Below are 173,133 nucleotides of genomic sequence, written 5' to 3' on the forward strand. Positions count from 1 at the left end.
CGACCTCGAGCAGGGGCTCGTCGGCCTCAACGGTGTCACCCACGGCCTTGAGCCAGGAGGAGACCGTCCCCTCGGTGACGGACTCACCCAGAGCGGGCATCTTCACGGACTCTGACATTGCTGTCTTCCTTACTCTCGTCTAGCTGGATCAGCCGTGGTTGTGCAGCGGCTTGCCGGCGAGGGCCATGGCGGCCTCGCCGAGGGTCTCGTTCTGGGTGGGGTGGGCGTGGACCAGGGAGGCGACGTCGTCGGCGTCGGCCTCCCAGGACACCATGAGCTGGCCCTCTCCGACCTGCTCGCCCATGCGGGCGCCGATGGCGTGGAAGCCCACGATGGGGCCGTCCTTGAGGGAGACGAGCTTGACGAAGCCCTGGGTCCCCAGGATCTGGCTCTTGGCATTGCCTGCCACGTTGAACTCGGCGGTGGTGATGTTGTCCTTGCCGTGGACCTCGGCGGCCTTGGCCTCGGACAGGCCCACCGAGGCGATCTCGGGCTCGCAGAAGGTCACCTTGGGGACCAGGACGTCATCGACCGGGGTCGGGTCCAGGCCCGCGATCTTCTCCGCCACGACGATGCCCTGGGCAAAGCCGCGGTGGGCGAGCTGGACACCGGGGACGATGTCACCCACGGCCCACACGCCCGGGACGTTGGTGCGGCCGTACTCGTCGGCCAGGACGAAGCCGCGGTCCATGGCGAGCCCGACCTCCTCGTAGCCGAGGTTGGCGGTCGCCGGTCCACGGCCCACGGCGATGAGGAGGACCTCGGCCTCATGGGTCTTGCCGTCCTGGGTGCGCACGGTCACCCCGCCGTCGTGGCGCTCGACCGACTCGAACATCGTGTTGGTGCGGAAGGTGATCTTGCGCTTGCGGAAGGCGCGCTCGAGCTGCTTGGAGATCGCCTCGTCCTCGTTGGGCACCAGGTGGGGCAGCCCCTCGATGATAGTGACCTGGCTGCCCATGGAGGCCCAGGCCGAGGCGAACTCCACCCCGATGACGCCGCCACCCAGAATCACTGCCGAGGCGGGGACGTGGTCCATCTCCAGGGCCTCCTCGGAGGTGATGACGCCTCCGGAGATCTCCTGCCCGATGGTCTTGGAGTAGGAGCCGGAGGCGAGGACCACGTTGCGGCCGGTGATGCGACGGCCGTCAACCTCGACGGCGTCGGCGGCCACCAGACGTCCCCACCCCTGGATCAGATCGATGCCCCGCGAGGACACCAGGCCCTCCAGGCCCTTGTGCATCCGCGAGACGATGCTGTTCTTGTACTTCTGGACGCCAGGCATGTCCACGCCCTCGAAGGCGGCCTTGATGCCCACAGTGGCGGCCTCGCGCACGGCATCGGCGGTCTCGGCGGCGTGCAGCAGGGCCTTGGTGGGCACGCAGCCGCGGTGGAGGCAGGTGCCCCCCAGCTTGTCCGCCTCGATGAGGGCGACCTTGAGGCCCAGTTGGGCGCCACGCAGGGCGGCGGCGTAGCCCCCTGATCCCGCGCCCAGAATGACCATGTCGTAGACGGTCTCTGTCACGAACTCACTCCTTGTTGATTGGTCACGACGCCCTTGTGGGGCGGCTCGGCACGGGGCCATTGTTCCACCTGAGGAGTGGACACAGGAGTCAGCGGGGTTGCTGTTTAGGGACCAGAGTCCTGAAAACGGGGTGATACGTGTCACCGCGCGTGGGTGCTGCCGGCACGAGTCGTCACAGAACCCGCGACCAAGAACGCGGCGGGGATCCCGGCGACTCGTTGCCGGCAGACGGGAGGGTCAGGAAAGGATACTGACCTCGGCGGACAGCGAACGAAGCAGCTCCACCAGGGTGGAGACTCCCATCCCCGTGCCGCCAGTCGGTGTCAGCCCCCAGGGGGCGGAGTCGTTGTAGGCGGGGCCGGCGATGTCGAGGTGCGCCCACTGCCGGCGTCCGACGAACTCGCGCAGGAACAGTCCGGCCGAGAGCATCCCACCGGCCCGGGAACCGATCTTGGCGTTGCGCAGGTCGGCGAAGGGGGAGTCGAGGGTCGCACGCAGGTGCGCGGGCAGGGGCATCGGCCAGAAGGACTCTCCCGCCCGCTGGGCCGCGGCCACGACCTCCTCACGCAGGTCCGGCGTGCCCATCACGGCGGCCACGTGGTCGCCCAGGGCCACGATCTGCGCTCCGGTCAGGGTGGCCACATCCAGGACGGCGTCGGGTTCCTCCGTGACGGCCCGGGCCAGGGCGTCGGCCATGACCAGGCGGCCCTCAGCGTCGGTGTTGGTCACCTCCACGGTGGTGCCGTCGAACATCGTGACGACGTCGCTGGGGCGCTGGGCGTCGGCGCCCGGCATGTTCTCGGCCAGTGCCAACCAGGCGGTGACGCGGATGGGCAGAGCCAGGCGCGCAGCGGAGATGACGGCTCCCAGCACGGTGGCGGCGCCGGCCATGTCGGACTTCATCTCCGGCATGGAGGCCGCCGGTTTGAGGGACAGACCGCCAGAGTCGAAGGTGATGCCCTTGCCGATGAGCGCGACGTGCTTGGGGTGGGCCGGGGCGCTGTCACCCTCGGTCTGCGCGCTCGCCTGGCCGGCAGCGCTCTCTGCGGCCTGCGACGGCACCCACTCCAGACGAACCAGGCGAGCCGGGTGCACCGAGCCCTGAGCCACCCCGAGAATTCCACCGAATCCCTGCTCGATCAGCGCTGGGGCGTCCCAGACCTCGACCCTGAGCCCGGCCTCCTGACCGGCCGAGCGGGCTCGCTCCGCGAAGACCTCCGGAGTCAGGCGGTTGGGCGGCTCGTTGACGAGGTCGCGGGTCAGGGACGTGGCCTCGGCCAGCGCCAGGGCGCCCGCCAAGGTCTCCTGCCCCTCCGGGGTGTCGGACAGAGGCGAGACGATGGAGATGCTCTTCAGGGGCGTGCTCTGCTTCGAGGAGCTCTCCTGGTCAGGACGGTCCTCGTTCTTCGTGGCCTTCCAGGAATAGGCTCCCAGAGCGGCTCCGTTCGCCACGGCGGCCAGCTGCTGCCCGCTGAGCGTGGGCAGAGCCAGGATCGCGGAGTCGGTTCCGGCCAGCGCCCGGGTGGCGCGTCCGGCGGCCCGGCGCAGCAGACCCGTCTGGTCGTAGCCCAGGGCGGCCTCATCATCGGTGGTCACGGCGAGCGGATCGGTGTCGGCCCACCCCGTTCCCACACCGACGACGAGAATGGTTCGCGGGCCGTGGTAGCCCGCGGTGCTCACCGACGAGGAGGGCAGTCGCACGACGGAGTCCTGGGCTCCCAAGAACCCCAGAGCGGGAAGCAGGGACACCAGTGCGTCGATGTCCAGGCCCTCCAGAGCGTTGCTGGAGGGTGGCTCAAGGCCCTCCAGGAGGATCTCGGGAGCCTCAGCGCCCTCCCTCCCCGGTGCTGCGGCCAGGACGAGGACGTCAGCTGCGGGCTCGGCATCGAGGGGGAGGTCTGAGGCGTCGGATGCGCCGTCGGAGCCAGCGGTGCTGTCGGCATCGTCCTCGTCGTCGCCGGCGGCCTGGCGCTCCTTCGCGTCGCCCTCGGCGTCCTCAGTGTCCTGCTCTGCGCTTGCGGAGCCGGACTGGTCCTCGTCGCCGGTGGCTTCGGAGTCCCCGGGCTCTTCGACCGTGTCAACCTCGGCCTGATTGCTGAGATCGGTATCCTTACGGTCGTCGTCCACCGAGGCGTGTGCGTTCAGGGATTTGGTCAACTTAATGGTGCTCACGTTGTGAATAGTAACGTTCAAGCATCCGATGGAGGCTGAGTTGGCGCCGCGCGTGCCGGAGGTCATCACGTGGAAAGGTCGTTCCTCATGGACGAGCACTCATCAGTACGCCCGGTCCAGGACACCCGCCGCCCCGCCTATGGAGGGGGACGCGTCCTGGTCGGTGTCTTCGCCGTCTTCGGAGCGATCGTGCTGGTTCCCTCCTTGGTCTCACTGCTTCGGAGTCCCGACGAGGCGCCTGCGGTGTGGTCCTTCAACCTCCTGGGAGGCGGCCTGTACATTCTCCTGGCCGTGTGTGTCGCTCATAACGGGCGGAGGATGCGCAACATCGGCTGGATGTGCCTGGGGGCGCTGGCCACGATGGCCGTGCTCATCGGCGTCCTCACGATGACGGTCCCCTCACCCACGCCTGCCGACCTCAACGCGTCGGTATGGGCTCACTGGGGCAGGTCCCGGTGGTACCTGCCCGCGATCCTCCCGGTGGTGGCTGCTGCATGGATGTGGATGTCCGATCCTCGGCGCATCGTGGCCAACGCCGAACGCATCACCGAGCTGTCCGACACCCTGACCGAGAGCTTCACTGAGAAGGCTCGGGCGGTCCAGGAGAGCCGCGGTCTCAAGAGCCTCCGGAGCAGTGAGACGGAGGTCTCGGAGACGTCCTCCCAGACCGATCCCACCGGGTCGGCGGCCGGGTAAGGCGGGCAGCCCTAAGGAACGGGCCTGCGACTCAATCCGAGTGGCCCGGGTGCCGGCGGGCTCCACGGCGCCGGAAGCGGCGCGAGCCGCGTGAGCTGATCCGGCTGATTCTGCTGATCCTGCGCGCGGGTACGGGGCGGGCGTGCCACCTGTCCTGCAGCCGTGAGCCCAGCGAGGTGTAGGCGGATGCTGCGGCGCGAGCCCGGGCCTGAACCTCGTAGATCCTCTCCACGACGATCCGCTGGCACACCCACCCCACCAGCTGGTCAGCCGGCTGATCCGGTCGTTGATCACTGGCGGAGCCCGACTCCCCGGCGACCACCGGAAGCCCCTCCAGATGGGTTCGGGTCAGGGCCTCGAGCACGTCGGTCGCCTCTGCCTCGCGGGACAGACGGTCGGAGACCAGAGGCAGCTCTGCCACTGTCGTCGCGAGGGGAGCGTCGTCCACGGCGTCGTCGGCCTCATCTCCGAGGAGCGCTGCGGTGAGCTGCGCTGCCGTGACGCAGCCGAGCAGCTCGCGGGTGTCGTCGCTCCTCGCCCGGACCACGGGCAGGACCGAGGCTCCGTGCCGACTCATGAGGGCGGCTGCCTGGTGCACTGTCGCCGTGGCTTGAACCACGGCGGGTGGATCGATCATGAGCTGGGAGGCGCGGGTGCGTCCCAGAAGAGTGGTGGACATGGGGTCCTCGACGTCCTCCCCGCGACGGCGCAGCTCCTCGGTGAACAACGTGCCCCGTGACAGGAAGCGGCTGGCGAAGGTGGCCAGTACGGTGGCGAGCATGAGGGGCAGCAGCAGCGCGTGCTGGCCGGTCATCTCGATGATGAGCAGGACCGCCGTCATCGGAGCGCGGGCCGCACCTGCGAATACCGCCCCCATTCCGATCACCCCGAAGACCCCGGCCGCCGGCGCATAGCTGGGCGCCACCAGGGTTCCGAAGGCCGCTCCCAGTGTTCCGCCGATGAACAGCGACGGCGCGAAGACCCCGCCGACGAACCCCATTCCCAGCGTCAACGAGGTCGCCAGCATCTTGCCCACGCACAGCACCAGCAGGAGCGTCAGGGTGTAGCGGCCGGCCAGCGCCCGGTTGAGCGCCGCCGAGGACTCCCCGTACATCTCGGGCAGGACCAGAAGGACTGCTCCCACGGCGAGCCCCCCGATCGCTGGGCGCACCCAGATCGGCACGCCCAACCGCTGCCAGCCACGGGTCAGGGCGTCGAGCACGATGAATCGAAGACGCATGAAACCGATACCGACGCCTCCACCTGTCACACCCAGGAGGGCGACCCACCCCAGCTGGGCGTCCCCGGACAGGTCCAGGTAGGGGAGCGACAACGACAGCGTCGTTCCCAGCAGATGGTGCGACAGGACCGTGGAGGCCACGCAGGCCAGGACGATGACGATGAAGGCGTCGGCGCTGAAGCCCATGAGCACGACCTCCAGCGCGAAGAAGGCCCCCGCCAGCGGAGCGTTGAAGGCCGCGGCGATCCCGGCCGCGGTTCCGGCTGCCGCCAGGTAACGGACCGGGAGCTTGGGCAGGTTCAGACCCCGCCCGATGACGTTGGCCGTGGAGGCGCCCAGCTCCGCGATCGGCCCCTCCGGACCCACTGAGCCGCCGCCCCCGATTGTCAGGGCGGACGACGTCGTCATCGCCAGGGCGGGAATCGGCGCCATCGTGCCGTTGCCGTGGCGCGTGGACCAGATGACCCCGGCCACCCCGTGGCCTGTGGGAGTGTGGCCCAGCCGGGACATGAGCGGGCCCACGATGAGGCCCGAGAGGACAGGCGCGACGAGGACGAACCATGTGCCGAGTGCAGCCAGCGAGCCCACCGAGGGCCCCATCGACAGCGTGTAGTCATCGGCCCCGCTGAGCAGCTGGGACCAGGCGTCGATCCCCATCCGGAACAGCACGGCTCCCAGACCCGAGGCGAGCCCTACCAGCACGGCCAGGAGGTAGAGCCCGAGGCGATGGTGGCGGAAGAGGCTGCCCGCGCGCCGCGACAGGGGCCGGGACAGCCTCCTCCAGGCGTGATCCATCAGTGCAGGTTCTCCACCTTGACCATGAAGGTGTCCTCCTCGCCACGGCGCTCGGCCTCGGGGCAGGAGGAACCGATACTCCATACCTGACGGTAGAAGCTCAGCTCGGCCTCGTAGCGGCGTCGGATGTTCGCAGCCAGGCGGAACCCGTGTCCCTCGCCCTGGAAGATCTCCAGGGCCACCGGTGCGCCTGCGGTCTTGAGGGCCTCGTACATGGCGGTGGCCTGCTCAGCGGGGACGATCGGGTCCTCAGAGCCCTGGATGAGCAGCAGCGGGACCCTGATGTCATCAATGTGGTTGATGGGGCTGCGCTCGTCCAGGACCGGGTCATCGATGTCCTGGGTCCCCATGAGCTGGCCGATGTAGTGCGACTCGAACTTGTGGGTCGTACGCACCAGCCTCTTGAGGTCGGTCACCCCGAAGCATGAGCTGGCAGCCGTGAACACCGTGGAGCGAGTGATGGCCGACAGCACCGTGAAGCCGCCTGCCGACCCGCCACGGATCGCGATACGTCGGGGATCGACGAGCCCGGCGTCCACCAGGTGCTGGGCGCCGCTGACGCAGTCATCGACATCGTAGATGCCCCACTTGCCCTCCAGAGCCTTGCGGTAGCCGGTGCCGTAGCCCATGGAGCCGCGGTAGTTGACGTCGAGGTAGGCGAAGCCCCGGCTGGTCCAGTACTGGATGCGCAGGTCGTAGCCGGGCACGGCTGTCGCCGTCGGGCCGCCGTGGACGTTGACGATGAGCGGCGGCAGCTCGTCCTCGCCGCCCTCGTAGGCGGCCGACGTCGGAGGGTAGTAGAAGCCGTGAGCCGTCGCGCCGTCACTCGTGGGCCAGGAGACCGGGTCGGGGAAGGACACCCCGACGCCCTCGGGCTCGAACTCGCCCGAGCCGCGCAGCACCTGCACCGTGCCGTTCTTGACCTCAACGATGCTGGGCATCGCCATCTCGTTGGAGGCCAGCATGACGACGCGACCGGCGCTGGAGGCCACGTTGCCGATCGGCTGCCATCCCACGTTCCACTCCTCGAGCTCACCATTGGCGAGCTTGATGGTCCCCAGGTGCGACACCGCGTCCCGGGCCCAGGAGGTGATGATGTGCTCGGCGTCGAGCACATCGAAGGAGTGCGGCCCCAGCTGCCAGGCCGGATTGGTGAAGGTGGCCTCGGCCGGGTGCAGCGGCCGGGTTCGCAGGTTCTCCGGCCAGCCCGGGCGATTGGTGCCCCGTACCGGGAAGCCCTCGGTGCGGTAGAGGTTCCAGAAGCCCGACGCGTTCGAGCCGTGAACCAGCTCGCACTCCTCGGTCCACCGAGGCTCGGACACCGAGTGCCCGTCGCCGCCGTCGACCAGCACCTGCTCGATGATCGTCCCGTCCGGGCCCAGGTCCCCCACATGCAGGGAGGCGTTGTCCCACGGCATCCCCGGGTGGTCCCAGGTGATCCAGGCCAGGTGCTCGCCGTCGGGTGAGAGCGTCGGAGCGACCACGAAGTCCGTTCCCGACACGAGCGTGCGCACGAGCGAGTCGTCGCGCGCGGCCGAGCCGTCCAGGGGGATCGCCACCAGGGTGTTGACGGCCTCGCCCTCACCTCGGTGGTCCTCACGGACTGCGTAGACCAGGCCCCGGCCCGTGTCGATCTCCAGGTCGCCGTGGCGCACGTCTCCGTAGATGGTCAGCGGGACCAGGCCGCGCAGGCGGTGGGCCACGTCGTACCGGTAGAGGCGCCCGTCCCCGGCGTGGGAGACCACGATGATCCCGCCGTCGACGGCGTAGGCCCGCCCTCCGTACTCGTGCACCCGGGTACGCACGTCCACCAGCTCGTCGGCCGGCGTCAGCGGAAGCACCTCGCCGATCTGGCCGTCGCCGTCACGGCGCAGCAGGACGTTGCGTCCGGCCTGCGAGGCGCGCTGCTCCACCCAGTAGGTGTCACCGCCGTCCACGCGAACCTGGGACAGCAGGACCGTCCGGGTCGTGATCGTGCCTGGAGTGATAGGCGAGGGCCAGGTGCCGAAGGGGGCGGTGGTGCTCATGATTCCTCCTGGAAGGCTTTCCTGAGAGCGGTCGGGCGATCGGGAACGATGCCGCTGGCCCGGCGCGGGGGTGAACGGTTCCGACGGTCAAGGCATACAGTACGTGCTCGTCCGTGACCCCGTGTGACACATGACCGAACACCGGACGGACCGCCCTATGCTGGGGACCGCCCCGGAGCCTCGCGAACCGCTACGGAGCATCAAGGATGCATGACGGAGCCCTGCTGAGCCGGGGTGCCGGAGAATCAATCGTCACAAAAACATCACGGGCGGCTTAACCGATACCCTTTCCCCGGTGCCGTTCCGGCATCCCGCCAACCTGGTCGTCAGCGATGCACCCGCATGACCGATCCGCCATCATCACCCTCACCTTCGACAAGGAGGCGCACCGTGCCAGCAGCTGAGCACACTGGTCGGCCCGCCGAGCAGACCAGCAGAGCGCTCCTGGCCTCTGTGCGAAAGCCCGCCGACCTCGACCGGCTCACCAGCGAGGACCTGGTGGCGCTCGCGGCCGAGATCCGTCGCCACCTCGTCGCCTCGGTTGCGCGCACCGGCGGCCACCTGGGTCCCAACCTCGGGGTCGTCGAGCTGACGATCGCCCTGCACCGCACCTTCCGCTCACCGCGGGACACCATCGTCTTCGACACCGGTCACCAGGCCTACGTCCACAAGCTGCTCACCGGCCGACAGGACTTCGCCCACCTGCGTGAGCGGGGTGGGCTGTCCGGCTACCCGTCACGGGCCGAGTCCGTTCACGACGTCGTGGAGAACTCTCACGCCTCCACCTCGCTGTCCTGGGCCGACGGCATCGCCCGGGCCAACCACCTCCAGGGGCACGACGAGCGCCACGTCGTCGCCGTCATCGGTGATGGAGCCATGACCGGGGGCATGGCCTGGGAGGCCCTGGACAACATCGCCGACTCCTCCGACCGCCACCTGGTCATCGTCGTCAACGACAACGGTCGCTCCTACGCACCCACCATCGGGGGACTGGCTCATCACCTCGACGCGCTGCGCACCAACCCCGGCTACGAGCGCGTCCTGTCCGGGGTCAAGCGCACGCTCCTGTCCCAGGGGGCTCCCGGCCGGGCCGCCTTCGACGCCCTCCACGGCCTCAAGCGGGGGCTCAAGGACGTCCTGGTGCCCTCGGCCTTCTTCGAGGACCTGGGAATCAAGTACACCGGACCCGTCGACGGTCACGACATCACCGCCATCGAGTTCGCCCTCACCCGGGCACGCGAGTACGCCGAGCCGGTCATCGTCCATGTCATCACCGAGAAGGGGCACGGATACACCCCCGCCGAGGAGCACGTCCCCGACCGCTTCCACGCCGTGGGCAAGATCCACCCCGAGACGGGGCTGCCGGTTGTGGCCGAGCGCTTCGGATGGACGGCCGTCTTCGCCGAGGAGATCGTCTCCTTGGCGCAGCGCGACGAGCGGATCGTCGGAGTCACGGCGGCCATGCAGGCTCCCGTGGGCCTTCAGCCCCTGGCCGACGCCATGCCGGAGCGGGTCATTGACGTCGGTATCGCCGAGCAGCACGCGCTCACCTTCTCCGCCGGGCTCGCCTTCGCCGGCATGCACCCGGTGGTGGCGCTCTACGCCACCTTCCTCAACCGAGCCTTCGACCAGGTGCTCATGGACGTCGCCCTGCACCGCGCGGGAGTGACGATCGTGCTGGACCGGGCCGGGATCACCGGAACCGACGGGGCCAGCCACAACGGCATGTGGGACATGGCGCTGCTGGCTCATGTCCCGGGTCTGCGCCTGGCCGCTCCCCGGGACGAGGCGACACTGCGCGACAGCCTGCGCCAGGCCGTGAGCGTCGGTGACGCCCCCACCGTGGTGCGCTATCCCAAGGGCACCCTGCCCGAGCCTCTGGCGGCGGTGCGTCGCCTCGGGCTGGAGGATGCTGAGAAGAGCCCGTACGACGCAGGCGTCGAGGGGGACGCATCGGCGGGTGGGGCCTTGGGAGAGGTCTCCGCATTCGACGTCGTCGACGTGCTGCTCGAGAACCGCGAACCGGCTGACGCCCCGCAGCTCCTGCTGGTCGGCGTCGGAGCCATGGCGGCCCACGCCCATGAGGCCGGCCGGGCCCTCGAGCAGGAGGACCGAGCCGTCACCGTCGTGCACCCGCACTGGGTCATTCCGCCCCCTGGGCCTCTCGTGGCGGCAGCAGCCCAGGCCGACGTCGTCATCGTGGTCGAGGACGGCTTGGTTGATGGCGGCATCGGGTCCCAGCTGCGCGATGCCGTTGAGGACTATCGGGCCGGCCGTCCCGATGCAGCCGGCCCACGGGTCTGGCGTCGCATCGGCATTCCGCGGCAGTTCATCGACACCGCCACCCGGGACCAGCTCCTCGAGGACTTCGGTATGCGCGCCCCCGATATCGCGGAGGCGGCCCGGGCCGCGGCCGACGGCGCTGCACGCGCTCCCGGCGTCCGGGACCTTGGGGCCGAATAAGGGCTCCGAGACGGTGCTCGGCGCCTCCCGGACCGCCCATCCGTGGTGGAGTGCCCGATGACGATTGGGACGCCCGTCCTAATTGACTCAGCGATGCCGGAATCTGGGGATATGCCCGGACTCGCTGGATGTTGTCGGAGGAAGAGCGGCTTTGTCATCAGGTGGCGAATGCCTTTCTGAACAGCAGATGGAAGGACTTATGTCCCAGATTGGATCGATGCCGATTGGCCTGTGAGTCATCACACCGGGACTTCTTGGGACTAGTGGCCCACAAGGCCTCCTTCGAGTTCTACTCTGAGACCGACGGCGCGCCGATGTGCCGCCTCGCCTCACAAGGGCGACAGCAACCGGGTGGCTCTCCGGTCACCCACACGAGGAGGGCACGGATGACCACTGAGGTCACAACATCTGCCACCACGGCGAGCGGCAATGACGCCTGGGAGGGCTTCGTTACCGGACCGTGGACCGAGGACATTGACGTCCGCGACTTCATCCAGCGCAACTACACCCCCTACGACGGTGACGCCTCGTTCCTCGCCGGCGCCACGGACAAGACTCTGCGCCTTTGGGACACCCTGGAGAAGAAGTACCTCTCCGAGGAGCGCAAGGTCCGCATCCTCGACGTCGACACCCACACTCCCGCCGACATCGACGCATTCCCGGCCGGCTACATCAGCGAGGACGACGACGTCATCGTCGGCCTGCAGACGGACTCACCGCTGCGCCGTGCCATGATGCCCAACGGCGGCTGGCGCATGGTGGAGACCGCCATCAAGGAGGCGGGCAAGGAGGTCGACCCCGAGGTCAAGAAGATCTTCACCCGCTACCGCAAGACCCACAACGACGCGGTCTTCGACATCTACACCCCGCGCATCCGCGCGGCGCGCTCGAGCCACATCATCACCGGCCTGCCCGACGCCTACGGCCGTGGCCGCATCATCGGCGACTACCGCCGTGTGGCGCTCTACGGCGTCGACTTCCTCATCGAGGAGAAGCAGAAGGCCAAGGACGCCGTGGCCGACGAGCCCTTCTCCGAGCACTGGGCCCGCTACCGCGAGGAGCACTCCGAGCAGATCAAGGCGCTCAAGAAGCTCAAGGTCATGGCCGCCTCCTACGGCTACGACATCTCCGGCCCGGCCAAGAACGCCCACGAGGCGGTCCAGTGGACCTACTTCGCCTACCTGGCCTCCGTGAAGTCCCAGGACGGTGCCGCTATGAGCATCGGCCGGCTCTCCGGCTTCCTGGACATCTACTTCGAACGGGACCTGCGCAACGGGGTCATCGACGAGACCCGCGCCCAGGAGCTCATCGACAACATCGTCATGAAGCTGCGCATCACGCGCTTCCTGCGCACCATCGACTACGACCAGATCTTCTCCGGCGACCCCTACTGGGCCACGTGGTCCGACGCCGGCTTCGGTGAGGACGGTCGTGCCCTGGTCACCAAGACCTCCTTCCGTCTGCTGCAGACCCTGCGCAACCTCGGGCCGGCCCCGGAGCCGAACATCACGATCTTCTGGGACGAGAACCTGCCGCAGGGCTACAAGGACTTCTGCGCCCTCATCTCCATCACGACCTCCTCCATCCAGTACGAGGCCGACGAGCAGATCCGTGACCACTGGGGTGACGACGCCGCGATCGCCTGCTGCGTCTCCCCGATGCGCGTGGGCAAGCAGATGCAGTTCTTCGGCGCCCGCGTCAACTCCGCCAAGGCCCTGCTCTACGCCATCAACGGTGGGCGCGATGAGATGACCGGCAAGCAGGTCGTCACCGGGCTGCCCGGCGTCGAGGGCGACGGCCCCCTCGACTTCGACGACGTGTGGGACAAGTACGAGAAGATGCTCGACTGGGTGGTGGCCACCTACGTCGAGGCCCTCAACATCATCCACTACTGCCACGACCGCTACGCCTACGAGTCCATCGAGATGGCGCTGCACGACTCCGAGATCGTGCGCACCATGGGCTGCGGCATCGCCGGCCTGTCGATCGTGGCCGACTCGCTGGCGGCCATCAAGTACGCCAAGGTCACCCCGGTTCGTGACGAGACCGGCCTGGTGGTCGACTACGTCACCGAGGGCGACTTCCCGATCTACGGCAACGACGACGACCGCGCCGACGACATCGCCGCCACCGTGGTCCACACGATCATGTCGAAGATCAAGGCCCAGCCCTTCTACCGGGACGCCATCCCGACGCAGTCGGTGCTGACCATCACCTCCAACGTCGTCTACGGCAAGGCCACGGGATCCTTCCCCTCGGGGCACCAGAAGGGCACTCCCTTCTCTCCCGGTGCCAACCCGGAGAACGGCATGGACACCCACGGCATGGTCGCCTCGATGCTCAGCGTCGGCAAGCTCGACTACAACGACGCCCTCGACGGGATCTCGCTGACCAACACGATCACCCCGCAGGGGCTGGGGCGCACGCTCGATGAGCGCGTCGCCAACCTTGTGGGCATCCTCGACGCCGGCTTCGTCCCCGACGACTGCGCCGAGATCTGATCCAGCCATCTGTCGGCTGATCGCACCGCAGCAATTTCTCCACACATCAGTAACACCACCTCAGAAAGGGGCCACCATGGCCACGTACGAAGAGCGCCTCGCCTCCATGAAGGCACAGCGTCAGGACAACGGCGGCGTCAAGGGCCTGTACCACGCCAACATCAACGTTCTGGACCGCAACACCCTCGAGGACGCGATGGAGCACCCGGAGAACTACCCGAACCTCACCGTTCGCGTCTCCGGCTACGCCGTCAACTTCGTCAAGCTGACTCGCGAGCAGCAGCTTGACGTTCTCCACCGCACCTTCCACGCCCAGGCCTGAGCCCTGGAGCACGGCGAGCGGTCATGACGCAGACCACGACGACCGTGCGCGACGGCGGTCGGGACCAGGACTTCCTGGCCCCGGCCGCTCGCTTGCGCGGGGCGGGTATCGGCGGCCTCGAGGAGCTGACGGATCTTCAGCGCTCTGAGCGCCTGGAGCGGATGCGGGCCGGCGAGCTGGGCTCGATCCACTCCTGGGAGCTCGTCACCGCGGTGGACGGTCCCGGTACCCGGATGACCGTCTTCCTCAACGGATGCCCTCTGCGGTGCCTGTACTGCCACAACCCCGACACCTTCCTCATGAAGGACGGGGAACCGGTGGAGGCCGAGGAGCTTCTGCGTCGTATGCGCCGCTATCGGGGAGTGTTCCGCGCGTCCAAGGGCGGAATCACGCTGTCAGGCGGCGAGGTACTCATGCAACCCGCCTTCGCGGGCAGGCTCCTGGCCGGTGCCAAGAAGATGGGCATTCACACCTGCATCGACACCTCCGGGTTCCTGGGGGCCAATGCCAGCGACGAGATGCTCGACAACATCGACCTGGTCCTGCTCGACGTCAAGAGCGGTGACGAGGAGACCTACAAGAAGGTGACGGGTCGTTCCCTGGCGCCGACGATCACCTTCGGTGACCGCTTGGCGGCCAAGGGGATCGAGATCTGGGCCCGGTTCGTCCTGGTCCCGGACCTGACGGACGACCCCGAGAACGTTCACAACGTGGCCCGGATCATTGAGCGCTGGGGCTCGGTCAGCCGTGTTGAGGTGCTGCCCTTCCACCAGATGGGGACCGACAAGTGGGATGCCCTGGGGCTGACCTATCAGCTGCGGGACACCAGGCCACCGGAGCCGGAGCTCGTGGAGTCCACGCGCGCGATCTTCCGTTCCTACGGTTTCGAGGTCCACTGAGTTCCGCAGGGGCGGCTGGTTCCTGACGATCCTGCCACGACGACAGCGGTGCGCCTCTCACTGGTTCCGGTGAGAGGCGCACCGCCGCACATGATCGGTGTGTGTTCAGCGCAGTGCTGTCGCGAGGGCCGGGGTGGCCTGCTCGATCTGCCACGGCCTGGCTCCCATGACGGCCAGGCGCTCACTGATCTTCTGAGCACTGACGCCGCCGGCGTGTCCCGACTCGATCTCCTCACCAAGGTCCCAGGCCAGACGGCGCTGGCATCCCGGCGCCAGGAGGAGCTCCTGGGGCACGCGAATCTCCTCGGCGCGCTGCCTGATGGCTCCACGTACGCGGTTGAGCTGGTCCGCCGCTTCAGCGTGGTGGCGCTGCCAGGTGCGCGGGTGGGGGAGCTCCTCGGGGCCCATGGGAGCACGGGTGGGGGGGAGCTCCTCCTCGGGCATCTCCAGGGCGCGCTCAATGGCCCGCCACCAGCGCTCCTGGTTCTGGCGCGCCTGTCGGGAGGAGAACTCCTTCAGTGCGTTCATCTTGCGCCGTGACCGAGGCCGGGCGACAGCGGCGGCAATGAGCGCCTGGTGGGACAGGACCTTGGACGGCGTCCGGTCGAGCTCGGCGGCCAGCTCTTCGCGTGAGGTCCACAGCTCACGCAGGATCGCGAGGGACCGGGGAGAGCGTACGGTGCTTCCGGCACGCGGTGTCTTACGCCATGGGTCGATCTTGGCGGGCTTGGCCGGCCTGGTCCGTATGTGCTCGAACTCCTGAGTCGCCCACTGGGCCTTACCGGCTGCCTCGAGCTCAACGGCCAGGGCGTCGCGCAGGTCGATGAGGAGCTCGACGTCGAGGGCGGCGTAGATGAGCCAGGAGGTGGGCAGGGGCCTGGTGGACCAGTCTGCTGCCGCGTGGTCCTTGGCCAGGCGAAGGCCCAGGGTCTCCTCGATGACGGCGCCGAGCCCGACGTGCTGACGGCCCAGGAGGCGGGCGGCCAACTCGGTGTCGAACAGGGACGCGGCTTTCAGCCCGAGCATGGTCAGGCAGGGGATGTCCTGGTCGGCGGCGTGAAGAATCCACTCAGGACCATCGAGAGCGGTGGCCAGGTCGGTCAGCGGACCGCAGGTGATGGGATCAATGAGAAGGGTGCCGACACCCTCACGTCTGAGCTGGACGAGATAGGCGTCCTGTCCGTAGCGGAAGCCGGAGGCGCGCTCGGCGTCGAGGGCCACAGGGCCCTGTCCAGCGGCCAGGCTCCGGGCGGCCCGGCTCAGCTGGGCGGGAGTACCGATGATCTCCGGCAGGCCGTCCCGGGGACGCGGGTAGTCGACGACGTCGTGCGGGCTGATGGGGTGATCTGTTGTGCCGGGGGGGACGGCTGGGTGGGGTACGGCCGAGGACGCGGCTGGGCGCGAGGCGCCGGTTGCGCGGGTGGTCACCTGGCGACTCCGGCGAGGGTGAGCGGGTGGACCGCTGCAGGTTCGTGGCCGGAGGCGACCAGGAGGAGCTCGTGCCAGGCAGTGAGGTGCGGGCCGAGGTGAGCGGTGGTGGGCGACCAGGAGGCTCGGATCTCAGCGTGGGCGCAGGAGTCGGTGAGCGTCAGCCCTCCGAAGGTCTCGGACAGGACCTTGGTGACGGTCCCTACGAGCGCCCGGTAGCCGGCGCGCGAGTCGTTGAGGCCGTCGGTGAGCCAGCTCCAGGCAGCGGACTCGAAGACGGGGTCCATGCCGACCTCTTCGTCGATACGGGCGCGCGCCTGAACCACGATGCGGAAGTCTCCGTCCCAGGCGTCCTGGCCGTTGGGGTCATGGAGGACGACGAAGCGTCCGGTGGCGATGGGCGTGGCGCCCATGGTCTCGATGGTCTCAGCGCTCAGCGCGGCGGAGTAGGGGGCCAGCTTCTTGGGGGCGGGAACCTCCTCCATGAGGAGTCCGCGTGGGCGGGGCGCATCACGAAGGGACAGGAGCGCTTCCTCGAATCGCTCGGGGATGGCACCTGCCTCGTTCTGGCGCGGCCGACCATTGACAGTCACGGATGACACGCTAGTGCGCTACCGCGGTGGGTACACGAAGCCACGCCGCGCGGGGGATTGCATTGTGTCAACGAGGTACCTGCCTTTCTGAGCTGATGTGAGTCGGTTGGGTCTCGGTGAGCGGTATGTCTTGCCCCTGGTTCGCCATGAGCATCCCCGGCGTGGTCCGTCAGCGCCGGGCGATGAGCGTCTGGCCGGGAGACAGGGACGGAGCGGCGGCATCGAATGGGTCCCAGGACAGCAGCACCGTGCTCAGGGCGGGTGCGGGACGCTCCTGACCGGAGAGGTTGGCCGCCACGACGATGTCGTCGTAGGTCACCATGAGCACGTCATCGATCTCGTCGACCTGCGGCCAGGCGGTGCGTTGGGACCAATCCAGGTTGCGGCGCAGGGTGGTCAGCGCCTGGTACCAGGCCAGTACGCGGGCGTGCTCGGCCTCGTCCAGCTCGGACCAGCGCAGGCGCGAGGCCTCAACGGTCGCGGCGGCCTGGGGGTCGGGGATCTCATCGGCGTCCCAGCCGAATCCGGCGAACTCCCTGACACGCCCCTCGCTGACGCTACGGGCCAGGTCGTCCTCCTCGTGGTCGGTGAAGAACTGGAAGGGAGTGCGCGTTCCCCACTCCTCGCCCATGAAGAGCATCGGTGTGTAGGGCGACAGGAGCACCAGGGCGGCGGTGGCTGCCAGGGCGGCATCGTCGAGGATGACCGAGGGACGGTCTCCGACGGCGCGGTTGCCTACCTGGTCGTGGTCGGAGCCGAAGACCACGAAGCGGCGGGGGTCGGTGTCCTCGGGCACGGGTGCCCCCCAGTTCCGCTCCCGGAAGGTGGACCAGGTGCCGTTGTGGAGGAAGGCCCGGCCATAGGCCTTGGCCCAGGCGCCGACCTCGGCGAAGTCGCCGTAGTAGCCCTGATCCTCCCCGGTGAGTCGGACGTGCAGGGCGTGGTGGACGTCGTCGGCCCACTGGGCGGTCATGCCCAGGCTCGGGACCTTGGCCGGCGGCTCCTCACTGGTGGGGGTGATGACCCCGACGTCGTTGAGGTCGGCCTCGGCCACCAGGCTCAGGGGGCGTCCGAGCTCGATGGACAGGGCGGCCACGGCGTCCGAGAGCTCGGCCAGAACGTGCCTCTGAGGCGTGGCGGCGGCTGCGGCGTCGTCCTTGATCTCGTGGATGGCGTCCAGGCGCAGGGCGTCGATGTGGAAGTCCCGCATCCAGCGCAGGGCGGAGTCGATGACGAAGGCGCGCACCTGCTGACTGCCGTCGTGGTCGTAGTTGACGGCCTCGCCCCAGGGAGTGTGGTGGGCGGGGGTGAAGTAGGGTCCGAAGACGCTGAGGTAGTTGCCCGATGGACCCAGGTGGTTGTAGACGACGTCGAGGCACACGCCGATGCCGGCGTTGTGGGCGGCGTCGACGAAGCGGGCCAGGGCGTCGGGGCCGCCGTATGCCTCGTGGACGGCCCACAGTCCCACCCCGTCGTAGCCCCAGCCGGCCTTGCCGGGGAAGGCCGCCAGCGGCATGAGCTCAACGATGTCGACGCCCAGATCGACCAGGTGTCCCAGGCGTGAGACGGCGGCATCCAGGGTGCCCTCGGGGGTGAAGGTGCCCACGTGGAGCTCGTAGATGACCGAGCCGCGCAGGTCCTTGCCCGCCCAATTCTGGTCGGTCCACCGCCAGGTGTCCGGGTCCACGGTGCGTGAGGGACCGTGGACGCCGTCGGGCTGCAGGGCGCTGCGAGGGTCGGGGCGATTCGGCGAGCCGTCGACGCGGAAGGCGTAGTCGGTGCCCGGCTCCAGGTCGAAAGGAGCGGTCCACCAGCCGCCCGGGACAGGGATCATGCCGACCAGACGGTCCTGGCCCGGCAGGTACAGGTCGACGGTCTGTGCCGCGGGGGCCCACACGGGCACCCGCGGTCCCACGGGAAGGGCGGGGGAGGTCCAGGTCTGGGGCTTGGGGCTCATGGGGTGACCTCCTCAGTGGGCTGGATGGACGGGACAGTGCCAGCCGGGGAGGTCGGGGAGGCGACCTTGGCCAGGACGACGACGGGAGCGTCTCCGACCACGTCGGCCAGGGGCTGGTTGCCGCCCTCCACGGTCCCGCCGTGCAGGACGTCCTCCCAGGTCCCCTCGGGCAGGACGATGCTCTCCTCACGCCACCCTCCCAGCTGCTCGAGCCGCTTGGACAGGCGCCTGACGATGATGACGACATCAGGGACCTCGTCGAGCAGACGGGTGTAGGCGAAGGCGAAGGATGTGGTCACCGGAATCGTCCGGTAGCCCGACCGGGGGCCGACGAAGGTATCGGGTCTTGAGGCGCGCAGGCGCGCCAGACGAGAGGTCAGGAAGAGCTTGTCCTCGTCGAGGTTGCGCGGGGCGGCGCCGGAGTCGAGACGCGCCAGGGTGGTGATGAGGCCGCTGGGCCCGGCGTAGTCGACCGCGCGGCGGTTGTCGGGGTCCACCAGGGAGGTGCGGGTGGTCTCGCTGCCCTGGTAGATGTCGCTGACCCCCATCCAGGTCAGGGCGAGCGCCTTGCTGGCCAGGATGGCGGTGCGCACGGCCTTGGCCGTCAGGGTCGCGAAGGCCTCGATCTCACGAGTGACCTCCTCGTGGGTGAGCAGGTGGGTGGCGTAGTCGGTCAGGGCCTGCTCACGGGGCAGGTCAGGGGCGGTCCAGGTGGTCCAGATCTTCTGCTCCCGTGAGGCCTTGATGAGATAGGCGCTCAGGCGCTCGGGGGTCATCGGGTCGTCACTGTCGGGTGCCCAGGTGCCCCACAGGGTCTGCCACAACAGGTTCTCACTGCGTCCATCAAGGTCCAGCGGGCGGGCCTGGGCGGTCATGGCACGTAGACGGTGGACGAGATCGCTCCACTCGTCGGCGTAGGAGGCCAGCACGTCCAGGCGCGCGCGCACGTCCTCACCGCGCTTGGTGTCGTGGGTGGTGGAGGTGACCATCGTGTCGGGCCAGATGTTCTGGACCCGGTCGGCCCACGCGTGGGCCTCGTCGGCACTCAGCGCGAAGCCGGCCGGGTTGCCGCCGACCTCGGTGAGGCTGGTCAGATGGGTCCAGCGGTAGAAGGCCGTGTCCTCCACGCCCTTGGCGGTGACGGCTCCGCACACCTGCTGGAAGCGGATGACTGCCTCGGCGCGCTCCGGGGACTCCGACAGCCCCTCGGATCCGACCGGCTCGCCCAGGAGGATGGCGACCACGAGGTCGAGGGTCTCGCTCTGATCCGGTTCGAGACGCTGACGGGCGCGCTCGGCGTCGTCATGCAGGATGGCGGCCGTCTCTGGGTTGGTGGGTGTTCCCGGGACGACGTAGACCCGGTACTGGTCCGCGGCCACGAGCAGTTCGACGATGCAGGCCCGCAGATCACGCAGGGTGTGGTCGCGCAGGCGAACGTCCTGCGAGGTCAGGGAGTCCAGGACCCGGGCCAGCCGGTCCACCTCCGAGGCCAGCGAACCGGCGATGACCTCACGCTTGGCCTCCTCGACGATGCGGTCGTAGTCCACCGGGGCGTCCCCGGTGAGCTCCTGCATGAGCGCCCCCAGCCGGGCGGCACCGGCGGGGTCGACCTGGAGCTGGTCGATTCTCCAGGCGGCGTCGTAGCCGGTGGTCCCGGCCACCGGCCACGAGGTGGGCAGGGACTCGTCAGGAGCCAGGATCTTCTCCGCTGCGATCCACGATCCTGCGGTGGCCTCGGCCAGCTGGGTGAGGTAGCCGCCGGGGTCGGCCAGGCCGTCGGGGTGGTCGACGCGCAGCGCACTGATGACTCCGGCACTCATCAGCTCCAGGATGAGGCCGTGGCTGCCGGCAAAGACATCGGGGTTCTCGACCCGGATCGCGGCCAGCGTGCCGACGTCGAAGAACCGCCGGTAGTTGATCTCCTCGTCGCCGACCTTCCAGTAGGCCAGACGGTAGTGCTGGCGCTCGACGAGCACGTGCATCGGCAGGGCCTCGGTGCCCTGGGCGACGGGGAAGGCGTGGTCGTAGTAGCGCAGCACCCACTGCTCCCCCAGCTCCTCCTGGCCGGGCACAACCACCTGCTCCAGGGTGAGCTCCTCGTCGGCCAGGACGGCACCGATGCGCTTGCCCAGGATCGGCATGAGAATGGGCTCGTCCAGGGAGAGGTCGAACCAGGCGGCATAGGGGGAGTCCGGCCCCTCGCGCAGCACTGACCACAGGGGCAGGTTGTGCCAGCCGGGGGTCGGAACCGCCATGTGGTTGGGAACGATGTCCACCACGATGCCCATCTTGTGGGCTGCGGCCTCGGCGGCCAGGGACTCCAGCTGGTCGCGCCCACCCATGACGGCGGAGATACGGCGGTGGTCGACGACGTCGTAGCCATGGGTGGAGCCCGGCGCAGCTGCCAGCACCGGGGAGAGGTAGAGGTCGGTGACCCCGAGGTCGGCCAGGTAGGGGACCAGCGCCTTGGCATCGGCGAAGGTGAGGTCCGCTCCCAGCTGGAGGCGGTAGGTGGTCACCGGCGTGCGCTGCTCAGGGGCCGGCACGTGCCCGGACCAGGGGGCGTAGGCGGGAGTCTCCGCCGAGTCCACGGAGACGGATGAATCCACTGCTGCGTCCACTGCGTCGGTCATATGACTTCCTGAGCTCGTCTGGCGTGCGTCGGACGGTGTGCCTGTGTCCGACGCTCTGGGTTGTGTGTCAGCCGCTCCGGCTCCTAGTGCTGGAGCCGCTCCGTCGTGGCGGTCGAGTCGGGGGCGTCCATGAGGAAGAGCATGGAGCGGGCCTCAACCACGACGGTCTCGTCCGCGGCGAGAACCGGGTCGGAGTCCCCGTCCACGGCAGGCGCCGTGTCCAGGGCGACCTTCCAGGTGGGGGAGTAGCCCTCGCCCGGGAGAGTGAAGGTGATGTCCTCGTCGGAGGCGTTGATGAGCACGAGGAAGGAGTTGTCCACGATCCTCTGGCCTCGTTCATCGGGCTCGGCAATGGCCTCCCCGTTGAGGAAGACCATCATGGCGCGGGCGTACCAGGTGGTCCAGTCCTGATCGGTCATCGACTCACCGGCCGGAGTGAGCCACTCGATCTCGCCGAGCTCGCTCTCGCCGCCGTGGCCGGCGTCCCCGGTGAAGAAACGCCGACGCCGCAGCACCGGGTGGTCCCGACGCAGCCACATGATGGTTCGAGTGAACTCCAGCAGGTCCTTGTCCTGCTCATCGAGGTTCCAGTCGATCCAGGAGATCTCGTTGTCCTGACAGTAGGCGTTGTTGTTGCCTCCCTGGGTCCTGCCCAGCTCATCTCCGTGGCAGATCATGGGCACGCCCTGACTGAACAGGATGGTGGCCAGGAAGTTGCGGGTCTGGCGATGACGCAGCTCGGTGATCGTCGGGTCGTCGGTGGGCCCTTCGGTGCCGCAGTTCCAGGAGCGGTTGTTGTTGCTGCCGTCGGCGTTGCCCTCGAGGTTGGCCTCGTTGTGCTTCTCGTTGTAGGAGACCAGGTCGTGCATCGTGAAGCCGTCGTGGGCGGTGACGAAGTTGATGCTGGCCACCGGGGTGCGCCCGGCGTGCTGATAGAGGTCGGAGGAACCGGTGATGCGGGAGGCGAACTCGCCCAGCGTGGAGGGCTCTCCGCGCCAGAAGTCGCGCACGGTGTCGCGGTACTTCCCGTTCCACTCGCTCCACAGGGCCGGGAACCCGCCCACGTTGTAACCGCCGTCGCCCACGTCCCAGGGCTCGGCGATGAGCTTGACCTGGGAGAGCACCGGGTCCTGGTGAATGATGTCGAAGAAGGCGCTGAGCTTGTCGACCTCGTGGAACTGGCGGGCCAGGGTGGAGGCCAGGTCGAAGCGGAACCCGTCCACGTGCATCTCAGTGACCCAGTAACGCAGCGAGTCCATGATGAGCTGGAGCACGGCCGGTGAGCGCATGAGCAGCGAGTTGCCGGTGCCGGTGGTGTCGAAGTAGTGGGTCGGCGAGCCGTCGACGAGCCGGTAGTAGGAGCTGTTGTCGATGCCGCGGAAGGACAGGGTGGGGCCCAGGTGGTTGCCCTCGGCCGTGTGGTTGTAGACCACGTCCAGGATGACCTCGATGCCTGCCTCGTGGAAGGCCTTGACCATCGACTTGAACTCCTGGACCTGCTGCCCCTCGGATCCGTAGGCGGCGTAGGTGTTGTGCGGGGCGAAGAACCCGATCGTGTTGTAGCCCCAGTAGTTCGACAGCCCCTTCTCCTGCAGGTGGGTGTCATTGACGAACTGGTGGACCGGCATGAGCTCGATGGCGGTGACGCCCAGGTTCTTGAGGTGGTCGATGACGGCCGGCTGGGCCAGGCCGGCATAGGTGCCCCGCAGGTTCTCGGGAACCAGGGGGTGCAGCTGGGTCATGCCCTTGACATGGGCCTCGTAGATGATCGTCTCGTGGTACTCGTGACCCGGGGGACGGTCATGACCCCAGTCGAAGTAGGGGGTGATGACCACTGAGCGCATGGTGTGTCCCGCCGAGTCCTCCTCGTTGCGCACCTCCGGGTTGTCGAAGGAGTAGGAGTACAGCGTCTGGGACGGGGTCACCTCGCCGGAGATCGCCTTGGCGTAGGGGTCCAGCAGCAGCTTGGACGGGTCGCAGCGGTGACCGGAGGCGGGCTCATAGGGGCCGGTCACGCGGTAACCGTACTTCTGTCCCGGTGAGACCCCGGGGAGGTAGGCGTGCCAGACATCGCCGTCGACCTCCTTGAGCGCCACCCGCTCCTCGTGACCGTCGTCGTCGAACAGGCACAGATCGACGCCGGTCGCGGCCGAGGAGTAGAGGGCGAAGTTCGTTCCTGAGCCGTCGTAGGTCGCCCCGAGCGGGTAGGGGTGACCGGGCCAGATCTGGCGCTGCGGAGCTTCCTGAGGTTCCTGAGTGGCCTGAGGCGTCGGTGTCGTCGGCGTGGTCATAAGGACAACCCTGCCACGACTGCGGTGTGAAGGCAGGAGTGTGGGAGAAAGACATGTCACGTCGATCCGTCATCCGCCCGAGCCCCGCCACATTCTCCTATGGTCGTCAGAGGAGCTTCCTGAAGCGTGAGACACCTCATGAAGGAACGGGGTCGGGCCGGTTTTGCCTCCGGGGGATACCTCTGCTAACTTTCTTCCCGCACCCCACAAGGGTGTCACGCGGATGTGGCTCAGTTGGTAGAGCATCACCTTGCCAAGGTGAGGGTCGCGGGTTCGAGTCCCGTCATCCGCTCGGGCGATTGGCGCAGCGGGAGCGCGCTTCCCTGACACGGAAGAGGTCACTGGTTCGATCCCAGTATCGCCCACCAGGATTGAAGAGCAGGTGAGTCCGGAGCATGATGCTTCGGACTTTTTCTTGCTGTGGTCCGGGTTCCCTGCGGGGCGGGGGTGTCGAGGGCTATCGGTGTGCTCCTGGTGGTGTGTGTCACCGCGAGACTGCGCCCCCGTCGACGACTACGGTGGGAATCGACTGGAATCCTGCAGGATGCTCCCGGTTGCTGCGCGGTGTCCGACGTCGGGTGCGTGTTCGGATCGTGATGTCTCGTCGAGGCCCGGGAACGGTGCGTGCCGGTGTGCTCTACCATCTGGGGAGGAGTTGGTCCCCGCGGCAAGAAACGGATGGTTATGACGGAACGCTTCAGGCATCTGCTGCCCGTGGTCCTCGGCGGTGACATCGGTGCCTACGCCCTGGCGCGACAGCTTCACGAGGTCACCGGTACCCCGGTGACGATCGTGGCCTCGGACCCGATCGTGGCGATCAGTGAGTCGGCCTACATCACCGTCGTCCACCAGGAGGCCGGTGCGGCGCCGGAGCGGACGATCGCGCTGCTGCAGCGTCTGGTTCAGGGGCGCGACCCTCGCAGCGCGGTCCTCATGGCCAACACCGACGCCGCAGCGGCCATGATCTCCGCCCACCGCAGTGAGCTCGAGCCCACCTACGTGCTGCCCTTCCCGGACATCGACGTGCTCGACGCCGTCAGCGACAAGGCCTCCTTCTCCCGGCTGTGCGCTGAGGTGGGAGTGCTCACGCCCCGGGAGGTCGTCGTCGACCTGGCAGATCCCGACTGCGAGCCCCCGACCTCCGCCTCCGAGCTCGGCCTGGAGTTCCCGCTCGTGGCCAAGGCGGCCATCGGCGCCGACTACGATCGCATCTCCTTCCCCGGCAAGCGCAAGATCTGGTTCATCGACGACGACGCCGAGCTGGCCGGCATGTGGCGAAGCCTGAAGGACGCCGGATACCGCTCGACCTTCTTGGTCCAGGAGTGCATTCCCGGTGATGACACCGCCATGCGCTCGGTGACCGCCTACATGGACTCCACCGGCGAGCTGCGCCTCATCGGCTCGGCGCGAGTTCTCCTGCAGGACCACGCCCCGACCATGATCGGCAACCCGGTTGCCATGATCACCGAGGCCTTCCCCGACCTGTGGGACGCCACGAGCCGTCTGCTGCGCCACGCCGGGTACCGTGGATTCGCCAACCTCGACATCAAGGTGGACCCCCGCGATGGGCGAGAGCTCTTCTTCGAGGTCAACCCCCGTATCGGCCGCAACTCCTTCTACCTGACCGCCGCCGGCGCCAACCCCATGGCCGTCATGCTCAAGGACCTGGTCCTGGACCAGCGCGACGAGCCCGTCGAGGTCACCCGGCAGGTCCTCTACTCCCTGGTTCCCGACGGCGTCATCGCACGCTACGTGTCCGATGAGGCGCTGCGCCGCAAGGCCAAGAGCCTGGGGCGGGGCATCGACCCGCTGCGCGACCCGGCCGAGCGATCGCTTCGCCGGCGCGTCACGATCGAGCTCCAGCGCCTCAACCACTACCGCAAGTTCGCCCGCAACTATCCGCAACGAGTCGACAGGTCCCGCTGAATGCCCGAGAACGAGAACATGCCCGACAGCACCACCCCCGACGCCACGACTGACGCCACGGCCGATACTGCCGCACAGACCCCCGAGAAGGCTCAGACGACTCAGCTGAACGAGAAGGGGCGGAAGGACGGCGAGCCCGAGCAGCCCGAGCAGAAGGTCGACACGACCGACAAGTCTGCCAAGACCGACAAACCCAAGGCCTCTCGGCCCACGCACCCTGAGCCGGTGCACTCCACCTCGGACCGCTCCGAGACCCTGCGGCGGGTCGACGGGCGCGAGATGCGCCTGGCCGTGGGCAACAGCCCTTTCCCGGTCGAGCAGACCGAGGCCTGGGAGCGCTTCGAGGAGGCCATGGGGCGTCCCCTGTGGGGGCGCTACCTCTATGAGGACGAGGGCAAGCCCGTAGCCGCCATCGCCCTGTACCGCTACGAGATGGGAGGTCAGACCTTCCTGTGGGCCAAGCACGGTCCGGTCTGGCTCAAGGAGCAGTCGCCCGAGCGTGAGGCGCACCTGCGCCGGCTGCTGCGCGCAGTGGTCAAGGAGCGCGACCGCTCCGTGCGCTTCATCCGCATGCACGCCCGCTACCGCGACACCGACCTGCGAGAGCTGCTGTCCACCATCACCTACGACCGTACCTACGTCATCGACCTGGTGCCCAAGACGCCTGAGAAGATGGCGGCGGTCATGCCCAAGGACGGGCGCCGCGCGGTCAAGCGCGCCGAGCGCGTGGCCCGGGAGGCCGGCTGCACCATCAGCGACGAGACCGGTCTGAGCCGTGAGGAGTTCGACAAGGTCTACGAGGTCCTGCGTGAGACCGCTGAGCGCGACGGCTTCAAGCCTCACGACGCCGAGGTCTACTGGACCATGTTGACGGCCCTGGGGGAGAAGAACGCCCGCCTGTTCGTCCTGCGCAAGGACGGGGTCCCCCACGCCTGGGACCTCATCCTCACCTCCGGTAAGGACTCCGTGGCGTACTACGGCGCCTCCTCCAACGAGTCGCGTACCTTCCGCGGAGCAGAGGCCCTGGACTGGTGGGCCGCCTGCACCCTCGCTCAGGAGGGCTACCGCGGCCTGGACCTCATGGGCGCCGGCTCCACCCGTGTCCCCTCGCTCTACACGGTGGGTCAGTACAAGAAGCGCTACGCCCAGCACGTCACCGAGGTCGACGGCGCCTGGGACGTCCCGGTCTCCCGGGTCATCTACTCCGGGATGGCCACTGCCAAGCGCCTGCGTGACGCACTGCGCGCGCGGCGTGGCTCACGGGAGCACTGAGTCCGCGCGCCCACGACGTAGACTCGCGGCCGAACCGGGGTGCACCAGTACAGCGCCCCATACCGATGCAAGAGGAGACGAGCCCGTGTCAGACAAGCCCACGATCGATATCACCCTCGACGGCGCACCGCGCACCATCGAGGCGGGCACCACGGGGACGCTCCTCCTGCAGGACGCCGTCAAGAAGGACGGCGTCGTCGCGATGCGCGTCAACGGCGAGCCCTGGGACCTGGACCGCCAGGTCCCGGCAGGCGCCGTCGTCGAGCCCATCACCCTGTCCAGCGAGGACGGCCTGAACATCCTGCGCCACAGTGCCACCCACGTCATGGCGCAGGCCGTTCAGGAGATGTTCCCGGGGGTCGATCTCGGCATCGGCCCCTTCATCACTGACGGCTTCTACTACGACTTCGGCGCCATCGACGCCGTCACCCCCGAGATGCTGCGCGAGATCGAGAAGCGCATGAAGCGGATCGTCAAGGAGGGGCAGCGCTTCGTGCGCCGTGACATCTCCGAGGCCGAGGGGCGCGAGGAGCTGGCGGACCAGCCCTACAAGCTCGAGCTCATCACGACCAAGGGCGCGGGTGCCGAGGGGGCCTCGGTGGAGGTCGGTGCCGGGGGACTCACCATGTACGACAACGTCCGGCGCGACGGGAGCGTCGCCTGGACGGATCTGTGCCGCGGCCCCCACCTGCCCTCGACCCGCCTCATCGGACGGGGCTTCGCGCTGACCAAGTCCTCGTCGGCCTACTGGAAGGGCGACCAGTCCGGCGACTCCCTCCAGCGCATCTACGGAACCGCCTGGGCCAGCAAGGATGACCTCAAGGCCTACCAGACCCGTCTGGCCGAGGCCGCCAAGCGCGACCACCGCAAGCTCGGCGCCGAGCTCGACCTCTACTCCTTCCCCGAGGAGATCGGCCCCGGCCTCGTGGTCTTCCATCCCAAGGGCGCCATGCTGCGCCACCAGATCGAGCAGTACGTCGTCGACCGCCACCAGGACTACGGCTTCGACTTCGTCCACACCCCCGAGATCTCCAAGGGCGGGCTCTTCCACACCTCGGGCCATCTGCCCTACTACGCCGACACCATGTTCCCGCCCATGCTCGCCGATGAGGAGCGCGACGCCGAGGGCAACATCACCAAGGCCGGCCAGGAGTACTACCTCAAGGCCATGAACTGCCCGATGCACAACCTCATCTTCCGCTCCCGGGGGCGCTCCTACCGCGAGCTGCCGCTGCGCTTCTTCGAGATGGGCCACGACTACCGCTACGAGAAGTCCGGCGTCGTCCACGGCCTGACCCGCATGCGCGGTTTCACCCAGGACGACTCGCACACCTACTGCACGCCTGAGCAGGCCGGTGAGGAGATCCGCTCCCAGATCGACTTCTTCCTGTCCATCCTCAAGGCCTTCGGGCTGACCGACTTCTACCTCGAGCTGTCCACCCGCGACGAGGACGGCGCCAAGAAGGACAAGTTCATCGGCTCCGACGCCGACTGGGCCGCCGCCACGCAGGCCCTTCAGGACGCCTGCGACGCCTCCGGGCTCGAGGTCGTCCCGGACCCCGGTGGTGCGGCCTTCTACGGTCCCAAGGTCTCGGTGCAGGTCAAGGACGCCATCGGCCGCACCTGGCAGATGTCCACCATCCAGTACGACTTCAACCAGCCCGAGCGCTTCGACCTGGAGTACACGGCCGCCGACGGTACCCACCAGCGCCCCATCATGATCCACTCCGCCAAGCTGGGCAGCGTGGAGCGTTTCATCGGGGTGCTCACCGAGCACTACGCTGGCGCCTTCCCCGCCTGGCTCTCGCCGGTGCAGGTCCGCCTCATCCCCGTCGCCGAGGCCTTCGACGCCTATGTCGACGACGTCGCCGCCCAGCTGCGCGCCCAGGGTGTGCGCGTCGAGGTGGACCACTCCGACGACCGCTTCGGCAAGAAGATCCGCAACGCCTCGAAGGACAAGGTCCCCTTCACTCTCATCGCCGGTGGGGAGGACGCCGAGGCCGGCGCCGTCTCCTTCCGGTTCCGTGACGGCGAGCAGACCAACGGTGTTCCCGCCAAGGAGGCCGTGGCGCACATCGTCAGCGTCATCGACGCCCGTATCAACGACCCGGCGGGGGAGAAGCTGCACAGTGACTGAGGACGTGAGCGAGGAGAGGACTGAGGAGAGGCCCACAGGCCTCCCCGCCGGTGACGGTGTCGCGGCGGAGGTGCCCTTCTACCACGAGGACGCCCCGCAGGCCTTTCAGCGCCTGTGGACGCCGCACCGCATGGTCTACATCGGTGGGCAGAACAGGCCCACCGACGACACCCCTGACCAGTGCCCCTTCTGTACGGGACCGACTCGCAGCGACGAGGAGGCACTGATCGTCCACCGGGGTGAGACCAGTTACGTCATCATGAATCTCTACCCCTACAACACCGGCCACCTGTTGGTGTGCCCCTACCGGCACATCTCCGACTGGACCGAGGCCACCGCGGCTGAGCGCGAGGAGATCGGTCGACTGACCGCCACGGCTATGAGCGTCGTGCGCTCGGTGAGCCACCCCCACGGCTTCAACCTGGGGATGAATCAGGGAGAGGTCGCCGGAGCGGGAATCGCCGCCCACCTCCACCAGCACATCGTGCCGCGCTGGAAGGGGGACGCGAACTTCATGCCCATCATCGGTCGGACCAAGCCGGTTCCCCAGCTCCTCGGCGAGCAGCGGGACATGCTCGCCTCGGCCTGGACCACCGGTGCTCAGGGGCCTGGGGACTGATACCCCTTGTCACTCCGCGACGATCACCGCCATGCTGAGACGCTCCTGCCCGTCTCAGCTCACCTTGTTCGGCTGATCGACTCACCGACTCCTTCATCTCAGAACTAAGGACTCCATGCTCGGCAACCACGGACGTGGTCTGACCAAGGCCCTGTTCACCCGCCCCGCCCTCGCTCTCGGTCGGCTCGGGGTGACTCCCAACATGCTCACCGTCACCGGGACGATCCTGTCGGTGACGGCAGCGGTCACCCTCCTGCCCCGAGGGCACTTCGTGGCAGGCCCTCTTGTCCTGCTCGTGGTACTGGTGGCCGACTCCTTCGACGGGATCCTGGCACGGGCCACCGCCAGGAGCTCGGTCTTCGGAGCCTTCCTGGACTCCACCATGGATCGTCTGGCCGACGGCGCCGTCCTGGGATCCCTGGCGGCCTGGGCCGCGCTGTCCATGCCTGCCGGCACGCTGCGTACCACGACGATCGTGGCCGCCCTGGCCGCCATGATCCTGGCGGCCACCGTCCCCTACGCCCGGGCTCGGGCCGAGTCGATCGGTGCCACGGCCAAGGTGGGGATCGCTGAGCGCACCGACCGTCTCCTCGTGGCGCTCGGCGCCACTTTCGTCGTAGGACTAGGCGCGCCCCAGTGGGTGCTGACCGCGGCGCTCGGCTACGTGGCGATCGCCTCCTTCATCACCGTGATCCAACGCGTGTGGACCGTCTACCGCCAGACCCAGCGGACAGGAGAACCTGCATGAGGATGCGACTGCCCACGGTCTCCGACGCCTACCGCCTGGCCTGGCTCGGTACCCGCCGCCTGCCCGCTCCGGTGGGCTACGGCCTGGCGCATACCGTCGCGGACGCTCTGTGGGCCTGGCACCGTCTGCGGCGCTCCACCACCGGTGTCGGACAGCTTGAGCGCAACCTGTCCCGTGTCCTTCCCAGTGGGACACCACCGCGCTCACTGCGCCGGGCCACGCGAGCGGGAATGCGCTCCTACATGCGCTACTTCTACGAGGCCTTCGCCCTGCCCGGAATCACCTCGGAGCAGGTCCTTGCGCGGGTACGCGCGGATCTCGACCCCCAGCTGCACGAGGACGTACGCGCAGGCAGCATCGTCATGGCGCTGCCGCATATGGGTAACTGGGACCTCATCGGCGCCTGGGCCTGCCGTGAGCTCGCCACCGTCCTCACTGTTGCCGAGCGTCTCAAGCCTGACGACCTCTTCGAGCAGTTCGTCTCCTTCCGAGAGGGACTGGGGATGCGGATCATCGGCCAGGCCCACGGGGAGAAGGTCTTCGACCGGCTCCTTGAGGTGGCCGGTCAAGGTCACTACGTCGTGGCCCTTCTGGCCGACCGGGACCTGTCCTCGGCCGGTATCACCGTCCAGCTGGGTGACGCCACCGCCCGGGTCGCGGCTGGACCGGCCGCGATCGCCCAGCGTCTGGGACGGCCCCTGTACGCCGCTGCGATCCACTACGAGCCCCTGACCGGTGAGCGACGCCGTCGGGCAGGGTCTCCCTGGGGGCTGGTCCTGACCGCCCGCAAGGTTCCGGCGCCGTCCCAGCTGGTGGGGCGGGACCAGGTAGCAGCGCACACCCGGGCCTGGGTCGCCGAGCTCGCGCCGTTGATCGCCGAGCACGCCGAGGACTGGCACATGCTTCAACCCGTCTTCGACGCCGACCTGGACCAGGAGCGCCTGGCCCGCAGCCATGCCCGCGAGCAGCAGGTCGCCAACAAGGAGGACGTATGAGGATCGGCATTGTCTGCCCGTACTCCTTCGACGCGCACGGAGGCGTCCAGGTTCATGTCATGGACCTGGCCGGTGAGCTGTTCCGACGCGGCCATGAGGTTCAGGTCCTCGCACCGGCGTCCCAGGACACCGAACTGCCGGACTGGGTCACCAGCGCCGGGGACTCCATCGCCATCCCCTACAACGGCTCGGTGGCGCGCCTGAACTTCGGTGCGCTCGTGGCCCGACGGGCCAGGCGGTGGCTGGAGGCCGGCGACTTCGACATCCTGCACATCCACGAGCCCATCACCCCCAGTGTCGGGATGCTGACCCTCCAGGCAGCCACCGGCCCGGTCGTGGGCACCTTCCACGCCGCCATGGACCGTTCGCTGGCTCGTGAGCTGCTGAGCCCGGCGACGGTGCCGCTCATAGAGAAGCTCTCGGCGCGCATCGCCGTCTCGGAGGAGGCTCGCCGCACCCTCATCCAGTACCACGGCGGCGACGCCGTCGTCATCCCCAACGGGGTCAACGTCGCTCCCTTCGCCGGCGCGCCCAAGGACGACCCCCGCTTCCAAGGGACTGAGGACGCCCCCACCATCTCCTTCCTGGGGCGTCTCGACGAGCCTCGCAAGGGGCTGCGAGTCCTGGCTGACGCCATTCCCACCGTGCTGGAGTCCGTACCGGGGGCGCGCTTCCTCATCGCCGGTCGCGGCCAGGCCCAGGAGATCCGCGATGAGCTCGCACGTTTCGGTGACTCCGTGGTCTTCCTGGGGGGAGTCAGTGACGAGGACAAGGCCGCTATGCTGGCCTCGGCCACCTGCTACGTGGCTCCGCAGACCGGTGGGGAGTCCTTCGGGATCGTCCTGGTCGAGGCCATGGCCGCAGGCACCCGGGTCATCGCCTCCGACCTCAAGGCCTTCTCCGACGTACTCGCCGAAGGACGCTACGGGGCGCTGTTCAGCAACGAGGACGGCGGCGACCTGGCCCGAGTCATCATTGACACCTTGCGGGATGTTCCCGCGGCTCAGGCCCGTCAGAAGGCGGCCTCCCGGGTCGTGGGACGCTACGATTGGGCAACGGTCACCGATGAGGTGCTCGACGTCTACGACATGGCTCTGTCCACGGCCCACACCCGCGTGACTCCCGCACCCGGCTCACGGACGATGCTGGGCCGGCTGCGCGACGCCCTGGACGACTAGCAGCTGATTTCAGGAGTGACGAGGGACCGACCATGACGACCATGACGACAGCGGTGACCGAAGCGACCGGCATCCCCACCGGCATCCCCACCAACACGGTCGCAGTGCTCCCAGCGGTGTCCTCCGGGACGCCGGCCGCGATGCTGTCGGCGTGGAGCCTTGTCGCGGTGCTCGTCGGGCTGGCCGTGGCCATCGGATGGGCCCTGTACGCCCGAGCAGTTCGCGTCGACCGCCTGCACCGCCAGGTCCTGGGATCACGCGCCACGCTCGAGGCCCAGCTCGTCCATCGGGCCGAGGCCGCGGCGGACCTGGCCACTACCCGTGCTCTGGACCCCGCCTCCAGCCTGCTGCTCACCAGGGCCGCCCGCGAGGCGCTCGATGCCGAGGGCCCCATCGTCGACGACGGACTCGACACCTCGCCGCGCCTCGATGCCGCAACTGATGCCGCAGGCGTGGCGGCCGGGGCCGTGCGGGCCACGCGCAGCCGTGCCCTCATTGAGTCCGATCTCAGCCGGGTCCTTCGCACGGTGGTCTCCGAGTCCGCTCGCTGCGAGCTGTCCGAGGACCCGTTGAGCAGGCCTGCTCTCAGTCGGCTGGATCGGGCCTGCTCCCGCCTGATTCTGGCCCGCAGGTTCCACAACACCCATGTCAGCGAGGCCCAGGCGCTCAGGAGCCGGCTGCTCGTTCGGGTGTGTCACCTGGCCGGGCACGCTCCCATGCCCCAGACCTTCGACGCCGACGACGACACCACCCCCGAGGCGCAGCCGACCCACGACGACGAGGTGCAACCGAGGTGAACCAATGAGCATGCCCCCCAGCCCCTGGGCACCCCGCCCCGGATACCAGCGCTCCAGCGCATTGCCGCAGACCTCCACCGGTACCAGTGCGCGTCCCGGCATCGGGCAGCGTTACCAGGTCCACCGGGAGAGTGCGCCCTTCGCTCCAGAGGGACGGGCTGATCCGCAGGCCGTGCCGGCCTGGACTCGCCCAGGTCCGCACTCCGAGAGAAGAACGGGTGAGTTCATCGCACGGCTGGTTCTCGCACTGCTCGGTGCTGGTCTCATGCTCGTCGTCATCTGGCTCGCCTCTCAGTCGGCCTCGGACCTCTCCGTGCTGTCCGCGGCTATTCTCCTGGCTCTCATCCCCCTGGGGCTCGTACTCCTCGTCGTGTTCTGGATCGACCGCTGGGAGCCCGAGCCACTCCCTACTCTTATCGTCGCCTTCCTGTGGGGAGCCGGTGTGTCCACCGCCATCTCCATGCTGGTCAACACCACGGTGCTCTACGCCGCGGCCGAGTCCACACTCAGCCTGGAGGGGGCCTTCCAGATCTCGGCAGTGGTCTCTGCGCCGCTCATCGAGGAGACCACCAAGGGCCTCGGCGTCCTCATCATCTTCCTCATCTGGAGACGTACCTTCAACGGGGCCGTCGACGGGCTCGTCTACGCCTCCGTCGTCGCGGCTGGCTTCGCCTTCGCCGAGAACATCGGCTACTTCATCAGGTACTGGGACTCCATCACCGGCATCTTCATCGTCAGGGGTCTGTTCTCGCCCTTCGCTCACGTGACCTTCACCGCCTGCACGGGATTGGCCATCGGCATGTCCGCAAGGCGCCGCTCACCGGCGGCCTGGGTCTGGATGACCCCGATCGGCCTGGTCTGCGCGATCACCTTGCACGCCATCTGGAACGGAGTCATCGCCAGCGGGAACCCCGTCGTGATGTTCGTTCTGGTGAGTGTTCCGGTGTTCATCGTCAGCATGGGGATCGTGGCGTGGTTGCGTTGGGCCGAACGTATGACCATGCGCAGCAGGCTCGATGACTACGCCCGTGCAGGCTGGTTCGCACCGGCCGAGGTCCAGATGCTCACCACCGGAAAGGGTCGCCGGTTGGGCAGGCGCTGGGCCGTCTCCCGAGGACCGCAGGCGGTGCACGCGATGGCCGTCTTCCAGAAGACTGCCGCGGAGCTCGCCCAGCTGCGTCAGCAGGCCGTGGACGGTCACGCCCAGGCCGATTTCTCCGCCAAGGAGTCCGAGCTGCTCGACCGTATCACCTTGGCTCGCCGTACCTTCCTCGGAGGCCAGTAGGAACCACGTGAAAGTCACGCCGATCCGGCGGGCGCCTGCGGACGCGGGCGGCCCGGGGCTCACAGCACGAGCGAGTCGAGCCGGTCGCGGACCGAGGAGTAGCATGCGCAGCGTCAGCATCTTTTCACGGAGCCGTCGGTCCTGCTCCGGCGTGGACACGACCGACGGCTCACGGACCGAGGATCACGATTGAGTACAGAGCAGACCACTCCCAGCACCGGCACCCTCACCGTCAAGCGCGGCATGGCGGACATGCTCAAGGGCGGCGTCATCATGGATGTCGTCACACCTGAGCAGGCCCGTATCGCCCAGGACGCGGGTGCCGTCGCCGTCATGGCTCTCGAGCGCGTCCCTGCGGACATTCGCGCTCAGGGCGGCGTGGCGCGGATGAGCGATCCCGACCTCATCACCGGCATCATCGAGGCCGTCTCCATCCCGGTCATGGCCAAGGCCCGCATCGGTCACTTCGTGGAGGCCCAGGTGCTCCAGAGCCTCGGCGTGGACTACATCGACGAGTCCGAGGTCCTGACCCCGGCCGACTACGCCCACCACATCGACAAGCAGGCCTTCACGGTCCCCTTCGTCTGCGGAGCCACCAACCTGGGTGAGGCGCTGCGCCGCATCACCGAGGGCGCGGCCATGATCCGCTCCAAGGGAGAGGCCGGCACCGGCGACGTCTCCAACGCGGTGACGCATATGCGCACCATTCGCGACGAGATCCGCCGTCTGACCTCCCTTCCTGAGGATGAGCTCTACGTGGCCGCCAAGGAGCTCGCTGCGCCGTACGAGCTCGTCGCCGAGGTCGCCCGCACCGGGCACCTACCCGTCGTCCTGTTCACCGCCGGCGGCATCGCCACCCCGGCTGACGCCGCCATGATGATGCAGATGGGTGCCGAGGGCGTGTTCGTGGGCTCGGGCATCTTCAAGTCCGGTGACCCCGCCAAGCGCGCCGCCGCCATCGTCCGCGCCACCGCCCAGTTCGACGATCCCGACGTCATCGCCGAGGTCTCACGCGGCCTGGGCGAGGCGATGGTCGGGATCAACGTCGACGAGATCCCCGAGCCGCACCGGCTCGCGGAACGCGGCTGGTGAGCCGGTCCCCGGACTGCGCTGCTCCCGCTCCGAGTCGTCACCCGGTGCTGGTCCCCGAGGACTGGGACCAGCACCTCGACAGCTCCGAGTGGCGCCTGGGCGACGACGGTCTGCCCTTCAGAACGGCTGCGCGGGTCCTGGTCGTCACCCGGGACGCCGACATGCTGCTCCTGGTGGGGCACGACGCCGCCAACCCGGATCACACCTGGGTCTTCACCCCGGGAGGAGGGCTCCGCCCCGGCGAGGACCCGCGCGCCGGAGCCGTGCGCGAGCTGGCCGAGGAGTCCGGGATTGACGTCGCCCCCGTCGATCTCGAAGGCCCCGTCGCCCACCGGGAGGCGATCTTCCGCTTCGCCTCCGTCACCTGCCGTCAGGACGAGCTCTTCTTCCTTCTGCGCCTGCCGACCAGGTGCCCTGTTGGCAAGGAGGACTGGACCGATCTGGAACGCGATGTCGTCGACTCGATCTCCTGGTGGAGCCCCCATGACCTGCGGGTCGCCCAGGAACGAGGTCGGGAGATCTACCCGGTGCGTCTGCCGGTGCTCGCACGTGAGCTCGCCGCCGGGTGGAGCGGTGAGCCGATCGACTTCACCGATCCGGTGGACGCCGAGGTCCTGGCCGAGCTCTCTGCCCACCGGCCTCCCGTACCGACCTCCAAGGACCCCAATGACTGAATCGAACCGCCCCTACCGCCTGGCCCACACGATGGATGTGCGCCATCCGCGGGCGCTCTTCCCCGCGCCCGCACCGGCCGACGCCCGCCCTGCGATCGGTGTCCTGGCGCTTCAGGGTGACGTACGGGAGCACTCCTTGGCCCTGGAGGCCGCGGGCGCGCGCCCCGTCGTCGTACGCCGCGCCACCGACCTGGGCGACGCTCCTGGCGACCGGCTCGACGGTCTGGTGATCCCCGGCGGGGAGTCGACGACGATGAGCACGTTGCTGGTCGCCTTCGGCATGCTCGAGCCCCTGCGCGAGCTGATCGGCGCGGGCCTGCCCGCCTACGGATCGTGCGCCGGAATGATCATGCTGGCCGACCGTGTCGAGGGTGCGGAGGAGAGGCAGCCCTTCCTGGGCGGCATCGACATGACCGTGCGCCGCAACGCCTTCGGCCGCCAGGTCGACTCCTACGAGGAGGACCTTGTCGCCCCGGAGCTGGGCGCGGACAAGGACCGGCCGCTGCACGCCGTCTTCATCCGAGCGCCCTGGGTGGAGGAGGTGGGCTCGGACGTCGAGATCCTCGCCACGACCCGCGCAGGACGCGCGGCTGGGGCCAGCGGGGCCGACGGCGGTAGGATCGTCGCGGTTCGTCAAGGGACCCTGCTCGCCACGTCCTTCCACCCGGAGGTCGGCGGCGACCACCGGGTCCACGACGTCTTCGTCTCCATGGTGACGCGCCGGGCCTGAGCAGGTCCGGCAGCGTCTCCATCATCGACTCCCAAGGAGCACATATGTCGGGTCACTCCAAGTGGGCCACCACCAAGCACAAGAAGGCCGCCATCGACGCCAAGCGCGGCAAGCTCTTCGCACGCCTCATCAAGAACATCGAGGTCGCCGCCCGTACCGGCGGCGGTGACCCGACCGGCAACCCCACCCTGTTCGACGCCATCCAGAAGGCGAAGAAGAACTCCGTGCCGGCGGACAACATCACCCGAGCCGTCAAGCGCGGCAGCGGTGAGGAGGCCGGTGGGGCCGACTGGCAGACCATCATGTACGAGGGCTACGGCCCCGGTGGCGTCGCCTTCCTCGTCGAGTGCCTCACCGACAACCGCAACCGAGCAGCCTCCGACGTGCGCGTCGCCTTCTCCCGCAACGGCGGCAACCTGGCCGACCCCGGCTCGGTGGCCTACAACTTCACCCGCAAGGGCGTCGTCGAGGTGGCCAAGGCCGACGGCGTGGACGAGGACTCCATCCTCATGGCCGTCCTGGACGCCGGTGCCGAAGAGGTCGAGGACATGGGGGAGTCCTTCGAGATCTACTCCGAGCCCAGTGACATCGTCGCCGTGCGCACCGCTCTGACGGAGGCCGGCATGGACTACGACTCCGCCGAGGTCCAGTTCGTCGCCGGAACCAAGGTCGAGGTCGATGTCGACGGGGCCCGCAAGGTCTTCCGCCTCATCGACGCCCTGGAGGACTCCGACGACGTCCAGAACGTCTACACCTCTGTGGATCTCAGCCCGGAGGTGGCCGCCGAGTTCGCCAACGACGAGGACTGATCCTCTGGCTACCGCGGGCCCCCGGCCGCGTTCGGCGCGCGCCGTTGTCGCCCAGCAGCGGGTGCTGGGGATCGATCCCGGGCTCACCCGTTGCGGGCTGGGATGCGTGGATGTCGACCCCCGCCGCCAGGTCCGGCTGGTGGAGGTCGGGGTCGTGCGCACCCCGCCCTCGCAGAGCCCCGAGCTGCGACTGCTGGCCATTACCGAGGCCATCGAGGACTGGATCGCTCGCCTGGGCCCCTCGGTGGTCTCCATCGAGCGGGTCTTCGCCCAGGACAACCTGCGATCCGTCATCGGGGTCGCCCAGGTGATGGGTACGGCGATGGCCACTGCGGCGCGCGCGGGGCTGGAGGTCGCTCAGCACACGCCCAGCGAGGCCAAGGCCGCCGTCACCGGCTCGGGGACTGCAGACAAGACCCAGGTCCAGGCCATGGTCACCCGCATCCTCGGCCTCGACGCACCGCCCCGGCCGGCAGACGCCGCCGACGCCCTGGCCCAGGCGATCTGCCACGGTTGGCGCGGAGGCGGGACGGGGACGGATGACGCCACCGAGATGGTCTCCGCCGGGGGAGCGGTCCGTGTCTCGGCCCGCACGCCGGCTCAGCGTCAGTGGGCCGCCGCCCAGGCCGCGGCCCGGCGCACCGGTGCTGTCGATCCGCGGCGGGTGCGGCGCTGACGCCGATGGCAGCGAAGGCCTGTTAGGATCCGAACAGTTGTTCGAGTTCCGCCCCTCTGGCCGAGCCCGTTCTGAGTCTCTCCGAGCTCCTCGGAGCCTGCGCGACTCTGTCCGGATCGGTTCAACTCTCTGAGAATCACCAGGAGAAGCTGCCCATGATCGCCTCGCTGCGCGGCACTGTCCTCAGTGTCGGCCTGACTGGCGCCGTCGTCGAGACCGGCGGCGTCGGCATGAGCTTCCAGGCAACGCCCGCCACGCTGTCAGGCCTCAGGGTCGGTGAGGAGACCCTCGTTCACACCGAGATGGTTGTCCGCGAGGACTCATTGACGCTGTTCGGATTCGCCGACGTCGATGAGCGGGACAGCTTCCGCACCCTCATGAGTGCCAAGGGGGTCGGGGCCAAGCTGGCGCTGGCGATGCTGGCCGTTCACACTCCCAACACGCTCAGGCGCGCCATCGCCTCTCAGGACGTCGCGGCTCTCACCCGGGTGCCCGGGCTCGGGCCCAAGGGCGCCCAGCGTGTCATTCTGGATGTCGCCGACAAGCTCGGCCCCGTCACGGGGGACGATCTCGGTACGGCGGTGCTGGGTGCGCAGACACACGGGCGAGAGAGCTCGGAGGCATCCGAGGACGGTGGGGAGCCCAACGCCGACGTCGTCGCCGCCCTGGTTCAGCTCGGCTGGAACGAGGCCAGTGCCCGTCAGGCCGTGACCGCCGTCGAGGCTGACTACGCCGAGGCCGGTGAGAACCCGGACATGGCGGCTTTGCTGCGGGCCTCACTGAGGTGGCTGGGAGGCGGGCACCGTGGCTGATACGGGGCAGGACGGCCACGAGCGTCTGGTCGGCGGCGGAGCCGATGCCACCGAGCGAGCCGCCGAGGCCGCCCTGAGACCCAAGCGTCTGGAGGACTTCACCGGTCAGGAGGTGGTGCGCGGTCAGCTCTCGGTGGTCCTGCGCTCGGCCCTGGCCCGCGGGGTGACGGCCGATCACGTTCTGCTGTCCGGCCCACCCGGGCTGGGCAAGACCACCCTGGCCATGATCATCGCCGCCGAGGTGGACGGCTCTCTGCGCCTGACCTCAGGACCGGCCATCCAGCACGCCGGAGACCTCGCCGCCATCCTATCCTCCCTGGAGGAGGGCGACGTGCTGTTCATCGACGAGATCCACCGGCTGGCACGAACCGCCGAGGAGATGCTTTACCTGGCGATGGAGGACTTCCGGGTCGACATCGTCGTCGGAAAGGGACCCGGCGCCACCTCCATCCCCCTGTCGTTGCCCCCCTTCACAGTTGTCGGCGCCACGACGCGTGCGGGACTGCTCCCCGCTCCGCTGCGGGACCGCTTCGGCTTCACCGGACACCTGGACTACTACGGGCCGGGTGAGCTCACTCGGATCCTCACGCGCAGTGCGGGCCTGCTGGGCGTGAGCCTTGAGAGGGACGCCGCTGAGGAGCTGGCCTCGCGCTCACGCGGCACGCCCCGTATCGCCAACCGGCTGCTGCGTCGGGTCCAGGACTGGGCGGAGGTCCACGGACAGCCCGGCCGACTCGACCTCACGGCGGCCCGCAGCGCCCTGGACATCTTCGAGGTCGACGCCCTGGGGCTGGACCGCCTTGATCGCCAGGTGCTCGAGGCGCTGTGCACCCGGTTCGGTGGCGGCCCGGTGGGGCTGACGACGCTGGCGGTCAGCGTGGGGGAGGAGCCTGAGACGGTGGAGACCGTGGCCGAGCCCTACCTGGTACGTGAAGGACTGGTCGTACGCACTCCGCGGGGACGGGCGGCCACGTCGGCGGCCTACATCCACCTGGGGCTTGAGCCCCCTGCGGACGGGGCATTGTTCTCCTGACCGGCAACCGGGTAATGTAATCATTTTGTGACCGGTTGGTACCTACTTGTGCCCGACCACTCGCAAGCGATCGGGAACGTGCTGGCCCGCGTGCCCTAGACTCACCACCGCTGGCCTGTGACAGCCGTGGGTCTGCGTCAGCCGAGACTGCCTAGTCGAAACGGAGAAGCCTCCATGCCGTCGTATTTCCTCTGGATCATGCTCATCGGGATGCTCCTGATGATGTGGTTCGTCAGCCGTAGGCAGCGCGCGATGCAGGAGGAGCAGCGGCGTCGTACCGAGAAGGGGCTGGTGCCCGGAAGCTGGGTGCGTACTATCGGTGGCTTCTACGGAACGGTGGTGGAGGTCGACGGTGACGTGGTCACTCTGGCCACTCCTCTGGGCGATGAGACCCTGTGGAGCAAGCGGGCCATCGCTGCCATCGAGGAGCCCCCCTTCGGCTCGGCCGGTGCCCACGAGGACAGTGAGGGCGACGTCGAGCAGGCCGACGACGAGGCCCTGGAGCCGGAGCAGGACGCGACCGACCCGCGGTCCTGACAACGCGCGACCGGGAAATCGCCCGTGGAGGCCCCGCCTGAGCCCTGAGCCCACCGCTCCGGCTCTTTGGAGCGCCTGCACCCCGACAAGTACCCCGCACTCACCCCTGCATCGGGCCACGCCCCGAGCACCCCCACCCCAGGAAGGGACCACGTGTCCAGCAAGCAGCGAAAGCGCCCAGGGCGCCGCCTCCTGATGTTCATCCTCGTCATCATCATCGGTTTCGGTGCGTTGGTGGCGGGAACCATGCGACACAAGGCGTCGCTGACGCCCGGCCTCGCCCTCGACCTCGAAGGCGGCACCCAGATCATTCTGACGCCGACGACCTCCGACGGCTCGGCCATCAGCGACGAGGACGTCGAGCAGGCCATCGAGGTGATCCGCCAGCGCGTGGACGCCTCCGGTGTCTCCGAGGCCCAGATCTCCCGCCAGGGCGGGCAGAACATCGTGGTCTCGCTACCCGGAAAGCCCAGCCAGGCCACTCTGGAGCTGGTGCGGACCTCCGCCGTCATGTACTTCCGGCCGGTCCTCCGCATCCTGCCGGGCAGCGCCCAGCAGGCCGCTAAGAACATCGCCAGCCAGAACCCCTCCGGTGCGGCAACCCCGGCCCCGACGGGCCAGCCCACTGCCCAGGCCGAGGCTCAGCCCGACTCGGGCGCCAGCGGGGAGGCGACCCAGGCGGCGGAGGACTCGGCAGGCACCGAGGAGGGCTCGAGCGAGAGCGATCAGCCCACCGCCACGCCGACCCCCTCCGCGCAGCCCACGGCCCAGTCCACGGCGCAGCCCAGGACACCCGAGGAGATCGCCAAGCAGCTGGCGGACGTGAACCAGGACGGCGTCATCTCCTCCGACCCGCTGCCCGCCACGTCCCAGGACAACTCCTCGGACTCCTGGATCACTGAGAAGCTCCTCTACGACGGCTACATGACCGACTGCTCTGATCCGAAGAACCTCACCGGTCAGACGCAGGACCCCAAGGTCGCCGTCATCTCCTGCTCCAAGGACGCGGGCTCTCAGCAGCACGGCGCCTACATCCTCGGCCCGGCCGATATCACCGGCACCGAGCTCAAGAGCGCCAACTCGGGTCTGGAGACCGACTCCCGGGGGCAGACCACCAACAAGTGGGTCGTCTCGCTGGCCTTCAACCCCGACGGCACCAAGAAGTTCTCCGAGCTGTCCAAGCGGCTGCTGGCCTACCGCGACCAGGCGAGTGCCGCGGGAGCCCAGGGCGCTCAGAACCCGCAGGCCCAGAACAACCAGGACAAGGCCCAGTTCGCCATCGTCCTGGACGGGCTGACCATCATGGCCTCCGGGTTCAACCAGGACGTCCACTCGCCGATCACCGACGGCCGGGTCCAGATCACTGGTAACTTCAACCAGAACCAGGCCAACACCCTGGCGAACCAGCTCTCCTTCGGCTCGCTGCCGCTGAGCTTCACGGTCCAGTCCGAGCAGCAGATCTCCGCCACGCTGGGGACCGAGCAGCTGCGCAACGGTCTGATCGCCGGGCTCATCGGCTTCGGCCTCATCATCCTCTACCTGGCCTGGCAGTACCGCGGCCTGGCGGTGGTGGCCGTGGCCTCGCTGGCCGTGGCCGCGGCCGGCACCTACCTGGTCATCGCCGCGCTGAGCGCGACCATGGGATATCGCCTGTCCCTGGCGGGTGTGGCCGGCCTCATCATCTCCATCGGCATCACGGTGGACTCCTTCATCATCTACTTCGAACGCGTCCGTGACGAGGTGCGTCAGGGACGGACACTCAGGACGGCGATCGACGAGGGGTGGAAGCACGCCAGGCGTACGATCCTCGTCTCCGACGCGGTCAACCTCGTGGCCGCGATCGTGCTCTACTTCCTCGCCGTCGGCGGAGTGCAGGGCTTCGCGTTCACGCTGGGTGTGACCACCTGCGTGGACCTGACCATCATCATCTTCTTCACCCACCCGTTCATGGAGTGGATCATCCGCTTCCGCTTCTTCGGTGAGGGTCACCGACTCTCCGGCCTCGACCCCGAGCACCTCGGGGCCACGTCCTCCACCTACGGCAAGGGGCGCGAGGCCGTTGCCGACCGCGTGGCCGGCTCGCTGGCACGTCGCAAGGCCGAGGCCCGCCGGGCCTCCGAGAACCCGGACGAGGTCGCCGCTGACGACGCCGACGACGACTCGGATGACACGCACGACGTCGTCGACGAGGCGGCGGAGCAGGGGGAGGTCGACGCGATCGATGTCGCGGCCGACGGCGGAAAGGACGGTGAGACGAAGTGAAGTCTCTCGCCACACTCGGTAACGAGCTCTACTCGGGCAAGACCTCCATTCCCTTCGTCGGCAGACGACGGATCTGGTACCTCATCGCGGTCATCATCATCGCCGGGTCGGCCACGCTCCTGGCCACCGTGGGCCTCACCCCGGGCATCGACTTCAAGGGTGGCTCCGAGATCACCGTGACGGGGCTGTCCTCACCCTCGGAGCGCCCCGCCAACGACGTCCTGTCCAAGAAGGACCTGACCGCCGGCTCCTCGGTGACGACCATGGGATCGTCCTCGGTGCGGGTGCAGACCAGCCAGCTGAGCAAGGAGCGCCTCGACTCGCTGGCAGGTGAGCTCGCCACCGCCTACAAGACCGACACCTCCAACGTGTCGGCCACGACCGTGGGACCGACCTGGTCCTCCGACGTCACCAAGAAGGCCGCCCGCGGCCTGGTCCTGTTCTTCATCTTCGTCGGACTGCTCATCTGGGCCTACTTCCGCACCTGGAAGATGGCTGCGGCGGCGTTGCTGGCACTGTGCCACGACGTCGTCGTCACGGTGGGCATCTACGCCCTGTCCGGTTTCGAGGTCACCCCGGCCACGATCATCGGTGTACTGACGATCCTGGGGTACTCCCTCTACGACACGGTGGTGGTCTTCGACAAGATCCGTGAGAACACCCAGGGCTATGAGTCCCAGAGCCGCTCCACCTACGCCGAGCTCGCGAACCTCGCGGTCAACCAGACCTTCATCCGCTCGATCAACACCTCCGTGGTCGGCGTGCTCCCGGTGGCGTCGTTGCTGGTGGTCGGCGCCTTCATTCTGGGGGCCGGAACCCTGCGAGACATCGCTCTGACGCTGTTCATCGGCATGATCGCGGGAACCCTCTCCTCGATCTTCCTGGCAACTCCGCTCCTGGTGGATCTGCGTTCACGTGAGAAGGCGATCAAGAAGCAGGCCGCCAAGGTCTCGGCGGCGCGTCAGCATCGGCGCGAGGAGGCGGGCGACGACGTCGAGGAGCTGGCTAAGATAGACGCGGCCCCGGCCGCCTCGCCCGTCACCCCCGGCCACCACCTCGGCGTGGCGGCTCAGCCCAAGAGGAAGAAGAAGCGCAGATGACCACCTCTGTGGCCTACTCCGAGACGGTCCCCGAGTCCTTGACCAGGCTGGTCTTAAGCCACCTGCGGGAGATTCCAGACTTCCCCGAGCCGGGGGTGCTCTTCCGGGACATCACCCCGCTTCTCGCGGACGGAGGTGCCTTCACCGAGCTCGTCGACGGGCTCGCGGACCTCTACCGTGGTCGGATCGACGCGGTGGCGGGCCTGGAGTCACGAGGTTTTATCCTCGCGGCGCCCTTGGCGGTCAGGCTCGGTATCGGGATGATCACCGTGCGCAAGGGCGGTAAGCTCCCCGGCCCGGTCATCGGTGTCGACTACGCCCTCGAGTACGGCACGGCTCGTATGGAGCTGCGCCCCGAGACCGTCACCCAGGGGTCACGGGTCCTGGTGATCGACGACGTCCTGGCCACCGGGGGAACTGCTGCGGCATCTATCTCCCTCATTGAGCAGGCCGGCGCCTCGGTGGCGGCCATCTGCATGCTCCTGGAGCTGTCCGACCTCGGTGGGCGGCGCCAGCTTCAGGGCCGCGAGGTCGACTCCATCGTCATCTTCTGAGGCTGCAGCTCGTCGCAAGGCCTGCTGCTCGACGGGTAGCCGGGGCTGTTTCTCGTGCGGTGTCGTGCTCCTGAAGGACGCGACACCGCACGCCTACCGGTAGCACCGGCGGGTCTCAGTGCGCGGGTCGCTATATGATGCCTCAATGACGGAGACGAAGAGCACCCCAGACACGTCAGGTGACAGTGTTGTCCCCGGCTCGCGTGTGCGCAGCCGCCTGGCGTGGTTCGGCTCCCGTGGACACTCCACCCCGGCCGCTATCGAGCCGCTGCTGCGCGCGGTGCGCGCCAACCACCCCAAGGCGGACACGAGTCTTATCGTGCGCGCCTACGAGGTCGCGGAGAAGGCCCATGCCGGTCAGCGTCGTAAGTCCGGAGAGCCCTACATCACTCATCCGGTTGCCGTGGCGACGATCCTCGCCGAGCTCGGTATGACGGCCCAGACCCTGGCGGCCGCAGTTCTGCATGACACCGTGGAGGACACCGACTACACCCTTGAGCGCCTGCGTGCCGACTTCGGCGACGAGATCACGCTGCTCGTCGATGGCGTCACCAAGCTCGACAAGCTCCAGTACGGGGAGGCCGCTCAGGCTGAGACCGTGCGCAAGATGATCATCGCGATGTCCAAGGACATCCGGGTCCTGGTCATCAAGCTCGGCGACCGCCTCCACAACGCCCGTACCTGGAAGTACGTCTCCGCGGAGAACGCCGCGCGCAAGGCCAAGGAGACTCTGGAGATCTACGCGCCGCTCGCTCACCGGCTGGGGATGAACACGATCAAGTGGGAGCTGGAGGACCGTTCCTTCAAGGCCCTCTATCCCGGCGTCTACGAGGAGATCGAGCACATGGTGGCCGAGCGGGCCCCGGCCCGCGAGGAGTACCTGCGCCAGGTGCGTCTCCAGATCGAGGAGGACCTGCGGGTCAACAAGATCAAGGGTGCCGTTACCGGTCGGCCCAAGCACTACTACTCGATCTACCAGAAGATGATCGTGCGGGGTAAGGACTTCGACGACATCTACGACCTGGTGGCGGTGCGAGTCATCGTCGATACCGTCCAGGACTGCTACGCGGTGCTCGGCTCCCTGCACTCGCGCTGGACCCCTATGAGCGGGCGCTTCAAGGACTACATCGCCGTCCCCAAGTTCAACCTCTACCAGTCGCTGCACACCACGGTCGTGGGGCCGGGCGGTAAGCCGGTGGAGATCCAGATCCGTACCCATGAGATGCACCGTATGGCCGAGTACGGCGTGGCCGCGCACTGGCGCTACAAGGAGGACCCCAATGCCCAGGGGCCCAGCGCGCTGGGGGGCAGGCCCGGGGGCTCCGACCAGGGCGACATGGGCTGGCTGCGCCAGCTCGTCGACTGGCAGCAGGAGACCCAGGACCCCTCCGAGTTCCTCGACGCCCTGCGCTACGAGATGGCCGGCGACCAGGTCTACGTCTTCACCCCCAAGGGCGATGTCCGAGCCCTCCCCGCGGGGGCCACCCCTGTTGACTTCGCCTACGCCGTGCATACCGAGGTGGGGCACCGCACCGTGGGGGCACGCGTCAACAGCCGTCTGGTGCCCCTGGACACGCGCCTGGAGAACGGCGACACGGTGGAGGTCTTCACCTCCAAGGCCATCAACGCGGGCCCCTCCCGGGACTGGCTCAGCTTCGTCGCCTCCACCCGCGCCCGCAACAAGATCCGCTCCTGGTTCTCCAAGGAGCGCCGCGAGGAGGCCATTGAGGAGGGCAAGGGCGCCATCGCCCGAACCCTGCGCAAGCAGAACCTGCCCATCCAGCGTCTCATGAGTCACGAGACCCTCATGAACGTGGCCAAGACCCTGGACAAGGTCGACATCGACGGCCTCTACGCGGCTGTGGGCCAGGGACATGTCTCCGCCCAGCACGTCGTCGACACCCTGGTCACTACCATGGGCGGGGAGGACGGCGCCGAGGAGACCCTCGCCGAGGGGGTTCTGCCCACCCGGGCGACGGCGCACCGGCGTACGCGCACGGCCGACGCCGGAGTCGTCGTGGCCGGCATGGATGAGGGCGATGTCTACGTGAAGCTGGCGCGCTGCTGCACGCCCATGCCGGGCGACCCCATCGTCGGCTTCATCACCAGGGGCTCGGGCGTCTCGGTTCACCGGGCCGACTGCCAGAACGTCGACCAGCTCCAGCGCGAGCCCGAGCGGCTCATCACCGTGTCCTGGGCGGATCACGCCCAGTCCGCCTACCTGGTCCAGGTAGAGGTCGAGGCCCTCGATCGCGGGGGGCTGCTCGCCGACGTCACCCGGGCGCTGGCGGACAGTCACGTCAACCTCATGAGTGCCAACATCGCCACCAGCCGCGACCGGGTCGTCACCGGCCGGTTCGTCGTCGAGCTGGCGGAGGTCGGGCACCTGGACCACACGCTGGCGGCCCTGCGGCGTATTGACGGCGTCTTCGAGGCCCGCAGGAGCCTGTCTGCAGCCCGCCGCTCCGGTTGACACCGTGGTGCCGCCCTGGCCGAAGTACCTAGGAAGTACCTATGACGCCTTCGGTATGACCGCCTCGATGATGCGCTGCGCCCGGGGACAGCCTCGGCTGGCCGCTCCCCGGCAGTGGTTGAGTGTGAGCAGCAGCTGGACTCGGCTGACGTCGTGGTCACGGGCGGTCATGATGGCCTGGACGGCATCCACCGGTGGTCCCAGGCGGGCGATGTCGACGGCGGCCCGAGCGATGGTGGCGCAGGTGACGCCGTCGATCACGGTGGTGTCGCAGCGGGGCAGCCTCCCTCGCCTGGTCACCAGGTAGGACAGCCGACTTCGACGTCCTCCGGGCAGACAGACCTCCAAGATGCCGGGCGGCGGCCCGCCGACATGCACCCACAGGGCGGTGCTCGCCAGAAGCACGCCCTGACAGGGCATGGCGGTGGCGACGGCCCGCATGCGTCCCTCGACCGAGTGCAGAAGATCGGCCGGTTGCAGACTGCCCAGGACACTGACCAGCAGCCGGGAATCGAGCCCGTCGCACCGCAGCACCTGCATGTCCTGAGGAGGCAGAGCGCTCATCACGGGGGAGAGGGGCCGGGCGGACAGATGGGCCACGGCGGCATGACCCGGTACCGGAACGAAATGAGCCATACGCCATCCTGAGACTCTCCTCGCTCTGAGCGCCACAGGGAACCGGCTGCCTGTGGATAACCTCGTTGTGAGCGCGAGGACTTGACCCTCCCGTTGCGTGAGGTACCAATGTGGACGACACGTACCAGGACACTCACCAGACAGGACAAAGGCTGACAAAGGAGACACGGTGACGGATTCCGAGCAGGAGCACGACGGAGCCGGGAGGCGTGGCACGGCTGTTGATACTGCGGTCAACGCAGCAGCGGGTGACGCGGACATCGCCATGACGGTCGGTGAGGTCTCAACGCTCCTGGGCGTCAGTGTCAGGGCGCTGCACCACTGGGACGAGACCGGTCTGGTGCATCCATCCCGACGCAGTGCCGCCGGCTACCGGCTCTACTGCGAGGCAGACATCATGCGCATCCAGCAGGTCCTCGTCTACCGGCAGACCGGCATGAACCTGGCCGATATCAAGATGGTCCTCGATGAGCCGGAGACAGATGCCATGACGCACCTGCGCCGTCAGCGTGAGCTGGTGCAAGGACAGGTCTCCCACCTGCAGCAGATGCTCAACTCGATCGACATGGTGATGGAGATCCATCAGTCTGGAGCGAGGATCTCCGTGGCTGAGATGGCGGAGATCTGGGGGACCGACTGGGACCCCGTCTATATCGAGGATGCCCACGCCCAGTGGGGTGACACTGAGGACTGGGCCGAGTCCTACCGGCGCAAGGCCCAGATGTCTCGCGCCGACTGGGAACGGGCGCACGAGGAGACTGTCGCTCTGGAGACCGCGCTGGCCGAGGCGATGCGCAGCGGCGTCAAGCCGGGCAGCCCCGAGGCCAATGCCCTGGCGCGGTGGCACCGCAAGGACTTCAACCGGTGGTTCGAGGTCTCCACCTCCAAGCAGGTGCTCATCGCCCGCGGCTACGTTGCGGACGAGCGCTACGCCCGGTACTACGACAAGCGCGCGCCAGGGCTGGCGGCCTGGCTCAAGGACGTCATCGACGCCAGCGCCAGGTCTGAGGGAGTGGACCCCGCGACCGCCACCTGGGAGTAGCAGATCTCCCGACGAGGGACGCCAGGACGAGACACGAGGCGGGGCCGACACCGGTGGGTGGTGTCGGCCCCGCCTCAGGCGCTCCTGAGTCTCAGAGATGAGCGGAACGTGCTCGGGTCACGCCTTGGCCGAGCGCAGCACCTGCTCGAGCCAGGCACGGCGAGCCGTCAGCGCGGCCTCGGCCTCAGCGATCTTCTTGGCGTCGCCGGCGGCCTGTGCCGCAGCCAGATCCTTCTCCAGGCCGGCGATCGCGTCCTGGAGCTGACCGGCCAGGCCCTCGGCGCGGGCCTTGGTCTCCGGGTCGGTGCGGCGCCACTCGGCGTTCTCCGCCTCGCGGATGGCGTCCTCGACGGCACGCATGCGGCCCTCGATGCGACGTACGGCTCCGCGGGGGACCCGTCCGGCCTCCTCCCAGGCGTCCTGAATGGGGCGCAGGGCCTTCTTGGCGGCCTTGACGTCCTTGATGGGCAGGAGAGCCTCGGCCTTGGCCACGAGCGCCTCCTTGACCTTGAGGTTCTCGGCGAACTCGGCGTCGACAGCCTCGTCCTTGGCGCGGCGGGCGTCGTAGAAGACCTGCTGGGCGGCCCGGAAGCGCGCCCACAGGGCGTCGTCCTCCTTGCGGGAGGCGCGTCCGGCCTTCTTCCACTCGGCCAGAAGGTCGCGGTACTTCGCGGAGGTACCGGCCCAGTCGGTGGAGTTCTGCATCTCCTCGGCGCGCTTGATGAGCGCCTCCTTGGCGGCCCGCACCTGCGCCTGCTTGGCGTCCAGCTCGCTGAAGAACTGGCGACGGTGGCGGTCGAAGGTGGTGCGTGCGTGGGAGAAGCGCTTCCACAGCCCGTCCTCGGTGGGGCGGTCCAGGCGCGGACCACGCCGCTGTGCCGCCTTCCAGGACTCGAGCAGCTCGCGCAGCTCGGCGCCGGAGTTCTTCCACTGCGTACGGGCAGGGTCCTGCTCGGCGATGGCCTCGGCACGCTCAACGATCGCCGTGCGCTCCTTGAGCGCCTGCTCCTTGGCTGCCGTGCGCTCGGCGGCCACGGCCTCGCGGCGCTCGGCGGCCACGGTCTTCAGAGCGGCGAAGCGGGCACGCAGCCCCTCCAGGTCTCCGACGGCGGCCGGCTCCGTCAGGGACTCGGAGATCGAGGACAGGGTCGAGTCGATCTCACGGACGCTGAGCTGGGGCAGGCGGGTGGCGAACAGGTCGATGGTCGCCTTGAGGTCCAGGTACCGGCGCACGTAGAAGGCCATCGCCTCGGCGATCGGAGCATCGGGGAACTGGCCGACCTCGCGCTCGGCACCACCGTCCTGAACATAGACCCGGCCCTCGCCGTCCACGCGCCCCCACTTGGCGGCGTCCATCGCCTCCTGCGGGTCGACGGCCGGCTCGGCAGGCGCCGTGGGAGCCGCAGCCGGGGCGGGAACCTCGGCGGGCGTCGGTGTGGCGTCCTCCTGGGTGGCCTCAGCGGTCTCGGGCCGCTGAGCGTCCTCAGCAGGCTGCTCGGTCGGCGCGGGATCCTCAGAAGCCGGAGAGACCGACTCGTCAGAGACGGCCTGCGCGGGCTCCTCGGTGGGCCGGTCGGAAGGCTCGCTGGGCTCGGACTCCTTCGGGGCGGCGACGTCGGCCGTGGCGTCGGCCGCTACGTCGGTGACGGGGGAGGAGACGGTGTCAGGCGCCGGCTCCGTCGGGGTGGGCGCTGCCGACTCGTCAAGGCCGGTCGGCTGGTCGGCCTGCTCAGCCTTGGGCTGGTCGTCAGGCCGGTTGTCGGGCTGGTTCCGCTCAGTCACGGGATGCTCCTTCATGGGTTGACGGGGAGGGAGCAGCATGACTGCTCCGTTCCGTTCGCGCCCGGCCTTCAGACCGGGTGGTGGTGACGTGCCGTCGGAGGACGGCAGTGCCGAGAGTCTACGTTCCTGCGGGCGGCAACCACCATCCCCGGCCCCAATGATTTCAGTTGATTCGTTGACCGCCGATGTCCCTCACGAGCGGGCCGGTGTCGGTTCCCCAGGCCTCGTCGACGGCTGGCGCTGTTAGCATGTGACCATGCTCGCGTGACTCGCCCCTGCGCCCCCACCGCCTCATGTCAAGGACGAGTCATGCCTGCGATCAGTTTCTCCCATGTCAGCTTCTCCTACACCTCCGCCCCCTTGCTGGAGAGCATCAACTTGACGGTCTCCGACGACGAACGCGTCTGCGTCGTCGGCCCCAACGGATCGGGGAAGTCCACGCTCCTGCGCCTGGCCACCGGTGAGTTGTCCCCTGACCACGGGGCTGTCAGCATTCCCGAGCATCATGGCCCGCCGGCGACCGACTCGGCGGAGTCGACTGCAACGTCGATCGAGGGCTACCTCGACGCCGTCTGCGCTGAGACCCTGGACACGCTTGATCGTTTCGAGCGCATGGGCGAGGCCATTGCCCAGGCCGGAGCTGAAGCCGGCTCCCTCGCTGAGGACTACGACTCGTTACTGACCCGGCTTGAGTCGCTCGACGCCTGGAACCTGCCGGCTCGACGGGCTGAGGCGCTCGCCGGGCTGGGACTGGGGCGCGTGGATACAGGCCGCCTTGTCTCCTCGCTGTCGCCGGGGCAACGGGGGAGGCTGGAGATCGCCGCTCTGCTTCTTTCAGCCGGTCAAGCGCTGGTGCTCGACGAGCCCACCAACCACCTGGATGCCGGTAGCAGTAGCTACCTGAGCGAGATAATGGCGTCATGGCCCGGACCGGTCCTGTTCTCCTCTCACGATCGTGCCTTCATCGACGAGGTGGCCACCGCCGTCGTCGACCTCGACACAGCGCCGTGGCAGGCACTCGCCACCGCCTCCGGGGACAGCGGCCCCATGGGTGCCTACCGGTGCACGGGGCGATACAGCGACTACCTCGTGGAGAAGGCGCACGCCAGGTCGTCCCACCACAGTCTTCACCAGCGTCAGCAGGAGCAGCGGCGCAAGCTCGCGCGTCACCGTCGCGACTCCGAGATCGTTGGGCACAGCGGGGCAGCGCCCCGGACCGAGGCCCGCATAGCCCGGAAGTTCTACGCCGACCGCGCCCAGCGCGTCTCCACCCGGCGCCAGACTCAGGACGACCGCCGGCTGGAGGCGCTCGCCAGTACCGAGGTGCGCAGGCCCCGCTCCTACGACCTGCAGCTGCGTCTGACTGAACCGGCGCCGCGAACAGGGATGGCGGTCTCGGCCCGGTCAGCCGCCGTACCCGGGCGCCTTGCACCGGTCACGGTCGACGTCATGGCAGGCGAGCACCTGCTGGTCACCGGCGCCAATGGGAGCGGCAAGTCCACGCTTCTGACCTGGATGGGTAGGCGGTCAGCACCCACGGAGGACTCCGTCGGCAGCCTCACGGTATCCGGTTCGGTGCTCCGGATACCCCAGCACCTGCCGAATCTCGGCGACCCTGGGGTGGATGAGAACGTGTGGACCAAGGGGATCGGGGACCGTGGCCGGGGAGCTCTGCACCCGCGCCTGTGGAACCGTCCCATCAGCGAGCTCTCCGACGGCAACCAGCGCCGCGTTCAGCTGGCCCTGGCCGCTGCTGCTGGGCCTGAGGTGCTTGTCGTCGACGAGCCCACGAACTACCTGGACCTGGACGCCCTCGAGATGCTCGAGGCCGCTCTGAGGACATGGACGGGCACGCTCATCGTCGCCAGCCACGACCGCTGGCTCATTGAGCACTGGTGGGGGCGGCGGCTTCACCTTCGGTGAGGCAGCCGGGTCCTGTGGACCTGAGCAGCTCTTTTACCCGTATTGACACTGTTCCCAGGCGGCCCAAGTAGGCTGGGGGCATGATCTTGGAGCGCACCATCGCACCTGTGTTCGCAGCCAACTGCTACGTCCTGGCCTCCGGCCCGGGCGAGCCCGCACTCGTCGTCGACCCCGGAGCCGGCGCCGCCGGCGGCGCCCTGGCCCTGCTTCGCTCCCATCGGCTCACCCTGGGCGCCATCCTGCTCACCCACGGACACGCCGACCACGTATGGGACACCCAGGCCCTCATCGAGGCGGCGCATGCCGAGGGCATGCTCGCCAGCGACGACGCCGTCGACGTGCCGGTCTACATCCCCGAGCGCGACCGGTACCGGCTCGAGGAGCCTGACATCACCACCGGCATCAGCTCGAACGGCATGACCTTCACCGACATGGCCGGCACCCCTTGGAGGCAGCCCGCCGATATCCGTCTCTTCCCCGGAGACGGCTTCTCCCGCGCCGTCGAGATGGTTCCCGGCATCGCTCTGCGCGCGATCCCCGCTCCGGGTCACTCGGAGGGCTCCACCCTGTTCTTCTTCGAGGCCCGGTTGGCGGACAACGCCCTGCTCTACGAGGCCGAGGTCATTGAGGACGACCCCTCCACCGCCGACGAGGAGCACACCTACCTCATGGCCCTTGACGGTGACGTCATCTTCAAGGGGTCCGTCGGGCGCACCGACCTGCCCGGTGGGGACCAGGTGCAGATGCTCGGTACCCTGCGGTTCCTGGCCAGCGCCATCGACCCGGCCACCGTCCTGCTGCCCGGGCACGGTGCGGTGACCACCATGGAGCATGAGCACCACGGCAACCCCTACCTCGCTGAGGCCAAGATCCGTGGAGGAGACCTCAAGGCCTGACGACGGTGCACCAGGGTGCTGCTCGTCATGACACAATGCCGACCATGACACAGGTACGACAAGCGCTCTCCTCACTGTCCGGCTTTCCCGAGTGGCTCCCGGCGGGCCGCATCGTCGAGCAGCACTTCGTCGACATCCTGCGTCGTACCTTCGAGCTCCATGGCTTCAGCGGTATCGAGACCCGCGCCGTCGAGCCGCTGAGCGAGCTGACGAGGAAGGGCGAGACCTCGAAGGAGGTCTATCTCCTCAACCGTCTGCAGGCGGACCCCGCCGAGCCCGACGCCGAGGCGGACCCCCGTAAGCAGCTGGGCCTCCACTTCGACCTCACTGTCCCCTTCGCCCGTTACGTCGTTGACAACGCCGGGCTGCTCACCTTCCCGTTCAAGCGCTACCAGATCCAGAAGGTCTGGCGCGGCGAGCGTCCTCAGGAGGGGCGCTTCCGCGAGTTCATCCAGGCCGATATCGACATCGTTGGTGACGGCACCCTGCCGTTCTACCACGACGTCGAGGTCCCCCTCATCATGCATGAGGCGCTCAGCTCCCTTCCGGTGCCCGCGGTCACCATCCACGTCTCCAACCGCAAGGTGGCCCAGGGCTTCTACCAGTCCATCGGCATTGACTCGGGCCGGCTCATCGAGGTCCTGCGCGTCGTCGACAAGCTCGACAAGATCGGCCCGGAGAAGGTTGCCGCCGAGCTCACCCAGAGTGTCGGCGTGAGTGCGCAGCAGGCGGCGCAGGCCCTCAGACTGGCCACTATCACCGGAACCGACGGCCAGGACGTCTCCGGGCAGGTCCTGCGTGCCCTGGCCGGGGCCGAGCCCACCGAGCTGCTCGAGGAGGGGCTGTCCGAGCTGACCGCCCTGCTCGAGGCCGCCGGCCGGCGCCGCCCCGGCGCCGTCATCGCCGACCTCAAGATCGCCCGCGGGCTGGACTACTACACCGGCACCGTCTACGAGTCCTTCATGTCCGGCCACGAGGACCTCGGCTCGGTGTGCTCCGGCGGCCGCTACGACTCCCTGGCCACCAACGGCAAACGCACCTTCCCGGGGGTGGGCATCTCCATCGGTCTGTCACGGCTCCTGGCCCGTGTCATCGGCGAGGGGCTTGTGGAGGTCAGCCGTCCTGTGCCCACGGTGGTCCTCGTGGCAGTCACCGATGAGGCGCACCGCTCCGCCTCCGACGCGATCGCCGACGCACTGCGAGCCCGCGGCATCAGCGCCGACGTCGCCCCCAGCGCCGCCAAGTTCGGCAAGCAGATCAAGGCTGCCGACAAGCGCTCCATCCCCTTCGTGTGGTTCCCCGGCGCCGAGGGAGCACCGGACTCGGTCAAGGACATCCGTTCCGGTGAGCAGGTTGAGGCCGATGCCGCCACCTGGCAGCCGCCCAGCGACGACGACGTCCCGCAGATCATGGTCGCTCGTGCCGCAGCCGGCACTGGTGCCGACGTTGAGGCTGACTCGGCCTCATGACCAAGAGCCGGGGCGAGCCCAGCAGCAGCCAGAAGGTCCAGGAGGCGACCAGGGCCCTATCCGCGCTGCGAGACAGTCTGACCGCCTTGTCCATGCCCTACGTCCTGCAGGGAACGGCAGCCGCCTCGGACAAGGCCACGCTCATCCGCGACCAGCTCGGCGACTACATCCTGCCGCGCCTGGCCAGCCTGGACGCGCCTTTGCTGGCTGTCGTCGGAGGCTCCACCGGAGCGGGCAAGTCGACCCTCGTCTCCTCACTCGTACGCCGACACGTGGCCAGGGCCTCTGCGATCCGCCCCACCACACGCCGCCCCCTGCTGCTGCACGCGCCGACAGACGCGGCCTGGTTCGACAACGACCGGGTCCTGGGCTCACTGTCGCGCCTGCGCGTGGACCCGGACGCTCCGGCGAGTCCGCCCACCGACCACACGCCCAGAGAGCTCGAGCTACGCGCCTGCGAGGGCCTGCCCGAGGGGCTGGCGATCGTGGACGCCCCCGACGTCGACTCGGTGGTCGAGGACAACCGTGACCTGGCAGCCACCCTGCTGGCCGGTGCGGACCTGTGGATCTTCGTCACCACGGCGGCGCGCTACGCCGACGCCGTCCCCTGGGAGCACCTGCGGGCCGCGGCGCAGCGGCACATCACGGTGGCCGTCGTCCTGGACCGGGTACCGGAGGGTGCGCAGAGCGAGGTGGAGGCCGACCTGCGGCGACGGCTCGTGGCTGCCGGCCTGGGAGAGGCTCCCGTCTTCACCATTCCTGAGACAGCTCTTGACGACGACGGATTCCTGCCCGAGTCCTGCGTCTCGCCGGTGCGCCAGTGGCTGGGTGCGCTGGCCTCGGACGCGGCTGCGCGGCAGGACATCGCTCACCGCAGCCTCATCGGTGCCATCGGGTCCGTTACAGCCCAGAGCGAGCTGCTCGCCGTCGAGCTCGACTCCCAGGAGGCGGAGCACGCCGAGCTGCGCCGCGCAGCCACCTCCGAGCACGATGACGCCCTGGAGCGTGTCATCGAGGCCACTGAGGACGGCTCCATGCTGCACGGGGAGGTGCTGGCCCGCTGGCAGGAGTTCGTGGGAACCGGTGATCTGTTCCGGTCGCTGGAGGTCCAGGTGGGGCGGGTCCGTGACCGCGTCACCTCGCTTCTGCGGGGACGTCCGGCGCCGGCCAAGCGCGTTGAGCAGGCGATCGGTTCGTCCCTGGTCGAGCTCCTGGTCGCCGAGTCCCAACGGGCCTGCCTGGCCACGGAGCGTTCCTGGCGGCGTGCCGGCACCTCCCAGCAGGCTCTCAACCGTGCTCTGGCGGAGGTACCGACCCAGGCCGGACTCGGGGTCATCGCCGCGGCCCTCGTCCACGACTGGCAGCGAGAGGTGCTCCGACTCATCCGAGCAGAGGGAGCCGACAAACGGCTCACCGCCAGGCTGCTGTCACTCGGGGTCAACGGTGCCGGCGTCGTCCTGATGATCCTCGTCTTCGCCCACACCGGCGGACTGACCGGGGGAGAGGTGGGGATCGCGGGAGGTACCGCCATCCTGGCCCAGCGGGTCCTGGAGGCCGTCTTCGGTGACCAGGCGATGCGTGGCATGACCAAGCGGGCCCGGGAGGACCTCACCAAGCGCGCCACCGCGCTGTTCGCCAACCAGGCGAAGTGCTTCACCGAGGCCCTTCCGGTTCCGGCGCCCAGCGCAGACGCGCTGCGTGAGCAGCTGCAGACCTGTCAGAAGGCGGCGACCTCGCTGCGCACCGCACCCGCTCGAGACCGACGGCCGGCCGGGAGGCGGGTGCGGTGAGCGCTGACCATACGGGCCACACAGACCACGCCGAGGCCGGCGGCCTCGTGCCTGTTCTCGAGGACCTGGCGCGGGCCGTCGACCTGGGGGCTCAGCTCGGTCTGGACGATGAGCTCACCCAGGCCCGAGACGTCCTCGAGCAGGCCTCTCACCGTCGACGTCTGGCGCTGCAGACCACGGTGGTCGCTCTCCTCGGGGCCACCGGGTCGGGCAAGTCCAGTCTGACGAACGCTCTCGCCGGCGCCGAGGTGTCCCGTACTGCCCGCACCCGCCCGACCACGACCCAGCCCCTCGCCGTCGTCCCGGACACCACGGTGGAGGCCACCGCGCTGCTGGACTGGCTCGACATCAGCCAACGGGTGCGTGTCGACGGAGCCTGGGGACTGGGTGAGGACACGGTGCTGGTCGACCTGCCCGATATCGACTCCGAGGAGCTCGCGCACCGGGCCATTGCCGAGCGCATGGCGGGAAAGGTCGATGTCCTGGTATGGGTCCTCGATCCCGAGAAGTACGCCGACGGCGTCGTTCATCGCGACTTCCTCACTCCCATGGCGGCTCACGCCGAGGTCATGACGGTCGCCCTGAACCAGGTGGATCGGCTCGACGCCGAGGGGCGCGACGCCGTGCTCACGGACCTGCGGCGAATCCTGGATCGGGAGGGGCTGGGGAACGTTTCGGTCGTCCCCGTCAGTGCCCGTACCGGAGAGGGAATCGAGACCCTGGCTCGCACCGTGGCCGCGGTAGCCGCCGATCGTCTGGCCAGTGCCCGCAACCTCATTGCCCACGCCCGTCGCGCCGCCAAGGAGCTGGGGGAGCGGACAGGGCTCATCGCCCCGGCTCTGCCAGGCGCCGTTGGTACGCGTCCGGCTGACGCTCAGGCGCAGCACGTGCAGCAGCCCCTGGCAGAACTCAGACTGGCGGCGGCCGGCGTCGCCGGGATCGACGTCGTCGCGCGGGCCGTCGAAGGATCCGACCGGCACCGGGCCCACACCCGGGTCGGCTGGTTCTGGACGCGGTGGATCGAGCGTCTGCGACGTGACCCGCTGAGAGCGCTTCACCTCGGGGGAGAGCGTCCGACCTCTTCTCGGCCTGATGCCGCCGAGCAGCCCGACGACGGTCGTGAAGGCGCCGTCATCGACCTCAGCTCCCTGCCTCCCGCCGGTCCGGCGGCAACGGGTAACCTGCGCAGCACCGCTCACCTCTACGCCTTGGCAGTCAGCGCGGAGCTACCGGAGGACCTGGCGACGCAGGCCGTCTTCCGCAGCGACGAACGCGCCGACAACCTCGCAGCCCCCCTGGACCGGGCGGTGTCCGCGGTGGACTATGGGGCGTGGCGCCGACCGGCCTGGTGGACGATCGCCAATGTGCTGCAGTGGGTGACGGCGCTGACCGCACTGCTCGGCGGACTGTGGCTGGTGGCGATCCATGTCCTGGAGGAGTACCTCCTGCTGATCGCGGTTGACGTCCCCCGCTGGGGGAGAGTCCCCTGGCCCACCGTCCTGCTGCTCGGTGGACTGCTGATCGGGCTGGTCCTGGCCGGCCTGGGAACATTCGTGGCCCGGCTCCAGGCCAGACGTCACAGCAAGCAGGTCTCCCGCCTCCTGCGCCGAGCGACCGACGAGGTCATCGATACCGAGCTCATCGATCCACTCAGGACCGAGACACACCGATGGGCGGAGCTCGCGCGAGTTCTGGGGCGAATCACCTGAAATGACACCACCTACCCTTACTATCTGGTGTCATTGAGGTGTCATGATCTCTAGACAAGGCTGATTTATGGTGTCATAATGGTGTCATGCACATGGATGCCTACACCGAGACACTGCGCCGCACCCTCGTGGAGACCTCGTGCCTGGGGGACGAACGGACCCAGGAAGTGGCCCACTCCCTGACAGTTGCACTCGATCCGGCTCTGCGCCTCGTTGCCCTGCAGGTGCTCACGGACACCGCCGATGAGCTCAACAGCGAGCTCGATGGAGTGCATGTCGCCGTTGTGATGGACGGATCGACTCCCCATCTCCTGGTCACCCAGGCTGATCGGTCTGATGAGCAGGATCAGGGCAACGTGGCGGGTTCCGAGTGCCATACCGATACTCCGGCGCGTGCAGTGCCCGAGGTGCCGGAGGGACCGGAGGTCCGCACGACGCTGCGCCTGCCCGAGTCACTCAAGCAGCAGATCGATGCCGCAGCCCGGGCCCGGGGGTGCTCGGTCAACGCCTGGCTGGTGGAAGCGGCTCGCAGCGCACTGTCAGAACAGACGTCCGCGTCGGGCTCCCGGCGCTCGGCGGGTGCCGGGAGCGACGGGGCAGGGTCTGCTCGCGCTGCGAGTGGTCCCGACGGTGGCGGAAGCCCCTCCGGCCGGCCCGCCAAACCGGCACAGCGCCGGTCCTCGGGCGCGACGCTCACCGGGTGGTTCGGCTGACCTCCTACCACCGCATCGTCGTGCCACCGATCTGCCCCTAGCCCAATCACTTGCCCGCTGCCTGCCCACATCGTGGCGGCTTGCGCAGACACCTGGAACCTGAGGAGACCACCCATGCCGATCTGGACCTTTGACCTTCCCGATGACATTCAGCCGATTCTCGCCCTGGACTTGTCCACTCTGAGCGTGGTGACCGCGCCAGGGGCGGGGCGCACAGTCACCGTCGAGGCGGATGAGATCCTGGAACCCCTCCTGGACGTCACTGCCGACGGTGCCAAGGTGAGCATCCGTCAGATCGCTCTTGTAGGACGAGAGCGATTCGCGGGCATCTGGCCATGGGGCTCGCAGACATCTCGGGTTCGGGTCACGGTGCCGGACGGCACGCGACTGGATGCCCGTCTCGATGCCGGATCGATCAGTGCCGAGCACTCCTGGGAGCAGGTGCAGATACGGACCTCGGCGGGATCGATACGCCTGGGCGACTGCATGAGTGCGCAGGTGCACGCCGACGCCGGCTCCATCGTCATCGGTGCCCTGCATGACGGGAGCGTGCGGGCCCAAGCCGGTTCGGTGCGCATTTACTCCACCACCGGCACGGTGTCGGCCCACACGGAGGCCGGCTCGGTCAAGGTCGTCGAGGCGTATGAAGGATCCTTGGATCTGTCTAGTGAGATGGGAACCGTGTCGGTGGGAGTGCCTGAGGGAACTGCGGTCCTGGCCGACTGCCATTCCGACTTCGGTCGAGTGACAACCGACCTGCCCCGCCAGGACCACCCCGACGCCCTCGAGCGACGCCTCGAGCTGCGGGCCCGCGCCCAGATGGGGACTGTGCGGGTGCGTCGAGCCTGAGAGCACGGACACCGAGCCGGGCCCCGCCCGGCCGCGGACAAGCGGGTCACCGGGACCGACCTCGGAGTCGGCCGGTGCGCCGGGCCCACAGCCCCAGGCCCGCCGCCAGGACGATGGCGTTGGGAATAATGCCCACCATCGGGGAGACCAGCAGTCCCCAGCCCGGTTTGATCGGCAGGCCGCCCAGGGTGAGGGGCGTATGGCTGAGGTTCGCGATCGAGTGCGCGATGAGGCCCGGCCAGATACTGCCACTGAGGATCCGAAGCTCGGTGAACAAGGGGACCCAGCAGATCGTGACGGGAACTGCAATGAGGGCGAAGATGATCGGGGGGACGTCGTAGACCGAGCGGATGAGCGACTCGTCCAGGAACCACAGGTAGTAGGGCAGGTGCCACGCACCCCACACGACTCCGACGACGAGCCAGACTGCAGGGTCGGGCAGCCGCCGACGCAGGAGCCCGGGAGTGAGGTAGCCGCGCCAAGCGCCCTCCTCCGCGATGTTTTTGAGCACGGTCGGCAGGACGTTCACGGCGACGGCGCTCCCGAAGGCCCCCAGCCCGCCGGGGCTGAGCACCCCCGCCGCCCAACCGACGGCGATGGCGACGACGAAGGACAGCGGGAAGACGCCGATCGCCACCCCGTAGGCCCGCAGCCTGCCCGGCAGCCACGAAACGGCGTAGGAGCGGCGCAGCGACGGGTCGCTCAGAGCCAGGACCGCACCGACCAGCAGCGGCGTCATGATCCATACGAGAGACCCCTGTCCCTTCATGGAGTGGGCGGTGCCCAGGGCGTCGTCGACGAGGAGCCCGATCCAGCCAGAGCCGAGGACGACGACACTGAAAACGACGAGACGGGTCAAGGGGCTTACGGCGGGTGCACCGCCGGAGGGAGATGCTTCATCCATACTCATACCATGCAATACGAGTATTGGACTATGCAAGTATGTGATGTTGATGCGTCTCCTCAGTGGCTGTCCTCATCATTGGTTTCGGTTCCCTCGGTGGCTCTTGACCGTGTAGTGCCGGCGTCCGCGGCGATGGTGCGCCGGGTCTGGGCGACCCACTCCAGCTGGGTCTTTGTGCCGTCGATCCCATAACGAAGCACTGCCGCCTTCATTGCGGTGTCGAGATCCACCACGTCGATGTCGATCGCCTCCAGTTCCTCCAGCTCCCGGCGGATCCTCTCCTCGGCCTTGGACAGGAACGCATCGACTCTCTCGTGACCCAGTCGAGCCGCGAAGAAGAGCCGCGCCAGCAGGGGGTCCTTCGTCGTAATGGGTTCGAGCGGGCTCATCAGCCAGGCATCGAGCTCGGCGCGACCCGACTCCGTCAGACTGTGCACCCGACGATCCGGCCGGCCGCTCTGAGGGATGACCTGCGTCGAAATGGCGCCATCGGCCTCAAGGCGGTCGAGGGTGCGATAGATCTGGGACTGGTCGGCGTACCAGAAGTAGACGACCGAGCTGTTGAAGGCTCGGCTGAGGTCATAGCCGCTCTGTGGTTGATGGGACAGCAGCCCGAGGATGGCGTGTCTGAGTCTCATGCGCTCACAGTATGCGAAGAAGATCCCGCAGCACCCATCGCCTCACGTGACCGGCTGCGATGACGGGTGGGGCAGCAACACGCGTTGCTGCCCCACCCATCGTGTCAGTGAGCCGCCGGGGACTCAGCGGTCGCCGCGTCCTCCACGGAAGCCGCCCCGGTTGCCGCCGAAGCGGTTCTGGTTGCGCTCACCATAGCCACGGCCGTTTCCACGGTCACTGCCGCGGTCACCCCGATAGCCGTCGCGGCCGTAGCCGCGGCCGCCCCGGTCCTCGCGGCCCCGGAAGCCGTCCCGGTCACCTCGGCGCTCCTCCCACCGGCGGTCCCCGCGGTCGTAACCGCCTCTGCCGCCGCGCCCGTCACGGTCCTTCCAGCCACGGTCACCGTCATCACGGCGCGGCCGGAAGCCGCGCTCGGAACGGTCTCTGCGCTCCCCGCGCTCACCCCGGTCGTCCCAGTCGCGCCGCTTGGGACGACGCTCTCCACTGTTGGGGCCGGACCAGCCGTGGCCCGGTCCCTCATCGGGGCGGATCCGCAGCTCGCGGCCGGCAAAGGTGGCCCGTCCCATGACGCTCAGCTGCTCAGGACTGAGGTCGGCGTAGATCGTGACCAGGGAGAAGGACTGAAGGATATCGATCTTGCCGATGTCGGAGCCCTCGATACCGCCCTCGTTGGCCAGGGCACCGACGATCGCGCCCGGAAGGACCCGGTCTCGGTGGCCCACCTCGATGCGGTAGACGGTCCCGGGGCCCTCGTGCTCGCGGCGTCCGGAACGCGTGGCCGAGCGGCGTCCCTCGCCACGGTCTCCCCGCTCACCGTGACGGTTCTTCTCGCGCCCACCCTCGAAGGAGGCCGACAGGAAGGTCCCCTCGGAGTCGAGGTTCTCCTCCCGGCGTGCTCGCTGGGGGCGCTCACCGCCACGGTCCTCTCTCCTGCGCGGTCCCTCGTCACCCACGGCGAGCGCCAGCAGCGTGGCCGCCAGCTCCTCGACGTCGATGTCCAGATCCCGGGCAGAGTCACTGACCAGTGGCAGGTACATGTCCAGGCGGCCGCGCTCGTGGCGGGTGGCGGCCTTGGACAGGAGCTTCCGGGCACGGTGCTCGGAGACGTCGGCGGGGGAGGGCAGGGTGATCTCCTCCAGCCGGCTGCCGGTGAGGCGCTCGATCTGACGGAGCTTGCCCTTCTCCTTGGGGGTCAGGAAGGTAACGGCCTCGCCGTGGCGACCGGCGCGCCCCGTACGGCCGATGCGGTGAACGTAGGCCTCGGCCTCACGTGGCACATCGAAGTTGACGACCAGACCGATCCGGTCCACGTCCAGTCCCCGGGCGGCGACATCCGTGGCCACCAGCACGTCGAGGGTGCCGGCGCGCAGACGCTCCACCAGACGCTCGCGCTCGCGCTGAGGCACGTCACCGGAGATTGCGGCGGCCTGGATACCCCGGCCCGCCAGCTCGATGGCGACGTCCTCGGCCGTGGACTTGGTGCGCACGAAGACGATGGCGGCCTCGGCGTCGGTGACGGCAAGGACCCGGGAGACGGCGCCGATCTTGTGGCGGAAGGGAACCACCGCATAGGTCTGGTGGACGGTGGCGACGGTGGAGGCCGGCCTGGAGACCTCGACTTGAACGGGCTCGTGAAGGTGCTGGCGCGCCACGGCCTGGATGGCCGGAGGCATCGTGGCCGAGAACAGGGCGGTGCGCCGCTCGGTGGGAAGGGACTCCGCAATCGTCTCAACGTCCTCGGCGAAGCCCATGCGCAGCATCTCGTCGGCCTCGTCCAGGACGAAGTAGCGCACGTCGTCGAGCTGGAGCGCGCCCTTGTCAATGAGGTCGATGACGCGTCCGGGGGTGCCGACGACGACCTGGGCACCGCCCTTGAGCGCGCCGATCTGGGGACCGTAGGGGGCACCGCCGTAGACGGCCACCACGTCCAGCCCGCGGGAGCGGGAGGCCATGTCGGTGATGGCCTCGGCGCTCTGGAGGGCGAGCTCGCGGGTCGGGGCCAGAACGAGGGCCTGGACCACACCGTCACGGGAGTCGACGGCGTCGAGGAGCGGGAGCCCGAAGGCCGCGGTCTTCCCGGTTCCGGTCTGAGCGACGCCGACGACGTCGCGGCCGGCCAGCAGGACCGGGATCGCCTCCTTCTGGATGGCGGTGGGCGTCACGAAGCCCATGTCGGTGACGGCCTTGAGCAGGTCCCTGGGAAGACCCAGGTCGGCGAAGGTGATCTCTTCGTCCTCGTGATCCGCCTTCATCCCGCCCTTGTCCCTGTTGCGCGGGGACTTGGGGCGCTCGTCGTCCTGCTGGTGGTCGTTGGAATCGGCGTCGGAGTCGATGAAGGGGGTGTGGCCGTCGACCTCGTCCTCATCGATGTCGACGCCGTCATCCTCGTCGGAGTCGTCGGCCTCGTCCTCCGGGTCGGCCTCGGGGCGGTCCCGGTCGACGTCGTCGGCCTCGTCCTCGTGATCGACGTCCTCGGGGTCCTCGGGGGAGTCGGAGGAGGCGGGAGTGGCGAAGTCCTCGGGTGAGGGGGCGGAGTCATCAGAGTGGTGCGGTGCGGCGACGGTTTCATCGTCACGGTTGGCGTCGGCGGGTCTGCCGCCGGAGAGCTCGGCGGAGAAGAGCGCGTCGAGGCTCAGGGGGCCGTTGCTGTCGCTGCTCTGAGCGCCATCGGAGGAGCCGGGCGCAGTGCTGGAGGAGGTAGTCATGAAGTTTTCCCATATCTGTCCCCTTGAAGTGGTTGGGGACCGCGGCGGAGTGTGGGGGAGGACCTTTTGTCCTCCGCTCTTTGCCGTACCTGGCCCACCACACTCGCCCGCACCCGGACGTACCGGATGACTCATGGGCTAACACGCACAGACTCACGGGATGCTCTTGCCGCACACCAGGTGCGGCAGGACCCGAACGGGGTCAACAGGGCACGGATCGCTCCTGCGGCCCAGGCTACGGGAGAAGCGGCGTCGTTCCGCGCCTCCACGAGCCGGATCACAGGTGAGGTCCGTCTCGTGCCTCGCTCAGCGCCCGAGCAGACTGAGGATCCGACGACGCAGCTCACGGAACTCGTCGGTCGACTCGTCGTGCTCGGGCACGTCGATGTCGGCCACGATGCGCGCGGGTCGCTCGGACAGGACGATCACCCGGCCGGCCAGGCGCAGTGCCTCGTCGACGTCGTGGGTGACCAGGATCGCAGTGAAGCGCTGGGACTCCCATAGCTTGATGATCTCGTCCTGGAGCTGGAGGCGGGTCAGTGCGTCGAGCTTGCCCAGAGGCTCGTCCAGGAGGAAGAGCCGGGGCCGGTTGACCAGGGCCCGGGCCAGCGAGGCGCGCTGGGCCATGCCGCCCGAGAGCGTCGTGGGGTAGGCCTCGGCGAAGTCCCGTAGTCCCACGATCTGCAGGGCAGCCTCCACCCGGCGCTGGTCGCGTTCCAGGCGGTCTCTCGCCTCGGGGCCCAGGGCGACGTTGTCCCGCACCGTTCTCCAGGGCAGGAGCGTGGCGTCCTGGAAGGCCAGTGCCCGCAGTGGTGAGGGACCGGTGACCCGCGTGGAGTCGACCTCGACGTCACCCTCGACCGGCTGCTCGAGGCCGGCCAACAGACGCAGGATCGTTGACTTGCCGCAGCCCGAGGGGCCTACCAGTGCGACGAACTCGCCGGGGGCGACCGTCAGGTCGATGTCGTCGAGAACGGGGAGCTGGTCCGGCTTGGTCGCCTCGACCTCGTGGCGCGCCCTGGCTGAGGGGGATATGCGTCGGAGCAGAAAGTGGAGCCAGCCATGGTCCAGGTCGCGGGACACGGGGTAGCGGTGGGTGACGCCCCTAAGGTCGACCTTCGCGCCTCGGGAGGCGGATGGATCTGGAGCCTGGAGCGTGCTTTCGACTGTTGTGGAATCGGCAGACACCGGTTCACCACCTCACAAGGTTCTGCTGCCATGCCAGCAGCGAGGAGCGGATCTTGAACAGCAGGACCATGAGGGTGCGGCAGAAGGCCACCAGAATGATGAGGGCCACGTACATCCTGGGGTAGTCAGCCCAGCCCTTGACCCAGTTGATGTACCACGCCAGTCCCTTGTCGACACCGGTGAGCTCGGCGGTCATGAGGGCGGCGAGCGAGGTGCCCAGGCCCGTGAACAGGCCGGTGAGCATGTCGGGCAGGGCCGAGGGCACGGCCACCCGCCGGATGAGGAAGAGCTCGTCGGCTCCCAGCGTGCGGGCCATGTCGATGTAGTCGCGGCGCACGGAGCGCACGCCCGCACGGGTCATGGTCGCCATGGGGAACCAGGCGCCGAAGCCCACGATGAAGGCCGCCGAGGCGTACGTCGTCGGGAGCAGAAGCAGGGCCAGTGGAAGGAGAGAGGCCGCAGGAACCGGACCGATGGTCTGCAGGAGCGGATGGAGCCAGTAGTCGGCGCGCCTCGACCAACCCATGAGCAGTCCCGTGAAGAACCCCAGCACCGATCCCGCTGTGTACCCGATGACGAAGAGCAGGGCGGAGGCCCCCAGGCAGCTGAGCAGCAGCCTCCAGTCACCGGCGAAGGACGCGATCAGTACCTCTGGGGCGGCGAAGTACGGGGGCGCGAGCAGCCCCAGCTTGGAGGTCGTCAGCTGCCAGACGATGAACCAGGCGCCGGCAGCGTTGATCCAGGGCAGGTAGTGCGCCAGCGCGCTCGCCGCCGCCGAGGCCGGACGTCTCCAGGCGCAGAAGGTCCACGCGGTGAGCACCACCAGCCAGGTGCCGGCGAGAACAGTCAGCGGAGTGGTCGGTGCCCGGCGGAGAAGGCCCGCGTCCGGAAGCAGGACGACAATGACCGGGTAGACCAGCCACAAAGACAGTGCGGTCGTTGTCCACAACGATGTCGAGGAGAACCGACGACGTGCTGGTGCCTCGGGCCTGGTTGCCGAGGAGCTCGGTTCTGGACGCTTCTGGTCACCGCGCTCGGTTGGTGTGGCTGTGGGTCTGGTATTGGTGAGCACTGGCCATCAGTCCTTGATGCCGAGATCGGCGACGACCGCGTTCGTCAGGCTCTGTGCGGAGACGTCGGAGGTGATGAAGCCGGTTGTCTTGAACTTCTCGATGCCAGGCTCGATCGCAGCGCGGAACCTGGATGCCGAGGCCTTGAACCCATAGGTCTTGAGCACTCGGACGACGACGTCCTGGTCCGCAGCCACGTAGTCGTTGTCGACCTCGATCTTGGCGATCTCATCGATATGGTCCGGCACGTAGGCCGAACCCTTCAACCAGGCCTCAGTGAGAGCCTTGGCCTCCTTGGGCTGCTTCTTGACGAAGTCGCCGTTGAGAGCCACCGAGCAGCAGAACTCCTCAGCGTCGTTGTTGGCCAGCTCTCGGGCCGTGCCGTTGAAGACGGGAAGCAGCGGCGCGGGGTCGGAACCCATGATGGCGTCCACCTGCCCGTCGGCCAGAGCGGTTCCCAGGGAGTCCGCATCGACCGTGCGCCAGGTGATGTCGCCGCCGTCGGGGTCGACGTTGATACCGGCCTCGGACAGCCCGATTGCGAAGTAGGCGAAGGCCGATGACGACAGTGACGGAACACCGATGGTGGTGCCCTTGAGATCTGCCAGGCGATGGTACTGGGAGTCCTTGCCCACCACCAGACGTAGGCAGCCGGCGTGAAGTCCTGCCGTGAGCCTGGCATTGAGCCCGTTGTAGATCGGCTCCAGCCAGGAGAAGAAGATGCCGGGGGCGCCGATGTACTTGCCTGCGCCCACTCCGTCCTTGGTGTCCTCGGTCTGCTGGGTACGCGCAAGGGTCACCTTCAGACCCGCGTCGTCGAAGAATCCCTTGTGGTACGCGGCGTAGAGCGGAGCGGCGCAGATGTCTCCGCCGATCACCAGGGGGAGCGCCTCGTGGGCCCCGATCACTCCCTGATTGGTGCGCCGGATCGTCAGGTATGCGCCGGCACCGAGCGCGGTGGCGGCCGCCAGGCCACCGACCGTCAGCAGCGTGCGCCGCGAGGGTCTGCTGCGGCGAGGTGCCTCAGCATCTGGGCCATCCGCGTCGTCGTCCGCAGCAAGTATCTCCGCTGCGTTCTCGGCGGTGACCTCGTCCTTCTTAAGAAGGGACGAATCTGATGAGGATGAGGCGGAAGAAGGGGAGGGGACGGTCTTGGACATGGTGTCTCCTAGGAAAAGGAATGGGACGGGAGAGAACCGAACAGGTTGGCTAGGAATACGGCTCAGGTGTGCAGACGCGTGATCGCAACAGCAATTTCCTGTGGCGTTAGTCGACGAGGACGACGAGAGCCTGTGAACGGCATCGGGATCGTCGTGGCTCAGCGGCTCATGAGACACCGGCGCAGTGGCGGTTCTACGGCATCGCGCAGCCGGAAAGCGGGAGCTCAGCCCGACGTTGCCTCGGGCGTTCCACAGCGGTCGATCTTTACCAAGGCATCATTCGGCTTCAGGCGCCAGAGGTGCACCGGGGTGAATCAGTAAGGCCGACAGCAACAGCACATTCGCGCGCCACACATGACCGCGAGCGCTTGAGCGCCGGAGGCGGTAGTGGTCCTCAGAGCGATGTGCATCATGGGCGACACCCTACGCCATGTCGCCCGGAAGAATGCAAGCTCATTTTCCCGTACGGTCCGTCGCTGGTGAGCCGTGACCGGTCGCTGTTACAGGCACTGCAGCCGATAGGGGCCGTGCGACGTCGGATAGGGTCGTGGTGTGAGCGGTATCCGTCCTGACGATGTTCTGGTGCGCGAGACCCGGTGGCGAGAGCTGACGTCGACCCCCGTGGCGCCGGGGGGCGGTCTTCTTCCTGCAGCGCCGGCATGGTGGCCGCGGAAGCCCGACGATGATGCCCTCGCGGCCGCGGCGGCTCGTGGCACCCCGGTGCTGGGGGAGACTCGCCTTGTTGATGGCGTCACGATGCGCGAGGCGACCTTCCTGTGGTGCGACGATCGACGGCATGGTGAGAGTCCCAGTGTGCTCATCCACCTCAACACGCTGACGGACAATCACCGCACGCACATTGTCCCGGCTCTGGCCAACCGGGTCCCGGGAACCGGGTGGTGGGCGCTTCATGTCCTGCTGCCGGATGACGCCCTTGTGGGCTATCGGATCGTGGTGACGCGTGATCGGTTGCCCGACGACGTCGGGGCGCGACGGGAGTGCTGGAAACGCGTTCACGCCGAAGGACGCCCCGATGCCCTCTGCCCCGATCGACTGCATGACGGCTTCGGCTTCGTCTCCTCCCTGTGGGAGGGGCCGGGAGCTGTCACCCACCCGGAGTGGTCGGTGGCGTCGGCCGAAGGCGTGATGGCTGCGCCCAGCATTGACCCCAGCGGCGGAGGGTACGGATACAGCGTTGAGGTCGGCGGCGGGGCCCTCGACGGCTTCGATGCTCCTGGCGACTCCGCGCGACGCATCACCCTCTGGCAGCAGGACTGCTGCGGCGGCTCGGACGGAGGCCGGCGGGAGCGGGGACAGGATCAGGGGCGGGGACTGCTGGTTCTTCTCGACGGCGAGATCTGGCGCCGCAACGACGTCGTCCGCAGGCTTGGCGCCAGAGCGGCTTCCTGGGACCTGCTGCTCATCGACTCCGGGAGTCTAACCATGCGTGCGCGCGACCTGGCAGATCCTCATCGCAGCAGGGAGCTGGTGATCCGGTGCCTTGAGGCGGTGCGAAGCCTTCGGCCACCGTGCGACCCGCAGCGGGTGGTGGTGGCCGGTCAGTCCCTGGGGGGTGTGGCCGCTGCGGATCTCGTCCTGCACCGCCCGGATGCCGCTGCTCGTGCCATCTGCCAGTCGGGCTCCTTCTGGCTGGGGTCAGGCCGCAGGGGCGAAGGGGAGGGAGAGCTCCTGGCCTGGTTGCGCCGTCGAGGTGAGCAGAAGCCGTCTGAGCCGGTGCCGGCCCGCCTGGTGGTTCAGTGCGGCGTGCACGAGGGTGTGTTGCGCACGGGCGGGCGCCTGGCCGCTCAGCTGCTCGCGGCCCAGGGGGCTCTGCTGGAGTACCGCGAGGAGCGCGGTGGCCATGACTACGCCTGGTGGCGTCACGGGCTGTCCTGGGGGCTCGACGTTCACGAGCAGGATCTTCCTTATTGCCCGTGACGCGTGCACATAAAAACGAGATGGAAATGAAACCTGGGCAACGGTGTGATCACGCGACCCGATTTATCGTTACCAATGCACGAGTTTTCTCAGTGATTTCGGAACTCGATGGTCTCATCCTGACCGGTTGTCGGGTTACTGCTGTGTATACTTAACCAGGAATCGACGTCGCAAACGATGAGTTCGGAAGATAGAGGATTCTTAGAGGGGAGCAGTCTGTCTATTATCGTTTGCGAAAGGCAGTCGTATCCGTTGAACGGTGCGTTCCTTTCCTCGTCATCCAACGTCCCCAACTGCGGACCGTACGAGTAAGTCCACCTGTACCCGCCCATGAACGAGACCACTTGATGCACTACGCTCAGCGGCTGCTTGCTGCCCTCCCCTCCACCAGGCTCGGTGCGCGCGCGATTCTTGCTGTTCTGACAGCCTGCGGTGCTCTAATGAGCACTGCAGGGGTTGCGGCCATGCCCCTCCTTGCTGAGAGCGGGGTCGTCAGCGATGCTGGCGCGACGAGCGACTGTCACCCCGCCGCCTCTGTGAAGTACCCCGAGGGGCAGTCCAAGCCGGAGTACGTGGTCCCGGTCTACGAGACCGGTTTCGGAGCAGGCATCGACGCTGTGCTGACTGGCTGGTGCCAGGATGATGGCCAGCTCCTATCGAACCCGAGCATCACCGTAAACGTGATCGAGGGTGATACGGTCTCCAGATACCCTATCCCCGGCTACAACGTCGAGCTCGCCTCGGACATCGGGAGTGGTGAGCAAACTGCCTTCATGTTCACCGATGAATTCATCAAACGAATGCGACAGGTCACGGGCGACGACACCTGGGACGTCGGTAAGCGGGTCTACAGCCTCACCTTCACCAGCGGAACGGTGAGCGCCACGACGGGCATGTTCTCCTTCGTCAAGCAGGACCCCGACATCGTCAATCCTCCTTCTCCAGACCCCACGACCGAGCCCAGTGCCGAGCCCTCGGCGGAGCCGACTGCTGAGCCCACGGTCGAGCCGACCCCGCAGCCGACGGCTGAGCCAACTTCCGAGCCGGAGCCGACGACGGAACCCACCAACGACCCCACCGCAGCACCCACGACAGTACCGAGCACTGCGCCCACAACTGGGCCGACTGCGGCGCCGACCACCAAGCCGACTGCAGAACCGGCTCCAGAGCCGACGCAGACGCCCACCCCGACGCCCTCAGCCACGCCGTCGTCGGAGCCGACGGCAACGGCCACGCCCACCCATTCAGCCACACCGGCCCCCACACCGACTTCCTCGGCAAGCCCGACGAACACAACCTGCCAAGTAGCGCCGACCGCGTCTGTTCTCACTCCAGATGGCGCTGATCCCAAGGGGACTGAACCTGTCTACGATCCTGAGGTGGCCGTCAGGATCTCGGGCACGGGCTGGTGCTCACAGGGAACCATGCTCGACGGTGAGAAGTCGGTCGAGATCAAGATGATGGCCCACGGTGGATACGCGGTGCCGGGAACCGTCTCGGTACCCGTCACCTTCCACAACGGTTCCTTCAGTGCTCAGCTCAACCTGTCGGCGCTCTACACTGCGGGGAAGGCCGAAAAGGGACGCTACTACCTTCAGATCTCACCTATCGAAACCGGGCTGACGGCCGGCACCAATGTCTTCGTCCTCAATAAGTCGGTGACTCCGCAGCCGGCGCCGACCCCGACAGCTGGTCCCACAGCCGAGCCCTCGTCGTCTCCGGCGCCCGAGCCGTCACCCGCTCCTTCCGGCGAGCCGACGTCGGACCCGTCCGCTGCTCCGTCCATCGAGCCCTCAGCCGCTCCCTCGCCGTCGACTCCTCCCGCCCGGCCAACCAACCCGAAACCGGATTCTGAGTCGGCGACAGACACATCAGGCGGGAACGTCCCCAGTAACCAGGGAAGTGGCTCCGGCGGTCAGTCCGACACCGATAACAGCTCTGATGGATCGGATAGAAGCGACTCCTCCGACAGATCGGATGCGGATGCCCCGCCGGCCGATGTTCCGGCAGAGCCCGGCGCCGACCAGGGACGGGCTCAGGACAGTGATCATCGCAGCAACAGCGACACCTCAGCGAATGAGGACTCCAGGGCTTCGACGCAGGCAGACGCCGGCACGGCCGCCTCAGAGGACCGCACGGTTCGTCCCACCGCAAACCCGGTCGCTCCGGTATCCAGCTCCGCCCAGCTGAGTGCTGACAACGCCGGATCCTTGTCGGGCTCGCGTCAGGGCAACGTCGTCAACCTCGTGCTGCCCAAGGCCAAGGTCTCGGCAGGGGAGTGGGTGTCGGTGTTCGTCTTCCCGGGAGCAACCACGAAGGGCTGGGTGCAGGTCGATGACGCCAACAGCGTCTCCATCGACATCTCGACATTCGAGTCCGGATCCTATGAGCTGGCGGTGGCCGACCGCGACAACAGCCTCCTGGGGTGGGCGAAGCTGGAGATCACGTCGGCATCCTTCGACCCCCGGAGTCCGGCTCAGGCTCAGCTCCTGACGTTCCCGGAGGACGACTCCTCCACCTCGATGGGGCTCAGCACCAATGACATGCTCCTGGGAGGTGCCGGAGGACTGCTCGTCATCGGCGCCGGCAGCCTGCTGGTCGCCGCTCATTCGGGAATGCCGCTTCGCGTGCCGCACGCTTCTCGCCGACCGCGGATTCCGCGAAGGCGCTGACGGCGCTTCAGGAGATCGTCAATGACATCGCAAAGAGCCATGACATGCTGCCGCTCGAAGGAGGTGACAGATAGATGACCCGGATGAGTCGGTGCACCCGGAGTGAACGGCGCGTGTCAGCACACCGACATCGGATCGGCTCTCAGTATCCGGCAGGCGCTCCACGCGTGCTCGTCATCGTCTGCGCACTCCTGCTCGCCTCCCTGGCGGCTGTGATCTCCACTGTTCCCACCGCCAACGCCGACACACCGGCCGACCCCTCCACCACGGGAACCGCCTCGACCGTCAGCCCGTCGACGGTCGCCGTCGGGGGGACGATCATGTTCACGCTCTCGGGGTTCCCCGGAGGCGTGACGGTTCAGGTTCTCATTGATGACGGCTTGCTGGCCGCCTCGCGGCCCTCCGAGTCCGAGGTGGTCACGACCATCACGACGAAGCAGGACGGCACCGCATCCGGTTCCTTCGAGCTGCCCGAGTACGTCGAGCAGGGAAACCACTGGCTACGATTCCGGGTCTCCGGGGCTCCGGGAGTGACCGCCCAAGAGGGCAACGCGGCGGACTACACCAACAAGAGCCCGTACTTCACCGTCTCAGGTGTCACGGTCATCGGCGGAGCCGCCCCGCCCACCGTCCCGCCGGCGCCAACGCCTCCTCCCCACCAGGTCGCCCCAACGGGCGGATCGAAAGGCACTGGTGCCTCGGGCATTCAGGCGGCCGGCCCAGGGGCGGAACCGGACGGCTTCCCGATCATCGGCACCTCAATCCTCGCCCTCAGCGTGATTCTCGTGGTGCTGTCGGTGCTCGTCGCGGTCAACCGTCGGCGGATGGCCGCCTACCAGCGTCGTCGGGCTGCGGCCTGACACCGAGCTTACGGCCGGGCGCGCACCTGTACCTCAGATACTCAGTTGCGCCCGGTTGTATTCGGATTGTGGCGTGACTCCGGTACCACCGCGGCACGGGCTTGAGGACCGAGCTCGGGGCTCCTTGTAAACTGCCGCCGGCGCCCACCCGTCTCGTGGTGCGCCCCGACGGGCACCGGCTCAGTGCCCCACACGGAAGGAACCCAGCACCGTGCTGCGAACTCGCACCGCAGGCTCCCTGCGCGCCTCAGACATCGGCCAGGTCGTCACCCTCACCGGATGGGTGGATCGGCGCCGTGACCATGGAGGCGTGGCCTTCATCGACCTGCGGGACGCCTCGGGGATCGCGCAGGTCGTCATCCGTGAGGAGGTCGCTCACGACCTGCGCGCCGAGTACGTCCTGGCCGTCACCGGTGAGGTGAGTGCCCGACCCGAGGGCAACGCCAACCCGAACCTGCCCACCGGCGAGATCGAGGTCGTCGTCTCCGACGTCGAGATCCTCAACACCTCCGCCCCGTTGCCTTTCCAGGTCTCCGACCACGCAGAGGACGCCGGGCAGGTCGGCGAGGAGGCGCGCCTGCGCTACCGCTATCTCGACCTGCGGCGCAGTGCCATGCAGCACGCCATCCGTCTGCGGGCCAAGGTCAGCCAGGCCGCCCGGAGGGTCCTGGACTCCCACGACTTCGTGGAGATCGAGACGCCGACCCTGACCCGCTCCACTCCGGAAGGAGCCCGCGACTTCCTCGTGCCCGCCCGCCTGGCCCCGGGATCCTGGTACGCCCTGCCACAGAGCCCGCAGCTGTTCAAGCAGCTCCTCATGGTCGCCGGCATGGAGCGCTACTACCAGATCGCCCGCTGCTACCGGGACGAGGACTTCCGCGCCGACCGCCAGCCCGAGTTCACCCAGCTCGACGTGGAGATGAGCTTCGTCGAGCAGGACGACGTCATCGCCGTCGCCGAGGACGTGCTGCGCGAGGTGTGGGCGCTCATCGGCTACGACCTACCCACACCCATCGCGCGCATGACCTACCGCGACGCCATGGAGAGGTACGGCTCGGACAAGCCCGACCTGCGCTTCGGCTGCGAGCTGGTGGACCTGACCAGCTACTTCAAGGACACCACCTTCCGGGTCTTCCAGAACCCCTACGTGGGCGCCGTTGTCATGCCCGGTGGAGCCTCCCAGTCGCGGCGCACCTTCGACGCCTGGCAGGAGTGGGCCAAGCAGCGCGGCGCCAAGGGCCTGGCCTACGTCACCGTCGCCGAGGACGGGACCCTCGGCGGGCCCGTCGCCAAGAACATCACCGACGCTGAGCGGGCCGGCCTGGCCCAGGCGGCCGGGGCCGAACCCGGTGACTGCATCTTCTTCGCCGCCGGACCCATGGACTCCTCGCGGGCCCTGCTGGGCGCCGCCCGCCTGGAGATCGGCAAGCGCTGCGGTCTCATCAACGACGACGAGTGGTCCTTCGTCTGGGTGGTGGACGCCCCCTTGTTCAAGCCCTCCGCCGAGGCCCGTGCCGATGGCGACGTGGCCCTGGGCAAGTCCGCCTGGACCGCTGTTCACCACGCCTTCACCTCGCCCAAGCCCGAGTGCCTGGAGACCTTCGACACCGACCCGGGCAACGCCCTGGCCTATGCGTACGACATCGTGTGCAACGGCAACGAGATCGGTGGCGGATCCATCCGTATCCACCGCAGCGATGTCCAGGAGCGCGTCTTCAACGTCATGGGGATCGGTGAGCAGGAGGCCCAGGAGAAGTTCGGCTTCCTGCTGGACGCCTTCAAGTTCGGTGCCCCGCCGCACGGCGGCATCGCCTTCGGCTGGGACCGCATCGTCTCCTTGCTGACCAAGGCCGACTCCATCCGTGACGTCATCGCCTTCCCCAAGTCCGGCGGCGGCTTCGACCCGCTGACCGAGGCGCCCGCTCCGATCACGCCCGAGCAGCGCAAGGAGGCCGGGGTCGACGCCGTCCCGGACGACGAGTGACGAATCCGACTCTGCGGCGCAGGGCAAAGAGGACGGGATGAAGCAGAGCTGAGTTCGAAGGTCGCGTCGTCAGGCTAAGACTTGCGGATGGGGTGCCGATCCCGGTGTCGCGGATACACCCGGGGGCCTCGGCCCCCGGGGAGCACCGAACTCGACGACTTTCGCCACAGGCCCTGGAAGACCTGCCCTCATCGGAATCGATGAGCTCAGCCGGGGCCGATGCGAGCACGGAGCTCGTGCGCGCTCTTCGCCTACACTCGACGAGGTGACGATGCTTGCGCTGCACGAGTGGGGCGCCCCGGCGGATCCGCCGCTGCTCTTGGTCCACGGCCTGACCGAATCGGCTACCGCCTGGCCCGACGCCGTGGCCCGCTGGTCCTCCCGGTATCACGTCCTCGCGATCGATCAGCGGGGGCACGGGGCTTCCCCGCGGTGGGATGACGAGACCCTGGCCCGGGCGCCGCAGACCATGCAAAAGGACCTTGAGAAGACGTTGGCCCTGTTCTCGGAGCCGCCGGTCGTCGTGGCCCACAGTCTGGGAGGGCTCATGTCGCTGCGGGTGAGCGTCGCCTGGCCCGAGCTGGTTCGGGCACTGGTCCTGGAGGACGTCGCACGTCCCACCGGGCACTGGGCCCCTGCCCCCTGGTTCGTGGAGCATCAGGAACGGTTCCTGGACGCCTTCGCCGACGGCGGCGCGGCCGAGCGGGAACGCATGAGGCGCGAGACCTCATGGAGCGAATCCGAGATCGAGGGCTGGGCCGCGTGCAAGAAACGGGTCGACCGCCGTTACATCCGCGAGGGCACCTATCTCGGCGAGGCCGACCTCGTCAGCGCCATCAACCGGCTGAGGACGCCGACGCTCTACCTGGCACCCCGCCGCGGCGACATGGCTCCTGACCCCACTGAAGTGACCAATCCGCTCGTGCGCCTGGTGCTGCTCGACGGCGTCGGCCACTGCGTGCGGCGGGACGCCCCGGAGGCCTACCACCGGCTCGTCGATCCCTTCATCGAGGAAGTCTTCGCCAGCACCGGCCGGTGACCCGCCCCTGGGCCTGGCCTGTTTCAGAGTCTTGCGGTTCGTGGTGGTACTGGTGCGTCGCGCCCACCGCCCGTGGCCAGTGTCAACCGAGGAGATGGGCGGGACGTTCTTCCACGGCAGATCCTTCAGAGTTCGGTGCAGGGTCTTCTGATTGCCCTCGACGATGAACGCGTAGTGACTACCCCGCCAAGAGATGCGGAACCGGGTCCTTGTCGGTGCGGGCCCCGTGCACGGCGGGGCGCGTGAGACCGCTGCAGACCTACAGCCGGCCCAGAACGCAGGCGAAACCGCGATTGCCCGCTTCCCACTCCTGATCACCGGGACCGAGCGTATTGATCGAGTAGCTGGTGGACAGGTCGAGTCCATAGCGCTCCGCGTAGGTGCTGGTGCAGGTGACCTTGACCTGCGGGTCATCCGTTAGCGCCTCGGAGGCGCTGGAAGCGGTCGTGGCCGGGTCGAAGGTTCCGCCGGCGAAGACGATCCAGTCGGCCTGGGAGCAGTCGACCTGGCTGACACTCGTGCTGCCCACGACCGAGGTGGTCCGGCTCAGGCAGGTTCCCAGCGGCCAGGGCATGTCGTCGGAGTATGGGATGCCCTGCGCGTTGACCTGCGCGGGAGTCGGGACGGCCGTCGGAGACGGTGAGGCCTTCTCGGAGCCGAGGGCACTCGCCCGAGCCGTGGCCGTGGAACCACTGCCGGCGCCCTTGGCCGGAGGAGTGCCGGTTGAGACGGGTGACGCCGAGGCCCGCGTGGCCGTCTGGTCCGCTGAGGATGCCGAGGGAATCAGGTTCGAGGTCGCGAGCAGGACGGCGGAGACGACGGCGCCTGCTGTCACGCCGAGTGCCAGGAGCAGGAAGGCCCTGCCTGAGCGTCTTGCACCGGATCCGGAGGCAGGGACCGCGGCAGCGGCGGGATGGTACGACCGCATCGCTGCCTGAGGGATGTCGATCGCCGAGCATGGGAGGCCACCGACCCGAGTCAGTGCCTCGGTGAGCTCATTGCCGTCGCGGTGCCGGAGCGCGGGGTCGGGGTGCAGCGCCCGGTCCAGGAGCGGGCGCAACGCCTCAGGGATACGCGTGTCTGAGGTGTCCACGGGCACGGACAGGTGGTTGATGATCTCCGGTAGGCTTCGGGCCGAGCCGTCGGCGGTGCGACGAGGACCGCGGCCGGTCAGGAGCGTGAACAGAACGGCCCCCATCGACCACACGTCGCCGCTGGGTGAGGGCTCAGCCAGGGTGAAGGCCTCCGGCGGAGCGAAGTCTGGCGTCATCGTCTCCAGGGTGACGGAGGACTCGATGCCCTCGCGCTGGATGGCGGCGAGGCCGAAGTCGCTCAGACGCGGGCTCCCGTAGGCGTCGATGAGGATGTTTCCGGGCTTGATATCGCGGTGGAGGACTCCGGCTTCGTGAGCGGCTCCCAGGGCGGCGGAGACGGCCGTGACGATGCTGACGGCCTGGGCGGCACTGAGCTCGCAGCGCTCGAGGACCTGGGCCAAGGAGCCTCCGTCACAGCGTTCCATGACCAGGTAGGGACGTCCGTCGGGCAGTACCCCCGAGTCGATCAGTGAGACCGCGTTCGGGTGCCCACTGATCCGGCTGGCCGCCGCCATCTCCCGCATGAAGCGTCGACGGTTGCGTTCATCGTGCAATGGCCGGGAGTCGATCTTGACGGCCACTGGACGCCGCAATGAGACTTGCTCCCCGGCGTAGACGGTGGCGAATCCTCCCTGCCCCAGCGGTTCTCCCAGACGGACACCGGGAACCGGCGGCGCGACGTGCGCAAAGGCCTTGGAGACAGGGAAGGGGCTGCTCATGGGCACATGATCGTTGCGAGCGCACATCGGCGCAAACCTGTGGGGCCTTCTGCCGAAAGACGTCCTTCGGCAGAAGGCCCCACAACAGTGCACCGCAAGCGGTGCGCGTCCAGGGATGACCGACTGAATCGATCAGGCGGCGTGCGTGCAGGTCGGGCAGGAGCAGTCCTCGCAGGTGCACGAGGAGCAGGAGTCCGAGCAGTGCTCGCACGAGCAGGTGTTGTGGTTGCAGGTCGGGCAGGTGCAGTCCTCGCACTCGCACACGGCGCAGGAGTCCGAGCAGTGCTCACAGGAGCAGGTGTCGCACTCGTCGTAGTGGCCGTTGTCCTCGTGGTGGGCGTGGCCGTTGTGGATGTAGTCCACGTGATCGCCGTGGATGACGGCGAGGTGTCCACAGTTCGGGCCGTGGGTGTGGTGGTGGGCCTCAGCGGGGCGGTGCTCAGTGGTGGCAGTCATGATCGTGCTCCTTGGTGTGCTCGAGGGTGTCGATGAAGATCGATGCGACGTGGTCGTCAATGAGGGAGTAGCTCTGGCGCCTGCCATCGCGGATCGACTCAACCAGGTGGGCGTTGCGCAGGACCCGCAGGTGATGGGAGACCAGAGGCTGGGAGACGCCGAGGAACGCCACCAGCTCGGTGACGTCGGCCGGCGAGCTGATGAGGCGGTAGACGATGCTCGCCCTCATGGGGTGAGCCAGCGCCTTGAACAGCTGCACCACGGCGGAGTCGTCCCCTAGAGGGGCCGCCGGCGGCGTCGCGACCTTTCGCATGTAGGAGATTTTATATCAAAAAACCTTGATGTCAAGGACGTGTTCATCGCCTCGTGTAGCATTCCGGTCATGTCGTCGGCGACCTCAGGCAGTGACGGATTCGTGCGCGATAGCGGGCGAATGATCATCGGGCACCGAGGCCTGAGCTCCCTCGCCCCGGAGAACACCATGGCCGCCTTCCGCAGTGCGGTGGACCATCAGGTGGCCTGGGTGGAGGCGGACGTCGACATCATCGCCGATGGGACGGTCATCGTCTGCCATGACTCGACTCTGGACCGGACCACTAACCGTTCAGGCCGGTACGGCGGGCTGAACGTGGCCGACCTGGCGGACATCGACGCCGGAGGCTGGTTCTCACCGCAGTTCCGGGGAGAGCCGATCCCGACCTTGCGGAATCTCATTGACCTCATGAACGCCACCGGCCTCAACGCCAATATCGAGATCAAGCCCAGTGAGGCCGGGCGAGAGGAGACACTGCGTCTTATCGACGCGGTCATCGCCGAGCTCGAAGGTGTGCGTCCAGGCGTGGAGGTGATCGTCTCCTCCTTCAGTCACCTCCTGCTCCACCTGTTCAAGCAACGCGCCCCGAAGGTGCCCGTGGGGTGCCTCTATAAGAGCGGAACGCTGTCAAGCGACTGGAGGAGCACGCTTCAGATCGTGGGTGCGGACTACATCCACCCAGAGGACTCCGGGCTGACCCGAGAGAAGGTCCAGGCCTTTCGGCGGGCGGGCTACGGCGTCAATGTCTGGACCATCAACTCGCTGAGCAGGGCCAATGAGCTCTTCAACTGGGGCGTCACCGGAGTCTTCTCCGACATCGCCCACCAGATCCCTCGCCACTGATGATCTTCGCCGCCCGGAATGCTATGTGAGCGCAGTCACCAGATGTAGGGTGAGTTCATGTCACGCTACATCGAGCTCCACCCCGTGAACCCGCAGGTCCGTCTGGTTGAGAAAGTCGTCGACACCTTGCGCGACGGCGGTCTGGTCGCCTATCCCACTGACTCCGGCTACGCCCTGGCCTGTGCGCCGGGGAACAAGGAGGGCCTGGACCGCATCCGTACCATCCGTCAGCTCGACGGCAAGCACAACTTCACCTTCGTGTGCGCCGACTTCGCCCAGGTGGGTCCCTTGGCCATCGTGGGCAACAACGCCTTCAGGCTCATCAAGCGCCTCACGCCAGGACCATGGACCTTCATTCTCAAGGGCACCAAGGACGTTCCTCGGATGACGCTCAACCCCAAGAAGCACACGCTGGGCGTGCGCATCCCGGACCACGCCATCACCCAGTCCCTCGTCGCCGAGTTCGGTGCCCCCATCCTGTCCTCCACCTTCATCCGCCCCGGACAGGAGGAACCGGAGACCAACGGGTGGGAGATCGAGGAGTCCCTTGGGCACCTCATCGACGTCGTCATCGAGGGTCCCGTGGGGCAGGGTGAGTCGACCACCGTCGTCGACCTGACCGATGACGTTCCCGAGGTGGTTCGTGAGGGCGCTGGAGACATCAGTCTGCTCTGACCGATCCGGGCGCTCTCGTTCTCGCAGTGCTCTCCGGGTCCGGTTGGCGTCGGACCCGGAGAGAGCTCGTCGTAGCCACCTGGGTGACCAGTGGTTCCAGTGGAGTCGTGAGCGGGGGAGGATAGGGTCGGCCCATGGACCTGTTCGAGTCGGCCGGCACTGACGAGGTCGGGATTCCCGTGGACTCCCACGCGCCGCTGGCTGTGCGGATGCGCCCCCGCACGCTGGATGAGCTTCAGGGGCAGGCGCACCTGCTGACCCCCGGATCCCCTCTGCGTCGCCTCGTGGAGCCTGCCGAGGTGACGCTGCACTCGCAGCCGGGCACGCGGGCGAGCGCCACCTCACGGCACCCCGGTGCGGCTCTGTCCTCAGTCATCCTGTGGGGGCCGCCCGGCACCGGAAAGACGACGCTGGCCTATCTGGTGGCGCGGGGCAGCGGGCGCCGTTTCGTGGAGCTGTCGGCGGTGACCGCAGGTGTCAAGGACGTGCGTGCCGTGGTCACCGATGCCAGGCGACGCCTGGCGGCGGGGGAGGAGACGGTCCTGTTCATCGACGAGGTCCACCGCTTCTCCCGCTCTCAGCAGGACGCCCTCCTGCCCAGTGTCGAGAACCGGTGGGTCACACTCATCGCCGCCACGACGGAGAACCCGTCCTTCAGTGTCGTCTCGCCGCTCCTGTCCCGCTCCCTGCTCCTGACTCTTCACCCCCTGGGCGCCGAGGACATCGGGTGCCTGGTCGATCGCGCCGTGAGCGACAACCGCGGCCTGGCCGGAGCCGTTTGCGTCACCGAGGAGGCGCGCGAGCAGATCGTGCGCATGGCCGGCTCCGACGCCCGCAAGGCCCTGACCGTGCTGGAGGCCGCCGCGGGCACGGTCCTGGCGCGGGAGGAGCCCCTTATCGAGGTCGCCGACGTCGAGCAGGCCGCCGATGTGGCGGCCGTGCGTTACGACCGGGCCGGAGACCAGCACTACGACGTCATCAGCGCCTTCATCAAGTCCATGCGTGGTTCCGATCCCGACGCCACCATGCACTACCTGGCACGCATGATCGCCGCCGGGGAGGACCCCCGGTACATCGCTCGCCGCATCGTCATCCACGCCGCCGAGGACGTGGGACTGGCCGACCCCACGGTGCTGTCCACTGCCGTGGCCGCGCAGCAGGCAGTCGCCCTGATCGGGATGCCGGAGTCCGGGCTCATCCTGGCCGAGGCCGCCCTCGCCGTGGCGACAGCTCCCAAGTCCAACGCGGTCACGGTGGCGCTCAGCGAGTCGCTGGCGGACGTGAGCGCGGGCAAGGCCCCTCCGGTACCCGCCCACCTGCGCGACGCGCACTACGCGGGCGCCGAGGGGCTCGGGCACGGCAAGGGCTACCGCTACCCGCACGACTTCCCTCATGCCGTCGTCGGCCAGCAGTACCTGCCCGACGAGCTCGAGGGCAGTCGGTACTACCGTCCCAGCGGCAACGGATTCGAGAAGCAGCTGGCCTCCCGACTCGAGGCCGTGCGCCGCATCCTTGAGGAACGGTGACAATGATGGCCCCACCCAGGACTGAAGCGGGAGCGGGACAGGGTTGAGGACCGCCTCACACCAGGCGATTCCGGCATGGGTTTTCGTCGGCGAGCACGCTACAGTTCTCGAGTTGTCCACATCGAAGATGATCGGCGGCGGCGCCTACCGGTACCGCCGTTCGATGACGATGCAGACCTCCTGGGGTCCCGGCCCGAACCGCGGCTGACCCCGCGCCGTCGGCGTCCTGCCCGCGGCGTGCGACTACCGATCCGACAGGAATGAAACACATGAGCTCTTCACGCTCCCGCCGCCAGGTGCGTCTGTCACGCGCCCTCGGCATCCCGCTGACCCCCAAGGCCGTGCGCTACTTCGAGCGCCGCCCCTACGGCCCCGGTGAGCACGGCCGTGCCCGTCGTCGCACCGAGTCCGACTACGCCGTGCGTCTCAAGGAGAAGCAGCGTCTGCGCGCCCAGTACGGCATCCGCGAGGCTCAGCTCCAGCGCGTCTTCGAGGAGGCCCGTCGTGGCCAGGGCCTGACCGGTGAGTCCCTCGTCGAGCTGCTCGAGATGCGTCTGGACGCCCTCGTCCTGCGCTCCGGGATCGCCCGTACCATCGCCCAGGCCCGTCAGGACGTGGTCCACCGCCACATCCTCGTTGACGGCAAGGTCGTGGACCGCCCCTCCTACCGCGTCAAGCCCGGCCAGACCATCCAGGTCCGTCCCCGCTCCCAGGTGATGGTGCCCTTCCAGGTCGCCGCCGCCGGCGCCCACCGCGACGTGCTGCCGCCCGTCCCGGACTACCTCAACGTGGACCTCGAGAAGCTCTCGGCCACGCTGGTGCGCCGCCCCAAGCGCGACGAGGTCCCCGTGACCTGTGACGTCCAGATGGTCGTCGAGTACTACTCGCGCTGACGCCCACGTATACCTGACGCCGGGGCGCCCCGGACCCACCAGAGGTTCGGGGCGTCCCGGCGTGGGAGTACGCTCACCAGGGAGCCCCCGATCGGCTCCGGCCCCGCAGCCACCTGGATCCGCTGTCGAGTCGCCCGACCGGTCGACCACACCACACTGTCCACACGCCCCAGCACGCGGCCCGTGCGCCACGTGAGCGGGCACCCCCTCGAACAGGATGAGGACCCCATGCGCACATCCGAAATCCGCAGCCGATGGCTGGACTACTTCGCCGCGAACGAGCACGAGATCCGGCCGTCGGTCTCCCTGGTGTCCCCGGAGCCCTCCATCCTGTTCACCGTGGCGGGCATGGTGCCCTTCATCCCCTACATCCTGGGCACGGAGGAGGCCCCCTGGCCCCGTGCGGCCTCGGTGCAGAAGTGCATCCGCACCAATGACATCGACAACGTCGGTATCACCACGCGCCACGGCACCTTCTTCCAGATGAACGGCAACTTCTCCTTCGGCGACTACTTCAAGGAGGGAGCCATCTCCTACGCCTGGGGCCTGCTGACGGGCAGTCGCGAGGAGGGCGGCTACGGCCTGGACGGGGACCGGCTGTGGATGACAATCTGGGAGGAGGACCAGGTCTCCCTCGACTACTGGACCCGCGAGATCGGTGTTCCCGCCGAGCGCATCCAGCTGCTTCCCTTCAAGGACATCTCCTGGTCGACCGGGCAGCCCGGACCGGCCGGCTCCTGCTGCGAGATCCACTACGACCGCGGCCCCGCCTACGGACCCGACGGCGGCCCCGCTGTCGACACCCAGGGCGACCGCTTCCTGGAGATCTGGAACCTCGTCTTCGACGAGTTCCTGCGCGGAGAGGGCAAGGGACACGACTTCGAGCTCCTGGGCAAGCTCGACCAGACCGCCATCGACACCGGTGCCGGTCTGGAGCGCCTCGCCTTCATCATGCAGGACAAGCCCAACATGTATGAGATCGACGAGGTCCTCCCCGTCATCAAGGCCGCCGAGGAGCTCTCCGGCAAGGTCTACGGCCGCGGCGCCGCCGGCCCCGAGGCCGGCGAGGCCCACCATGACGACGTGCGCATGCGAGTCGTGGCCGACCACGTGCGCTCGGCGCTCATGCTCATCTCCGACGGCGTGCGCCCCGGCAACGACGGACGCGGTTACGTCCTGCGCCGACTCATCCGCCGTGCGGTGCGCTCCATGAGGCTGCTCGGCGTCGACGAGGCCGCCATGCCCACGCTGCTGACCGCCTCGAAGGACGCCATGAAGGCCTCCTACCCCGAGCTGGAGACCGGCTGGCACACCATCTCCGAGGTCGCCTACGGTGAGGAGGACGCCTTCCGTCGCACCCTGGCAGCCGGCACCACGATCCTGGACACCGCCGTGGCCACCGCCAAGAAGGACGCCGGCAGGACCGGTCGTCCACTGGTGTCCGGCAAGAGTGCCTTCGAGCTGCACGACACCTACGGCTTCCCCATCGACCTCACCCTGGAGATGGCGGCCGAGCATGGAGTCGACGTCGACGAGAGCGCCTTCCGCAGCCTCATGAACGAGCAGAAGGAGCGCGCCCGCGCCGACGCCCGCGCCAAGAAGACCGGGCACGCCGACATCCGCGTCTTCCGCGAGCTGGAGAAGGAGATGGGCGGCGGCTCGACATTCCTGGGCTACACCGAGTCCTCCGCCGAGGCCACCGTTGCCGGTGTGCTGGTCGGCGGCATCCCGCAGAGCGTCGTCACCGCCCCGGCCGAGGTCGAGGTCATCCTGGACCGCACCCCCTTCTATGCCGAGATGGGTGGTCAGCTTGCCGACCAGGGCACGATCCGACTGGCCGACGGCGGCACCGTCGAGGTCAATGACGTCCAGGCCCCCGTCAAGGGACTGCACGTCCACCGCGGCACCCTGACCGAGGGCACGATCGCCGTGGGGGAGAAGGCCTTCGCCCAGATCGACGTGGCCCGCCGCCTGGCGATCGCTCGGGCTCACACCTCCACCCACATGGTCCACAAGGCGCTCCACGAGATCGTCTCCGACAACGCCACCCAGGCCGGCAGCGAGAACTCCCCCTCCCGCATGCGCTTCGACTTCCGCCACGGCTCGGCCCTGGCCGGTGACCAGATCGCCGGCATCGAGGAGCGGGTCAACGCCAGGCTCTCCGAGGACCTGGCCGTCACCGACGAGGTCATGGACATCGACGCCGCCCGAGCCGCGGGTGCCATGGCCCTGTTCGGTGAGAAGTACGGCAAGGAGGTGCGGGTCGTCTCCATCGGCGGTGACTGGTCCAAGGAGCTGTGCGCCGGGACCCACGTGCCCACCACGGGGCACATCGGCCGTATCGCGGTGGTGGGCGAGTCCTCGATCGGTTCGGGCGTGCGTCGCATTGACGCGCTCGTCGGCGATGGCGCCTACGGCTACCAGGCCAAGGAGCACGCGCTGGTTTCCCAGCTCTCCACGATGGTCGGGGGCCGTCCCGAGGACCTGCCCGAGCGTGTCGAAGGACTCATGACTCGGCTGAAGGACGCCGAGAAGCGTCTCGCTGCCGCTGAGCAGGCGGCACTGGCAGCACGCACGGCCGACATCGTCTCCGACGCCGTGCGCGTGGGCGAGGTACGGCTGGTCTCGGCCAACCTCGGCTCCGTCGGCTCGGCCGACGCCGTCCGTTCTCTGGCCCTGGACGCCCGCAGCCGGCTCGGTGACTCCGAACCCGCCGTCGTCGCCGTCGGCGCGGTCCTGAGCTCGCGCCCGGTAGTGGTGGTCGCCACCAACGGTGGTGCTCGGGACCAGGGCATTCGTGCCGGCGCGCTGGTGCGTACCGCGGCTCAGGTGCTGGGCGGCGGAGGCGGAGGCAAGGACGACCTGGCCCAGGGCGGCGGGCAGAACCCCGAGGCACTGGACGAGGCGCTGCGGGCCGTCGCCGACCAGATCAAGGCGTGATTCGGCGAGCTCGCCCCGGACTCCTGAGCAGATTACGTGACAGACTCATCAGCCCAACCGGCTCCGGCAGGCTTCCGGACCGGAGTGCGACTCGCCTTCGACGTCGGAAAGGCACGTATTGGTGTCGCTCGTTGCGATCAGGACGCGATCCTGTCGTTTCCTGTGGTAACTCTCAGGCGGGACCGTTATGGTGCTGATCTCGACGAGGCCGTTGACCTCGTCGATGAGTACGGTGCCTTCGAGGTGATCGTCGGTCTGCCCAAGCGCATGGGCGGTGGCAGCTCGAGCTCGACCAGAGACGCCCGCAACTGGGCCCGAGACCTGGCCGGCCGTCTGCATCCGCAGGTGTGCGTCCGGCTGGTCGACGAACGGCTCACCACCGTCACTGCTCACCGGGATCTGCACGCGGCCGGCCTGAAGGAGAGAAGCTTTCGCGGTATCGTCGACCAAGCGGCAGCGGTCGTCATCCTTGAACAGGCCATCACAACCGAGCGGATGTCCGGGGTTCCGGCCGGTGAGCGAGTCCCCCCGATCAAGAGAGGCAGAGCGTGAGCCACGACGATTTCTTCGCCGAGCTCGGCATCCAGCGCGATGAAGATGCTGGTGACGCCAAAGACAAGCCCAAGAGCCGCAAGCAGCTGCGTATGGAGAAGGTCGAACGCCGCCAGCGCAAGCGGCGTCGGCACTGGCTGACGAGCCTCGTCATCGTCATCACCCTCGCGGCAGTTGGCGTCCTGGGCTACAAGGCCATCGGAATCATGCGAGACGCCTCTGCCCAGGCGACCCACGCCGAGGACTACAAAGGTAACGGCGAGGGCGAGGTCACTGTCACCATCCCGGAGGGCGCCTCCGGGCTGGACATCGGTGACATCCTCCAGGAGAAGGGCGTTGTCGCCTCCGGCAAGGCCTTCACCAATGCAGTGAAGAACAACCCGAAGGGCAACACCATTCAGCCGGGCACCTACAAGCTCAAGAAGAAGATGTCGGCCAACGCTGCGCTCCAGGCACTGCTCGATCCCGAGACCAAGGGTGACCACACCCTGACGGTGTCGGCCGGTCACACGAAGCAGATCGTCAAGGACCGGCTCAAGCAAGTCGGCAACTTCTCCGACGAGCAGATCGACGCCGCCTTCGCCGATACAGCTGGCATCGGCCTGCCCGCTGAGGCGGGTGGGAACGTCGAGGGCTGGCTCGCTCCGGGGACCTACGACGTCACCGAGAAAGCCACCCCCAAGGACCTGGTCAAGCAGATGGTCTCCCGGACCGTTACCCAGCTCAAGGACCTCAAGGTTCCCAAGGAGGACTACCACGCGGTCCTGACCAAGGCCTCCATCATCGAGCGAGAGGTCAACGACTCCAGGTACTACGGTCAGGTGGCTCGGGTCATCGAGAACCGTCTGGCCCAGACCAGTGGTGAGACCCATGGCCTGCTCCAGATGGACTCGACAGTGCAATACGGCCTGGGGCGTTTCGGCGGCATCCCGAACTCCACCGAGCTGGCGGACTCCAACAACGCGTACAACACCTACGTCCACCAGGGGCTCCCGCCAGGACCGATCGGCAGTCCCAGCGAGGAAGCCATCAAGGCGGTGCTCAACCCGCCGGCCGGAAGCTGGCTCTACTTCGTCACGGTCAATCTCGAGACCGGTGAGACCCTGTTCTCCTCCACAAGTGAGGAGCAGAAGGCCAACACCAAGAAGCTCGATGAGTACTGCAAGAAGAACGAGGAGATCTGCAACGGCGGGAAGAAGAAGAGTGGCTGATCGGGCGAACGCGGTGATCCGCCACCGTGCCGCCGTTACCGGCAGTCCAGTGAGCCACTCGCTGTCTCCTGTGCTGCATCGCGCCGCCTACGCCGGGCTGGGTCTGGGCGACTGGTCCTATGAGCGCCGCGAGACGGCGCCGGCGGACCTGCCCGTGCTGCTCACCGAGATGGCCGCTCCGGTGCAGACCGGACCGGTCTGGGCGGGACTGAGCGTCACCATGCCCCATAAGCAGGCGCTCCTGGCGCACCTGGACGTTGTTGATCCCCTGGCCGAGGCCGTCGGGGCGGTGAACACCGTGGTCGCGCAGCGCAGCGGCGCCGGAGGCGCGCTCCTGGCCGGATTCAACACCGACGTCGCCGGCATCGTCGGTGCGCTGCGGGAGACGGCGCATAGGACGCCTGGAGACTCCTCGCAGAAGCATCCTCCGATCGAGCGCGCAGTCGTCCTCGGCTCGGGCGCCACCGCCTGCTCGGCGCTGGCGGCGCTCGGCGAGCTCGGGGCCGGTCGCATCACTGTCGCCGCGCGCCGCCACGCCGGTCCGGGCCGAGCGCTCAGCGCCGCGCACCGCATGGGGCTGGACATTGAAACCCTCACGTGGAAACCGGTGGACCCGGCCTCCAACGCGGAGGTGGCCCGGTACCTGGTCTCGGCCGATGTCGTGGTCTCCACGTTGCCGGCAAAGGCGGCGGACCCTCTGGCAGGTCCTGTGGGCGAGGTCCTGGATCGCTCGGGCGGAACCCGGCCGGGAGCCGTCTTGCTCGACGTCGTCTATGACCCCTGGCCCACTGCTCTCGCCGAGGCCTGGGCGCGGGGCGGGGGAGCCGTGGCCCCGGGCTGGCTCATGCTCCTGCACCAGGCCGTGCCCCAGGTCCAGCTCATGACCGGGCAGCATCCGGACATCGAGCTCATGCGCGAGGCGCTTCTGTCAGCACTGACGACGCCGGCAACGACCCTTGCGCACTGAGGGCCGTCGCATCTGACGATCCACCCCAGGACGCCGGAGACGTCTTCGGCGTGTGAGAGTATCTGTCTCATGCTTCGATGGATGACGGCCGGAGAGTCCCACGGCGAGGCCCTGACGGCGGTGATGGAGGGCGTACCCGCGGGTGTACGGATCACCAGTGAGGACATCAGGACCGCGCTGGCCCGCAGGCGTCTGGGACACGGGCGTGGTGCCCGCCAGGCCTTCGAGCGCGATGAGCTGCGGATCCTGGGCGGTATCCGCCATGGCAGCACCATCGGCAGCCCCGTCGCACTGCAGATCGGCAACTCCGAGTGGCCCAAGTGGTCCACCGTGATGAGCGCCGACCCCGTGGATCCTCGCGACCTGCTCATTGACGCGGGCACCGGCGACGAGCGTGAGATCGCCCGTAATCGTCCCCTGACCCGCCCCCGTCCCGGGCACGCGGACCTGCCCGGAATGCTCAAGTACGACCTGGATGAGGCCCGCCCGGTCCTGGAACGGGCCTCGGCCCGCGAGACCGCCGCCCGTGTGGCGCTGGGGGCACTCGCTGAGGCCGTCCTGGCCCAGGTCGCCGGCACCAGGCTGGTCAGCCACGTCGTACGTATCGGGACCGTCGCCCTGCCCGATGACGTGCCTGCGCCGACCGCGGAGGACACTGAGCGCCTCGACGCCGACCCCGTGCGCTGTACCGATCCCGCCACCAGCGCTGCCATGGTCGCGGAGATCGACGCCGCCAAGAAGGCCGGGGACACGCTCGGCGGCGTCGTCGAGGTCGTTGCTGTAGGCGTGCCGGTGGGACTGGGCACCCACGTCTCGGCCGACCGTCGTCTCGACGCCCGGCTGGCGGCCGCACTCATGGGCATTCAAGCCGTCAAGGGCGTGGAGATCGGTGACGGTTTCGCCGAGGCGGCCCGGCGGGGCTCGGCCGCGCACGATGAGATCGTCTCAGCGCGCGATGGTGAGATCACCCGGAGCACGAACCGAGCCGGCGGTGTCGAAGGCGGCATCTCCAACGGCTCCGAGCTGCGGGTACGAGCCGCCTTCAAACCGATTTCGACGGTGCCCCGGGCTCTGCGCACCGTCGACCTGGCCACCGGTGAGGCGGCCACCGGGCTCCACCAGCGCTCCGACGTGTGCGCCGTCGTCCCCGGCGCCGTGATCGCTCAGGCCATGACCGCCTTGGTCCTGGCCGATCTTCTCCTGGACAAGACCGGTGGTGACTCGGTTACCGAGGCCAGGCGCAACCTTCAGGCCTACCTGGCCCACATAGCCCAGCGGACACACTGGTGAACCGAGTGGTAATTCCGTCGGTGAACGCGATACTGGTACCGATGGCCTGCTCAACGGTGAGGGAGACACGATCATGACCTGGAAGCGCGTTCCAACCATCGCCCTGCGCGACGACCAGCTGCCCCTGGTCCTGGTGGGGCTGCCCGGCGCGGGCAAGACCACCCAGGCCCGGCTTCTGGCCCAGGCGCTGGGTGTGCAGGTCACCGATACCGATGCCGAGATCCGCAGGCGTGCCCGGATGACGATCCCAGAGATCTTCGCCTCCGAGGGGGAGGAGGGCTTCCGCGACCGCGAGCACCGTGCCATGCGAGCCGTCCTGGACTCCCCGGCGGCTGCGCACGGTGTCATCGCCCTGGGCGGGGGAGCGGTGATGCGCCCTGAGAACCGTGAGCTGCTGCGCGGACACACCGTCATCCACCTGTCCACATCCCCGAGCACGGCCGCCGAGCACGTAGGTGATGGCGCCGGCCGTCCCCTCATGACGCCAGATGCCGACTCCGACCAGACCCGTGCGGCTCAGCAGCGCCGCGAGGACTGTGACGAGCGCAGTGGCGGGAACGACGGCGTCCTGGCGCGCATGGAGTCTCTCCACGCGCAGCGCACACCGTTGTACGCCGAGGTGGCCACCCTCACCGTCCCCACCGACGGGCTCAGCCCTCAGCAGGTCGCCGCCCTGATCCTCGTCGCACTCGGCGTCCAGACGCCGCAGGCGGTCGGTGTTCTCGCCCCCATGGCGAACAGCCGGGCGGCCACGCCCACCATGTCCGAGGAGACCGGTAGCCCGTCCCAGCGCCACCGCATCCAGCCGTCTGAGGCGCCTGAGACCCACGACGGCGCCAGGTGTGTCAGCGTCACCGGCGACCACTCCTACGACGTACTCATCGGCCACGGGACCCTGACCGACCTCGCTCGCGTGGTGCAGGAGGCCCCGGGCGCGGGCGCTGGAGGCGTTGCCATCATCCACGCCAAGGCCCTGACCGAGCGCGCGGCCAGCGCCGAGAAGCAGCTGGTCGGTCGGGGTCTGCGCGTCCTCCGGATCGAGGTACCCGACGGCGAGGCGGCCAAGACGGCACGCGTCCTGGAGCACCTGTGGGAACGACTCGGATCCTTCCGCCTGGGGCGCGACGGGCTCGTGATTGGTCTCGGTGGCGGAGCGACGACGGACCTGGCCGGTTTCGCGGCTGCCACCTGGCTGCGCGGAGTCCCTGTGGTACAGGTGCCCACCACGCTACTGGCCATGGTGGATGCGGCTGTCGGTGGGAAGACCGGGATCGACACGCCGGCCGGCAAGAACCTGGTCGGCGCCTTCCACCCGCCTGCTGCCGTCATCGCCGACCTGGAGACGTTGTCCACCCTGCCGGCCGCCGAGCTGAGGGCGGGACTCGGTGAGGTCGTCAAGTGCGGGCTCATCGCCGATCCTGTCATCCTCGACCGCGTCCTGGCCGAGCCTGCCGACTGCCTGGCCTGGGACTCACCGGTTCTGGTCGACCTCGTTACTCGCTCGGTCGTGGTCAAGGCCGCGGTCGTGGGCGAGGACCTCACCGAGGCCGGGTTGCGGGAGATCCTCAACTACGGGCACACCTACGCCCACGCGATCGAGAAGGTCACTGGCTACACCTGGCGCCACGGCGAGGCCGTTGCCATTGGCTGCGTCTTCGCCGCAGAGGTCGCCCACCGCAGCGGCAACCTGAGCAGTGACGCACTGGCCCTGCACCGTCAGAGCCTTGAGGCGGTCGGACTGCCCACCACCTTCCCCGAGGGAGGCGGCCGGTGGGAGGATCTCAAGGCGGCGATGATGAGCGACAAGAAGGTGCGCGGTGGTCGGCTGCGTCTGGTCCTGCTCGACGACGTCGCCAGACCCGTGAGGGTGCAGGCGCCCAGTGAGGACGTGCTCTTCAAGGCGCATGAGGCCGTCACCGACTCGACCGGCCCGGCTGAAAGGCGCGGGGCTTGATCCTCCACCCTCCTCGTGCTCTGATTCTCATCGGTCCTCCCGGAGCCGGCTGCTCCAGCGTGGGGCGCTCCATCGGAGCCATCGAGGGCCTGCCCGTGCTCGACCTGGGCCGTAGAGTCGCCGACGAGCTGGGAACCAGTCCTGACCTGGCGCTCGTAGCGGTGCCCGAGGCCGACTACCGCCGAGTTGAGGCTCGCGTCGCCTGCCAGGTACTCGACCATGCGGTGGCTCAGGGTGCCGTCGTGGCTCTGGGCTCGGGCTGCCTGGGCGATCCCCGGATAGGCCGGCGTCTCGAGGAGCTGCGACTCGTTCATGACCGGTCCTGCCAGATCGTGGCCCTCGCCTGCGCCACCCGGGTACTGGCCACCCGCAACGGTCTGGACGCTCCCCGGTCCGTGGCCCTGGGAACCGTCCACCACCAGTTCGTCCAGATGCTCCACGAGCGTCAGGCCAGGTGCCGGGAGCTGGCTGACACGATCATCGACACGAGTGCAACCACCCCCGAAGAGGCTGGAGAACAAGTCATCCGGGCCGTCGAAGCCGGTTTCTCCCACCACTCGTGACCGGCGTGACACACCCGTCACAGGGTGAGCGCTGTACCTCGCGGTAGGATCAGCGCGTCCCCAATGCAAACGCGACAGTGAGGAAACCCTCGTGGCAACGACGAACGACCTGAAGAACGGTATGGTGCTCAACCTCGAGGGCCAGCTGTGGCAGGTAGTGGAGTTCCAGCACGTCAAGCCCGGTAAGGGCCCCGCCTTCGTGCGCACCAAGATCAAGAACGTCCTGTCCGGCAAGACCGTCGACAAGACCTTCAACGCCGGCCTCAAGGTCGAGACAGCGACCGTCGACCGGCGCGACATGCAGTACCTCTACAAGGACGGCGACGACTACGTCTTCATGGACGTCAAGTCCTACGAGCAGACCTACGTACCCTCGGCCACCGTCGGCGACGCCGCCACCTTCATGCTGGAGAACCAGGACGTCATCGTGGCCTTCCACGAGGATGCCGTCCTGTTCGTTGAGCTGCCGGCCTCCGTGGTCCTGACGATCTCCCACACCGAGCCGGGTCTCCAGGGCGACCGCTCCAGCGCCGGCACCAAGCCCGCCACTGTCGAGACTGGTGCGGAGATCCAGGTCCCCCTGTTCCTCAACACCGGTGACAAGGTGAAGGTGGACACCCGCTCTGGTTCCTACATCTCCCGCGTCACCGACTGATGACAGAGCAGCCCGAGGAGGGCTCGTCCCACTCGAGCCCCGCGTCGCGTCACCCGGTCACCGCCCGTACCAAGGCGCGCCGGCGTGCCGTCGAGATCCTCTTCGAGGCCGACCAGCGCGGGATGCTGAGCGCTGAGGGCGCCGAGGAGCTGCGCTCCTTCGCGCAGCTGCGCGCCGTCAGCTCGGCCAACCACACCGAGGCCCCCGCCTACACTCGGGAGATCCTCGACGGTGTGTGCGATCACTTGGCCGACGTCGACGAGACGATCCAGACCTATGCCCAGGGGTGGACCCTGGGGCGCATGCCGGCCGTCGACCGCGCTATTGCCCGAGTCGCCACCTGGGAGATCGTCTACAACGATGATGTGGACGCCCCCGTCGCCGTCGACGAGGCCATGACGCTCAGCCGAATGCTCTCCACCGACGAGTCACCCAGGTACCTGGGAGGACTTCTGGGGCGTATCGGCGACCTCGCGGACACGTTGCGCTGAGTCATGGAGCAATGGGCTCACGGCATGGGGTGCACTCCCTATGCCGTGAGCTGGCCCCGGCCGAGCATCGTGACCTAGCCTGTGCTGAGTCCAACAGCCAATGCCGGAGTACCCCGTGGCACAACTTCCTCCTCAGGACCCCAGCGACTACCCCTACATCAAAATAGGAGTCTCCGCGTCTGTGGATGGGGCGCGTGAGTTGCAGAACTCCGCGCTTTCAAGCCCTGTCCCCTCCGGTCTCGGTCAGCCTCCTGGAGGACCTGGCGGATATCCATGGGGCGTCCCCGCACCCGGTGAGCATGTCCCCTTCGCTCCCGCGGTACCGGTTCACCCCCCTGGATTCCTCTGGGACAATCCGGTCCTCATCCTGGAGCGGAGGCGTTTCACGAACCGGGGCATCGCGGTCTCTTGTGGGATTATTGAACTCATCACTGTGATCATCGCGCTGATCATCAACGTCGCGTTGTTTCTGCCTACTGTGTTGATGGAGCCCCATCCCTCCGTCCTCATGGGGGTGGTGATCCTGATGATGATGGCGGGCCCGTTTCTTGTGGGCGTCGGCTGGATCGTCAGCTTCGTTCTGGCCCTCGTCGCCTGCATCCAGGCTCATGCATCCTCTGACAGGATCCAGCCGGGCGGTTGGGCCGAGGCCAAGATGCCGACAGCGGCGCAGCTAGCTGCCAGCATCGTAATGGGGCTCCCCACCGTGGTGATGTATGTGGCCTTGTACAAGTACGCCTCTGTGGAGACAGACGCGCTCTCCGATACAGCATTCGTTCCGCTGATCGTGATCTGCATGGCCGTTCAAGTCATGTTGGTGCTCGCCTGCATCCTCCTTCTCAGAATAAGCGCAGCACTGCGTGCTGTTGTCACAGCACCTCAGACGGGAGAGTGGGTACAGTGAACCAGCCTTTGATCGCCGTGACGGGAGCCACTGGAAGGATCGGCGGCGCGGTCGCAGAGATGTTGTGTGAAGGGGGCCTTGAGGCACGTCTCCTCGTCAGGGACGCCTGCCGTGCTCCCGGCTGGGCCCAGGACGTGGCCGTTACCGGGTACGCAGACCGTGCAACTGCGATCGAGGCTCTCACCGGCGTTGACATCCTGTTCATGGTCTCGGCCGCCGAGTCCGAGGATCGCCTGGAGCAGCACCTGACTTTCATTGCCGCGGCTGTTCAGGCTGGGGTCAAGCACGTGGTCTACACCTCCTTCCTCGGGGCCTCCCCGCAGGCAACCTTCACTCTTGCCCGCACCCACTGGTCCACTGAGCAGGCTCTGCGCGACTCCGGCATGGGATGCACCCTCCTACGCGATTCGTTCTACACAGACTTCTTCATTGACATTGCCGGCGAGGGCTCTATCACCGGACCCGCCGGCGATGGGCGAGTCGGCGCAGTGGCGAGAGCCGACGTCGCTGCCTCGGCAGCAGCCATTCTCAAGGACCTTGCTGCCGGTGAACGGTGCCACGACGATGTCACCTATGACCTCACCGGCCCAGAGGCCTTCACCATGGAGGAGGCGGCTCGGACTATCACCGAGGTGACGGGCCGTAAGACCGTCTATCACGAGGAGACCATCGAGGAGGCCTACGGCTCGAGAGCCCACTACGATGTTCCTGACTGGGAGAAGGACGCCTGGGTGAGTACCTACACCGCCATTGCCGCCGGAGAGCTGGACGTAATCTCCGATGCCGTCGAACAGTTGACCGGGCGTCGCCCCCTCAGCCTGCACGACCTCCTGGTCAAGAGCTGATCGAGCTGAGTCGAGGGGCGGCGAATCGGCTACTGGTTCAGCGCGCGGACAACGATGTAGTCGATGTCCACCTGGGCCTGCGTGAAGCCCTCGTGGTTCAGCCGGCCTCGGTGGATGCTGCCGGTGTGTGTCGTCAAGCAGATGTGGTATGCGGCGTTGGCGCCGAAGCAGGCATCGAATTCCTGCTGGGAGGCTGAGCGCTTCACCTCGTGATACGGTCGGCCGTCGAAGAGGAACAGGATGCTCTCCGGGGTCTTCTCCATTCCGTAGGTGTGCCACTGGGTGAGATCGGGCCGTGGGGAGACCCCCAGGTTGCTTCCCTTGCCTCCCGCCTGGCCGAAGTGCACCGTCGACTCGGCGATGCCGGTGGCACTGCCGCCGCCGTAGGTCTCGACGACGTCGATCTCGCCTCCGTTCTTCGCGTCATCGGCCCGTAGCCAGATCCCGGCGAACAGTCCCTCATCCGACTGAGGGAAGCGGGCCCGGGTCTCCAGGGAGCCGTAGACGAATGAGAAAAGACCCTGCGTCGTAATGAAGGCCTGGTCGACGTAGCGCAGGGTCTCCTCCTTGTCGAAGCGGTTCTGGAATCCCTTGAGGGGCGTGGCGCGCTTGCGCCACAGAACGTGCCCGACACCGTTGCTGACGCTGTGGGTGTCATGAGTGAAGACTCCCCAGTCGTAGCTGGCACAGGACTCGGGCTCCGGGCTGTTGTCCCGCCAGCGCGATGGGGAGAAGTCGGGACCTTGGGAGAACTGCTCGTCAAAGATGGGGGAGCCGAAGCCACGCTCCTGCTCGGCCGCGGCGGCGGGAGGAAGGAGGAGTCCGGCGGCGGCCAGGCCGGCGCCGGCACCGAGGCCAGTCATGATGGAACGTCGGGAAGGGAGTGTCATGTCATTCCTTGCTTGAGAAGAAGTCACTGATGCAGCAGCACCGGCCCTTAGCCGGCCTAGCGAAATCGTTCAGCTCTCAATCGGGCTCGGATGGATCCGGCACTCACTTCTCAAGCACTCGACATGTCGTGACGATCTCGCGCTCAACGTATGACGACGCCGAGGCGTTGGGTAAGAGTATGACATTGTTACGGAAAAACTGTAGATGGGGAGTAGTCCCCGCCGAGCTCCATATCTGGCGCCGTGTTGATCGTCCGCACATTGGCGTGATCTTCATCTCGACCGATCTTTCCCTCGTGTCGCGCGCAGTTGACCGAGAGGATGTAAAGTTACGGGCGACCAACATCCTTTAAGTCCGTCCAGCGAGGCGGGGAAGGAGGCCTGAGATGGCCGAAAGTTTGTCAGGCGCTTCCAGCGCACCATCCCCGGGCAAGGAGATCCTCGGACCTCCTGACATAGCCCGATCCCTGTTCCGTATCGCGCACGAGATCCTGGAGCGCAACCACGGAGCCCGGGACGTCGTCGTCCTGGGAATCCCCAGCGGGGGAGTCCCGCTTGCTCGCAGGCTCGTCGAGGCGCTTGCCTTCGCCGCGAGTGAGGAGACGCAGCAGGCTACGCAGGCGGAGCAGACGGCGCAGTCCAACGCCGTCAGCACTAAGGTTCCGGTCGGCACCCTGGACATCACCATGTACCGCGACGATCTGGGACGTCACCCGATCCGCGTGCCCCGTCCCACCGAGATCCCCCAGGGCGGCATCGACGGCAAGGTCGTCATCCTCGTCGACGACGTCCTCTACTCCGGGCGCACGATCCGCGCCGCCCTCGACGCCCTGGGCGCGATCGGCCGTCCCAGGGCCGTGCAGCTGGCCACGCTCGTGGACCGCGGCCACCGCGAGCTGCCCATCCGAGCCGACTACGTGGGCAAGAATCTGCCGACGTCCCGGACCGAGAAGGTCGTGGTCTCCCTGACCGAGCTCGGCGCCTCCACCGACGCCGTCACCATCGTCCCCGCAGACGTCCCCACTGAGCGCTCGAGCGAGCGCGCCGACCAGGAGGCCACCCGATGAAGCACCTGCTCTCCGCCAAGGACCTGACCCACGACGAGGCGGTCATGGTTCTGGACACCGCTGAGGCCATGGCCGCCACTCAGAGCCAGGCGGTCAAGAAGCTGCCCACCCTGCGCGGCAAGACCGTGGTCAACCTCTTCTTCGAGGACTCCACCCGGACTCGGCTGTCCTTCGAGGCGGCCGCCAAGCGTCTGAGCGCCGACGTCATCAACTTCTCCGCCAAGGGCTCGTCGCTGTCCAAGGGGGAGTCCCTCAAGGACACCGCCCAGACGATCATGGCCATGGGGGCGGACGCCGTCGTCGTGCGCCACTCGGCCTGCGGCGCCGCGCACCTGCTGGCCCACGCCGGCTGGATCAACGTGCCCGTCCTCAACGCGGGCGACGGTACCCACCAGCACCCCACTCAGGCCCTCCTGGACGCCATGACCCTGCGCCGCTGGTACGTCCCCGGAGCCCCCGACACCGCCAACGGCAGTCCCGCCCCGCAGGGGCGCGATCTTGAAGGGGCCCGGCTCATCATCGTCGGAGACGTCCTGCACTCCCGTGTGGCCCGCTCCAACGTGGATCTCATGACGGCGCTCGGCGCCAAGGTGACGCTCGTGGCACCCCCGACGCTGCTGCCCGTCGGCATGGACGACTGGCCCTGCGAGGTCTCCTACAACCTTGACGAGGCGATCGAGGAGATCCAGCCCGACGCCGTCATGATGCTGCGCGTCCAGCGTGAGCGCATGAGCGCCGCCGGCGGCGGCTTCTTCCCGAGTCCCGCCGAGTACTCCAGCGTCTACGGCCTCAACTCCGCCCGGCGCCGGGCCATGCCGGAGCATGCCATCGTCATGCACCCCGGCCCCATGAACCGCGGCCTTGAGATCACCGCCGAGGCCGCCGACGACCCCCGCTCACGCATCATCGAGCAGGTCGGCAACGGCGTCTCGGTGCGTATGGCCGCTCTCTACCTCCTCCTCGCTGACGAAGGGAACCAGCTGTGACCTCCCACCTCCTGACCGGTGTCCGCCCCTACGGCGAGGACCCCACCGACATCCTCATCACCGACGGCGCCATCGCCGCCATCGGGCCCGACGCCGCGGCGAAGGCCCCGGCCGATGCTCAGCGCCACGACTTTGGCGGGCTCATCGCACTGCCCGGACTCGTCGACATCCACACCCACCTGCGTGAACCCGGCGGGGAGTCCGCCGAGACCGTCTACACCGGCACCCGAGCCGCAGCCGTCGGCGGTTACACCGCCGTCTTCGCGATGGCCAACACCACCCCCGTCCAGGACACCGCCGGCGTCGTCGAGCAGGTCCTGCGGCTGGGGCGCGAGGCCGGCTGGGTGGACGTCCACCCAGTGGGGGCCGTCTCCGCAGACCTGGCCGGTGAGCACCTGTCCGACATGGGGGCGATGGCCACCTCCGCCGCCCGGGTGCGCGTCTTCTCCGACGACGGCAAGTGCGTCTCCGACCCCGTCCTCATGCGCCGGGCGCTGGAGTACGTCAAGTCCTTCGACGGCGTCATCGCCCAGCACGCTCAGGACCCCCGTCTCACCGAGGGCTCCCAGATGCATGAGGGCGTCGTCTCCGCCGAGCTGGGGCTGCGTGGCTGGCCCGCAGTGGCCGAGGAGTCGATCATCGCCCGTGACGTCCTGCTGGCTGAGCACGTCGGCTCGCGCCTGCACGTGTGCCACCTGTCCACCGCCGGCAGCGTCGAGATCATCCGTTGGGCGAAGTCCCGTGGCATCAACGTCACTGCCGAGGTCACACCGCACCACCTCCTGCTCACCGATGAGATGGCCCGCACCTACTCGCCCCTCTACAAGGTCAACCCCCCGCTGCGGACGGCCGAGGATGTCGAGGCCGTCCGCCAGGCCCTGGCCGACGGCACCATCGATGTGGTCGGCACCGACCACGCCCCCCACCCGCTGGAGGACAAGGACTGCGAGTGGCAGGCCGGAGCCTTCGGCATGACGGGCCTGGAGACTGCTCTGAGCGTCCTGATCGAGACGATGGTGAGCACCGGCCGCATGACCTGGCGTGACATCGCCCGAGCCATGTCCTCGGCCCCGGCCAACATCGGTCGTCTGAGCGACCAGGGGTGCGAGCTCGAGGTCGGCGCCCCGGCCAACATCACGGTGGTCGACCCCGAGGTCCGCCGTACCGTCGACGGCTCCGCACAGTGGACCAGCTCCACCAACACCCCCTACGCGGGTATGGAGCTGCCGGGACAGGTCATGGCCACCTTCCTCCACGGTCGCCCCACCGTCCTGGACGGGTCTCCTGTCGAGGCCCCTGCTGACTCGGCTCATGTCTGAGTCGACCCACCGCCCAGCCGCCCTCCTCGTCCTGGAGGACGGCTGGGCCCTGCGGGGCCGCAGCTACGGGGCTCCAGGACGCGCCATCGGGGAGATCGTCTTCTCCACCGGGATGACCGGGTATCAGGAGACACTGACCGACCCCTCCTACCACCGCCAGATCGTGGTACAGACGGCACCACACATCGGTAACACCGGGGTCAACGACGAGGACGCCGAGTCCGACCGTATCTGGGTGGCCGGCTACGTCGTGCGCGAACCGGCTCGACGGGCCTCCAGCTGGCGCTCCCGCCGGGAGCTGGAGGACGACCTGCGGGCCTCCGGCATCGTCGGGATATGCGAGGTCGATACCCGGGCGCTGACCCGCCACCTACGCGAGGCGGGCGCGATGCGCGGCGGCATCTTCTCCGGGGACGCCCTGCCCGCCGGAGGCACCGACCCCGGTGGTCCCAGCCAGGCCTGTATCGACATCTGCCTGGAGACGGTGCGCAGCGAGCCACCCATGAGCGGTCGCGCCCTGGCCGCCGAGGTGACCACTCCCTCCGGCTACGTCGTCGAGCCCACCGGACCGGCCGAGGGGCAGGAACCGGTCGCGGTCCTGGTCGCCATCGATCTGGGCATCAAGTCGCGTACCCCGTGGCAGCTCGCCGAGCGCGGTGTACGCGTGCACGTCCTGCCCCAGTCCACCACCCTCTCCGAGATCCTTGCCCTCAGGCCTGATGGCGTCCTGTTCTCCAACGGCCCCGGAGACCCCGGGACCGCGGACGTCGAGATCGAGCTCCTGCGCGGCGTGCTCGACGCGCGCATCCCCTTCTTCGGCATCTGCCTGGGCAACCAGCTCCTGGGACGGGCCCTGGGGTACGGCACGTACAAGCTCACCTACGGGCACCGCGGCGTCAACCAGCCCGTCCTGGACCGCGGCACCGGGAAGGTGGAGATCACGGCCCACAACCACGGATTCGCCGTCGACGCGCCCGTTGACGAGCCCTCCGTGGCTCCCTTCGACAACGGTCGCTACGGCCGGGTGGAGGTCTCCCACCTAGGGCTCAATGACGGCGTCGTCGAGGGACTGCGAGCTCTCGACCTGCCGGCCTTCTCCGTGCAGTACCACCCCGAGGCCGCTGCCGGCCCCCACGACGCCGAGCACCTCTTCGACCGATTCATCCGCCTCATGCGGGAGCACCGCCAGGGCCAGGACCGCGAGGACAAGAACTGACATGCCTGCTCGCCCTGACATCACCTCCGTCCTGGTCATCGGATCGGGCCCCATCGTCATCGGGCAGGCCTGCGAGTTCGACTACTCCGGCACTCAGGCCTGCCGAGTCCTGCGCAGCGAGGGGATCCGCGTCGTCCTGGTCAACTCCAACCCGGCGACGATCATGACCGACCCGGACGTCGCCGATGCCACCTACATCGAGCCGATCACCCCCGAGGTACTGACCACCATCATCGCCAAGGAGCGCCCGGATGCCCTCCTGCCCACCTTGGGCGGGCAGACGGCCCTCAACGCCGCCATGAGCCTGGTCGAGCGGGGTGTGCTCGAGGAGTACGACGTCGAGCTCATCGGTGCCTCCGCCGCGGCCATCAACGCCGGGGAGGACCGCGACGAGTTCAAGGACGTCGTCGAGCGCTGTGGCGCCGAGGTCGCTCGTAGCATCATCGCCCACAGCATGGACGAGTGCCGCGCCGGAGTGGATGCCCTGGGCGGTTACCCGGTCGTCGTACGCCCCTCCTTCACGATGGGTGGTCTGGGCAGCGGCGTCGCCTTCAATGACGCCGATCTGCGCCGCATCGCCGGTGCCGGTCTGGCCGCCTCACGCACCACCGAGGTCCTCCTGGAGGAGTCGATCCTGGGCTGGAAGGAGTACGAGCTCGAGCTCATGCGCGACGCCGCCGACAACGTGGTGGTCGTGTGCTCCATCGAGAACGTCGACCCCGTGGGCGTGCACACCGGCGACTCCGTCACGGTCGCCCCGGCCCTGACCCTGACCGACCGCGAGCTCCAGCGGCTGCGGGACATCGGCATCGCCGTCATCCGCGAGGTCGGGGTCGACACCGGCGGCTGCAACATCCAGTTCGCAGTCGACCCTGCCACCGGCAGGATCATTGTCATTGAGATGAACCCGCGCGTCTCGCGGTCCTCCGCCCTGGCATCCAAGGCCACCGGCTTCCCGATCGCCAAGATCGCCGCCCGCCTCGCCGTGGGCTACACACTCGACGAGATCCCCAACGACATCACCGCCTCCACGCCGGCCTCCTTCGAACCGACCCTGGACTACGTGGTCGTCAAGGTTCCGCGCTTCGCCTTCGAGAAGTTCCGGGGCGCCGATCCCCGGCTCACCACCACCATGAAGTCGGTGGGAGAGGCCATGGCCATCGGCCGTTCCTACACCGAGGCGCTTCAGAAGGCCATGCGATCCCTGGACAAGAAGGGCACTGTCTTCCACTGGGACGGACCTGCTCCCACCGCACAGCAGACCTCCGAGCTGCTGGAGTCCATCGCCACCCCCAGTGAGCACCGGCTGGTCGACCTCCAGCAGGCAGTGCGCGGAGGCGCCACGATCTCTCAGCTCCACGAGGCCACACGCATCGACCCCTGGTTCCTGGACCAGATGCTGCTCCTCCAAGAGGTGGCTCAGGAGGTCGAGGACGCCGAGGCCCTCACCCCGGAGGTCCTGGCCCTGGCCAAGCGCCACGGCTTCTCCGACGTCCAGGTCGCCGCTCTGCGAGGCATCAGCGAGGACACGGTGCGCGAGGTCCGTCACGCCTTCGGGCTGCGCCCCGTCTACAAGACCGTGGACACCTGCGCAGCCGAGTTCGCCTCACGCACCCCCTACCTCTACTCCAGCTACGACCTGGAGACCGAGGTCGCGCCCCGCGAGCGCGAGGCCGTCATCATCCTGGGCTCGGGCCCCAACCGCATCGGGCAGGGCATCGAGTTCGACTACTCCTGCGTCCATGCCGCCATGGCGCTGTCCGAGCGCTACGAGACCGTCATGGTCAACTGCAACCCGGAAACCGTATCCACCGACTACGACGTCTCCGACCGGCTCTACTTCGAGCCTCTGACCTTCGAGGACGTCATCGAGGTCTACGAGGCCGAGCGCGCAGCAGGTCCGGTGGCCGGTGTCATCGTCCAGCTCGGCGGGCAGACGCCGCTGTCCCTGGCCTCGAGGCTGTCCGAGGCCGGGGTGCCGATCCTGGGCACAAGCCCCGAGGCCATCGACGCCGCTGAGGACCGCGAGGCCTTCGGCGTCGTCCTCCAGCGCGCCGGGCTGCCCGCACCGGCGCACGGCACCGCGGTGAGCGATGAGCAGGCCCGCTCGGTCGCCCAGGACATCGGCTACCCGGTCCTGGTGCGCCCGAGCTATGTGCTCGGTGGGCGAGGTATGGAGATCGTCTACGACGCCGGCGGCCTGGACGACTACCTCCAGCGCGCCGGCCGTGAGCCCGGCGGCGTCTACGGGACCGGGCCGCTGCTCATCGACCGGTTCCTCGATGACGCCATCGAGATCGACGTTGACGCCCTATACGACGGAAGCGAGCTGTTCCTCGGCGGGGTCATGGAGCACATCGAGGAGGCGGGGATCCACTCCGGCGACTCGGCCTGCGTCATGCCACCCATGACCCTGTCCGACACGGAGATCGCGCGCATCCGGCGCTCCACTGAGGCGATCGCCGTCGGGGTGGGGGTGCGCGGGCTGCTCAACATCCAGTTCGCCCTGGTCTCCGACGTCCTCTACGTCATTGAGGCCAACCCGAGGGCCTCACGCACGGTCCCCTTCGTCTCGAAGGCCTCCGGTGTGCAGCTCGCCAAGGCGGCGGCCCTCATCATGGCAGGGGAGACGATCGCCTCGCTCAGGTCCTCCGGCCACCTGCCCGAGGCCGACGCCGCCATCACCGATCCCGATGACCCGATCGCCGTCAAGGAAGCGGTCCTGCCCTTCAAACGGTTCCGCACCGCCGAGGGGCGTGTCGTCGACACGGTCCTGGGACCGGAGATGCGCTCCACCGGTGAGGTCATGGGCTACGACGTGGACTTCCCCCGAGCCTTCGCCAAGTCCCAGGCCGGCGCCTACGGCGGCCTGCCAGGAGAGGGCACGCTGTTCGTCTCCGTGGCCGACCGGGACAAGCGCGCCATCATCCTGCCGGTGGCCCGGTTGGCCGAGCTCGGTTTCACCGTCCTGGCCACCACCGGGACCGCACAGGTACTGCGCCGCAACGGGATCGACGCCATGGCCGTGCGCAAGATCAGCCAGGGTGTCGGCGCCCACGGGGAGCAGACGATCGCCGGGCTGATCGAGTCCGGAGCCGTCGACATGGTCGTCAACACCCCCAAGGGCCAGGGAGCCCGTGCCGACGGGTACTCCATCCGCGCGGCCACCACTGGCGCCGATCGCCCCATCATCACCACAGTCCAACAGCTCCAGGCGGCGGTCCAGGCCCTCGAGGCCCAGCTGCGCGGCCCCTTCCGGGTCCGCAGCCTCCAGGAGCACATCGCCGCCCGCCGATCCCGGCGAGGCTCAGCGCCCGAGCCCCACCACGTTGCCGACAAGGAGACTCGATGACCTCCACCGTCCCCGATCAGCACAGTCACTCCCGCCGCTCCTTCGGCGCGCGCCTGGCAGATGCCATGGAGGACCACGGCCCTCTGTGCGTGGGGATCGACCCCCACCCGAGCCTGCTCGAAGCCTGGGGCCTGGCGGACTCCGCCGCGGGCCTACGGGACTTCGCCCTGCGAACGGTCGACGCGGTCGGTGGGCGCGTGGGCGCCGTCAAGCCGCAGTCGGCCTTCTTCGAGCGCCACGGCAGTGCCGGCATCGCGGTCCTGGAGGAGACCCTGGCGGCCCTACGGGACGTCGGTACCCTGTCGGTTCTCGACGTCAAGCGCGGCGACATCGGCTCCACCATGGCCGGTTACGCCCAGGCATACCTGTCCGACGGCGCGCCTCTGGCCGCTGACTCCATCACGGTCTCTCCCTACCTGGGGTACGGGTCGCTGAGCCCTGCACTGGACCTGGCGGAGGCGAGCGGCCGGGGAGTATTCGTGCTCGCCCTGACCTCCAATCCCGAAGGGGCCGCGGTCCAGCACGCCGTCAACGGCGAGCGGGCCGTGGCCGCCGGCGTCGTGGAGGGCGTGACCGCATCCAATGCCACCGCCAGCGGGGAGGGCAGGCTCGGAAGCGTCGGGCTGGTCGTCGGCGCCACGGTCGGCGAGGCCGTCTGTCGTCTAGGGATCGACCTGTTGCGCGCCAACGGGCCGTTGCTGGCCCCCGGCATCGGTGCGCAGGGAGCTGGGCCGGCCGAGCTGGAGTCCGTCTTCGGATCGGCTCGCCGTCACGTCCTGGCCTCCACGTCGCGCGGCGTCCTCAAGGCGGGGCCCTCCATCGAGGCACTGCGGACGGCAGCGCTGGCAGCCACGCATGAGGCGGCCGCCGCCTTGCGTTGACGCAATGTGACCGTACGCGATCAACGTGTGTGCGGAAACACGAAGTCAGTGCCGGAATACCGGCCCCTGCGAATGCGAGTGCACCTCACCCGACTTATCCTTGTGGTGCGGGTCACTGGAGCTGGACCGGGGGAGGAGACCACCATGACGCTTCCGACACTGACACCTGAGCAACGAGCTGAGGCACTGGAGAAGGCCGCGGCTGCGCGATCGCAACGTGCTCGTATCAAGTCCGAGCTCAAGAGCGGAGAGCTCAAGCTCTCCGAGTTCTTCGCAGCCTCGGAGACCGATGAGGTCCTGGGCAAGATGAAGGTCAGGGCGCTGCTCGTTTCGCTTCCTCGTGTCGGGACCACAACGGCTGACGCCATCCTGACGGACGTGCATATCGCCGAGTCCCGGCGGGTGCGCGGACTCGGAGCGAACCAGCGGGCGGCGCTGGTGGAGCGTTTCGGCTGAGACCTCCGGACGGACGCCTGCTGAGACGCAGGGTCGTGTCGGTGACACCCGGTAGGTCATGATGGGGTCATGACTGACGCCGCCACCGCAGACTCGTCCGCCCCCACGCTCGCCCGCTTGACAGTCCTTGCCGGACCGACGGCGGTGGGCAAGGGCACTGTTGTCGCCGAGCTGCGCAGGCGTCACCCTGATCTCTTCGTGTCGATCTCAGCCACCACCCGCAAGCCCCGCCCTGGTGAGGTCGACGGCGTCCACTACTACTTCGTGGGCGCAGAGGACTTCGACTCCCTCGTTGAGACCGGCCAGATGCTCGAGTGGGCACTCGTCCACGGCGTGCACCGTTACGGCACCCCCCGCGGTCCCGTCCAGGACCAGCTCGATGCCGGACGCCCCGCGCTCCTGGAGATCGACCTGGCCGGAGCCCGCCAGGTTCGTCGGGCCATGCCACGGGCACGGCTCGTCTTCCTCGCGCCGCCGAGCTGGGACGAGCTCGTCCGCAGGCTCGCAGGTCGTGGCACCGAGGACCCGCAGGAGCAGGAAAGGCGCCTGGCGACAGCTCGTGCCGAGATGGAAGCGGCGGACGAGTTCGACCACATTGTCGTCAACGACACCGTGGCGAGCGCCACCGCTCAGCTTGAGAGACTTATGGGGCTCTGCGGTTAGAATAACCCGGCGCAGCACTATCGAGAATGAACCGGAGGCACCCACATGCTCGGAACCTCTCCCCAGCCCGAGGGCATCACCAACCCGCCGATTGACGACCTTCTGGAGAAGGTCGACTCCAAGTACGGGCTCGTGGTGGAGGCCGCTAAGCGCGCCCGCCAGATCAACACCTACACCCAGCAGCTCGAGGACAACCAGTTCGAGTTCTTCGGGCCACTGGTGGACTCCGAGGTCGGCGAGAAGTCGCTCGGCATCGCCCTGCGGGAGATCGCCGAGGACAAGCTCGAGGTCATCCCCGGGGATGTCGCCCGCGCCCGCCGCGCTGAGGCCGAGGAGGCCCGCCGTGCCGCTGAGGCCGACATGTTCAGCGACATCTCCCTGGACGCTCCGGTCTCCCTCGAGGAGGGTGAGACGCCCACCAGCCTCGACGACATCCAGTTCTGAGCCATGCTCGTATGGACGAGCTCCACACCGCTGTGAGTCCGCGCGCCGCGACCGCCTCCGAGGGGCCGCGGCGCGTCGTCGTCGGCGTGTCCGGATCCATTGCCGCCTACAAGGCACCCTTCGTCGTTCGGCTGCTGCGTCAGGCCGGGCACGAGGTCAAGGTGGTGGCCACCGAGTCGGCGCTGCGGTTCATCGGGGCACCGGCACTGGCAGCCGTCAGCGGCCAGGCCGTGTCCACCGGCGTCTTCGACGACCCGGCCGCGGTCGAGCATGTGGCCGTGGCCGAGCGGGCCGAGCTCGTGCTGGTCGCTCCGGCCTCGGCCGACCTGCTGGCGCGCGTGCGTGCTGGGCGGGCTGACGACCTGCTCACCGCGACCATTCTGACCAGTCAGGCTCCCGTTGTCCTGGCTCCGGCCATGCACACCCAGATGTGGCTCAATCCCGCCACCCAGGACAACGTGGCAGTGCTGCGAGAGCGCGGCCTGACCGTGATCGAGCCCGACTCCGGTCGTCTGACCGGCAAGGACTCCGGGGTGGGCCGTCTGCCCGAGCCGGAGCAGATCGTCTCCGAGGCACTGGCCGTCCTGGACCGGGTGCCCGGGGCGAAGGATGGCGCCAGAGCGGGTGAGTATGGCGGTGCTCTGACAGGACGGCACGTCGTGGTCTCCGCCGGTGGCACTCGCGAACCCATTGACCCGGTGCGTTACCTGGGCAACCGGTCCTCCGGTCGCCAGGGGTGCGCGCTGGCCGTGGCCGCCGTCGAGCAAGGGGCCCGGGTCACGTTGGTACAGGCGCATGTCGCCTCAGAGCTGCTCGAGGCACTGCCGCCGAGAGTCGCCGTCATTTCCGCCGGTACCGCCCACGATATGCTCCACGCCGTGCGTGAGGCCGCCCGGGACGCCGACGCCGTCATCATGGCCGCAGCCGTCGCCGACTTCCGGCCTGTCACCGTGGCCGCTACCAAGATCAAGAAGCAGGCGTCTGCCAGGGTGGATCTCGACGGCGAGCTTACGATGTCCATCGAGCTCACCGCCAACCCGGACATACTCACCGGCCTGGTGACGGACCCGCCTCGCGTCGGTCAGGTCGTCGTCGGATTCGCCGCCGAGACCGGGGACGACGACGGCGACGTGCTCTTCCACGGTGCGGCCAAGGCCCGTCGAAAGGGTGCCCATCTCCTGGCGGTCAACGCTGTGGGGGAGGACCTCGGCTTCGGGGACGTCCCCAATGCGGTGGTAGTCCTGGACGCCCAGGGCTCGGAGGTGGCTCGCGGGCAGGGCAGCAAGATGGAGGTCGCCCGCCTTCTCATCGACCTGACTGCGGGTCTGCTGCACGGTTCCTGAAAGCCCGCGGTGTGCTTTCGTGGGTAACGCCACCATGGATCGGTACCGGCGGTGACTACGATGGGCGGGTGAGTTCCTCCTTGCGTCTGTTCACCTCCGAGTCGGTCACCGAAGGACACCCGGACAAGGTCTGCGATCGTGTCTCCGACGCCATCCTCGACGCGATCCTTGAGCAGGACCCCACTGCGCGCGTCGCCGTTGAGACCATGGTGACCACCGGCCTGGTACACGTGGCCGGAGAGGTGACCACCGAGCGCGCCTATGTGGAGATTCCTGAGATCGTCCGTCAAGAGATCTCGGCCATCGGCTACACCTCCTCGGAGGTCTGCTTCGATGCCCGATCCTGCGGGGTCTCGGTGTCGATCGGCCAGCAGTCCCCGGATATCGCCGCCGGAGTGGACAAGTCCCTTCAGGCCCGCCAGGACAGCGGAGACATCGACCCCCTCGACCTGCAGGGCGCCGGGGACCAGGGACTCATGTTCGGCTACGCCTGCGATGACACCGCCGCCCTCATGCCTCTGCCGATCCACCTCGCCCATCGTCTGGCCGAGCGCCTGGCGCTGGTGCGTAAGCAGAGGATCGTGCCGGGCCTGCGGCCCGACGGCAAGACGCAGGTGACCATCGGCTATGACGGCCAGCGTCCTGTGACCCTGGAGAACCTGGTCATCTCCACCCAGCACGATGAGGACCGCAGTCGCGCCTGGCTCACTGATGCCCTCCAGGCCGAAGTCATCGCTCCGGTGCTGGATGCCGAGGCCGAGGCCGGAACCGAGCTCGCCACCACCGGCGCCGAGGTCCTGATCAATCCCTCGGGACAGTTCGTCATCGGCGGCCCGGCCGGTGACGCCGGCCTGACGGGACGCAAGATCATTGTGGACACCTACGGGGGTATGGCCCGTCATGGTGGAGGTGCCTTCTCCGGCAAGGATCCCTCGAAGGTGGACCGCTCCGCCAGCTACGCGATGCGCTGGGTCGCCAAGAACGTCGTCGCCGCGGGACTGGCGAAGCGCTGCGAGATTCAGGTGGCCTACGCCATCGGCTCGGCCCATCCGGTGGGCGTCTACGTGGAGACCTTCGGAACGGCCACCGTTCCCGAGGAGCGTATCTTAGCCGCTGTCAACGAGGTCTTCGACCTGCGCCCGGCTGCCATCGTGCGGGACCTCGACCTGCTGCGCCCCATCTACCGCGCCACCAGTGCCTACGGGCACTTCGGGCGTCCCGGTTTCACCTGGGAGGCAACGGACCGAGCTGAGGCCCTGCGCCAGGCCGTCTGAGACGTAAGTATCCGGGCAGGACCCTTCTCGAGGCTTTGTATGGCAACCGGACACCAGGACGATGCCCTCGCTCGTGGTGAGCCGGCCGGATCGGTGCCTCGCCACCGGGCGAGCAGGCAGGGCGAGCTGCTGGATCTTCCTGAGCCCGGTGAGCGGCCTGTGACCATGGCGGGTGTCGTCGATCCTGTCGCCAGGATCCTCCTGGACTCCCCGGTACCGCACCTGGACCGTACCTTCGACTATGTCGTTCCCGCCGCGATGGCGCAGGAGGCACTGCCAGGAACCCGCGTGGTGGTCCGCTTCGGTGAGCAGGAGATGCGCGGTTGGGTCTGGGAGCGGGCCGCCACAACGACGCATATCGGTCGGCTCTCGCCGTTGCGCCGTGTGGTCTCCGACCTTCCTGTCCTTCCGGAAACCTCTCGTCGGCTCATTGAGGCAGTCGCCAATCGGAGTGCCGGGACGCGTTCCGATGTCGTCCGACTCGCCCTGCCCACCAGGCACGCCACGACCGAGAATGCCGAGCGGGACAAGGCCCCACGTGATCTGCCTTCCTGGGAGCGGCCCTCGAACGAGTGCGGCTGGCAGCACTATGTGGGAGGCGAGGAGCTTCTGACCCGGTTGGCCGACGGCGACGCCCCGCGAGTGGCGTGGTGTGCGCTGCCGGCCCGGGACAAGGACGGTCTGAGCGAACCAGGATCCTCTTCGGACAGCGTCGGAAGGTCGAGCCTGACGACTGAGCCGTGGCAGGTGTGTTTGGCCCGTGCGGTGCAGGCCTGCCTAGCGGGCGCTCGAGGGGCGGTTATCGTCGTGGCGACTACTGAGCAGGCCGAGGACCTGGCGAGCAGACTTCGTGTGGAGCTGGGCGACGAGCCGGTCGTGGTGCTCTCGGCCGAGCACGGGCCGGCGCGCCGTTACCGGGCCTTCGTCTCGTTGCTGCTGGGAAGGGCTCGTGTGGTGGTGGGCACGAGGGCGGCAGCCTTCGCGCCGGTGCGCCGGTTGGGCCTGGCGGCCATCTGGGACGACGGGGACAACCGGTTGGTTGAACCTCACGCGCCCTATGCTCACGCGCGCACGGTCCTGGCGCTGCGCTCCTCTCTCGAAGGGGCCGGGCTGCTGATCGGTGGTTACAGCCGCTCTGTGGAGACCCAGTCGCTTGTGGAGCAGGGATGGTGCCAGGACCTGAGCGCGCCTCGGCATGTTGTGCGTGGAGTGGTGCCTCGCACGGAGGTTCCCGGTCCGGCCGATCTTGACCGGGAAGGTGCCTCCGGTGCCGCCCGGATCCCGTCATTGGCGCACCGGGCGCTGCAGCGCGCCCTGCAGGAGGGACCTGTGCTTGTCCAGGTGCCGCGGGCCGGCTATGCGCCACTGGTGGCCTGTGCCCGCTGTCGGTCCGCCGCTCACTGTCCTGCGTGCGGCGGACCGGTGGCGATGGATCACCTGGGTCGCACGGCCTGTCGTTGGTGTGCTCGGACGGTGGGGCAGTGGACCTGTCCCGAGTGCGACGGTCATGCCCTGAGGATGGTGACGGTCGGTTCCACGCGCACGGGGGAGGAGCTCGGGCGGGCTTTTCCCGGTATCCCTGTGGTGGTCTCGGGAGCACGGGAGGCCCACGGTGTCGTGGACGAGGTCGACAGCTCACCGCGTCTTGTCGTGGCCACACCCGGGGCTGAGCCGGTGGCCGAGGGCGGTTACCGGGCCGTGCTGCTGCTGGACGGCGGTGCCCTGTCCTCACGCCCAGACCTGGGAGCTGCCGGTGAGGCACTGCGACAGTGGACAAATGCTGCGGTGCTGGCGGCACCGGCGGCCCGAGTCATTCTTCTGGGCGGCCCGGATCCGGTGGCGGCGCAGGCACTGGTGAGATGGGATCATGCGGGTTTTGCCCGCAGGGACCTGATGGAGAGGGCTGAGCTGCATCTTCCGCCTGCGTGGCGGGTGGCACGCCTGGATGGACCGGTGCGTGGTGTGGAGTCTCTCCTGGCTCAGGCCGAGGCTGATGGTTTTGAGGTGCTGGGGCCGGTGGCACCACCGCCGGTTCACGGTCAGGTGGCTCCTGGCGTGGCCAGGGCGCTGGTGCGCGCTCCGCTGTCACGTGGCAGAGCACTTGCGAACATGCTTGGGGTGAGACTGCGTGACCGGTCTGCCCGTCGGGAGGAACCGGTGCGTGTTGAGCTGGATCCCACTCGTTTGTGGTGAGACTGCCGGCAGAAAAGCTAGGCGCAATGCCTGAGAGGCACCGGTCCTAGCGGTTACTGCTTGTATTCGCTGTCCCAGGCAGCGTTGCATTGACCGCGGTGGGGTCCACTGTGGCACCAGGCCTCTGGAAGGGCGGCATGCCGTGTGCCAGGGAAATGAGATCGGTCAGCAGCCCCGCAGCGGTGGACTTGACGTTCCACCCCTCACTGAGGGCAGTGACGGCTGCGCCGTCGACGACGGCGATGACCATCTCCGGCTCCAGCGGACTGTTGAGCTGGCGCAGCACCCGGCGCAACGCAGCGTTGAGACGCTGGCGGCCCTGGCGGTAGGCCTGCTTGACCGGCGCCACCTGGCTGGCTGAGATGAGCTGAAGATAGTGACCGAAGTAGCCACCGTGGGAGGGAAGGGTCGCCTGGAGGATGAACCGAACCCGCTGGGACAGATTCGGGACCCCCTTGAATGCCTCCACCCGGTCGGCGACACGCTCAGCGCGGGAGGCCCACAGCCCGATATTGACCAGTCCGGCCTGGTGAAGGAGATCTTCTAGCCCGTCAAAGTAGTAGGTCGTCGCGGACAAGGAGCATCCGGCTCGCTTGGCGACACTACGATGGCTGATCGCGGAAGGACCCGATTCACGGATGATGGCTGCAGCGGCATCAATAATTGCCTGACGGCGATCCTCACCCCGCTGTGTGACCCGAGCCTCGGAACGAGAGCGCGTGCGAGCGGCGGCGTTATCGTTGACGGCGTCTGCATCGGTAGTATCAGCCATACCACTGATTCTACGACGAGCGCGCAACCTTGTCCGCAACAAGATGGTGATAATCACCTCGCATGAAAGATTCTAAACCCACACTCTCTTCGATAAAGATCTTCAATCCAAACGAAAGCCTAGCGTACTGATCCTTCGAAGACAAAAGCAATCGCCATCATTCCAAAAGTGAGTTGCCCCCACGAAAGATTACTGAGCTTCACATCCTGTGATTACGCCGTTGACCTCTTTAAACTGGATCGCTTTACCTCCAGCTGCGCAACTCTTCACCGCTGATTGATTCTTCCAGGCCCATCCATAAACAACTCCAGCAGCTACTCCAATCTGCCACTTCTTAGCGGCAAGCAGACCTGTCAAACTTGTAGCATCCTTTACGTCTCCATATGCGTCGATAAGTTCTTTAGTCTTACAGGAATCGAGTTTTACGTTCCATGTTTCTCCACCTGTAAGAGGATTCACAGACTCGACGGTTCGTCCGGTTGTTCCACTGCACGTCTCTGCCTCCGAGATTGGCTGCGCCATTGCACAGACACCGCCGGCAAAAGCAAGAATGCTAGCAGTTGCTACAGCAGTTTTCTTCATTCCAAGTATCATGATCCCTCGCGTTCATGGTGAGTCGAAGCTACGGCATGGTGAAAAGCGCTTCTCGATAACCGAGACTACATCGAAGCATCAGTCTTTGCAACCCGGTTTAGCCTCTACAACCGATGATCACCAAGAGATATGCCTGTTATTGCAGAGAAAAACGCCAATATAAACTTGCTTGAGATGCGAGTGAGGGCATCGTGCATCTGGCTCTACAAACCGCAGACTTTTCCTGACATATCAACCAAACTACACTCGCGAGACGATTGTGTATAGAATGTATAAACGATGTCTTAAGTATGTTTCGTAAATATGATCGTATAGTTTGAACTTGTAATATTAAGGTTTTATCACTGTAAGCCTTTGTGCGTGGTGAGGATGACCAGGGCTGCAGTGGTGATCGTGGTGATAGCTCTGGGATCGAGGGTGACGTGTCCCAGTACCTTGAGTTGCGTCAGGAGAACGAGCTCCTGAAAAACAGCCCCCTTCTTCGCCAAGGAACGATCGTGGCTGAGCGCTACGAACTCATCAACCGCAAAGAAGACTCTTACCCCATTGCCTCGATGTTCCGGCGGTCGAGGGTGTCGAAATCCAGTTACTACTCCCCACGACCGACCCCAGTCACAGACGGCCATCAGGAGGGAAGATGTGGCTGTGATGATCAAGGACATTTTTGAGGACTTGTGACGGCACCTCGGATAGCGCAGAATCCAATGGCTCCTCGAGGCTTATTCATGAGGCGTAGGCGAATGTGATTCCGAGGGCTGCTGTGATGGGTATTGGGAGCGTTTCCAGTGGTCTTCTGTAACCAGTGTGCAGGATCCTCCAGATCCTGATGTTCGCGATGACCCTTTCGATCTTGTAGCGGACTCGGTCGACGGTTCTGTTGTAAGTCCTGTCGTCGGGATGAAGGGGCAGGTTCGCGGGTTTTCTCTTCGGGGTGATCATGCCCAGCGCGATATCCCCTTGTCGCCTATATGCAAAGGATAGCCCGCTCAGTCTGGGATGTTGGCTGTCGGCGCGTCGAGCAGTCCAGAGCGGAGCAGCGCCTCGGTGTCGTGGACCCGTCCGTCCTGGGGGCGCCCCTATGTGGTGTGTCAAGCGGCGGCGGGTAGCTTCGTGGCTGGTTGAGGGTCGTAGAGGGTGCCGTTGTGGATCATGGCGTGAAGGGTCAGGATGCGGCGGCGGTGGGCCAGGGCGAGGACGGCTTCCCAAGGCGCTTTGCCTTGATCGCGTTTGCGCTGGTAGTAGGCCCGGGGGACGGGGTCGGAGCGCAGGGAGGCGAAGGCGGACAGGAATATGGCTCGCTTGAGCCTCTTGTTGCCACCGTGGAAGACGCATCTCGCCGCGGACCGATGAGCCGGAGCGGCGTGTAACGTGCCCCTATGTGGTGTGTCAAGCGGCTGCGGGTAGTTTCGTGGCTGGTTGGGGGTCGTAGAGTGCGCCGTTGCGGATCATGGCGTGCAGGGTCAGGATGCGGCGGTGGGCCAGGGCGAGGACGGCCTGGTTATGGCGTTTGCCTTGGTCGCGTTTGCGCTGGTAATAGGCCCTCGATACCGGGTCGGAGCGCAGAGAGGCGAAGGCGGACAGGAACATGGCGCGCTTGAGCCTCTTGTTGCCGCCGTGGGAGACGTGCTCGCCGCGGATCGATGAGCCGGAGCGGCGTGTGACGGGAGCGAGCCCGGCGTAGGAGGCCAGCTGGGCTCCGGTATCGAAGGTCTTGCCCAGGGTCTCGGCCAGGAAGACGGCTGCGGTCCTGACCCCGATCCCGGGCATGGAGGTCAGGACCTGGTAAAGAGGGTGGGCCTGCACCAGGGTCTCGACCTGGGCGGCGACATCGGCCCGCTGAGCGTGCAGGGCGATGAGCTGCCTAGCCAGGTGGGGCAGCACCGTGCCTGCGGCGTCGGTGCCGGCGACCACCACGGTCTGGTGCTCCAGGGCCGAGACGATCTGGCCCGCCCAGGCGGCATGCCGCCTGCACCCGTGCTTCTTGAGCCTGGCGTCAATCCTTGCCTTGCCCGCTCGCTTCAGATCGGCTGGGGTAGGCCAGGCGGCGATGACCTCCAAGACGGCGTCGTGCTCCAGCCAGGGCCCCACCACGGCCTCGAGGGCGGGGTGGATCTGGGTGTACAGCCCCCGGATCCGGTTCGCGGTCTGGTTGACCTGGCGAGCCAGGTCCAGGTCGAAACCAGTCAGCATGCTCAGCGCTGCGGCATCCTCGTCCGAGGTGCTGACGGCTCTCAGGGTGTGAGGCATGGTCCTGGCGGCCTGGGCGATGACGGCCGCGTCCTTCGCGTCGGTCTTGGCGCTGCCCGGCGTCAGGTCAGCGATGCGGCGCATCGACAGCCCGGGCAGGTAGCCCACGGTGATGCCCATGTCCTGAGCCACCGCCACCGCCAGGGCCCCGATGGTGGCAGGCTGATCGACCACCACCAGCACCTGCCCCTTTGCCTGCAGGCGCTGGTAGACCTCACGCAGCCGGTCCTCGTCGTTGGGTAGGGCCTTGTCGAGGACCTTCTGCCCGTCCCGGCTCAGGGCAGTGGCCCAGTGCTCGCTCTTACCGACGCCCGATGCCGATGAAGACCTCGATGTCTCCGATATCCATCTCTCCTGCCGCCTCTCGCTGCATGGGTGAGGGTCAGCCGGTGGACGACCGGTCCCGCACCCACGTTACGAAAGACCTCACACACAGCGGGCCGTTCCCCTTATCAGCGGTCACCAGCGCCCGGCTGCCGCGGGTGACAACACCCCCCGGATCATCTGCGGACAGGGGCAAGACATCATGCCCACAGCAGCTGGCCCAGCCCCGGACCACCCGGGACCACCAACAAGGTAACGGGCTGGCGCTGTGCCTGTACGACGTCACCACGCTCTATTTCGAGACCGAGCATGAGGACGACCTGAGGCGGGTGGGTTACTGGGTCGACCCCCAGGTCATCATCGGGCTACTGGTCGATCGTCATGGTTTCCCTCTCCAGGTCGGCTGCTGGGAGGGCAACCGGGCCGAGACCACCACGATCATCCCCATCGTGGAGGCCTTCCAGGCCGCCCACGGCATCGAGGACCTCATCATCGTCGCCGGGCGCCGGCATGCTCTCAGCCGCCAACCTGACAGCCCTGGACGACGCGAGGCTGCGGTTCATCGTCGGCGCCCGCACCACCCGGGCCCCAGGCGACCTGGAGGCCCACTTCCACTGGCACGGGGACGCCCCCGCCGACGGGCAGGTCATTGACACCATCACCCCCAGAAGAGGCTCCAGGAGCCAGCGCGATATCAGCAGGCGTCATGAGCCGGTGTGGGACCCGCACACCCACCCGGGCTCATGGAGAGCAGTGTGGGCCTACTCCAAGAAGCGCGCCGCCAGGGACAGCCAGACCCTCACGGCCCAGGCCAACCGGGCCCGGGCCGTCATCGCCGGCGAGAAGCGCCCTAAGGGCACGCGTTTTGTCACCGTCCATCAAGGCGAACAGGTCCTTGATGAGGCATCCATCGCCAGAGCCCGGTCCCTGGTCGGGCTCAAGGGCTACGTCACCAACATTCCCGCGCACCTGATGGACGCCGGTGAGGTCGTCTCCTCAAATCACGAGCTGTGGCACGCCCGGGCAGTCATTTCGGATGAGCAAGCACGACCTAAGAGCCCGCCCGGTCTTCCACCACACCCACGACGCCATCGAGGCCCACCTGACGATGGTCATGGCCTCCCTAGCCGTCGCCCGCTACCTCCAGGACACCACCGGTATCAGCATCGCCAGGATCGTGCGCGAGCTACGCAGCCTGCAGGAAGTCACCATCAACCTCAACGGCCACCACCTCGCAGCCGCACCACGTCTGACCGACACCGCCAACGACATCCTCACCGCCCTGAGCACCCCACCCCCGGCACACTAAGCGTCATGAGTCAGGCGTAGACCTCGACAAGCAGTTCCTAGGGCAGGTTGTGCCTCAGGTAGGTCAGGGTCAGGCGCACGCGCAGGAACGGACCCAGCACCTGGGCCCCGAACACCGGGCAGAGAGCCCATGTCATAGATCATCTCGCACAGGTCCAGAACCTCACTGCGGAGGATTCTCGTGTTGCCATTCAGGACGACGGCTCGTTTTTTGATTGAATTGGCTTGACCACCAAAAATTCTCTCAGGAACGAGTCGCCGCCTTGCTTAACGTCACACAATTACCAATGAGACACCCTAAACACCTCTATGAATAAGCCTCCTTGATATAGATACTATTTATTTGGTTAGTTCTGATCCGTGAATCGTGCGAGACATGAAAATAGCCACCATAGCAATCAACGCGATTACGGTAAGATAAGCTGCGGGAGCTAAAGGTGAGCCCGTAACTCTGATGAGCCAGGTGACGATAAATGGTGTCGTTCCTCCAAGAATCGCATTAGCTCCATTAAAGGACAAAGCGAAGCCGGAGTAGCGCACTTTGGTCGGGAAGGACTCCGCCAAGAAGGTGGCCAGCGTTCCATCATTGGCGGTCAGAGCGATAGCAAACACGATCTGACACAGAACAACAGCTATGATCATGCCAGCAACCCTGGTCATTATAAGGAAAAGTGGGATGGTCAGCACGAGAAATGCGATGCAGGCAGTAATGAGCATCTGTCGACGTCCGAAAGAGTCGGACAAGTGACCCATGACGAATATTGAGCCGATGTAGACAACAAGCATTATAGAGGTTGCTAACGTGGCAGTATCCTGTGAGAACCCCAGTTCTTCGTGGACATAGGTTGGCATGTAGCTAAGCAACATGTAGAAGGCAACCGCGTTGAGGCAAGAAACACCAAACGTGATGGCGGTTTCCCGGCGGTGATTACTCAGAAGTTCCTGGATCGATTCAGGCAGGATGAAAATCAGCAAGGCGACAATAAGTCTTTGTCGTTGTCCTCGTTGATCAGTTACGCGAACAGTGAAAGAGATTGTACAGATGTAAGCGAAGATACCGCATGCTACAACGACAATTGCGGTCCACTTATCTAAGTCAACCCCTCTTTGCATATAACCTGGAAGATATGCAATTATGGCGTAAAATGCGATTGCGTGAACTAAAATAGCCGCCAGGGATATTACTATCCCACGACGGTGATGGCTCATGCGCTGGAATATAGAAGTAGTAGCTTTTGTCGACTTTGCTGCCTGCGGTAGTTCTGCGCGCATCTCCTGGTAGGCGGGGGAGTCCTCCAGGTGCACCCGGATGTAGCGGCCGATGAGTCCCAGTGGACCGGCTAAGAGGAAGGGAACTCGCCATCCCCAGGTGTTCACGGCGCTGTCACTGAGAACTGTGAACATCCCTGTGACCATGAGAGACCCGGCAAGCAAGCCGCAAGCGGTGGAGGCGGGAACCAACGACGTGTATATTCCACGACGAGAAGGTGGTGCGTACTCAGCGAGGAAGGTTCCAGCTCCCGCATATTCTCCCGACGCGGAGAATCCCTGGATCATACGCAGCAGTAGCAGGCCAATGGCGCCCGCTATTCCGATAGCCGAGTATGTGGGAAGAAGCCCGATGAAGAAGGTCGATCCGGACATGATGAGAATCGACCAAGACAGAGCCCAACGACGTCCCCATCGGTCTCCCCAGGCTCCCCACACGATGGCCCCGATCGGTCGTAGAATGAACGACATGGCGAACACGGCATATGCTGACATCAACCGAACAGTCTTATCTGCTTCAGGAAAGAAGGCAAGGCCAATGACGGTGGCCAAGTAGCCGTACGAGGCGTAGTCGAACCACTCAATGAAGTTTCCGATGAAACTCGCTTTTGCTGCGCGCCTCAGCGCGAGACTTCGTTCGGGGTCCAGGTGATGGTCGTTCAGGCTTCCTGAGTGGACGGTATTCATGGCCTATGGCTCCGGGTCAGTCGATGTCGACGATGATGTTATGTCATCTTGTGATGACATGTGCGAATGATTGTACCCGCCATCCTGTCTGCCTACGGGGCTTCTGGACCTGTCTCCGCAGACAGACAGGATGGCGTGATGATCAGGCCTCGGAAGCGCGAGACTTCCGAGTGACGGCATCCAGAATGATAGGCGCCAGCCCTCCGCCGACAATGAGCAGCCCCCCGACCATTCCCACAGGAGTGAGCTTCTCCCCCCAGACGATGAGACCACACAGAATGGCGACAGGGCACTCCCAGTAGGAGATCGTCGAGTACTCCACGGCAGGGAGATTGCGTCCAGCAACGACCAGGAATCCCAGTGCGAAGAGACCACAGACAAGGAAGAGGGCCACAGCCCACATCCAGTTGGTGACCGTGAAGGACGCAACGCCGTGCCAGGGCTTCAGGATAACCGACATCGCCAGCGTAGCAGAGGCGGCCCAGAAGAAGTTCCAGACACCGCGTACAACCGAGTCCACGTCCTTGCGATAGCCGTAGAAGAACATCGCCAGGCCGTAGAAGACTCCTGACAGCAGGCCAAGAAGGTCTCCTAGTTTCTTCTGAGGGAACTCAGGAGACGAGGCCGACAGATCCAGCCCGAAAGTGAGACTTCCGTTCTTGAAGTCGATGATTCCGATGGTCAGCAGCATGCCGACGAATACCAGAGACAGGAAAATTCCAGAGAGCACGCTGATCTTTTCCTTGCGGAAGATGCGTGCGAGCAGCGCACAGAACAGAGGTCCTGTGTAGATGAGGAAGACGGCGTTGGCGATCGACGTCATCAGCGTCGAGGAGATATAGCAGCCCAGGGACAGGCCGATCGCTACTCCTCCCAGGATCACGGTGAGGCTCAGGCGGGTGCGCCGGAACAAGCCGGTCTTCTTAGTGAGAACCAGGATAAGAATGAAGCCGAGCAGCCCAACGGTCATACGCCCGAAGGCAAGGAACGATCCGATGACGGACTTGTCGGCGTCAGCAAGACCGGCGGTCGTGCCACGGCTGATGGTGCCGACGAGCCCCATCCCGGTGGCGGAGAGAAGCATGGCAATGGCGCCAAGCTTCTTGTTCATCACGTACTCTGTGACAGAGGATTCAGCGGACGAAGTCTGTGACATGGCAGTTTTGTCTCCTGAGTTCCCCCGGCATGCACAGCAGATCGGCATCATTGCCAGATCTCACGCGGTCAGTTCGGCCGCAGCCAGTTCAACGGAGCGTCCGACGGCCGCGCTGCGAAGAGCAGAGCCGGGAACGGTGCGGGGCGGCAGCCCGATCCATGAGCTACCGCCCCGCACCCCTAGAGAATCAGACCAGAGTCGGGTCAGCGACCTGGTTGGGGAAGTAGTCCTCGCAGCCACCCTCACGGTAGACGTCCGCGGTCGCGCAGTGGAGACCACCGCCGAAGGCGTAGGCGTCACGGAAGGGAACCGGGATGACGTTCATGCCCAGCTTGTCCATCTGCTCCATCTGGTGGACCTCGCTGGCCTCAACACACACGGTCTTGTGGTCGATGACGAGGCAGTTCATGGACAGCCAGACGGAGGAGTAGCACAGCGGCGGCGGAACCTCGTGGGCCGGGGGAGCGGCGTCGACGATCTGCCAGTCGTTGGCCTCGAAGATCTTGCGCTGTTCCTCGGGCAGGCGGCGGTGCGGGTTGTTGATGATGAGCCCGGGACGCAGCGGCACGAAGGTGGCGTCGATGTGGATCGGGTAGGGGTCGCCGGGGAAGTTCACCGCGTGCACCCGCAGGTCGGGGTAGTAACGCTTGAACCACTCCATCGCCTTGCGGTTGGTGGTCAGGCCGTGCTGGATGAACAGGTCCTTACCCACGCGCATGACGTCAGCGGCGTCCCACATCGGCTCAACCTCGGTGGTCACGAAGTCCTTGGCGGCGGTGCGCTCAAGGCGCTCCTCCAAGGAGATCCGCTCGTCGTAGTAGTTGTGCTTGTAGGACTTGTCCGTCAGCCGAGGACGAGGCGCCTGGGTCCACTTGAACTCCGGGTCCTCCTCGAAGTACTGGTTCATGAGGGGCCAGTAGGCGAGGTACTCGAAGTACCGGCACCGGAACGAGTTGGCCGACGACATGATCTCGTCACCGATGGTCAGCAGGATGTCGCGCGGCGGCATCTGGGTGAAGCCCGACTCCGTACGGAAGTCAGGCGTCTGGATGGCCTGGTTCCACTGCAGCGGTGTGGGCCGGTCCACCTTGACGCCCAGTCCCTCCAGGATCTTGACGTAGTTGTCAAGCTGCTCGTTAGCGGCCTCGACGGTGGCGGTGGGACGGGGGCCCCACATGCCGCGCATCTCGGAGTCGATCGGCACCTTCTCAGAGGTGGCGGGCTCCTCAGGAGGAATAACCGAGAAGTCCGCGCGTCCGACGATGACGTGCTTGAGCGGGTCGAAGTCGTTCCAAGAGTTGACGATCTTCGTCATGAGTGAGTCACTCCCTTGTGCTCGTTGTGTGGTGTGTGAATTGAGACAGGTAAATATGTCTGTGGCTCAATACTGTCATTCTACTCTAAAAGAACCTTAAACGCGGCCCTAGGAGTATCTGTATAAATGAATGATAGCTGAACCGTGGCGTGGTTATATGTGGTTGACGGTTCTCACCACCTCCTTGAAGGACCGATGCCGTCGTTCCGGTCAGGCCCTGCGAATACGGGTGTCAAGCTGCTCGGGAATCGGGGGATGAATATCGTCGGGGCCACCGTAGTTGCCCCCGGGTGTCACGATAGTCCCTGCCTGACCGTCAATGATGGAAACGGCGTCCTCAAGACGGCCGATTGCCGCCATGTCTCCAGTCAGCTCAACAAATCGGCACACCGCCTCGACCTTTGGCCCCATGGATCCACTGGGAAGGCCCATGGCGCGCAGCTCTGCCGGCGTGGCCCGCGGAACCTGTTTCTGGTTCTCGGTGCCGAAGTCCTCAAAGACGCCGTCGACGTCGGTGAGAATGAGAAGCGCGTCAGCCTCAAGCGCCTCGGCCATGACCGATGCGGTCAGATCCTTGTCGATCACGGCCTCAATGCCCTTGAGCTTGCCCTCTTCGCTGCGGATGACGGGAACTCCGCCTCCACCGGAGCACACGACGATGGCACCGGCCTCCAGGAGCGTGCGCACCAGCCGGGTCTCGATGACCCGCTGCGGCTTGGGGGAGCCGACGACGCGACGGTAGTGCTCGCCATCGGGCTTGACCACCCAGCCGCGTTCCTCGGCCAGCTTCTCGGCCTCTTCCTTGGTGTAGACCTCGCCGACGAACTTGGTGGGGTTGGAGAAGGCCGGGTCCCCAGCCATGACCAGGGTCTGGTTGACCATCGCGGCCACGTGGCGCCCCGGCAGGGCGTTCTGCATGGCCTGGAGTAACCAGTAGCCGATCATGCCCTGGGTCTGAGCACCGAGGGTGTCGAACGGGTAGGGCTCAGAGAGGCGCTCGTCGTTGGCGGACTCCAGGGCCAGTACGCCCACCTGAGGGCCGTTGCCGTGGGTGAGGACCAGCTCGTGCTTTTCCGCCAGCTTCGCCAGCTCACGCGCTGCCACCTCGACATTGTGGATCTGGGTGCGGGCGTCGGGTTTCTCACCCCGGCGCAGCAGGGCGTTTCCGCCGAGGGCAACAACGATTCTCATGACTCAGTCCCACTCTCCGAGAGTCGCGACCATCACGGCCTTGATGGTGTGCATGCGGTTCTCGGCCTGGTCGAAGGCGACGTTGCGCTCGGTCTCGAAGACGTCGTCGGTGACCTCCAGGCCGTCCATGCCCGTCTTGGTGAAGATGTCCTCACCCACGGTGGTGTTGCGGTCGTGGAAGGCCGGCAGGCAGTGGAGGAACTTCACGTCGGGGTTGCCGGTGGCCTCCACCATCTCGGCGTTGACCTGGTAGGGGTGCAGCAGCGCGATGCGCTGGTCCCAGACCTCCTTGGGCTCACCCATGGAGACCCACACATCGGTGTAGAGGAAGTCGACGCCCTTGACGCCCTCGGCAACGTCGTCGGTGACGAGAATCCGGGCGCCGCTGTCCTTCGCCAGCCTCTCGGCCTGGGCCACCACCTCAGGAGTGGTCTGCAGCTCCTTGGGCCCCACCATCCGCACGTCCATCCCCATGAGGGCCGCCGAGATGAGCAGCGAGTTGGCGACGTTGTTGCGGGCGTCGCCGAGGTAGGCGAAGGAGATCTCCTCGATCGGCTTGCCGGCGTGCTCCAGCATGGTGAGCTGGTCGGCCAGCATCTGGGTGGGGTGCCACTCGTCGGTCAGCCCGTTCCACACCGGCACACCGGAGAGCTCGGCCAGCGCCTCGACGTGCTCCTGCTTCTTGCCTCGGAACTCGATGCCGTCGTAGAAGCGGCCCAGCACCCGGGCGGTGTCCGCCACGGACTCCTTGTGCCCCATCTGCGAGCCCGAGGGGTCCAGGTAGGTGACGTGCGCGCCCTGGTCGTAGGCGGCGACCTCGAAGGAGCAACGGGTGCGCGTGGAGGTCTTCTCGAAGATGAGGGCAATGTTCTTGTCCGTCAGCCGCTTGACCTCGCGGCCGGCCTTCTTGGCCTCCTTGAGATCAGCCGCCAGCTGGAGCAGGGAGCCCCACTCCTTAGCGGTGAAGTCAAGCTCCTTGAGGAAGTTGCGGTTGTGCAGGGGGTGGGTCATGAGGACTCCTTCTTCTTCGTCCAGATGTTGAGTGGGTGATGGGTTTTCTTCATTGACGCCGAAGGCGCCGACGGGGGACCGTATCAGGCGACCGGGTCTCGCAGAATCGGACAGCTCATGCAGTGCGGGCCACCGCGTCCGCGCCCGACCTCCGAGCCCGGGATCGTCAAGACCTCGATACCGCGGGAGGTGAGGTACTCGTTGGTGTTGACGTTACGCTCGTAGGCGACGATGACGCCGGGGGCGATGGCCAGCGAGTTGGAGCCGTCGTCCCACTGCTCGCGTGCGGCGGCCATCGAGTCCTGAGGCGTGATGAGGACGGTGAGGTCGTCGATGCCCAGCGCCTGGGCGATGACGCGGTACATGTCCTCCGGGGCGTTGCGGGTGACGCTGATCTGTCCGTTGCTTCCGGGACGCACAGTGAGCGTCGGCAGCATCCCCAGGCCTCCGTAGACGGTGAAGGTGCCGACGTCGACCATGGTCATGACCGTGTCCAGGTGCATCTGCGCGCGCGTCCGCTTCATCTCGACGGCGACGATCTGGTTGACCTTCCCACCGGCGAAGAGTCTTCTGGCGAGTCTCTCGATGCCCTGGGCGGTAGTGCGCTCTGAGACGCCGACCAGCACGGCGCCGTTGCCGATGATCTGGACGTCGCCTCCCTCGACCGTGGCGGGGCCGGCCTGGGTGCCCTCGGACCACACGGGGAAGTCTGCGCTCGCGAAGCGGGGGTGCCAGCGGTAGATCGCCTCGTAGTTGATGGTTTCGCGCTGCCTGGCCTGCATCATCATCGAGTTGATGGACACGCCGTTGTAGATCCAGCACGACGTGTCTCGGGTGAACAGGTGGTTGGGCAGCGGGGCCAGGAGCAGGTCGTCGTCGTTCATGGAGGCCAGCACCAGGGAGTCCGGGCAGGAGGTGCGCTCCAGCAGCTCGGCCTTGGTGATGCCGGCGACGAGGATCTCGGCCAGGTCGGCTCCGGACAGCCCCTGAGCCAGGGCCCGCAACGGCTCGGCAGCAATGGGGCCGTTGGTGTTCTCGTTGACGACCCGGTCCAGGACATAGTCCCTGGCCTCGGGCACCTCGAGGGTCTCGGCCAGCAGGTCGCTGAGGTAGAGAACCTCGACGTCACGATCGGTCAGCACGCGTGCGAACTGATCGTGCTCCTCCTGGGCCCTCTCGAGCCACAGGACGTCATCGAACAGAAGATGATCCTTGTTCTGCGGGGTGAGCCGGAGCATCTCACCCCCGGGCCTGTGCAGGATGACCTGCCGAAGCCTCCCGATTTCGGAATCCACGGAAAGACCCATGACTCCCTCTCTGACACAGCACTGTGCCGGTAATGCGGATCATGACGCACATCATGCGCCTGATGATTGAAATGGTACGGCTGTACCGGATTGGTACGAGCGTACCAGTGTTCGCGAGTGTTGGAAACCCCTTGGGAGAAGGAAGTTCGAAGTAGGTTGATCAAGCAGGTGCGGTCGGCATGTGACATACGTCCTAGATGATGTTGTCACGTTCTGTACTACTGCAGACGTGACCTTACATACAGTTGGTTTGGGGGTGAATTTGTAGGTGGCATACAAAACCTGAGCGCTTTCGAAATCAGGCCTCATGCTCGCGCCAACAGCCGTGCCGTCTCGGCGGCATACGGCGGCTCCGTGGAAGGATACCGAGGTATGACCGTGCCGAGCCCCGACGCTGAGTCCATCCGCCCCTCTGGCCGCGTGAACGCCGTCGTTCTCGACTACGGCAACGTCCTGTACACCTGGGAGCCGATAGCTGCCGTCGCCGGATACGTCTCGCCGGAGGCGTGGGACGAGTTCGTGGCCGACGGCGGCTTTCTCGCCTGGAACGAACGACTGGATCTGGGGACCCCTTTCGAGCAGGTGCTCGCCGACTATGCCCTGGCTCATCCGGATCGCCCGGACTGGGCGGAGATCCTGTCCTTGTACCGCCAACGCTTCACAGCCTCGCTGACCGGTCCTGTTGCCGGCATGGCGAGTCTGCTCGACGAGCTCCTGAAGGAGGGCGTGGTGCTGTACGGCCTGACCAACTTCGACGCCGCCCCTTTCGAGAGGGCCCGGCTCCTGGTACCTCAGCTCGAGCACTTCAGCGGCATCGTGGTCTCCGGGCGCGAGCACCTGGCCAAGCCGGACGACGCCATCTTCGAGCTGCTCCTGGAACGCTACGGCCTCCACGCCGCCAGCACCCTGTTCGTCGACGACTCCATGGTCAACATCCGGGCGGCCGGCAGGCTGGGCCTACGCACCCATCACTTCACCGGGGCGGGGCGGCTGCGCGCCGAGCTCGTCGCTACGGGGCTGCTTCCCACGCCGGACCGGAGGTGAACCCGGCATTCGGCGGTGTGGCGCCGTAGACTCAACCTCATGCGTGTGCTTTTCGCCGGAACTCCCGAGGTAGCCCTGCCCACGTTGGAGGCCCTCATCGCCAGTGAGCACGACGTCGTCGGAGTCCTCACTCGTGCGGACGCACGTAGGGGGCGCGGCCGCACGCTGCACCCCTCACCAGTGGCGGCCGTGGCTCGTCAGGCCGGTCTGGACGTCCGCACTCCGGCCACGCTCAGGGGAGAGGAGGGCCAGGAGGTAGGGGACTGGATGCGCAGTCTCAAGGCCGACGTCGCTGTCGTGGTCGCATACGGGTGCCTGGTGCCTACCGATCTGCTGGATGTACCCGAGCACGGATGGTTGAACCTCCACTTCTCCCTGTTGCCGGCCTGGCGCGGAGCCGCACCCGTCCAGCGGGCGATCATTGCCGGTGAGGAGGTGACCGGCGCCTGCGTGTTCCGTCTTGAGGAGGGGCTTGACACCGGGCCCGTCTACGGTCGCATCACCGAGGCGATCAGCACGACCGACACCAGCGGGGACCTCCTGGAGCGGTTGGCGCGGGACGGAGCCCCTCTGGTGCTCGACGTCCTGCGCTCGGTCGAGGAGGGGAACGCGCATCCTGAGTCGCAGGACGACGCCCTGGCCACCCTGGCACCGATGCTCTCCGCCGCAGACGGGCTGGTCCGCTGGGAGGACCCTGCGCTGACCATTGACCGTCGGATAAGGGGCGTGTGCCCGGCACCTGGAGCTCATACCACCTACCTGGGGGCCAGGTTCCGTCTGGGACCGGTCACTCCGGTTCCGGAGGTGACCGATCTTCTTCCCGGTCAGCTGCGCGCCACCAAGCGTGAGGTGCTTGTGGGAACCGGTGGTTGCGCCATCCGCCTGGGACAGGTCGCGCCCGCCGGGCGCAGCTGGATGCCCGCAGATGCCTGGGCCCGCGGTGCCCGCCCAGAGGTGGGTACCGTCCTGGGGGCTCCGGCCCCTGCCAGTGATGACGGCGAGGGGACGGTCTGATGGGGGAGCGACCGACACGTCGAGGTGCGGCAGGTGGTCACGGGGGCGGACGTGACCGGGGGAGACGCCCTCGCAAGCCGGGCAGTGGACGAGCGGGAACGCGGTCACGTTCGCCTCAACGCCGCTCGGACCCGGCTCGTCGGGTCGCGCTGGAGGTGCTCACCCGCGTGCGCCGGGACGACGCCTTCGCCAACCTCCTCCTGCCCGAGCTGCTGGACTCCGCCGAGCTGGATCGGCGTGATGCCGGCTTCGCCACAGCTCTGACCTACGGGACGCTGCGTCTTCAGGGACGCTATGACGCCATGATCGCCACGTGCACTGACCGGCACCTGGAGCAGATCGATCCGGCCGTGCTCGATGTCCTGCGTCTGGGGGCCCACCAGCTCATGGGGATGAGGGTGGCTCAGCACGCCGCCGTCAGCACCACCGTTGACCTGGCCGCCGACTCCTGCGGGCGTGGAGCCGCCACCTTCGTCAACGCGATCATGCGCCGGCTCAGCGGTCAGGACCCGGATGCCTGGATGGCGCTCCTGAGCCGGGACGCCCCCGATGAGACGGTGGCCCTGGCGCGCACCCAGTCCCATCCGCAGTGGATCGTCAAGGCACTGCGGCAGGCACTGGTCACTCATGGTCGCAGCGCCGAGGAGCTGGAGGCGCTCCTGGTCGCTGACAACACCGATCCTGAGGTGGCGCTGTGCGCCCGCCCCGGCCTCATCGCCCCTGAGGCCCTGGCCAAGACCGCCCGGAAGGCCGACCGGGTTCACGAGGTCGAGCCGCGGCTGGGGCGGATCAGTCCTCTGGCCGTCGTCCTGGTCGGGGGAGACCCCGGCAGGATCGAGGCGATCCGGGACTCGCGGGCAGGGGTTGAGGACGAGGGTAGCCAGCTGGTTGCGCTCATCGCCGCCGAGGCCCCGCTCGAGGGCCGTGACGAGCGCTGGCTCGATCTGTGCGCTGGTCCCGGAGGCAAGGCTGCGCTGCTGGCCGCACGTGCGGCTCAGAAGGGCGCTCACCTGCTCGCCAACGAGGTGAGCCCTCATCGGGCGGACCTGGTGCGCTCCGCCCTGCGTGCGGTGCCGCCGGATACGGCCCACGTGCGTTGCGGTGACGGGCGGGATCTCGGGCGCGACGAGCCCGGCAGGTACGACCGGGTTCTGGTCGACGCGCCCTGCACAGGGCTGGGATCCCTGCGTCGTCGGCCGGAGGCCCGGTGGCGACGTCAGCCCGGGGACGTCACCGTCCTGGCCGAGCTCCAGCGCGAGCTACTGACCAGTGCGCTGCGCGCCGTGCGGCGCGGGGGAGTGGTGACCTATGTGACCTGCTCACCCCACGCCCTCGAGACGAGCCTCGTGGTGCGTGACGTCACTCGCCTTCTGGCACACGAGGGCCTGAGCACTGAGATTCTGCATGCCGGTGACGTCGCCACCCGTCTGGCGCCTCAGCCTCCGGCCGGTGCTGACTGCGAGATGCTTCAGCTCTGGCCGCACCTCGATGGCACCGACGCCATGTTCTGCGCCGTTCTGCGCCGCACCAGCTGACCCACGACGACACCTTCAGCACACGATGAGGAGCACCCGATGACGGCTATCCACCCCTCCATCCTCAACTGCGACATCGCGCATCTGGCCGATGAGCTCGATCGGGTCGCGGGTGCCGACGGTACGGGTGGAGCGGACGGGATCCACGTCGACGTGATGGACAACCACTTCGTGCCCAACCTGTCCTGGGGGCTGCCCGTGGTCGAGGCGGTGCTCGCCCACACCTGTCTGCCCGTGGATGCCCACCTCATGATCCGCGACGCCGACCGTTGGGCCCCGGCCTATGCCGAGGCGGGCTGCCAGATCGTCACCCCCCATGCCGAGGCCACCACGGCGCCGGTGCGCCTGGCGCGCGAGCTTCACCGGCTCGGTGCTGGTGCGGGAATAGCCTTGAGGCCCGCCACCCCGCTGGAGGCCGTTGCCGACGTGCTGGGGGAGTTCGACCTGCTCCTGCTCATGACCGTGGAACCGGGCTTCGGGGGCCAGCCCTTCATCGAGTCGATGATGCCCAAGATCCGCCGCGCTCGTGAGCTGGTCGGATCCAGTGGGCTCGATCTGCGTCTGCAGGTCGACGGTGGCATCACCTCCCAGACGATCGAGCGCGCGGCCGAGGCCGGGGCCGACGTCTTCGTCGCCGGCTCAGCGGTCTACCGGGTCGACGACGCTCTGGCCGCCATTGCCGAGCTGCGCGAGGCGGCAGCCACCCATCGACACGATCACGGCCGCTAACGATTCGCTGACAAGCACTGGCGGGTCGCCACTGGTCGCTATGTAATGCCACAGCCCTCAGCCCTGAGGAAGGAGGTGTGTATGAGACGGATGTGACAGATGAGATGCCTAGGCGGTCCCCCCGACAATCCTTGTGGGAAACCTCAAAGGGCTTCGGAAGGCGAAAGACGCCTTTGCAAGGCGCCGGTTATGCCGCACCATCGCTGGGGTCTCGGTTGTTACACCAACGCAACTCTCAATCTTTGTGAGGTTTCCACAAATGGATTGTGGCACCCTGAGCACGTAACGTCGTCATCCAGCGGATCCGTCAACCTGCGCTTGTAGGGAAGGCACGGATCCCACCACCCCGGCCCATGGAGGGCCCCGCCGTCAACCCGGCACCGTCCAGGCAAGGAGACTCTTGGTGACCCTCTCCCGCATCCTCGTCGCCAACCGCGGCGAGATCGCACTACGTGTCGTGCGAACCGCCCGCGATCTCGGGGCGACATCGATCCTCCCGTACACGCCCGAGGACCTCATGAGCCCCGCGGCCGAGCTCGCCGACGAGGCCTACGCGATGCCGGAGGGCTCGTCGTACACCGACGCGGCGGCAGTCCTCGAGCTGGCCCGCACCACAGGCGCTGACGCTGTCCACCCCGGCTACGGATTCCTGTCTGAGGACGCCGACTTCGCCCGTTCGATCATCGAGGCCGGCATCACCTGGGTCGGTCCGTCACCCGAGGCCATGGACGCACTGGGGGACAAGATGAGTGCCCGCGCCACCGCTGAGCGGGCCAAGGTGGCCCCGGTGCCCGGCATCACCGACTCAGTCACCGATGCTGAGACCGTCATCAGCTTTGCCGGCACCCATGGCTACCCGGTCGCTCTCAAGCGCACCGACGGCGGTGGTGGGCGCGGCATCACTGTGCTGCACAACGATGACGAGGTCAGGTCCACCCCCGCCTTCGAGTCCGCAGCACTGGGGGGAGGCACCCTCATCCTGGAGCGCTTCGTCACGGCTGCACGCCACATCGAGACCCAGTGCGCCCGAGACTCCCACGGCGGCTTCGCCGTCGTCTCCACCCGCGACTGCTCCTTGCAGCGACGCAACCAGAAGCTCCTCGAGGAGGCCCCGGCCCCCTTCCTGCCCGAGGGCGCTCACGACCGTCTCGTCGAGGCCTCCCGCCGCCTCCTGGAGACGGTCGACTACGTCGGAGTAGCCACCTGTGAGTTCCTCCTGACCCCCGAGGAGGACCTCTGGTTCCTGGAGGTCAACCCCCGTCTCCAGGTGGAGCACTGCGTCTCCGAGGAGGTCACGGGGACCGACCTGGTCGAGCTCCAGCTGCGCATCGCCGAGGGCGGTCACCTCGGTGAGATCAACGAGCCCCGCGGCCACAGCCTCGAGCTGCGCATCACCTGCGAGGACCCCTCCCGTGGCCTGGCGCCCTCCACCGGTGCCATCACCCGCCTGCGCTGGCCGGCCGGCCCCGGCATCCGCATCGAGTCGGGAGTCACCGAGGGCGACGTCGTCACCCCGATGTTCGACCCGATGCTCGCCAAGATCGTCGTCACCGGCGCCACCCGTGAGCAGGCCATCGCCCGCGCCCGGCGCGCCCTGCGGGAGACGGTCGTCGAAGGCGTCACCGTGTGCACCGCTCTGCACGCCGAGGTCCTGGAACGCCCGGCCTTCACCAACCCCGACGCGTCCGGACGCCTGACGGTGACCACGCGGTGGATCGAGAACGAGGTACTGCCCGAGCTCGCTGACGCCGGCGCTCCGGCAGACGCCGACGGTTCTCAGGCCGCCCCGGAGGCGGTCACCAACCCGCGTACCCGCTCCAGCTACATCATCGAGCTCAATGGCCGCCGGATGCAGCTGACCCTTCCTGACGGGATCCTCGCCCCCTCCAATCCGGCGCGCGGCTTCAGCCCGCGCAGCAACCGGGCCCAGCCGTTACGTGGTCGCTCCGGAGGGACCACGCGCTCGGCTCGCGGTGGCGCCTCCGGTGAGACCGAGTCGACAGGCTCCGAGCCCGGCGTCATCGCCGCCCCCATGCAGGCGATCGTCACCCGTATCTGTGTGGAGCCCGGCCAGCAGGTCTGTCAGGGCGATCTGCTCGTGGTCCTGGAGTCCATGAAGATGGAGAACTACGTCCACGCGCCCAGTGACGGCACCATCTCGGAGATCCCCGTCGGTGCCGGACGCACGGTCTCCGCCGGTGATGTCCTGGTGCGCATGCACACCCCCGAGAACAGCCCCGAGGAGGCCTGAACCGTGAGCACAGACTCCAGCGCCGGCTCCAGCACGCCGACACCGGGAGCCACGATGGCGGACTCGCTCTCCACCACGGCCTTCCGCCAGCGCATCGCCCGCGTCGACAGGGAGGCCGAGGAGCGCGCCGCCACCCGGCAACACGCCAAGGGAAAGCGCACCGCTCGGGAGCGCATCAACGACCTGCTGGACGACTCCACCTTCCTGGAGATCGGCCGCTACACCGGCTCCGGGGCAGGTGAGAAGGCCCGTCCCTCCGGCGTCGTCACCGGCTTCGGGCAGATCGACGGCCGTCAGGTGGCCGTCTACTCCCAGGACTTCTCCGTCTCCGGCGGAGCCCTGGGCACCATCGAGGGGGACAAGATCGTTCGCCTTCTCGATGACGCCCTGCGCCTGCGCATTCCCGTCATCGGACTCATCGACTCCGGCGGGGCGAAGATCCAGGAGGGCGTGGGAGCCCTCAGACAGTACGGGCGCATCTTCAACCGCACCTGCGCAGCCTCCGGTCTGGTTCCTCAGATCAGTGTCATCCTGGGGCCCTGCGCAGGAGGCGCGGTCTACAGCCCGGCCCTGACCGACTTCGTCATCGCCACCCGCCAGGCCTCCCACATGTTCGTGACCGGTCCCGACGTCGTGCGCGCCGTCACCGGCGAGCAGATCAGTGCCGAGGATCTCGGTGGAGCGAGGATCCACGGGTCGGTCTCCGGTGTCGTCCACTACGTGGCCGAGGACGAGGAGGACGCCCTGGGGCAGGTCCGCAGCTTCCTGGCCTACCTGCCCTCGTCGGCCGAGGTCGATGCTCCCCTGTACGCCTACGACGACACCGACGCCCAGGCCGACGCCGAGGCCGCCCGTAGCGTCGGGGAGATCGTCCCGGCCTCCACCCGCCAGGCCTACGACGTCGTCGAGGTGGTCTCGGCGGTTGTCGACCACGGTGAGCTCGTTCAGGTCCAGGAGGAGTTCGCCGCCAACGTGGTCGTCGGCTTCGCCTGCTTCGAGGGCCACCCCGTGGGAATCGTCGCCAATCAGCCGCTGGTGGACGCCGGCACCCTGGACGTCGACGCCTCCGAGAAGCTCGCCCGCTTCGTGCGCTTCTGCGACGCCTTCGGGCTGCCGGTGGTCACCTTCGTCGACGTGCCCGGCTACCGCCCCGGTGCCGAGCAGGAGCACGCCGGCATCATCCGCCGTGGTGCCAAGGTCATCAACGCCTACGCCACCGCCACCGTGCCCCTGGTGACGATCGTTCTGCGCAAGGCCTACGGCGGCGCCTACATCGTCATGGGCTCCAAGGCCATCGGCGCCGACCTCAACTTCTGCTGGCCGGGGGCCGAGATCGCCGTCCTGGGAGCGGCCGGGGCCGTCGGCATCATCCACCGCCGCGACCTGGCCAAGGTCCGTGACGAGCAGGGTGAGGAGGCCGCCACCGCCGAGCACGAGCGGCTCGTGGCCGAGTACACCGATGCCGTCATCAACCCGGACAAGGCCGTGGCCATCGGGGAGATCGACGCCGTCATCGCCCCTGAGGACACCCGCAGCGTCATCGTCGACTCGCTGGCCGCGCTGCGCGCCAAGAACGACGCCCGCCCCGACTCGCCCAAGAAGCATGACAACATCCCCCTCTAGATCCCGCTTGCAGGCAGGTCCTGCGCCTTCACCCGATCCCCGTTCTGGTAACCGTTCCGAGACCTCCGACCACGCCGTCGCAACACCGAAGGACACCACTACCGTGCACACGACCTCGCAAGCCCCCAGCCCCGCGACCACAATCGCTGAGCGCCTGAGTGGAGGCGAGCCCTACATCATCACCTTCGGAGGCCAGGCCACTCCTTGGCGTCAGACACTGGCCGACCTGGTCTCCCTGGACCAGGCCCTGGCCGACGACGTCGTCACGGTCGACCGGGCCGTGGCCGAGCGCCTGGCCCCCGTGGCCACCGACCTGCTCACCGTGACCCCGCGCGGCTCACGGCTCCTGAACGACGAGGCCGCACCGGTCGTGCCCCAGCACCGCACGACCGCCGACAGCGCCGACGTCTCCGTACCCGGCATCCTCATGGCTCAGCACGCGGCCCTGGCCTCGCTGCCGGCGGCCGGGATCGACACCACCGCCCACGCCCCGGTGGGCGCCATCGGTCACTCCCAGGGTGTCCTGGGCGTCAGCCTTCTTGACGCCGTACGGGCCGGGAACGGCGAGGGCGTCATCGAGGTTCACGCCATCGCCCGCCTCATCGGCGCCGCCGCCACCCGCGCAACCCGCCGCCTCGACCTGGGCACCGTGGGGGAGTCCACCCCCATGCTCTCGGTTCGCGGTGTGACCCGCAGCGTGCTCGACTCCGTCCTGTCCCGGGTGCCGGGATCCGAGCGGATCTCCGTGGGCGTGACCAACGGGCTCCAGGCCCACATCCTCTCCGGACGCCCAGCCGACCTCGAGCGCGTCGTCACCGCTTTGGAGGCCGCTGCCGCCCGCAGCGCCAAGGCCCGCAAGGACCGCCGCCGCGGCGGTGCCGTCCTGGCCCCGGTCACCGAGTTCCTCACCACCTCGGTCCCCTTCCACACCCCGCTGCTGGCCGGCGCCGTCGACGACGTCGCCACCTGGGCGGCCGCCTGTGGCCTGGACGAGAAGCTCGCCCGGGATCTGGCAACCGCCGTGCTCATCGACCCGGTGGACTGGCCCGGTCTGGTCACCGGGTCGCTCGGGACCGGATCGGCCGCCCCGGTGCGCACCGTCCTGGACCTGGGACCGGGCAACGTCCTGGTCCGACTCACCGAGGGTGTCGTGGCCGGAACCGGCACGACCGTCGTGCCTGCTGGGACTGCCAAGGCCATCGATGACCTCGACCGCGCCGGCGCGGCCCCCCGGCCCAGCGTCGACCGCTCCCGCTTCGCTCCGCGCATCACCCGCCTGCCCGATGGCCGTCTCACCCTCGACACCGCCTTCACCCGCCTGACCGGACGCAGCGCCGTCCTCCTGGCGGGCATGACCCCCACCACCGTGGACCCGGCCATCGTGGCCGCCGCCGCCAACGCCGGGTACTGGGCCGAGCTCGCCGGTGGCGGTCAGACCACCCCCGCCGTGCTGACCGAGAACCTCGAGGGTCTGGAGGAGGCGCTCGAGCCCGGGCGCACCGCGGCCTTCAACGCCATGTTCATGGACCGCTACCTGTGGAACCTGCACCTGGGGACCCAGCGCCTGCTGTCCAAGGCCCGCGCCGGCGGCGCCCCCATCGACGGCATCACCATCTCCGCCGGGATCCCCGAGCTCGACGAGGCCACCGCCCTGCTCGAGCGCCTCCACGCCGAGGGCTTCCCCTACATCGCCTTCAAGCCCGGCACCGTGGACCAGATCCGTCAGGTGCTGGCCATCGCGCGCGCCGTGCCCGACAGCCCCGTCATCATCCAGATCGAGGACGGGCACGCCGGTGGCCACCACTCGTGGGAGGACCTGGACACCATGCTCCTGGCCACCTACGACGCCATCCGCGCCGTGACCAACGCCGTGCTCGTCGTCGGAGGCGGAATCGGCACGCCCGCCCGCGCCGCCGACTATCTCACCGGCCGCTGGGCCGAGGCCTACGGAACGGCCGCGGCCCCCGTCGACGGCGTCATGATCGGCACCGCCGCGATGACCTGCCTGGAGGCCAAGACCAACGACGACGTCAAGCAGCTCCTCGTCGACACCCCCGGGATCCCCGAGGACTCCGGGGTCGAGGGCGGCTGGGTCGCCTCCGGGGAGTCCATCGGCGGCATGACCTCAGGCCTGTCCCACCTGCGCGCCGACCTCTACGAGATCGACAACTCCTCGGCCCGGGCCTCGCGCCTCATCCAGGAGCTCGCCGGTGACGAGGCCGCCATGGCCGCTCGCCGCCAGGAGATGATCGAGGCCCTGGCCAAGACCGCCAAGCCCTACTTCGGCGACGTCGAGGAGATGACCTACCTTGAGTGGGCCACCCGCTACGCCGAGCTGTGCGTCGCCCCCCACGAGGGTTGCTCCGCCACCCGCGCGGACTGGGCCGACGAGGGCTGGTACGACCGCTTCCTCGACCTGCTGCACCGCATCGAGGCGCGCCTGAGCCAAGCCGACCACGGCGAGATCCCCACGCTCTTTGCCGACTACGACGCCGTCATCGACTCCGACGCCGCTCTGGCAGCCCTGGCCGAGCGCTACCCGTCAGCCGTCTCCACCCTGGTGGAGCCCGTCGACGCCGCCTGGTTCGTCGACCTGTGCCGCAAGCACCCCAAGCCCGTGCCCTTCGTGCCCGTGGTCGACGCCGACATCCTGCGCTGGTGGGGCACTGACTCCCTGTGGCAGTCCCAGGACCCGCGCTACACCGCTGACCAGGTGCGCATCATCCCCGGGCCCGTCGCCGTCGCCGGCATCACCACCATCAACGAGCCGGTCGGTGAGCTGCTGGGCCGCTTCGAGACCGCCGCCGTCGAGGCCCTGCGTGAGGCCGGCACCGGCGAGCAGGAGGCCGCCGGTCGTCTGGGCGCCGCCCCCGCCGTGGCCGACGGGGCTCTGGCCGCCCCTGTGGCCGATGCCAAGGAGCTCGTCCAGGTCACCCCCCACGTCCTGTGGAACGGTCACCTGACGGTCAACCCGGCCACCGTCCTGGATGACGACGCCTACAACGTCGTCGCCCGCCCGGACGTGGCCGAGGACGCCTACGACCTCGACATCCGCCTCGACACCCACTGGGACGGCACTCCCGGTGGAGAAGACATCCACGCGGTGCGCCGCCTCGTGGTGCCGCTGCGACTCGCCCGTGCCTGGGACGGGGCCGCCCCGCTGGTCGACCCCGAGCGCATCAGCGAGACGATGAACGACCTGCTGCGCGCCACCGCCGGTGTGGGCGCCGTGTCCATCACGGGCGACGACGTCGACCACCTGCCCGAGGTCCGCCCCGCGCAGGCCGGTGCCACCGACGCCCTGGGACGCCCCACCACCCAGCCCTTCGGCACCATCCACGGCTCCTTCACGCTGGCCGGAACCCTGGGCCATGACCATGCCTCGGTCACCGCCGACGCGCTGCCGGTGGACCTCTCGGCCGCTCCCTTCGTCCCCGACGCCCTGCTCGGCCCCTGCTGGCCCGTGGTCTACGCGGCTCTGGGCAGCGTGGTCGAGGACGGCATGCCGCTCATCGAGGGGCTCCTCGGTGCGGTTCACCTGGACCACACCATCGACCTGCACCTCACTCTCCACCAGCTCCAGAAGGCTGCGGCCACCACCAGTCCCACGATCAACGTCACCGGATGGGTCGCGGCCCTGGAGGAGTCCAGCGCCGGCCGCGTCGTCGACGTGCGCCTGGAGCTGACCGACGCGGGCGACGGCACCCTCGTGGCGCTGATGCGCGAGCGCTTCGCCATCCGCGGCCGGGCCTCCGGCAACGCCGTGCCCAGCGCGCCCGAGCTGGCCGGTGGCACCGGACGCGAGACCGCCCCGGCCGCCCGCCGCATCCTGCGCCGCACCACTGTCACCGCACCTGCGGACATGACGGCCTTCGCCCGGGTCACCGGCGACTTCAACCCGATCCACACGTCCTACAACGCCGCCCACGTGGCCGGTATGGACGCCCCGCTCGTCCACGGCATGTGGCTGTCGGCCACCGCCCAGCAGGTGGCGGCCTCCACTGCGGCCGACGGCTCGCGCCACGTCCTGGCCGGCTGGACCTACGTCATGACCGGCCCGGTGGAGCTGAGCGACGACGTCGAGATCACCGTGGAGCGCACCGGCCTGGTGGTCGGCGGCGGCTACGTCCTGGAGGTCGTCTGCCGTATCAACGGTGAGGTCGTCTCCCGCGGCACCGCCGTCACGACGCCCGAGCCCACCGCCTACATCTACCCCGGCCAGGGCATCCAGGCCCCCGGCATGGGCCTGGACGAGATGAGCTCCTCCAAGGCCGCTCGTGAGGTCTGGGAGAGGGCGGACGCCCACACCCGCGCCGAGCTCGGCTTCTCCGTCATCAACCTGGTGCGCGACAACCCCACCGAGATGACCGCCCGCGGCGTCACCTACCGGCACCCCGAGGGCCTGCTCAACCTCACCCAGTTCACCCAGGTGGCTCTGGCCACTGTGGCCATGGCGACCACTGCGCGCCTGGCCGAGGCGGGGGCCCTGGTGGACAACGCCGCCTTCGCCGGCCACTCCCTGGGCGAGTACACGGCCCTGAGCGCCTACGGGCGCGTCATGCCCGTGGAGACGACGATCTCGATCGTCTTCCAGCGCGGCTCCACCATGCACTCACTGGTGCCCCGCGACGCCGACGGCGCCTCGAACTACCGGATGGGTGCGCTGCGCCCCAACCAGGCCGGGATCAAGGCCGACGAGGTCGAGGCCTACGTGAAGTCGATCTCCCAGGAGACCGGCGAGTTCCTCCAGATCGTCAACCACAACCTGGCCGGCGTCCAGTACGCCGTCGCCGGCACGATCAAGGGTCTGGACGCCCTGGCAGCGGACGCTCGTGCCAAGGCCAAGGCTCGCGGCGGCAAGAACCCCTTCATGTTCGTGCCTGGCATCGACGTGCCCTTCCACTCCGAGGTGCTGCGCCCCGGCGTACCGGAGTTCCGGGGACGCCTGCTCGAGCTCGTCCCCGACGACCTCGACATCGAGCGTCTCGTGGGCCACTACGTGCCCAACCTGGTGGCGCGTCCCTTCGCGCTGACCCAGGACTTCGCCCGCTCGATCCTCGAGGTCGTCCCCTCCGAGCCGATTGAGGAGATCCTGGCCGACTGGGACTCCTGGGTGAAGCGTCCCACCGAGCTGGCCCGGGTGCTGCTGGTCGAGCTCCTGGCCTGGCAGTTCGCATCCCCGGTGCGATGGATCGAGACCCAGGAGGTCCTGCTGTCCTCCCTGAGCGAGGGCGGCCTGGGGATCGAGCACGTCGTCGAGGTCGGCCTGGCCAATTCGCCCACCCTGGCGAACCTGGCCACCAATACCCTGCGCCTGCCTCAGCACGCCGGACGCCACGTCACCGTGCACAACGCCCGCCGCGATGAGGCCCGGGTCCTGGCAACCGACACCGACCCGGCCGTGGAGCTCACCGAGCCGGAGTTCGATGCCCCGGTCACCGAGGAGCCCGCTTCCGAGACCGGCGCTCCTGCCGAGACCGCCCCGGCCGAGCAGGCCCCTGCTCCCGCGGCCGAGGCCGCACCCGCTCCGGCGGCTTCTGCCGCCGGCGGACCGGTGGACGACCTGTCCTTCGGTGCGACCGACGCCCTGACGGTGCTCCTGGCCCACGCCTCGCGCATCCGTCCCGAGCAGATCGGCGCCACCGACACCACCGAGACGCTCACCAACGGGGTCTCCTCGCGCCGTAACCAGCTCCTCATGGACCTGGGCACCGAGCTCGAGCTCGCCTCCATCGACGGTGCCGCCGACGCCGACATGACCACCCTGGCCGCCACGGTTGCCAAGGGGGCCCCCGGCTACAAGGCCTTCGGCCCGGTCCTCACCGAGGCCATCCGTGTGGGCCTGGGCCGCCTCCTGGGTCCCTCCGGCGTGCGCGCCTCCCGGATCGCCGACCGTGTCACCGGGACCTGGGGCCTGGGACAGGGCTGGGTCTCCCACGTGACCGCCGCCGTGTTCCTGGGCACCCGGGAGGGAGCCTCCATGCGTGGCGAGGACCTGGCCTCCCTGGGATCCTCGGCCCCGCTGACCAGCGCCGGCGCCGTCGACACCCTCATTGACGCCGCCGTCCAGGCCGTCGCCGCCGATCATGGCGTCGCCGTGTCCAAGCCGAGCGCCGGTGGCGCCGGCGGGGCTGTGGTCGACTCGGCCGCCCTGGACGCCTTCGCCCAGAGCGTCACCGGCGACGAGGGCGTCCTGGCCACCACGGCCCGAACCCTCCTGGACGCCCTGGGCCTGGCCGAGAAGGCCACCGTCCCGGCCGACGCCGACGACGAGGACGCCCGCACCCGGGCCGCCCTGGCGGCCCTGGACGCCGAGCTCGGCACCGGATGGGTCAAGTCCGTCACCCCGGCCTTCGCCTCCGAGCGCGCCGTCCTCATCGATGACCGCTGGGCCACCGCCCGTGAGGACGTCGCCCGCCTCGGCTCCGGTGAGACCGACCTGGACGCCTCCCGCCGGCTCCTGGCGCCCGAGCGCTTCGTGGGCCTGGGGCAGGCGGTGGCCGACCACGCCACCTGGTGGGCGAAGCAGGTCAAGGGCTCTGAGCTGGCCGATGCCGCCGAGCGCTCCGCCGTCCTGACCGAGATCGCTCAGGCCGCACCGAAGGAGCCTCAGGCCGGTGACCCCACGGTCCGCTGGTCCGAGGACGTCGCCGTTGTCACCGGCGTGGCTCCCGGCTCGATCGCCGCGGCCGTCGTCGGGGAGCTCCTGGCCGGAGGCGCCACCGTGGTGGCCACCAGCTCGCGCCTGACCCACGAGCGCCTCGAGTTCGCCACCACCCTCTATCGTGAGCACGCCGCGGCCGGCGCCAAACTGTGGATGGTTCCCGCGAACCTGTCCTCCTACCGCGACGTCGACGCCCTGGCGGAGTGGATCGGCAACGACCAGGTGGTCACCTCAGGTGGCTCCACCAAGGTCGTCAAGGAGGCCCTGGTTCCCACGCTCCTGTTCCCCTTCGCCGCGCCGCGCGTCTCCGGCACACTGGCCGACGCCGGCCCCGCGGCGGAGTCTCAGACCCGACTGCTGCTGTGGTCGGTGGAGCGCACCATCGCCGCCCTGAGCGCCATCGGCACAGACACCCACGTCGACCACCGTCTCCACGTGGTGCTGCCCGGATCCCCGAACCGGGGCACCTTCGGCGGTGACGGCGCCTACGGCGAGGTCAAGTCCGCCCTGGCCGCGATCGTCAACCGCTGGTCGTCGGAGCGGGCCTGGGCCCAGCGCGTGACGTTGGCTCACCCCCGCATCGGCTGGGTCAAGGGCACCGGACTCATGGGCGGCAACGACCCGCTTGTCGCCGCGGTCGAGGCCGCCGGGGTCCGCACCTGGACCACCGAGGAGATCGCCTCCGAGCTGACCGGCCTGTGCACCACCCAGGTACGCGCCCAGGCGGCTCAGGCACCTGTGAACGCCGACCTCACCGGGGGACTGGGCGACGACATCGACCTCGTGGCCCTGCGTGAGAACGCCGCTGCACAGGCCGCCGCGCCTGTCGAGGAGAACGAGGCTCCGGCCGTCATCAAGGCCCTACCCACCCCAGTCGTCCCGACTCAGCCCACCGCCCCCCAGTGGGGTGAGGTGAGCGCCGACCTCGATGACCTGGTCGTCATCGTCTCCACCGGTGAGGTGTCCACCTGGGGCTCGGGCCGCACGCGCCGCGAGGCCGAGCTGGGCATGAGCGGCGGGGAGGACGTCGACCTGACCGCCGCCGGCGTCCTCGAGCTCGCCTGGGGCATGGGACTGCTCACCTGGCAGGACAGCCCCAAGGCCGGCTGGTACGACACCGATGGTGAGATGGTCGAGGAGTCCGACATCCTGGACCGCTACCGCGACGAGGTCGTGGCCCGCTGCGGTATCCGCGAGTTCGTCGACGACGGCGTCATCGCGCCGATCGCCGACGAGGAGGTCACCGTCTACCTCGACCGCGACATCACCCTGTCGGTTCCCGACGAGGCCACGGCCCGTACCGTCGAGGCCTCCGACCCCGAGCACACGCTCGTGGTCCCCGACGCCGAGACCGGAGAGTGGACCGTCACCCGCCTGGCCGGCTCACTGGCCCGCGTGCCGCGCCGCGCCGCCCTGTCCCGCACGGTCGGCGGCCAGTTCCCACGCGACTTCGACCCGGAGCGCTGGGGCATCCCCGCCTCGATGACTCAGGGCATGGACCCGATCGCCTCCTGGAACCTGGTCACCGCCGTCGACGCCTTCCTGTCAGCCGGCTTCACCCCTGCCGAGCTGCTCAAGGCCGTCCACCCCTCCGACGTGGCCTCCACGCAGGGCACCGGATTCGGTGGCATGGAGTCGATGCGCAAGATGTTCGTGGGCCGGTTCCTGGGGGAGGAGCGTCCCAGTGACATCCTCCAGGAGGCCCTGCCCAACGTCGTGGCCGCCCACGTCATGCAGTCCTACATCGGCGGTTACGGCGCCATGGTCCAGCCGGTGAGCGCCTGCGCCACCGCGGCCGTCTCCATCGAGGAGGGCTGGGACAAGATCGCCCTGGGCAAGGCCGATGTCGTCGTGGCCGGCGCCATCGACGACATCTCGATCGAGTCCGTCGTCGGCTTCGGCAACATGAACGCCACCGCGGAGGCCGCGGCCATGCGCGCCAAGGGCATCTCCGACCGCCACTTCTCGCGAGCCAACGACCGCCGCCGCGGCGGCTTCGTGGAGGCCGAGGGCGGCGGCACGGTGATCCTGGCCCGTGGTTCTGTCGCGGCCCAGATGGGCCTGCCGGTGGCCGGTGTGGTCGGCTTCGTCTCCTCCTACGCCGACGGCGCCCACACCTCGATCCCGGCACCCGGCCTGGGTGCCCTGGGCGCCGGCCGCGGCGGGCGCAGCTCGCGCCTGGCCAAGGCCCTGGCGGCCCTGGGCGTGGAGGCCGACGACATCGCGCTGGTCTCCAAGCACGACACCTCCACCGGTGCCAACGACCCCAACGAGTCCGAGCTGCACACGCGTCTGGCGCGCGCGCTGGGACGCTCCGAGGGCAACTCGCTGGTAGCGGTCTCGCAGAAGACCATCACCGGTCACGCCAAGGGCGGCGCCGCGGTCTTCCAGGTCGCGGGCCTGACCGAGATCCTCGCCTCCGGCGTGGCTCCCGGTAACGCCTCCCTGGACGTCGTCGACGCCCCGCTGGCCAAGGACGCCTTCTGGGTGTGGCCGCGCAAGCCCATCCGCCTGGCCGGTCGCGGCGGCAAGGACGGGCGCGTCCCCGGTGCCGGCCCGGTGCGCGCGGGACTGCTGACCTCGCTGGGCTTCGGGCACGTCTCGGGTCTCATCGCGATCGTGCACCCCGGTGCCTTCGAGGCAGCGCTGCGCCAGGCTGCGGGCCAGGAGGCAGTCGATGCCTGGCTGACCTCCGCCAACGCCCGTCTGGCAGCCGGTACCAGGCGCCGTCGCGCCGGCATGATCGGTCGGGCCCCGCTGTTCGAGCCTGTCCAGGGCCGGCGCCTGGGCGAGGAGTCCAAGCAGCGCGACCCGCACGAGGTCGAGGCCGCCATGCTGCTCGACCCCGATGCCCGCCTGGGCTCCGACGGCGTCTACCACGCCGGCGAGTGAGCTCATCACGATAGCGGACAGGGCCGGTTCTGCAGACGATGGATACCATCTGCAGAACCGGCCCTGTTTGGCTCACATGGAATCGTCAAAGGATTTGCGTCAATGATTCGTAAGTTTTACTTCATGAGGATTCCATCATGACTGAGCCGCAGTTTCCGGACATGCCGAGGACATCCTCCGGCTCAACCGTTCTGGCAGTGGGCACGGACCTGGTGCATATTCCTGACTTCGAGACCCAGCTCGATCAACCCGGCACCGTCTTCGCACAGCGCGCCTTCACCGCGCGCGAGCTCCGTGAGGCCCGCCGTCGCGCGCAGGAGAAGGGATCGAGCCCGGCCCAGCACCTGGCTGCCAGATGGGCGGCCAAGGAGGCTTTCATCAAGGCCTGGAGCCAGGCACACGCGCAATACGCGAATAGTCGCGGAAATAGCGCCTCCCCGGTTATCCTGACCGAGGACGTCGACTGGCGCGAGGTTGAGCTTGTCACTGATCGATGGGGACGCCCTTCCTTGCGTCTGAACGGCGCTATTGCCCACGCTGTTGAGCACGGCCTCGGACGGGAGGTATCTACCCCAGGGTGCTGGCCGGTCTCTCTGAGCCATGACGGCGACTATGCGGTCGCGATCGTCCTGTGTGTGCAGTGAGACCGATCCTGCGAAAAATAGCGGATACCCCGATTCTGTCGCGCGCCGCCGGCCGCGATGTATCTCGCCGCTGACTGACATGAGGACACACGAATGACTGACGTTACCTATCAAGCCATCGCGATGATCATCTACTTCGTGGCCATGCTCGCCATCGGAGGCTGGGCCTATCTGCGAACGGACAACTTCGACGACTACATGCTCGCCGATCGCGACCTCAACCCCTGGGTGGCAGCGCTGTCGGCCGGCGCCTCGGACATGTCGGGATGGCTGCTCATGGGGCTGCCGGGTACCCTGTACGTCAGCGGCCTGGTCGAGGGGTGGATCGCCGTCGGCCTGACGATCGGGGCACTGGCGAACTGGCTGCTGGTGGCTCCCCGCCTGCGCGCCTACACCGAGGTCGCCAACAACTCGATCACCGTCCCGAGCTTCCTGGACAACCGCCTCCACGACACACGCCGGCTGCTGCGCTGGTCCAGCGGACTGATCATCCTGGTCTACTTCACCTTCTACGTCTCCTCCGGCATGGTGGCCGGCGGACGGTTCTTCGAGTCCTCCTTCGGGATGGACTACCGCCTGGGCATGGTCATCGTCGCCGCCATCACGGTGGTCTACACGCTCATCGGCGGGTTCCTGGCCGTGTCCTACACCGACTTCATTCAAGGGCTCATGATGGTGGCGGCACTGGTCATGGTGCCCGTCGTCGGAGTCATGCACCTGGGCGGAGTGTCCAACCTCGTCAAGGCAGTCTCCGAGGTCGATCCCCACTACTGGGCCGTCTGGGGGCCGACCACAACGTTGATCGGCGTCATCTCGGCGCTGGCCTGGGGGCTGGGCTACTTCGGCCAGCCGCATATCATCGTCCGGTTCATGGCCATCCGCAGCCCCAAGGAGGCCGTCGCCGGCGGCACCATCGGGATCGGCTGGATGCTCTTCGCCGTTCTGGGCGCTGCCGGCACCGCCATCGTCGGTGTGGCCGTCTACCAGCACGACAAGAGCCGGCTGGCGGACCCGGAGACCGTCTTCATCACGCTGGGTAAGCTGCTCTTCCACCCGCTGGTGGCCGGATTCATGCTGGCAGCGATTCTCGCCGCCATCATGTCGACGATCTCCTCCCAATTGCTCGTCACCTCATCGGCGCTCATCGAGGACCTGTACGGATCGATGAACCGCACCCGGGGCAGCGACATCAGCGGTAACCGGATGGTGCTCTACTCGCGCATGGCGGTCTTCGCGATCGCTCTGGTCGCAGCCGTCATGGCCTGGAACCCCAGCAAGACGATCCTGGACCTCGTGGCCTTCGCCTGGGCCGGTTTCGGGGCCTCCTTCGGACCGACCATCCTGCTGTCCCTGTACTGGAGGCGCCTGAGCGCCATGGGCGCCTTCGCCGGCATGATCACCGGCGCCGTCATCGTCATGATCTGGGGAAACGTCTCGGGCGGCCCCGGCGGCGTCTTCGACCTCTACGAGATCGTGCCCGGTTTCCTGGGCAACCTGGTTGTGGCCTGGGCGGTGTCCCGCACGAGCCTGCCCTCGGAGGAGATCTCCGAGGAGTTCGACGCCGCTGTCACCGCCTCGCGCGCGTAACCGGGCAGGGTAGCTGGACAGTGCTGCAGGCATGAGGATCGTCGTCGCGCCCGACTCCTTCAAGGAGTCCATGACCGCCGTGCAGGCCGCTCGGGCCATGGCGGTCGGGGTGCGGGACGCCCTGCCCATGTGCCTGGTCGATCAGGTTCCCGTCTCCGACGGCGGAGAGGGCTTCGCCGAGGCCATCACCGCCGCCTGGGACGCCTCATGGCAGGAGGTGACCACGGTTGACGCCCTGGGCCGGCCACGGACGGCGGGCTTCGGACGCGCCAGCGACCGGGCGGTCATCGACCTGGCGTCCAGCGTGGGACTGGAGCACATCCTTCCGGGAGAACGGGACGTCATGCGCTCCTCGACCATCGGGCTGGGACATGTCATCGCGGCCGCAGTAGACGCCGGCGCCCGCTCACTGCTCATCGGACTGGGTGGGTCGGCCTCCAACGACATGGGCCTGGGGATGCTTGTGGCACTGGGCGCCCGCTGCCTGGACGAACGGGGAGGCGAGGTGGAGCCGGTACCCGCCGAGCTCTCTCGCATCCGGCGGATCGAGGTCGAGCCGGCTCGCCGTCGCCTTGAGGGTGTGAGCATCACGGTGGCCGGCGACGTGACGAATCCACTCACGGGCCCCCACGGCGCGGCCGCCGTCTTCGGACCGCAGAAGGGACTGACCGGGCCCGCGATCACAGGGATCGACGGCGAGATGACGCGCCTGGCCGCAGTCCTCGGCCTGAGCCACTGGGCCTGCCGCCCGGGCACCGGGGCGGCAGGCGGCACCGCCTTCGCACTGGCTGCTGTTCTCGGGGCGGAGCTTGCCATCGGCATCGATCATCTGGCTAGCGTCGTCGAGCTACGTGAGCGGCTGGAGGAGGCTGACCTGCTGCTGACGGGGGAGGGTGCCGTTGATGGGCAGTCCCTGGACGGCAAGGCGGTCAGCGGAGTGCTCCGCCTGGCCTGCGAGTGCGGGGTGCCCTCCATCGTCTTCGCCGGACGGGTCAGGGTCGATGCCGAGGCTCAGCGGCGTCTGCGTGATCTGGGGGCCCAGGACATCATCCAGATCTCCGATCCTTCAGAGGCATGGGAGACCTCCCTCAGGCAGGGCCCCGGTCATCTGCGCCGGGCGGTTGCGGGCACCGTGCGTCACTGTTCTGCTGGTGGTGACCGGCTCGAGTCACACTCTGAATGACGTCCTGTGAGCGCACACACAGCCATTGAAAAGCTCCGAGTATCGTCGTGGGACGATTGCGTTGTATTCTTATCGGCAGCAACGTGCTCCGGGGTCGGTGAAAGTCCGAACCGGCGGTAACAGTCCGCGACCCGCTCGTGCCACGGCAGCGTCAAGCAGCCGGGGACCAGCGGTTGAGCCGGTGGAACTCCGGCACCGACGGTGAGAGTCCGGATGGGAGGATGCGCGTGGCGCCCGGCGGGGAGACCCGCAGTTCAAGACAATGTCCCGATCTCACGGACAGCCGTGGGCTCACCGGATCTTGGACTTGACGGGCGCCCAGCACGTGTGTGCGCCGACCGACGGCGTGCAGGCGGACCCCGGTGCAGCCGGGAGCGCTCGTTCCCGGAAGGACCCGGGAGGACACCGTCGTGTACAGCCCCAGCCCCGTCGGCAAGGCCGCGCGCTTCCACGCTTCCCCCGCCGAGCCGCCCAGTGACGTTCCAGAGCCGTCGACGTCCTCGGCCTCGTCGATGACCTCCCCGTCAGAGTCGTTCTCAGAGTCGCCGTCCAGGCCTTCGACTCGTCGCCGCCGTCGCATCCGCGCTGCTGAGCGGAGCGGGCCGTTTCCCGCCGTCGTCCTGGGAGCGGCACTGCTCATCATCTGGCAGCTCGTCGCCGGCTCGGGGACCGTCCCCGAGATCTTCCTGCCCAGCCCCTGGGCGGTCGTCACCCGCCTGTGGCTGAACCTCACTCAGGCCGGGCTGGGATGGAGAGCCTGGATCACGCTGCGTGAGGCCCTCCTCGGCTGCCTCCTGGCCGCCGTGTTCGCTCTGCCCCTGGCCTGGGCCCTGTACCGCTGGCGGCTGTTCTCCCGAACCGTCCTGCCCTATGTCGCTGCAAGTCAGGCAGTTCCCGGCATCGCCGTCGCGCCCCTCATGGTGCTGTGGATCGGTTACGGAACTCTTCCCATCGTGGTCCTGTGCGCCTTCATGGTCTTCTTCCCCATCACCATCACGGTGCTCCTGGGGCTGCGCAGTCTGGACGCCGACGTCATGGACGCCGCCAGGCTCGACGGCGCCCATGGCCTGAGCATGCTCATCCACATGGAGCTGCCGATGGCCCTGCCGGCGATCTACACCGGGTTGCGTACCGGTTTCACCCTGTCAGTCACCGGTGCGGTTGTCGGCGAGCTCATCATGGGTGGTGAGGGCCTGGGGACAGTGCTCTCCACGCAGCAGAGCCGGGGCGACACCACGGGAGTATTCGCCACGATCACGCTCCTGTGCGTGCTGGCCACATCCATCCACTGGGTGCTCCACGAGCTCGAGCGACGCAGCCGCACCGTGGACGCCCTACGAGGCCGACACGCCACCTGAGCCCTGCGCGGCCCCGCTTCCCACCCCTCCGACACAAGGAAACTCCTCATCATGGCTCTCTCTCACCACGTCGTCTTCCAGTCATCCCTCTCGCGCCGCCGGCTGCTGGCAGGAGGCCTGGCGCTCACCGGCGCCGGAGCACTTGCCGCCTGCTCCTCGGGGACCGCCAGCCGCGCGGCGTCGGCCTCGGCGGCCGGAGGCGCACTGACCATCGGCCTGACCTACACGCCGAACATCCAGTTCGCCCCCTTCTACATGGCTAAGAAGGACGGGACATACGCCGCGAACGTGACGCTGCACCACCACGGGGCGCAGGACGGCCTCTTCGACGCCCTCCAGAGCGGCCAGGAGCAGCTCGTCGTCGCCGGCGCCGACGAGGCGGTGGTGGCCACCTCCAACGGCTCCGACCTCGTCGTCGTGGGCGGCTACTACCAGTCCTACCCGGCCTGCCTCATCGTCCCGGAGAGCTCCTCGATCAAGGCCCCCGCGGACCTCAAGGGCAAGACCGTCGGCACTCCAGGCCGCAAGGGGGAGACCTGGTACGCCCTCCAGCTGGCCATGTCCACGGCCTCCCTGACCGAGTCCGACCTGACGATCCAGGACATCGGCTACACCCAGCAGGCGGCGCTCGTCGGCGGCAAGGTCGACGCCGTCGTCGGCTTCTCCAACAACGACGCGATCCAGATCCGCCAGGCCGGTACCCCCGTGCGCACCATCCAGGTCGCCGACCGGATCCCCCTCGTGGGCGTCTCGCTGGTGACGACCCGATCCCTGCTGGACTCCCGTCGTCAGGACCTCGAGACCGCCGTCAAGGCCTCGATCAGGGGCATGACCGCCTTCGTCAAGGACCCCGACGCGGCGGTCGAGGCCACCAAGGACCACATGGACGACCTCAAGGTGGATCAGACGCAGGCGAAGCGCGCCCGCGAGGTCGCCGTGGCCACCGGCAAGCTGGTCAGCGGCGACGGCAGCCACCCCATTGGTTCGGTGCGGGTCGACGACGTCGCCGCCATGATCGAGTTCCTCACCTCCCACAAGCTCCTGGGCGACAAGAAGACGCCCAAGGCCGCCGAGGTGTGCGTTCCCCTGGGGCAGTAAGTACACGGGTGTCAGGGGCGCGCCGGTCGCGTCGTCATTCCTCCGGCGGGGAGTCCGGTGTCGGATCCTGCTCGCCGTCGTGGTGCTCGTAGTGGGCCATGCCCAGCTCGCGGTGCGCGATGCGCCGTAGCGCAAGAAGTACCGGCTCGTAGACCACGGTCCCCAGGACCGCCTGCCTCACCGAGTCCTCGCGCGACTGCCAAGGGACACGCTCGATATCGGCGCGAGCAGTCCGCCGTGCGGCCTCGACGTAAACGGCCAGCTGCTCCGAGCTCATGGCCATGCCGATCTCCTCAGCGAAAGCCAGGGCCACGTCAAGGTGCCTGACCGCAGGATGCTCGGGGGAGCAGGGCAGGCCGAACTGCTCCAGTACCACACGCGCCTTGCCCGCCCTCGACTCCTCGTGCTGGTGAGGGGCTGGGATCGCCTCGGTCGCGAACTTCATCGCCTCCCACGGCTCCTGATCCGGTTGATTGATCACGTCGATGACATCACGCACCTGCTCAATGGATGCGCCTAGGACGTGCATGAGTCCCCGAATAAGGCGCAGCCTCTCCAGGTGCTGAGTCCCGTAGTCAGACTGCCGCGCGTTAACGGGCGTACCGGCGGGCAGGAGGCCTTCGCGGATGTAGTACTTGATCGTCGCCACCGGGGTCCCGGACTCCTTGGCGAGCTCCGAGATACGCATGGTCCTCCTTCTCCAGCGACGTCGCCGGGCCGTCGTGCGATATCACCCAGGTCCGAGCATACGAGCGCACACGGCACCCAAGACTCACGCGCGCCGAAACCAAGGTTCGAAGGGAAGCAGCTCAACCACCTGAGACGGCAGAACGGCGGCGACATCTCCGGTGACCTGGTTGGCAGGGAGCGTTGGGTTGACATATAGATAGCTACGGTATCTACTTAGATCGATACTTTCACTATCCAGTTAGGAGTCGTCTTGTCCACCCAGACCACACATCGTTCGCATGACGAGCCTTCCCCCACCCCGCCAACCACCGGAACCGAGAGCCCTCAACGGGTCCCGTCTGCATGGGTCATGATTGCGATCGCCCTTCCCACCCTGATGACGTCACTGGACTCACTGGTGGTCACGATCGCGCTTCCGCAGATTCACCGGGACCTGGGGGCCTCGGTCACCGAGCTGCAATGGTTCGTCAATGCCTACACACTCACTTATGCCACCTTGATCCTGCCAACCGCAGCACTGGGGGACCGGATCGGGCGCCGCAGGCTTTTCCTGTGGGCAGTGTTCCTGTTCACCTCAGCCTCGGCCCTGGCCGCACTGGCCTCCACACCCTTGGCACTCATCGCCGCCCGGGTGGTCCAAGGTGCCAGCGGGGCGGCCATCGGATCACTGTCCCTGGCGCTCCTGGCCGACGCTGTACCCCCGCACCTGCGAGAGCTCGCCATCGGTGTGTGGGGCAGCGTCAACGGGCTGGGTGTTGCCGCCGGCCCCATCGTCGGAGGTGCCGTCGTTGAGGATCTGCACTGGAGCTTCATCTTCTGGATCAATCTCCCAGTGGGTGCCCTGTCCCTGTCACTGGGATGGTGGAGTCTTCGCAGTGTTGTCACCGTAGGCAGGTCCGGGGCTCGGTCGACCGATCTCGCGGGACTGGCGATGGCGGCGACCTTCGTCTTCCCGTTGACCTGGGCACTGGTGGAGGGCAGCAGCCGCGGCTGGACCAGCCTCCTGGTTCTTGGATGCCTGGCTCTGGCACTGGCCTCACTGGCCGGCTTCATCTGGCGGGAGCGCACCGCTCGTAGTGCTTTTGTGCCAGCGCACCTGTTCCGTGACCGGTGCTTCAACCTGGTCAACACCGTAGCGATGCTCTTCTCCGCCGGGATCTTCGGATCAGTGTTCCTCGTCAGCCAGTACCTTCAGATCGGGATGGGCTTCGGCCCACTGGAGTCGGGACTGCGCGCAGCACCATGGACCATGGTTCCCATGGTGGTGGCCCCGGTAGCGGGAGTGCTCGTCAAGCGCTACGGGCCAAGGGCGGTGCTACTGATCGGTATGGCGCTGCAGACGGCGGCAGTAGGTTGCTTCGTTCTCCTGGCGCACACGAGCAGCGGTTATGACCCCTACGTCCTGCCCATGCTCATCGCAGGTACTGGCATGGGGCTGACCTTCTCCCCGTTGGCAACCGCAGTCCTGGAGGGGATCGCGTCTCAGGACCGTGCCGTCGTCTCGGGGGTCAATCAAACGGCTCGTCAGCTGGGGACGGCCACAGGCATCGCGCTGTGCACCGCCCTTTTCACCACCTTCGGCGCTTACGCCCCTGGTGAGAGATTCACCGCCGGACTCGTCCCAGCGCTGGGCGCCTGCACGGTTTTGCTGGTAGTGGCCACAGCACTTGTCATTGCCATGCCTCGCGGCCATCTACAACCGGCAGGCCAGCAGTGAGGAGACGAGGATGGCGCGCGCCCCGACCTCGTAGAGCTCGTCCATGACCCGGTTCATGTCCGCCCGTGGGACCATGGCGCGCACTGCCACCCAGTCGGGGTTCTGCAGCGGGGAGACGGTGGGGGACTCGATGCCGGGGGTGAGTGCCGCCGCCAGGTGCAGCTTGTTCATGGGGATGTCGTAGTCCACGAGCACGTAGGCACGGGCGCGCAGCACCCCCTCCAGACGCCGCACGAGCGTGGCCAGACCGGGCTCTCCGCGGAACTGCTCGGTGGTGATCAGCACGGCCTCGCTGATGAGGATCGGGTCCCCGAAGGTCTCCAGGCCGGCCGCCCGCAGCGTCGTGCCGGTCTCGACGACGTCTGCGATGAGGTCGGCCACGCCCAGCTGGACGGAGGACTCCACGGCACCGTCGAGGTGAACGGTCTGGGCCTCCACGCCCCGGGAGGCCAGGTAGCCGCGCACCAGGACGTCGTAGGAGGTGGCCACACGGCGCCCGGCGACGTCGGCCAGGGAGCTCATCGTGCCCTTGGGGGCGGCGAAGCGGAAGGTGGAGCGGGCGAAGCCCAGGGGCAGGTGCTCGATGGCGTCGACCCCGGAGTCCAGGAGCAGGTCGCGGCCGGTGATGCCGGCGTGCACGGTGCCCTGGCCGACGTAGACGGCGATATCGCGCGGACGCAGGAAGAACAGCTCGACGTCGTTGGTCTCATCGACGAGCACGAGCTCGCGCCCCGTGCGGCGGGTGCGGTAGCCCGCCTCGGAGAGCATGGTGATGGCGGGGTCGGACAGGGAGCCCTTGTTCGGGACGGCGATACGCAGCACGGCGGTTCCTGATCTGTGGAGAGGAGGTCGAGTAGGAGGTGTGAGGGGGTCTTAGGCTTACAGGTAGCGGTAGATGTCCTGGAGGCTGTAGCCCTTGGCGACCATCATGACCTGAGCGTGGTAGAGCAGCTGGCTGATCTCCTCGCAGGCGGCCTCGTCAGACTCGTGCTCGCAGGCCATCCAGGCCTCGGCGGCCTCCTCGACGAGCTTCTTGCCGATGAAGTGGACCCCGCGGTCCAGCTCCTCCACCGTCCCGGAACCCTCGGGGCGGGTGGCCGCCTTGTGCTGCAGCTCGCTGAAAAGGTCCTCAAAGGTCTTCATGGCCCTAGGCTATCGGAAAGCCGACGGGCCACCGACCGACTGTGGACCTACCCGAGCCCCGAGCCGGTGGTCCGGCTCAGTCCCGGATGGCTGCCCGCCGGGCGCTGAGCATTGCCGCCGTCATCGCCAACGAGCCGATGATCAGGCTGAGGAGGACGATCTCCAGCCAGCGCCCGGGGAACTGGTGGGCGACAGCCATCCAGCCCCAGGGCGCCAGGCGCCACAGCCAGGTGGCCGCCATAACGTCGTTGCCGCCGATGAGCAGCCCCATGATGACTAGGATGACGTTGAGAACGATCGCCACGACGATCCGGGTGCTCAGAGCCACCGCCAGGCTGACGGCCGCGATCATGAAGGCGACGGCCGGCATCACGAGGAGCCCGTAGACCGGGCCGGTCACCGCCGGCAGGCTCGGGTCGGTGCGGGTCAGAGTGTCGCCGAGGACGGTCACGATCCAGGAGACGACCAGGACCGGGATGAGGAAGAGGGCGCTGAGGACCGCGGCTGAGGTCAGGATCCCGCAGGATCCCTGGCGAGTGATGAGGGTGCGCCAGGCGGGCTGGAGGCGTCCCCACACCGTGATGCCGACGAGGGCCGCGGCAACCGGCGCTCCCATGAGCTCGAGGAAGCTCTGCCCGTACCCGGGTGGATACACGGTGTGGAGGACACCCAGGAAGGCGAGCAGCAGGGTCGTCAGGACCGCCCACACGATCCAGGGCAGGACACCGGCCATCGCCAGAACGGCACTTCGCGGCCCGGGAATACGGGCCATACGGGTGGCAGGCGTAGCACGGAGCTGCGGGGTACTCCGGGGCAGCGACGTCGGAGCCTCCACCGGGGCCTGTTCCGAGACGTTCTCCGGCTGAGCGCCGGTGGCCTGTCCGCCGGGAAGCAGGCCTCTGAGCCCGATGACGAACCACGCGGAGGACTCAGCACCCCCAGATGTGCCGCCGAGAACGGCCAGGCCGGTACCGGCCAGCGTCAGGGCGGCCGTCAGCAGGAACCCGGGCAGGAGCGGATAACCCCACACCGGCGAGTCCGCCTCGAGCAGCACACTGCTACCGTGAACACCCAGCAGGGGCAGTGGGACCCTGGCCGTCCAGGCCCACGGGAGCATCCACCAGTCACTCCGCTCGGCCTGGACCACGCCCACCACGGACCAGACGAAGCCGAGGACAGGGGCGATCCCGACGGCGATGACTCGCAGCACGCGGAAGGCTGCCATGCCCCAGGCACAGGCCCCGGTGACGACGATCCACATGTAGGTGGCGAACAGCAGGTACCTGTCCCAGGGGCCCCAGCCGCTGCCGACGATAAGAGCGTGCCCCACCACCGGGGCGACCAGTGCCACCTGGCAGGCCAGCGCGGACAGGCTCAGGACCACGAGGCGGGCAGCCGCCACCCGGCGCGGCTCGACGGCGCGCCAGGCCGTCCCGCCCTGACGCCACCTCCGCTCACGCCACTGGGCCATCACCCCGGTCAGCAGCCCCAGAGGCACCGCGAAGGCCCCGGCATACATATGCATCCACGCCAGAGCATTGCCGTTCCACTGGAGCTCCTTGACCACGCCTGAGGAGATCGAGGCGTTCGCCAGGATGATGGTGTGAACGGTGAAGACGAGGGTCGCCCCGATGACGCCCCAGGTGAAGGTGCGCCGGCTGCGGGTGAGCTCGGCGCGCACCAGGTCCCACAGGCTTACCCTCACTTCTGCCTTCCCCCGCACCTTCACCCGGGTCTGTGGCTGCGCAACGGTGCTCATGCGCCGACCCCCGTCCCGGTGCGGCGTCCGCTTCCAGTGACCGCCGCCAGGAAGGCCTTTTCCATGGCCCGCTCGTCGTCGGCGTCGGCGAAGTCGACCAACGGACCCTCGTAGACGAGGCGGCCGGTTGCCAGGACCCCGATGTCGTCGCTCATGCGGGCGATCTCGCCGAGCTGGTGGCTGGAGACGACGACGGTGCGACCCTCATCGGCCAGGTCCCGCACGAGATCGCGCAGCTCGATGATGCCCTGGGGGTCCAGTCCGTTCTGAGGCTCGTCAAGGATGAGGACCTCCGGGTCGGTCAGAAGCGCCATGGCCAGGGACAGGCGCACCTTCATACCCGTGGAGAAGGATCCGGCACGCTTCCTGCCGACCCCGGCCAGACCCACACGCTCCAGGAGCGGGTCGATCGTCGCCGGGGAGGTGCCGGTCAAGCGGCAGTGGACGAGCAGGTTGCGCCGTGCGGACAGCTGGGGGAAGAGCGCGGGACCGTTGATGGAGGCCCCCACATGGGCCAGGCTGCGCCGGCAGAACGGAGCGCCCTGGATCTCCAACCGGCCGGCGTCGGGCTTGAGCAGTCCCAGAGCGATGTTGAAGGCGGTCGACTTGCCGGCGCCGTTGAGACCGAGCAGCCCGTAGACACGGCCGGGATAGGCCGACAGGTCGAGGTCAGTGAGGACCCTCTGGCGGCCGAAGGACTTCGAGACCCCGGAGAGCCTCAACCCGGGGGCGAGGCCGGTAGTGTGCGTAGGAGAGGGGAGAGGTGATGCCGTAGTGGTGGCTGTGTGGGGAGATGTCATGGCCCTATGCTCGTGTGCGACGGTACCGCGGCGGATCCCCACCAGGGATACAGCCCGTACTCGCCACCACGGCCCCGTCTCCTCCCTGGGGAGGAGGACTACTGTGGCTGGACGAGCCCGGTGGTCAGCGCATAGATGACGAGCTCGACCCGGTTGTGGCAGCCGGTCTTGCCCAGGATCGTCTTGACATGGGACTTGACCGTCGACTCCGCAACATGGAGCCGTTCGCCGATCTGGGCATTGCTCAGCCCTCGGCACACGAGGGCCAGGACGGCGTCCTCTCGCCCGGTCAAGGGCTCGTAGGGGCCCGACGGTGCCCCCACAACGGGCACGGCGCCGTCAGTCGGTCCCGACGGCGAAGTCGGTGGCTGCGCAGCATCCGCTCCGGTACCTGCATCAAGGTGCGCCAGAACGGTGCCGGTGACGGCCGGGTCCAACCAGGACCCGCCGCGGGCGACGACGCGGACCGCCTCCAGCAGCGTCGTCGGCTCGGCGTCCTTGAGGAGGAATCCGTGGGCGCCGGCGCCCAGCGCCGCCAGGACGAGGTCCTCGTCGTCGAAGGTCGTCAGGACCAGGACCCGCACAGGGGCAGTGGCCGGTGCGGCGCGCAGCTCACGAATGGCACTGATCCCGTCCAGGACCGGCATCCGCAGGTCCATGAGCACCAGGTCGGTACTGCCTTGAGGAGCACGGGCTCGGGCACTGAGTCGGTCGACAGCCTCGCGCCCGTTGACGGCCTCCAGAACGACCTCCATGTCGGGTTGCGCGTCCACAAGGGCGCTGAAGGCGCTCACCAGCAGCGGCTGGTCGTCGACAACGGCAACCTTGATCGTGCTAAGGGTCATCTGGAGTCTCCTAGTCCTGTCTCACCGGTCATCTCACCGGAGTTCTGGTCCGGATCCGTAGCGCTCGCGGGCAGCTCGAGCGGCACCACAGGAAAGTCGACGTCAAGGATGAAGAAGCTGCTGCCCTCGTCATCGTGCTGAACGCCGTGGGACATGGTTCCGCCCACGAGCCTGAGTCGCTCCTCCAGACCGACGAGCCCGCTGCCTCCGAACAGCGAGTGCTCCACCGTCTCGGACACCGGGTTGGACACGTGAAGATGGCACGATGACGGAGTCAGCATCAGGCTCAGCTCGATCTGACCGGATCCGTGTCTGACAGCGTTGGTAAGCGCCTCTCCAACGAGCCGGACGAGGGTGAGCCGCTGTATCGCCGACCATCCCTCGTTGCAGCGCTCCAGCACTCCCGGCCCCGGCAGCACGGCATTGATACGGGCACCTGATCCTCGTGTCGTCTCGATGAGCACGGGGATGGTGCGCAGGTCCGCCAGCGGGGTGATATCGCCGGCGTCGGAGCGCAGGACGGAGACGAGTCGGCGTACGGAGGTCAGGGAGTCGTCAGCCGTATCGCGCACGGTGGTCAGGGTGCTGCGCAGTCGTTCCTCACCGCCCAGGGCCAGGCCGGTGGCGGCCTGCACCTTGATCGTGGTGAGACTGTGGCCCACAAGGTCGTGGAGCTCACGGGCCAGGCTGAGGCGCTCGGCCGCAACCGCCTGGGCCGCGGCGATGCCGACGTCGCGGGCCTGGTTCTCGGCGATTCGCCTCCGGGAGGAGGCCAGTAGGTAGGTGAGTACCACGGCACCGACGAAGACCAGGCTGGTGAGTGTTCTGATCAGAAGGATGGTCCCGTCCCAGCCGGAGCCAGCCGTGGGATCGGCGCTGGATCCGTGAGCCCTGGAGTAGCTGGCGAGGGTGACCGGGTTGACCAGGGCACCGGCCAGAGCCAGCAGAAGCGCCGCCGTGCCCCAGCGCCGGTCGGGTTCCCAGCGGGTGACGGTGTAGAGGCCGGTGACCGCCGTGGCGATGATCGGGTTGAGGCCGATATTGACCGGGGAGAGGACCACGAGGATCGCATAGGCCGCGAGCAGGGCGTAGGTCGCGATGAAGGAAACACGCAGGAAACGAAGCCTGCCGAACTGCACCAGCGCCAGTGCCAGACACAGGGCGAAGTCCGCGACGTAGACGGCGTAGGCGCCGAAGCGGAGGATGAAGGTGGCCGATTCAAGGGCGAAGATGAGGAAGACGGCGCCCAGGGCCACGTCCACGACTGGGACGGCGTATCGCGACCAGCGGCTTCCTCGCGTCGGTACGGTGCGGAGACGGGCGCGCCAGTCGTAGGCCGCAGACAGGTTCGTCGCTAGTGGCAACACCGCTTCATCAACCGGCGCAGATAGGTCAGCCATGCACCGCCTCCGCATCCAGGATCCGGCGCACATGGCGACCGGCCGCGGCCGCGGCGATGAAGGCGGCCGTGTCCTCGTCCAAACCCCGCCGCATCGTGGACAGCCTCACACCGGTCTCCGCCTCGGCCGCGCGCAGCAGCTCCATGAGCCCATCGGCGGGGACCTCGACGAGCCGGTGCTGCGCGGCACCCGGCCGCGGCTCGCACAGGACCTCAGCCTCCCGACGCACCTGCGCCCCCAGTGCCCCTTCCAGGATGGGGATGACGACGTCGGCACCCGCCAGCGCGACCCGCCCGTAGGCGGTCATCGAGTGGTGGGAGATACCCAGGTGACGGGGGCGGGCATCGGCCTGGGAGACACGCAGGCAGGCCACCGGGCGCCCGCCCAGCGTGGCGATGGCGTTGACCGCGTCCCCGCAGGCCACTCCGGAGAAGCCCCAGGGTGTCTCGGTGCCCAGGTTCCCGGGTCCCTGGATGACGATGGCGGCATCGGCGTGCAGGACGTGCCGGGCCGCCAGGAGCGCGTTGTGGACGCTGACCGCCTCGATGTCACCGCCCCAGGCCTGCCCGGCCGTCACGGTCCCGGCCAGCCAGCCGGCCTCGCTCAGGGCGGCTACGAGGCGGGAGTAGGCCAGGGGCAGGGCACCGCCGTCGGTCATGACGTAGACGACGCGCGGCTGCCTCGCACCGTCGGGGGAGCGCAGCCCGGCGAGCACCGCCGGCAGGCTCGAGTGCAGGTCGGCCACCACCACCGGCATCCCCTCCAGGTCGACGTCGCCGATCGGCTGGGACAGCAGGCCGTGGTGGGTGGTGCCCTGCTCGTCGACGCCGGTGACCATGACCTGGTCGGGCATGTAGCGGGCCTTGACGAGGTGCCCCTCGCGCGGCGGGTCGGCGGGAAGGGCGTCCAGGCGAGCGCTGACCATGGCGTGCCCTCCCGTGCCCAGGGCGCGGTCGAGGGCTGAGACCTCCAGCCTCACCCGCTCCCCGGCGACGGGCACCCCGGTGAGGGCCTCGTAGGCGACCGCGCGGACCTGAAGACCGGGCATCAGGCTGCTCGCGCCCTTCGGAGCCCCGGTGATCTCCACGTCCAGCTCTGCGCAAGAGCGCCCCGCAGGTCCCCACGCCGTCCTGGCCCCACTCACTACGCCGTCGCGCCACATCATGGCGGCAGACTATCCGGGCGCGCGCGCCACGAGCCGTATGCCGCCCGATTCTCCTAGGCTGAGACACCGTGAGCCAGCAGACCCGCAGTACCGAGGAGCGCCTGGTGAGCCTTCTGCTCACCCTGCGCAACACCACCACCGGGCTCAGTGCCGAGGAGCTCGTGGCCGGCGTGCCGGGATACGCCTCGGGCGACCCGGCCACCAATCCGGTCTCGGCGCGCCGCAAGTTCGAGCGGGACAAGGACACGCTGCGCGAGCTCGGCATTGAGGTGACCACCACTGGGCGCCCCGACGAGCCCCGCTACCGGATCGACGACGAGGAGTACACCCTGCCCGCGCTGCACCTGAGCGCCGAGCAGGCCGCCTGCCTGAGCCTGGCCGCCTCCGCCTGGCGCGACGGGGACCTGCCCGCCACCGCCCGGCGGGCACTGACCAAGCTGCGGGCCGTCAGTGAGGGATCGACGGGACATGTCTCCGCCGGCCTTCCGGCTCTCACGGCTGACCTGTCCGGCGACGAGATCCCCGAGGCCCTCGTCGCTGCGGTCGACGAACGCCGCCTGGTCACCTTCGACTACGTCTCCGCCCGCTCGGGCAGCACCCGGGCACGCACCGTCGAGCCCCACCACCTGCGCCTGGCCGAGGGCGCCTGGTACCTCGACGCCGTCGAGCCCACCAGTAGCCACGACACGGACAGCAGCAAGGACCCAGAGGAGCCGGAAGGAACCTCCGTCAGGATGCTGACCTTCCGCCTGGCCCGCATTGCGGGGCCGGTGACTGTTCATGGACACCCCGGAGCCTTCACCCGGCTTCCCGCCAATGCCCCTAGCCGCCAGCGCGCTCTGCTCGCCGCCCTTCCGGGGCGGGCCCTGGGACTGCGTCTGGCCGGGGCCCACCTCGATCCGACTCAGGCCCCGCGGACCACCCTGCCTGCGCACCTGGAGGGGCGCGACCTCATCGCCGTCGAGTACGAGGATCCCTTTTCCTTCGCCGGAACCGTCGCCGCTCTTGGTGACGCCGTCGTGGTCCTCGCCCCTGACTCCTTGCGCCAGGCGGTCCTGGCCCACCTGCGAGGTGCCGCCGGGCTCACGGCACCGGAGGGGGAGTGACGATGCCGCGCGTATCCGCCTCCGACCAGCTCACGCGGCTACTGGCCCTGCCCGCCTGGGTCGCGGACAACCCCGGCGTGTCCATCAAGGAGGCCGCCGAGCACTTCGGCGTCGCCCCTGCCGTCATTGAGCGCGATGTCAACACGCTGTGGGTCTCCGGCTTGCCCGGCGGCCTGCACGGGGACCTTGTGGACTTCGACGCCTCCGACTTCGAGGCCGGACGCCTGCGCCTGTCCGAACCACTGGGACTGGACCGCCCGGTCCGCCTCACCCGACAGGAGGCGATCTCTCTGCTCATGGCGCTCAGGGTGCTCGCCGACCTCCTGGCCGACGACGAGGCCTCCGCACCCGTGATCGCCTCCACCCAGCAGGCGGTCACCGACCTGCTCACTGCAGGTGCTTCTGACGACGCCGACACGCAGGCCGATGTGCGGGTCGGCCTGTCGACCGGCCCGGTCTCCGAGCATGCCGACCGCTGCGGCCATACGGCACAGGTCCTGGCCGCCGTGCGCTCCGCACTGCGGGACAGGCGCCGGCTCCACCTGGCCTATGTCTCCGCCACCGACACTCCCTCTGAGCGAGACGTCGATCCCATCACCCTGGAAAGTGACGGATCGCATATGACCCTCGTGGCCTGGTGCCTCAGCGCCAAGGCCGAGCGCAGCTTCCGCCTGGACCGGATCACGTCGGTCGAGGTTCTCGACGTCCCTTCCGTCCGGCACCGCGCCCCACGCAGAAAGCACCGGTCCAGCATCGATCGCTCCGTAGGGGAGGGTCCCCGCGCCACACTGACCCTGCTCCCGACCGGCCGCTGGCTCGCAGAGCAGATCCCGTGCGTCTCCCAGGAGGAGGTCGACGGTGGTCTCAGAGTTGTCGTGGAGGGACGCGACCGGGTCTGGCTCATCGGACTGGTTCTCTCGGCGGGCCGTCACCTCATCGCCGTCGAGCCTGCGGATCTTGCCCACGACGCCACCGAGGCCGCTCAACAGGCCCTGAACTCCTATGACACTGATGCGGAGTGAGGCCGCCCCAGGAGCAGCCGACTCCGTCCGCCTTGGGGGGAACCGACGGTGCCGTCGTTCAGAGGCACCTGCCGAGGAGGCTACACTCAGCCCGTATCGATAGCCTCGACCACCTAGGAGTAGCACCATGCGTTTTCAAGTCTGGCACATGATCGTTCTGCTTGTCCTTGTACTGGTTGTCTTCGGTTCCAGCAGACTTCCCGACATCGCGAAGAGTGTGGGTCAGTCCATGAAGGTCTTCAAGAAGGAGATCAAGGAGCTGCGCGACGAGGACGACGACAAGAAGCCCGCCGCCCAGATCCAGCAGCAGCCCCAGGAAGGCACCTACTACACCGAGCCCACCCAGTCCGGTCAGACCGCTCAGAGCACCGAGGGCTCTTCCCAGAAGTGACGTCATCCGGCGAAAGCCGGTGACCTGGAGACGAAGGAGGCCGTGGTGCCCAAGCTCCCTCGGATCAAACGATCGAGGCGCAAGGACAATCCCGAGGCACGCATGTCCATCGGGGACCACCTGCGTGAGCTGCGCAACCGGCTCTTCATCTCGGCCCTGGGTGTCCTGGTGATGTCGGTTGTGGGCTACCTGCTGTACGACCAGGCCTTCTCCCTCATCACCCGGCCGATCGATGCCGCCAATGCCCGCGGCGCCAACCTCATCCTGAACTTCGACACCGTCCTGGCCTCCTTCGATATGAGGCTCAAGGTCTCCATCTGGCTCGGCGTCCTGTTCTCCGCGCCGCTGTGGATGTACGAGTTCTGGGCCTTCGTGGGGCCGGGCATGACCCGCAAGGAGAAGGCCTACACCTGGATCTACGGTGTTGTGGGACTGCTGCTCTTCTCCGCTGGCGCCGCCTTGGGAATGTGGATCATGCCGCATGCGGTTGCCATTCTCACCAGCTTCATCCCCAGTGGACCTACCGGGGGCTTTATTAACGCGGGTGTCTATCTGGCCTTCGTCATGAGGCTGGTTCTTGTCTTCGGAATCGCCTTCCTCCTGCCCGAGCTCCTCGTCGCCCTCAACATGCTGGGGCTCATGAAGGGCACCACGATGCTCAAGGGCTGGCGCTGGGCCGTCGTCGCCATCTTCACCTTCATGGCCTTCGCCAACCCGCTTCCGGACCCCTGGTCCATGATCTTCATGGCTCTTCCGGTCACCGGCCTGTACTTCCTGGCCTGCTTCATCTCCATCCGGCATGACAAACGGGTGGAGAAGAAGCGCGATCAGCTCGATGCCGAGCTGGAGGCCGCCCTGGCCGAGTAGCGCTCGGCACCGTCAGGCTCCATCGTTCCTCCCACTGCTTTCTCACCATTCTCCGTCATGCGCATCGCCCTGCTGTCCAACCCGTCCTCAGGCCGGGGTCGTCATGCGGCCGCCGACGACGTCGCCCGCCAGGTCCTGATCGAGGCCGGGCACGAGGTGCTCCACGTGCGTGGCAGCTCCTATGAGCAAGCACGTCACGCCGGACGGGCTCTTCTGGGAGACGGACCCCGCCGGAACGTTGAGGCGCTGGTCGTCGTCGGCGGGGACGGCATGGTGCATCTGGGGGTGGACATCGTCGCCACGACAGGCGTGCCCCTGGGCATCGTGGCCACCGGCACCGGTAACGACATCGCCAGGCACTTCGGCCTGCCCAGCAGGGACGCGGCGGCCTCCACACGCCTCATCAACCAGGCACTGTCCGGTGAGGGGGCGATCAAGGCGACCGACGCGATCTACGCCTCCCGCCCGGACGGAACCCTGCTCGCTCCGCAGCGTCGCTGGTCCCTGGCTGTGGTGAGCGCAGGAGTGGATGCCGCCGTCAACGCCCGCGCCAACACCCTGGCATGGCCAGCCCACGAAGGACGCTACGTGCGAGCCCTCGCGGCTGAGCTCGCAGTGCTGGCGCCCTACGGCTACCGGGTCACCACCGACGAGGGCACCTGGGAAGGACCGGCGCTCCTCCTGGCGGTGGCCAACACGCGCTACGTCGGCGGAGGCATGGACCTGGCGCCCCAGGCCGACCCCGCCGACGGCCTGCTGGAGGTCCTGCGCCTGGATCCTGTGAGCCGAGCCCACCTGGTTGCCCTGTTCCGTCGGCTCTCCCAGGGCACGCACCTGACCGATCCGGCCGTCCACGTCGAGCGCAGTCGCAGCGTCACTATTGAGGCTCTGGACGAGCGCACCGGCTGTGACCGGGGTCTGCGCCCACCTCCGCACCCCTTCGCCGACGGTGAGCCGCTGGCCGAGCTGCCCCTGCGCCTCGAGGCGGTCCCCGACGCCGTGCAGCTGCTCCTGCCGGCCCAGGGCGGATCCGGCCCGTAAGGTGTCCCCATGAGCTCACCAGCCGAGCGCTATGCCGCTTCTCGTCGTCGACAGGCCGCCGCCGGTAGTGAGCTCGCCCGCTTCAGCCAGGGATACGACTTCCCGCTCGATCCCTTCCAGGAGGAGGCCTGCGCCGCCGTCGAGCGAGGCGAGGGCGTCCTCGTCGCGGCCCCGACGGGCGCAGGCAAGACGGTGGTGGGGGAGTTCGCCGTCCACCTGGGCCTGGTCCGGGGCCTCAAGACCTTCTACACCACGCCGATCAAGGCACTGAGCAACCAGAAGTACCTGGATCTCGTCGCCCGGCACGGCGAGGAGAAGGTGGGACTGCTCACCGGCGACACCTCTGTCAACCCTCACGCGGACGTCGTGGTCATGACCACCGAGGTACTGCGCAACATGCTCTACTCGGGCTCACGCGACCTGGACCGACTGGGCTTCGTGGTCATGGATGAGGTCCACTACCTGGCCGACCGCTTCCGCGGGCCGGTGTGGGAGGAGGTCATCATCCACCTGCCCGCCGAGGTCCAGGTGATCTCCTTGTCCGCCACGGTCTCCAATGCCGAGGAGTTCGGAGACTGGCTCGGCCAGGTGCGAGGCAGGACCGCCGTCATCGTCTCCGAGGAGCGCCCCGTCCCGCTGACCCAGCACATGATGGTCGGTCGCCGGCTCCTGCACCTGTACTCCCGCCCTGCCGACGCCGCAGAGTCCTCCGAGGCCGCCGACACGGCGGAGTCGGAGCAGGCAGCCCAGTCGGAACAGACGGGGCAGCCCCCGCTCAACCCCGAGCTGCTCAAGGCCGTCAAGCAGGCCCGGCGTGCCGCAGCCTCCGGCGGCGCATCCAAGAACAGCTACCGCAGCCGTGGCGGCACGGGCCGGGGACCGCAGCCCTGGAAGCGCACTGTAAAAGGCGGACGCGCCCCTCGTCGTGGTGAGGGAGGAGCCCGCACTGCCAGGCTGAAGCCGCCTTCACGACTGCAGGTCGTCAGGGCCCTGGAGGAGGCGAGGCTGCTGCCCGCCATCGTCTTCGTCTTCTCCCGAGCCGGCTGCGAGCAGGCCGTTCACCAGGTGGTGAGCGCCGGGGTGGACCTGACCACCGAGGCCGAGGCGGCCCGGATCCGTGAGGTGATCGAACGGCGCACTGCGGACATCCCGGCCGGTGACCTGGGGGTTCTCGGCTTCCACTTCTGGGCCCACGCCCTGGAGCGCGGCGTCGCGGCGCACCACGCAGGGCTGCTGCCAGTCTTCAAGGAGACGGTCGAGGAGCTCTTCAGCGCAGGCCTGGTCAAGGTCGTCTACGCCACTGAGACCCTGGCGCTGGGCATCAACATGCCCGCACGCACGGTGGTCCTGGAGTCGTTGCGCAAGTGGAACGGCTCGGCCCATGTCACCCTCAGCCCGGGGGAGTACACCCAGCTGACGGGGCGGGCTGGGCGCCGCGGCATCGACGTCGAGGGCCACGCCGTCGTCCTAGCCGCCGACGACGTCGAGCCGGCCACGGTCTCCTCGCTGGCCTCCCGGCGCACTTACCCGCTGGTATCGGCCTTCCGCCCGACCTACAACATGGCCGTCAACCTGCTCGAGCGCATGCCGCGGGCGCGGGTCCGTGAGGTGCTCGAGGAGTCCTTCGCCCAGTTCCAGGCCGACCGCGGCGTTGTCGAGCTGGCCGCTCAGGCGCGCCGCAAGCGCCGCAGCCTGGAGGGGCTGGAGAAGGAGATGGCCTGCCGCCTGGGCGACTTCCGGGAGTACGCCGCTCTGCGCCAGGCCATCGCTGACGCCGAGGCGGACCTGTCGCGTGACAAGGCCGCCGCGCGCCGCAGCGAGACGGGACGGGCGATGAGCGCGCTGGGGCGCGGCGACGTCGTCGTCTTCCGCAAGGGCCGACGTCGCCGGCACGGCATCGTCCTCGAGGTGGGTGCCGACCGCACCGGCACCCCCACACTCACCGTGCTGGGGGAGGACTCGCGAGTGGTCGCGCTGACCCCGGACACGGCGCCGGACGGCGTCATGCGCGTGGGTGCGCTGCGAGTGGCCGAGTCGGTGGACCCGCACCGGCCCCGGGACCGGGACCGGCTCGTCCAGCGCCTGGTGGACGCTCTGCGCGCCGGGGACCTGGAAAAGGACACGAAGCGCACCCGAACCCGCTCCAGCCGCGCACAGGCCCGCCGAGACAGTGCCATTGAGAACCTAGAGCGCCTGCGCCACGAGATGCGCTCTCACCCCTGCCACGGGTGCCCCGACCGGGAGGAGCACGCCAGGGTCGGCCGCAAGTGGTCGCGGGCCAAGGCCCAGGCCGAGCGTCTGCAACGGCGCATCGAGAACCGTACCGGCACCATCGCCCGCCTCTTCGACGCCGTGTGCGAGGTACTGCTCGAGCTGGGCTACCTGGAGCCCGTGGACCGCGGCCACCCGGAGCGCGAGCTGAGGGTCACCGGCGCCGGCAAGGTGCTGGCCCGGATCTACGCCGAGCGGGACCTGCTCATCGCCGAGTGCCTGCGCACAGGTGTCTTCGAGGGCCTCAGCGCCGGCGAGCTGGCCGGTGCGCTGAGCGCCTGCGTCTACGAGCCGCGACTGAGCGCCCAGTCGATCGGGCTGCCGGTCTCACCCGGGTCGAGACTCGGCCAGTGCCTGCGCGCACAGCTGGGGGTCTCGCACCGGATCCACGACCTGGAGTCCCTGGCCCGTATCGAGGTCTCCTCCGGCGCGGAGCCCGCGCTGGCAGGGGCTGTCCAGGCCTGGTGCGACGGAGCCCAGCTGGCCGACATCCTCGATGCCACCGAGCTGACGGCCGGGGACTTCGTGCGCTGGTGCAAGCAGCTGCTCGACGTCGTCGGCCAGATCGCGAGCCTCTCACCACCGCAGGACGCCACTCCCGAGCAGGCCAGGACCGTGACCGACCTGTCGATGCGGGCCGCCGAGGCCTCCCTGGATCTCAATAGGGGAGTGGTGAGCTGGTCGGCCGTGTGAGACGTCTACCGTGCACTCTCCAGCCGCCTACAGGGCACCACGGCGGGTAGGCTCGTCGCAGCCGACTCCTCGAACGACAGGACTCATGCCCCTATGTCAGGCTTCTTCGCCCTTCTCGATGACATCGCCACACTGGCCAAGCTGACGCTGTCCACTGTCGACGACACGGCCTCCATCGCGGTCAAGACGTCGGCCAAGGTCTCTGCCGCCGCTGTCGACGACGTGGCGACCACGCCCCAGTACGTCACCGGGATCACCCCAGACCGTGAGTTGCCGATCATCAAGAGGATCACGCTGGGATCGCTGCGCAACAAGCTCCTCATCATCCTGCCGATCGGCCTGCTGCTGACGGCAGTGGCGCCGGCGCTCCTGCCGGTCGCACTTATTCTCGGCGGCGCCTACCTGTGCTTCGAGGGCGGGGAGAAGATCCTGGAGCGCTTTGGCCACGGCTCACACGCGCAGGAGAGCGCCGGACCGGTCGACGAGGCCCAGATCATCCGCCAGGCCATCACCACGGACTTCATCCTGTCCACCGAGATCATGCTGCTGGCCCTGGCCGAGGTGGAGGGGGAGTCCTCCATGCGGCGCATCATCGTCCTGGTCCTCATCGCCCTGTTCATCACCTTCGCCGTCTACGGTTTGGTGGCGGCCCTCATCAAGCTCGACGACGCCGGGGCGCACCTGGCGGGCCAGGGCCGCACGAGCGCCGTCCGCTCCCTCGGCCGCGCGATCGTCAAGACGGCCCCGGCGCTGTTCCGCGGCATCGGGATCGTCGGCACCGTGGCGATGCTGTGGGTCGGCGGCCACATCCTGGCGGTCAACCTCGCCAAGGCCGGCTTCCACCCGTTGCACCACGCCATTGAATGGGCCGAGGAGCTCACTCACAACCCGATCCTGTCCTGGGTCACAGGGACGGCCATGTCCTGCCTCATCGGGGCGATCATCGGCACCCTGCTGGCCCTGGCCTGGCAGCCCGTGCACCATGTCCTGGCCCGCCGCCGGGCTCACGACTGAGAACTACCTGCTGAGCCCGTCACCGAGGAAGGCGAGGATGGCGCGCACCCGCCGGTTCTCCTCGGAGGGGTCCAGCCCCAGCTTGAGGAAGATCGCCGAGACGTGCTTGGCGACCGCTGCCCCTGACACAACCATCTGAGCCGAGATCTGACTGTTCGACAGCCCCCGGGCCATGAGCTCGAGGACCTCCAGCTCGCGCGGCGTCAGATCCGCGAGCCCCGAGCGAGAGCTGCGCACCATGGCCCGGGCCACCTCCGGGTCGGTCACCATGCCTCCGGCCAGGACCACTCGCAGGGAGCCCAGGAAGTCCGCGACCTCCGAGACCCTGTCCTTGAGCAGGTAGCCCGTTCCGCCGGCGTCTGCCGGGGCGTCGGAGGCGAGGAGCTGCTGGGCATAGGCTGCCGACACGTACTGGCTGAGCACCATGATGGACACGGCCGGATGACAGCGCCGAATATCCAGCGCGGCCTCTAGGCCGTCGTTCCTCATGGACGGCGGCATGCGGACGTCGGTGATCACGGCATCGGGTAGGCGCCCCTGGCCATCAAGGTGGTCGATGCGCTGGATGAGTGCCGGCGCGCTGCTCTCCCGGGCGACGACGTCGTAGCCCTGGCGCTCCAGCAGGCCCGCCAGCCCCTCACGCAGGAGGGCCGAGTCATCGGCGAGCACCAGTGAGGGGGCCGTGCTCATGTCTCCTGCCCTTCTGCGCCAGTCGTGGCACCCGTACTATCCACCCTGTCGATGCCAGTACCGCTCTCCCCACGGGCCAGGAGGAGGGGCAGGTGCGCCGCGACCTGGGTCGGCCCACCCGGGGGACTGGACAGCAGAAGCTCTCCGCCGAAGGCCGCAAGCCGTTCCCTCATACCCGCCAGGCCACGACCCGGCTGGAGGCAGGCTCCGCCGGGCCCGGTGTCGACGACGCAGACTCTCAGGGTCTTATCCACGGTCAGCAGGATCGTGATCTCGGCTCCGGGAGCATGCTTGAGCGCGTTGGTCATCGCCTCCAGAGCGAAGAAGTAAGCGGCAGCCAGGACGCCCTCGGGCATCGTCGGCAGAGGGTGCGGGCAAACGATCCTGATGGTCCTGCCAGTCCTGTCGACCCGATCCACCGCGTCTGTCAGAGCCGCTTCCAGGCCGAGGTCGGTGAGCACCTGGGGGTGGATACCGCGCACCGTGGTGCGCAGCGACTCGAGCCCGCCGGCAATGGCCGACTTCGCCTCGGCCAGAAGAGCGGCGAGTGCGGGATCCGCGGTAACGGCTGGGGAGAGCTGCGCCTCGCCGAGCTTCATGAGCCCGACGACGAGACGTTGCTGAGCGCCGTCGTGCAGATCGCGTTCGATACGGCGGCGCTCGATCTCGTAGGCCGCAACGATCTCCCGACGGGAGGCCGTCAGCTCGGCGATCCGCCGGGCGGCAACGGCCTCGTGCGTGGGCCTGGCCCTGCCGGACCACCGCGGAGAGAACCTGAGCTGCACGCTCCCAAGGTACCGTGTCCGGTCCACCTGAGCCGGCAGGCCGGGTATCGGCTGACCAAGAGGTATACCCAGCACTACCTCGACAGCAGTGCGAGCACTATCGCTATCGCGCCGAGAAGACGATGAAATGAGAGACATGAGCACACCACTGATCACCACCAGCGATATTGTCAAACGATTCGGTACGGTGACGGCTCTGGCCGGCGTGAGCATCAACGTCTCCGTAGGTGAGAGCGTCGCGATCATGGGGCCCTCGGGCTCGGGCAAGTCGACCCTGCTGCACTGCCTGTCCGGAGTCCTCGTCCCGGACCAGGGGAGCGTGGGCTTCGGGGGTACTGAGATCTCCCGTCTCACTGATGCGCAGCGATCCCACCTGCGGTTGCGCGAGCTGGGATTCGTTTTTCAGGACAGCCAGCTCATCCCCGAGCTGCCGGCTCGGGAGAACGTGGCTCTTCCCCTCATGCTTACCGGCACACCGACGCGGTCAGCACTGCGCGCCGCCGACGAGATGCTCGCACGACTCGGTCTGACAGACCTCATGGGCCGGCGTCCTGCGCAGATGTCCGGCGGTCAGGCCCAGCGGGTGGCGATCGCTCGGGCGCTGGTGAGCAGTCCCCGCGCCATCTTCGCCGACGAGCCCTCCGGCGCCCTGGACCAGGCAACCGGTCACGAGATGATGCAGCTGCTGACTGCAGCCGTCTCCATGGCCGGCGCGACGCTGGTCGTGGTGACGCACGATGTCAATGTCGCACGCTGGTGCTCACGCCTCATCGAGATCCGTGACGGACTGGTCCACTCCGACCGTCTCCTGAACATCGACACGACCAACCGCTCCGCACAGGCCGCGAGGATGGAGACGATCCGATGAATGCCTCAAGCACCGCGGGTCCCCGCTCCATCACCGTGCCCAGGGCAGACTCCTCCCGCCCCGGCCTTCCGGTCCTCGCCCGACTCACTGCGCGCCTGACCCGTGCACGGCTCGCCTCCCGCGAGGGGGAGACGCTGCTGTACCTGGCCAGCGTCCTGGCCTACACCGTAGCCACCTGCGCGGCCCTGACCGTCGCTGGGGGCACGTGGATGCTCTACAGCCGTGGAACGCACCCCGAACGGATTCCGGTGTGGGTGGACGCGACCAAGAACGCGGGCTACGGCTTCGACTTCATGGCATCGCAGTACCTCAGCATGTCCATTCTGGCCTGCGCCATGCTGGTGCCGGCCATGGTGGGGCTGGCCTCCAGTGCCGCGGTCCTGGGAGCGCGCAGCCGTGAAAGGCGCCTGGCTGTTCTGCGGCTGATGGGCCTGTCCGGGGCCGATGTCACCCGTATGTCCCTGCTGGACGCCCTTGTCCAGTCGGTGGTAGGCGCAGTCATCGGCACCGCCGTCTACCTGATCACACTTCCCGCCTGGGGCGGACTCACCGTCATGGGAACCCGGATCACCGCCGGCGAGATGGTGCTGCCGCTGCGGTACCTGGCCGTTGTCCTGGTGGGAGTCGTCACGGTTGGCCAGATCTCGGCCTGGCGGGGGCTGCGCCAGGTGCGGATCTCCCCACTGGGTGTCTCACGACGGACCAACGGACCGCGCGCCGGCGTCTGGCGCGTCATCGTGTTCCTCGTGACGCTGTTCGGTGCCCCGCAGATCATCAGGTCGGTACCGCAGCAGCATCGTTTCATCATCGTGTGCGTCATGATCGTGGCACTCATCGCCGTCTTCGACCTGGCCGGGTCATGGTTCACGCAGCTGCTCTCCCGAGGGCTCGCACACCTGCGCGGCCCGGTCATGCGCTGGACCGCTCGCCGCATCCAGGCCGCACCCACCACGACGTGGCACCGGGTCTCCGCCATGGGGCTACTGGCCTTCATCGGCGGTTTCATGTCACCCATGCCGCTGGGAGTGAGCACCATGACGGCGAAGGAAGCCAGTTCGGCTGAGGCTTTCATCTACGGCCTCCTGTGGGACGTTGACAAGGGAGCCATCATCACCCTGGCTTTCGGGTTCGCCCTGACAGCCACCTCCATCCTCATCACCCAGGCCTCAGGAACCATCGAGCGAGCGGAGCAGTCCCGCAGCCTGCGCCGTATGGGCGCTCCCGCAGGCTATGGCCTGCGCGTCATGTGGATGGAGGCCTACACGCCGCTCCTGCTCGCCGTCCTGGGGGGTGCGGGGCTGGGCATCGTCATGGGCTCCCTCCTGATGGGTACCTCTCCGATGTCCGGCGCGTCTCCGCTGGCACTCGGCGTCATCCTCGTCGGCCTGGTTCTCACGGGACTCGCCCTGAGCGTCTGCCATCCGTTGTACCACCGGCTCCTGGGGACCCAGGAGCGCCACAACGACTGACGCCTCCACGCCCGGTTCCGCCCGTCTACGGACGGGAACGAGGAGAGGCGTCGGCGTATTGCCCGTATGCTTCACCGCGTGACAGTGCCTTCCCGGTTGCCTTCCTGGCTGCGTTCCTGGTCTCTCGGCCGGCTTCGCCGATCAGTCCCCGCGGCTGTGGCGCTGTTGGCGGGTCTGGTCACCTACGCCGCCTTTCCACCGATGAATCTGTGGTGGTCGGCCCTCATCGGAGTCGGGACATTCATGCTCCTCATCCGTGGCCGCGGCTTCTGGGCGGGCACCGGACTGGGGCTGCTCTACGGCTTGGGACTGTTCACGCCCCTGCTGCACTTCACGATGGTGGGTATGGGCAACCCGATCGGCTGGATCGCGCTGACCCTCTTCGAGTCTCTCTACCTGGCCGGACTCGGCGGGGCCTGGGCCCTGGTGAGCCGCCTCCCACGGCTTCAGGTCTCATCCGAGCGCTCACCCAGCGGCCAGGACCTGCTGCGCCGCGTACCCGCAGGAGCCTGCAACGTACTGGCCTTCGCCCTGCTGTGGTCGGGGATCGAGGAGCTGCGCTCGGTGTGGCCCTTGGGAGGTTTTCCCTTCGGGCGTCTGGCCTTCGCCATGGCCGATGCCCCCGTCCTGCCGGCAGCGGCCTATGTCGGCAGCGCCGGGGTGGGCCTGCTGGTGGCACTGGTGGCGGCGTGCATCGCGCACGCGGCTCGATCCATCGTTGAGCGCCGCGCCATCACGGTCCTCATCTCCACAGCACTCGCCGCGGCCCTGCTCCTTGCGCCGCGGACGTTGCCGCTGGACACCCGCGCCGAGAACGGCACCATTCGCGTCGGGGCCGTCCAGGGAAACGTGGCCACCGACTTCGAGGACGCCTTCAACCGCGCCCTGGAGGTGACCGGCAACCACGCTGAGGCCACGAGGAAGCTGGCCGACGACGTCGGCCCCGGCAACCTCGACATGGTCATCTGGCCGGAGAACTCCGCAGACCTGGACCCGCGCGACTACCCGGCCTCGGCAACTATCATCGATAAGGCTGCCCAGTCCGTTCAGGCACCGGTGCTCGTGGGCGCCGTTCCCTTCGTCGACGACATCCGCTACAACGACATCCTCGTGTGGAATCCCGGAGACGTCTCCGGGCAGACGGTTCATCCCTACTACCGCAAGCACCGGCCCGTACCCTTCGCCGAGTACGTTCCCGCCCGTTCCCTCGTGCGACGCCTGACCACCCAGGTCGACCGAGTCGGTATCGACATGCTGCCCGGCAACGGCCCCAGCACGCTGACGGTCCCCGCCGTCACCCAGGGCCGCGAGGTCACCCTCGCGATGGGGATCTGCTTCGAGGTCGCCTACGACGACGCCCTGCGAACCGGTGTCAAGCAGGGCGGGCAGGCCATCGTCATCCCGACCAACAACGCCTCCTTCCTCGACTCCGGCGAGGCCGCCCAGCAGCTCGCCCAGGGACGTGTTCAGGCGGTGGTGCACGGTCGCAGCGTCATCCAGGCCTCCACCGTCGGCTACACCGCGATCATCAACCCCCGCGGCAAGGTGGAGCAGGTCACCCGGCCCTACACGCAGGCGAGCCTCGTGGCCGACGTCCCGCTGCGCAGCTCCCAGACCGTCGCCGACCGCCTCGGCCCCGTCCCCGGCCTCATCATCCTGGCCGGAGCGGGTGCGCTGCTCGGAATCGGTATCCTGCGCAGGAAGACGGCGGCGCAGGTTCACCGGCGTCGCCGCTGATCTCATATACCCTCAAGGTGTCTCAGGTGGCCTTGGTGCCACGCAGCTCAACCATGGAGAGAGAGAAGTGAAGGCACTCGTCGTCATCCCGACCTACAACGAGATCGAGTCCCTGCCCACGGCACTGGACCGGGTCCGCGAGCACACTCCCGAGGCGGACATTCTCGTCGTCGACGACGGTTCCCCCGACGGCACCGGCGACTACGCCGACACCCGTGCCGACGAGGACTCCCACATCCATGTCCTGCACCGCTCGGAGAAGAACGGGCTGGGCCCGGCCTACCTCGCCGGATTCTCCTGGGCGCTGGCCGCCGGCTATGAGCTCATCATCGAGATGGACGCCGACGGCTCCCACCGCGCCGAGGACCTGGCGCTGCTCATCCAGCGCGCCGAGATGGCCGACGAGCCAGACCTCGTCATCGGCTCACGCTGGGTCTCCGGCGGCGCCACGGAAGGATGGGATGCCAAGCGCGTGGCCCTGTCAAAGGCCGGGAACCTCTACATCAACGCGATGCTGGGGCTGCGCGTCAAGGACGCCACCGCCGGTTTCCGGGTCTTCCGCGCCTCCATCCTGCGCCGCATGGATCTGAGCAAGGTTGAGGCCCTCGGGTACGGCTTCCAGGTCAACATGACCAAGCTCGTCGACGAGGCCGGGGGGCGCATCGTGGAGATGCCCATCACCTTCCTGGAGCGGGAGGCCGGACAGTCCAAGCTCTCCGGCGGCATCTTCACCGAGGAGCTGTCCCTGGTGACGCGCTGGGGCGTTGCGAAGCGCTCCGGCCAGCTGTTCGACGCCGCCAAGGTCGCCGGAAGCCGGCTGCGCGCGGCCCGGGACAAGCGCCGTCGGGCCGCCGCCGGCTACCAGCAGCAGCGCCCGTCGGCCTCATCCCGTCAGAAGCGCTCCTGAACTCAGATGGCCTGATACCTCACCAACACCGACGGCAGAAGGGCCGCCCTTGCTGGGGGCGGCCCTTCCTCTTCGAACCATGCAGTTTTCAGTAGCCCTCAGGAGACTCAGCCGCTGACCCGTTCGCGGTAGACCTCGCCGCTGCGCAGAGCCTCGAGGCGCTCGTTGAGAAGGACCTCGAGCTCCTCGACCTTGCGACGCTCCAGGAGCATGTCCCAGTGGGTGCGCGGAGTCTTCTTGGGCTCGTCGGGCTCGGGCTCGTCCTCACCGCGCCGGGCGGCGGGCTGACCGCACTCGGGGCACTCCCAGGTGGGGGGCACCTCCGCCTCGGTGGACATCGGGATCTTGGTGACGTGCGCCATCGGGCACTCGTAGCTGACGATCATCCGCTCAGCGAACTCGACGCCGTCCTCCGACTCCATCGACTTCGCGCCGATGGTCATGCCTCGCAGTGCGCGGTCTGCCATGCTTGTGGCCTCCTCGTGGCTCGTCTCTCTCGGTGTCCTGACTCGGAGGGAGCATAAGGGCACCGGTGCGTCAACACCGAAGGAGGGCGAATTGTTCCCACCGGCTTGGACGCGATCAGGATAATGATGATACCGGTTGGCGGCGCACACGACGTCGTCGGTCCGAATCGGCTGAAACACCACAGCAAAGACCGCGGGGGCCGAGGCTAACCGAGGCTAACAGCGTGTACGCGGCACCGGACCACGGCATACTTGGCTCTATGGCTCAGCGCATCGGCATTCTCACGGCGGG

General features: G+C 67.9%; 133 protein-coding genes, 2 tRNA genes, 4 pseudogenes and 1 riboswitch. Of the genes and pseudogenes, 94 read left to right on the forward strand and 45 right to left on the reverse strand.

Annotation, left to right across the window (positions count from 1 at the left end; all coding sequences use genetic code 11):
- From BKH33_RS01450 to BKH33_RS01460, 3 genes are all read right to left on the reverse strand, one after another.
- Window positions 1–118 (reverse strand): biotin/lipoyl-containing protein (locus BKH33_RS01450; protein ID WP_208607100.1); only part of this gene is annotated, 118 nt, incomplete at its 3' end.
- Window positions 119–148: 30 nt separating this feature from the next.
- Complete coding sequence (lpdA, locus tag BKH33_RS01455) at window positions 149–1,522, reverse strand: dihydrolipoyl dehydrogenase (protein WP_004564600.1); 1,374 nt, start codon at window positions 1,520–1,522, stop codon at window positions 149–151.
- Between the two features lie 237 nt (window positions 1,523–1,759).
- Entirely contained in the window at window positions 1,760–3,760 is a 2,001-nt protein-coding gene (locus BKH33_RS01460; RefSeq protein ID WP_043538659.1) for a leucyl aminopeptidase, read from the reverse strand.
- Window positions 3,761–3,781: 21 nt separating this feature from the next.
- On the opposite strand from BKH33_RS01460, the gene BKH33_RS01465 reads away from it, so the two are divergent.
- Window positions 3,782–4,390, forward strand: a complete 609-nt coding sequence (locus BKH33_RS01465; RefSeq protein ID WP_043538662.1) for a hypothetical protein — start codon at window positions 3,782–3,784, stop codon at window positions 4,388–4,390.
- A gap of 31 nt (window positions 4,391–4,421) precedes the next feature.
- Here the strand turns inward: BKH33_RS01465 and BKH33_RS01470 are convergent, their stop codons facing one another.
- Both BKH33_RS01470 and BKH33_RS01475 read right to left on the reverse strand, forming a co-directional pair.
- Window positions 4,422–6,425 carry a chloride channel protein gene (locus BKH33_RS01470; protein WP_076142459.1) on the reverse strand — a complete coding sequence of 668 codons (2,004 nt, stop codon included), beginning with the start codon at window positions 6,423–6,425 and terminating at the stop codon, window positions 4,422–4,424.
- Entirely contained in the window at window positions 6,425–8,452 is a 2,028-nt protein-coding gene (locus tag BKH33_RS01475; protein ID WP_003785782.1) for an alpha/beta hydrolase family protein, read from the reverse strand. Before BKH33_RS01475 ends, BKH33_RS01470 begins: the two co-directional genes overlap by 1 nt.
- A gap of 390 nt (window positions 8,453–8,842) precedes the next feature.
- Between BKH33_RS01475 and dxs the strand changes: the two genes are divergently transcribed.
- From dxs to pflA, 4 genes are all read left to right on the forward strand, one after another.
- A complete protein-coding gene (gene dxs, locus BKH33_RS01480; protein ID WP_003785791.1) occupies window positions 8,843–10,915 on the forward strand; it encodes a 1-deoxy-D-xylulose-5-phosphate synthase in 2,073 nt (690 codons plus the stop codon).
- A gap of 386 nt (window positions 10,916–11,301) precedes the next feature.
- On the forward strand, window positions 11,302–13,416 hold the full coding sequence (pflB, locus tag BKH33_RS01485; protein WP_043539997.1) for a formate C-acetyltransferase: 2,115 nt from the start codon (window positions 11,302–11,304) through the stop codon (window positions 13,414–13,416).
- Window positions 13,417–13,492: 76 nt separating this feature from the next.
- Entirely contained in the window at window positions 13,493–13,738 is a 246-nt protein-coding gene (grcA2, locus tag BKH33_RS01490) for an autonomous glycyl radical cofactor GrcA2 (protein ID WP_003785767.1), read from the forward strand.
- A gap of 23 nt (window positions 13,739–13,761) precedes the next feature.
- Window positions 13,762–14,637 (forward strand): pyruvate formate-lyase-activating protein, encoded by an 876-nt coding sequence (pflA, locus tag BKH33_RS01495; protein ID WP_003785810.1) that lies wholly within the window; start codon window positions 13,762–13,764, stop codon window positions 14,635–14,637.
- 105 nt (window positions 14,638–14,742) lie between these two features.
- Here pflA and BKH33_RS01500 read toward each other — a convergent pair whose 3' ends face one another.
- The 5 genes from BKH33_RS01500 to glgX all read right to left on the reverse strand — a co-directional run bounded on the left by BKH33_RS01500 (window position 14,743) and on the right by glgX (window position 23,539).
- Window positions 14,743–16,065, reverse strand: coding sequence for an HRDC domain-containing protein (locus BKH33_RS01500; protein ID WP_232621431.1), 1,323 nt, complete (start codon window positions 16,063–16,065; stop codon window positions 14,743–14,745).
- Window positions 16,062–16,667, reverse strand: a complete 606-nt coding sequence (locus BKH33_RS01505) for a DUF3000 domain-containing protein (RefSeq protein ID WP_043539999.1) — start codon at window positions 16,665–16,667, stop codon at window positions 16,062–16,064. Before BKH33_RS01505 ends, BKH33_RS01500 begins: the two co-directional genes overlap by 4 nt.
- 160 nt (window positions 16,668–16,827) lie before the next feature.
- The gene (treZ, locus tag BKH33_RS01510) at window positions 16,828–18,615 is read right to left on the reverse strand and encodes a malto-oligosyltrehalose trehalohydrolase (RefSeq protein ID WP_076142461.1); all 1,788 of its coding nucleotides are present in this window, start codon (window positions 18,613–18,615) and stop codon (window positions 16,828–16,830) included.
- The gene (gene treY / locus BKH33_RS01515) at window positions 18,612–21,248 is read right to left on the reverse strand and encodes a malto-oligosyltrehalose synthase (protein ID WP_003785812.1); all 2,637 of its coding nucleotides are present in this window, start codon (window positions 21,246–21,248) and stop codon (window positions 18,612–18,614) included. Before treY ends, treZ begins: the two co-directional genes overlap by 4 nt.
- A gap of 83 nt (window positions 21,249–21,331) precedes the next feature.
- Window positions 21,332–23,539, reverse strand: coding sequence for a glycogen debranching protein GlgX (gene glgX / locus BKH33_RS01520; protein WP_003785787.1), 2,208 nt, complete (start codon window positions 23,537–23,539; stop codon window positions 21,332–21,334).
- 219 nt (window positions 23,540–23,758) lie between these two features.
- On the opposite strand from glgX, the gene BKH33_RS01525 reads away from it, so the two are divergent.
- The 23 genes from BKH33_RS01525 to BKH33_RS01640 all read left to right on the forward strand — a co-directional run bounded on the left by BKH33_RS01525 (window position 23,759) and on the right by BKH33_RS01640 (window position 47,248).
- Window positions 23,759–23,831, forward strand: a tRNA-Gly gene (locus tag BKH33_RS01525).
- Between the two features lies 1 nt (window position 23,832).
- Window positions 23,833–23,907, forward strand: a tRNA-Val gene (locus BKH33_RS01530).
- 316 nt (window positions 23,908–24,223) lie between these two features.
- The gene (locus BKH33_RS01540) at window positions 24,224–25,465 is read left to right on the forward strand and encodes a carboxylate--amine ligase (protein ID WP_003785816.1); all 1,242 of its coding nucleotides are present in this window, start codon (window positions 24,224–24,226) and stop codon (window positions 25,463–25,465) included.
- Window positions 25,466–26,737, forward strand: a complete 1,272-nt coding sequence (locus BKH33_RS01545) for a lipid II:glycine glycyltransferase FemX (RefSeq protein ID WP_003785800.1) — start codon at window positions 25,466–25,468, stop codon at window positions 26,735–26,737.
- 85 nt (window positions 26,738–26,822) lie between these two features.
- Window positions 26,823–28,874 (forward strand): threonine--tRNA ligase, encoded by a 2,052-nt coding sequence (thrS, locus tag BKH33_RS01550; protein ID WP_003785770.1) that lies wholly within the window; start codon window positions 26,823–26,825, stop codon window positions 28,872–28,874.
- Between the two features lie 4 nt (window positions 28,875–28,878).
- Window positions 28,879–29,493 (forward strand): HIT family protein, encoded by a 615-nt coding sequence (locus BKH33_RS01555; protein WP_043540005.1) that lies wholly within the window; start codon window positions 28,879–28,881, stop codon window positions 29,491–29,493.
- Window positions 29,494–29,608: 115 nt separating this feature from the next.
- Complete coding sequence (gene pgsA, locus BKH33_RS01560; protein ID WP_003785793.1) at window positions 29,609–30,241, forward strand: phosphatidylinositol phosphate synthase; 633 nt, start codon at window positions 29,609–29,611, stop codon at window positions 30,239–30,241.
- The gene (locus BKH33_RS01565; protein ID WP_003785801.1) at window positions 30,238–31,236 is read left to right on the forward strand and encodes a phosphatidylinositol mannoside acyltransferase; all 999 of its coding nucleotides are present in this window, start codon (window positions 30,238–30,240) and stop codon (window positions 31,234–31,236) included. The genes pgsA and BKH33_RS01565 overlap by 4 nt, the downstream gene beginning before the upstream one ends.
- A complete protein-coding gene (locus BKH33_RS01570; protein ID WP_003785766.1) occupies window positions 31,233–32,414 on the forward strand; it encodes a glycosyltransferase family 4 protein in 1,182 nt (393 codons plus the stop codon). Before BKH33_RS01565 ends, BKH33_RS01570 begins: the two co-directional genes overlap by 4 nt.
- A 32-nt stretch (window positions 32,415–32,446) precedes the next feature.
- The gene (locus BKH33_RS01575; RefSeq protein ID WP_003785761.1) at window positions 32,447–33,211 is read left to right on the forward strand and encodes a hypothetical protein; all 765 of its coding nucleotides are present in this window, start codon (window positions 32,447–32,449) and stop codon (window positions 33,209–33,211) included.
- Window positions 33,212–33,215: 4 nt separating this feature from the next.
- The gene (locus BKH33_RS01580; protein ID WP_081395404.1) at window positions 33,216–34,496 is read left to right on the forward strand and encodes a PrsW family intramembrane metalloprotease; all 1,281 of its coding nucleotides are present in this window, start codon (window positions 33,216–33,218) and stop codon (window positions 34,494–34,496) included.
- 189 nt (window positions 34,497–34,685) lie between these two features.
- Window positions 34,686–35,588 carry a pyridoxal 5'-phosphate synthase lyase subunit PdxS gene (gene pdxS, locus BKH33_RS01585; RefSeq protein ID WP_003785789.1) on the forward strand — a complete coding sequence of 301 codons (903 nt, stop codon included), beginning with the start codon at window positions 34,686–34,688 and terminating at the stop codon, window positions 35,586–35,588.
- Window positions 35,589–35,632: 44 nt separating this feature from the next.
- Complete coding sequence (locus BKH33_RS01590; protein ID WP_003785804.1) at window positions 35,633–36,262, forward strand: NUDIX hydrolase; 630 nt, start codon at window positions 35,633–35,635, stop codon at window positions 36,260–36,262.
- A complete protein-coding gene (gene pdxT, locus BKH33_RS01595) occupies window positions 36,255–36,992 on the forward strand; it encodes a pyridoxal 5'-phosphate synthase glutaminase subunit PdxT (RefSeq protein WP_003785794.1) in 738 nt (245 codons plus the stop codon). Before BKH33_RS01590 ends, pdxT begins: the two co-directional genes overlap by 8 nt.
- Before the next feature lie 44 nt (window positions 36,993–37,036).
- The gene (locus BKH33_RS01600; protein ID WP_003785774.1) at window positions 37,037–37,801 is read left to right on the forward strand and encodes a YebC/PmpR family DNA-binding transcriptional regulator; all 765 of its coding nucleotides are present in this window, start codon (window positions 37,037–37,039) and stop codon (window positions 37,799–37,801) included.
- Between the two features lie 61 nt (window positions 37,802–37,862).
- Entirely contained in the window at window positions 37,863–38,477 is a 615-nt protein-coding gene (ruvC, locus tag BKH33_RS01605) for a crossover junction endodeoxyribonuclease RuvC (protein WP_003785759.1), read from the forward strand.
- A gap of 155 nt (window positions 38,478–38,632) precedes the next feature.
- A complete protein-coding gene (ruvA, locus tag BKH33_RS01610; RefSeq protein ID WP_003785768.1) occupies window positions 38,633–39,289 on the forward strand; it encodes a Holliday junction branch migration protein RuvA in 657 nt (218 codons plus the stop codon).
- The gene (gene ruvB, locus BKH33_RS01615) at window positions 39,282–40,322 is read left to right on the forward strand and encodes a Holliday junction branch migration DNA helicase RuvB (RefSeq protein ID WP_003785764.1); all 1,041 of its coding nucleotides are present in this window, start codon (window positions 39,282–39,284) and stop codon (window positions 40,320–40,322) included. The genes ruvA and ruvB overlap by 8 nt, the downstream gene beginning before the upstream one ends.
- Window positions 40,323–40,496: 174 nt before the next feature.
- The gene (locus tag BKH33_RS01620) at window positions 40,497–40,859 is read left to right on the forward strand and encodes a preprotein translocase subunit YajC (RefSeq protein WP_003785796.1); all 363 of its coding nucleotides are present in this window, start codon (window positions 40,497–40,499) and stop codon (window positions 40,857–40,859) included.
- 153 nt (window positions 40,860–41,012) lie between these two features.
- Complete coding sequence (gene secD, locus BKH33_RS01625) at window positions 41,013–43,121, forward strand: protein translocase subunit SecD (protein WP_003785780.1); 2,109 nt, start codon at window positions 41,013–41,015, stop codon at window positions 43,119–43,121.
- A complete protein-coding gene (secF, locus tag BKH33_RS01630; protein ID WP_003785814.1) occupies window positions 43,118–44,221 on the forward strand; it encodes a protein translocase subunit SecF in 1,104 nt (367 codons plus the stop codon). The genes secD and secF overlap by 4 nt, the downstream gene beginning before the upstream one ends.
- Window positions 44,218–44,775: an adenine phosphoribosyltransferase gene (locus BKH33_RS01635; RefSeq protein ID WP_003785806.1), complete on the forward strand. Its 558-nt coding sequence runs from the start codon at window positions 44,218–44,220 to the stop codon at window positions 44,773–44,775. Before secF ends, BKH33_RS01635 begins: the two co-directional genes overlap by 4 nt.
- A 145-nt stretch (window positions 44,776–44,920) precedes the next feature.
- Complete coding sequence (locus BKH33_RS01640) at window positions 44,921–47,248, forward strand: RelA/SpoT family protein (protein ID WP_076067197.1); 2,328 nt, start codon at window positions 44,921–44,923, stop codon at window positions 47,246–47,248.
- 39 nt (window positions 47,249–47,287) lie between these two features.
- Here the strand turns inward: BKH33_RS01640 and BKH33_RS01645 are convergent, their stop codons facing one another.
- A complete protein-coding gene (locus tag BKH33_RS01645) occupies window positions 47,288–47,884 on the reverse strand; it encodes a hypothetical protein (protein ID WP_003780369.1) in 597 nt (198 codons plus the stop codon).
- 169 nt (window positions 47,885–48,053) lie between these two features.
- On the opposite strand from BKH33_RS01645, the gene BKH33_RS01650 reads away from it, so the two are divergent.
- Window positions 48,054–48,926, forward strand: a complete 873-nt coding sequence (locus BKH33_RS01650; RefSeq protein ID WP_003780374.1) for a MerR family transcriptional regulator — start codon at window positions 48,054–48,056, stop codon at window positions 48,924–48,926.
- A 117-nt stretch (window positions 48,927–49,043) separates the two neighbouring features.
- Here the strand turns inward: BKH33_RS01650 and BKH33_RS01655 are convergent, their stop codons facing one another.
- Window positions 49,044–50,723 carry a DUF349 domain-containing protein gene (locus tag BKH33_RS01655; protein ID WP_076070777.1) on the reverse strand — a complete coding sequence of 560 codons (1,680 nt, stop codon included), beginning with the start codon at window positions 50,721–50,723 and terminating at the stop codon, window positions 49,044–49,046.
- A 294-nt stretch (window positions 50,724–51,017) separates the two neighbouring features.
- Between BKH33_RS01655 and BKH33_RS14355 the strand changes: the two are divergent.
- The 8 genes and pseudogenes from BKH33_RS14355 to BKH33_RS01690 all read left to right on the forward strand — a co-directional run.
- Window positions 51,018–51,569: pseudogene (locus BKH33_RS14355) on the forward strand (ATP-binding cassette domain-containing protein); the annotation flags it as partial.
- Between the two features lie 525 nt (window positions 51,570–52,094).
- On the forward strand, window positions 52,095–52,631 hold the full coding sequence (locus BKH33_RS14360; protein ID WP_412768192.1) for an ATP-binding cassette domain-containing protein: 537 nt from the start codon (window positions 52,095–52,097) through the stop codon (window positions 52,629–52,631).
- An 80-nt stretch (window positions 52,632–52,711) separates the two neighbouring features.
- Window positions 52,712–53,527: an MBL fold metallo-hydrolase gene (locus BKH33_RS01665; protein ID WP_003779950.1), complete on the forward strand. Its 816-nt coding sequence runs from the start codon at window positions 52,712–52,714 to the stop codon at window positions 53,525–53,527.
- Between the two features lie 35 nt (window positions 53,528–53,562).
- Entirely contained in the window at window positions 53,563–54,996 is a 1,434-nt protein-coding gene (gene hisS / locus BKH33_RS01670; protein ID WP_003779965.1) for a histidine--tRNA ligase, read from the forward strand.
- Window positions 54,993–56,786 (forward strand): dynamin family protein, encoded by a 1,794-nt coding sequence (locus BKH33_RS01675; protein WP_003779958.1) that lies wholly within the window; start codon window positions 54,993–54,995, stop codon window positions 56,784–56,786. Before hisS ends, BKH33_RS01675 begins: the two co-directional genes overlap by 4 nt.
- Complete coding sequence (locus BKH33_RS01680) at window positions 56,783–58,495, forward strand: GTPase (protein WP_003779945.1); 1,713 nt, start codon at window positions 56,783–56,785, stop codon at window positions 58,493–58,495. Before BKH33_RS01675 ends, BKH33_RS01680 begins: the two co-directional genes overlap by 4 nt.
- 86 nt (window positions 58,496–58,581) lie before the next feature.
- A complete protein-coding gene (locus BKH33_RS01685) occupies window positions 58,582–59,208 on the forward strand; it encodes a hypothetical protein (protein WP_043538553.1) in 627 nt (208 codons plus the stop codon).
- A 114-nt stretch (window positions 59,209–59,322) separates the two neighbouring features.
- Window positions 59,323–60,057 (forward strand): DUF4097 family beta strand repeat-containing protein, encoded by a 735-nt coding sequence (locus tag BKH33_RS01690; RefSeq protein WP_003779939.1) that lies wholly within the window; start codon window positions 59,323–59,325, stop codon window positions 60,055–60,057.
- Between the two features lie 46 nt (window positions 60,058–60,103).
- Here BKH33_RS01690 and BKH33_RS01695 read toward each other — a convergent pair whose 3' ends face one another.
- The 6 genes from BKH33_RS01695 to BKH33_RS01720 all read right to left on the reverse strand — a co-directional run bounded on the left by BKH33_RS01695 (window position 60,104) and on the right by BKH33_RS01720 (window position 67,723).
- Entirely contained in the window at window positions 60,104–60,961 is an 858-nt protein-coding gene (locus tag BKH33_RS01695) for a CPBP family glutamic-type intramembrane protease (RefSeq protein WP_003779925.1), read from the reverse strand.
- Between the two features lie 59 nt (window positions 60,962–61,020).
- Entirely contained in the window at window positions 61,021–61,599 is a 579-nt protein-coding gene (locus BKH33_RS01700) for a PadR family transcriptional regulator (RefSeq protein WP_003779960.1), read from the reverse strand.
- Window positions 61,600–61,722: 123 nt separating this feature from the next.
- Window positions 61,723–64,305, reverse strand: a complete 2,583-nt coding sequence (locus BKH33_RS01705) for a DEAD/DEAH box helicase (protein WP_003779931.1) — start codon at window positions 64,303–64,305, stop codon at window positions 61,723–61,725.
- Between the two features lie 306 nt (window positions 64,306–64,611).
- Complete coding sequence (locus tag BKH33_RS01710; protein WP_003779956.1) at window positions 64,612–65,493, reverse strand: ABC transporter ATP-binding protein; 882 nt, start codon at window positions 65,491–65,493, stop codon at window positions 64,612–64,614.
- A gap of 4 nt (window positions 65,494–65,497) precedes the next feature.
- Window positions 65,498–66,565, reverse strand: coding sequence for an ABC transporter permease (locus tag BKH33_RS01715; protein ID WP_003779923.1), 1,068 nt, complete (start codon window positions 66,563–66,565; stop codon window positions 65,498–65,500).
- A gap of 6 nt (window positions 66,566–66,571) precedes the next feature.
- Window positions 66,572–67,723, reverse strand: coding sequence for an ABC transporter substrate-binding protein (locus BKH33_RS01720; protein ID WP_075412753.1), 1,152 nt, complete (start codon window positions 67,721–67,723; stop codon window positions 66,572–66,574).
- Between the two features lie 552 nt (window positions 67,724–68,275).
- Between BKH33_RS01720 and BKH33_RS01725 the strand changes: the two genes are divergently transcribed.
- The 5 genes from BKH33_RS01725 to BKH33_RS01750 all read left to right on the forward strand — a co-directional run bounded on the left by BKH33_RS01725 (window position 68,276) and on the right by BKH33_RS01750 (window position 76,216).
- Entirely contained in the window at window positions 68,276–69,661 is a 1,386-nt protein-coding gene (locus BKH33_RS01725) for an enterochelin esterase domain-containing protein (protein ID WP_309314181.1), read from the forward strand.
- Window positions 69,662–70,101: 440 nt separating this feature from the next.
- Window positions 70,102–72,333, forward strand: a complete 2,232-nt coding sequence (locus BKH33_RS14420) for a hypothetical protein (protein ID WP_268869531.1) — start codon at window positions 70,102–70,104, stop codon at window positions 72,331–72,333.
- A 167-nt stretch (window positions 72,334–72,500) separates the two neighbouring features.
- Window positions 72,501–73,193 carry a DNA-directed RNA polymerase II gene (locus BKH33_RS01740; RefSeq protein WP_232621434.1) on the forward strand — a complete coding sequence of 231 codons (693 nt, stop codon included), beginning with the start codon at window positions 72,501–72,503 and terminating at the stop codon, window positions 73,191–73,193.
- Window positions 73,194–73,404: 211 nt separating this feature from the next.
- Window positions 73,405–75,177, forward strand: a complete 1,773-nt coding sequence (aspS, locus tag BKH33_RS01745; RefSeq protein ID WP_003779947.1) for an aspartate--tRNA ligase — start codon at window positions 73,405–73,407, stop codon at window positions 75,175–75,177.
- Between the two features lie 271 nt (window positions 75,178–75,448).
- On the forward strand, window positions 75,449–76,216 hold the full coding sequence (locus BKH33_RS01750) for an alpha/beta fold hydrolase (protein ID WP_003779943.1): 768 nt from the start codon (window positions 75,449–75,451) through the stop codon (window positions 76,214–76,216).
- Between the two features lie 259 nt (window positions 76,217–76,475).
- Here BKH33_RS01750 and BKH33_RS01755 read toward each other — a convergent pair whose 3' ends face one another.
- The 3 genes from BKH33_RS01755 to BKH33_RS01765 form a co-directional block, all read right to left on the reverse strand.
- On the reverse strand, window positions 76,476–78,029 hold the full coding sequence (locus BKH33_RS01755; RefSeq protein ID WP_081395409.1) for a serine/threonine-protein kinase: 1,554 nt from the start codon (window positions 78,027–78,029) through the stop codon (window positions 76,476–76,478).
- Between the two features lie 132 nt (window positions 78,030–78,161).
- Window positions 78,162–78,485, reverse strand: coding sequence for a hypothetical protein (locus BKH33_RS01760; RefSeq protein WP_075406071.1), 324 nt, complete (start codon window positions 78,483–78,485; stop codon window positions 78,162–78,164).
- Window positions 78,469–78,798 carry an ArsR/SmtB family transcription factor gene (locus BKH33_RS01765; RefSeq protein ID WP_043539127.1) on the reverse strand — a complete coding sequence of 110 codons (330 nt, stop codon included), beginning with the start codon at window positions 78,796–78,798 and terminating at the stop codon, window positions 78,469–78,471. The genes BKH33_RS01760 and BKH33_RS01765 overlap by 17 nt, the downstream gene beginning before the upstream one ends.
- A 69-nt stretch (window positions 78,799–78,867) precedes the next feature.
- Here BKH33_RS01765 and BKH33_RS01770 point away from each other — a divergent pair, with 69 nt between their 5' ends.
- The 15 genes from BKH33_RS01770 to BKH33_RS01840 all read left to right on the forward strand — a co-directional run bounded on the left by BKH33_RS01770 (window position 78,868) and on the right by BKH33_RS01840 (window position 95,107).
- Window positions 78,868–79,641 carry a glycerophosphoryl diester phosphodiesterase gene (locus tag BKH33_RS01770; protein ID WP_050998492.1) on the forward strand — a complete coding sequence of 258 codons (774 nt, stop codon included), beginning with the start codon at window positions 78,868–78,870 and terminating at the stop codon, window positions 79,639–79,641.
- 57 nt (window positions 79,642–79,698) lie between these two features.
- Window positions 79,699–80,316, forward strand: a complete 618-nt coding sequence (locus tag BKH33_RS01775; RefSeq protein WP_003782175.1) for an L-threonylcarbamoyladenylate synthase — start codon at window positions 79,699–79,701, stop codon at window positions 80,314–80,316.
- A gap of 134 nt (window positions 80,317–80,450) precedes the next feature.
- On the forward strand, window positions 80,451–81,842 hold the full coding sequence (locus BKH33_RS01780; protein WP_003782187.1) for a replication-associated recombination protein A: 1,392 nt from the start codon (window positions 80,451–80,453) through the stop codon (window positions 81,840–81,842).
- A 269-nt stretch (window positions 81,843–82,111) separates the two neighbouring features.
- On the forward strand, window positions 82,112–82,735 hold the full coding sequence (gene rpsD / locus BKH33_RS01785) for a 30S ribosomal protein S4 (RefSeq protein WP_003782217.1): 624 nt from the start codon (window positions 82,112–82,114) through the stop codon (window positions 82,733–82,735).
- A gap of 228 nt (window positions 82,736–82,963) precedes the next feature.
- On the forward strand, window positions 82,964–85,675 hold the full coding sequence (alaS, locus tag BKH33_RS01790) for an alanine--tRNA ligase (protein ID WP_003782185.1): 2,712 nt from the start codon (window positions 82,964–82,966) through the stop codon (window positions 85,673–85,675).
- A 36-nt stretch (window positions 85,676–85,711) separates the two neighbouring features.
- The gene (ruvX, locus tag BKH33_RS01795; RefSeq protein WP_003782163.1) at window positions 85,712–86,227 is read left to right on the forward strand and encodes a Holliday junction resolvase RuvX; all 516 of its coding nucleotides are present in this window, start codon (window positions 85,712–85,714) and stop codon (window positions 86,225–86,227) included.
- Complete coding sequence (mltG, locus tag BKH33_RS01800) at window positions 86,224–87,438, forward strand: endolytic transglycosylase MltG (RefSeq protein WP_003782208.1); 1,215 nt, start codon at window positions 86,224–86,226, stop codon at window positions 87,436–87,438. The genes ruvX and mltG overlap by 4 nt, the downstream gene beginning before the upstream one ends.
- A gap of 13 nt (window positions 87,439–87,451) precedes the next feature.
- On the forward strand, window positions 87,452–88,405 hold the full coding sequence (locus BKH33_RS01805; RefSeq protein ID WP_003782191.1) for a shikimate dehydrogenase: 954 nt from the start codon (window positions 87,452–87,454) through the stop codon (window positions 88,403–88,405).
- A gap of 69 nt (window positions 88,406–88,474) precedes the next feature.
- The gene (gene aroC / locus BKH33_RS01810) at window positions 88,475–89,695 is read left to right on the forward strand and encodes a chorismate synthase (RefSeq protein ID WP_003782189.1); all 1,221 of its coding nucleotides are present in this window, start codon (window positions 88,475–88,477) and stop codon (window positions 89,693–89,695) included.
- A 73-nt stretch (window positions 89,696–89,768) separates the two neighbouring features.
- A complete protein-coding gene (gene aroB / locus BKH33_RS01815; protein ID WP_003782221.1) occupies window positions 89,769–91,649 on the forward strand; it encodes a 3-dehydroquinate synthase in 1,881 nt (626 codons plus the stop codon).
- Window positions 91,646–92,212 (forward strand): shikimate kinase, encoded by a 567-nt coding sequence (locus BKH33_RS01820; RefSeq protein WP_003782219.1) that lies wholly within the window; start codon window positions 91,646–91,648, stop codon window positions 92,210–92,212. Before aroB ends, BKH33_RS01820 begins: the two co-directional genes overlap by 4 nt.
- Before the next feature lie 91 nt (window positions 92,213–92,303).
- Window positions 92,304–92,867, forward strand: a complete 564-nt coding sequence (efp, locus tag BKH33_RS01825; protein ID WP_003782199.1) for an elongation factor P — start codon at window positions 92,304–92,306, stop codon at window positions 92,865–92,867.
- A complete protein-coding gene (gene nusB, locus BKH33_RS01830) occupies window positions 92,867–93,358 on the forward strand; it encodes a transcription antitermination factor NusB (RefSeq protein WP_003782220.1) in 492 nt (163 codons plus the stop codon). Before efp ends, nusB begins: the two co-directional genes overlap by 1 nt.
- Window positions 93,359–93,473: 115 nt before the next feature.
- Window positions 93,474–94,262: a hypothetical protein gene (locus BKH33_RS13505; RefSeq protein WP_143229050.1), complete on the forward strand. Its 789-nt coding sequence runs from the start codon at window positions 93,474–93,476 to the stop codon at window positions 94,260–94,262.
- Entirely contained in the window at window positions 94,259–95,107 is an 849-nt protein-coding gene (locus BKH33_RS01840) for an SDR family oxidoreductase (RefSeq protein ID WP_232621435.1), read from the forward strand. Before BKH33_RS13505 ends, BKH33_RS01840 begins: the two co-directional genes overlap by 4 nt.
- A 29-nt stretch (window positions 95,108–95,136) precedes the next feature.
- On the opposite strand, the gene BKH33_RS01845 is transcribed toward BKH33_RS01840, so the two are convergent.
- Window positions 95,137–95,997 carry a family 16 glycosylhydrolase gene (locus tag BKH33_RS01845; protein ID WP_003782169.1) on the reverse strand — a complete coding sequence of 287 codons (861 nt, stop codon included), beginning with the start codon at window positions 95,995–95,997 and terminating at the stop codon, window positions 95,137–95,139.
- A 386-nt stretch (window positions 95,998–96,383) separates the two neighbouring features.
- Between BKH33_RS01845 and pyrR the strand changes: the two genes are divergently transcribed.
- The 12 genes from pyrR (at window position 96,384) to BKH33_RS01905 (ending at window position 111,191) form a co-directional block, all read left to right on the forward strand.
- Window positions 96,384–97,064 carry a bifunctional pyr operon transcriptional regulator/uracil phosphoribosyltransferase PyrR gene (pyrR, locus tag BKH33_RS01850; protein WP_003782173.1) on the forward strand — a complete coding sequence of 227 codons (681 nt, stop codon included), beginning with the start codon at window positions 96,384–96,386 and terminating at the stop codon, window positions 97,062–97,064.
- Window positions 97,061–98,050 (forward strand): aspartate carbamoyltransferase catalytic subunit, encoded by a 990-nt coding sequence (locus BKH33_RS01855; protein WP_003782183.1) that lies wholly within the window; start codon window positions 97,061–97,063, stop codon window positions 98,048–98,050. Before pyrR ends, BKH33_RS01855 begins: the two co-directional genes overlap by 4 nt.
- Window positions 98,047–99,369, forward strand: a complete 1,323-nt coding sequence (locus tag BKH33_RS01860; RefSeq protein WP_003782229.1) for a dihydroorotase — start codon at window positions 98,047–98,049, stop codon at window positions 99,367–99,369. Before BKH33_RS01855 ends, BKH33_RS01860 begins: the two co-directional genes overlap by 4 nt.
- Window positions 99,362–100,585 (forward strand): glutamine-hydrolyzing carbamoyl-phosphate synthase small subunit, encoded by a 1,224-nt coding sequence (gene carA, locus BKH33_RS01865; RefSeq protein WP_003782152.1) that lies wholly within the window; start codon window positions 99,362–99,364, stop codon window positions 100,583–100,585. The genes BKH33_RS01860 and carA overlap by 8 nt, the downstream gene beginning before the upstream one ends.
- 1 nt (window position 100,586) lies before the next feature.
- Window positions 100,587–103,937 (forward strand): carbamoyl-phosphate synthase large subunit, encoded by a 3,351-nt coding sequence (gene carB, locus BKH33_RS01870; RefSeq protein ID WP_003782202.1) that lies wholly within the window; start codon window positions 100,587–100,589, stop codon window positions 103,935–103,937.
- Window positions 103,934–104,818, forward strand: coding sequence for an orotidine-5'-phosphate decarboxylase (gene pyrF, locus BKH33_RS01875; RefSeq protein WP_003782165.1), 885 nt, complete (start codon window positions 103,934–103,936; stop codon window positions 104,816–104,818). Before carB ends, pyrF begins: the two co-directional genes overlap by 4 nt.
- Window positions 104,819–104,962: 144 nt before the next feature.
- Window positions 104,963–105,274, forward strand: coding sequence for an integration host factor, actinobacterial type (gene mihF / locus BKH33_RS01880; RefSeq protein WP_003782180.1), 312 nt, complete (start codon window positions 104,963–104,965; stop codon window positions 105,272–105,274).
- Window positions 105,275–105,343: 69 nt separating this feature from the next.
- A complete protein-coding gene (gene gmk, locus BKH33_RS01885) occupies window positions 105,344–105,937 on the forward strand; it encodes a guanylate kinase (RefSeq protein ID WP_003782155.1) in 594 nt (197 codons plus the stop codon).
- 45 nt (window positions 105,938–105,982) lie between these two features.
- Window positions 105,983–106,381: a DNA-directed RNA polymerase subunit omega gene (gene rpoZ / locus BKH33_RS01890; protein WP_003782157.1), complete on the forward strand. Its 399-nt coding sequence runs from the start codon at window positions 105,983–105,985 to the stop codon at window positions 106,379–106,381.
- Between the two features lie 11 nt (window positions 106,382–106,392).
- Complete coding sequence (gene coaBC / locus BKH33_RS01895; protein WP_003782224.1) at window positions 106,393–107,724, forward strand: bifunctional phosphopantothenoylcysteine decarboxylase/phosphopantothenate--cysteine ligase CoaBC; 1,332 nt, start codon at window positions 106,393–106,395, stop codon at window positions 107,722–107,724.
- 68 nt (window positions 107,725–107,792) lie between these two features.
- Window positions 107,793–108,998, forward strand: coding sequence for a methionine adenosyltransferase (gene metK / locus BKH33_RS01900; RefSeq protein WP_043539134.1), 1,206 nt, complete (start codon window positions 107,793–107,795; stop codon window positions 108,996–108,998).
- Between the two features lie 39 nt (window positions 108,999–109,037).
- Complete coding sequence (locus BKH33_RS01905; protein ID WP_003782166.1) at window positions 109,038–111,191, forward strand: primosomal protein N' family DNA-binding protein; 2,154 nt, start codon at window positions 109,038–109,040, stop codon at window positions 111,189–111,191.
- 46 nt (window positions 111,192–111,237) lie between these two features.
- Here the strand turns inward: BKH33_RS01905 and BKH33_RS01910 are convergent, their stop codons facing one another.
- The 6 genes and pseudogenes from BKH33_RS01910 to BKH33_RS01925 form a co-directional block, all read right to left on the reverse strand.
- Window positions 111,238–111,963, reverse strand: coding sequence for a TetR/AcrR family transcriptional regulator (locus tag BKH33_RS01910; RefSeq protein WP_232621436.1), 726 nt, complete (start codon window positions 111,961–111,963; stop codon window positions 111,238–111,240).
- Window positions 111,964–112,152: 189 nt separating this feature from the next.
- Entirely contained in the window at window positions 112,153–112,557 is a 405-nt protein-coding gene (locus tag BKH33_RS13510) for a hypothetical protein (protein ID WP_143229051.1), read from the reverse strand.
- A 341-nt stretch (window positions 112,558–112,898) separates the two neighbouring features.
- On the reverse strand, window positions 112,899–113,045 hold the full coding sequence (locus BKH33_RS13795) for a hypothetical protein (RefSeq protein WP_157784456.1): 147 nt from the start codon (window positions 113,043–113,045) through the stop codon (window positions 112,899–112,901).
- A gap of 235 nt (window positions 113,046–113,280) precedes the next feature.
- Window positions 113,281–113,496 (reverse strand): transposase family protein, encoded by a 216-nt coding sequence (locus BKH33_RS14025; protein ID WP_003782182.1) that lies wholly within the window; start codon window positions 113,494–113,496, stop codon window positions 113,281–113,283.
- Between the two features lie 149 nt (window positions 113,497–113,645).
- A pseudogene (locus tag BKH33_RS14030) lies at window positions 113,646–113,925 on the reverse strand (IS110 family transposase); the annotation flags it as partial.
- Between the two features lie 18 nt (window positions 113,926–113,943).
- A pseudogene (locus BKH33_RS01925) lies at window positions 113,944–115,153 on the reverse strand (IS110 family RNA-guided transposase).
- Window positions 115,154–115,385: 232 nt separating this feature from the next.
- On the opposite strand from BKH33_RS01925, the pseudogene BKH33_RS01930 reads away from it, so the two are divergent.
- Window positions 115,386–116,437: pseudogene (locus BKH33_RS01930) on the forward strand (IS1634 family transposase); the annotation flags it as partial.
- Between the two features lie 338 nt (window positions 116,438–116,775).
- Here BKH33_RS01930 and BKH33_RS14035 read toward each other — a convergent pair.
- From BKH33_RS14035 to arcA, 6 genes are all read right to left on the reverse strand, one after another.
- A complete protein-coding gene (locus BKH33_RS14035) occupies window positions 116,776–118,392 on the reverse strand; it encodes an MFS transporter (RefSeq protein ID WP_003784324.1) in 1,617 nt (538 codons plus the stop codon).
- A 142-nt stretch (window positions 118,393–118,534) separates the two neighbouring features.
- The gene (locus BKH33_RS01945; protein ID WP_003784337.1) at window positions 118,535–119,548 is read right to left on the reverse strand and encodes a DMT family transporter; all 1,014 of its coding nucleotides are present in this window, start codon (window positions 119,546–119,548) and stop codon (window positions 118,535–118,537) included.
- A gap of 187 nt (window positions 119,549–119,735) precedes the next feature.
- Window positions 119,736–120,863 carry a serine/threonine protein kinase gene (locus BKH33_RS01950; RefSeq protein WP_003784343.1) on the reverse strand — a complete coding sequence of 376 codons (1,128 nt, stop codon included), beginning with the start codon at window positions 120,861–120,863 and terminating at the stop codon, window positions 119,736–119,738.
- Between the two features lie 210 nt (window positions 120,864–121,073).
- Window positions 121,074–122,054, reverse strand: a complete 981-nt coding sequence (arcC, locus tag BKH33_RS01955) for a carbamate kinase (RefSeq protein ID WP_003784340.1) — start codon at window positions 122,052–122,054, stop codon at window positions 121,074–121,076.
- A 3-nt stretch (window positions 122,055–122,057) separates the two neighbouring features.
- On the reverse strand, window positions 122,058–123,065 hold the full coding sequence (gene argF / locus BKH33_RS01960; protein WP_003784323.1) for an ornithine carbamoyltransferase: 1,008 nt from the start codon (window positions 123,063–123,065) through the stop codon (window positions 122,058–122,060).
- Between the two features lie 83 nt (window positions 123,066–123,148).
- Window positions 123,149–124,372, reverse strand: a complete 1,224-nt coding sequence (arcA, locus tag BKH33_RS01965) for an arginine deiminase (RefSeq protein WP_003784321.1) — start codon at window positions 124,370–124,372, stop codon at window positions 123,149–123,151.
- 372 nt (window positions 124,373–124,744) lie between these two features.
- On the opposite strand from arcA, the gene BKH33_RS01970 reads away from it, so the two are divergent.
- From BKH33_RS01970 to BKH33_RS02025, 12 genes are all read left to right on the forward strand, one after another.
- Entirely contained in the window at window positions 124,745–125,416 is a 672-nt protein-coding gene (locus BKH33_RS01970) for an HAD family hydrolase (protein WP_003784330.1), read from the forward strand.
- Between the two features lie 39 nt (window positions 125,417–125,455).
- Window positions 125,456–126,430, forward strand: a complete 975-nt coding sequence (gene fmt / locus BKH33_RS01975; RefSeq protein ID WP_043539634.1) for a methionyl-tRNA formyltransferase — start codon at window positions 125,456–125,458, stop codon at window positions 126,428–126,430.
- Window positions 126,430–127,965 carry an RsmB/NOP family class I SAM-dependent RNA methyltransferase gene (locus tag BKH33_RS01980; RefSeq protein WP_076142469.1) on the forward strand — a complete coding sequence of 512 codons (1,536 nt, stop codon included), beginning with the start codon at window positions 126,430–126,432 and terminating at the stop codon, window positions 127,963–127,965. Before fmt ends, BKH33_RS01980 begins: the two co-directional genes overlap by 1 nt.
- A 39-nt stretch (window positions 127,966–128,004) precedes the next feature.
- Window positions 128,005–128,694, forward strand: coding sequence for a ribulose-phosphate 3-epimerase (gene rpe / locus BKH33_RS01985; RefSeq protein WP_043539632.1), 690 nt, complete (start codon window positions 128,005–128,007; stop codon window positions 128,692–128,694).
- 403 nt (window positions 128,695–129,097) lie between these two features.
- Window positions 129,098–130,945, forward strand: a complete 1,848-nt coding sequence (locus tag BKH33_RS01990) for an ATP-binding protein (RefSeq protein WP_076080391.1) — start codon at window positions 129,098–129,100, stop codon at window positions 130,943–130,945.
- Between the two features lie 54 nt (window positions 130,946–130,999).
- A complete protein-coding gene (locus BKH33_RS01995) occupies window positions 131,000–132,568 on the forward strand; it encodes an acyl-CoA carboxylase subunit beta (protein ID WP_043539635.1) in 1,569 nt (522 codons plus the stop codon).
- A gap of 103 nt (window positions 132,569–132,671) precedes the next feature.
- Window positions 132,672–142,124: a type I polyketide synthase gene (locus BKH33_RS02000; RefSeq protein WP_081395406.1), complete on the forward strand. Its 9,453-nt coding sequence runs from the start codon at window positions 132,672–132,674 to the stop codon at window positions 142,122–142,124.
- Window positions 142,125–142,261: 137 nt separating this feature from the next.
- Window positions 142,262–142,768 carry a holo-ACP synthase AcpS gene (gene acpS, locus BKH33_RS02005; RefSeq protein ID WP_043539182.1) on the forward strand — a complete coding sequence of 169 codons (507 nt, stop codon included), beginning with the start codon at window positions 142,262–142,264 and terminating at the stop codon, window positions 142,766–142,768.
- 93 nt (window positions 142,769–142,861) lie between these two features.
- Window positions 142,862–144,355, forward strand: coding sequence for a sodium/proline symporter PutP (gene putP / locus BKH33_RS02010; RefSeq protein ID WP_003782417.1), 1,494 nt, complete (start codon window positions 142,862–142,864; stop codon window positions 144,353–144,355).
- A gap of 31 nt (window positions 144,356–144,386) precedes the next feature.
- On the forward strand, window positions 144,387–145,538 hold the full coding sequence (locus BKH33_RS02015) for a glycerate kinase (protein ID WP_076142471.1): 1,152 nt from the start codon (window positions 144,387–144,389) through the stop codon (window positions 145,536–145,538).
- Window positions 145,539–145,617: 79 nt separating this feature from the next.
- A riboswitch (FMN riboswitch) is annotated at window positions 145,618–145,767 on the forward strand.
- 133 nt (window positions 145,768–145,900) lie between these two features.
- The gene (locus BKH33_RS02020) at window positions 145,901–146,896 is read left to right on the forward strand and encodes an ABC transporter permease (protein ID WP_003782408.1); all 996 of its coding nucleotides are present in this window, start codon (window positions 145,901–145,903) and stop codon (window positions 146,894–146,896) included.
- A gap of 51 nt (window positions 146,897–146,947) precedes the next feature.
- Entirely contained in the window at window positions 146,948–147,994 is a 1,047-nt protein-coding gene (locus tag BKH33_RS02025) for an ABC transporter substrate-binding protein (protein ID WP_003782395.1), read from the forward strand.
- Between the two features lie 34 nt (window positions 147,995–148,028).
- On the opposite strand, the gene BKH33_RS02030 is transcribed toward BKH33_RS02025, so the two are convergent.
- Window positions 148,029–148,682: a MerR family transcriptional regulator gene (locus BKH33_RS02030; protein WP_003782414.1), complete on the reverse strand. Its 654-nt coding sequence runs from the start codon at window positions 148,680–148,682 to the stop codon at window positions 148,029–148,031.
- Between the two features lie 351 nt (window positions 148,683–149,033).
- Between BKH33_RS02030 and BKH33_RS02035 the strand changes: the two genes are divergently transcribed.
- Window positions 149,034–150,401, forward strand: coding sequence for an MFS transporter (locus tag BKH33_RS02035; RefSeq protein WP_043539184.1), 1,368 nt, complete (start codon window positions 149,034–149,036; stop codon window positions 150,399–150,401).
- On the opposite strand, the gene hisG is transcribed toward BKH33_RS02035, so the two are convergent.
- The 7 genes from hisG to BKH33_RS02070 form a co-directional block, all read right to left on the reverse strand.
- Window positions 150,378–151,223: an ATP phosphoribosyltransferase gene (gene hisG / locus BKH33_RS02040; protein WP_003782388.1), complete on the reverse strand. Its 846-nt coding sequence runs from the start codon at window positions 151,221–151,223 to the stop codon at window positions 150,378–150,380. The genes BKH33_RS02035 and hisG overlap by 24 nt on opposite strands.
- A gap of 57 nt (window positions 151,224–151,280) precedes the next feature.
- Window positions 151,281–151,544: a phosphoribosyl-ATP diphosphatase gene (locus tag BKH33_RS02045; RefSeq protein WP_003782412.1), complete on the reverse strand. Its 264-nt coding sequence runs from the start codon at window positions 151,542–151,544 to the stop codon at window positions 151,281–151,283.
- Between the two features lie 76 nt (window positions 151,545–151,620).
- Window positions 151,621–153,303 (reverse strand): ABC-2 family transporter permease, encoded by a 1,683-nt coding sequence (locus BKH33_RS02050; protein WP_050998500.1) that lies wholly within the window; start codon window positions 153,301–153,303, stop codon window positions 151,621–151,623.
- Window positions 153,300–154,103 carry an ATP-binding cassette domain-containing protein gene (locus tag BKH33_RS02055; protein ID WP_043539186.1) on the reverse strand — a complete coding sequence of 268 codons (804 nt, stop codon included), beginning with the start codon at window positions 154,101–154,103 and terminating at the stop codon, window positions 153,300–153,302. Before BKH33_RS02055 ends, BKH33_RS02050 begins: the two co-directional genes overlap by 4 nt.
- A gap of 98 nt (window positions 154,104–154,201) precedes the next feature.
- Window positions 154,202–154,948: a response regulator gene (locus BKH33_RS02060; protein WP_003782410.1), complete on the reverse strand. Its 747-nt coding sequence runs from the start codon at window positions 154,946–154,948 to the stop codon at window positions 154,202–154,204.
- Entirely contained in the window at window positions 154,945–156,348 is a 1,404-nt protein-coding gene (locus tag BKH33_RS02065) for a sensor histidine kinase (RefSeq protein ID WP_076142473.1), read from the reverse strand. Before BKH33_RS02065 ends, BKH33_RS02060 begins: the two co-directional genes overlap by 4 nt.
- Window positions 156,341–157,513 (reverse strand): DUF3866 family protein, encoded by a 1,173-nt coding sequence (locus BKH33_RS02070; RefSeq protein ID WP_076142475.1) that lies wholly within the window; start codon window positions 157,511–157,513, stop codon window positions 156,341–156,343. Before BKH33_RS02070 ends, BKH33_RS02065 begins: the two co-directional genes overlap by 8 nt.
- A gap of 68 nt (window positions 157,514–157,581) precedes the next feature.
- On the opposite strand from BKH33_RS02070, the gene BKH33_RS02075 reads away from it, so the two are divergent.
- The 7 genes from BKH33_RS02075 to BKH33_RS02105 all read left to right on the forward strand — a co-directional run bounded on the left by BKH33_RS02075 (window position 157,582) and on the right by BKH33_RS02105 (window position 165,918).
- Complete coding sequence (locus BKH33_RS02075; protein WP_003782845.1) at window positions 157,582–158,619, forward strand: helix-turn-helix transcriptional regulator; 1,038 nt, start codon at window positions 157,582–157,584, stop codon at window positions 158,617–158,619.
- Between the two features lie 2 nt (window positions 158,620–158,621).
- Entirely contained in the window at window positions 158,622–159,641 is a 1,020-nt protein-coding gene (locus BKH33_RS02080; protein ID WP_003782847.1) for a helix-turn-helix transcriptional regulator, read from the forward strand.
- A gap of 127 nt (window positions 159,642–159,768) precedes the next feature.
- Window positions 159,769–160,032 carry a Sec-independent protein translocase subunit TatA gene (tatA, locus tag BKH33_RS02085; RefSeq protein WP_003782853.1) on the forward strand — a complete coding sequence of 88 codons (264 nt, stop codon included), beginning with the start codon at window positions 159,769–159,771 and terminating at the stop codon, window positions 160,030–160,032.
- A 45-nt stretch (window positions 160,033–160,077) separates the two neighbouring features.
- Window positions 160,078–160,899, forward strand: a complete 822-nt coding sequence (gene tatC, locus BKH33_RS02090) for a twin-arginine translocase subunit TatC (RefSeq protein ID WP_003782851.1) — start codon at window positions 160,078–160,080, stop codon at window positions 160,897–160,899.
- 57 nt (window positions 160,900–160,956) lie between these two features.
- The gene (locus BKH33_RS02095; protein WP_076074395.1) at window positions 160,957–161,940 is read left to right on the forward strand and encodes a diacylglycerol/lipid kinase family protein; all 984 of its coding nucleotides are present in this window, start codon (window positions 160,957–160,959) and stop codon (window positions 161,938–161,940) included.
- A 9-nt stretch (window positions 161,941–161,949) separates the two neighbouring features.
- Entirely contained in the window at window positions 161,950–164,904 is a 2,955-nt protein-coding gene (locus BKH33_RS02100) for a DEAD/DEAH box helicase (RefSeq protein ID WP_076142477.1), read from the forward strand.
- A 93-nt stretch (window positions 164,905–164,997) separates the two neighbouring features.
- Window positions 164,998–165,918, forward strand: coding sequence for a DUF808 domain-containing protein (locus BKH33_RS02105; protein WP_003780393.1), 921 nt, complete (start codon window positions 164,998–165,000; stop codon window positions 165,916–165,918).
- Between the two features lie 3 nt (window positions 165,919–165,921).
- Here BKH33_RS02105 and BKH33_RS02110 read toward each other — a convergent pair whose 3' ends face one another.
- Both BKH33_RS02110 and BKH33_RS02115 read right to left on the reverse strand, forming a co-directional pair.
- Window positions 165,922–166,608: a response regulator gene (locus tag BKH33_RS02110; RefSeq protein ID WP_003780388.1), complete on the reverse strand. Its 687-nt coding sequence runs from the start codon at window positions 166,606–166,608 to the stop codon at window positions 165,922–165,924.
- Complete coding sequence (locus BKH33_RS02115; protein ID WP_167368369.1) at window positions 166,605–167,393, reverse strand: sensor histidine kinase; 789 nt, start codon at window positions 167,391–167,393, stop codon at window positions 166,605–166,607. Before BKH33_RS02115 ends, BKH33_RS02110 begins: the two co-directional genes overlap by 4 nt.
- 127 nt (window positions 167,394–167,520) lie before the next feature.
- Here BKH33_RS02115 and BKH33_RS02120 point away from each other — a divergent pair, with 127 nt between their 5' ends.
- The 4 genes from BKH33_RS02120 (at window position 167,521) to BKH33_RS02135 (ending at window position 172,374) form a co-directional block, all read left to right on the forward strand.
- Window positions 167,521–168,261: an ABC transporter ATP-binding protein gene (locus BKH33_RS02120; RefSeq protein ID WP_076142479.1), complete on the forward strand. Its 741-nt coding sequence runs from the start codon at window positions 167,521–167,523 to the stop codon at window positions 168,259–168,261.
- Window positions 168,258–169,730, forward strand: coding sequence for an FtsX-like permease family protein (locus BKH33_RS02125; protein WP_003780387.1), 1,473 nt, complete (start codon window positions 168,258–168,260; stop codon window positions 169,728–169,730). Before BKH33_RS02120 ends, BKH33_RS02125 begins: the two co-directional genes overlap by 4 nt.
- A gap of 156 nt (window positions 169,731–169,886) precedes the next feature.
- The gene (gene lnt, locus BKH33_RS02130) at window positions 169,887–171,467 is read left to right on the forward strand and encodes an apolipoprotein N-acyltransferase (protein WP_003780390.1); all 1,581 of its coding nucleotides are present in this window, start codon (window positions 169,887–169,889) and stop codon (window positions 171,465–171,467) included.
- A 67-nt stretch (window positions 171,468–171,534) separates the two neighbouring features.
- Window positions 171,535–172,374 carry a polyprenol monophosphomannose synthase gene (locus BKH33_RS02135; RefSeq protein ID WP_003780386.1) on the forward strand — a complete coding sequence of 280 codons (840 nt, stop codon included), beginning with the start codon at window positions 171,535–171,537 and terminating at the stop codon, window positions 172,372–172,374.
- Window positions 172,375–172,481: 107 nt separating this feature from the next.
- On the opposite strand, the gene BKH33_RS02140 is transcribed toward BKH33_RS02135, so the two are convergent.
- Entirely contained in the window at window positions 172,482–172,841 is a 360-nt protein-coding gene (locus BKH33_RS02140) for an RNA polymerase-binding protein RbpA (protein WP_003782601.1), read from the reverse strand.
- Window positions 172,842–173,133: the final 292 nt, after the last annotated feature.

The organism is Actinomyces naeslundii, assembly GCF_001956585.1.
In the GTDB taxonomy this organism is placed as follows: domain Bacteria; phylum Actinomycetota; class Actinomycetes; order Actinomycetales; family Actinomycetaceae; genus Actinomyces; species Actinomyces naeslundii.

Bases quoted from the DNA above. Each gene is read 5' to 3' on its own strand.
- mihF (WP_003782180.1), top strand. From the start codon at position 104,963: ATGACGCTTCCGACACTGACACCTGAGCAACGAGCTGAGGCACTGGAG.
- nusB (WP_003782220.1), top strand. From the start codon at position 92,867: ATGACAGAGCAGCCCGAGGAGGGCTCGTCCCACTCGAGCCCCGCGTCG.
- BKH33_RS01570 (WP_003785766.1), top strand. From the start codon at position 31,233: ATGAGGATCGGCATTGTCTGCCCGTACTCCTTCGACGCGCACGGAGGC.
- BKH33_RS02125 (WP_003780387.1), top strand. From the start codon at position 168,258: ATGAATGCCTCAAGCACCGCGGGTCCCCGCTCCATCACCGTGCCCAGG.
- pgsA (WP_003785793.1), top strand. From the start codon at position 29,609: ATGCTCGGCAACCACGGACGTGGTCTGACCAAGGCCCTGTTCACCCGC.
- BKH33_RS02110 (WP_003780388.1), bottom strand. From the start codon at position 166,608: ATGAGCACGGCCCCCTCACTGGTGCTCGCCGATGACTCGGCCCTCCTG.
- BKH33_RS01750 (WP_003779943.1), top strand. From the start codon at position 75,449: ATGCTTGCGCTGCACGAGTGGGGCGCCCCGGCGGATCCGCCGCTGCTC.
- BKH33_RS14025 (WP_003782182.1), bottom strand. From the start codon at position 113,496: ATGATCACCCCGAAGAGAAAACCCGCGAACCTGCCCCTTCATCCCGAC.
- pflA (WP_003785810.1), top strand. From the start codon at position 13,762: ATGACGCAGACCACGACGACCGTGCGCGACGGCGGTCGGGACCAGGAC.
- BKH33_RS02025 (WP_003782395.1), top strand. From the start codon at position 146,948: ATGGCTCTCTCTCACCACGTCGTCTTCCAGTCATCCCTCTCGCGCCGC.
- BKH33_RS13510 (WP_143229051.1), bottom strand. From the start codon at position 112,557: ATGATACTTGGAATGAAGAAAACTGCTGTAGCAACTGCTAGCATTCTT.
- arcA (WP_003784321.1), bottom strand. From the start codon at position 124,372: ATGGGTCTTTCCGTGGATTCCGAAATCGGGAGGCTTCGGCAGGTCATC.
- BKH33_RS01620 (WP_003785796.1), top strand. From the start codon at position 40,497: ATGCCGTCGTATTTCCTCTGGATCATGCTCATCGGGATGCTCCTGATG.
- grcA2 (WP_003785767.1), top strand. From the start codon at position 13,493: ATGGCCACGTACGAAGAGCGCCTCGCCTCCATGAAGGCACAGCGTCAG.
- tatA (WP_003782853.1), top strand. From the start codon at position 159,769: ATGCGTTTTCAAGTCTGGCACATGATCGTTCTGCTTGTCCTTGTACTG.
- BKH33_RS01760 (WP_075406071.1), bottom strand. From the start codon at position 78,485: ATGACTGCCACCACTGAGCACCGCCCCGCTGAGGCCCACCACCACACC.
- BKH33_RS02095 (WP_076074395.1), top strand. From the start codon at position 160,957: ATGCGCATCGCCCTGCTGTCCAACCCGTCCTCAGGCCGGGGTCGTCAT.
- BKH33_RS01580 (WP_081395404.1), top strand. From the start codon at position 33,216: ATGAGCATGCCCCCCAGCCCCTGGGCACCCCGCCCCGGATACCAGCGC.
- treZ (WP_076142461.1), bottom strand. From the start codon at position 18,615: ATGAGCCCCAAGCCCCAGACCTGGACCTCCCCCGCCCTTCCCGTGGGA.
- pdxT (WP_003785794.1), top strand. From the start codon at position 36,255: ATGACTGAATCGAACCGCCCCTACCGCCTGGCCCACACGATGGATGTG.
- ruvA (WP_003785768.1), top strand. From the start codon at position 38,633: ATGATCGCCTCGCTGCGCGGCACTGTCCTCAGTGTCGGCCTGACTGGC.
- BKH33_RS01465 (WP_043538662.1), top strand. From the start codon at position 3,782: ATGGACGAGCACTCATCAGTACGCCCGGTCCAGGACACCCGCCGCCCC.
- BKH33_RS01705 (WP_003779931.1), bottom strand. From the start codon at position 64,305: ATGACTACCTCCTCCAGCACTGCGCCCGGCTCCTCCGATGGCGCTCAG.
- BKH33_RS02140 (WP_003782601.1), bottom strand. From the start codon at position 172,841: ATGGCAGACCGCGCACTGCGAGGCATGACCATCGGCGCGAAGTCGATG.
- arcC (WP_003784340.1), bottom strand. From the start codon at position 122,054: ATGAGAATCGTTGTTGCCCTCGGCGGAAACGCCCTGCTGCGCCGGGGT.
- argF (WP_003784323.1), bottom strand. From the start codon at position 123,065: ATGACCCACCCCCTGCACAACCGCAACTTCCTCAAGGAGCTTGACTTC.
- BKH33_RS01770 (WP_050998492.1), top strand. From the start codon at position 78,868: ATGTCGTCGGCGACCTCAGGCAGTGACGGATTCGTGCGCGATAGCGGG.
- BKH33_RS01945 (WP_003784337.1), bottom strand. From the start codon at position 119,548: ATGTCACAGACTTCGTCCGCTGAATCCTCTGTCACAGAGTACGTGATG.
- BKH33_RS01685 (WP_043538553.1), top strand. From the start codon at position 58,582: ATGCACATGGATGCCTACACCGAGACACTGCGCCGCACCCTCGTGGAG.
- BKH33_RS01995 (WP_043539635.1), top strand. From the start codon at position 131,000: ATGGCGGACTCGCTCTCCACCACGGCCTTCCGCCAGCGCATCGCCCGC.
- hisS (WP_003779965.1), top strand. From the start codon at position 53,563: ATGCCGACCATGACACAGGTACGACAAGCGCTCTCCTCACTGTCCGGC.
- BKH33_RS02035 (WP_043539184.1), top strand. From the start codon at position 149,034: ATGATTGCGATCGCCCTTCCCACCCTGATGACGTCACTGGACTCACTG.
- rpsD (WP_003782217.1), top strand. From the start codon at position 82,112: ATGAGCTCTTCACGCTCCCGCCGCCAGGTGCGTCTGTCACGCGCCCTC.
- BKH33_RS02055 (WP_043539186.1), bottom strand. From the start codon at position 154,103: ATGACATCTCCCCACACAGCCACCACTACGGCATCACCTCTCCCCTCT.
- BKH33_RS02060 (WP_003782410.1), bottom strand. From the start codon at position 154,948: ATGACCCTTAGCACGATCAAGGTTGCCGTTGTCGACGACCAGCCGCTG.
- BKH33_RS02065 (WP_076142473.1), bottom strand. From the start codon at position 156,348: ATGGCTGACCTATCTGCGCCGGTTGATGAAGCGGTGTTGCCACTAGCG.
- BKH33_RS01640 (WP_076067197.1), top strand. From the start codon at position 44,921: ATGACGGAGACGAAGAGCACCCCAGACACGTCAGGTGACAGTGTTGTC.
- BKH33_RS01780 (WP_003782187.1), top strand. From the start codon at position 80,451: ATGGACCTGTTCGAGTCGGCCGGCACTGACGAGGTCGGGATTCCCGTG.
- acpS (WP_043539182.1), top strand. From the start codon at position 142,262: ATGACTGAGCCGCAGTTTCCGGACATGCCGAGGACATCCTCCGGCTCA.
- BKH33_RS01600 (WP_003785774.1), top strand. From the start codon at position 37,037: ATGTCGGGTCACTCCAAGTGGGCCACCACCAAGCACAAGAAGGCCGCC.
- aroC (WP_003782189.1), top strand. From the start codon at position 88,475: ATGCTTCGATGGATGACGGCCGGAGAGTCCCACGGCGAGGCCCTGACG.
- BKH33_RS02080 (WP_003782847.1), top strand. From the start codon at position 158,622: ATGCCGCGCGTATCCGCCTCCGACCAGCTCACGCGGCTACTGGCCCTG.
- BKH33_RS01675 (WP_003779958.1), top strand. From the start codon at position 54,993: ATGACCAAGAGCCGGGGCGAGCCCAGCAGCAGCCAGAAGGTCCAGGAG.
- BKH33_RS01720 (WP_075412753.1), bottom strand. From the start codon at position 67,723: ATGTCCAAGACCGTCCCCTCCCCTTCTTCCGCCTCATCCTCATCAGAT.
- BKH33_RS01655 (WP_076070777.1), bottom strand. From the start codon at position 50,723: ATGAAGGAGCATCCCGTGACTGAGCGGAACCAGCCCGACAACCGGCCT.
- BKH33_RS01540 (WP_003785816.1), top strand. From the start codon at position 24,224: ATGACGGAACGCTTCAGGCATCTGCTGCCCGTGGTCCTCGGCGGTGAC.
- gmk (WP_003782155.1), top strand. From the start codon at position 105,344: ATGACTGACGCCGCCACCGCAGACTCGTCCGCCCCCACGCTCGCCCGC.
- BKH33_RS01460 (WP_043538659.1), bottom strand. From the start codon at position 3,760: ATGACCTCCGGCACGCGCGGCGCCAACTCAGCCTCCATCGGATGCTTG.
- BKH33_RS01905 (WP_003782166.1), top strand. From the start codon at position 109,038: ATGGCAACCGGACACCAGGACGATGCCCTCGCTCGTGGTGAGCCGGCC.
- BKH33_RS01695 (WP_003779925.1), bottom strand. From the start codon at position 60,961: ATGGATGAAGCATCTCCCTCCGGCGGTGCACCCGCCGTAAGCCCCTTG.
- BKH33_RS14360 (WP_412768192.1), top strand. From the start codon at position 52,095: ATGGCGGTCTCGGCCCGGTCAGCCGCCGTACCCGGGCGCCTTGCACCG.
- BKH33_RS14420 (WP_268869531.1), top strand. From the start codon at position 70,102: ATGAGCACTGCAGGGGTTGCGGCCATGCCCCTCCTTGCTGAGAGCGGG.
- rpoZ (WP_003782157.1), top strand. From the start codon at position 105,983: ATGCTCGGAACCTCTCCCCAGCCCGAGGGCATCACCAACCCGCCGATT.
- BKH33_RS01690 (WP_003779939.1), top strand. From the start codon at position 59,323: ATGCCGATCTGGACCTTTGACCTTCCCGATGACATTCAGCCGATTCTC.
- BKH33_RS01545 (WP_003785800.1), top strand. From the start codon at position 25,466: ATGCCCGAGAACGAGAACATGCCCGACAGCACCACCCCCGACGCCACG.
- BKH33_RS01755 (WP_081395409.1), bottom strand. From the start codon at position 78,029: ATGAGCAGCCCCTTCCCTGTCTCCAAGGCCTTTGCGCACGTCGCGCCG.
- BKH33_RS01665 (WP_003779950.1), top strand. From the start codon at position 52,712: ATGATCTTGGAGCGCACCATCGCACCTGTGTTCGCAGCCAACTGCTAC.
- coaBC (WP_003782224.1), top strand. From the start codon at position 106,393: ATGGACGAGCTCCACACCGCTGTGAGTCCGCGCGCCGCGACCGCCTCC.
- rpe (WP_043539632.1), top strand. From the start codon at position 128,005: ATGACGGCTATCCACCCCTCCATCCTCAACTGCGACATCGCGCATCTG.
- BKH33_RS01855 (WP_003782183.1), top strand. From the start codon at position 97,061: ATGAAGCACCTGCTCTCCGCCAAGGACCTGACCCACGACGAGGCGGTC.
- BKH33_RS14035 (WP_003784324.1), bottom strand. From the start codon at position 118,392: ATGAATACCGTCCACTCAGGAAGCCTGAACGACCATCACCTGGACCCC.
- BKH33_RS01645 (WP_003780369.1), bottom strand. From the start codon at position 47,884: ATGGCTCATTTCGTTCCGGTACCGGGTCATGCCGCCGTGGCCCATCTG.
- BKH33_RS01470 (WP_076142459.1), bottom strand. From the start codon at position 6,425: ATGGATCACGCCTGGAGGAGGCTGTCCCGGCCCCTGTCGCGGCGCGCG.
- BKH33_RS01980 (WP_076142469.1), top strand. From the start codon at position 126,430: ATGGGGGAGCGACCGACACGTCGAGGTGCGGCAGGTGGTCACGGGGGC.
- BKH33_RS01700 (WP_003779960.1), bottom strand. From the start codon at position 61,599: ATGAGACTCAGACACGCCATCCTCGGGCTGCTGTCCCATCAACCACAG.
- BKH33_RS02105 (WP_003780393.1), top strand. From the start codon at position 164,998: ATGTCAGGCTTCTTCGCCCTTCTCGATGACATCGCCACACTGGCCAAG.
- BKH33_RS01765 (WP_043539127.1), bottom strand. From the start codon at position 78,798: ATGCGAAAGGTCGCGACGCCGCCGGCGGCCCCTCTAGGGGACGACTCC.
- BKH33_RS02030 (WP_003782414.1), bottom strand. From the start codon at position 148,682: ATGCGTATCTCGGAGCTCGCCAAGGAGTCCGGGACCCCGGTGGCGACG.
- BKH33_RS02120 (WP_076142479.1), top strand. From the start codon at position 167,521: ATGAGAGACATGAGCACACCACTGATCACCACCAGCGATATTGTCAAA.
- carA (WP_003782152.1), top strand. From the start codon at position 99,362: ATGTCTGAGTCGACCCACCGCCCAGCCGCCCTCCTCGTCCTGGAGGAC.
- BKH33_RS02015 (WP_076142471.1), top strand. From the start codon at position 144,387: ATGAGGATCGTCGTCGCGCCCGACTCCTTCAAGGAGTCCATGACCGCC.
- BKH33_RS02070 (WP_076142475.1), bottom strand. From the start codon at position 157,513: ATGATGTGGCGCGACGGCGTAGTGAGTGGGGCCAGGACGGCGTGGGGA.
- BKH33_RS02045 (WP_003782412.1), bottom strand. From the start codon at position 151,544: ATGAAGACCTTTGAGGACCTTTTCAGCGAGCTGCAGCACAAGGCGGCC.
- glgX (WP_003785787.1), bottom strand. From the start codon at position 23,539: ATGACCACGCCGACGACACCGACGCCTCAGGCCACTCAGGAACCTCAG.
- alaS (WP_003782185.1), top strand. From the start codon at position 82,964: ATGCGCACATCCGAAATCCGCAGCCGATGGCTGGACTACTTCGCCGCG.
- BKH33_RS01970 (WP_003784330.1), top strand. From the start codon at position 124,745: ATGACCGTGCCGAGCCCCGACGCTGAGTCCATCCGCCCCTCTGGCCGC.
- BKH33_RS01910 (WP_232621436.1), bottom strand. From the start codon at position 111,963: ATGGCTGATACTACCGATGCAGACGCCGTCAACGATAACGCCGCCGCT.
- BKH33_RS01845 (WP_003782169.1), bottom strand. From the start codon at position 95,997: ATGACACTCCCTTCCCGACGTTCCATCATGACTGGCCTCGGTGCCGGC.
- pyrR (WP_003782173.1), top strand. From the start codon at position 96,384: ATGGCCGAAAGTTTGTCAGGCGCTTCCAGCGCACCATCCCCGGGCAAG.
- pflB (WP_043539997.1), top strand. From the start codon at position 11,302: ATGACCACTGAGGTCACAACATCTGCCACCACGGCGAGCGGCAATGAC.
- BKH33_RS01575 (WP_003785761.1), top strand. From the start codon at position 32,447: ATGACGACCATGACGACAGCGGTGACCGAAGCGACCGGCATCCCCACC.
- BKH33_RS01635 (WP_003785806.1), top strand. From the start codon at position 44,218: ATGACCACCTCTGTGGCCTACTCCGAGACGGTCCCCGAGTCCTTGACC.
- treY (WP_003785812.1), bottom strand. From the start codon at position 21,248: ATGACCGACGCAGTGGACGCAGCAGTGGATTCATCCGTCTCCGTGGAC.
- BKH33_RS01775 (WP_003782175.1), top strand. From the start codon at position 79,699: ATGTCACGCTACATCGAGCTCCACCCCGTGAACCCGCAGGTCCGTCTG.
- BKH33_RS01950 (WP_003784343.1), bottom strand. From the start codon at position 120,863: ATGACGAAGATCGTCAACTCTTGGAACGACTTCGACCCGCTCAAGCAC.
- fmt (WP_043539634.1), top strand. From the start codon at position 125,456: ATGCGTGTGCTTTTCGCCGGAACTCCCGAGGTAGCCCTGCCCACGTTG.
- BKH33_RS02050 (WP_050998500.1), bottom strand. From the start codon at position 153,303: ATGAGCACCGTTGCGCAGCCACAGACCCGGGTGAAGGTGCGGGGGAAG.
- carB (WP_003782202.1), top strand. From the start codon at position 100,587: ATGCCTGCTCGCCCTGACATCACCTCCGTCCTGGTCATCGGATCGGGC.
- putP (WP_003782417.1), top strand. From the start codon at position 142,862: ATGACTGACGTTACCTATCAAGCCATCGCGATGATCATCTACTTCGTG.
- BKH33_RS02100 (WP_076142477.1), top strand. From the start codon at position 161,950: ATGAGCTCACCAGCCGAGCGCTATGCCGCTTCTCGTCGTCGACAGGCC.
- BKH33_RS01475 (WP_003785782.1), bottom strand. From the start codon at position 8,452: ATGAGCACCACCGCCCCCTTCGGCACCTGGCCCTCGCCTATCACTCCA.
- BKH33_RS01565 (WP_003785801.1), top strand. From the start codon at position 30,238: ATGAGGATGCGACTGCCCACGGTCTCCGACGCCTACCGCCTGGCCTGG.
- aroB (WP_003782221.1), top strand. From the start codon at position 89,769: ATGACCTGGAAGCGCGTTCCAACCATCGCCCTGCGCGACGACCAGCTG.
- pyrF (WP_003782165.1), top strand. From the start codon at position 103,934: ATGACCTCCACCGTCCCCGATCAGCACAGTCACTCCCGCCGCTCCTTC.